The sequence below is a fragment of the Streptomyces sp. NPDC058637 genome (assembly GCF_042717325.1).
Taxonomy (GTDB): domain Bacteria; phylum Actinomycetota; class Actinomycetes; order Streptomycetales; family Streptomycetaceae; genus Streptomyces.
The window spans coordinates 112,265-324,501 of record NZ_JBHXRD010000003.1; the positions used below are offsets into that span (position 1 = coordinate 112,265).

Below are 212,237 nucleotides of genomic sequence, written 5' to 3' on the forward strand. Positions count from 1 at the left end.
CGACTGGTCGGCGGCCTCGGGCTACGAGGCCGGGCTCGTCCTGGCGGCCGATCCCTCCTGCACCGCGGTCTTCGCGGCCAACGACCAGATGGCGCTCGGGGTCCTGCGCGCCCTGCACGAGAAGGGCAGGCGCGTGCCCGACGACGTCAGCGTCGTCGGTTTCGATGACATCGCCGACTCCGGCTCGTTCGTTCCGCCGCTCACGACCGTGCACCAGGACTTCGCCGAGGTGGGGCGGCTGTGCGTGGACGGCGTGCTGCGGCAGATCCGCAACGAGACGGCCGAACGCGGCACTACCCTGGTCCCGACCCGGCTGGTCGTCCGGGACAGCACTGCCCCGCCACCCGCGGCGGCCGGCCACTGACGCCCTGCCGGTTCGAAGGGAGTCCGGTTCCGTCCGCGCACAGCGGCGTACCGTTCCGTACCGGCGCCCGCGCCGGTCCGTACACGTAGGCGGGCAACAGCTCATGACGGTGCGTCAGGATCTGACGCCGAAGGAGACGACATGACGACGGCCGACGGCCCGGAGCCCGCAACCCTGGACGGAACGCTCGCGCGTCCGCTGTTCTTCGAACGGCTCGCCGGGCTGGAGTCCTGGCTGGAGAGCCATCAGGGCACGCGCTCCGACCTGTGGCTGAAGCTCGCGAAGAAGAGCACGGGCATCGAGTCCGTCGGGCCCGACGAGGTCGTCGACGCCGCGATCTGTTTCGGCTGGATCGACGGCCAGCGCCGGGCTCTGGACGCGGAGTTCTACCTGCAGCGGATCTCACCGCGCCGCAAGGGCAGCCTGTGGTCCCTCGTCAACGTACGCAGGGTCGAGGCCCTCACGGCGGCCGGCCGGATGCGGGAGTCCGGGCTGGCCGAAGTGCGGGCCGCGCGGGCGGACGGGCGGTGGGTGGCGGCGTACCCCTCGCAGAAGGAGGCCACCGTGCCCGACGACCTCACGGCCGCACTGGCCTCCGCCCCCCGGGCGGCACGGCGGTTCGAGCAGTTCGGCAGGTCGGCCCGCTATCAGATGGTCCTCCAGCTCCTCAAGGCGAGGACGCCCGAGGTCCGGGCCGCACGGCTCGCGCGCCTGATGGCGGAGCTGGAGTCCGGCGGCGAAGCCGGCTGAGCCGCACCGCGCCCGTCAGACGCCGATGCCGAGAAGTCCGGGACTGTCGGCGAGCGAGGCCAGGTGGCCGGCCGGGTCCGCGATCAGACGGCGGGCCTCGAGGTCGAGCATGCCACCGACGCCGCTGATCTCGGCGGCCGGTGTGCCGTCCTCCTTGAGGATCCGCTGCTCGATCCGGAAGGTCTTGCCCGCCCCGTAGACGAACGCGCAGCTCACCCGCACCCGTTCGCCGCCGCGCAGCTCGCGCAGGTACTTCACCGTGACCTCCAGCTGCACGGGGCCGACTCCGCCGGCGAGCAGCTTCTCCTGGGGCACTCCGGCGGCCCGCAGCAGCTCCCACCGGGCGTGTTCCGCGTACTGGAGGTAGACGGCCTGATTGAGGTGGCCCTGGGTGTCGAGCTCGTAGCCGCGCACCGTGACATCGACGAAGAAGGTCATGCCGAGGACAACGCGGGCCGGCGGGTCCGCCATTCCTGACCGATCACCGCGAGCAGTCTCCGCGCGACCTCTTTACGAACCTGTCATGCGCAGGTAATTTCCTCACCGCAAAAGATTGCAGAAACATTCTGGCAGCACTTGCCGCCAGGACGCACTGCTCGCCGAACCCGGGGCGCGTCCGGGTTCTCCGGCGGGATCCTCGCAGCCGCTCGCGGAGCGGATGTGCTGTTGGCAGCCGCGGTCCACCCGCTCGCGGCCCTCCCCTGGAGACACACGAATGAGACGCACCCTCACCAGGCTGCTCGGACGCCCCCTGGGGGCGGCCCTGGCGGCCACAGTGATGCTGGGGCTCCTGACCGCGGTCCCGGCCTCACCCGGAGCCGTGTCGGCCGAGCCCGTGGCCGCTTCGGAATCCACCGCGACCGTCTTCTACCACACGAAGACCAAGAACTGGTCCTCCTACCGGCTCCACTACGCCCCCGACGGCGGTTCCTGGACGACCGTGCCCGGAGTGCTCATGGAGGCCGCGTGCACGGACTGGGTGAAGCAGACGGTCAGCCTGGGCAGCGCGTCAGGTCTGGCCGCGACGTTCAACAACGGCTCGGGCGTCTGGGACAACAACGCCGGCAAGAACTACGCCCTGGGCACCGGGACCATCACCGTCAGGGACGGCGCGGTGGCCCACAGCGACCCGTGCGCCGGTACGGAACCGGAGCCGAGCCCCGGCCCGGGTGACTCCCACACCGCGTCGGTCTACTACTCGACGGCGACGGTCGGCTGGACGACCACCAACCTCCACTACCGGCCGACGGGCGGCGCCTGGACCACCGTGCCCGGAGTGGGCATGGAGGCCGCCTGTACGGGCTGGGTGAAGAAGTCGGTCGCCCTCGGCACCGCTACCACGTTGCAGGCCACCTTCAACAACGGCAGCGGGGTCTGGGACAACAACAACGGCAGCGACTACACGCTCCCCTCGGGGCTCAGCACGGTGAAGGACCGGAAGGTCACCGCCGGCGCGAAGGACCCGTGCGCGGCCGAGGAACCGGACACCGAGGCCCCGACCGCACCGACGAAGGTGACCGCCGACGCCGGCGGTGTCGCGGTCGTGCTGACCTGGGACCCGTCCACCGACGACCGCGGGGTGACGAAGTACCAGGTGACACGGACCGGCGGCACCAGGGGCACGGCGGTGACCGATGTCGGCTCCACCGTGTTCTCCGACACCGGGCTGGAGGAGAGGACGGCCTACAGCTACACGGTCAAGGCCGTGGACGCGGCCGGAAACGTCTCCGCCGCCTCGGCCGCCGCCACCGCCACCACCGGGGAGAAGCCGACGGCACCGGCCTCCGGGAAGCCGCTGGGCACCGACCCCCGCAAGGACCCGATCTACTTCGTGCTCACCGCCCGCTTCGAGGACGGTGACACCTACAACAACCGGGGCGGGAGCCAGCACACGAAGTCGGGCAACGCGGCCAACGACGACCCCATGTTCCGGGGTGACTTCAAGGGGCTGGTCGACAAGCTCGACTACATCAAGGGCCTCGGCATGTCGGCCGTCTGGATCACCCCGGTGGTGCTGAACCGGTCCGACTACGACTACCACGGCTACCACGGCTACGACTTCTACGAGGTCGACTCCCGGCTCGAGTCCGCCGGTGCCTCCTACCAGGACCTGATCAACGCCGCCCACGCCAAGGGCATGAAGATCTACCAGGACGTCGTCTACAACCACTCCTCCCGCTGGGGCGCCAGGGGCCTGTTCACCCCGAAGGTGTACGGCGTCCGTGACACGCAGTGGAGCTGGTACTACGACGAGAGGAACGACGGCTTCGAGTACGACGGCCTGACCGTCGAGCCCAAGTCCGGGAAGTCGTACTACACCGGCGACCTGTGGTCCACCGCCGAGCCGTCGGGCAACACCTGCGTCAACTGGGGCACCCCCACCCAGCACACCTCGCCCGAGGGGTACCGGATCTACAACTGCCAGTGGCCGAACCCCACCTCGGGCATGTTCCCGAAGGCGGTCTACCACGACTGCTGGATCGGGAACTGGGAGGGCGAGGACTCGCGCAGCTGCTGGCTGCACGACGATCTCGCCGACTTCAACACCGAGAGCGCGCCCGTGCAGAACTACCTGATCGGCGCCTACAACAAGTACATCGACATGGGTGTCGACGGCTTCCGGGTCGACACGGCCGTCCACGTCCCCCGCACGACCTGGAACCGCCGGTTCCTGCCCGCGATCCAGGAGCGCGTCACCCAGCAGTTCGGTGCCGAGGCCGCGAAGAACTTCTTCGTTTTCGGTGAGGTCGCCGCCTTCGTCAACGACAAGTGGAACCGCGGCTCGGTCAACCACTCCGCGCAGTTCTTCACCTGGAAGGAACGCAGGGAGTACAGCGCGGACGACGGGAAGGCCGCCCTGGAGATGTACGACTACGAGCAGCGGCAGGGCACCGGCTCGCAGCCGACCTCCGACAACGCCTTCCTGAACGGCAACACGTACCACGCTCCGGACCACAGCGAGTTCTCCGGGATGAACGTCATCGACATGCGCATGCACATGAACTTCGGTGACGCCGGCAACGCGTACCACAACGGCAAGGACTCCGACGACAGTTACAACGACGCCACCTACAACGTCGTCTACGTCGACAGCCACGACTACGGGCCCGACAAGAGCAGCGAGCGGTACGCGGGCGGCACCGACGCCTGGGCCGAGAACATGTCCCTGATGTGGACCTTCCGGGGCATCCCCACGCTCTACTACGGCTCCGAGATCGAGTTCCGGGCCGGCAAGAAGATCGACTGCGGGCCCAGCTGCCCGCTGGAGTCGACGGGGCGGGCGTACTTCGGCGGGCACCTCGCCGGTGATGTGAAGGCGTCCGACTTCAGCAAGGTGTCCTCGGCGAGCGGCGCGGTCGCGGACACCCTCTCGAAGCCGCTGGTCAAGCATGTGCAGCGGCTGAACGAGATCCGCCGTGCGGTGCCCGCCCTCCAGATGGGCCAGTACTCCACGGAGGGCATCTCCGGCTCGATGGCGTACAAGCGCCGTTACACGGACGCGGCGAGCGGCACGGACAGCTTCGCGCTCGTGACGGTCTCCGGCGGCGCCACGTACACCGGCATCCCCAACGGCACGTACAAGGACGCCGTGACCGGCGACACCAAGGTGGTGACGGGCGGCACCCTCGCCGTAACGGCACCGGGCAAGGGCAATCTGCGGGTGTACGTCCTCGACCTCGGCGGCAGGAACGCTGCGCCGGGGAAGATCGGGACGGCGGGTACCTACCTGAAGTGACGCCGGGCGTGACGGGTGCGCGGGTGCGCGCCCGTCACGCGTTTTCCCGGTTCAGGGCCCCAGGTGCGGGAAGCGCATCTCGGTACGGCTCCGCGCGGTCCCGCCGGGGCGCAGTACGGTGCTGGGCTGGTCCGGCCGGTTGGGTGAGTCGGGCAGGTGCTGGGTCTCCAGGCAGACCGCGCCGTGGCGTTCCTGCCGCCGGCCGTCCGCGTCGGTGAACGCGCCGTCGAGCTGGTTGGCGGTGTAGACCTGGATGCCGGGCTCCGTCGTCCACACCTCCAGGACGCGGGCCCCGTCGGGGGCGGTGAGCCGGGCGGCGCGGCGCAGCCCGCCGGCCGGTCCGGCGTCGGGCTCGCGGAGCACCCAGCAGTGGTCGAAGCCACCCGCCACGCGCAGCTGTTCGTCGTCCAGCGCCAGCCGCTCCCCCAGTACGCGCGCCGCCGTGAGATCGAAGGCGGTGCCCCGCACCCCGGCCGGCGGTCCCAGGGGGATGCCGTCGCCGTCCACCGGGAGATAGGTGTCGGCGTCGACCTCCAGCCGGTGGCCGAGGATGTCGCCCCGGCCGGCCAGGTCGAAGTAGGCGTGGTTGGTGAGGTTGACGACCGTGGCGCGGTCGGTGACCGAGGCGTAGTCGACGGCCAGGGTGCCCGTGGTGTCGAGGGTGTACGTGACGGTGACGTCCAGGGCTCCGGGGAAGCCCATGTCGCCGTCGGGGCTGTGCAGGGTCAGCCGTACGGACGCGGTGGTGTCCGTGCTGTCGCCGGTGGCGTCCCACACCTTGGTGTGGAAGCCGTCGGGGCCGCCGTGCAGGGCGTGGCCGCGGTCGTTGGCGGGGATGTGGTGCGTGGCCCCGTCCAGGGAGAAGCGGCCGTGCGCGATGCGGTTGGCGTAGCGGCCGACGACGGCACCGAAGTACGGGTGCTTCCCGGTGTAGTCGTCGATCGTGGCGAGCGAGCGGACGACCGAGGCCGCGGTGCCCGCGGTGTCGGGCACGGTCAGGCGGTGCAGGGAGGCGCCGTAGGTGAGTACCTCGGCCCGGACTCCCGTACCGGAGTCGAGGGTCCACAGGCCGGTCCCGGTCCCGTGGGCGGAGCCGAACGGTGTGCGGTGCACGGTGGGGCGCGGCATCAGAGGTCCTTGGGGGGAACGGGCGCGGTGGACTCCCGGACGATGAGGCGGTAGCCGGGGCGCGGTCTGCGTGGTTCGGCGACGGGCTTCCCCGACAGTCGTTCGACGAGGCTGTCGACGGCGAGCCGGGCGATGGCTTCCTTGTCGGGGGCGATGGTCGTGAGTGTGGTGGTTCCGTAGCTGCTCTCCTCGATGTCGTCGAAGCCGACGACGGCGATGTCGGCCGGGATCCGCAGTCCGCGTGCGGTGATGGTCCGCATCGCGCCGATGGCGATGAGGTCGTTGTAGGCGAACACGGCGTCGGGGCGTTCCCCGCGGTCCAGGAGGGCGGCCATGCCCGTGGCTCCGTCCGCGCGGCCGTAACCGTCGGTGACCACGATGAGGGACTCGTCCGCCGCCAGTCCGGCGGCGGCGAGCTCCTCGCGCCATCCCCGCAGGCGCAGGTGCGCGGGCTGGCGCTCCCGGCCGGTGCGGGATCCGAGGAAGGCGATCCTGCGGTGGCCCAGGCCGACGAGGTGGCGTACGGCGGCACGGGACGCCGCCACGTTGTCGATGGCGATGTGGTCGTACGGTGCTTCGTACTCGCGTTCGCCCAGCAGGACCAGTGGTGCCGTCTCGGTGCGCGCCATGAGGTCCTCGGTCTCCAGATGGATGGGACTGAGGATGAGCCCGTCGATGACGTGGGACCGGAATCCCTGGCTGACCAGGAGCTCCTTCTCCCTGAGGCCCGCGGTGTGGTCGACCAGGACGGTGTAGTCATGCCGGGCTGCGGCGTCGACGACCGCTCCGGCGAGCTCGGCGAAGTACGGGTTGCCGAATTCGGGTACGGCGAGGGCGATGATGCCGGTGCGGCCCTTGCGCAGGTGGCGGGCGGTGAGGTTCGGCCGGTAACCGAGCTCGTCGATCGCCTGCTGAACCTTGGCGCGCATGGCGGGTGTGACGTGCTGATAGTTGTTCACCACGTTCGACACGGTCTTGATGGACACGCCCGCCCGTTGCGCAACGTCCTTGAGGCTGACGCCCACGGCACTCCTTGGATCGACTCGGCTCGATGGTTCGGTTCGGCACAGCTGGTCCGTCGTCAGGTGCTTCTGCGACTGCGCGCCAGATAGCGCTGGGCCACCACGACAACGATAAGGAAACCTCCGCTGACCACCGATTGGTACGAGGAGTTGAGCGAGCCGATCTGATTGATCAGGTTCTGGATGACGGCGAGCAGCAGGACGCCCCAGAGGGTGCCGCTGATCGAGCCCGCGCCGCCGATGAGCAGGGTGCCGCCGATGACTACGGCGGAGATCGCGTCGAGTTCCATGCCCACGCCGACGATGGTGACGCCGGAGGAGAGCCTGGCCGCGTTGAGCGCGCCGGCGAGGCCGGCCAGCAGGCCGCTGAGGGTGTAGACGAGGATCTTCGTACGGGCGACGGGCAGGCCCATCAGGGTGGCCGCGTCGCTGCTGCCGCCCACGGCGAAGAGCGTCTGCCCGAACGAGGTGCGCTGGAGGACGACTCCGCCGGCCCCGAAGAGCACCAGTGCGATGAGGATCGGGTAGCCGAAGCCCCAGACGCTGCCCTGGCCCAGCTCGCCGAAGGCGGAGCCCTTGGGCACCAGGTAGGTGGTGGCGCCCTCGTCGGTGAGGGCGAGCAGCAGGCCGCGGGCGCCGAGCAGGGTGGCGAGGGTGACGATGAAGGGGGCCATGTTGCCCCGTGCGATCAGGAGTCCGTTGAGCAGTCCGATCGCACCGCACACCACGAGGGGGACGAGCAGTGCGGCGAGGAAACCGTACTGCGAGGCCCACGCGGCGAGCACTCCGCCGAGGGCGAAGACCGATCCGACGGACAGGTCGATGCCGCCGGTGATGATGACCATCGTCATGCCGAGCGCGACCACGGCGAGGAACGACGCCTGGATGGTGATGCCGCGGGCGTTGTCCAGGGACGCGAACGTCGGGTAGATGAACGAGGCGGCGATCACGACGGTCAGCAGGACCGCCAGCACGCCCTGGCGCTGGAGGAGTTCGGCGACGCGCGCCCTGGTGTTCGGCTCGGAGGCGGTGGGGCGGGGCCCGTCGCCGGGTGCCGCGGTCTTCCGCGTGGCAGGAGCCGGAACTACGGGCGCTGCCGCGGGTGCGGGTGTGGTTTCGTTCATCGGGACCGACGCTCCCGGGCGACGTAGACGGCGGCGATGATGATGGCCGCCTGGGCGATCTGTGCTGTGGAGTCGGGCAGGTCGTGCTTGACGAGCGTGGCGCGCAGCAGCTGCATCAGCAGCGCTCCGGCCACGGTGCCGAGGACCCGGATGGATCCGCCGTTGAGCGGTGTACCGCCGACGACGACGGCCGTGATGGCGGAGAGTTCCATGAGGGTGCCGAGCGAGGACGGGTCGCTCGCGGTGAGCCTTGCCGTGGCGAGGATGCCGGCGAGGGCGGCGAGGACACCGCACAGGACGTACACGCCGATGAGGACGCGCTTGACGGGGAGTCCCGCGAGGGCCGCGGCGGAGCGGTTGCCGCCGACGGCGACGATCTGCCGGCCGAAGGTGGTGCGCTGCACCAGGAAGGCGACGGCGACGGCGAGCACTCCGGCGATCAGGACGACGAACGGGATGCCGAGGAAGGACCCCGTTCCCAGCGACAGCAGGTCGGGGTTGACGATCTGCTTGAGCTGGCCGTCGGCCATGACCAGGGCCAGTCCCCGGCCGCCGACGAACAGGGCGAGTGTGGCCACGATGGGCTGCAGCCCGATGAGGGAGACCAGGGTTCCGTTGACCGCTCCGACGACGGCGCCCGCCAGGAGCGCGACGACGAGCGCGGGCACGAGCCCGTACCCGAGGTAGAGCGGCAGGAACGCGGCGGCCAGTGCCATGGTCGAGCCGACGGACAGATCGACGCCCTCGGTACCGATGACCAGGGCCATGCCCAGGGCGACGATGACGATGGGGGCGACCTGGACGAGCTGGGTGCGGAAGTTGTCGGCCGTCATGAAGTGGTCGGTGAACAGGGCGTTGAAGAGCAGCACCACCGCCACGGCGACGTACACGCCGTACTCCTGGTACCAGGCCGGGTCACGCAGCCGGGCCAGCGGGCCTGTGGACCTGGCGGGTTTTCCGGGATCGGCGGGCTGTGCGGGCCCCACGGGCGGGGAGACGGCGGCCTGGGTCATCGGGGGTCCTCCTGTGCGGCCGGGGCCTTGTCCTCCGGCGCCGGTCGGTCAGACGTCGGTGCGCCGGCCGCCGGTCGGTGGGTCGTCGGTGCGCCGGGCGCCGGTGTGTCAGTGTCAGCCGCCGGTGCGTGGTCGGCGAGAACTTCGAGCAGCCGGTCCTCGGCCACGTCGTCGCCCGCCAGCTCGCCCGCGACGGCTCCGCCGCGCAGGACGACGATCCGGTCGGCGCCCTCGATGAGCTCCTCGATGTCGGAGGAGATGAGCAGGACGGCCAGGCCCTCGCGGGCCAGGTCGTCGATGAGGCTCTGGACCTCGGCCTTGGCGCCGACGTCGATGCCCCGGGTGGGTTCGTCCAGGAGCAGGACCTTGGGTTCGAGGCAGAGCCAGCGGGCGAGCAGGACCTTCTGCTGGTTGCCGCCGGAGAGTTCGCCGACCTTCTGCTCGGGGCTCGACGCCTTGATCCGCAGGCGCTTCATGAAGATGTCGACGATCCGGTCCTGCTTGGCGCGGGAGACCACACCGGCCCGGGACAGGCGCGGCATGGCGGCCAGCACGATGTTCTCGCGGACGGACAGGCCGGGGATGATTCCCTCGGCCTTGCGGTCCTCGGGCAGCAGGCTGATCCCGGCGCGGATGGCGGCGGCCGGGGTGAGACGGTTCAGGGCGGTTCCGTCGACGGTGAGCGTGCCCGCGTCCAGGGGCAGGGCGCCGGACAGGGCCTTCGCCGTCTCGCTGCGGCCGGAGCCGAGGAGTCCGCCGAGGCCGAGCACTTCGCCCGCGTACAGGGACAGGGATATGTCGTGGAGGTGGTGGTGGCTGGAGAGGCCGGTCGCGGTGAGCACCGGGGTACGGGCCGCCTCGTGCCCTTCCGCGGCGAAGCTGGTGACGCCGGAGCGGCGGACCTCGGCCAGGTCGCGGCCGAGCATCATCGACACGAGCTGCATCCGGTCGAGGTCGGCGAGGTCTCCGGTGTGGATGTGCCGGCCGTCGCGGAGCACGGTGACGCGGTCGCAGATCCGGTAGAGCTCGTCCATGCGGTGGCTGACGTAGAGGACGGCGATGCCCTGGCCGCGCAGGTTCCCGATGACGCGGAAGAGGGTCTCCACCTCGCGTGGTTCGAGCGAGGAGGTCGGTTCGTCCATGATGACGACCTGGGCGTTGACCGACACGGCCCGGGCCAGGGCGACCATCTGCTGGGTGCCGATCCCGAGGGTGTGCAGGGGGCGGCGGGGGTCGACGCGTACGCCGAATCCGTCGAGCAGTTCCGTCGTCTCCTGGTGCATGCGGGAGAAGTCGATGAGGCCGAGGCGGTTCCTGGGTTCGCGGCCGAGGAAGATGTTCCGCGCCACGCTCATCAGCGGGACGAGGTTGACCTCCTGGTAGATCGTGGAGATCCCGGCCTGCTGTGCCTCGAACGGCCGGGCGAACCGCACCGGTTCGCCCGTCATCCGCAGGTCTCCACCGTCGGGCCGGTACACCCCGGTGAGGACCTTGATGAGGGTGGACTTGCCGGCGCCGTTCTCGCCGACCAGCGCGTGTGTCTCCCCCGCGCGCAGGGAGAAGGAGACGTCGTCCAGGGCGACGACGCCGGGGAACCGTTTGCTCACCGAGCGGGCTTCGAGCACGGCGGGGGCCGTGGATCCGGCCGCCTCCGGTGCCTGAGGTACTGCTTCGGGTGGTGCCATGGGTGGTCGTGGCCTTCCGCTGTTCCGAGGGGCGGGCCCGGGGCCGCCGTGGACTCCTGCGAGTGCCACGGCGGCCGGGGCCGTTGGGGACCTGGGCGGGTCAGTACGCCCCGCCGAGCGATGCCTCGGCGTTGCTCTCGTCGTACTCGCGGTCGGTGATGATCACGTTCTCGGGGATCTCCTCGCCGCCGTAGAACTTCTGGGCGGTGGCGAAGGCGAGCGGGCCGAAGCGCGGGTTGGACTCGATGACGGCGTTGTACTCACCGTTGACGAGCGCCTGCACGGCGTTGCGCGTGCCGTCGACGGAGACGATCTTGACGTCCTTGCCGGGCTTCTTGCCGGCCGCCTTGAGCGCGGTGAGGGCGCCGAGGCCCATCTCGTCGTTCTCCGCGTAGACGGCGGTGATCTCGGGCTTGGACTGGATGAGCTGTTCCATGACCTGCTGGCCCTTGTCGCGGGCGAACTCGCCGGTCTGCTGGGCCACGATCTCGATGCCGGGCGCCTTGGCCTCGATCTGGTCGACGAAGCCCTTGGTGCGGTCGGTCGTCACGTTGTTGCCGGAGGCGCCGAGGAGGATGGCGACCTTGCCCTTGCCACCGGTGGCCTTGATCATCGCGTCGGCGGCCCGCTTGCCCTGCTCGACGAAGTCGGAGCCGAGGAAGGCCACGTAGTCCTTGCACGCCGTGGAGTTGACCTTGCGGTCGATGGTGAGGACCGGGACCTTCTTCGCCGCCGCGGCCTTGAGCGCCGGCTCGAGACCGTCGGAGTTCAGTGGGGCGATGATGAGGAACTGGGCACCCTGGGACAGCATGTCCTGGATGTCGCTGATCTGCTTGGAGAGCTGCGACTGCGCGTTGGTGGTGAGGAGCTTCTTTACGCCGATCTTCTTGGCCTCGTCCTTGATGGACTGGGTCTCGGCGATGCGGAACGGGTTGGCCTCCTTCTCCGACTGGGAGAAGCCGACCACCGCGTTCTTCAGGTCCAGCTTCGGCGCGCCGTAGGTCTCCAGCGAGCAGCCGGCGCCGGAGCTCGCTTCGGGGGTCTTGGCCGCCTGGGCGCCCTGGCTGCTGTCACCGCCGGCGTTGCTCGTGGTCTCCGACTTCGAGCAGCCGGAAACGGCCAGCGTGGCGGTGGCGGCCAGCAGGCAGGCCGCGGCGAGGGTACGGGATCGACGCTGGGTCATCATGCGCGGGACGCTCCTTGGCGGGATGACGGCACGCCGTTCGGCGTGCGGTCGGGCATGGCTGGACGATGCATCCACCGCTCGGCGGCAGATGGCACTGCATTCCTCACGACCCCTCTACGAGCTGCGCAAACTGTGGTCGTGAGTGCCTGTGCGGCCTCTCGGCGGCTCGGTTTACAACGTTATATAGGCGAGGTGACGCAGGCGGCAAGAGAGTTGTCGATGCGTTTCCAAAATGTGTCGCCCGGGGTGCGCCCTCACTCCCGCCGATCGCCGGGCCGGTTCCGGGCCAGGTAGGGCACCAGGTGCTGCGCCACCCCTGGACACCGGCTTGACCGCGTGCTGTCATACCGCCGACATCTATTTTCCAACGTTGCACATGAGCTGTGATCCCGTCAGTGGCGGACGCCACGGCCACCTTCGCCATGCGCCGGCCGGTCCGGGCCGGTCCCCCACCCCTGTCCGGCAGAGCAGAAGCGGAGCCCCCGCACGATGCCCCTGAACCGCAGACAACTCATGACCGGTGCGCTGGCCACCGTCGCCGCGACCACCGCCGGCGGACGCTGGGCCACCACGGCGACCGCCGCCGAGGGCGTGGCCACCGCCGTACGTGGAGGCCACTACTCCCCCAACGCCGCACCGCTGCACCCGACCGCCTTCCTCAAGCTGCCGCCGGGGCGCGTCACCGCCGAGGGCTGGCTCGCCGGCCAGCTCCGGCTTCAGCTGGACGGTCTCTGCGGCCGCTACGAGGAGTTCTCGCACTTCCTCGACTTCGAGAACTCCGGCTGGGTCCGCCCCGACCTGGGAGGCTGGGAGGAAGTCCCCTACTGGCTGCGCGGATACACGGACCTGGCGATCGTCACGGGGGATGCGAAGGCACTGGCCACCGCACGCCGGTGGATCGACGCGGTCCTCACGACCCAGCAGTCCGACGGCTTCTTCGGCCCGAAGGCCCAGCGCACCTCGCTGAACGAAGGCCCCGACTTCTGGCCGTTCCTGCCTCTGATCCAGGCCCTGCGCTCCTGGCAGGAGTACGACGGGGACAACCGCATCATCCCGTTCCTCAGCAGGTTCTTCCGCTACATGAACGCGCAGGGCCCCGGTGCCTTCGACACCAGCTGGATCGCCCTGCGCTGGGGCGACGGTCTCGACAGCGTCTACTGGCTGTTCAACCGCACCGGTGACACCTTCCTGCTCGACCTCGCCGACAAGATCCACCGCTACGGCGCCGATTGGGGCGACAACCTGGTCTGCGTGTCCCCGCCTGGTGTGACGAGCCGGACATCAGGGTCAACGGACGGCGCGTCACCGCACCGGCCGGTCCGGCCTTCACCAGGATCGAGCGGACCTGGTCCGACGGCGACCGGATCACCCTGCGCCTGCCGCAGCAAACCACCGTGCGCACCTGGGCGGACACCCACGGCTCGGTCGGCGTGGACCGCGGCCCCCTCACCTACTCCCTGCGCATCGGGGAGTCGTACGAACGCATCGGGGGCTCCGAGCAGTTCCCGGAGTACGCGGTCCACGCCACCACACCGTGGAACTACGGCCTCGTCCTGGACGGCGCGCGGCCGCCCGCCGCACTGCGCCGCCGCTCCCCCGGCGACAACCCCTTCACGCTGGAGGGCACCCCGCTCTCCATGACCGCCCGCGCCCGCCGCATCCCCGGGTGGAGCGCCGACGACGAGCACGTGGTGGGGCCGCTCCAGCCGAGCCCGGCACGCAGCACCGAGCCGGTCGAGGAGGTCACGCTCGTCCCGATGGGCGCGGAACGGCTGCGGATCACGTCCTTCCCGACAGCGAGCCCGGGCGGGGCCCCGTGGCTCGCGGACCGGTGGTACCGACTGGCCAACCGCAACTCCGGCAAGGTGCTGGGGGTGGATCTCATGCCGACCGCGAACAGCGCCCATGTCGTGCAGTTCGCCGCCACCGGGACCGCCGACCACCTCTGGCGGCTCGTGGCCAACGGCGACGGCTGGTACCGCATCCGCAACCGGCACTCGGGCAAGGTGCTCGGCGTGGACCTCATGTCCACGGCGAACAGCGCCCACGTCGTCCAGTTCGACGACAACGACACGGCGGACCACCTGTGGCAGCTCGTGCCGGACGGGGACGGCTGGTACCGCGTCCGTAACCGCAACTCGGACAAGGTGCTCGGCGTGGACGGCATGTCCACCGCCGACAGCGCCCACGTCGTCCAGTTCGACGACAACGGGACCCCGGACCATCTCTGGCAGCTGCTCTGAGCAGCGGTCCGCCGACGTGCCACCCCCCGTGCCGGCCGGCGCGGGGGCCCCTCCTCATGAAGGAGTACCTGGAATGCGATCCGCACCCGCACCGCGCCGCGGTACCTGGTGGAGACGGTTGACCGTCTCCACCGGCCTGCTGGCCCTGCTCGCCACCGCACTCGTCGGAGCCGGTACCGCACCGGCCGCCGCCGCACCCACGGCCTGGGCACCGAAACCGGCGCCGATGACGACGCCCTGGACCGACCAGGTGTCCGTCGACCACCCGCTCCCCGAGTATCCGCGCCCGCAGCTGACCCGCCCCGACTGGGCGAATCTCAACGGCATCTGGGACTTCGCCGTGACCGGGCGCGACGCCGGGCAGCCCGCGGCGTTCTCCGAGCAGATCAGGGTCCCGTTCGTCGCGGAGTCCTCGCTCTCCGGTATCAAGCGCAAGATCACCGAGAACGACAAGCTCTGGTACAAGCGCACCTTCACCGTTCCGTCGAACTGGAACGGCCGCCGCACCGTGCTCAACTTCGGCGCCGCCGACTGGCAGAGCACCGTCTGGGTCAACGGCACCCAGGTCGGCGCCCACAGAGGCGGCTTCGACTCGTTCTCGTACGACATCACCCCCCAGCTCAACGGCGGCACGAACACCGTCGTGGTCTCCGTGTACGACCCGACGCAGACCGGTGGCCAGGCGGTCGGCAAGCAGCGGATCAACGACGTGAACCCGCACCCGGGCGGCGGGATCTTCTACACCGCGGCCTCCGGGATCTGGCAGACGGTCTGGCTGGAGCCCGTCGCCGCGTCCCACGTCACACGCCTGGACATGACCCCGAACCTCGGGAACAGCACCCTGCGGGTGAAGGTGCAGGCGGCGGCAGCCGCCGGCCGGAGCGCGAGGGTCACCGTCTCCAGCGGTGGCACGGTCGTGGGTACGGCGACGGGTGCCCCCGGCGCGGAGATCTCCGTACCGGTGCCGAGCCCCCGCCTGTGGAGCCCCGACGACCCGTACCTCTACGACGTACGCGCCGAACTGCTCGACGGGGCGGCCGTGGTGGACACCGTGGGCAGCTACGCAGGCATGCGGTCCGTCGGCATCGCGAAGGTCGACAACATCCTGCGCCCGGTCCTCAACGGGAAGTTCGTCTTCCAGACCGGCACGCTCGACCAGGGCTACTGGCCCGACGGTATCTACACGGCGCCGACCGACGCCGCGCTCAGGTCCGATCTCCAGGCGCACAAGGACCTCGGCTTCAACATGGTCCGCAAGCACATCAAGGTCGAACCGCAGCGCTGGTTCTACTGGGCGGACAAGCTGGGCCTCCTCGTCTGGCAGGACATGCCCGCGATGGACACCGGGAAGACCCCCGACGGCGCGGCACGGGCCCAGTGGGAGAGCGAGTACCACGCGGTCATCGACCAGCACCGCAGTTCCCCCTCCGTCGTCATGTGGGTGAACCAGAACGAGGGCTGGGGCCAGTACGACCAGGCCAGGATCGCCGACGAGGTGAAGGCGTACGACCCGTCACGGCTGGTCAACAACATGAGCGGGGTCAACTGCTGCGGTTCGGTGGACGGTGGCAACGGCGACGTGGTCGACAACCACATCTACGTCGGCCCCGGGAACACCGCGCCCACCGCGACGCGCGCCGCGGTGCTCGGCGAGTTCGGCGGACTGGGCTACAGGGTGCCGGGCCATGAGTGGTATCCGGGCGGCGGTTTCAGCTACGAGGACCAGGCGAGCCTCTCCGCCCTGAACAACCGCTTCGTGGGCCTCCTCGACTCGATCCGCGTGGGTCAGCTGCCCGCCGGGCTCTCCGCCTCGGTCTACACGGAGATCACGGACGTCGAGAACGAGGCGAACGGGCTGCTCACCTACGACCGCCAGGTGGTCAAGGTGGACACCGCGCGGGTGAAGGCCGCCAACCAGGCCCTGATCCAGGCGTCGAGGACTCCCCCGCCGCCGGTCACCCTGCCCACCGGGAACAGGTCGCTCCGGGTCACCACTCCGGGACACACGAACAAGTACCTGCGCCATTCCCAGGAGCTCGCCCACACGGCCGTCGTCGACAGCGGCAGCACCGCGCTGCTGAAGAACGACGCCACGTGGAAGGTCGTCACCGGCCTGGCGAACGGCAACTGCTATTCGTTCGAGTCCCGCAACTACCCCGGTGAGTACCTGCGCCACCGGGACTTCCGGGTCCGGCGCGACGCGAGCGACGGCTCGGCACTCTTCAAGGCTGACGCCACCTGGTGCGCGGTGGCGGGTCAGGGCGGCGTACGGCTGTCCAGCGCCAATCTGCCCGGCAGCTATCTGCGTCACATCGGCTCCGAGGTGTGGCTGGCCACTCCTGGAGGCGGTCACGCCTGGGACAACCCGGCGACCTTCACCGAGGACACGACCTGGGCGGTGGACGCGCCCTGGGCACCGTGACCTGACCCCTCCTCGGTGAACGGGGCCGGCCCGGCAGCGTGTGCCGCCGGGCCGGCCTTCGCCGTTCCTACGGCTGTTCGCCGTCGTGGAGCGCGGTCACCTCCTGGGCGGTGAGCGCCTTGTCGTACACCTTCACCTGGTCGACGGAACCGTTCCAGAAGTCGGTGTTGCCGCCCGACCACTTGGCGCGGCCCACGGACAGCGCGCCGGTGCTGACGTCCGCGGCACCGGCCGCCGCGGTCGCGGCGAGCTGGCCGTCGACGTACAGCTTGATCTCGTCACCGCTGCGTACGCCGACCACGTGGTAGAACCGGCCGAGTTCGGGCCGGACCTCGAACCGGGCCCGGTTGCCGCCGGGGGTGGAGAAGGCGAACGCGCCCTGCCCGTACTGGAGGTAGAAGGGGTTCTCCTGGCGCCGGCCGTCCTGGCTGACGACGGTGGCGTAGTTGCCCGGGAGCGCGTCGAGCGAGGCCCAGGCCGACACGGTGTAGTCGCCGGTGGTGTCGACGACCGGCCCGTCGGTCTCGGCGTACTGGCCCTGGCCGTCGAACCTCAGCGCGGAGCCCTGCACGCCGGGCGTCCAGGACGTCCCCTCGGAGAGGGTGAGGTCCTTGTGGTTCGGGCCGCTGTCGGCGGCCCGGGTGCCCTGGTTCTCGTCGAGGGACCAGGCGCCGCCGCCCTTGATCTCGTCGCGCTCGCCCGCGGCGGCCCCGGCCGCGATGACCTCCTGGTTGATCGCGCGGACCTTGGCCGGGTCGACCTTGATCTCGCGGCGGTCGTACGTCCAGAGGCCGTTAAGCTCGTTCTCCAGGTCGGTCACCTGGGTGTAGACGGAGCCGGAGAGTTCGGCGCCGGCCGCCGCCAGGTAGTGCGTACGGGTGTTCTCGACGTACTTCGCGGTCAGGGCGTCCTTGTCCGCGACACCGCTGTAGATCGCGGTGGGCGCGCCGGGCCACATGCGGCCGGGGATCCGCAGGGTGAAGCCGCCGTGCTCACCGTCGATGGCGGCGCGGGTGTCGTCCGGGAAGGCCGGATCGGTGTTGTTGTAGTCGTGGTGGTCGATGATGTCTCCCTTGCCGGAGTCACCCTTGGAGTTGCAGCAGTTGACTCCGCTGTGGGCGCTGACGACGCGCGAGGGGTCCGCGGCCTGGACCTTCTCGGTGATCTTGCCGGTCTCGACGCGGTCCCACTCGCCCCAGCCCTCGTTGAAGACGATCCAGGCGCCGATGGAGGGGTAGTTGTGCAGCTGCTCCATCATCTCGGCGCCCTGGTCGAGGAAGGCCTGCCGGCCCGTCTCGTTGGTGATGTTGCCGGAGACGAAGTCCTGCCACACCAGGAGTCCCAGCTTGTCGGCGTGGTAGTACCAGCGCGCGGGCTCGACCTTGATGTGCTTGCGGACGGAGTTGAAGCCGAGGTCCTTCTGCGTCTTCAGGTCGAAGACCAGGGCGGCGTCGCTGGGCGCAGTGTTCAGGCCGTCGGGGTAGAAGCCCTGGTCGAGCTGGGCCAGGGAGAAGAACGGCTTCCCGTTGAGGACGAGCTTCTGGTAGCCGCCGACCTCGGCGACCGCGAAGGAGCGCATGCCGAAGTAGCTGTCGACGGTGTCCTTGGAGCGGCCGTCCCTGAGGGTGACCTCCAGGTCGTACAGGTACGGGTCGTCCGGCGTCCACAGGTGCTGCCTGGCGACGGGGAGGCTCAGGTCGCTGTTGGCCGCACCGGTGACGGTGCCGACGACCTTGCCCTTCCTGTCGCGGGCGACGGCGGTGACCCGGGCGGACTCCGAGGCGTCCTCGGAGTTGACCTTCAGCGCGAGCCGGCCCCTGTCGATGTCGGGCGTGGTCGTCAGGGAGTCGACCGCGGCGGGCGCGACGGGCTCCATCCAGACGGTCTGCCAGATACCGGAGGTGGCGGTGTAGAAGATGCCGCTGGGGTTCGCGGACTGCTTGCCCGTGGGCTGGTCGGCCCCCGTGGTGTCGGTGACCGCGACCACGATCTCCTGCGGGCCGCTGCCCTTGAGGGCGTCGGTGATGTCGGCGCTGAAGGCGGTGTAGCCGCCGGTGTGCTCGGCGACCTGTTCGCCGTTGACCCAGACGCGCGCCTGGTAGTCGACGGCGCCGAAGTTGAGCTTCAGGCGGTCGTCGCTGTTCCGCTTGCCGATGGACCACTTCTTGGGCACCGTGACGAGCTTGCGGTAGAACATGTGGTCTTCGTGGCGTTCGAGTCCGGAGAGCTGGGACTCGACGGGGTAGGGCACGGTGATGCGCTCGTCGAGCGACTCGCCGAAGACCGGCTTCTCACCGGCGGTGGCTCCGGCGAACTCCCAGGGCCCGTTGAGGTTCTTCCAGTCGTCGCGCACCTGCTGCGGGCGGGGGTATTCGGGGAGCGGGTTCTTCCGGTCGACCTTCTCGCCCCACGGGGTGAGCAGCCGGTGGGTGGAGAGGTTCTTCGCCCTGCGGCTGATCTCCGGGACGGTCTCGTCGCCGGCCTTCAGGCCGCCCTCGCCGTCGTACGCGAATCTGACCTGCTGGTTCTTCTGGACGGCCGCGCCCAGCGTGATGACGAGCGCCTTGCGGCTGTCCGAGGCCCTGACCACCGACGTGACGGGCATCGGCGTGGTGTCCGCCTCGATCTCCAGGTGGTCCTTCACGTCCTGGATGCCACTGACCTCGTGGTCGAAGGTCGCCCGCAGCTTCAGACCGTTCTCGGAGACACTCAGCCCGACCGGGTAGACCTCGAAGTCGGCGGGCGGGGTGAAGGCGGACTCGGGCACGATCTGCTTGGCGAGCTTCGCGCTCGACCAGCGCAGGAACATGTTCGCCCCGCCGATGTCCTGGAACATCTCCAGCCGGAAGGTGTGCGGTTCACCGGCCTTCAGGGGGACCGGGGCGCTGGTCTGCTCCTTGTCCCAGTCAGGCACCCAGTGGTCGATGACGGGCTTGTCGTCGATGAAGAGCCGGAAGCCGTTGTCGCCGATGGCGGAGAAGGTGTAGTCACCGGTCTCCGGGGCCTCGATCTGCCCCGTCCAGCGGGCGGTGGTGTGCTCGGTCTTTCCGGTGGCCGACTCGAACGCGCCGGTCAGGCCCGGGAAGTTGATCTCCGGGTCGAGCGCCACGGATCCGAGCTCCGCGAAGTCACGGGCGCCCGGGGCCGACATGGCGAAGTACTCGCCCTTGAGGCCGTGCGGCTCGGTGGAGGGGTTCTCCTTCACGAACGCCGAGGCGGTGGTCGCCCCTTCGGCGGGAGCGGCGGAGGGGGCCGCCGCGGCGGCCGGGACCAGGGTGGCCCCGACGGGAAGCAGCAGCGCCGCGGTACAGGCGAGCGTTCTGAAAAGCGTTCGGGGGCTGACTGGTTGTCGTATCAAGGCGTCGTCCTCGTCGAAGAAGCCGAAGTGCTCCGAACCGCGAAGCACTGCACATAGTCGAACATTGAGCCACAGCCTCAAACACCTGACAACGGTCGTGCACGCAGAATTTTCAACGATAGAAAATTCGCTCTCCGTCCACCGCCCCCAGCGGGCGGGCCGAGCCCGGTGAGCGGCGGTGCGCCGCCCCCGGGCCCGGGCCCGTCGCTCCGTTACCGCGGCAGACCCGCGGGTCCGGTGGCCCACGTGGTGTTCGGGCGGTCGGTCAGCCGGTAGGTCAGCGAGCCGCCCCTGGTGACCAGTCGCGCGTCCGTCCAGGACCTGTCGCCCGGCCGTCCGTCGACCGCGACCGCGTCGATGTACGGATGTGTCGCGTCGGCCTCCGGGGCCGTGATCCTGATGTCCTTGCCCTGCGGCCGGTCGAGCACGGCGGCCGGGAAGAGGGGCGTCCCGAGCAGCATCGTGGCGCTTCCCGGCGTCTGCGGGTAGATGCCCAGGGCCGAGAAGACGTACCAGGCCGACATGGTGCCGAGGTCGTCGTTTCCGGGCAGGCCGCGCGGGCCGGTCCCGTACACCGTGTTCACGATCTCGCGCACGGTCTCCTGGGTCTTCCAGGGCTGTCCCAGCGCGTTGTAGAGCCAGGGCGCGTGGATGCCGGGTTCGTTGGTCGGGTCGTAGCGCAGCGCGTCGCCGCCCCTCACCGACCAGGAGCCGTCCGCCTTGTGGAAGAAGTCGTCCAGCCGCTTCGCCGCGATGTCGCGCCCGCCCATCGCCGCCGCCAGCCCCTGCACGTCCTGCGGGACCATCCAGGTGTACGTGGCACTGGTGCCCTGCGCGAAGCCCCGGTCGCTGCCGGGGCTGAACGGCGTCACCCAGGAGCCGTCGAGGTTGCGTGCCTGGATGTAGCCGCTCGTCCCCGCTCCGTCACCGGCCTCGGGGTTGTACACGTTGCGCCACCAGCGGCCGCGCTCCTCGAAGGCGTCGGCCTCCTCGTCCCGGCCGAGCAGCCGCGCCCAGCGGCCCAGTGCGTCGTCGGCGACCGCGTCCTCCAGCGTCTCGGCGGCGCCGCCCCAGCAGTGGCAGACGTCCTGGGGCGCGTAGTGGGACTCCAGGTACTGCGCGAGGTTGGGCCGCTGGCCGGCGCACTGGCCGGGGCAGCCGGCGTCCGAGAGGCCGTCGGGATGGGGCACCGTGGCCTGGCGGGCGAGGGACTCGAAGGCGCCCTCGTAGTCGAAGTCGCGTACGCCCATCGCGTAGAACGTGGCGAGGGTGGCGGCCGTCGGGTCACCCGTCATCACATGGGTGGCGCCGTTGACGTGGACCCAGCGGTCCCACACACCGCCGTTCTGCCGGGCGAAGTTGTACAGCGACTGGGCGAAGTCGCCCGCGATCCTCGGTTTGAGCAGGGCCAGGAGCTGGATCTGCGCGCGGTACTGGTCCCAGCCGGAGAAGTTGCTGTACTGCGCCCCCTGCCCGCGCGTCACCCGGTGCGGTTTCCCGTCCATGCCGGGATAGCGGCCGTCGGTGTCGCTGATCAGGTTGGGCTGCATCAGCGAGTGGTACAGCGCGGTGTAGAACGCGGTGCGCTGAGCGTCGGTGCCTCCCCCGGTGCGTACGGAGCCCAGCTCGCGGTCCCAGGCCCGGGACCCGGCCCGTGCCACGTCGTCCACGTCGGCCTTCGGGGCTATCTCCTTACGGAGGTTGGCCTCGGCCCCGGCCTGGCTGACGTAGGAGATGCCGATCCGCATGCGGACGTCGTCGTCGGCGGAGGTGTCGAAGCCGACCCAGCCACCGGATCCGCGTCCGGCCCGGTCGGCCCCGGTGGCGTACCCCTCGCCACCGCTCGCGCTGGTCGTGCCCGGCGCGAGGGTGCCGTCCTTCCAGGTGCCGGTCGAGGAGAAGGCGCGGTCGAAGGAGGCGCTGAAGTAGAGCCGGTAGTAGCTCTTGCGGTTGTTGGTGCCGCCGTTGGCGCGCCTTCCGCAGAACGCCCCGGTGAGCACCGATCCGGTCACCTTGCGGTGCGCGGTGTCGATGTCGACCTCGGCGTCCTCGCTGCCGTTGAGGGAGTTGGACACCCTGAAGAGCAGGTTGGCGGGCCTGCCGGCCGGGAAGCTGAAGTCGGCCACGCCCGCGCGCTTGCTCACCGCCAGGTCGGCGGTGGCGCCCGAGTCCAGGCCCAGGGTGTAACGGCCGGGCACGGCACGCTCGTTGTCGTGCGAGAAGTTCGCCGCGTAGACGGCGTCCTTGGTGTCGGCCGACGGCGAGGAGGTGACGTCGCCGACGAACGGCATGATCGGTACGTCGCCCGCGGCACCCGGGTTGCAGCCGGCGCCGTTGACATGGGTGAGGCTCAGCCCGCGCAGCCGGGTGGCCCCGTACTCGTAGCCGTTCGCCGCACCTGTGCCGGTCTGGTCGCCCGTGGTGCTGGTCGGCGACCAGGCGATCATCCCGTACGGCAGGACGGCTCCGGGGAAGGTGTTGCCGCCGTTCGCCGTGCCGATCAGCGGGTCCACATGGGCGGTCGGCCGGGTGACGAGCGCTTCGGCCTGGGCGGCCGGCGGCGTGACGGCACCGGCGAGCGCGCCGGTGAGGACGATCGCGGCGGCTCGCGCGGCGAGACGCCTGGCCGCGTGCGGTCTGGGGGGCATGTCGTACCTTCCGCAAGGGGGACACATGAGTGGGACATCGTTGTCGGACACCGTTTCCCGGCGACCGTCGACGTTGATCGCTGCGCGGCCGAGCGTAGGTGCCCGGCTCGCGCGGGGAAATGCCCTCGGCGAATCCCACCGGTGAACGGGTGGTGAAGGAACCGGCGGGTGCCTCCTGGCACGATGGCGGTGCCGGACCTGGTCCCGACCTCACGGAGGAACGACGTGATTCGATGGACGTACGCCTTCATCGACCGCCCGACAGCCCGCGTCGGCCTCGCCACCGAATTCTGGGAGGCCGTCACCGGCACCCGTGCGTCCGCCATGTGGGGCGACCGGGGCGAGTTCACCACGCTGCTGCCGGAGGGGGCGACGGGGGCCGACGCCTGCCTGGTGGTGCAGGCAGTCGGCGGGGCGGGCGGTGCGCATCCGGATCTCGCGGTGGAGGACGTGGGGGAGTTCACCGCGCGGGCCACCCTGCTGGGCGCCGTGGTGGAGAACCTCGGACCGGAGCTGACCGTGCTGCGCTCCCCCGGCGGCCAGCCGTTCTGCGTCGTGCCCTGGCACGGCCAGAAGGTCCGTCCGCCGGTCGTCGGCGGCCCCGGGCGCCCGGAGAGCCGGCTGGACCAGCTCTGTCTCGATGTGGCGCCCGCCGCGTTCGACGCTGAGGTCGCCTTCTGGACGGCGCTGACGGGCTGGGACGGGACGCCCGCCGATCACCGGGAGTTCCACGCGCTGCGCCCGCGCGAGGACCTGCCGGTGCATCTGCTGCTCCAGCGTCTGGACGAGGCCCGTCCCGCCTCGGCGCACCTGGACATCGCGTGTCCCGACCTCGCCGCGGGACGGGCCTGGCACGAGCGGTGCGGCGCCGTGCCCGTCCGCGAGGGCCCCACGTGGACGGTGATGCGGGACCCCGCGGGCGGCGTCTACTGCCTCACGCGGCGTGACCCGGTGACGGGCCGCTGACCGGACGCGGACCGTCCCGCCACGGGAACGGCCGGCATCCGGACAGGGGGCGCGCTACGGCGTCGTGATGTCCGGCCGGGGCGCGGTCGCCATCCCGCCGCCGATTGCGAAGCTGGGGTGCGGTGGCTGGTTGTAGGCGGTGTTCTGCCAGGCCAGCGCGGTGCGGTACATGGTGTCGTGGAGCAGCGTGGTGATCTTCGTGCCGGTCTCGTACGGCGTGGAGTAGATCCGCAGCGCGGTGTTGTTCGTGGTCGGCCAGACGACCTCCTCGCGCCAGTCGCCGAAGAGGTCTCCGGAGATCGACGGCGTGGCCTTGGTGCCGTTGTTGGAGTGCACCGAGGCGCCGGTCAGTTGGCGGGTGTCGGCCGAGGTGCCGTACTTGTCGATGTGGGTGCCGTCGAGGAGTTCACGGGACGTGTCGCCGTCCCACCAGGACAGGAAGTTCGAGCTGGACGGCTTCCGGCTGGTGACCACGGCGCCCTGCGGGTTGCGCACCCCGGAGACGGCGGAGGACCAGGACTCGGCGCCGGGGCTGCCCGACCAGATGTCGCCGGAGACTCCGCGGCCGTTGTCTCCGCTCGCGGGGGTGGACCACAGGATCTGGCCGGTCTTGGCGTCCGCCATCCATGAGGACGGCTTCGAGCTGTCCTCGTCGACCTTGAACTCCTCCAGTCCCGCCCGGGAGGGGTCGAGGTCGCCGACGTGCATGGCGTCCCCGTGGCCGTTCTTCGTCGTCCACAGCCCGCTGCCGTTGTCGTCCACGGCCATGGCACCGTAGATGATCTCGTCCTTGCCGTCACCGTCGGCGTCGGCGACGGACAGCTGGTGGTTGCCCTGACCGTCGTACCCCTTGCCGGAGTTGGTCGAGCTGTTGGTGTCGAAGGTCCAGCGCCGGGTGAAGGCGCCGCCCCGCCAGTCCCAGGCGGCGATGACGCTGCGGGTGTAGTAGCCGCGCGCCATGATCAGGGACGGTCTGGCGCCGTCCAGATAGGCGGTGCCGGCGAGGAAGCGGTCGACCCGGTTGCCGTACGAGTCGCCCCACGAGGAGACGGTGCCGCGTGCCGGCACGTAGTCGACGGTGCCCATCGCCGCGCCGGTCCTGCCGTTGAACATCGTGAGGTACTCGGGTCCGGACAGGATGTATCCGGAGGAGTTGCGGTGGTCGGCGGAGGAGCTGCCGATCACCTTTCCGGCACCGTCGACGCTGCCGTCGGCGGTCTTCGTCGCCACCTCCGCCTGGCCGTCACCGTCGTAGTCGTACACCTGGAACTGGGTGTAGTGCGCGCCGGAGCGGATGTTGCGCCCCAGGTCGATCCGCCAGAGCCGGGTGCCGTCGAGCCGGATCCCGTCGATGATCGTGTTGCCCGTGTAGCCGGACTGGGAGTTGTCCTTGGCGTTGGTGGGCTGCCACTTCAGTACGAAGTCGAGGGCGCCGTCGCCGTCCAGGTCACCGACCGAGGCGTCGTTGGCCTCGTAGGTGTAGGCGACCCCGTCGGGTGTCGTGCCACCCGCGGGCGGGCTGATCGGTACGTCCTTGTAGCCGGCCCGGAACTGGATCGCGTGCACGGAGTCGCTCTGTTCCACGCCGCCGACGACCGCGCGCACCGTGTAGTCGGCGGTAGCGGGTGCGCCCGTGTGGAAGTAGTTCGTCGAGGCGGTGACGGGCGTGGCGTTGACCTTGGTGCCGGCCCGGTAGACGTTGAAGGACACGTCGTCGGGGTCGGTGCCCAGCCAGCGCCAGCTGACGAGGTTGCCGCTGTCGGTGTGCACGCTGACGACGCCGCGGTCGAGCGCCTCGGCCTGCCGGACGGTGGCGGCCTGCGAGGGCGGGCCGAGGGCCACGATCCCGCCGGCGGCGAGCAGTCCGGCCGCCAGTGAGCCGATCAGGGCGCGGTTGCGGGTGGTGCGGCGCCGGCGGCGCGAGCGGGGTGCGGGGTGGGGAAGCGGAGGCTCCACGAGAGACACCTTCTGGCCGGGGACGGCTTACGGGACGTCAGTCGCCGCCGGAGGCCGAAAGGTTGCCCCTCATTCCGCTTCCGTTCCGGCCCGCCCGATCCCGGCCCGCCGCGCGTTGGCCGGCCGCACCCGTACTCCGGCCGCCTGCGCGGCGGTGTGCAGCGAGCGCAGCGCGAGCAGCAGGAAGCCGACGTCGTCGAGGTAGACGGGATCGGGCAGCAGGTCGACGGGCGACACCGTGTAGATGATGGCGGCCCAGACCAGCGCCTTGTCGCGCAGCGGGATTCCCGCGTCGAGAAGCAGTCTCCTGGCCCGGAACACCCGTACCAGGAGGACGGCGGCGGTGCCCGCCACGAGAAGGGCGGCGACCGCGCCGATGACGAGCCAGACCGAGGTGTCCATGCCTCATCGTCCACCCGTACGGCGGCCGGAGCGCACAGGCGTCACCCGTGACTCCTGGCCTGCCTGCGGGTGCGGCGCTTCAGCGCACGGCGTTCACCCTCCCCCAGGCCTCCCCACACGCCCGATTCCTGCCCGTTCTCCAGGGCCCATTCCAGGCACTGTTCCCGTACGGGGCAGGTGGCGCACACCGCCTTGGCGTCCTCGGTCTGCACGAGCGCGGGCCCGGTGCTGCCGATGGGGAAGAACAGATCGGGGTCCTCGTCGCGGCAGGCCGCGTGCATACGCCAGCTGTCCATGGCTTTCCACTCCTCTGCTGCGTGCCGGTCGTCTGTCTCCCTGCGGGTGACCGGCTTCCGGGTGGTCGAAACCCCCGGGACGCGCCCTATTCGTTTCCGGGCAGCGGGGAGCCGGGGTGCGGGGCGGTCGCACAGGCGCTGTCCAGTCGGATGCGGTAGTGCGTCACCGTGGCCGGTTCGTCGATGATCTCCACCCGGGCGCCCGGCGTCTCCAGGACGGCGCAGTCGCCGATCTCCGGGGCCGGGACGCGCATCAGGTGGAGGGGCGGGACGCCCGTCATGGGGTGCGGCGGGAAGTCGAGGGGGACCACCTGCACGGTGATGTGCGGCCGGTGCGCGGCCTCGGTCAGCAGCGCCCGCTGATCGGCCATCACCTCGGGGCCGCCGACGCGCGTGTGGAGCGCGGCCTCCGGGAACAGCGCCCAGAGGGCCGCGCCGCGCTCCGCGAACCGCCGCTGCCGCTCCCCCAGCAGCTCGACGCGCCCGTCCCGCTGCCCGGGGCTTTCGCCGGGGTACAGGCTGCGGCACAGGGCCGCCGCGTAGTCCGGGGTGCGCAGCAGCTCGGGGACGAGTGCGGGGTGCCAGGTCCGGACGAGCCCGGCCGAGGACTCGATGCCGATGACCTCCTGCTGCCACGGCTCCATGGTGTGCCGCCACCGGTGCCACCATCCGGGGAGGTTCGCGGCGCCGAGGCCCGTCATGATCGGCTCGGCCTCGGCCTCGGGAACCCCGTAACGGTCCAGGAGGACGCTGACCTGCCGGGCGTCCAGTCCGGTCTCGGCGCGTTCGATGCGCCGTACGGTCGCCGGGTGGGCGTCCAGTGCCGCGGCTGCCGCCTGCAGACTGACGCCCGCGCGCTCGCGCAGCATGCGCAGACGGGCGGCGAGGACACGGTGCTCGACCGTGGGTCCGGATCGGGGCCGCATGCGCGCGCCTTCCTCGTGGGCTCCGATTCAGAGCCTTTCGGGCATTCTGCCGCTTGCAAAGTATGCACTTTGCACCGAGAGTACATACATGTCGGAAATAGTCAGTTGCGCACGACTCGTCTCGGAGGATGCGGGCGGACGGAGCGCACAGAGCTGGTGGATGCCCCGTCTCGCCCAGTGCGTGCCCGAAGCCAGGCACCGGGTGCGGACAGTCATGCGTGACTGGGGGGAGCCCGACGACCGCGTCGACACGGCTGCCCTGGTCGTGACCGAGCTGGTCACGAACGCGGTGCAGCACACGGCGGGCCGGAGGATCCGGTGTCGTGTCCTGCGTTCCCCGGGCAGGGTCCGCATCTGTGTGTGGAACCGCGGCAGGCGCCGCGTCCCCGCGCCGTCCCGCCCGATGGACCCCGGCTCGGCCCCCTACGCCCGGGCACCCCTGCCGCGCCGACCGGAGTCGGCGCACCTGGGGGAGGTGCCGCACGGCCCGCACCGCCCGGGTGGCACGGAGGGTCCTGGCCCGGTGGCGACGGACGACCTGGACGGCCTGGAGGGTTTCGATCTGGCCTCACTCGCCGAGGGCGGCCGGGGTCTGATGCTCGTGGACACGCTGGCGACGCGGTGGGGTACCCGCACCAGCCCGTCGGGCCGCCTGGTCTGGGCCGACATCTGACGGCTCCCCGTCCCCGGCCACTCCCCCGCCCCCAGGAACGGCCCCAACGCCTTCCCGGCGGCTCAGGCGGCCGCCGCCCGGCATTCCGGGTGGCCCCAGCCGTTCGGATTCTTCGCGATCATGTCCTTGGCCGCGTAGGGCTTGCCGCAGTGGCACCGGCCCGCGAACCTCGCGCGGATGGTCCCGCCGGGACGTGAGGTCCTGGCAGCGCCCGTGCCCGCGCCGCCACCCGCCGCGCCGCCCGCCCCGCTCTTCGTCGAGCGGGCGGGAGCAGGCACCGGCAGTGCGGTGGCACCGTGTGCCGTCCCCGCCGCCTCCTGCGAGACGGCGACCTCGCTCGCGGCCTGGTCGGCGAGCGCGTTCAGCGGATCGCCGTCCACCTGGTGCGCGGGTACGTGGCGGAAGCTGACGCTGCGGCCGCCCATCAGCTGGTCGATGCCGACCACCAGCTCCCGGTTGGCGACCGGCTTCCCCGCCGACGTCTTCCAGCCGTTGCGCTTCCAGCCCGGCAGCCACTTGGTCACCGCGTTCATCGCGTACTGCGAGTCCATGCGGACCTCGACGGGCACGGCCGGATCGGTGGACCTCAGCAGCTCCAGCAACGCGGTGAGCTCGGCGATGTTGTTGGTGGCGGTGCCCAGCGGGCCCGCCTCCCACCGCTGGGGCCGCCCCTGCGCGTCGGCGACGACCCAGGCCCAGGCCGCGGGCCCCGGATTTCCCTTCGATGCCCCGTCACACGCGGCGATGATGCGCTCGTCCATGCCCTTGATCATGCCAGCACCCAGGCCCTGGCCGGCACCGAGGCCCGGGGCGGCACGGGGCCTCGGTGCCCTCAGGCCTCGATGGTGCGCTCCCGGGACCCGGGACCGCCTTCCGGAGGCGCCCCGGCCGGTGTGCGGCTCACCCGGGCCGCTCCGCGAGCCGTCCGGGTCGCGGGCGCCGTCGGGTCCAGGCGAGCAGGACGACCGAACACACGGCCGCGGCGGCGCACCAGGTGGAGACGAACTCCGTGCTCCACAGCGCCGCACAGACCGCAGCCCCCACCGTGACCAGGACGCCCAGCAGCACGAGCACGCGGTCGCCCGCGAGCAGCAGGGATCCCACGACGGCGAGCAGATAACCGGCGACGAGCGGTTCCGGCCACGGGAGGCCGACGGCGTAGCCGACGGTGTGTCCGCGGATGTCGGCCGTGACGGGACGCGTGGCGAGGCTGTACGAAAGGGCCGCCGAGGTCGCGATGCCGGCCGCGACGGGCACCGCCAGGCGGCGGCGGGCGCCGGGCGGGGCCGCGCACAGCACGGCGAGCGGGATCCAGAGGGCCGGCAGAGGAAGGGCGATCACCGCCCAGGCGACGGTGGCGGGTCCGCCGCCGCCCCCGGAGCGCCAGATCACTGATTCGATGATCTGGTGCGCCCCGAGCAGCAGCGGCAGTACCGCGAGCGGCAGGTCACGGGCCCGGAGGGGGCGGGCGACACAGGCCACCCCGACCGCGGCGATACCCGTGCCCGCGACGAGATCGGCGGTCGCGCTCCAGCACATGGCGTCACGCTACGGTCCGAAGCGCTGCCGTACCGGCCGACACGGCGGCCGCGGTGGGCCCACGGACGGGTACGGGGCCCCGGCCCCGCCGTTACCGGCCGGCCGGGGCCCCGCGACGAGGTCGGCTCAGAGAACGCCGGACTCGGAGACGGCGATCTTGGCCTTGGTGGTGCCGGCCGAGGTGCCGTACGACTCGATCTTGCGGACGAGCTCCATGCTGGGCTCGTCGGCGACCTCACCGAACACCACGTGCTTGCCGTCCAGCCACGGGGTGAGGACGGTGGTGATGAAGAACTGCGAGCCGTTGGTGTTCGGGCCCGCGTTGGCCATCGACAGCAGGCCCGGCTTGGTGTGCTTCAGGGTGAAGTTCTCGTCGGCGAACTTCTCGCCGTAGATGCTCTTGCCGCCGGTGCCGTTGCCGCGGGTGAAGTCGCCACCCTGCAGCATGAAGTCCGGAATGACGCGGTGGAACGGCGAACCAGCGTAGCCGAAGCCCTTCTCGCCGGTGGCCAGCGCGCGGAAGTTCTCCACGGTCTTGGGTACTACGTCGTCAAAAAGGTTGAACACGATCCGCCCGGCGGGCTGGTCGTTGATGGTGATGTCGAAATACGCCTTGATGGTCATGGGACCATCCTGACATCACCGGCGGCCCGTCGTTGCACGGACCCCGTTCCACGCCGTCCGCCCGGACCGTTCCGGGCGGACGGCGGTACGGCGCACCACGGTGTGGGCCGTGGTGCGCCGCGTCGTCACGGAAGAACGCCGTCAGCCGCTAGCGGCGCGTCAGCGGTTGCCGCCGCGTTGCCCTCCGTCACGTCCGCCGTCACGGCCGTTGTCACGCCATCCGTCGCGCCCTCCGTCACGTCCGCCGTCACGCCATCCGTCACGTCCGCCGTCGCGGTGCCGGCCCCAGGACTCGGAGTCGACCTTGTACCCGCGGCTGTCGCGGAGCGTCGCGGTGTCCCTGCTGTCCCAGACGTAGTGGCGGCGGTCCTGGTAGACGTCGTGACGGGTGTCGCGGCCGACACCCGTGTGGACGCGGACGGAGGAACGGCCCGGCAGCCGGAGGTCGAACTCGTAGGTGCGGCGGCTCTCGTCGGTGAGCGTCCAGCCGCGCAGGTCGACGGCCCGGCGGCCGGTGTTGGTGACGGTCACCCATTCCGCGTTCAGGCTGCGGTTGGAGCCGTTGTCGCGGCCCGGGCTGTCGTACTGGATCTCGCCCAGGACGACCGCCGAGCGCTGGGCCGGCCGGTTCTGGCCGTGGTCCCGGCCATCGGCCGTGGCCGGGAGAGCCGCTGCGGCGAGCAGCGCTCCTGAGGCGAGAACGGTGGCGGTGATCCGTCGTGCGGAACGGGACATGGAAACCCCTCATCGTGCGGGGCCCGGAACGGAGGTTCCGGGCGTTGTCCGGCCCCGGCGTCCTGCCGGGAACGCAAACTTTGTCCCGCTTTAGGGGTGGCTGGAAAGGTGCCCTGGTTCACGTGACGGAATGCGGACATTCCTGTCACACACGACTGCAACCGGCACGGATCCGCGCGGTCGTAGACCTGTCAACCGTTGATCGCTGCACGGACCCGTTCCCGCTACCGCCGGCCAGGTCACCACGCTCCGTTCACGCCTCACCCCGCTACCCGCGCACCCCCTGCCGGACCGCTCGCATCCGCGTAACAAAAGCGACAGCGCTTTCCTGGACAGGCGTGCCATTACCCCGGGAAATCAGGCCGCGCGTTCGAGCTTGTAGTGCCCATCGAGCCGGGGCGAGGCGGGCGCGCTGCCCCCCGCTGGTGACCAGCGCGTTCACCGGGGTCAGCGGATCCAGCGCCATGGACCTCGCCAGCAGCACACCGACGGCCAGGGGGAGCAGGGTGACGGCCAGCGCCGTGCCGGCGGTGGTGAGGTTTCGGATGCGGGGGTGCCGCTGCGCGTCGGGGAGCATGGCTCCCATTCCACCGGCGGCGGCCCGCCCCGGGATCGGGTGACGTACTCAGTTCCGCCGTACCCCCGTACTCACCTGTCCGCCGCTCCCCTCACCCGGCTCCCGGGTCCGGGTCAGGCCTCCGACGTACCGGAAGGCCCCCAGTGGGAGAACCGGGGCAGCCACTTCACCCGGTAGTCGGGGTGTCCCGCGTGCTCGCCGGCCATCTGCCGGACGACGAATCCCAGCCCCACGGCACGCCCCGAGGCGAAGTCCTGTTCGGGCCGGTCCGTGTCGCGGGACGAGATCTCCTCGTACTCGTCCAGGAGGACCCTGTTGGTCTCGATGCGGCGCAGTGTGTGCGCCGGGTCCTGGCGGGCGATGTGCCTGTCGTAGCCGCGGGACCGTACGACGAAGGCGATGCCGCCCGTGCGGTCGTGCACTTCGCCGGGGGCCTCGGGCGGGCACCGCCAGCCGTCACCGCCCGCTCCCTGGGCGATCCGCTCCTCCTCGGCGAGGCGCGCCCGCACGAAGGCCAACAGGTCCGAGTTGTCTGCCATCTGGTTCCGAATCCTTCTCCGTCACAGGCCGGCAGCGGTCATGCGCCCACCGCCACGGGCCCGGTCTACCCGACCAGCGAAGAATGCCTCACCGATGGGCGCCCGGCGCAGTCCGCCCCCCGCGCGGTCCGCATGACGGACACCCCGTGGCCCCGTGGGGCGCCGGAATCGCCCGAGCCAAAGCCACATCTTCGCGTGTTCACCGTTTTGTGCGCATTCGCGCCACATTCCACCCGCACGAAGGACTCCCTCGGATCGCGGGAGCGGGTTGGCCATGCCTCTCGTCACTGTCGGCCAGGATCACACGGCGTCGATCGAGACCTCCTCCGAGGATCACGGGAGCGGCGCCGATGGGGCCGGGGTGCGGGGCCCGTCCCGGCGGGCGGCGAGCAGGAGCGCGATGTCGTCGGGACGGTCCTCGTCCTGGCCCGCCCGCCCGATGACGCGGTCCGCCGTCTCGGCGAGGGGTGCGTGACCGACCTCGGCGAGGGTGCTGCGCAGGCGCTCGATGCCCTCGTCGATGTCCGTTCCCGCCTTCTCCACCAGCCCGTCGGTGAACAGGGCCAGGACCGCGCCCGGTTCCAGCCGCAGGTCGGTGAGGGGGTACGAGGCCTGCGGGTCGACGCCCAGGACGACGCCGCCGGGCAGGTCGAGGACTTCGGTCCTGCCGTCGGGGTGCCGCAGGACCGGCTGCGGGTGGCCGGCCCGGACGGCCTGGGCGAACCCCGTCGCGGGGTCCAGCACCACGTAGCAGCAGCTGGCGAACTGGCCCGGATCGAGGTCGATGAGGAGCCGGTTGGTGGCGCTCATGATCTCCTGCGGGTCGTGTCCGCTCAGCCCGAAGGCGCGTACGGCGCTGCGGAGCTGGCCCATCGTCGCGGCCGCGGCGACGCCGTGGCCCTGGACGTCGCCGATGACGAGGGCCAGCCCGCTGCCGGTCTCGATGACGTCGTACCAGTCGCCGCCGACCTCCATGCCCTGGGTGCCCGAGAGGTAGCGCCCGATGGTCTCGACGTACTCGACGACGGGCAGCCGGTGCGGCAGCAGGGCGTCCTGCAGTCCGCGGGCCAGGGCGGCCTCGGTGTCGTAGCGCTGGGCCCGCTGGAGCGCCTGGGCGATGAGTCCGGCCAGGGCGGTGAGCACGGTGCGCTCCTCGGGGCTGAAGCCCCGGGGCTGGTCGAAGCCGAGGATGCACGAACCGACGGGACGCCCGGAGGCGATCAGCGGCAGGAAGGCACGCGCGCCGACATCGGTGTCCATGGGGATGCCGGGGTAGGCGTCGGCGAGCTTCTCCATGGATTCGAAGAACAGCGGTCTGCCGGTCGCGAGCGTCTCCACGCCGGGGATCCGGGCGTCGAGGCCGACGCCGTCGAACCGGTCCAGGAAGCCCTTGGGGAAGCCGGTCTCCCAGGACAGGTAGAGGTGCCGTTCGCTCTGCAGGTAGATGGCCAGCTGTCTGCCGCCGAACGCGGGCAGCAGTTCCTCGGTGACCACTGCCGACACCTGGCGGGCGGTGACGGCCTCGGTCAGTGCGATGGCGAGCGCGACCGGCCGGTACAGGACGGCCGCGCGGTCGGCCGGGGAGCCGAGACCGGCCCCCTGGGCGTCGACGGACTCCGGGGTGTAGTCGGGGCGCCCCGCGTCGCTGACCGTCATGGTGACCCCGTCGCGGGCGGGGAACATCGCCACGTTCAGCCACTCCGTGGCGGACCGTCTGGCCAGGAAGTACACGGGGTCGTCGGAGAACAGCGCGGCCCGGTGGTGGTCCTCGTAGGCGGGGTCGGCGAGCCAGGGCAGCGCCTCCCACAGGATCCGGCCGATCAGCTCGGCCCGGCTGCGGCCGAGTACCTCCTCGGCGAGGCCGTTGGCGTAGGTGATCCGTCCGAGCCGGTCGTGGGAGAGCACACCGCGCGGGATCCGGTCCGCGGCCTGGGCGACGATCGGCTCGGCGCCCGGGTCGAGCAGGACCCCGGTCAGGCGCCCGGGTCGTCCGGCGGGTCCGCGGGCCGAGAGCTCGACCAGGAGCGATCTGCCGTCGGGCCCGCGCAGCCGCATCCGGCGCAGCTGCGGCTCCGCGGAGCGTGCGGCCCCGTTGCCCAGGGTCCACAGCCCGTACACGTCCTCGGGGAGCAGTCGGGACGTCAGCGCCTCCATGGTGTCCGGCGGGGGGTCGGTGGGTTCGATGCCGAGGATCGCGCACGCGTCGTCGTCCGCGCCGAGGGTCCCCCCGACAGGGTCCCAGTCGAAGTGTCCGACCCGCATCGGCTGCGCGGTGTCCGCGGGCAGCCTGACGGGCATCGGCTCGCCCTCCCACGCGACGGGCGGCCCGTTCTCCTCCAGTACGGCGATGTCGGCGCCGAGCTGCCGCGCGACGTCCTCCACCCTGCGGCGGTCGGCCCCGCCGACGGGCTCCCCGCGGGTGGCGTAGCGCAGCACGACGAGTACGCCCACGGGGGTGCGCCCGCTCAGGACGGGAACGTAGAGCGAGCCGAAGGGGAACGGCAGTCCCGCCATGAGCTGCGGGAACCTGCGCATGGCCTCCTCGGCGTCGCCCAGGTAGACGGGGCTGCCCGAGCGGTGGGCCTCTGCCACCGGGAAGGGCCGGTTCACGTGCATGCGCCACCACGGGCGCATGAGCGGGGCGGGCAGCCCCGCGAGGACGGCCATCAGCAGGAGCCCGGGGGTGCGGGAGCGCAGGTAGACGCCGCCGGCGTATCCGCCGGCGGCGTCGATGGCGCTCACCACCGCCTGGGCGAGCACCAGGGACAGACCGTCCGGTGGTCGGCTGCCGTGCGGTCTCCAGGTCACACAGTCAGGATGCGCACCTCGGCGCCCGTACGCACCTCCGCACCGGTGCGCACGGATGCGGCCCGTGGGGTGGCCCCCGTCGACCGGGGGCGTCAGGTGCGGGCGGGGGCCGAGGGCTCGGTGCCGGCCCGGGAGCACACCGATGCGGCGACCTCGGAGGCGTGGGCCAGCACGTCGTGTGCCCCCTGGACGCCGGGCGTGCCGGTGAAGGAGCCGCCCGCGCCCAGCCGGTTCAGCAGTCCCGCGAGGAAGGCGTCGCCGGCTCCGATGGTGTTGACCACCTCGACCGGGGTGGCCGCCACCGACACCGGCGGTGCGGTGGAGGTGTACGCGGTGCTGCCCCGGGCGCCCCTGGTCATCACCACGAGCCGGCCGCCGGCCGCGAGGCCGGCGCAGGTCTCCTCCGGGTCCGCGCCCGGCCACAGGCGCGCCAGGTCCTCGTCGCTGGCCTTGACGACGTGGGCGAGGCGGCAGAGCTCGCGCAGCGCCGCCAGGCTCCGTTCCGGGTCGAGGGTGCGGTCCTCCCGGACGTTGGGGTCCACGACGAGCAGGGAGTGCTCGGCCGCCGCGTGGGCGGTCGCCCGTACGGCCTCGGCCCCGGGGTCCACGACCGCCGCGAGGCCGCCCACGTACACGGCGCCGAAGCGGCCGGCCTGCGCCGAGACGTCCGGCAGCCGGAAGGTGGCGGTGTCCTGGAGGTGGAAGTGGTAGCCGGTCCCCTCGGTTCCGGGGTCCGCTACGGCGAGGGCGGTCGGCAGGGCGGACCGGGCGCAGAGGCCGAGATCCACTCCCGCCGTCCGCAGGCGCTCCTCGATGGTGCGGGCGAAGCCGTCGCCGCCCAGGCCGCCGGCGAACGCGGTCGGTGTGCCGAGCCGGGCGAGCCCGACCGCGACGTTGGCGGGTGCTCCGCCGAACTGCGCGGCCCGGACGTTCCCGTCCCCCTCCACCGGTACGAGGTCGATGAGCGCCTCGCCGACGACGAGGACGTGGCCGGGCCCGCCCGTCACGGCTGCACCACGATCTTGCGGCCGATGCCGGCCTTGAAGCGGTCGATGGCCTGCGGGTACTGCTCCAGGGGCAGCCGGTCGCTGATGAAGACGGCGGGGTCGAGCACTCCGGTGGCGAAGAGCGCGGCGGCGCGTTCGTAGCTGTGCAGCACCGCCATCGAACCGGTGATGGTGATCTCCTGGTTGTAGATGCGGTAGGGCTCGATGACCGCCGTCGTCGCGTAGTCGGCCACGCCGAACTGGAGGAAGGTGCCGCCCTTGGCGACGCGCCCCAGTCCGTCCTGGATGGCCCCGGCGTTGCCGGTCGCGTCGATGACGACGTCCCAGCCGCCGGGCCGGTCCAGCTCGTCGGCCCCGGCGGCGGACCGGGAGCAGCCGAGGAGGCCCGCCGTGGCGAGGCGGTCGGGGTTGACGTCCAGGACGTCGACGGCCGCGGCGCCGGTGCGCTTGGCGAGTTCCAGCATCATCAGGCCCATGGTGCCGGAGCCGTAGATCAGCACCTCGGCGCCCAGGGTGCTGTTCAGGACGTCGTATCCGCGGACCGCGCAGGACAGCGGCTCGATGAGGGCCGCGTCCTTCACGTCGATGTGCTCGGGCAGCCTGACGCAGTTGGCGACGGGGGCCACCGCGTACTGAGCGGCCCCGCCGGGCTCGGTGACGCCGATGGCGGCCCACCGCTCGCAGAGGTTGCCGCGTCCGAGGCGGCAGTAGCGGCACTCGTGGCAGTGCAGCGAGGGGTCGACGGCGACCAGGTCGCCGACGGCGAGCTCCGTGACGTCGCGCCCGGTGCCGACGATCTCGCCGGCGAACTCGTGGCCCGGGACGATGGGCAGGGTGGGTGCGAACTCCCCTTGGAGGATGTGCAGATCGGTCCCGCACAGTCCGCAGGAGGCGACGGCCACGACGACGTCGCGGGGGCCCGGTGTGGGGTCGGGGACAGTGGTGACGGATACCTTGCCGGGGGCTTCGACGATCGCTGCCCGCATTATTTCACTGCTCCGAGGGAGAGGCCCTGGACGAGTTTGTCCTGGGCGGCGTAGCCGGCGGCGAGCACCGGCAGGGACACGACGACGGACGCGGCGCACAGCTGGGCCAGGAAGAGGCCCTGGCTGGTGACGAATCCGGTGAGGAAGACGGGTGCGGTCTGGGCGACGACGCCGGTGAGCACCCGCGCGAAGAGCAGTTCGTTCCAGCTGAAGATGAAGCAGATCAGCGCGGTGGCGGCGATTCCGGGGGCGGCCATCGGCGCGACCACGCGGACCAGGACGGTCGGCAGCCGGGCACCGTCGACCTGGGCGGCCTCGATGACCGAGACCGGCACGTCCGCGAGGAAGGACTGCATCATCCAGACGGCGATCGGCAGGTTCATCGAGGTGTAGAGCAGGACGAGGAGCCAGATGTTGTCGAGCATCCCGGTGTTCTTGGCGAACAGGTAGACGGGCAGGAGGCCGGCGACGACGGGCAGCATCTTGGTGGAGAGGAAGAAGAACATGACGTCGGTCCACTTGCGGACGCGGCGGATGGAGAGCGCGTAGGCCGCCGGGAGTGCCAGCAGGAGTACCAGGACGGTGGAGAAGAACGAGGCGCCCAGGGAGTTGAGCAGGGGCGGCCACGGGGTCACGCCGGTGTCGGCGCCGAAGAAGGCGCGGTAGCCGTCGAGGGTCAGCGGTGCGGTGAGGGAGGGCGGGTTGGTCGCGGCGTCCGACTCCGCGTGCAGGGAGGTCAGGAGCATCCAGAGCGCGGGCAGGCAGAAGGCGAGTCCTGCCGCCCAGGCCAGCAGGCCCAGTGCGGTGGAGCGGCGCTTGGCCCGCCGCAGGGCACGTGGGACGGACGTGGTGGCGGGAACGGTGGCAGCGGTCATGCGCGGTTCGCCTCCTCGCTGAAGAGGGACGAGACGGTCCGGAGCGCGAAGGTGGCGATGATGATCGTGCCGATCACGACGACGACTCCCGCGGCGGACGCCAGTCCGTATTCATGGGCTCGGTAGAAGGTCTGGTAGATCGTGTACGGGAGGTTGGCGGTGCCGAGGCCTCCGGCGGTGATGGTGAACACCGCGTCGAAGTTCTGCACGATGTGGACGGCGCCGAGCAGGACACCGAGTTCGAGGTATCTGCGCAGGTGCGGCAGGGTCAGGTAGCGGAAGGTCTGCCAGGCGCTCGCGCCGTCGAGCCGGGCGGCCTCCACGACCTCGGCGGGCCGGCTCTGCAGTCCCGCGAGCAGGATCAGCATCATGAACGGCGTCCACTGCCAGACCAGTGCGGCGACGACCGCGAGCAGCGGCATGTCCGCGATCCAGTCGGGCTGGCGCGGTGAGGTGTCGCCGAAGAGCTCACCCGCCCAGCTGAGCGCGCCGTTGAGGAGCCCGTACTCCGGGTTGTAGAGGGCGTGTTTCCACAGCAGCGCGGCGGAGACGGGGACGATCAGGAACGGGGTGATGAGCAGGGTGCGGACCAGGCCGCGGCCGAAGAACGTGCGGTCGAGCAGCAGGGCGAGCGCGAGTCCGACAACCACGGTGGTGATGACGACGCTCGCGGTGAGCAGGATCGTGGTGAGGACCGAGTCGCGCAGTGCCGCGTCGGTGAAGACGGAGGCGTAGTTCTCGAGGCCGTTGAAGCTGCGCTTGTCGGGGTTGAGGGAGTTCCAGTCGAAGAGGGAGATCACCAGGGTCGCCACGAAAGGCAGCTGGGTGACGACGATCAGGAAGACCAGTGCGGGCAGGAGCGGTGCCCGGGTGGCCCAGGCCCGTGGGCCCTTCCTGCGGGCCGCCGTGGCCGGTGGCTTCGGTGGGGTGACGGGTGAGGTGCTGACTGCTGTGGTCATCGGTACTCCTTGGCGACCTGCTCGGCCAGCTTCTGGGAGGCGGCCAGGGCCTGGTCCACGGACTGGCGGCCTGCGATGGCGGCGCTGATCTCCTGCGCGACCTTGGTGCCGAGATCGGTGAACTCGGGGATGCCGACGAACTGGATGCCGGCCGTGGGGCGCGGCTGGGTGCCCGGGTTCAGCGGGTCCGCGCCCGCGATGGCCTGCTCGGTGACGTCGGCGAACGCCCCGGCGGCCTCGAGGTAGGCGGGGTTGTCGTAGGTGGAGGCCCGTTTGCCGGCGGGCACGTCGGCCCAGCCGCTGGTCTCGCCGACGAGCGACTCGTACTCCTTGCCGGAGGCCCAGGAGATGAACTTCCACGCGTCGTCGGCCTTCTTGGAGGCCTTCTGGATGCCCCAGGCCCAGGTGTAGAGCCAGCCCGAGCTCTTGGTCCTCTCGACCGGTGCGGGCACGTATCCGATCTTCCCCTTCACCGGGGACTTCGCCGCCTCCAGCGATCCGGCGCCGGCCGTGGCGTCGTACCACATCGCGCTCTTGCCCTGCGTCATGTTGTTCAGGCACTCGGCGTACCCGGACTGGGAGGCGCCGCGCTCCCCGTGCTTCCGTACGAGGTCCACGTAGAAGCGGGTGGCTTCCTTGAATTCCGGGGAGGTGAGCCGCGGTTCCCAGTCCTCGGTGAACCAGGTGCCGCCCATGGTGTTGACGACCGTGGTGAGCGGTGCGATGACCTCGCCCCAACCGGGGAGTCCGCGCAGGCAGATGCCCTTCATACCGCGCTCGGCGCCGTCCGCCCGCGCCGCGAGTGCGGCCACCTGCTTCCAGGTGGGGCGCGCGGGCATCTCCAGCCCCTTCGCCTCGAAGACGTCCTTGCGGTACATGAGGAAGGAGGACTCGCCGTAGAAGGGTTCGGCGTAGAGCCTGCCGTCGGCGGTGAGCGAGTCCCGCAGGGGTTTGAGGATGTCGTCCTGGTCGAAGGCCGTGTCCTTCGCGGCGTACGTGTCGAGGGGGTGCAGCCAGTCGTTCTCCGCGAAGAACGGCACCTCGAAGTTGCTGATGGTGCCGACGTCGTACTGCCCGGCCTGGTTGGAGAAGTCCTGGCTGATCTTGTCGCGGACGTCGTTCTCCGGCAGCACGGTGAAGTTGACCTTGATGCCGGTCTCCTCGGTGAAGTGTTCCGCGGTCAGTTTCTGCAGCTCGACCATCTGCGGGTTGTTCACCATGAGTACGTTCAGTGCGTCACCTCCTCCGAAGGAGGTTCCGCCGGCTCCGGCGCATCCTGCGGTGAGGAGCGTCAGCGCCGCTGCGCCCGCGACCGCCCGCGCGCGGATCCCACAGCGTCGTTGCTGGTGGGGCATGTGTTCTCCTGATGGGTCGTAGCGGCTCGTGTGTCGCCGGCCGGGTGGCTCCGGTTCCGGGCATGGTGGTGCTGCCCCGCGGCCTCCTGGGAGGCAGGGTTCGGACCTTCGGGGCCGTCTCAGACGCGGATGACGTGCGGGCCGAGGAGGGAGTAGCGCTGGGCCTCCGCCGAGGGGAGCCCGGTGTCGGTGACGACGGCCTCGAAGTCGCCGACACCGGCGAAGCGGCAGAAGCTCACCGCCCCGAATTTCGTGTGTACGCCGGCGAAGACCCGGCGGCGGGAGCTGCGCATGGCCTGCGCCTTGACCTCGCCGACGGTCGGGTCCGGCGTGGTCAGTCCGTACTCACGGGAGATGCCGTTCGCGCCGACGTACGCCAGGTCGATGACGAAGTCGGCGAGCATGCGGGTGGCCCAGTGGTCGACCGTGGCCATGGTGCTGCTGCGAACGCGTCCCCCGAGCAGGAGCACGGTGGTCTTCTCGGCGTCCGCGAGGACCGTCGCGACGGCCAGGGAGGCCGTGACCACGGTCAGCGGACGGTCCCGGGGCAGGGCCTCGGCGATGAGCTGGGGGGTGAATCCCTCGTCGACGAAGACCGTTTCGGCGTCACCGAGCAGCTCGGCGGCGGCCGCCGCGATCCGTGACTTCTGCGGTACGTGGTGGGTGGTGCGCATCGCCAGGGTGGTCTCGAAGCCCGCGCTCTCCACCGGGTACGCGCCACCGTGCGTACGCCGGACCAGACCGTGTTCCTCAAGGGTGTGCAGATCGCGCCTGATCGTCTCCTTGGCCACCTGGAAACGTTCGGCCAGCCGGTTCACATCGACCGAACCGTCACGTCGGGCCGTTTCGAGAATTCCCCGTCGGCGTTCCTCGGTGCCCACGACACCATCCCTGTACTAGGTGCGAATCTGCCATGGCCCGGCGTCCGTTCGGGCCCTCGCATAGGTTGTACAAGCAGGGACACGTATCGGACCAGGCTGCCAGCGGCTCCTCCTGTGCCCGTTCGTGCCCGTTTCACCACCGCGTACGGCACTGGTGGTACGGCACCGCGTCGACCGCGGGGCAGGGGCTCCCTGCCCGCTTCGCTCGACGCCACGCCCGTATCGCGCCCGTTCGCGGTCACGGCGCACCGTCGGCAGGTGCCCCGGTTAGCACAGCCGCGCCCCATCCGGTGCCGAAACAACGCGACAACGTCTCATTCCGCACCACAAGACCTGTTTTCGGCCAACGATTCGTGACTCATGGGTCTGCGGACAACCACGGGGCCGTTCCTCGCCTCTCACGGACAAAGCTCCTCCGCCGCCCGACCGGGCATACGGAAATCGAGGAACGATGACCACCACAACCCCCCGCAGCCGGCTGTGGCGTCCGGCGGTGGCCGCCGGTGCGGCGATCGCCGTGATCGCCGGAGTCGCCGCCGCCTCCCCCGAGGGCAAGAAGGCGGTGCCGCCGCCGCAGCTCGGCCTGATCGCAGCCTCGGGTTCGGTGACGCTCGACTCGTGGAAGGACGACCCCGGCGTCTACCTGGATCTGGGGACGTACCTCACCGCGGGCAACTCCCCGTTCGAACTGCGGGTGACCCGGAAGTCCTACAAGGACCCGGTCGTCGCCACCCAGGTGATCCGCCAGGGGAAGAAGACCGAGACCAGGAAGCTCCCCGCGGGCCTCGTCGAGGACTTCTCGGGCCTGCCCGGCTTCCTCCAGGTCACGGTGAAGGACGCGGCGGGCAGGACCGTGCTGAACCGCACGGAGTCCTTCTGCCCGAACAACGCGTCGGGCCGGATCCGCCCCGACGCGCCGTCCACCTCGAAGTACCCGGAGAGCTGCCCCGTGAACCCGTTCACGCTCGGCTCCGTATGGGGTGTCGAGAACGGCTGGGCGGCGAACACCTACGCGGGCTACTACTCCGAGCCGGTCGCCCTCGGCGTCGGCAAGTACACCGCCAAGGTGTCCGTGACCAAGCGCTACCGCGACCTGTTCAAGATCGCTGACAAGCCGCAGACGGTCAAGGTGACCGTGCGCGAGCGCGGGGACGAGGAGACGGGGGCGGGCGTCGCGTCCCGGTCGGCCGGAGCACACGGCTCCCACACGGCCGGACACGCGTCAGGACACGCGTCAGGACACGCGTCGGGTCACGCGGCCGGAAACGAGGCCGCGCAGGCGTCCGGACACGCCGGTCACATCGCACCGCGCTCCCCCGCCCCGGCCTCCGCGACCAACGGCGCGGGCCCCGCGTACAACGTGGGCCACGGCCCGCACGCACCCGCGCCGGCCGCCCTCCCCTGGGCGCTCAAGCGGCAGAGCCTCCGGGCCGCTCAGGCCGGGGACGGCCCGGGACGCACGGACGGGTCGCGGCAGGCCCCCGCGGCGCAGCCCCTGGCGAAGCGTCCGACCGGCAAGGCCAAGGTGCCGAACGTGCCCAAGCCGGACCTGCGTTCACTGCCCGCCTACGGCATCACCGTCAGCGAAGGCGACGGGAGCGCCCCGGACAGGGACTTCCTGGCCTTCAGCGCCAACGTGTGGAACGCCGGACCGGCGCAGCTGGTGGTGGACGGATTCCGCGCCCCCGGCAAGGAGTTGATGGACGCCTACCAGTACTTCTACGACGCCTCGGGCAAGCAGGTCGGCTACACCCCGACCGGCACCATGGAATGGGACCCCCGCCCGGGTCACGAGCACTGGCACTTCACCGACTTCGCGAGCTACCGGCTCCTGAAGGCCGACCGGAAGGAGACCGTGCGCAGTGGCAAGGAGGCCTTCTGCCTGGCCAACACCGACGCGGTCGACTACACGGTGAAGAACGCCAACTGGCACCCGTACAACACCGACCTGTCCACGGCGTGCGGTCAGGAGAACTCGATCTCGGTGCGCGAGGTCCTGGACGTCGGCTCCGGTGACACGTACACCCAGGACCTGCCCGGCCAGTCCTTCGACATCACCGGCCTGGCGAACGGCACCTACTACATCCAGGTGCTCGCCAATCCGGAGAAGCGCCTCAAGGAGACCGACCTCACCAACAACAGCGCGCTGCGCAAGGTCGTCCTGGGCGGCAAGCCAGGCGCGCGTACCGTGACCGTGCCCGCGCACGGCCTGGTCGACGCCAACTGACGACAGCCTCGGCCGCGGGTCCCGGGAGGCCTTCCCGGGCCCGCGGCCCATCACGTGGCTACCTCGACTCCCCGTACCGCGGCGGAGTCGCTGTGGCAGAATCCGCAGGCGGAGCGGTCCACCACATCAGCAACGGAGCTCGTGATGACGCCGGCGACACCTCGGCCCCCGATCGACACCAGCAGGCCCCACTCGGCGCGCGTCTACGACTCGCTCCTCGGCGGCAAGGACAACTACCCGGTGGACCAGGCGGTCGCGGAGCACCTGCCGGCGGAGGCGAAGACCGGGGCGCGCCAGAACCGCGCGTTCATGAACCGGGCGACGGCCTGGCTGGCCGGTGAGGGCGTCGACCAGTTCCTCGACATCGGTACGGGGATTCCCACCGCCCCGAATCTGCACCAGATCGCCCAGGAGATCGCTCCGGCGTCGCGGGTCGTCTACTGCGACAACGACCCGATCGTGCTCCGGCACGCGGAAGCCCTGCTGATCAGCCGCCCGGAAGGCGCGACGGACTACGTCCACGCCGATGTGCGCGAGCCCGGCACGATCGTGGAGGCCGCCCGCAAGGTCCTGGACTTCGACCGCCCCGTCGCGCTCTCGCTCCTGGGTCTCCTGCACTTCCTGCCCGACGACGAGGACCCGTACGGCATCGTGCGCACCCTGGTCGCGACGTTGCGTCCAGGGAGTTACGTGGTGCTGTCCCAGGGTGCGTCGGACGTCAATCCCGAGCGCGGCGAGGAGGGTGCGGCCGAGTACGGCAAGGGCGGCATCCGGCTCGCCCTGCGCACCCGGGCCGAGTTCGCCCGCTTCTTCGACGGCCTGGACATCGTCGAGCCGGGCCTGGTGACGGCCCCCGAGTGGTTCCACGGCTCCGACGTGCCCCGGCCGGAGGAGAGCGGCCTGTACGTCGCGGTCGCCCGCGTCCCGTGACCCCGGGGCCGACATCAACGGAAGGGACGTCTCCATGAGCGACGCCTCCACGAGCGAGGGACACCGGCACCCGGCGGCGAGGGCGTTCGACGCCATCGGTGCCGATTACGAGCGGGCCTTCGTGGCTTCGGCCGCCCATCACGCCTCCCTGGAGTGGCTGTTGGGTGAGCTCGCACCGCACAGCCGGATCCTGGACGTGGGCAGCGGGACGGGACGGCCCACGGCCCAGGTCCTGGCCGGAGCGGGGCACGAGGTGCTGGGGGTCGACGTCTCGCCCGTGATGGTGGACCTGGCGTCCCGTCAGGTTCCCGGGGCGTCCTTCCGCTGCGCCGATATCCGTGAACTCCCCCTGAGGGAGGCCGGTTTCGACGCGGTCTGCGTCTACTTCTCGCTCCTGCAGATGTCCCGTGACGGACAGGCAGCCCTCGTACGGAAGCTCGCGCGGGCCCTGAGGCCCGGTGGCCGGATGGTCCTGGCGACGGTGCCACTGGACGTGGAGGACGTGACCGCGGTCTTCATGGGCCAGGAGGTACGGGTGACCAGTTTCGCCCCGGAGGCCTTCGTGGCACTCGCGGCCGGCGCCGGGCTGACGGTCCTGCGGGAGGAGCATACGGTCTTCACCCCGTCGCACCCCGGGGCTGCGCCGGAGCCCCATGTGTTCCTGCACTGCCGGCGGGACCCGGAGCCGGCGGCATCCGGCTGACGAGCGGACCGGGGTGACGGCCCGTCGGCGCGGGAGACCGGCTTCGGCTGCGCCGCGGTGCGGGTCTGCCGCACGGCCGGACCCCCGCCCGCCGGTCCCGACGCGACGGCCGGGCGCCCGCCGGACCGGTGGCGGGACGGGTCCGGCCACGCGCCTGCGGGCCGTGGGGCGGCCTACGCCGCTTCCGCGGTCCGGGCTGGTTCGGCCCTCGTCGTCCTGGCGGCCGTCGGTGACTTGGCGGCCTTCGCCTCCTTCGACGGTTTCACCGACTTCGACGACTTCGAGGGTTTCGCCGACTTCGGCGGTTTGGCGGACTTCGACGGCTTCACGGGTGGTGACGGCTTCGCGGATTTCGACGGTTCCCCGGCGCCGCTCTCCTCCAGCACCCGGTCGCAGAACTCGTCCACGCCGTCCTCCCCTCCCGCCGCCTCCGCGAGGCGTCCGAACGCCTGGCCCGAGCCGGCGCCGCCCCCCGCACTCCGGGCACGGCAGAGCCCCACCAGGCCCGGATCGGCCGGGCCGTACGCCGAGGCGGACGGTGCCGCCGGCCGCGGGCGCCATTCCCGCGTCGTGCCGGGTACGGGTACGGCCGCCGGGGGTAGGGCCGGACCCCGGGAGGTGTCCACCGTCGGTGCGGGACCGGGATCGCGGTCGAACGGCACGGGGACCACGCCCACGGCCATCGCCACACCGCCGAGCGCCGCCGACGCGACGACCGCGCCGAGTGCCGCCTTCCATGACGTCCCGGCGCCCCGCCGCCCGGCGGCCGGGCGCCAGTCGTCCCGCCTGCGGCCGCGCCCGGCACGGGTGGGGCCCCCCGCGTCGCGCGCCCGGCGGAACGCCGCGAGGGCCTGGGCCTCCCGCGCCGCCGTGCCTCGGCCCCGTACGGCGTCGGCAAGCGCCTCGATGTCCGGGGTCACCGGGGCCTCCTCCGGCTCCCGCTCTTCGCGTCTCATGTCTTGTCCCCCAGCGTGCGCGGCACGGCGGGCGTCACCGCGTCCGCCCGGCCCTCCGAGGCCATCTGCTCGGCCAGTCTCCTCAGCCCCCGGTACGCGGCCGTCCGCACCGCGCCCGGCCGTTTGCCCAGCACCCGCGCCGCCGCGGGCCCGTCCAGCCCGACGACCACGCGCAGGAGGACCGCCTCGGCCTGGTCGGGCGGCAGCCGCGCGATGCGTTCGAGCGCCCGGCGGGTCCCCAGCGACTCCAGGACCGCTCCCGCGGTGTCCGTCTGTCCGGGCAGGTCCAGGACGTCGCGCTCGCTCAGTGATATCAGGGGCCGCCGCTTCTGCCTGCGCAGGTGGTCCAGCGCCCGGTGGCGGGCGATCGTCGCCGTCCAGCCGCGGAACCCGGCGCCGTCACCGCGGAACCGCCCGAGGTCACGGGCGATCTCCAGCCACGCCTCCGAGGCGACGTCCTCCGCGTCGTCCCCGACCAGCCCGCGTACGTACCCCAGCAGTCCGGGGTGCACGATCCGGTAGGCCGTACCGAAAGCCTCCTCGTCCCCCTGCTGGGCACGCTCGACGGCCTCGCCGAGCCGCACGTCGTGCACCTGCGTTCGACGATGCTCCCCGCCCCTGTGCACACGTTCCTCTTCGATCGCCCCGGCACCTCTTACCCTCTGCGTCAGGACTCACGGAAACGTCACAGCTGTCGCGGGTCGCCGGCCGTCGGGTCGTCCGGGGGTGTCGACCCCAGAAGCGGCTGCTCGGTCCAGATGACCTTGCCGCCGTCGTCGGTGTACCGGGTGCCCCAGCGTTCCGCCAGCTGGGCGACGAGGAAGAGCCCACGGCCTCCCTCGTCCGTGGTGGCCGCCTGCCGTAGGTGGGGCGAGGTGCTGCTGCGGTCGGACACCTCGCAGATCAGGGTGCGGTCGCGCACCAGCCGGACGCGGATCGGGCCGGTGGCGTAGCGGATGGAGTTCGTGACCAGTTCGCTGAGGATCAGCTCGGTCGTGAACGCCTCCTCGGTCAGATTCCACGCGGTCAGGGTGCGGGACACCTCGGCCCGTACGCCGGACACCGCGGCGGGGTCGGATTCGACCTCCCAGTCGGCCACGTTCCCGGCGGCGAGCCGGCGCGTGCGGCCCACCAGCAGCGCGATGTCGTCGCGTGCCCGCACCGGCACGAGGACCCGCAGGACCGTCTCGCAGATCTCCTCGGGGGTCCGGTCCGGATGTCCTTCGAGGGTGGAGCGCAGCAGCTCCAGGCCCTCGTCGATGTCCCGGTGCCGGTCCTCGACGAGCCCGTCCGTGTAGAGCACCAGCCGGCTGTCCTCGGGGAGCTGCACGTCCAGGGTCTCGAAGGGAAGGCCGCCCAGGCCCAGCGGCGGTCCGCCGGGGACGTCGGCGAACGCCGCGGTGCCGTCGGGGCTGATGACGACCGGCTGGAGGTGGCCGGCCCGTGCCATGGTGCAGCGGCCGGTCGCCGGGTCGTAGATGGCGTACAGGCAGGTGGCTCCGGTGACACCGCCCTCCCCGCCGTCGGCCGTCTCGTCCCGGTCGATGCGGGCGACCAGTTCGTCCAGGTGCCACAGGAGTTCGTCGGGGGGCAGGTCCAGGGTCGAGAAGTTGTGGACGGCCGTGCGCAGGCGCCCCATGGTGGCGGCGGCGTGGAGTCCGTGGCCCACCACGTCCCCGACCACGAGGGCGACCCTGGCGCCGGGCAGCGGGATGATGTCGAACCAGTCGCCGCCGACCCCTCCCAGCCCGCCCTGTCCGGCCTGCGCGGGCAGGTACCGGTAGGCGGCGTCGATGGCGTTCTGGTCGGGGAGGCCGCGCGGCAGCAGGCTGCGCTGCAGGGTGACGGCGACGGTGTGCTCGCGCGAGTAGCGGCGGGCGTTGTCGATGCTCACGGCGGCGCGGGCGACGAGCTCCTCGGCGACGGACAGGTCCTCCTCCTCGAAGGGTTCGGGCTTCCCCGCCCGCCAGAAGGTGGCCACGCCCAGGATGACGCCCCGGGCGCGCAGTGGTACGGCGATCATCGAGTGGAAGCCGCAGGCCACGATCTGTTCGGCCCGCGCCGGGTTCTGCTGCTGCCATCCGGACAGCCGGGGCAGATCGGTGTCCAGGACCGCTTCCCCCCTGGCCAGGCGGCTTCCGATGGCGGTGCCCGGCAGGAAGCGGATCACCGACCCCAGCGGGTAGAGCCCCGTGTCGTGGCGTACGCCGCTGAACGCCGTGCGCCGCATGTCGCTGACCGCGCGGGCGGCGGTCGGCTCCTCCCCGTGCAGCACGCTCTCGGCCACGTCCACGGTGGCGAAGTCGGCGAATCTGGCCGTGCCGAAGTCCGCCAGCTCCTCGCACGTCCGTACGACGTCGAGAGCTGTGCCGATCTCCGTGCCCGCGTCGTAGAGCAGCTTCAGCCGGCCGCGTGCCACGTCCGCCTTGCCGGTCAGTGCCTGCAGCTCCGTGGTGTCGCGCAGCGTCGTCACACTGCCGGGCGGCCCGCCGTCCTGGTCCGTGGCACGCTGGCTGACGGCCAGAACCCGGTGCCCCACGGAGAGGACCTCGTCGGTCGCCACGCGTCCCGAGGACAGCAGCTCGCTGGTGACGGGGTCGAGCCCCAGCTCGGTGACGGAGCGGCCCTCGACGTCCGCGGGGAGTCCGAGGAGCCTTCGTGCCTCGTCGTTGGCCAGCAGCAGCCGCCCGTCGCCGCCGATGATGAGCACGCCCTCGCGCACCGCGTGCAGGACGGCGTCGTGGTGCTCGTACATCCGGGTCATCTCGGTCGGGCCGAGGCCGTGGGTCTGGCGCCGCAGCCGTCTGCTGACGAGCGCCGTACCGCCCGCGGTGAGGATCAGGATTCCCGCGGCGGCGCCGAACAGGAGGGGGAACTGCTCCTCCGAGACGCCGCTCACCCGGGCGATGGTGATGCCGGCGGACACCATGCCGATGACCTTGCCGTCCGGGCCGAAGACCGGCACGACGGCCTGTACCAGGGGCCCGATGGTTCCGGTGATCTTCTCGGTGACGACCTGGCCCTTCAGCGCGGGCTCCACGTCGCCGACGAACTTCTTCCCGATCCGGTCGGGCAGCGGATGGGTGTAGCGGACGGAGTCCAGGTTCAGCACGACGATGAAGTCGACCTTGGAGGCCTTCCGGGCCGCCTCCGCCTTGGGCTGGAGCACGGCACTGGGGTCGGGGCTCGTCAGGGCCGCGTCCATGCCGGGGGAGTTCGCGAAGGTTTCGGCCACGGCGACCGAGCGATTGCGTGCTTCCCGTTCGCTGGCGGCCCTGGACTGCAGCAGGAGCGCTGCCACGGCAGCCGTGACGAGCAACACCACGATCGCCACCTGCAGGAGAAAGACCTGACCTGCGACGGTTCTCATCCGGAGAAACGAGCGCGGGCGGCCGTAGCGTCCGGCCATGCCCCCCTTTTTACACCCTTGCCCTACCCCGGGCGAGCGGTACGGGCGGCCCGGTCATCAGCCTCTTTCCGGCTTCTTCGCCGGGCCGCCGTCCTCGCGGGCGAGCCGGTGCGGCCGGCGGACGCGCGGGCCGATGTCCAGGACGAGGGAGGTGACCAGCACGGACCGGACGACGAAGGTGTCCGGGAGCAGGCCCGGGGCGACGGCGAAGCCGGTCTCCGCGAAGGCCACGACCGGCAGGGTGCTCAGCACGGCGAGGGCGCCCGCCGGGGCCGGGCCCCCGAGGTGATCACCTCGCGGTGGCGGCGAGCCCCGTCACCATGCCCGCACGGGTGCCGTGCGGGACCTCGGCTGTCAAGGCGTCGGGATGCCTCCGGGGCGGGCCGGGAGGCCGAACCGGACGGGGACGCCGGGCGAGTAGAGCACGCTCACCGGCTCGCCCTCCGGCGCGGCCAGGCCCGCCGCCGTCACCAGGTTCTCGTCGCATTCGAGGAGCCTGGCGCGGTACAGGGGCCAGCGGGGATGGGTGTTCGCGAGGTAGGTCCGGCGTCCGAAGAAGGTGTTGTGCATGCCCCAGCGCGCGGTCAGGAAGTGTTCGAGGGCGTCGGGGCTCTCGACACGGTCGCCTATGCGCAGCACTATCCGGCTGTGCGCGCCCCGTGGTCCGGGCCAGCGCCGCCTGCTGGTGTACGTCAGGGTGTCGGCGTCCCGCCCGACGTCCATCCGGGACCATACGTACGGCAGTCGGAACATGGTCCGCGCCATGACCACGGGGATCAGCCGGGAGGCGTCCAGCGAGCGGAAGACCACTCCGCGGCGTCCTTGGGAGTCCACCGAGTACAGCCGCACGTTCGTTTCCGGGAACGTGCCGAGGTAGGGGACGCCGGGCAGGCGGAACCAGCCGACCCGGTGCATCCGGAAGGCCACGAGCCCGACGTAGGTGACGCCGTTCAGCGTGTCGGGGACCGTTCCGGCGGGCAGCAGCGGTGCCACGTCCGCGGGGTCGGCCGCCCAGTGCAGGAAGGCCAGGTCCAGCCAGGACTGGGTCATCAGGGAGCTCAGCGCGGGGTGCGGCGAGTCGGGGGTGATGGCCTGCGGGGTCACGGGGAGGGGCGGCACCCTGCCAGGATCGCAGAGCGGCCCGGCCGACGGGCACGGGGGCCGGGTTCCGCTACTGCAGGGCGCGCACCGCGGCCGCGAACACCGTCGGCAGGCGGTGGGCGGCGGGGACGATCAGCCGGGCGGCCTGCGGGTGCCGGGCCGCGGCCAGCAGCCCCTGGGTGAGCAGCCGGTGGCGGCGGGTCAGCCGTGCCCAGCGTGCGGGATAGGCCTCGGGGCGGTCCGCGGTGAGGCAGTCGACCGCCGCCGCCGCGGTCGCCGCGGCCAGGGCGATGCCCTCCCCGGTGAGGGCGTCGACATAGCCGGCCGCGTCTCCGACCAGCAGGACCCGTCCGGCCCGTTGGCTGCGCGCGGACTGCCGCAGGGGCCCGGCGCCGCGTACGGGGCCCGCCTCCGTGTCGCGGAGGGCGTCGGCCAGGGCGGGGAACGCCGCCAGGTGGTCGGCGTGGGAGCGGCGGTCGCCGCTGAGTACGGCGACACCCACGAGCCGGTCGCCGACGGGTGTCACGTACGCCTCGCAGCGGCGTGACCAGTGCACCTCGACGAGATCGGTCCATGGGGCGACCCGGTAGTGCCGGCGTAGTCCGTAGCGGCGGGGGGCGGAGACGGGGCGGTCGAGGCCGAGGGTGCGGCGCAGTGGTGAGTGCAGGCCGTCGGCGGCGATCAGCCAGCGTGCCGTCAGCCCCGCCGCGCCGATGCTGTCGTGTCCCTGCCGCACCTCCCCCACCCGGCCCGCCACGATCCGTACGCCGAGGTCCAGGGCCCGCCGGTACAGGGCGTCGTGGAGTGCGGTGCGGCGGACGCCGAGGCCGGGCGGGCCGCGGAAGGACGCCTCCGCGCTGCGGGCGCCCTCGACGTAGCGGATGCCGCGCAGTTCGCTGCCGGGGACCGTGACGCCCAGCGCTCGCAGCGCGGCCACACCGCTGGGCATGATGCCCTCACCGCAGGCCTTGTCCACGGGAGCGGCGCGGGGTTCGACCACGACGACCTCGCGGCCGGCCGCGGCGGCGCGGATGGCCGCCGCGAGTCCGGCGGGCCCGCCGCCGGCCACCAGGATGTCGATCATGTGCGGGCTGCCGTTTCCACGAGGCGGGCCAGGGCGCCGTCCTCGCAGCGGATGCGTACCGCCATGAGCGCCGCGTTCAGCAGGGTGAAGACGACGGCGGTCGCCCACGCGCCGTGGACGAGGGGCAGGGCGAGACCTTCGGCGGCGACCGCGGCGTAGTTGGGGTGGCGCAGCCACCGGTAGGGCCCGTCGGTCACCGGGGGCAGCCCGGGGACGACGATGACCCGGGTGTTCCAGCGGTGCCCGAGGGTGCGTACGCACCACCAGCGCAGTCCCTGCGCGGCGGCCACCACCGCGACCATGGCCCAGCCGTACCAGGGTACGAACGGGCGTTGCGCCGACCAGGTCTCGGCGAGGCATCCGGCGAGCAGGCCGGTGTGCAGGGCCACCATCGCCGGATAGTGACCGCGCCCGGACTCGATGCCGCCGCGTTCCAGGCTCCAGCGGGTGTTGCGCAGAGCCACGGAGAGCTCGGCGAGGCGCTCGGCGGCGACGGCGAGCACCAGGGCGGTGTACCAGATCACGTGTTCCTCCGGACTACCAGCGCAGCAGCACCAGTTCGCAGCAGAAGCCGGGCCCCATGGCCATCAGCAGGCCGGGGGTTCCCGGCTCGGGCCGGCGCTGTTCCAGGGTGTCCCGCAGGACGTGCAGGACCGAGGACGACGACAGGTTGCCCACCTCGGCCAGTGACCGCCAGGTGAGGTCGAGCGCCCCCTCGGGCAGGGAGAGGACGTCGGTGACGGCCTCCAGGACCTTGGGGCCGCCGGGGTGGCACACCCAGTGGGCGATGTCCTTCGGTTTGAGCCCGTGCTCGTCCAGGAATCCGCGGACGTCGTCGGCGAGATAGCGGCGTACGACGTCGGGGACGGCCGGGTCGAGCACCACCTTGAAGCCGGAGCTCCGGATGTCCCAGCCCATGACGTGTCCGGTGTCCGGGTACAGCCGGCTGCGGGTGTCCACCACTTCGGGGCCGTCCCCCCGCGCGTGGCGGCCTCCGACGAGGACCACGGCAGCCGCGCCGTCGCCGAACAGGGCCGTGGCGACCATGTTGGCGGGGGTCGCGTCGTCGCGCTGGAAGGTCAGCGAGCAGAGCTCGACGGAGAGGAGTACGGCCACCTGTCCGGGCCGGCCGAGCAGGTAGTCGTGGAGCCGGGCCACTCCGGCGGCTCCGGCGACGCAGCCCAGGCCGAAGACGGGGAGCCGTTTCACGTCGGGGCGCAGGCCGAGGCGGCCGACGAGCCGGGCGTCGACGGAGGGGGCGGCCACGCCCGTGACGGAGGTGAACAGCAGCAGGTCGACGTCGGTGGGCCGAAGCCCGGCCTTCCGCAGCGCCTCGCGTACGGCCCGGGCGCCCAGGTCGACGGCCGCGTCGATGAACACGTCGTTGGCCGCCCCGAAACCGTCCAGTTCGCCGTAGCGTTCCAGCGGCAGCACCATGTGCCGGGTGCGGACCCGGGCGTTCCGGTGGATCCGGTCCAGCACGCGGCGGTCCGCCCCGGCGGGCAGGCAGGTGCGCGCCACCATGTCGGTGACCGCCTGCTGGGTGTGGCGGTGCGGCGGCAGGACCCCGTGCACGGCGGCGATCCGGGTCATCCGCGTTCCCGCTTCGGAGACGTCATGGCCCACATCCTGCCCATGACTCGCGACAAATCCCTGCAAATGAGACGTGCGCTGCCGTGTTGACGCGATCCGCGGTGTCTACGATCGCCCGGTGGACACCATGGAACGGCCGGTATCCGACGGGCCCGCTCGCCCCGTGGCGGGGCTGGCGCTGTCCTGTCATCCCGGGCCGGTGGCGGCGGTCACCGTCCTGGTCACCGTCCTGGCCGCCGGGTCCGGGGCGGGGCTCGCCCGGTGCGCGGTGATCGCCGCCGCCGTGCTGGCGGGCCAGCTCTCGGTGGGCTGGTGCAACGACGCCCTGGACGCCCGGCGCGACGCCGAGGCCGGGCGGACGGACAAGCCGGTGGCCCGGGGCCTGGTGGACCGGGGCACGGTCCGGTGCGCGGCGGTCGTGTCGCTGGCGCTGTGCGTGCCCCTGTCGCTCGCGTGCGGCCCCGCCGCAGGTGCGGCGCACCTGGCCGGGGTCCTGGCGGCCTGGCTCTACAACCTGGGGCTGAAGGCGACGGCGCTGTCCTGGCTCCCGTACGCGATCGGCTTCGCGAGCCTGCCCTGTCTGGTCGCCCTGAGCCTGCCCGGCCGCCCCTGGCCCGCGTGGTGGGCGGTGACGGCGGGGGCGCTGCTCGGTGTCGCGGCCCATCTGGCCGATGTGCTGCCGGACATCGACGCGGATCTGGCGGCCGGAATCCGGGGCCTGCCCCAGCGGTGGGGCGCCGCCCGCACCCGCCTCCTGCTGCCGGTCCCGCTGGTGGCGGCGTCGGCGGTGCTGGTCCTGGGGCCCTCGGGGCCGGCGGGCGGGTGGGGGGCGGTCGCCCTCGCCCTGGCGGTGTCCGTGGCCGCTGCCGGGCTCGCGCGGGGCGGGTTCAGGCGGAAGGCGGCGCTCGCGGGGACGGTGGCCGCGGCGGCGGTGGATGTGGCGTTGCTGCTGGCACGGGGCACGGCGGCCGGCTGAACCGGCCGGTGCGGCCCGTACGGTCACCGGGGCTTCCGTACGGGCGCGCCCGGGGGCCCTTACCGGCCGGCGAGACCGGTGTGGGCGATGCCGCGCACGATCTGCCGCTGGAACAGTGCGAAGACGACCAGGAGCGGCAGTCCGGCGATGACGAGCGACGCCATGATCTGCGCGTACCGCACACCGAAGGACGACTGGACGTTGACGAGTCCGACGGGCAGGGTCATGCCGCCCGGGTCGGTGGTCACCAGGAACGGCCACAGGAAGTTGTTCCAGGTGGAGATGAAGGTGAAGATCGCCACGGCGGCGAGCACGGGCCGGGACAGCGGGATCACGATCGTCCAGAACACCCGCCAGCGCCCTGCGCCGTCCACGAAGGCGGCCTCCTCCAGTTCCCTCGGCACGCCCTCGAAGAACTTCACCAGGATGAACACCATGGCGGGCACGGCGACCTGGGGCAGGATCACACCCCAGTAGGTGTCGACGAGTCCGAGCTGCACCATCTCGTGGAACAGCGGCGCGATGAGCACCTGCGGGGGCACCATGATGCCGGCGAGCACCAGCCCGTAGAGCAGCCGGCGGCCCCGGAAGTCGGTGCGGGTGAATCCGTACGCGGCCATCGCGCAGGTCACGACGGTCAGCAAGGTCGTCATGAGGGAGATGTACGCCGAGTTCATGAGCCAGCGCATCAGCTCGCCGGACTCCCAGACCTTGGCGTACGCGTCGAAGGTGACGCGTGAGCCGATCCACGCGAGCGGGGTCTTCGTCGTCTCGCCCTCCGGTTTCAGCGAGGTGGCGACAGCCCAGGCGAGCGGGACGAGCCAGGCCGTGGTGAGGACCAGGGCGACGACGAGCAGGACGATCCTGCCGGGGGTCCAGCGCGGGCGGCGGCCGCCGGTGGCGGACCGCGGTGTGCGGCGGGCGGTGACGGTGGCGGAACCGCTCACTTCGCGGCCTCCTCAGCTCGGCGCCGGGACAGCAGCGGCTGCACCAGGGAGACGGTCAGGATCAGGGCGAAGAAGATGTAGGAGACGGCGGACGCGTAGCCGATGCGGTAGCCCGTGAAGCCCTGCTGGTAGACGTACTGCAGGATGGGCCGGGTGGAGTCGTCCGGGCCGCCGCCGGTCATGATGTAGACCTGGTCGAAGATCTTCAGCGAGGCGAGGACCTGGAGCACCACGACGAGTCCGGTGGTGCGGCGGAGCATCGGCAGGGTGATGTGCCACAGCCTGTGCTCGGCCCCGGCTCCGTCGAGTTCGGCGGCCTCGTACAGGTGTGCGGGAATGGCCTGGAGTGCGGCGAGGTACAGCAGGAAGTTGAAGCCGACGGTCCACCAGACGGTGGTCGCGACGACGGAGAGCATGGCGTACCGCTCGTCGCTCAGCCAGCCGATGCCCGGTTCCAGGCCGACGGCGGCGAGCATCTGGTCGGCGAGGCCGAAGCCGGAGGGGAAGATCATCTGCGCGAAGAGCAGACAGACGACACCGGACGGCAGCAGGAACGGCGCGAACCAGCTGAGCCGCCACAGCCACTGCACGACGCTCAGCTGATGGGCCAGCAGTGCGAGCCCCAGCCCGACGAGGACGAGCGGGACGGTGGACAGGACGGTGAACCAGACGGTGTTCCACAGCGAGGACCACACCTCGGGGTCGCCCATCGCCTCGGCGTAGTTGTCGAGGCCGACGAACTCGCCGCCGGTGCCGGTGATGTTCTCACTGGTCAGGCTCATGCCAACGCCGGAGATCAGTGGCCAGATCAGGAACGCGGCGTACACCAGCAGGAAGGGGGCGATGAACACCAGGCCGTGTTCGGTCCAGCTCCTGCGCACGGAGCGGGCCTGGCGGGCGGACACGGCCCCGGCCTTCCGGGCGACGGGGGGCGGTGCCGCGGTGGTGGAGGTCATGACACGGCTCCGGGAAGGGGGTTGCGGGTGTCGAGGAGGGTACGGAGACGGGCCCTGGCCTCGGTGAGCGCACCGCGGGGTGTGCGCGATCCGGTGAGGACGCCGGAGAAGACGGCGCCGAGCTCGATCCACAGACGGGAGGCGGAGCCGGCGAACCACGCGGGCTCGTCCAGCGCCACGTCGTCGATCACGTCGCGGTACTCGGACTGCGGCTTCAGCCGGAGGTACGCCGGATCCTCGAGCACCGGGAGGTAGGCGGGGACATGGCCGCCCTCGGCCCAGGCCACGGAGTTGCGGAGCATCCAGGCGACGAGGGTGTGCGCGGCCTCGTTCGGCGCGCCGCCGCGGTCGGCCTGGTGCGGCAGGACGAAGGTGTGGCAGTCGGCCTGTGTGGCGGCGCTGCCGAAGAGCGCGGGCACGCGGGTCATGGAGAACGGGAGCCCGGCGGTCCGGAAGGTGGTGATCTCCCATTCGCCGTTGAGGTGGAAGGCGGTCTGCCCGCCGTTGAAGATGCCCACGGAGGCGCCGTAGTCGGCACGGCGCACCATCAGGCCCTCCTCGGCGAGGGTGGCCAGGTACTCCAGGACGCGCAGGGCCTTGACGTCGTCGAGCGCGAGGCGCTTGCCGTCGGCGGACAGGACCGTGCCGCCGGTCTGGGCGTAGAAGGTGGAGAAGAGCCGCCAGGGTGTGATGCAGTCGGGGCCGAGCGTCTCGGTCACCAGTCCCGGCCGGCCGGTCACCTTCTTCGCGGCGCGCAGGGCGTCGGCGAACTCCTCAGGGCTCTTGATCGGCTTGAGTTTTCCGCCCTCCGTCAGCCCGGCCTTCTCGCACACCTCGCTCTGGTAGTAGAGGACGAAGGGGTGGGTGTCGAGCGGGACGGCGTACTGCTTGCCACCCACCCGGCCGCGGCGCCAGATCTCCGGCGGGAAGTCCTGCTCCCGCACGCCGTGTTCGGCCAGCAGGTCCAGGTCGAACGGGTCGATGAGCCTGCCGGGGGCGAATCCGGCGAGCCGGGCGAGGTGCAGGACGGCGAGCTCGGGCGCCCTGCCGCCGGCTCCGGCCATGCCGAGCTTGGTGTAGTACGGGGCTCCCCACTGCAGCGTCGCGGCCTCCAGCGCGATCTCCGGGTGGCCGGCCCGGAAGTCGTCCAGCATCGCCTGCATGTTGACGCCGTCGCCGCCGCCGAAGAGGTGCCAGTAGCGCAGGCGGGTCCGGCCGGGCCCGACGGCCGTGGCGGGCGCGGCGCAGCCGGACAGGGCTCCGGCCGCGGCCAGGGCGCCGGCGCCTGCCGTGAGGGCACGGCGCCGGCTGAGGTGGGGTGGATGCATGGCTGCTCCGGCTCCTTCGTCCTGTGGACAGCGGGAAGGAGGGCAGGAACCCCTGCCGTACGTTCGATATTTCGACGCCTGCCCGTCACTTCGGACGGGACCGTAGGCGCGGCACATCGCGGCGTCAATGACTCGCGCTGAAATTGCGAACGATGTTCGGGATGACGAACATCCGGTGCCTGAGCCCGGTGTTCGCAGGCGTCCACGTCCATGCCGAGGGTGTTCCGGAAGGCGGCGATCGTCCGGCCGATCGCGCCACGAGGCAGGTCCGCGTCCGCTCCATGCGCTCCACCACCTGGACCCGGTGCCGCTCCAGGAGGTCCAGCCGCTTCGCGCCGGCCGGCTCATTCCTGGCGGGCGCGATGTACTCACGGATGGCCGCGATCGGCAGCCCGGTCAAGCCGAGGTGCATGACCGCATCCGCCCGGTTACGCGAGATCACGCGCATCGCGGCGGCGCCGGACGCGGGGGCGGGGCGCCGGACGCGGGGGCGGGGCGCCGGACGCGGGGTGAGCCCTTCGCGCCCGTAGGGGCGCAGCGCGCCGACGCCCATGCCGCGGGCCGCCGCCTCGCCGATGAGCAGCCCTTCGGGCGGCACCTCGACCGTTACTCCGGCCGGGAGGGAATCGGATCGCCCAACCCTCCATCCCGCGACCTGGAACCCGCTCCGGGTCGAGCCCCGCCCGCCGTCCGGCCCGGAGCGCGCACGGGATACCGCGGGAAAGGAGGAGATGTCGCGGAGGAACACGCGCACTTCTTACTCGGGGGTAGGCTCACGCCGCATCCTTGTTATACCTTGCGTCTAACAAGGATGCGGCGGGCGACCGGCCCTCGTGTTCCACCGGAGGTGTCGGCCGTGGTGGCCGCACGGACGCGGGCCCCGTACGCCATCACCCACGACTCCGCGCCCGCCCACGCCACCCCCGCCGGGCAGGCACCGCACAGACTCCCCACGGCCGCCGTCACGGCAGGCCGTACCAACGGGAGGTGACAGCCCGTCACCTCAGCCGCATCTGTCACGCGCGAACCGAGGAGCCGCACCATGGCAAGCAGCACCGTTCGACCCGAGGCACAGGAACCGCACGAGCACGAGGTCGCCCGTCGACTGCTCGATTCGGCGGCGAAGCTGGCGTACGACCCGGCTACGGAAGTCGACTGGGAGACTCCACTCGACAAGGACTTCCACGGCGCGAGCCCGGAGTGGTGCACGCTGTACGGCACGGCGTACTGGGCCGAGCTCACCGACGCCCAGCGCAAGGAACTGACCCGGCAGGAAGCCGCGTCGGTGGCCAGCACGGGCATCTGGTTCGAGATGATCCTGCAGCAGATGGTGCTGCGTGACATCTACGCGAAGGACCCGACCGGCGCGGACGTCCAGTGGGCGCTGACCGAGATAGCCGAGGAGTGCCGGCACTCGATCATGTTCGCCCGCGGTGCCCAGAAGCTGGGCGCCCCCGCCTACCGGCCGCGCCGGCTCGCCGTGGAGCTGGGCCGGGCCTTCAAGACCGTGGCCTTCGGCGAGGCGGCGTACGCGGCGATCCTGGTCGCGGAGGAAGTCCTGGACGTCATGCAGCGCGACTGGATGCGGGACGAGCGGGTCGTGCCCTTCGTCCGCACCATCAACAACATCCATGTCGTCGAGGAGTCCCGGCACATGAAGTTCGCCCGCGCCGAGACGCGCAGGCACCTCGCGGGCGCCGGGCGGATCCGCCGCCAGATCCACGCGTTCGCCATCGCGGTCGCGTCCTACGTCATCGTCACCAGCATGGTCAACAAGGACGTCTACGCCAACGCGGGACTCGACAGGGAGCGCGCCATCGGCGAGGCGAAGGCCAACGAGCACCACAAGTCGATGATGCGTTCCAGTTGTTCGGGCCTGATGGAGTTCCTGGCCTCCGCGCGTCTGCTCACCAGGCCGGCTCTGGTGTTCTACAAGCGTGCCCACCTGATCTGAGCGGCGGACGACATGACCTACGCCATCACCCAGACGTGCTGCGGTGACGCCACCTGCATCGCCGCGTGCCCCGTCAACTGCATCCATCCGACGCCGGAGGAGGAGGACTTCGGCCGTACGGAGATGCTGTACATCGACCCGAAGGCATGCATCGACTGCGGTGCCTGCGCGGATGCCTGCCCGGTGGACGCGATCTTCCCGGTGGAGAGCCTGACCGGCGCGCAGCGGGAGTACGGCGCGGTCAACGCGGCGTACTTCGAGGACCGGGAGTCCGAACCCGCGGTCACGGGGCCGAACTTCCACGCGTGGAGCGCGCCCGCCTTCGAGCGCAGCCTCCCGTCCGACTTCGCCCCACTGCGGGTCGCGGTGGTGGGCACGGGCCCGGCAGGCATGTACGCGGCCGAGGACCTGCTGCTGCACACGGATGCCGAGGTGACACTCGTCGACCGGCTGCCCGTCGCGGGCGGCCTCATTCGCTACGGGGTGGCACCGGACCACCCGTCGACCAAGAGGGCCGGCGACGCCTTCGCCCGCTTCCACACGCATCCACGGGTCCGCATGCTCCTCGGTCTCGACGTGGGCAGGGACATCACGCGGGAGGAGCTCGCCGCGCACCACGACGCGGTGGTCTACGCGGTCGGTGCCGGCGCCGACCGCCGGCTCGGGATCCCGGGCGAGGAACTGCCCGGCAGCATCTCGGCGACGACGTTCGTCTCCTGGTACAACGCCCACCCGGAGGTCGCGGCGGACGCCGTCGGCCTGTCGACGCGACGGGTCGTCGTGGTCGGCAACGGCAATGTCGCCGTCGACGCCGCCCGGATCCTCGTGTCGGACCCGGACACGCTGGCGGGCAGCGACATCGCCGGTCACGCCCTCGACGCCCTGCGCTCCGGCGGGGTGCGCGAGGTGGTGCTGCTCGGACGGCGGGGCCCCGGGGAGGCGGCGTACACCCGGCCCGAGCTCCTCGCCCTCAAGCACCTGCCCGGCGTGGAGCTGGTCGTCGACGACCACGACCCGCGGACCGGCGCGGCGATCGACGCCGCCGGACCACGCGACAAGGCCGCGGTCCTGCGAGGCGTCGCCCGCGAGCGGATCGACTGGGCAGCCGCGCCCACGGCGGGCCGGCGCATCGTGCTCCGCTTCCACTCCGCGCCCGTGGAGGCGCTCGGCGACGGCGCGGTCCGTGCCGTTCGCGTCACGGGCGGGGCCGATGGCACCGAGATCCCGGCCGGAACGCTGCTGCGGGCGGTCGGCTACCGCGGTGTGCCGGTGGCCGGACTGCCGTTCGACGAGGCGAGCGGCACCGTTCCGCACGAGGGCGGACGTGTGCCGGGCCTGCCGGGTACGTATGTCGTGGGATGGATCAAGCGGGGCCCCTCGGGCGGTATCGGCGCCAACCGGACCTGCGCCGCCGAGACGGTCGGGACCCTGCTGGCGGACGCCGTCGCCGGGACGCTGCCCACGCCGGAACACGGACCGAAGGAGTTCCGCCGACTGGTGCGGCGCCGCAACCGCCGGATCGTCGACGCCCGCGGTCTGGCGGAGATCGAGCGTACCGAACTGGCCCTCGGCGCCCGGGAGGGCCGGGCCCGCGTCAAGCTCTCGACGGTCCCGGAGCTGGTGGCGGCGGCACGGGGTGGCCGCTGGAAGCCCTCACGCTGAGGCGCCGTGCCTGTGCGGCCGCGGGGCGGGACCGGACGGGCCCGCCCCGCGCGCGACCGTGCCACGCCGGGTGTTTCCGCGCGGGGCTTCAGGCCACCCGCCCCTTCGCTGCGCGGGGCTGTACGCCGCCCAGCCCGTCGCCGCGCAGGGCTTCACACCGCACTCGCCTGTTCGCGCGGGACTTCACGCCGCCCAGCCCGTGTCCGTCGTACTCACGCCGGTTCCTTCGCCGTCTCCCTGCCGTCGACGAAGGTCGTGACCACCTCGATGTCGCCGATGCGTGAGGGGGCGACGCGCCGCGGGTCGTCGCCCAGCACGACGAGGTCGGCGCGCTTGCCGGGTGCGAGGCTTCCCGCGGTGTCGTCCCAGTGGCAGGCGAAGGCTCCGCCGACGGTGTAGGCGCGCAGCGCCTCGTCGACCGTGATGCCCTCGTCGGGGCCGATCCGCAGACCTGACTCGGAGGACCGCTCGACCATGAACTGGACGGCCCGCAGCGGCGATCCGTCCGTGACGGGCCGGTCGGAGCTGCCCACCAGGGTGACGCCGTGGTCGAGGAAACCCCTGCCCCGGTACAGCCACGGCGCCCGGTCCGGTCCCATGATGCGGGCGTAGTCGTCCCCGAAGAAGCGCAGGAAGTTCGGCTGGATCACGGCGATCGCGCCCAGGCGCGCGAGGCGCGGCAGCTGGTCGGGCCGGATCAGCCCGGCGTGTTCGACTCGGTGCCTGGCGTCCGGGCGCGGCCGTAGGCGCTGGGCCCGTTCCAGGGCGTCCAGCGCGAGGTCGGCGGCGCGGTCCCCGATGGCGTGGACGGCGAGCTGCCAGCCGGCCAGATGGCCGTCCACGATGGTGTCCATGAGGGCCTGCGGGTCACCCTGCAACTCCCCGGCGTGGTCCAGGCCCTCGTACGGGGTGCTCAGCGCGGCCGTCCGGGCCATCATGCCGCCGTCGGTCCAGATCTTGAGCGCGCCGACCGAGAGCCGGTCGTCACCGAAGCCGGTGCGCAGGCCCAGGTCCAGGCCCCGGGGTATCCCGTCGTCGGCGTGTCCGGCGACCGGACGCAGGGTGTCGGCGGAGACCATGAGCTGCACCCGCAGGGGCAGTCGCCCCTGCTCGCGGGTGAGCTGATACGCCGCCAGCTCAAGCGGGCTGTGGCCGAACATGGTGCCGCCGATGCCCGCTTCGGCGCAGGCCGTCACCCCTTCCGCCAGGCAGGTCCGGGCGGCGGCCGCCACGGCGTCCGCGAGCTCGGCCTGGGAGTAGGGCAGCCGGAGCTTGCGGGCGGCGCCCATGGCGCCCTCCGCGAGGTAGCCCTCGGTGTGCGGGACGTCGGCGGGCAGCAGGTCCAGCACGGCGCTGTTGACCACGCAGGCGTGTCCCGAGTCGTGCGTCATGAACACCTTGCGGCCGTCGCTGACCCGGTCCAGTTCGGCGGCGGTCAGATGGCGCCCCAGCCCTCGCTGGTCGTATCCGCAGACGGACACCCAGGAGCCGGGCGGCTGCCGGGCGGCGGCCTCGGCCACGACGGCGAGCACGTCGTCGACGCGCTCGCACGGGGCCACGCTCGGGGTCCTGGCACGCAACCCGGTCCAGGCCAGGTGCACATGGCTGTCGATGAAGCCCGGCAGCACCGTCGCACCCTGGAGGTCGATCACCTCACGGGCCGGGAGCGAGGTCACCGCCGCGTCCAGGCCCACGATCCGGCCGCGCCAGACGCCCAGGTCGTGGGCGACGGGGTGGTCGGGGTGCATGGTGATGAAGTGGCCGTTCGTCAGCCTCGTACAGAGCATGGGGAGTTCCGTTTCCCTAGGGGGTCGTCGAAACGGTGCGGTCCTCCGGCGGGGTCGGAGCCCGTTGCCGGCAGGGCATGCCTGCCGATCGACGCCCGGTGGAACTCAGGGAACGCTAACTTCGTCTCGCAGGCCTGTCGACCTGGCAAAACGGACAAGGGGGAGTCCGCGGCCATGAACACCACGCACATCAGCGGGCGTTGCATACTTAGGTAAGGCTTGCTTTACTTACTACTGTTCATCATCGTTTCGAGGAGTAACCCGAACCCGAATCCTCACCGCCACCGTCTCCGAAGCCCGCTACGGCGGCACCCCCGGCCGCATCTTCTACCGCGAGAACAACGGCATCGTCATCGGACACGACGCCCGCACCGGCAACAACCACGGCCTCGCCCTCACACGAGTCCGCACCCACACCGGCCAATAACTCCCCGCCACCGAATACTTCACCACCATGGGCGGACACCTCACCCCACAGCCCTGACTTGTCCGAACCCGTCGTACGTCTCCGGCCATCGCCACCGTTAGGAAGAACCATGGAACCGCCGGCCTCCCCGGGGGCGACCGACTGGCCGCGGATATTCCGGGCACTCGCCGACGGCGGTCCGGACGTCGAGATGTCAGCGAGGGGGCTCCGCCCCGCCGTGCCGAGCGCGGAGGTCGCCGGCCCGCCGCCCACGGGCACGACACCCCCGGGCGTGCTGAACCTCAACGCGTACCTCATGTACACGACGGGGAGGGCCGCGCGCCGAGGACTCACCGAGGCGCTGGCGCCCCACGGGCTGCGCCTGTGGCACCTGACCGTGCTGACCATGCTGGCCGATATCGGCCCCCGGTCCAAGGGGGATCTGGCGTTCCGGCTGGACATGAACCCGAGCGACCTGGCGAGGACGGTCCGGGACCTGGACGAGGCCGGCCATGTGGCGTGCACCCGTGACCCCGCGGACCGTCGCCGCATCGAGGTCGCGCTGACACCGGCGGGCAGTTCCGTCCTGTCGCGCCTCAACGATGAAGTCGCCTCGATCGACGAAGACCTTCTGGCTCCCCTGGACGAGGCGGAACGCGCACAGTTCGCCGCCTTGCTGCGGCGCGTCCACGGGCGCCTCGGCCCGGCCGGGGACGGCACCCCCGGCCGCTGACCGGACTCCGACGAGAAGCGGTGGGCGGTGGGCCTCGCCGGGAGTGAAGCCCCGTCCTTCCGAGGCCGGACGCCACGGGCGCTCCGCGCCGCGTACTGGGCGGGTGACATTCGCCGTCTTCGTGCCCCTGCCCGGGCTGGTCCTCCTGCTGACCGCGCCGGCCTTCGTCGATCAGCTGCGGTTGAGTGGCGGACGGGCGGGCGTCCTCCCGTGGCGCAACGCCGCCCGCCAGGGCCGGATTTCGGCCACGGGGTTCGAGCAGTTGCACGCGAGCTTCTCCCCGGGAAGCAGAACGAGCTCAAGGAACGGCAGTCGGCCCCGCTGATGCGGGACGACGAGGAGGACGGGCGCCGCCGAACCGGACCACCGTGGACCTCGACGGCGGCACCACGGTCGTCCGGATCACGCGGCGCTGAACACCCCGCCGCTCCCGGGCGGGCTGCCCCCGGTACGTGCTCAGCCGCGGGGGATTATGCGGGTCTCCGCGGCCGGCATCCCCTTGTCCCACCAGTGGTCGTAGCGGCCGTAGACGCCCGGGTCGCGGGGTGCGAGGAACGTCACGAGGGCTCGCGCCTCCGCCGCCAGCCCTTCCCAGACATGATCCGGGAGAGGGTGGAAGGCCGTGGCCTCGATTCCGCCGTCGCGGGGGCGCCAGACGCCGGCGACGTAGCCGTCGACCAGCAGGGTGGGCAGGACGTCGCCGTTGACGCGGATCACGAGCTTGCGGTAGGCGGGCGGGATGACGCGGCCGCGGTCGGAGTAGGCCAGCAGGACGCTGTCCCACATCGCCATCAGCCGGGGCGGTGCGGGAGTGTCCCCGGCAGGGCGGGGAGCGCCGGGGATGTCGTACAGCGCGGTGCCGTCGGGGCCTTCCAGCTGGTCGAGTTCACCGGCGAGCGCGCGCACCGCCGCGCGTATCCGGGGTCGCTGGACCAGGGCGAACTGGGCCATGTCCGCCACCGACGCCGGACCGAATCCCTCCAGATAGCGGCGGACCAGTGTGCGCAGTCCCTCGGCGGCGACCTCCGGATCCGCCGGCCTCGGCCGTAGGCCCGCAGCGATGTACGACGGCCGGTTGCCGTACGACCACGGCCCGCCCGTGCCGGCGTGCCACAGCGGCACGTACTGGCGCAGCATCCGCTGCGCCCCGGAGTCCATCGGGGCGCCCAGCCGCTCCTCGATCCGGGCGCCGAACTCGGCTGCGGTGCGCGGGCGGTCGGCGTACGCGAGCAGGTCCTCGACCAGCGCCCCGGTGTCGTCCGGGGTCGTCCCGGACGACCTGTACCGCGCGTCGCCGAGCCTGGAGCCGCGCAGCACCGGTTCCATCGCCTCGCGGAAGCGGGGGTAGTCCTCGGCGTGGACCGCGTGCAGGGTGAGCCGCATGAGCGTCGCCTTGACCGTGCGGTGCCCGGCCACCGCCGCGTCGAGGCGGGCCGGGTCGAAACCGCGCAGTCTGTTCCACAGGGCGATGTAGGGCGAGGCGGGCTGCTGTGCCTGCAGGGCGACCACGCGTCGTACCGCGTCCTCGACGTCGAGTTCCTCGCGGTGGAGCAGCAACTGCCGGGCGAGCGTGGCGCGGTTGAGCGCCTGTGCGGTGATGTCCATCCGCGCATTCTTCCCTGTCGGAGCAGCCTCGTGGCGGGCGTCACGGCCCGTCACCGAAACGCCCGGTGTGACGCCCGCCCTGTTTGTGAGCACCGCGTTTCGGTCACGACGGAGACGAACTGCCGCGCCGGCGAGCCGGCCTCGACCTCCGTGCCGTGGGCGAAGGTGGCGGGGAGAGCGGAACCGAACGCGTCCGGCAGCCCGTCCCCCGACGACTTCACCGCGGACGGCCCCTCCGGCGGGCACTTCGGTGTCGCGCACCTCGACGGTGTGCACCCGAGCCTGGTCACCAGGGTCGGCGCCGAGCGCGGTTGCCGTCCGGAGGCCTCCACCAGCGGCCACTTCGCGTTCCGCACCGTCACCAGTCACTTCCGGATCAGTGACTTCTCGGTCTGGCGCCCGCCGGGCCGCGGCTGACGGCGGTCGGCGGGCGGCCGCGCCCCGGCGCCGCCGCCCGCCGCTGTCACATGTTCCGGTGGAGCAGGTGGTCGAGCAGTCCCTCGATCTCCCGCACCGTGTGCGGGGCGAGCGCGACGCCGGTCAGGCAGGCGTGGGCGGCGTCGAGGTGGCGGTGGGCCTCGGCGAGGGTGGCCGCCCGGCCGCCGGCCGCTTCGGCGAGCGTGGCGGCACGGAGTGCCGCGGACTCGTCGAGCGGGAGCGGGGAGGCGAGCAGCGCCGCCAGTTCGCGGGCGGGCCGCCCCTCCGAGGCGAGGGCGGCGATGACGGGGTAGGTCTTCCTCCGCTGCCGCAGGTCTGCGTGGACGGGCTTCCCTGTCCGTGCGGGGTCGCCCCAGATGCCGAGCAGGTCGTCGACGGCCTGGAAGGCGACGCCGAGGTGACGGCCCGCCCGGTCCAGTGCGGTGACCGTGTCCGCCGACGCCCCGCCGAGCAGGGCTCCGAGTCCGACGGCACAGCCGAGGAGCGCGCCCGTCTTGTCCTCGGCCATGGCCCGGTAGGCGTCGGGCCGGACCGCGCCGGGTCCCGTCCAGGGCCGGTCCGCGAAGAGCAGGTCCTCGGCCTGGCCCCGGACCAGCCGGGTCAGCGTCGCGGACAGCTGCCGTACGGCGGCTCCGCCGAGTGCCCCGGGCGTCTCGGAGAGGGTCTGCAGGGAGATCGCGAGCAGCGCGTCGCCGGCGAGGACGGCGGGCCCGGTGCCGTACGCCTTCCACACCGTCTCCCGGTGCCTCCGTGTCTCGTCGCCGTCCATGATGTCGTCGTGCAGGAGCGAGAAGACGTGGACGAGTTCGACGGCGACCGCCGCGGGAACCGCTGTCTCCCCCGACGCCCCGACGGCTTCGGCGCCCAGGACGGCGAGGGCCTGACGTACGCCCTTGCCCTGGGAGGCGCCGGGGTCGGGGGCGCCGCCCGTGCCGCACCAGCCGAGCGCGAAGGCCGCCATCCCGCCGGGCCACGGATGGAGCCGCCCGACGGCGTCCACGAGCGCGGGGCGCACCAGGGCGCGGCAGCGGGCGAGGGTGAGGGGCGTGGCGGTGGTGGGCGCGGAGCCGGTTCCCGCCGGGGTTGCCTGCGTGGGGGAGGTCGTGAAGCTCATCGCGGTGTGCCTTCGAGTACGGGTCGTGGCGCTTCGGGCACCTCCCCCACCCCCAGCTCGGCCGCCGCGCGGTCGATCATGTCCCGGGCGTGCCGCAGGCCGAGCCGTTCCAGGGCGCGCCGCAGTCCGGCGAGTTCGGCGACCGTCTCGGCCCGGTCGCGTCCCAGCCGGGCGAGCGTCTTGGTGAGCCCGAGGCGGGCGAGCGCGGTTCCGCGCGACTCGTCCATCTCGACGAACTCGGCCAGGGCCTGTGCGTAGTTCTCACGGGCCTCCGCGTACCGTCCGGCACGGTAGAGCACGTTGCCGCGCATCTTGTGGTTGTAGGCGAGGGCGCTGGACAACTCCATCTCGCGGCAGATGTGTTCGGCCTCGGAGAGCAGGTCGAGGGCACGGTCCACTCCCCCGTCCCGTACGGACACCACGTCGGCGATGCCGCGCAGGGCCCAGGCCCGGCCCCGCCGGTCGTCGGCCCGGCCCGCCGTCTCGGCGGCCTCCTCGAAGAGGGCGAGGGCCGTGTCGTACGAGCCCGTGTTCCGGTGCATCTGGGCTATGCCCTCCAGCGCCCACACCGTGTGCCGTGCCTCGCCGCGGCGGCGGGCCTCGGCGAGGAGCTGTTCGTGCAGTTCGCCGACGGCCTTGTAGTCCCCCTGGATGCGCCCGGTCTCGGCGAGACCGGCGAGCGAGTAGCCCCGTACGACCACGTCGCCGCCGCGTTCCCCCAGCTCGGCCGCCAGTCGCAGGAGCCGGTAGGCGAGCGGCAGCGCGCCGCGCTGGCGTGCGAGCGTGCCGCCGCTCCACAGGGCCCAGGCCCTGGCCCCCACGTTCTGCGCGGACCGCGCGGCGCGGTAGCTGGCCCGCCACGCCCGCTCGGCCTCCTCGTTGCGCCCGAGCCGTCGGCAGGCCTCCGCGACGGCGAGCCCGCAGCGGGCCGCCTCCGAGCGGTCGCCGGCCTCCTCCGCCGCACGCAGCTCCTCCCTCCCTCGGGCCAGCACGTCGGTGAGCGACGCGTTGACCGAGAGGGAGCCGAGGGCCCCCTGGTATTCGGGGGCGAACGCCTTGTCCCGCCGCGTGTCCCCCTGGACCGTTTCCTGCTGTGCCATCTGTGCCATGAGCCCCGCCGTCGTGCCGTCTTCGGTCGTCCTGGTCGAACACGACGGTATGAGGAGGCGGGGCCTGCGCGAATCCCTCTCCGTATGTGTCCGTGGGTCATCCCCAAGGGCTACGACAGGGGTACGGAATTCGTCAGTCGGACGTACGGGGGACGACGCCTCCTCGGAGGCCGACGCCGAAGTCGGCCGCGATGCCGGAGAGTCCGGAGGCGTATCCCTGGCCGACGGCACGGAATTCCCACTCCTCGCCGTGCCGGTACAGCTCGCCGAAGACCAAGGCGGTCTCGGTCGCCGCGTCCTCGCTCAGGTCGTAGCGGGCCGGCTCGGCGCCGCCCGTCTGGTCAACGACGCGGATGAAGGCGTTGCGGACCTGCCCGAAGCTCTGTCCGCGGTTGTCGGCGTCGTGGACGGAGACCGGGAGGACGATCCTCGCCACGTCGGCGGGGACGACGAAGTGCCGGTCGGAGATCATCTTGCCGCCGCCGTCCACCAGCAGCGCGCCGGCGTCGAGGCCGTGGTCGGTTCCGGTGGTGCTGCGCGCGTCCCAGCCGGGCCGACGAGCACCGCGGTCAGCCCGGGAGCCTCCTTGCGGCCCCGCACCGTCCTCACCGGAAGTCAGTACGATGAACCGCTCGCCCCCGCACGCGGGGCGGCACCACGACAGGGAGGGGACGCACATGACGGATCAGGGCGAGGGCGGTCCGGACGAGCACCCCCGTCGGCGCGGCCAGGGCGAACTGGAAGCGGAGGTGCTGACCACGCTCTGCCGGGCCCAGGGGCCCGCCACGGCGGCCTGGGTGCAGGAACGGCTGGGCGGCGGGGTCGCGTACACCACGGTGATGACGATCCTCACGCGCCTGCGGGCCAAGGGTGCTGTGGACCGGCAGCGCGAGGGCCGGTCCTTCCGGTGGACGCCGCGCTCGGACGAGGCCGGCCTCGCGGCGCTGCGCATGCGGCGCGTCCTGGACGGCGAGAGCAACCGGGAGGCCGTCCTGACCAGCTTCCTGACGACCCTGACACCCGGCGACGAACAGCTGCTGCGCGACCTCCTGGCCGAGGCGGACGACGAGCCGGAACTGTAGGGGTCATGGGCGTCTTCGTCTTCCTGCCGCTGGTGCTGCCCCTGACCGCCTGGCCCGTGGCCCGGCTGGCGGCCCACCACCTGCACCCGCGCACCGCGACCCGGTTGCTGTCGGCGGTCGCGGCGGTGCTGGCGATATGCAGCACCCTGTGCCTGGCGCTGCTCGTGGTGGTCGGCACGGCCCAGCTGCCGGGGAACCCGCTGCCCGACGCGTGGTCGGACCCGGAGGTCCGCGAGGCCGTCCCGTACGACGAGGTCGCGGGCAAGGCGGCCATTCCCGCCCTGGTCGCCGTACTCACGACGTGCGTGGCCGCGGCGTGGCGGCACCACCGGGTGCGGCGCGGCGCCGAGCGTGCCCTGACGGGGCTCCCCGACACACCTGTGGCGGTCCTGCCGGACGAGGTGCCGTACGCCTACGCGCTGCCCGGCTCCCGGGGGCGCGTCGTGGTGTCGACGTCTTTGCTGAGGTGTCTGGACTCCTCGGAGCGCCGGGCGCTGTTCGCCCATGAGCGGGCGCATCTGGCCTGCTTCCACCACCGGTTCCTGCTCACCGTGCAGCTGGCCGCGCGGGCCAATCCGTTCCTCAGGCCGCTGCGCACCGCGGTGGCGTACACCGCGGAGCGGTGGGCGGACGAGGACGCCGCCGCGGCGGTCGGCAGCCGGCGGGTGGTGGCCCGCGCGATCGGCAGGGCCGCGCTCGTCTCCCGTGGTGCGCCCGGGGTGACGCTCGCCGGGCTGGCGGCCCCGGGGCCGGTCCCCCGGCGGGTCGCGGCGCTGCTCGGGCCCGCTCCGGCCGCCCGCGCCTGGCCGCCGGTCTTCACCGCGGTCGGCCTGGCCTCCTGGGCGGCTGCGGTCGGCACCACGGTCTCCGCCCTGTCCTCGGCCAACGCGGCGGTCACCCTGTTCTTCGTCCTGAAGACCGCCACGCCCTTGTGACACCCGGGCCACGGCACCCGTGGAGTGCGCCGCCGGCCGGCCCGCGAGGTCTGCCGGGGCCGGGAACCAACGACATCCTTCTTGCGTTTTCTACACACCTGTAGAAGCTTCACCGACCCAAGAAGGAGCAGCAAACCCGCAATGGGTGAACCTGCCGGTACCGGCCGACCCCTGTCCTGCCCGCAGTCCTTGAACCAGGTGGCGGGGGTGACACGGTGACGGAAGTGCTCCTGCTGCTCCTCGCCCTCGTCCTCACCCTGGCGTGCGCGGTGTTCGTCGCGGCCGAGTTCTCTCTGACCACGATCGACCGCGGTGAGCTGGAGCGCGCCGCCGCGGCGGGCGAGCGCGGTGCCGCGAGCGCGCTGGGCGCCGCCAAGCGGCTGACCTTCCAGCTCTCCGGCGCCCAGCTGGGCATCACCGTCACCTCGCTGGTCATCGGCATGCTCGCCGAGCCCTCGCTGGCCGCGCTGCTGCGCGGACCGCTCGGGGCCTCGGGCCTTCCGGACGGGGCGGTGTCCACCGTCGCGACCGTGCTCGGCGTGACCCTCGCCACGGTGGTGCTGATGGTCGCCGGTGAGCTCGTGCCGAAGAACTGGGCGATCTCCAGCCCGCTCGCCGTGGCCAAGGTGGTGGCGGGCCCGCAGCGCGGTTTCACCGCCGCGTTCGCCCCGCTGATCCGGCACCTGAACAACACCGCGAACAGGATCGTCCGGCGCTTCGGGCTGGAACCGCAGGAGGAGCTGGCCTCGGCCCGCAGCCCCCAGGAGCTGGTCGCGCTCGCACGCCACTCCGCACGCGAGGGCGCCATCGAGCAGGACGCGGCCGAGCTGTTCGTCCGTACGCTGCACCTCGGCGAGCTGACCGCGGAGAACGTCATGACACCACGCGTGGACGTGCTGGCCCTGGAGGCCCACGCCACCGCCACCGATGCCGCGAACCTCACCCTGGCCACCGGCCTGTCCCGCTTCCCGGTCTACCGCGGCAGCCTGGACGAGGTCATCGGCACGGTTCACATCCGCGACGTCCTCGCGCTCGACGAGGACAGGCGGGCCCGCACACCCGTGACCGATCTGGCCACGGAGCCGCTGCTGGTGCCCGACTCCCTGCCCGTGGACCGTCTCCTCCAGCAGCTGAGGAAGCACCGGACCATGGCCGTGGTGATCGACGAGTACGGCGGCACCGCCGGGGTCGCCACCGTCGAGGACATCGTGGAGGAGGTCGTCGGCGAGGTCCGCGACGAACACGACCCGCACGAACGGCCCGACCTGGTGCTGCTGGACCTGTCGCCCGACGGACGCGCGGTGTGGGAGGCGGACGGCAGCGTCCGGCTGGACCAGCTGGAGGAGATCGGGCTGACGGCCCCCGACGGCCCGTACGAGACGCTGGCCGGGCTCGTCGCCGCCCGCCTCGAACGCATCCCGCTGCTGACGGACCGGATCGAGTTCGACGGCTGGCAGTTCGCCATCCTCCATGTCGAGCACCACCGTGCCGACCGGGTCCGCGTCACCGCGCCCCTCGCCCGGAACGCGGAGGAAGTCCGATGACGACGGTCCAGCTGCTGATCGGCGCGCTGACACTCCTGACCAACGCCTTCTTCGTCGGGGCCGAGTTCGCCCTCATCTCCGTACGGCGCAGCCAGATCGAGCCGGCCGCACTGAAGGGGAACCTGCGGGCCAGGTCCACCCTGTGGGGCCTGCAGCACCTCTCCGCCGCGATGGCCACCGCCCAGCTCGGCATCACCATCTCCTCGCTGGTGCTGGGTGCGGTCGCCGAGCCCGCGATCGCGCACCTCCTGGAGCCCCCGTTCCACTCGATGGGTGTGCCGGAGGCGCTGATCCACCCGATCGCGTTCGTGATCGCGCTGACGGCGGCGACGTATCTGCACATGCTCGTCGGCGAGATGGTCCCCAAGAACATCGCGCTCGCCGCCCCGGCGCCGACCGCGCTGCTGCTGGGCCCGCCGCTGGTGGCGCTCACGCGTGGGATGCGGCCGGTCATCTTCGGCATCAACGCGTTCGCCAACGCCATCCTCCGCCTGCTGAAGGTGGAGCCGAAGGACGAGGTCGCCTCCGTCTTCACGGACGACGAACTCGCCCGCCTGGTCAAGGACTCCAGCGAGGCCGGCCTCCTGGACCCGGCCGACGGCGAGCGCCTCCGCGACGCGCTGGAGCTGGGTACCCGCCCGGCGGGCGAGGTGATGGTGCCGCTCGCCAGGACGGTCACCGTCGGCGACGACATCACCCCGAGGCGGCTGGAGCGCGCCGCCGCGGCCAGCGGCTTCTCGCGCCTGCCGGTGATCGGTCCGGGCGGCGAGGTGCTGGGCTATCTGCACATCAAGGACGCCCTCGGGGTGGCCGAGCGCGACGAGGCCTATCCGCCCGGCGCGCTGCACCCGATGATCCGGGTCGAGATCGACACGCCCCTGGACGACACCATGACCGCCATGCGGGCCGGCGGCACCCATCTGGCCGCCGTGACCGGCGACCGGGGCACGGTGATCGGATTCGTCACCATGGAAGACGTCCTGGGCGAGCTGGTCGGCCCCGCGTCGGCGGCCTGACAGCAGGCCTCCGGGGCGGGCGCGAAGTCCGTTGCCGTCGAACCGTGTTCAGGAAGCTCGCTGGTCGTCAACCGGCCGGCGGGCAGCGTGCCGGTCGTCGATCCGCGCGCGGGGACCGTGCCCACCGCCTCGTACCCCAACCACGTCGAGGTGGCCGACGGCGCCGCGTACGTCGTCGACAAGTCCGCTCCGGACCGGCCGGCGAGGACGGGCTCACGCGGATACGTCTGGGGGTCCGAGGCACGGCTCCGGCCTTCGTCGGTGGTCAGGTGTACCGGCGGCGGTAACTCCGCCTCCGGGCCTACCGGATCGCTGCGGCGGCCACCGGTAGGAGGAGGCTCGTGGCGAGCACCAGCGGTCCGGGGGCCAGGAGGCGGAGGCCGGGAACCGCGCCGGCCGGGGGTCCGGGCGTCCCCGGTGCGGCGGCTCCCGCCGCGGACGGCTGCGGGACGGTGCCCAGGTCGCCCCCGGCGACGGCGGCGGCCGTGGTCAGCCGCACGCCGAGGGCCGCCATGGCCGTGGTCACGGGCTGGAAGTACGTCGTTCCGCCGGCCGTGCAGTCGCCGCTGCCGCCGGACGTCACACCGAGGGCCAGCCCCCGCGCGAACAACGGGCCGCCGCTGTCCCCGGGTTCGGCGCACACCGTCGTCTCGATCAGGCCGGTGACCGTGCCCTCCGGGTAGTTCACCGTCGCGTCCAGCGCGGTCACCCGGCCGGTGCGCGTCCCGGTGGTGCTGCCGCTGCGGAACACCTGGAGGCCGACGACCGGGTCGGCCGCCGCTCCGATCCGTACCTCCCGGCCGCCGCCGATCCCCACGACGCCCCGCGCACCGGACGGGTCGCCGCTCCCGTACGCGACGAGGGAGAAGTCGTCCCCGGGGAAGCTGCCGGCCGTCGTGGTGCCGACGGGCCGGGTGCCCGTCGCGTCCTCGAACCATGTGGTTCCGGGTGGACCGCAGTGACCGGCCGTCAGCACGAAGTCCTGTCGGCCGTCGGTCACGTTGAAGCCGGCGGAACAGCGGCCCGCGCGGGCGAAGATGGGGTCCGCGCCGCTGAGCCTGGTGGAGAGGGAGCCGGGGGTCCGCCGCATGTGCACGAAGCCGCCGGTCTCCTCGGCGAGGCCGGACAGCCGTGCCCAGTCGGCCGCGGACACGGTGCTGTCGGCGCGCACGACGACCCGGTTGGACGCGTAGTCCACGGCCCAGGCCGTTCCGGGCACCCGAGGTGTTCCGCCCAGCGCCTCTGTGGCGGAGCGGAGGCGGCGCAGGCTGTGGCGGACGACCTGGGCGCGGGCACCCGCCCTTTCGGCCTCCGCCGCGGCCCCCTCGTCGGTCACGGCCACGACCGTGCGGCCGTCGGGGCCGATCCAGCTGCCCGCCGTACGCGAGGGGCCTAGCCGGGAGACCAGACGCGCACCGAGGCCGGGGGCCGGCGCACCGCCACCCCCGCCGGCCACCGGGGCCGAGGAGCCGTTCGCGCGCACGTTCACCGTGGCGGCCCCCGCCGCGTTCGCCGTGGCGGCCCCGGGGACGTCGGCCGGGGCGGCCCCGGGGACGTGCGCCGCGGCGCGGTCCGTCGCGCCCGTCGCCGTCGGCCAGGCGCAGAGCAGCCCGCCGACGGCCGCCAGCCGCGCGATCCGCCGCAGGCCGTGCCGTCCGCGCATCGTCCGCCGCCCCCTCGCACCCGCCCTGACACGGCGTCACCGACGCCGGGGACCGTGGAGACCGGTGCCCGCCCCTCGATACGTGCCGCGCGGTCTTCCTGTTCAGCCGCCCATGGCCCTCTTCGGGGTCAGGAGGCGGAGACCCGGCTGAAGCGGCCCACGACGTGCAGGTCGGATTCGATCAGACCTGCGGCGGCGCGCAGTTCCGGGAGGACCTCGGCGAGACACTCGGCGACCGTGCGGCGGCTGACGTGCATGGCCACGTTGAGGGCGGCGACCGTGGTGCCCGAACGGTCGCGGACGGGCACGGCGAGGGAGCGCAGGCCCTCCTCCAGCTCCCCGTCGACCAGGGCGTGGTCCTTGCCCGCCACTTCCTCCAGCTCGGCCGCGAGTGCGGCGGGATCGGTGAGGGTGTGGGGGGTGAGGGCCGGCAGCCCGGTCCGGCCGAGCCGTGCGGCCCGCTCCTCCCCGGGCAGACCGGCGAGGAGGACCCGGCCCATCGAGGTGGCGTGGGCGGGGAAGCGCGTGCCGGTGGTGATGTTGACGCTCATGACGCGTTCGGTGGCGACGCGCGCGGTGTAGCGGATGTCGTCGCCGTCGAGGACCGCCAGGGAGGCGGAGTCGTGGAGGCGCCCGACCAGCCGGGCCATGTGCGGCAGGGCGATCTCGGGGAGGGTCGTGCGGGACAGCGGCGGATGACCGAGGCCGAGCACCCGCGGGGTCAGCCGGAAGAGGCGGTCCCGCGAGGTCACGTAGCCGAGGTGTTCCAGGGTGATCAGAGCCCGGCGGGCGGTGGCGCGGGCGAGTCCGGTGGTCTCGGCGACCGCGGCGAGGGTGAGCTCCTCCCGGCCCTCCCCGAAAGCCGTGACGACGCTCAGTCCGCGGGCCAGGGACTCGACGAACTCCGCGCCGAGTTCCTGCTTGGAGGCGCCGGTCCAGTGGGCGAGGCCGCCGGCGGCGCGGGCCGGCGCGGCGGGGTCCGCCCCGCGCAGTTCCCGCTCCATCACGGCCGCCGTGGCCCGCGCCCGGGCCAGGACCGTCCGCCGGAGCGAGTCCGCGCTGTGGCGGCTGGTGTGGCTGACCACGCTGAGCGCGCAGACCGTGTCTCCGTGGGGGTCGCGCACCGGTACGGCGACGGCGATCAGGCCCGGCTCGATGTTCTGGTCGTCCAGCGCCCAGCCGTCCTTCGCGGCCCGGGCCGCCCGTTCCCCGAAGGACGGGGTGTCGCCGTCGGCGGGGCGTGGCGGTACGGCGTACGGGCTGCGGCCCGGCGCGGGGGCGGCGGCCCGGCGCGCCCGCCATGCCGCCCAGTCCTGCGCGGACCAGCCCGCCGCGGCGAACAGCGGCCCCGGCGCGGTGGATTCGGCGGGCAGCAGGTCGCCGATCCTGAACGACAGCGACATGGCGCGGCGCCGGGTGGTCTGGTGCACGAAGCGGATGCCGTCCCCGTCGGGCACGGCCAGCGAGACCGACTCGTCGAGCTCCTCGGCGAGCCGCTCGGCCGGCGGGCCGAGCCGGGCGGGCAGGCGGAGGGCGGCCAGATAGGCGTTGCCCAGCTCCATGAGCCGCGGCGCGAGCCGCACCCCGTTCCCGTCGAGCTCCACGTAACCCATGCGGGCGAGCGTCGCCGCGATCCGGTCGACCGTGGACCGGGCGAGCCCGGTTGCCCGGACGAGATCGCCGAGGCTCGCCCCGCCGCCGGCGTCGCTGATCTCGCGCAGCACGGCGATCCCGCGCAGCAGCGGACCCACGGCCTCGGTGGGAAGTGTGTCCGGCATCGGTGTCCTCCAGGGCGTTGACACGCGTGCCAGGCGCACGCACACTCAGGGCGAGTCAGAAATGAACTGTAGTTCACCTGGCGAACTCAAGCGAGGACGGGAGTCGGTAACTTCCATGGACAAGGTCCAACGCTCCGCCGCGGAAGCGGTGGCGGGCATCTCGGACGGCGCGTCGCTCGCCGTCGGCGGCTTCGGTCTCAGCGGCGTCCCGAACGTACTGATCGACGCGGTGCACGACCGCGGCGTCGGCGGGCTCGGCGTGGTCTCCAACAACTGCGGTGTCGACGGCCGCGGACTCGGCGTCCTGCTCGCCGCCGGGCGCATCGCACGGGTCACCGGCTCGTACATCGGTGAGAACAGGGAGTTCGCCCGCCAGTACCTCGGCGGGGAGCTGGAGGTGGAGCTCGTCCCCCAGGGCACGCTCGCCGAGCGGCTGCGCGCGGGAGGCTGCGGCATACCCGCGTTCTTCACCCCGGCCGGCGTCGGCACCCAGGTCGCCGAGGGCGGGCTGCCCTGGCGCTACGCCCCGGACGGTTCGGTCGCGCTCCCCTCCCCCGCCAAGGAGGTCAGGGCGTTCGACGGCCGCGACCACGTCCTGGAGCACGGCATCACCACCGACTTCGCCCTGGTGCGGGCGGCCAGGGGCGACCGGCACGGGAACCTCGTCTTCAACAAGGCGACGCGCAACTTCAACCCGCTCGCGGCCATGGCGGGCAAGGTGACGATCGCCGAGGTGGAGGAGCTCGTCGAGCCCGGCGAGCTGGACCCGGACGCGATCCACCTGCCGGGCGTCTTCGTCCGGTTCGTGGTGCCGCTGACACCCGGGCAGGCCGCTGACAAGGCCGTGGAGCACCGCACGACATCCGCGGCCCCGGCGCACGCGACCGCGCGAGAGGCGGTGCGGCAGCGATGAGCTGGACCCGCGACGACATGGCCGCCCGCGCGGCGGCCGAGCTGACCGACGGTTCGTACGTGAACCTCGGGATCGGGCTGCCCACCCTCGTACCCGGTCACCTCCCCGCCGGGCGGGAGGTCGTCCTCCACTCGGAGAACGGCATCCTCGGCGTCGGACCGTACCCGTACGAGGACGATGTCGACCCCGACCTGATCAACGCCGGCAAGGAGACCGTCACGGTCCGGCCGGGCGCCGCGTTCTTCGACTCCGCGCTGTCCTTCGGGATGATCCGCGGGGGCCACGTCGACACCGCAGTCCTGGGTGCCATGCAGGTGTCGGCGAACGGCGACCTCGCCAACTGGTCCGTACCCGGCCGGATGATCAAGGGCATGGGCGGTGCGATGGACCTCGTCCACGGGGCCCGCCGTGTCCTCGTCCTGACCGAGCACACCGCGAAGGACGGTTCCCCCAAGCTGGTCCAGGAGTGCACGCTCCCGCTCACGGGCGCGGCGTGCGTGCACCGCGTCATCACGGACCTCGGGGTGTTCGACGTGACGGCCGACGGTTTCGCACTCCTGGAGACCGCTCCCGGCGTCACACCCGCCGAGGTGCGCGCACGGACGGCCGCGCCCGTGAAGGACCTGACGTGACCGGCGTACGCGGGGCGTACCCGGTCATCCCCCGCACCGGCGTACGCCGGGCGCCCGTCTCCGTCCCGGAAGGTGACACGACCCGATGATCCCGGACCAGCAGCAGATCAGCGCGGAGATCGCCGCCGCGCACCGGAAGGCCTCGGCCGGCGACGTGGCACCGCATCACCCGGCGCGCGATTTCGCCCCCTACCGCAGCAGCGTCCTGCGGCACCCGCGACAGCCGCTGGTCGCGGTGGGCGGCGACCCTGAGGCGACCGAGCTGACGGGGCCCGTCTTCGGGGCCACGGACGTCACGGAGCTCGACGCGGACCTGACCCGCCGTCACGCGGGCGAGCCGCTCGGCGAGCGCATCACCGTCGGCGGCAGGGTGCTGGACAGCGCCGGCCGGCCGGTGCGCGGGCAGCTCGTGGAGATCTGGCAGGCCAACGCCTCGGGCCGGTACGCACACCGGCGCGACCAGCACCCGGCGCCGCTGGACCCGAATTTCACCGGTGTCGGCCGTTGTCTCACCGATGAGCAGGGTGGCTACACGTTCACGACGGTCAAGCCCGGGGCGTACCCGTGGCGGAACCACACGAACGCCTGGCGCCCCGCGCACATCCACTTCTCGCTGTTCGGCACGTCGTTCACCCAGCGCCTGGTCACGCAGATGTACTTCCCCGGCGACCCGCTCTTCCCGTACGACCCGATCCTGCAGTCCGTCACCGACCCGGCGGCGCGCGCCCGGCTCGTGGCCGCGTACGACCACGAGCTGTCCACCCACGAGTGGTCGCTCGGCTACCGCTGGGACATAGTGCTCGACGGCCCGGCCGCGACGCTTCCGGACCCCGAGGAGAACCAGTGAGTCTTCCGCCGACGCCCTCGCAGACGGTGGGCCCCTTCTACGGGTACGCGCTCCCCTTCCCCGGGGGCGCGGAGATCGCCCCCACCGGGCATCCCGGCACGATCACGGTGCACGGGTACGTGACCGACGGGAACGGCGACCCCGTGCCGGACGCGCTGCTGGAGGTCTGGCAGGGCGGGGGCCGACCCGGTTCGATGCGCCGGGATCCGGTCACCGGGGGGTTCCTCGGCCGCAACGGCGTGGACTTCACCGGTTTCGGGCGGGTGCCGACCGACGCGGACGGACACTGGGCGGTTCGGACGCTGCCGCCCTCGGGCACGCCGTACCTTTCGGTGTGTCTGTTCGCACGCGGGCTGATGCACCACCTGTTCACGCGGGCGTATCTCGCGGAGGCCGTGGCCGATCCGCTGCTCGACGGACTGCCGCCTGAGCGGCGGAGCACCCTGGTCGCGGTGCCGGACGGCGAGCGTTCGTACAGGTTCGACATCCGCGTGCAGGGCGGGAAGGAGACGGTGTTCCTTGACTTCCACGGATGACGTCGGGCTGTTCGCCCCGGTGTGGGCGGGCAGCGGGGTGGAGGCGGCCACGAGCGACCACGCCTTCCTGCGGGCGATGCTGGAGGCCGAGGCCGCCCTGGCGCGGGCGCAGGATCCGGCGGCGGGCGCCACCGTCACGGCGGTGGCGCGCTCCGGCGGGTTCGACGCACGGTCCCTGGCCCTGCGGGCCGGGGCGGGCGGCAACCCGGTCATCCCGCTGGTGGCGGATCTCCGGGCCGCAGTGGCCGAACGGGTGCCGGATCACGCGGAGTTCGTGCACCGGGGCGCCACGAGTCAGGACATCCTGGACTCCGCGCTCATGCTCGTCGCGGGGCGCGCCCTGGACCTGCTGGCCGCGGACCTGGAGCGGACGGCCGGGTCGCTGTACACCCTCGCGGCCGGGCACCGCGAGGTGCCGATGGCGGGCCGTACGCTCACCCAGCACGCCGTGCCCACGTCGTTCGGCCTGAAGGCGGCGGGGTGGCGTGCGCTGGTGCTGGACGCGCTGGACCGGGTCGCACGGGTACGGGACTCCCTTCCGGCGCAGCTCGGCGGCGCGGCGGGGACGCTGGCGGCGTTCGGCGACGACGCCCTGTCCCTCGCCGCGGCCTACGCGCGGGAAACCGGCCTGGCCGAACCCGGACTGCCCTGGCACACGCTGCGCACGCCGGTCGCGGACCTGGGTGCGGCGCTGGCGTTCTGCGCCGGCGCACTGGGCAAGATCGCCGCCGATGTGCTGGTGCTGTCCCGTACCGAGGTGGGCGAGGTGGCCGAGGGCTCGGGCGGCGGTTCGTCCGCGATGCCGCACAAGAGCAATCCGGTCCGGGCCACGCTCGTCGCGTCCGCCGCCCGTCAGGTTCCGGCGCTCGCGTCGGTGCTCCTGGGTTCGCTGGCGGCCGAGGACGAACGCCCTGCGGGGGCGTGGCACGCGGAGTGGCTGCCGCTGCGTGAGGCGCTGCGGCTGACGGGCGGTGCGGCGTCCATGGCGGCCGGGCTCTGCGCGGAACTGACCGTGCGGCCGGACCGCATGCGGGCGAATCTCGGCCTGACGCACGGGCTGATGCTCACGGAGCGCGTACTGGCCGAACTGGCCCCGGTGCTGGGCCGTGACGAGGCCCGCCGGGTGGTGACAGAGGCGGCGCGCCGTGCGTCGCACCAGGGCACGGACGTCTTCCTGGACCCGGAACTGACGTCGCTGCTGTCCGCGGAGTCCCTCCGCGATCTCGCCCGGCCCGCCGGATACCTGGGATCCGCCCCGGCTCTGGTCGACCGGGCCCTTTCCCGCGGGTCCGGGCCGGGTTCCGGCACCCCTTCGCCCCGCCCGCTTCCCAGGACCCAGGAATCCTCATGACGCCCTTGCCGCACCATCGTGTCGACGGCCCCGCCGACGCCCCCGTCCTCGTGCTAGGCCCCTCTCTGGGGACGTCACTGTCCGTCTGGGACCCCCAGGTCCCGGCGCTCGCACAACGGTGGCGCGTCGTCCGCTGGGACCTCCCGGGCCACGGCGGCTCCCCCGCCACGCTGCTCCCCGCCGGGTCCACCGTCGCCGACCTGGGGCAGCTCGTCCTCGGGCTCGCCGACACGCTGGGCGTCGCTTCGTTCGCGTACGCCGGTGTCTCCCTCGGCGGTGCCGTCGGCACCTGGCTGGCCGCGCACCGCCCCGAGCGGGTCGAGTCCCTCGTGCTGGTCTGCTCGTCCGCTCGCTTCGGGGAACCGGGACCGTGGCTGGAGCGGGCCGGGCGGGTCCGGGTGGAGGGCACCGGACCGCTCGCCGCGACCGCGCCGGAGCGGTGGTTCACCCCGGCGTTCACGGAGTCGGGCGCACCCGCCGCCGGCCGGCTGGCCACCGACCGTCTCGTCGCCGACCATCTCGCCGTCGATCCGGAGGCGTACGCGGTGTGCTGCGAGGTGCTGGCCGGCCTCGACCTCCGCGCCGACCTGGACCGTGTCACCGCGCCCACCCTCGTCATCGGCGGCCGGGACGACCGCGCCACCCCGCCGGCGCACGCCCGCGCGCTCGCGGACGGCATCCGCGACGCCCACCTCGTCGAGCTCCCCCGCGCCGCGCACCTGGCGGTCGTCGAACGGCCGGAGGCCGTGCTGAACGCGCTGCGGACCCATCTGGGAGAGCCGCGCCCGGCCGGCATGGCCGTCCGCCGCGCCGTCCTCGGCGACGCGCACGTCGACCGGGCGATCGCCCGGACCACACCCTTCACGGCGCGATTCCAGGACTTCATCACCCGGTACGCCTGGGGCGAGATCTGGGCCGGTGACGTCCTGGACCGGCGCACCCGCAGCTGTATCACCCTCACGGCACTCGTCGCGGGCGGACACGACGACGAGCTGGCCATGCATGTCCGGGCGGCCGTACGGAACGGGCTCACCCCCCAGGAGATCGGCGAGGTCCTCCTGCAGTCCGCCGTGTACTGCGGGGTGCCGGCGGCCAACTCGGCCTTCGCGGTGGCGGATCGCGTCCTCGCGGAACTCGCGGAACTCACGGAATCCGGGGAACTCCGGGGTCTCGAAGAACCCGGAGTAATCGACGAACCGAAGGGGAACTGATGCGCACCACCGTCGGCATCATCGGTGGCGGGCCCGCCGGGCTGCTGCTCGCCCGGCTGCTGCACAACGCGGGCGTGGAGAGCGTCGTGCTGGAGCGGCGCGACCGCGCGTACGTCGAGCAGCGCCAGCGTGCCGGGATCCTCGAACAGGCGACCGTGGACGCGCTCCGCGAGGCCGGCGCCGGGGAGCGGCTGGACCGGGAGGGCATGCCCCACGACGGCATCGAGCTCCGCTTCGGCCGCCGCGCGCACCGCATCGACTTCCCGGCCCTGACCGGTGGGCGCAGCGTGATGGTGTACGCGCAGACCGAGGTCGTCAAGGACCTGATAGCCCTTCAGCTGGCCAGGGGCGGCCCCCTGCTGTTCGGGGCGGAGGTGACCGGCATCGACGGCGCCGACACGGCCACCCCTGCCGTCCGCTACCGGCACGAAGGCCGGGAGGAGACGCTGACCTGTGACTACGTCGTCGGCTGCGACGGCTTCCACGGGGTGGCGCGCGACGCCGTGCCGGAGTCGGTCCGGACGACGTACGAGCGGACGTACCCCTACTCCTGGCTCGGCATCCTCGCCGACGCGCCGCCCGTGTACGACGAGTTGGTCTATGCGCACTCCGAGCGCGGATTCGCCCTCGCCAGCATGCGTTCCCCGTCGGTGAGCCGCCTGTACCTCCAGGTCCCCAACGGCACCGACCCCGGCGACTGGTCCGACGCACGTGTCTGGGACGAGCTGGACGCCCGTTTCGCGACCGACGACGCGCCGGGGTGGAGGCTGGCGCGCGGCCGGATCACCTCGAAGGCCGTGCTGCCGATGCGCAGCCATGTCACCGAGCCCATGCGCCACGGCCGGGTCTTCCTCGCGGGCGACGCGGCGCACATCGTCCCGCCGACCGGGGCGAAGGGGCTGAACCTCGCCGCCGCCGATGTGATCGTGCTGGCCCGGGCGCTCGTCGCGTGGCAGGAGACCGGCTCGACCGGCCTGCTGGACTCCTACTCGGACACGTGTCTGCGCCGGGTGTGGCGGGCGGAGCTCTTCTCGTACTTCATGACGACGACGCTGCACACGGACCCGGCGCAGTCGGCGTTCGAGACCCGCCTCCAGCTGGCGCAGCTGGAGCGGGTGGCCACGTCGCCGCACGCGGCGGCGGAACTGGCGGAGAACTACACGGGCCTGCCGCTCCCCCGCTGATCGGGTCCCGGGTGCCCGCCGGATCCCGGCGGGCACCCGGTCCGCGTGGTTACGGCGCCATCTCGTACGACCCGGACAGGGCCTCGACGCGCTCCCAGACGCGTGCCGAGCGGGCCGCGTCGACGACGGGCCGCCGGACCGCGCCGATTGCCCAGCTCTGCTGCGCTCCGGTGGCCGACTCCTTGCCGTGCAGCTCCACCGCGTGGGCGGAGAAGTCGCCTACGAGCACGGCGAACAGCTCGTCGAGCACGTCCTGGTCCAGGTCGGTGAGGCGGGCCTGCTCCAGGACCAGCTGTCCGTGCACCACGAGTGCGAAGAGCTGGCCCACGGAGAGCAGGAAGTCGAGGTCGCTGCTCTGCTCCTCGTCGGGTGCGACGGTGGCGACGAAGTCGCACAGGGCGTCAGCCTGCTCCCGGAAGCGTGCGACGTTGGGCACGTCGGCGTAGGCGTCGTAGGCGGGGCGCCAGTCGTGGAAGCGTACGGAGCCCAGGCCGCGGGCCGGTCCCTGGCGGAAGAGGAACGCGTCGTCGGCGGCGTCGAGGCGGGTCGGGACGGGTGCGTACTCGGCCGGGTTCAGCAGGTGGTTGCGCATGAACTTGAGGATCAGCGCGAGATTGACGTGGACCGTGCCCTCCAGCTTCGGCAGCCCGCGGATCTCGACGGCGGCCTGGGCGAAGTAGGTGTCCTTCTCGAAGCCCTTGGCGGCGATGACGTCCCACATCAGGTCGATGACCTTCTCGCCCTCCGTGGTCACCTTCATCTTAGTCATCGGGTTGAAGAGCAGGTAGCGGCGGTCGTCCGGTCCGGCCGAGCGGAAGTAGTCGACGGCGCGGTCGCTGAACAGCTTCATGCCGACGAGCCGGACGTAGGCGTCGGCCAGCTCGCGGCGCACGTGCGGGAACGCGGTGACGGGGCGGCCGTACAGGACGCGGTTGTGCGCGTGGGTGACGGCCTCGTACATCGCGTGTTCGCAGATGCCGATCGAGGCGGTGCAGAGGTTGAACTTGCCGACGTTGACGGTGTTGAGCGCGGCGTCGAAGGCGGCGCGGCCGGTGTGCAGGACGTCGTCGGGGCCGACGGGGTAGTTGTCGAGGCGGAACTCGCTGACGTACTTGGACGAGTCGACGACGTTCTTCACCAGGTGGTACGCGGGGTGGCGGCTGTCGGCGGCGAAGAAGACGTAGCCGTCCGGGCCCTCGACGTCGGTGCGGCGGCCGAAGACGGAGACGAGACCGGCGGCGTTGCCGTTGCCGATGTAGTACTTGGAGCCGGTGGCCAGGAAGCCGCCGTCGCCGGCCGGCTCCAGGAGGAGGTCGGTGGAGTAGATGTCGGCGCCGTGGGCCTTCTCGGACAGGCCGAAGGCGAACACCTCGCCCTGGGAGAGGAGTTCCGCCGCGCGGGTGCGGGCGGCCTTGTTCCCGCTCTGCCAGACCGGGCCGAGACCGAGGACGGTCACCTGCCACGCGTACCAGTAGTCGAGGCCGTAGAACCCGAAGATCTCGTTGAGTGCGGCGATCCTGGCGGTGTCCCAGCGACGGCCCTCCCGGTCCGCGGCGGACGACGGGGTGAGGAAGGTGGCGAACAGCCCTTCCTCGGCGGCGAAGGCGAGGAAGTCGCCCAGCCAGGCGCGGGACCGGTAGTCCTCGATCAGCCGGCGCTTGCCGCGGGCCTCGAACCAGTCGACGGTCGCGCGCAGCAGCCTGCGGGTCTCGGGGTCGAAGTGGGCCGGGTCGTAGGTGTGCGGGTTGAACAGCAGCGGGTCGGTCATCGGGGTCCGTCTTCCGGGGGTCGGGGGTTTGCGGGGCACGGGGCGGTTCAGGTGCGTGGGTGGTCACCGGAGACGCGGTGGAGGGTGGCGAGCACGTCGTCGAGCCAGGCGATCGTCATCCGCTCGTACGCGATGCCGCCGCGCAGCACGACGTGCTGCAGCTCCTGGCCTGCGTCGAGGGGCGCGGGGGCGTCCGGTCCGGTGAAGTCACGGAGCTCGCCGGCGAGGTAGTGCGCCAGCCGGTCGCTGTGGACCCGGTGGTGCCGTTCGACCTCGCGGACCAGCGCGGCCGGGTCGTCGAAGGCGGCGCCGCGGATCTTCACGGCGAGGTCGTGGCGGATGCTCTCGGGTTCGATCGGCTCGTGGAGCCACCGGGAGAGGGCGTCGCGGCCGGGGCCGGCGACGGAGTACTCCTTCTTGTCCGGCCGGCGCTCCTGGGGCACGTCGCGGACGTCGAGCAGGCCGTCGCCCTCCATGCGTTTGAGGACGCGGTAGATCTGCTGGTGGGTGGCGGTCCAGAAGTAGCCGATGGACCGCTCGAACCGCCGGGCCAGTTCGTAGCCGGAACCCGGCTGCTCCAGCAGGGAGACGAGGATCGCGTGTTCGAGCGCCATACCCCGATCGTTCTATGCAACTGGTTGCATAGGCAAGCCGCGCCGCCCTGATGAGACACGGCTCACGGTGCCGGCGGCCGGGGCGCGGCACGTCGGCGGACGGCTACCGCCCTGGCGGCGGGCGCCGATCCGCGTGGACGGGCCCGACCGGCGAGTTCTCCCGCCGCCCCCGGTTCGGGGTCGTACCGGAGAGGTGGGGCGGGCGACGGCGCGTGGCCTTCCCGTCGGGGTTCACCAGTCGTGGACGGTGCCGTCCCGCAGACGGTTCACGGGCAGGTACGCCGCCTCGTACGGGTGGGCTGCCGCCGCCTCCTCGTCGAGTTCCACGCCGATTCCGGGTGCTTCGCCCGGGTGCAGGTGTCCGTCGGTGAACGTGTAGGCGTGCCGGAACATCTCCTCGGTGAGCGGGGTGTGGCCCGAGTACTCCTGGATGCCGAAGTTGTGGACGGCGAGGTCGAGGTGGACGGCTGCCGCCATCCCGACCGGGGAGATGTCCTCGGGGCCGTGCACGGCCGTCCTGATCTGGTACAGGGCGGCGAAGTCGAAGAGCTTCCGCAGTGGTGTGACGCCGCCGAAGTGCGTGACCGCGGACCGCACGTAGTCGATCAGCTGCTCGGTGATCAGCGTCTGGTAGTCGTACACGGTGTTGAAGACCTCGCCCACGGCCAGCGGTGTGGTGGTGTGGCGGCGGACCGTGCGCAGGGCCTCCTGGTTCTCCGCGGGCGTGCAGTCCTCCAGCCAGAACGGCCGGTAGGGCTCCAGGTCCTTGCCGAGCCGGGCGGCCTGGACCGGCGTCAGCCGGTGGTGCACGTCGTGGAGCAGCGGCAGTTCGGCGCCGAACTCCGCGCGGACGGCGTCGAAGACCGCGGGGACGTGGCGGAGGTAGGCCTCGGAGTCCCAGTCCTCGACCAGGGGCCGGGCCTTCTGGTGGAGCACCGGCGCGCCCTCACGGTCCGTGCTGTGCACCCCGTACACGGCCTTCAGGCCGGGGATGCCCGACTGGACACGCACCGCCGGGTACCCCTCGGCGAGGCGCGCCCTGACGGAGTCGAGCAGTTCGGGGATGTCACGGCCGTTGGCGTGCCCGTAGGCACGGACGCGCTCCCGGCTCGCGCCTCCCAGGAGCTGGTACAGCGGAAGTCCGGCGGCCTTGGCCTTGATGTCCCACAGCGCGACGTCGACGGCGGCGAGGGCGGCCATCGTCACCGGTCCGCGCCGCCAGTAGGCACCGCGGTACAGGAACTGCCAGGTGTCCTCGATGCGGTGCGGGTCCCCGCCGATGAGCAGGGGGGCGACGTGGTCGGTGAGGTAGCTGACGACGGCCAGTTCCCTGCCGTTGAGTGTGGCGTCGCCCAGGCCGGTGAGTCCGTCGTCGGTCGTCAGCCTCAGCGTGACGAAGTTCCGGCCGGGGCAGGTGACGACCACCGTCGCGTCGACGATCTTCATGCGAATACTCTCCCCGTGGGGTGGGTGCGGTGGGCCGGGGCGGCCCCCGGGCTGCCGCCGTCAACCCTGCACCACACGGTGCGCAGCCGGTCCGCCGGGGCGGGCGAACACCCGGACCGCCGGGGCCGGCTGCCGTAGCGCCCGCGTGTTCCGACGGGTACGGATACGGCTCACCGGGCGCCCGGTCGTCCTGGCGGCGGTTCTCGCCGCCGTCCTCGCCACGGTCCCGGCGGTCCTCCGGGGACCCGGCTTCCCGCCCCGTGGTGGTCCAGCCCCCGCCGGCCGGTCCGCCACGCCGGGCGCGGTGGCGCGGTGCCCTGGACTAACGCGCCACGGGCGCCTCCCCGGACACCGCGATCCCTGCCCGGCGGAAGTCGTCCACGGCGGCTGCGGTCGTGTCGGGGGCGACCCCGACCGAGTAGTCCAGGCGTACACGGGCCCGGAATCCAGCCGCGACGGCGTCCAGCGCGGTGGCACGCACACAGTGGTCCGTGGCGATGCCCACGACGTCGACGTCCTCCACCCCACGGGCACGCAGCCAGTCGGCCAGGGAGGTGCCTTCCGCGTCCGCGCCCTCGAACCCGCTCTTGGAAGCGCTGTGCGCACCCTTGAAGAAGACCGCGTCGACCTTGCCTCCGGTGACGGCGGGGGCGAAGTGCGGGTGGAACTCACCGCCTTCGTTCCCTGCCACGCAGTGGACGGGGAAACTGTCCTGGAAGTCGGGGTTCGCGGAGAAGTGGCTCCCGGGGTCGATGTGGTGGTCCCGGGTCGCGACGACGTACCGGTAGTCGTCCCCCGCGCTCCGCTCCACCAGATCGGCGATCGCCGTCGCGATCCTCGCACCGCCCGCGACGGGAATGCTGCCTCCCTCGCAGAAGTCGTTCTGCACATCCACGACGATCAGTCCTCGGCTCATCACGAACACCTTTCACTGGGTACGAACGGGAAGTACTGCGACGGACATCCGATCCGGCCCTCCGCGTTCTACCGGCTGCCCCGGCCCGCGCCGGTGGCCCCACCACCGTCGCTCACCTGGACGGCCCAGGACATTCACCGCAGGAACGATTCGCACCGCGCCGGAAACAGCCGTGCGCCAGGGGGCAGTTCGCGCGGTCGCAGGCCGATGACGCGCAGGCAGTTCTCCTGTCCGTCCTGCCCCGACGGGTAGGCGAGGGTCACCGCGCCGAGGGCGGTGACGGAACCGCCCGTGTGCAGTTCCGCCGCCTGGGTGCCGGCGGGGAGGCGTCCCGCGAGACGTCCGAAGGCAGCCGTACCGTCACCGTCGGCGACTGATTCCTCGACGTCGAAGCGCCAGTGCGCCGCCGCGTCGGCCAGCAACAGCTTGCCCGCACGTCCCGGACTCGCGAGGAAGGCGGCCCGGGACCGCACATGACCGGCTACGGCGCAACAGATCCGAACCGTCTCGCCGTGGGGTGTGGCCACCCGTGCGTGGGCGGGGTGCGGGACGAAGGACAGGGCTTCGTCCAGCAGCCCCAACGCGGCGTCCCGGGCGGCGACATGCCCGTGCCGCGCGATGTCGAGGAGGAGCGGAGCCGCCACGGCCGCCGCCGGGTACACCTCTCCGCTGTGTTCGTGCACGATGCCGCCACAGCCCAGGAGCGAACCGGCCCGGGCCGCCTGGACCTGGTTCGTCGCGGCGGCCAGGGTGCGCAGCCCCACGGCGATCCGGCCCGGCTCGTACCGGTCGGGCGGGCCCGGCACGGCGTGCCAGTCCACCGCGTCCGTCTCGTCCGTCACCCCGTACCGCGTCTCCGCCCGGGGCGGCCGGTCATCCGGCCCGGTCACCGTAGGCGGCCCTGCTGGCTTCGATGTCCGCGATGTGCTCGATCGCCCAGCCCGCGAGCGCGAGCGCCGGTGGGATGAGGCTGCGCCCGGTGGGCGTCGGGGCGTACTCGACCCGGGGCGGGACCTCCGCGTACGCCGTCCGGGACACGAGGCCGTCGCGCTCCAGGTTCCGCAGGGTCGGTGTCAGCATCCGCTGCGAGATCCCGGGTGTCCGCCGGTGCAGGTCGGTGAAGCGCAGGCGCCCCTGCTCCAGGGTCGTCACGATCAGCAGGGTCCGTTTGCCGTAGATCCGGTCGAGCACGGCACGGATCGTGCGCCCTCCGTCCCCCGGATCATGCAGGTGTGCCGGTACCGCGACATGACAACTCCTTGTGCCTGGCGCACATCCGTGTGCCTTTTGTAAGCCGTTCAACAGTGACTCATGATGAGGCAACTTACGCCTGGTAACCATCATGCAAGGGGCCACCGTGGACATCGCCCACTGGATCGTCGCCGCACTGCTGGCGGTCCTCTACCTCTACGCCGGTGGCAAGAAGGTCCTGCAGGACCAGGCGCGGCTGCGGCCCATGATGGGGTGGGTCGACCGCGTACCCATGCCGATCGTCAGGCTCGTCGGGACGCTGGAGGTCCTCGGCGCGGCGGGCGTCGTCCTGCCGCCGCTGACCTCGGTCGCCGCTGGCTCGCCGTCGCCGCGGCGATCGGCCTCGCCCTGATCCAGGTCGGGGGCGTCGTGGTGCACGTGTCCCGCGGTGAGGCCCGGCAGATCGGACCCAACACCGCCCTGCTGGTGGCCGCCGTCGCGACCGCCTGGCTGGGGACCACCTGGCTCTGACCGGCGGAGCCCCCGGCCCGTCGGGACGGCGCCCCCGCCCACGAGGGCCGGGCCGCCGCCCCCGCCCCACCGCTCCGCCGTCGCGCGACGGCACGGTGGCACGGGGGTTCGCGTCAGTTGAGCGGTGCGGGAGGCGGTGTGCCGTAGAAGGTGATCGGCGGCCAGCCCTTCGCCTCGGCTATCTCGGACAGCGCGTTCGCGATCTCCAAGGGGGTGATCTCCTGCGCCGTGGGTACACCGTTGGGCCGGTCCACCCGCACGCTGAAGGTCATCTCCATCATCAGGTCGGAATCCGAGATGCTCGCCTGCGCCCCGAACTCGGTGCCCTGCGGGAACTCGACCGCGTCGGCCTGCGCGCCGTCCACGCCGGTGGCGGCGGTGGCCGCCCCGGCCGAGGCGAACACCGCGCCCGCCGCGGCCGTTCCCGAGTATCCCAGCAGCGACCTTCTGGACATGTTCGCCATGGTCCCCTCCTCCTGTCGTTCCCCCGCGCCCCTCGGCGGGAGCCATGATCGATCCTAGGGACGGCCCCGGGGAGGACGAGGTGCTTCCGTTCATTTCCCGTACCTGGGCACGAGTCGCCCCGGCACCCCGGCAGTTGACCTCCGTACGACCGCCGGGGAGGCAGGCGGACCGACGCCAGGACCCACATTATTTAGGTTAGGCTAAGCTAAAGAAATCTTGGCGGTTCGGACCCCCACGGCGCGTACGTCGCCAGGGGAGGGAATTCACTCATGGGCCTGTCCACCATCGACTCGTATCCGATGCCGGAACGCACCGCTCTCCCCCGGTCACGCGTGTCCTGGAGGATCGATCCCGCGCGTCGCGCTGCTCGTCCCGGACATGCGGAACCACTTCGTCGACGCGTTCCCGGCGGGCCGGTCGCCCGTGGTGGGGTGGAGCTCGTCGACACCATCGCGGCCCTCAGCGAACTCGCGGCGACGCCGCGCATGCCGGTCGTGTTCGGTGCGGAGCCGGCCGGACAGGCTCCGGGACAGCGTGGGCTCGTCGGCGACGTGTGGGGTCCGGGCATCGGGAACGAGCCGGACGCGACCGCGGTCGTCGCGCCGCTCACGCCCCGCCCCGCCCCGGCGAGCACCTGCCGGCGAACGTGCGTCACAACGCCCCTGCGCAGCAATCTGGGCAGACTGCCGCGCCATGAACGACGTCCAGCCGTTCGTCGCCGCCGACGCGGTGGCCGACGTCTCCGCCGAGGAACACGCCCGAAGAACGCGTGACCGCGTCACCAGCGGCACACGTCACGCACACCGACACCACGAGAGACGGAGACCATGACCGTACGGGCCGCGGAGGCCGGATCCAGTGACGTGACCGGCGGGGAGACCCCCCGCAGGCTGTCGCATCCGGATGTGGGAATCGGCACGACGACCGCGCACGACAGCGGGTACGGCAGCGGGTGCGACCTGTGAACGGGGTGGGGGCGGACATGAGGGCGGTCACCGGCGACCACGTGGACGCGGAGCCACCGCCACGGCCCGAGGAACCGCGACGCGGCACGGTCGTCGTCAAGTTCGGCGGTAACGCCATGGTGGACGCGGACCTGCAGCGGTCGTTCGCCCAGGACGTCGTGGAGCTGTGGCGCGCGGGCCTGCGCCCGGTCGTCGTCCACGGGGGCGGGCCGCAGATCAGCGCGATGCTCGACCGGCTCGGCCTGGAGACCCGTTTCGAGGCGGGGCTGCGGGTGACCACTGCGGAGACCATGGACGTGGTGCGTATGGTCCTGTCCGGCGGTGTCCAGCGGGAGCTGGTCGGCCACATCAACGCCCATGGGCCCTTCGCCGTGGGTGTGACGGGCGAGGACGCGCACACCATGACGGCAGTGCGGCGGCAGGCCTGGGTGGACGGACGGCCGGTGGACATCGGCCTCGTCGGCGACATCGTGGACGTGAACCCGGGCATGGTGCGCACCCTCCTGGAGCAGGGGCACATCCCGGTGGTCTCCCCCGTGGCGCGCGGCGAGGAGGGGGAGGTCTACAACGTCAACGCCGACCTGGCGGCGTCGGCCCTGGCCGTGGCCCTCGGAGCGGAACGGCTGGTGGTGCTCACCGACGTGGAGGGGCTGTACGCGAACTGGCCGCACAGCACCGAGGTGATCGAGCGCCTGACGGCCGCCGCGCTGGACGAGCTGCTGCCGGGCCTGACGAGCGGCATGCTGCCGAAGATGGAAGGCTGCCTGCGCGCCGTCCGGGGTGGCGTGCGCAGCGCGCACGTCCTCGACGGCCGGGTGCCGCACGCGGTGCTGCGAGGGGTCCTCGATGAGTCCGGACCGGGCACCACCGTGGTGCCCGACACCAGCCCGGCCCACGACCTGAACCCGGTCTGACCCCGGTCCGGTCCCGGTGGCCCCGCAGCTGCCCCGGACCCCTGTCCGGGGCGGGCCGCGGCACGGGATGCGCCCGATCCTCACGGATACGCGGACGACCACCGGAAAGCGCGCACATGGGGGTGGACGGTCACAGGGTCCTCGCGAGGATGCGCGCGTCGCGCCGCGGGTCCAGTGACTCCGCCCAGGACCGCGGCGCCTGACGTACCGTCGCGGGCGCGAACCCGTAGCGCAGGAAGAGGCCGCCACCGCCGGTCGTCGCCGTGAACAGGGAGCCGAGCGCCTGGGCGCGCGCCACGGACAGAGCGGCGCGCAGGAGCACCGCCCCCACGCCGCGCCCCTGCATGTGCCCGGCCACGCAGAAGTTGTAGAGAACACCTGCGGGTCCACGGTCCTCCCCCGGGTCGGCGGGGTGCACGCACAGGCCGGCACATGCTTCGAGACTGCCTCCTGGGCCCTCCGCCACGAGGAAGTCGGCCGCGCGGGTGGCGTAGAGCGACGCGGGCCGCTCCCGCAGCGCACCCGAGCGCATGAAGGGCCGGGACAGGTCGGCGAGTTCCGCGGCTTCCTCCACGCGGGCGAAGCGCACGGAGGGTGCAGGCGCGAGGAGCGCATGCGGCAGGGGGGCGGGACGCGGCGTAGCCGTGATCAAGGCTTTCCTTCCTCGGTTCCACGAACGAAGAGCGGCTCCAACGAAACAGGCGAGCTAAGGTTAGCCTTACCTAAGTCACGCGTCCAGCGGGGATCGGGTGCCGCAGGACACTTCGCGGCGTCACGCGGCCCGCAAATCCGCGGTGAACAGCGACGTCTGACACCCCGCCGGTACACACCGAGGGCCGGTGCCGGAGCGCCGCGCGGGCGTTCCGGCACCGGCCTCGGCCGACGGCGGTTACGAAGAGGGGGTCAGGCGTCCGTGGACGCCGCGAGCGAGCGGGGGCGCAGATCCGTCCAGCGGGCCTCGACGAATTCCAGGCATGCCTCCCTGCTGTTCTCGTCGAAGACGGTCGTCCACCCTCCGGGTACCTCGGCGAAGGCCGGCCAGAGCGAGTGCTGGCCCTCGTCGTTCACCAGGACCAGGAATCGGCCGTCGGGGTCGTCGAACGGGTTGGTGCTCATGTGTCAGTGCCTCCTCGGGTACGGCACGGCCGCTGACAGCCGTGCCGGGAGAGTTCTTCAGGACGTCGGCGAGGACGGGCCGGGTGCGCGGGTGAACGGCACCCGGCGGAACGGGCGTTCCCGGTCCCGCCGTCCAACGGTTCCCGGCCCGCCGGTGCCGCGGGACCTGCCGACGAGCGGCGAGGGGCCGGCCGTCGGCAGGTCCCCCAGGGCGCCGTGCGCGGTGACTGGCGCCCGGTCAGCGGTCCGCGCCGGGCATTCCCCCGACGCCGCCACCGGACCGGGGCCGGACGGTCCTGCCGATGCCGACGAGGTCGTGGACGTGGTGCTCGGCAAGGGACATGGAAGGCCCGTTCAGGAGATGGATCGGGGATGGAAGCGAAGGTCGCGATTAGGTTAGGCTCGCCTAATCGAGGCGAGCTTAGCCTTTCCCCTTCCCTTCTCACAAGGAGACGTTCATGCGCCTGGTGATCGAACGGGTCCGCTCCGAGGACAGCCCCGACGTGCCCGTCAGGGGGCTCTGCCGGACCACGGCCGACGACCTCACCAGCCGGCCGTGACCGGTCCCGCAGCCGGCGCCGCGGCCGGCCCCGAGAACCCCTTCGCCGGGTTCGGACTGTCCGGCACCCCGGGAACCGACGCCTTCTGGGCGGCGGCAGGGGCACCCGCGTCCGTACCCGACGGCGACGGCGGCTGGGTGACCCTGTTCCTCCGGCGCGGGTCCCCGGCGAGCATCGCCTTCGAGAGCTGGTCGGAGCCCGTCCCTCTGCGCCGGTGGGGCGGCACGGACTGCTGGTACGCGGAGGTGCCCATGCCCGCGCGGCTGCGGGTGACCTACCAGTTCCTCGCGGACGACGCGGCGTACGCCGACCCGTTCAACCCGGTCGGCGCCGGCGCCGACCGTTCCATCGCCGCGACCCCGGACGCGCCGGACCAGCCGCACTGGCCCGTCGTGGGCGCCGACGACGTCCTGCCCCTCCCCCGCACCCGGCTCCGGTGGACCAGCGCGCGACTCGGCGGGCGGCGCACCGTGCGGGTCCATCCGGCGGGCGGTGGCGGGCCGGTGGTCCTGCTGCTCGACGGGGACGACTGGCTGTACCTGCACCCGGCCATGACCGCGTTCGACTCGGCCGTGGCCGCCGGCGACATGCCTCCCGTCACCCTCGTCTTCGTGCCCACGAAGGACAGGGAGGCCGAATTCGGGTGCGGACCCGGGCTGTGGGAGGCGGTCCGGGACGAACTGCTGCCGCTGGTGGCGGAGTCCGGCGTACCCGCCGACCTGGACCGGCTGGTGGTCGCCGGGCAGAGCCTCGGCGGGCTGAGCGCGATGTACGCGGCGCTGGAGTTCCCGGACCTGGTGTCCCGGGTCGCCTGCCAGTCGGCGTCGTTCTGGTGGACCCCAGACGCCCTGGAGCGGGCCGACCCGCTGGGTGGTCCGCCGGGCGGCACCGTCGCGGCGCGCCTGCGGGAGCGCCCCGACCTGTCGGGCCTGCGGGTCGCGTTCGACGTGGGGGAACACGAGACGCGCATGCTGCCCCACTGCGAACCCGCCGAGGCGCTCGCCGCACAGGCCGGTGCGACCGTGCGGGTCTCACGGTCGGCGTCGCACCACGACCGGGCGGGCTGGCGGCACGCCCTGCTCAGGGATGTCGCCTGGACGCTCGTCTAGGTTCCCTTCGCCCGTACAGGACACCCACCGCTCACCGGGCCACGGCGAGGCAGTACGCCTCGTCGGTGGCGAGGAGGTTGCGGTGGGTGTCCTCGGCGGTGATGACGCCGTCGTCCAGGACGAGCACCCGGTCGGCGGCGTCCAGGACGGCCGGGCTGCTGGTGATCACGACGGTGGTGCGGCCCCGGCGCATCTTCGCGATGTTGCGGGCGATGAGCTGTTCGGTGACCGCGTCGACGGCCGTGGTCGGGTCGTGCAGGACCAGGACGTCGCTGTCGGCGGCGAGGGCGCGGGCCAGGGACAGCCGTTGACGCTGTCCCCCCGAGAGGTTCGCCCCGCGGTCGCGTACGCCGTGGTCGAGCCCTTCGCGGTGGAGTGCCACGACGTCGGTCAGCATGGACGCCTCGACGGCTTCGGGGACCATCCGGCTGGTGCCCGACGGGTCTATGTTCGTACGGAGGGTGCCCGCGAAGATCTCCGCGTCGTACGGGTTCACCAGCATGTGCTCGCGTACCGCCTCGATCGCCAGGTCCGCGAGGTCCTGCCCGCCGACCCGGACCGCGCCCTCGTACGCGTGGGGCGGGGTGTTCACGGCCAGGATCGACGCGAAGTCGGCCGCCGCGCGCGGCTGGTAGGCGGCGATGGCGACGAACTCACCGGCGGACACCCGGAACTTCAGCTCGCGCAGCGAGCCGTACCGTACCCCGTCGATCTCCAGGTCCCCGGCCGCGGCCGGGAGTTTTGTGCCCGGGGTCGTCACCGGCGGCGCGGAGAGCACCAGTGCCATCCGCTCGGCCGACGCGCGGGCCATCATCACGTACTTCGGCATCTCGGAGAACAGCTTGAGCGGTTCCATGATGAACTGCGCAAGCCCGACGGCCATGACGAGCTCGCCGATGGTGATCTGCCGCTCGAAGGCCAGCCAGCCGGCCGTCAGGGTCACGGCGGCGGCGAGGACCGCGTTGAGGGCCAGTGCGGTGCCCGCGTACCCGCCGTTCACCTTGGCGACGGTGATCGCCTGGCGCTTCGCGTCCGTGCTGACCCCGCGGTAGGACGCGAACGCCGCGTGGTTGCCGCCGAAGCCGTGCAGCGGGCGCAGTCCGGTGATCAGGTCGGCGACCTTCGCACCGGCCCGTGCCACCCTGGCCTGCTGTTCCTGGGTGCTGGCGCCGATCCGCTTGGACATCACGCTCAGGACCGACAGGATCGCGACCGTTCCCACGATCACCAGCAGGCCGAGCCGCAGGTCGGCCAGGCCCAGGGCGATCGCCGCGACCAGCACCGCGACCAGCGAGCTGATCAGGAGCGGCACCACCTCGATGATGTCGGCGGTCTGGTCGGCGTCCTCGGTGGCGATGGTCAGCACCTCGCCGGACTTCAGGTCGACGTCCCTGGCCACCGGCTGGAGTCCGCAGGCCGCGACCCGCACCCGCCAGCGGTGCGCCTCGGTCGTGTTGGCCGCCTGCAGGACGCGCATCCCGAACCGCCACGACAGCGAGACCGTCGTGATGATCACGGCCAGCGCGCCGATCGACAGGCCGAGCGAGCCGAGGCTCCGCTCCTGGAGGGAGTGTTCGACGATCAGGCCGAGCGCGATGGGGAAGGCGGTCTCACCGGCCTGGTACAGGCCCATGAGGATGGTGCCCCGGGTCATGGCGCCGACGTTGCGGCGCAGAGCGGTCCGGAGGATGTCGGACCCCTGGCGGGGCCGCTGCGGGTCAGGAGTGGTCATCAAGGTGGCTGGCAATCGCTTCCGGGGTTCGCAGGGTGAGCAGGTCGCGGATCGTGATCACAGGACCGTACTCCCGGCGGAGCAGCCCGATCAGCCGCACCGCCAGCATGGAGTGTCCCCCGAGGGAGACGAAGTCACTCACCGCGCTCACCTCGTCGTCGTCCAGGTCCAGTGCCTCGGCGAAGAACTCGCAGACCACGGTCTCCGTCTCCGTCTCCGGGCCGCGTTCGACCGACGTGGTCAGCACGCCTAGCGGCCTGGCCTCCGGGAGCGCCTTGGTGTCGGCCTTGCCGTTCACCGTCAGCGGGATGCTGTCGACCTGGGCGTAGTGCGTGGGCCGAAGGAAGTCCGGCAGTCCGGCGCCCACCTCGGCGGCGACGGTCGCGAGGTCGGAGCCGTCGAGCACGAGGTAGGCGGCCAGCCGGTACGCCCCGTCGACCTCCGGGGCGGGCTGGGCCACCGCGGCGGTGAACCGCACCGCCGGATGCGCCGCGAACGCCGCCTCGACCTCGCCCAGCTCGACCCGGTGGCCCCGGATCTTGACCTGCTGGTCGGTGCGGCCGAGGTACATCAGGTTCCCGTCGGGCCGGCGGACCACCAGGTCGCCGGTGCGGTACATGCGCTCGCCGGGTGTGCCGAAGGGGCACGCGACGAACCGGTGCGCGGTCTGGGCGGGCTGGTTCAGGTAACCGCGCGCGATGCCGACGCCCGACACGTACAGCTCACCGGGGACCCCGTCCGGCACGGGCCGCAGCCACGGGTCCAGCACGTACACCTCGGTGTTGTCGATCGCGACGCCGACCACCGGGTCCTGGCATTCGAAGGTGCCGACGCCGAGGGTGTTGATGGTGTACTCGGTGGGCCCGTAGAGGTTGTAGCCCACCGTCCCCTCGGTCTCGGCGAGTCGCTGCCAGAGCCGCGGGGTGACGGCCTCGCCGCCCAGCAGCACCAGTGCGGGCCGGCGTGCGGGGTTGTCGAGCAGTCCTTCGGCGACCAGTTGCTGGGCGTAGGTCGGGGTCACGTTGATGACGTCGATGCCGTGCTCACGGCAGTACTCGACCAGCCTGGGCGCGTCGCGGCGCAGCTCCTCGTCGCAGATGTGCACCTCGTGGCCGTCGGCGAGCCACAGCAGTTCCTCCCACGACATGTCGAACGCGAACGACACGGTGTGCGCGATCCGGAAGACCCGGTCCTGATGCTCCGCGAGCACCGGTTCGAAGATGCGGCGCTGATGGTTGATCAGCATGTTGGTGAGACCGGCGTACTCGGTCACCACGCCCTTGGGCTTTCCGGTCGATCCGGAGGTGAAGATCGTGTACGCGGGGTGCCGCAACCGGTCGGGGTCGTCCGGTGCGAACGTCACGAACGGCTCCGCCTCCGGCAGCGGGCGGTCGAGCTCGATCAGGTCGCCGGTCAGCCGGGGCGCCACGGCGCTCACGGTGAGGATGACGTCCGGGCGGGCGCCCTCGACGATCGCCGCGATCCGCTCGTCCGGGTGGTCGAGCTCCAGCGGCACGTAGGCGGCGCCGACGCGCAGCACGGCGAACAGTGCCACGATCCAGTCGGGGGAACGCGGGATCGCGAGGCCGACGGTCGTCTCCGGGCCGATGCCGCGCGCGGCGAGTACGCCCGCCACAGCGCGGCTGCGGTCACGGAGTTCGGCGAAGGTCGTGGTCGAGCCGTGCGCGACGAGGGCGACCCGCTCGGGGTCACGGTCGGCCGCCCGGTCGAACCGGTCGACGACGGTGTCCGTGCCGACCTCGGTGCGCTCGGCGGGCGCGGGCTCCGGGCCGACGCCCCGCAGTGCGCCGACCGGGCCGGTGGAGCGGGCCAGGTCGTCGAGCACGCGCAGGTAGTCGTCCAGGAGGCTGCGGGCGTTCTCCGTGTCGTCGTCGCGGTGCTCCAGCTTCACGGTGAGCCGGTCGCCGGGGGTCACGACCCAGGTGAACGGGTAGTGCGTCGAGTCGTCGGCCTTCACCGAGGTGATGCCGTGCCGGACGTTCATCTCGGCGAACGCGTCCATGTCCAGGAAGTTCTGGAGCACGAACAGGTTGTCGAAGAGGCTGTCGTGCCCGCCGGCCCGCTGGATCTCACCGAGCCCCAGGTGCTCGTGCTCCATCGCCTCGACCCTGGCCGCCTGGACCGCCGACAGGTATGCGCGGACCGTGTCGTCCGGACGGGCCCGCGTCCACATGGGCACGGTGTTGAGGAGCACGCCGACGATGTCGGAGAGGCCCTCGCCCTCACGGCCGGAGACGGTCACGCCGAACACGGCGTCGCTGCGGCCCGTGCGGGCGCCCAGCATGAGACCGAACGCGCCGGTCAGCACCGAGTTCAGTGTGACGCCGTGCGCCCTGGCCGCCTCCCGCAGCAGTTCCGACCGCTCGGCGGACAACTGGTGCACGAGCGCGTGCGGCAGGTCGTCCGTGAGCGGCGGGTTGGGTCCGGCGAGGAGTGTGGGGCCGGTGAGGCCGGACAGGTGCTCCGCCCAGAAGCGTTCCGACACGGCGGGGGCCCTGGCGTCGAGCGTCCGGGCGTAGTCCTCGAAGCCCGGCGTGGCCGGGGTCGCGTCCAGCGGTTCGCCGGCGAGGACGGCCCGGTAGGCGTCGAACAGGTCGCGCAGCAGGATCTCCCGGGACCAGCCGTCCCACAGCAGCAGGTGGTAGCTGAGCAGCAGGCCGTCACGGTCGTCGGGCAGACGCACCACGGTCAGCCGGATCAGCGGTGGCTCGTCCGGTTCGAAGCCGGTGTCGCGGTCCCGGGCACGCAGGGCCTCGGCTTCCTCGTCCGTCTCCAGGAGGACGGTGCGGACGTCGACCCGCCGGCCGGCCTTGAGGACCTGGACCGGGTTCCCGTCGTCGTCGGTGGTGAAGCCGGCGCCCACGACGGGGTGCCGCGCGATCACGTACGCCATCGCCTCGGCCAGTGCGCCGGTGTCCAGGCGCCGGTCGAAGGTGAAGTAGCTCTGGGCGACGTAGTGTCCGGCCGTGCCCGCCATCTGGGCCTGGAAGAACAGGCCCCGCTGGAGCGGAGTGACCGGTGCCGTGCGTTCGGCCGTCGTGGAGGCGTCCGCGAGGCGTTCCAGGGCGTCGCGCCAGTGCCCGGTGATCTCGTCGGGTATGCCGTCGGCGAGGGTGAACGCGGTGTGCAGGCTTCCTGTGGCGTCGTCGGTCCAGGCGTTGACCTCGACGGCGTACGGGCTGCCCTGGTCCCCACCGGTGAGGTGCGGTGCCTGGGACTCGCCGCCCCTGCCGAGGTAGTTGAACAGCACCTGCGGGCGGGCGTTCAGCAGCGGGGCCGTCTGCGGGTCGAGGTATCTGAGCCGGCCGTAGCCGACGTGCCCCTGCTCGTCCGGCTGGCGTGCGGCGACTTCGCGGGCCGCCTCGACGGGGTCGGTGTGCGCGGTGAGGCGTACGGGTGCGATGGAGGTGAACCAGCCGACCGTGCGGCTGTAGTCGTGGTGCTCCAGCGCCGGGACCCGGCCGTGCCGTTCCAGCTCGATCGCGAGATCGGTGGGTGCCGGCTGGATGTGCGTGAGCGCGGTCCGCAGTGCGCCGCAGAGCAGTTCGGTGAGGCCGACACCCAGTACGGCGGGTGCGGTACGGGTCACCCGGTCGCTCACGTCGGGTGCGAGCACGACGGTGGTCCCGCGCAGCCCCGTGACGGCGGGCAGCAGCGCGGGGGCCTGGAGCGTGGTGATCCAGTGCCCGAGGTCGTCGGTCGCACGGGCGGTCACGGAGCTCAGTGCCTCGGCGTACTCGGCGTAGGACGTGGTCGGCGGTGCGAGGGTCGCACCGCGCAGGGCGACGGCGAGGTCGTCCAGCAGGATCAGCCAGGACACCGCGTCGACGGCGAGGTGGTGCACGGTGACCACCAGGGTCCGGCTCGCCGCCAGCCACGAGAACGCGATGACGTCCCCGGCCTCGGGATCGAGGAGCCCGGCGGCCTCGTTCGCCGCGGTCGTCGCGTCGGCCGTGTCCGCCCGGACGACGGTGACCTCGCGGGCCGGTTCGGTGCGCAGCGCCCACACACCGTGGGTGACGCGTAGCCGCAGCCGGAGGGCGGGGTGGGCGGCCACGACGGCGTTCGCCGCGCGTTCGACATCGGCGAACGCGGTGCCTTCGGCCGCCACCAGTGCCCTGGCCTGGGCGAACCGGGTGAGCGAGCCGCCCAGTTCACGCTGTCGCAGGATGATGGGCGTCGGCGTCAGGGGGCCGTCCTCACGGCGGGCGGGCGGAGGTGCGGCGGCCTGCGGAGTGCGCGTGGGGAGGTTTTCGGCGAGCGCGCGCGGTGTCTTGAGCAGGAACACGTCCCGGGGCGCGACGGCCAGACCGAGCGCCCTGGCCCGGTTGACGAGGGTGATGGCGACGATGCTGTCGCCGCCGGCCATGAAGAAGTCGGTGTCGGCGTCGACGGAGGCGCCCGGCAGGATCTCGGCGAAGATGCCGACGAGCGCGCCGAGCACGGAGTCACTCGCGGCGGCCACCGGGGTGTCGTCCTGTACGGCGCGTTCGGTCAGGGCCTTGCGGTCCAGCTTGCCGTTGACCGTCAGCGGCAGCGCGTCGACCGTCAGGACCCGGCCCGGCACCATGTGCGCGGGCAGCTTCGCGGACAGCAGAGCGGTGAGGTCGCCGGGCACCCGGCCCACGACATGGGCGACCAGGTGGTCACCGCCGGTCGCCGTGGTGACGGCCACGTCGATGACGCCGTCGAGTTCCCTGATCGCGGACTCGACCTCGCCGAGCTCGATGCGGAATCCCTTGAGCTGCACCTGGTCGTCGGCGCGGCCGGTGAACTCCAGCTCACCGTCGAGCGTCCGGCGGGCGAGGTCGCCCGTGTGGTACATGCGGGAGCCGTCGTCGGCGAACGGGTTCGCCACGAACCGGCCGGCGGTGAGCCCGGGCCTGCCCAGGTAGCCGAGGGACACCTGGTCGCCCGCGACGTAGATGGCGCCGACCCGGCCGGGCGGCACCGGCCGGAGCCGGTCGTCGAGCAGATAGGTGACCAGGCCCGGGATCGGGCCGCCGATCGGGCTGGCCTCGTGGCCCAGGTCCTCGTCGGTGAGCACCCGGTGGGTGACGTGGACGGTGGTCTCGGTGATGCCGTACATGTTGACCAGTTCGGGCGAGGCGGTGCCGTGCCGTTCGGCCCAGCCGCGCAGCCGTACGGGATCCAGCGCCTCGCCCCCGAAGATGATCCGGCGCAGTGCGGTGGCCGGTCCGTCGGCGTGCCGGTCGGCCTCGATGAACTGGTAGAACGCCGACGGGGTCTGGTTGAGCACGGTCACTCCGCGTTCCCGGACCAGCCGGTGGAAGTCGACCGGGGAGCGGGTCAGCGCGTACTCCGGGACCAGCAGCTCACCCCCGTGCGCCAGTGCGCCCCACAGTTCCCAGACCGCGAAGTCGAAGGAGTAGGAGTGGAACTGGACCCACACGTCCTGCGGGCCGAAGTCCATGTCGGGCCGGGTGTTGGCGAGCAGCGTCACCACGCTGGAGTGCGGGACGACGACGCCCTTGGGCCTGCCGGTCGATCCGGACGTGTAGATGACGTACGCGGGGTCGTGCCAGCCGGCCGCCCGCGGTGCGGGGGTCTCCGGTGGCGCTTGCGGCGGTTCGTCACCCAGCACGAGCACGCGGGCGTGCGGGTCGGGCAGCCGGCCCAGGAGTTCCGTGAAGCGGTCCCGCTGCTCTCGGTCGACGAGCACGACCTGCACGGCGGCGTCGGCGAGGATGTACTCCAGCCGTTCGTCCGGGTACGCCAGGTCCAGGGGTACGTAGGCGCCGCCTGCGGAGACGATCGCGACGAGGGCGACGACCTGTTCCAGGGACCGCGGGACGGCGACGGCGACACGGCGGCCCGGGCCGACCCCGGCGGCTCGCAGGGCCGAGGCCAGCTCGTCCTTCGCCGCCTTCAGTTCGCCGTAGGTCATGGACGCGCCGGCCCCGTCGAGACCGCACCGGGTGACGGCGGTGGCTGCCGGGTCGCGGTGGGCGGCGGCGTCGAACAGTGCGCCCAGGGTCGTCGGGGTGATCCGCGCGGGACGCCGGGCGTCGTCGGGTGCCAGGTCGCCGACGGGGGCGTCGGGCCGGGTGAGGAGGCCGGTGAGGGTGCGGGTGAACGTGCTCAGGACGGCCTGGGCGGTCGTCTCCCGCAGCAGCGCGCCGTCGTAGATCAGGTTGAACCGGGGCCGGCCGTCGAGTGCGCGTTCCACCACCAGGGTCAACGGGTAGTGCGGGGCGCCCTCGTTGACGATGTCGGTGATGACCAGCTCGTCGCCGGGTGTCCGCAGCGCGTCCACGTCGGTCGCGACGTCGAACACCACCAGGGTGTCGAATCGGGCACCGGCGCCGGCCTGCCTGCCGATCCTCGCCAGCGAGACGTGCTGGTGCGGCAGTACGGCGCTCTGGTGTTCCCGTACCGAGGCGAGCAGCTCGGCCGCCGTGGTGGCACCGGTCCACCGGGCGCGCACGGGGATCGTGTTGATGAACAGGCCGACCATGTCCTCGATGCCGGGCACGTCCGCGTCCCGCCCGGACACCGTGGAGCCGAACACCACGTCCCTGCCCCGCAGGATGCCGCCCAGCGTCACCGCCCAGGCGCTGTGCACGGCCACGCTGAGGGGTACGCCGGCCGAGCGGGCGGCGGCGTCGATGTCGTCCGCCGGTTCCACCGCGGTGTCGGCGAACCGGTCGGAGGGGCTGTGGCCCTCGGCGACGAGCGACGGGCCGGGCAGGTCGGCGAGCTGGTCGCGCCAGACGCGGTCGCTCTCGTCCTCGTCACGTCCGGCGAGCCAGTGCACGTAGTCGGGGAAGCCGCCGATCCGGTAGGTGGTCCCCGGCCGGTGGTACTCGGCCAGCAGGGTGCGCAGCATCGGCGGCACCGACCAGCCGTCGGCGATGATGTGGTGCACCGTCTGCACCAGCACGTTCCGGCCGGAGCCCGCGCGGACGAGTGTGTACCGCATCAGCGGGCCGGTGGCCAGGTCGAACCCGGCGCGCCGGTCCCGCTCGGCGTGGTCGCGGATCTCGGCGTCGGTGATGCCGGGACGGTCCAGCGTGGTGAACGGCGCTTCGGCGTTGCTCTCCAGCACGGAGACCACACGGCCGTCGGCGAGCGCCACGAAGCGGGCGGCCAGGTTCGGGTACAGCTCCAGCAGCCGGGTGGCCGCCGCCGCGAGCCGGTCGGCGTCCACCTCGCCGTCCAGCGTCAGCAACTGCTGCTCGACGTAGCTTCCCGCCGAGTCGTCGTCGAAGACCGAGTGGAAGTACAGGCCCTCCTGCAACGGGGTCAGCGGCAGGATGTCCCGCAGGTCGGGGCCGTCCAGGGCGTCGACGTCGGCCTGTGTGAGCGGCAGCGGGCCGAAGTCGCTGGGAGAGTGGCCACCCTGGTCGAGGGCCGCCAGCCCGGCGAGGGCCTCGCTCAGGTAGGTGCCGACGGTCGTGATGTCCTCGTCGGTGAACATCCCGTCGGGCCAGGACACGGTGGTGACCAGCTCGTACTCGCCGCTCGCCGCGGGTTCGGCGATGGCGTTGAACTCCAGGCAGCGCGGCAGGCGCATCCTCGGGTCGCGCTTCTCGCCCAGCTGCCCTGTGGCACCGGCGGGCTGCCAGTCGCCGGACGCGCCCGAGTCGAAGCGGCCCAGGTAGTTGAACAGCACCTGGGGTGCGGGCGCGTCGAAGGCGGTGTCGGACAGGTAGCGCAGGGCGCCGTAGGAGACACCGTTGCCGGGCACCCGGGCGAGGTCTTCCTTGACCGCCTTGAGGGCCGCGGCCAGGTACTCCGGCGCGGTGGGATCGGCTGCCGCGCCGGGGTCCACGGTCACCGGGAACAGGGTGGTGAACCAGCCGACGGTCCGTGACAGCTCAGGCTCGAAGCCCGCCGCGTCCGCCACGAACCGGCCTTCACGGCCGTGGCCCTCCAGCTCGATGTGCGCGAACGTCTGGTCCTGGCCCAGGTCGCGGCGCCACCGGGCGAGGCCGACGGCGAGCGCGGTCAGCAGGACGTCGTTGACGCCCGCGTGGAACTTCGCGGGGATCTCACCGAGCAGCGCGGCCGTGACGTCGGCGCCGACGGGGAAGGCCCGGGTCCGCTCCCGGGCGACGGTGTCGGCCTCGGACAGCGGGCGCCTGCCCACCGGTTGGTCCGCTCCCGGCAGGGGGCGCAGGAAGTAGGCACGGTCGGCGTCGAACTCGGCCTGCCCGAGCAGTTCCGTCCAGCGCCGGAACGACGTTCCGACCAGGGGCAGTTCGATCCGGGCGCCGGAGGCGTACTGCCGCCATGCCGTGGCCAGGTCCTCCATCAGGACCCGCCAGGACACGCCGTCGATCACCACATGGTGGACGACGACGACCAGCTGGCGTGCCTCCCGGCGCCAGACGGCGCGCAGCATCACACCGTTGTCCGGGTCGAGCGCCTCGGTGGCGAGCGCGACGCACGCGTCGAGCGCCAGGTCGCTCTCCTGCCATCCGGCGAGGGTCCGGTCCGCGGCCGGGATGTCGAAGCTCCAGCGGTCACCGCGCACCAGCCGGGCCCGCAGCATGTCGTGCCGTGCGACGACCGCGCTGAGGATCGTGCCCAGGGCGTCGGCGGTCAGGTCCGCCGGGGTGTTCAGCACCATCGACTGCACGAAGCCGTCGATGGCGTCCGTGGTCTCGCCGAGCCACTGCACGATGGGCGATCCCACGACGGATCCGGTCGCCACGTCGGTGTGTTCGACGGTGGAGACGTCCTCGCGGCTCGCCACGGCGGCCAGGGCGCCGACGACGCTGTTGGTGAAGATCTGCCGTGCCGTGACGTAGACGCCCGTGTCGCGCAGCGCGCTCAGCAGCGAGATCGCCAGAATGCTGTCTCCGCCGAGCCGGAAGAAGTCCTGGTCCACGCCGACCTCGTCCAGCCGCAGCACCGACGCGACGGCCGCGCACACCAGGCGCTCGTTCTCGGTGGCGGGTGCGACGACCGAGCCCCCGAGCACGGGCTCCGGCAGCGCCGCCCGGTCGAGCTTGCCGTTCGCGGTAAGCGGGAACTCCTTCATCACGACCGTGTGGGTGGGCACCATGTACTCCACCATGTGCTCGACGGCCCACGTCCTGACCTCGTCGGCGGTCAGGTCCTCGCTCCCGGTGGCGGGGATGACGTAGCCCACCAGGTAGGTGCCGCCCGCGGTGTTCTTCCTGGCGACGACGCAGGTGTGCCGTACCCGGGGGTGTTCCGCGAGCCCGGCCTCGACGTCCTCGATCTCCAGCCGCATGCCGCGGATCTTGATCTGGTTGTCCGCCCGGCCGAGGAAGTCCAGCGAGCCGTCCGGGACGAACCGCGCGAGGTCACCGGTCCGGTACAGCCGGGAGCCGTCCGCCGCGAAGGGGTTCGCCACGAAGCGGGAGGCCGTCAGGCCTGCCGCGTTGACGTAGCCGCGTCCCAGGAGGAAGCCGCCGACGTACAGTTCGCCGCCGACGCCGACCGGGACGGGGCGCAGCTCGTCGTCGAGCACGTACAGCTGGGTGTTGGGGTTGGCCTTGCCGATGGACGTCGACAGGCGTTCGGCCTCGCCCCGGTAGATGACGTGCGAGACGCCGATCGTCGTCTCGGCGGGGCCGTAGCCGTGGTACATGGGGATGTCGAGGCGGGTGCGGAACCGCTCGTAGAGCTCCGGGGTCAGCACCTCGCCGCCGCACCACACGTGGCGCAGGCTGTCCAGCCGCCCGGAGTCGCCGGCGATCTCCAGCAGGACGTCCAGCATGGACGACACCAGGTACGTGAAGGTGACGCGCTGTTCGGCGATCACGCTCAGCAGGTGGTGCGGGTCCCGTTCACCGCCGGGCCTCAGGACGACCAGCCGGCCGCCGCACACCAGGGGCAGGAATATCTCGTTGATGGAGATATCGAAGGACAGCGGGGCCTTGAAGAGGGAGGCGTCGTCGTGGCCGAAGCCCAGAATCTCGTAGACCTGCCACAGCAGGCGCTCACTGATCGCCTCGTGACGGATCATCGCGCCCTTGGGGCGTCCGGTGGATCCGGAGGTGAAGATCACGTAGGCCAGGGCGGCGCCGGGGACGGTGATCTCGGGTCCCTCGGCGGGGTGGGAGCCGAACTTCCAGTCGCCGAGGTCGACGGCGACGGCTTCCGGTTCACCCGGGCCGTGTTCGCCCGAGCTGTTGAGCTGCAGGACGACCCGCGCGTCCTGGACGACGACGGACCGGCGCGCGGCGGGCCACTGCGGATCGAGCGGCACGAACGCGCAGCCCGCCTGGAGTACGCCGAGCAGGCCGATCACCATGTCGGCGGAACGGCCGAGCGAGATGCCGACGACCTGTTCGGCGGTGAGTCCGCGCTCGATCAGGTGGTGGGCCAACTGCGCTGAGAGTTCAGCGACTTGACGGTACGTGAGGGAGCGGTGCTCGTCGACGACGGCGACGGCGTCGGGCCTGGCCCGTGCCTGCTCGCGGAACATCTCCACCAGGGTCGGGCGGACCCGGTCGGCGTCGGTGTCGTTCCACCCGGCGAGGGTCTCCAGCCGTGCGGCCGCGCTGGACGGGCCGATGCTGCCGATGGGCCGGTCGGGGAAGTCCGCGAGGTCGTCCAGGGCGAGCTGTGCGTCGGCCGGCCGGACGCCCTCGGGGAGGGAGATGCTGCGGCCGTCCGCACCGATTTCCCAACCGACGGGTCCGGCACCGCCGTTGTCCACCCATCCGAGGACGTCGGCGAACAGGGTGCCGGGAGTGAGGTCGATCCCGTCGGGGCCGTGGCCGGTCGCCCAGTACGACAGGCCGATGGCGCACGCCTCGGCGATGGTCCTGTCGGAATAGCCGCCTGTCCGGCGGCGTAGGCCGGCCAGGCCGGTGGGAGAAAGCCGCACGAGACGAGCACTCGGTTCCATCATCGAAGACTCCGCTTCCCTTCCAAGGTATAACGCTTAGCCTAGCCTAACTAAGGGTCACCTAACTACCCTCTCGCCACGCCCGCCACAGTCGCGCATACCTGCCGCCGAGAGCCACCAACTCCTCGTGCGTGCCTTCCTCGACGACCCGCCCCTCGTCCAGTACGGCGATCCGGTCCGCCGCCATCGCCTGTGTCAGCCGGTGGGCGACGAACAACGTGGTGCGGCCCGCGCACGCGGCCAGCACCGCCCGCTCCAGCTCCGCGGCGCCCTCGCTCCCGGCCTCCGCGGTCGACTCGTCGAGTACCACCACCGGTGCCCGTCCCAACACCAGCCGGGCCAGGGCGATCTGGGCGACCTTGGTGACGTCCAGCCGTTCTCCGCCCTCGCCGACCCTGGTGTCCAGCCCCTCGGGCAGCCCGTCGGCCCAGGCGTCGGCGCCCACCGTGCGCAGCGCGCTCATCAGCTCGGCGTCGGTCGCGTCCGGCGCGGCCAGCCGCAGGTCGTCGGCGAGCGGACCGGAGAAGACGTGCGTCTCCTGCGTCAGGATGCTCACCAGGGCGCGCGCGCCCGCCTCGTCCAGCTCGGCGAGGTCGCTCGGCCCGATGCGCACCGATCCCGCCTGCGGGGTCCCGATGCCCGCGATCAGCGCGGCCAGGGTCGACTTGCCCGCGCCTGTCGCCCCCACCAGGGCGAGCGAACCACCCGCCGGGATCGTCAGGTCGACGTCCCTGAGTACCGGGTCCTCGGTATCGGGATAGGTGAAGGTCAGTCCTTCCACCTTCACCGGGTACGGGACGGCCTCCGCGGGCGCGACGGTGGTGTCGCCCACCAGCCGGTCCTCGGCGTCCTCCCCCAGCACCCCGACCAGCCGGGTCAGGCTCGCGCCCGACTTCTGCGCCTCGTCGAAGGTGAACATGATCGCGCCCAGCGGGGTGAACAGCCGGTGGAACATCAGCGGGGCGGCGGACACCTCGCCCAGCGTGGCGGCGTCCGCCTCCAACAGGGCGTAACCCACCAGGAGGATGAGCACCAGCCCGATGAACTCGGCGCGGTTCTCCCTGCCCACGAACCGGCCGAAGAAGCGGAACACCTCGATGCCGAGGTTCCGCACCCGCCACGACTCGTCGGTGACCTTCTCGCGGACGGCACCCTCCAGGCGGTAAGCCCGGACGGTGTCGATCCCGTTCAGACCGCTGATCAGGGCCTGCGCGCGGTCGGCCTGGGCCACCCGCTGCTTCCGGTAGAGCGGGGCGGACCGGGGCAGGTACCAGCGCAGCGCCAGCGCGTACGCCGGCAGCGCGGCGGCGCCCGCCAGCCCGAGCCGCCAGTCCAGGCCGAACATGCCGATGGTGGCGATGGCGACGAGCACGCCCGCCGAGAACACGGTGGGAACGGCCGTCCGGATGCCCCTGGACAGCACTGCGACGTCGTCACCGACCCGGGACAGCACGTCGCCCCGGCCGACCTGCTCGATCCGGGCGCTCGGCATCCCGAGCACCGCCCGGACGGCGCCTTCACGCAGCCGTGCGAGCAGGTCCGCGCCCAGCCGGCCGATCAGGTACGTCGACATCGCGGTGGCCGCCGCGCCGAACACCGCGGCGGCCACCATCAGCGCCCCGATCGTGACCAGGACCGAACGTGACTCACCCTCGACCACCCCGTCGACCACCTGGCCGAGCAGGAGTACCGGGAGTACCTGGAGCGCCGCCCCCGCCACCGTGGTGAACACGGTGGCGAAGGACAGCCAGGGCAACTCGCGGCAGTGCGCCGCGACCCATCGGGCACCCTCGCGTCCGGTCGCCGTGCGCAGGGACGCCGGTGTGACGCGTGTGTCGGCGGCACTCATGCGCGGACCGATGCGGACCAGGGGCGGAACAGGGTGATCACCACTTCTACTCGACCGACTTGACGAGCTCGTCGATCCCGTACGGCATGGACAGCAGGGTGCCCTGGGACAGGGCCGCACCGACCGCCGGGCCCTCGCTGTCCAGCAGGTACGAGACCTTGCCGGCCTTGACCGCGGACAGGTTGTTGAACAGCTCGAACTTCTTCAGCGCGTCCGTGTCCGCCTTGTCGTTGATGACGACGATGCGGTCGACGTCGATCAGGTCGACGCGCTCGGGGGACAGAGCGGTGGAGAACTCGCCGCCGGCGACCTTGTCGATCTCCGTCGCACCCTTGTAGCCGATGCCCGTCAGCAGGCGTCCGCGCACGTCGGTGGTGGTGAAGGCCGAGATGGAGTCCTTGTACCAGGACACCGCGACAGCGGTCTCCTTGCCGAACTGCGGGTTGGCCTCGCGGGCCACGTCGAGCTTGCCCTGGATCTCCTTGACCAGCGCGGTGCCCTCCGCCTCCTTGCCGAGCGCCTTGGCTATGTGGACCGCGTTGTCCTGCCACGGTGCGCTGAACAGGTCCTTCTCACCCTTGGTGCGGCCCACCGTGGGAGCGATCTTGGAGAGCTTGTCGTAGGCGGCCTGGTCGACCTCGGAGTAGACCGCGAGGATCAGGTCCGGCCGCAGGGAGGCGATCTTCTCGAAGTTGGGGCCCGCGTCGCCGTTCTTCATGACGACCTCGGGGCGGGCGTCGCCCCACTTGTCCTTCACCCAGGGCCACTGGGTGTTGATGTCGGGCGACTGACCCGCCGGATTCGGGTACTGGTCGACCATGCCCACCGGCTTGATGCCGAACGCCAGGACGGTCTGGTCGTCCGTGTAGCCGACGGTGACGACTCGCTCGGGGGTCTTCTCGATCTTCGTGGATCCGAACGCGTGCTCCACGGTGACCGGGAACGCGCCGGCGGCGGCCGGAGCCTTCTCGCTCGCCTTGTCACTCGGCTTGTCCGTGGTGTCGGAACCACATCCGGCGAGGAGGCCGACGCCGAGCGCCGCGGCGGACGCCACTGCCGCCAACCGCCGCCAGGACTTCGTGACCGTCGTCGTTCTATGGAGGAACATCCGGAATCCCTTGCTTTCGCACTGTCCACGCGCCCCCGTCTAAGGGCAGCCAAACCTTATCCTGCAGCAGTGAGGTTAGCCTAGCCTAACTGTTGCTATTTCCCTTACCCGCAGCTCAGTTGCTCCGGACGTGCGTACGGCCGATCGGAACGATCAGCGGACGGTCGCCCACCGGGTCGTCGATCACCTTGGCGCGCAGCCCGAACGCCTCGTGCAGCAGCTCGGCGGTGATCACGTCACGCGGGTGCCCCTGCGCGAGGATCGAACCCGCCTTCATCACCACGAGGTTGTCGCTGTAGCGCGTCGCCAGATTGAGGTCGTGCAGCACCATGACCACCGTGCAACCCGACTCGTGCAGGTCGTCAACCAGGTCGAGCACGTCGATCGCGTGCGCCAGGTCCAGATAGGTGGTCGGCTCGTCCAGCAGCAGCAGGTCGGTGCCCTGGGCCAGGGTCATCGATATCCATACGCGTTGGCGCTGTCCGCCGGACAGCGAGTCGACCGGGCGGTCGGCCAGTTCGGACACCCCGGTCATGGCCAGCGCGCGCTCCACGACGTCGGCGTCGTCCGAGGACCACTGCCGCAGCCAGCTCTGGTGCGGGTGTCGCCCCCTGGCGACCAGGTCGGAGACGGTCAGACCCTCCGGCGCGACCGGCGCCTGGGGCAGCAGGCCGAGCTTCTTCGCCACGTCCCGGGTTTTGAGCCTGCCGATGTCCTCGCCGTCCAGCACGACCGACCCGGCGGCGGGCTTGAGCAGCCGTGTCAGGGTGCGCAACAGGGTCGACTTGCCGCAGCCGTTGGGGCCGATGATGGTGGTGATCACCCCGGGCGGGATCGCCACGTCGAGTCCGTCGATGACGGTCCGGCTGCCGTACCCGACCGTGACGCCCTCGGCTGCCAGCCGTGCGACGTCAGCTGTCCCGGACTCGGTCTCGGTGATGGTTCGAGCGGACACGTGCCCCCCTCTGTTCGGATTGCGGAGACCTTCGCATGATCTATCTGAGGTTCGCGCGCACCAGCAGGTACACGAGGAAGGGGCCGCCGATCGCGGCGGTGACCACACCGACGGGGAGGGTCACCGGCAGCGCCGTACGCGCGACCAGGTCCGAACCGAGCAGCAGCAGCGCCCCGACCAGGCCGGAGACCACCATCGGCGGCGTCGGGCACCTCGCCAGACGCATCGCCACCTGCGGCGCCACCAGTGCGACGAACGGGACCGGGCCGGCCGCGCTCACCGCCACCGCGGCCAGCAGGACCGCGCACAGCAGCAGGATCGCGCGCACCGTCGTGTAGCGGACGCCCAGGCCGGCGGCGACCTCGTCGCCGAGGTGCAGCGGCCTGAACTGGAAGGCGGCGCCCGCCAGGACGGCCATCAGGACGAGCGTGCACCAGATCGCGATCCCGACCTCGTCCCACGAACGGTTGTCCAGCGAGCCGACCAGCCAGGTCTGGGCCCGGGCCACGTCCCTGATGTCGGCCGTGACCAGCAGCCAGGTGGTGATCGCCTGCATCACGGCGCTGACCGAGATGCCGATGAGGATGAGCCGGAAGCCGTCGATGCCGCGCCGCCACGCCATGAAGTACACCAGCAGCCCCGTGCCGAGGCCGCCCGCGAGGGCCGCGGCGGACATGCCCACGGCGCTGACGACCGCCGCGGCGGCGCCACCCGACACCGTCACCAGGAACACCGCGACCGCGCCGGCGCCCGTGGTGATCCCCAGGACGTCGGGACTGGCCAGCGGGTTGCGCGCGACGGACTGGGTGACCGCCCCGGACACTCCCAGTGCGATGCCCACGACGAGCCCGGCCATGGCGCGCGGCATCCGCAGATCCATGATGATGAACTCGTCGAACTGTTCGCCCCGGCCGAGGACCGTGGCGACGACCCGGGACAGTCCGATGGGGAAGTCACCGATGCTGACGGACAGGCAGAACAGCAGGAAGGTCCCCGCCGTCAGCAGCACCGTGAGGGACACGAGCCAGGGCCGCCACACGAAGGACACCTGGCCGAGGCGCACACCGGGCGCCACCGATCGCTTCACATCCGTCTTGTTCATGCGTTCCTGAACTTCCCTCGCCACACCAGGACCGCGAAGAACGGGGCGCCGAGGAGTGACACGACGACCCCCGCGTCCAACTCGCCCGGCCGCACCACCAGTCGGCCCACGATGTCACAGACCAGCAGGACGACGGCCCCGAGCAGACCCGCGTAGGGCACCAGCCAGCGGTAGTCCGGCCCGGTCAGGTACCGCGCCACGTGGGCCACCATGAGTCCGAGGAACGCGATGGGGCCGCAGGCGGCCGTCGCGGCGCCCGCCAGCAGTGTGACGGCGACGATGCCGACGGTCCGGCTCATCGCGATGTTCACACCGAGGCCCCGGGCCACGTCGTCACCCAGGTTGAGCAGGTTGAGGGTGGGCAGCGTGATCAGCGCCAGCAGCAGCCCGACCGCGATGAACACGGTCACCGGCCAGATGATGCCGAATCCGACACCGTCCACGGAGCCCGCGTTCCAGAACCGCAGCGCGTTGAGCGACTCGCGGTCCGTCAGCGAGACGGCCGTGGTCATCGCCGCGAGGAACACGGTGACCCCCTGCCCGGCCAGTGCGAGCGTCAGCGGGTTGCCGGCTCCGCGGCCGATGCTCGCCAGTCCGAAGACCACGACACCGGCGGCCGCCGCCCCCAGGAAGGCGAACCAGACGTACTGGAACGGATCGGTGAACCCGAACACCGCGATCACCGACACCACGGCGAACGAGGCACCGGAGTTCACCCCGAGCAGGCCCGTGTCCGCGATCGGGTTGCGGGTGTATCCCTGGATCAGTGCCCCACCGACGCCCAACGCGATACCGGCGACGATCGCGAGCACCGTCCTCGGCACCCGTACGGTCTGCACGATGAGCCTGATCTCGGTGAGCCGCTGATCGGATTCCGGCGCGGCGGACAGTCCGTGCCACACCTCGGTGGGACTCAGCGCGCGCGCACCGACGGCCAACGACACCGCCCCTGCCGCCACCAGGACCACCACCAGTGCGATCAGACCCACAACCCGCCTCCGGCGGGCTTCTGTTGCCCCCTTCTGCGCGGGGCGCTCAACTGCAGTCGTGCTCATGTCGACGTACGTTATCCCTTTGATCCACGGGGGACGCACGGCCGGCCGGGCACCTCGCACCCGCATCGGCCCCGGTCCCCCCGGCGGGGCGTTCGCGGCGCCGGTCCGGAGCTCCGCCCGGCATACGCGACGGTGGCGGGCCGGAGAGGGACTCGCGGCGGACTAGCGGGCCGCGCTGCCGGTCTCCTCGACGCGCCGGGCCTCGTCGGAGGCGGACTTGACGCCCCGGTCGAGCAGCGAGTCCAGGATCTCACCGACCCGGATCGCGGTGTTGGACAGCAGGGACGACGTGATGCCGTGCGTGTGCTCCGTGCCGCCCTGCAGGTAGATGCCGCAGTGCAGGTCGGAGTCGGTCACTATGCGGTAGTCGCGCTCGACGCGCACCCGGCCCGCGTCGTCGCGGAGGCAGCGGTCCGCGACCTCGCCGAGGAGGCCGAGGGGGTCGACGGGGCTGTAGCCGGTGGCGAACACCACGATGTCGGAGTCCAGATCGGTCTCCTCGCCCGTGACGAGGGACTTCACGGTGGACCGGACCTTCTCCGGCGTCTCCTCCACCCCGGCGAGCCGGGACACGTTGAGGAAGCGCAGCCGCTCGGTGCCGAGGACCTTCTCCTGGTACGCCTGGCGGTACAGGTCGTCGATGAGGTCGATGTCCACGACGGCGTAGTTGGTGTTGCCGTGGTAGTCCATCAGCTTGCGCTTGATCTCGTCCGGTGCCGTGAAGTACTGGTCGACCGCCTCGGGGTCGAAGATCCGGTTGGCGAAGCTGCTGTCGTCCGCGGGGCTGTAGCCGTAGCGCGAGAAGACCGCGCAGATCTCGGCCTCGGGGAAGACGCGGTGCAGGTAGGCGACGTTCTCGGCGGCGCTCTGCCCGGCGCCCACGACGACGAACCTGGTGGGCGAGGTGCCCTCCAGCCCGGCGACCTTCGCCAGCAGGTCGGAGTTGTGCCAGACGCGGTCGCCGCGCTCGACGCCCTCCGGCATGAGAGGGCGCAGTCCGGTGCCGATGACGAGGTTGCGGGCACGGTGGACCTCGAGACCCTCACCCGACCGGACCGTCACGTCCATGTACTCCACGACACCGTCACGCACGGACGGTGTGACCCCGACGACCTCGTTGCCGTAGGAGACCATGTCGTCGACCTGGGCCGCGGCCCACTCGAAGTAGTCGTGGAACTCGACCCGCAGCGGGAAGAGGTTCTTGTGGTTGATGAAGTCGACCAGCCGCCCCTTGCTCTTCAGGTAGCAGAGGAAGCTGAACTCACTGGTCGGGTTCCGGAGCGTCACCAGGTCCTTGAGGAAGGACACCTGCATGGTGGCGTCGTCGATCAGCATGCCGCGGTGCCAGCCGAACTGCGGCTGCTGCTCGAAGAAGTGAGCGGTGACGGCCTCCTGCGTGCCGACACGTGCGTTGTGCTCGCTGATCGCGATCGCCATGGCCACATTGGACGGCCCGAAGCCGATGCCAATGAGGTCGTGTACCAGTGGTGCGTCGCCAGGAAGAACCTGTGACATGTCACTCCCATCGTGCGGGGAAGCCGCCTGTCAGGCGTGGGGGAAGGTGCGATAGACGGGCACGCCGACAGAGCGGCCCACTGCAATTTAGGTGAGCCTAAGCTAATCTTCCGAAGCTGTCGATAGGACGGGCCGGACGAGCGGGCTACCGACGGGGGTCAACTGGGTCACTTCGACCGGCCGTTGCATCCTTAGGTAAGCCTTGCTTTACTGTCTCGGGTCATTTCCTACGCTGAGGAGAACCCATGCGGGTCGTCATGTTCGGCTACCAGACCTGGGGCCATCGCACCCTGCAAGCCCTCCTGGACTCCGAGCACGACGTGGTCCTGGTGGTGACCCACCCCAGGAGCGAACACGCCTACGAGAAGATCTGGTCGGACTCCGTGGCCGACCTCGCCACCGAACACGGTATCCCCGTCCTCATCCGCAACCGCCCCGACGACGACGAACTCCTCCAGCACCTCAAGGACGCCGACCCCGACATCATCGTCGCCAACAACTGGCGCACCTGGATCCCCCCACACATCTTCAACCTCCCCCGCCACGGCACCCTCAACATCCACGACTCACTCCTGCCGAAATACGCCGGATTCTCCCCCCTCATCTGGGCCCTCATCAACAACGAACCCGAAGTCGGCGTCACCGCCCACCTCATGGACGACGAACTCGACGCCGGCGACATCGTCCTCCAGCAAGCCATCCCCGTCTCCCCCACCGACACCGCCACCGACCTCTTCCACCGAACAGTCGACCTCATCACCCCCGTCACCACCGGCGCACTCGCCCTCATCGCCGCCGGACACACCCAATTCACCCGACAGGACCGCACCCAGGCCACGTTCTTCCACAAACGCTCCGCGGAAGACATCCGCATCAACTGGGACTGGCCCGCCCACGACCTCGAACGCCTCATCCGCGCCCAGTCCCACCCCTACCCCGCCGCCTACACCTTCCACAAAGGCAACCGCCTCGAAATCCTCGCCGCCACCGTCTCCCAGAACCGCTACGGCGGCACCCCCGGCCGCATCTTCTACCGCGAGAACGACGGCATCGTCATCGTCACCGGACACGACGCCCGCACCGGCAACAACCACGGCCTCGCCCTCACACGAGTCCGCACCCACACCGGCCAAGAACTCCCCGCCACCGAGTACTTCACCACCATGGGCGGATACCTCACCCGCCGACCCTGACGCGGCGGCCGGACGGACGGGTGGCGCCGCGGAGCGCACCGCGATGTCGGTCACCTCGCGGTCCGGGTGAAAGGCGTGCGGTAGGTTGCCCGCCATGACCGGACCGGGAACCGTCACCTGGCCACCTGCCCCGATACGGACCGACCGGCTCGTGCTCCGCGCGTCCGAGGCCCGGGACCGTGCGGCGTTCGTCGAGCTGTTCGCCTCCCCGGAGGTGGGCACCCACCTCGGTGGCCCTCGGCCGCGTGACGAGCTCGAACGCACGGTGCCCGGGGCCCCCGGGCGGCGCCCGGCCTCTTCGTGATCGATCTCCGCGGAGCGATGATCGGCACGGTCTCGCTCGACCGGCGTGACGCCGGGCGCCCGGGGCACCTGCCTCCCGATTGCGGGGAGGCCGTCGAGCTCGGGTACATGTTCCTGCCGGAGGCACGGGCCGCGGGTACGCGGCCGAGGCGTGCGGAGCGGCACTCAACTGGTTCGCCGAGGCGTTCCCCGGCGAACCGGTGGTGCTCTGCACCCAGCTCGCCGACGCCCGTTCGACGCGCCTCGCGGCGAAGCTAGGATTCGCCGAGGCCGAGCGGTTCGAAAAGTTCGGCACCACGCAGTGGTTCGGGGTGCGGCCCCCGGCCACGCCGTCCGGTTGAGCATCACCGGCGGTCCCGCGACCAGTACCACCCACCCTCCACTGCGACGACGCTGCGGCGGCGGAGGGCAGCGTCTCCCGAGGGCGCATTACCCCGCGGGTAATCGACCGATCTCCCGTCCCCCGGCAGGATCGGGCACATCCACGGGAATCCCCGCCGGATCCGTCCCCCGCCACCGGGAGAGCGCCATGTCCCCCACCCTCACCACCACCGCCCCGGATTCCGTCGCCGAGGCCACCCGGGCCGTCGTACGGGAATTCCTCGCCGCCCGCCTGGCCGGGGACACCCGGCGGCTCGTCGCGCTGTTCGCGGAGGAGGTCGACTGGCTGCTCGCCGAGAACCCCGCCGTCCCCTGGATCCGCCCGCGGTACACCGCGGCCGACTGCGCGGCCCAGTTCACGGAGCTGATGGAGCACTGCGTGCCCGAGGACGCGCGCGCCAGTGTGGACACCTTCCTCGTGGACGGCACCGACGCCGTCCTGCTGGGGCGTCTGGCGGGGACCGTACGCGCGACGGGGAAGTCCTTCGAGGGCCCGTTCGCGCTGCACCTCACCGCCGAGGACGGCCGGATCACCCGGCACCACCTCTACGAGAACAGCCTGTCGATCGCCGCTGCCTGCACCCCGTGACGACGCACGCGAGGACGCGCGTGCCCGGTGTCACCGCCCCGTCACGGCGGGCGGGGGGTGACACCGTCCGGATCAGAACCGGGCGAGCGCGGCCCGGAGCTCCGGTCCGTCCGGCGGGTCGGCGCCGGCCCGGGCGACGGTCACGGCGGCGGAGGCCGCGGCGTGGCGCAGGACATCGGTGACGATGGCCCGGTCCAGGACGCGCAGGCGCTCGCGGCCGTCCGGGCCGAGCAGTCCGTGCGAGGCGAGGGCGTGCAGGGTGCCCGACATGAACGCGTCGCCCGCCCCGACCGTGTCCACGACGTCCGTGCGCGGTGCGCCGATCGCCACCGGCCCGCCGGGGAGGAGGGCCAGGGCACCGTCGCCCCCGCGGGTGACGAGGACGACGGCCGGGCCGGTGGCGAGCCATCTCCCGGCGACGTCCTCGGGAGCCTCCCCCGGATACAGCCACTCCAGGTCCTCGTCGCTGGCCTTGACGACATCGCTGAGCGCGACGAGGCGCTCGACCCCGCGTACGGCGGTGGCGTGCTCGCCCATCAGTTCCGGGCGCACGTTGGGGTCGTAGCTGACGGTCGCCGTTTCCCGCAGCGCTTCGACGCCCGCCAGGACGGACGCGGCGCCCGGCTCCATCACCGCCGCGACGGAGCCGGTGTGGACGTGGTGCGGCGGTCGTGGAGGGGTGACGGGGGCCAGGGTCCAGGTGATCTCGAAGGTGTACGTGGCCTGGCCGCCGTCGTCCAGGGTGACGGCGGCGGACGGGGTGGGGGCGGTGGCGCCGTCGGTGCGGACCTCCACCCCGGCGGCCGTCAGACGGTCCCTGATCAGCCGCCCGTTGTCGTCCGGGCCGAGCTGGGTGAGCAGGGTGGTGTTCCGCCCGAGCCTGGCCAGACCGTAGGCGACGTTGGCCGGGCTGCCGCCCGGGTGGACCTGATCGGCCGCGTCCGGCAGCCGGACGATGTCGGCGACGCATTCGCCGATGATCAGCAGGTCGAGTCTGTCGGTCATGGGGGTGGGGTCTCCTGGGGTGCGGTGACGAAGGTGTCCTGGTGGGCGGTGCGGCCTCCGAACACGTCCAGCCCGGTCCTGCCGCGTGGAAACGGGTGTCCGACGCCGGGTCCGCAGCGGCCCGCACCGCTCGGCGCACGTCAGTATGATGCTGCACGGGGCCCGAACAGCTGACCAGCCGTCACGAGTCCCGGCGCCCCTCCGGCTCGTGCGGCGGGTGCGGCACGCCGCTTCGGCCGCGGCGGGGCAGTCGTCCGATCCGGTCGACTGCGGCGTCGCACCGTACGCCACCGGGGGCACCGCTCCCGTCCGGGCGCGGGCCACCGATCCCGCCGACCGCACCCCCGGAAGGGGGAGCGCGCATGCTCCGTCCCGCCCCCGCGGGCGTCAGTAGGGCAAGCCCTCCGACGCCGCTCGCAGGGCGGCGAGGATGCGGGTGACGATCTCGCTGTCCGCTGCCCCGGGGTCGTCCGCGAACCGCCGGGCGAAGTCCTCCGTGGCCGCGCGCAGGGCTCCGTTGATGGTCGCCGCGTGCACCTTCACCCTCAGGTCGTCGGCGTCGCCGCCGGACCGCCGGGCGAGAAGCGCCGCGAGGACGGGCAGGGCGTCGTCGTGGGCCTGGGGCCAGACGGCGCGTAGCGCCGGGTCGGTGGAGGTCTTGCGGATCAGGTCGAGGATGGCGGGGTCCGCGGGAGGCGGTCCGCCGCCCCGGCAGGATTCCGTGGAGAAGTCCAGCAGGCCCGTCTCCGGTGGCCGGTGGCGCAGTTGGTCCATGGCGAAGTCGAGCCCCGCCGCGAGCAGCGGCAGGACGCAGCTCTCCTTGGTCGGGAAGTGGCGCCACGACGTGCGGGCGGAGACGCCCACGGCCTGGGCGCTCTGCTCACCCGTCGTGGCGGTGACGCCCTGCGCGGCGAAGAGACGGACGGCTTCGCGGGCGATGTCGAAGCGGAGAGCCTCTTTGCGCCGCCGGGCGAGTGACGGCCCGTCGTCCGCTCGCGTCGTGCGTCCCCGTTCCGCGGATGGCGCTTCGCGCACCCTCGCCCCACCGCCCTCTGTCTCCGGTGCTCGCAGCATGGCGAGCGAGCCGGAAATGACACATGCAGATGTCTTGTCACTGAGTGACACCCAGACTTACTCTTCCGTAAGTACCGGCGAGTAACCCCATGGCTTCCGCCGCTATTTGGCATGCACCTGACGACACGATCGGTCCGGTGCCGCCAGCTTCCGAGCACGCCCATCCAGTTCGGATGGCCACCCCGACCGGACGGCGTCCCCGCCCTCGTCAAGGAGCCGCTCGTGCCCGCTCCGTACAGCTTCGCGGACAGGGCCGGCGCGGTGTCCGCCGAAGGGGCACCGGACACCGTCATCACGCACGAATCGACTCGACCAGCTGATCGACGAACGAGGAGCACACCATGAGCCGCAGGAGTATCCGTCCCGCCTCCGCCGTCGCGGAACGGTCCGCCGCACCTCCGGCCGCGCGGGCCGGCCGCCGCGAGGCACCGACCGGGCTGCGTCTGCTGGCCGGTGTCGTCGCCGGCGCCGTCTGCGTGGGCCTGTCCGCCGTACCGGCCTCCGCGGCCGGTACGGAGCCGGTCGTCTCCCGTGGGGTCACCATTCCCACGTTCTACAACCCGCCGTCCGAACTACCTCCCACCAACGGCGCGTTGATCCGGACCGAGCCCCTGCCGCTCGGTCTGAGCATCCCCGGTCTGAACGGCCGTCCGATGCCGGGCACCGCGACCCGCCTGATGTACAGGTCCACCGACTCGGCCGGACAGCCCGTCGCCGTCACCGGTGCCTACATCGAGCCCTCCACCGCGTGGAAGAGCACGGGGCCGCGCCCGCTGGTGGCGCTGGCTTCCGGCACCATGGGCCAGGGCGACCAGTGCGCGCCCTCGTTCGCGCTGCAGCACCCGCTCACCCTCAACGGCGACACGGTGTCGGTGGGCTACGAGGCCCTGGCGATCTACCGCATCCTGGCCACCGGAGCGGCGGTCGTCGTCACCGACTACGTCGGCCTCGGAGCCACCGACCGGCTGCACACCTACGTCAACCGACTCGACCAGGGACACGCCCTGCTGGACGCGGCCCGCGCCGCCCGCGCCGTGCCCGGCGCATCGGTCACCGCCGCTTCCCGTACAGGGCTCTACGGCTACAGCCAGGGCGGCGGCGCCAGCGCCTCCGCCGCCGAACTCCAGCCCTCCTACGCACCCGACGTCCCCCTCTCCGGAACCTACTCCGGCGCACCGCCGGCGGACCTGACCTCCGTCATGAAGGGAATAGACGGCAGCGCGCTCGCCGGTGCGCTGGCCTGGTCGATCAGTGGCTTCGCCCAGGCCGACCCCGACCTGCGGGCGGTCGTGGAGGCGAACATCAGCGCCTCGGGAAAGGCCGCGCTGAAGGACGCGTCGACCATGTGCGTCGGTGACGCGCTGTTCGGCTACGGCTTCGCCAAGAGCGACAAGTGGACCACCAGCGGTAGGTCCATCGGCGAGATCATCGCCGCCGAGCCCCGCGCGAAGGCCGCCCTGGACAAGCAGCGCATCGGCACGCTCAAGCCCGCCGGCCCGGTGCGCCTGGCCACCGGCGTCCAGGACGACATCGTCCCCCACGCGCAGGCCCGTCAGTTGGCCGTCGACTGGTGCGACAGGGGCGCGAACGTGACCTACGACGCGATCAAGCTGCCGAACCTCGGCGACAAGATCCTCACCAACCATCTCGTGCCCCTCGTCACCGACCAGGGCGACGCCATCTCCTGGCTGACGGACCGCCTCGCCGGCAAGCCGGCCACCTCCAACTGCTGGACGATGCCCTTCCAGCTCTGACCGGCCACCCGCTCCGACGCGTTCCACCACGGTCACCGGGGTGCCGCCCCGGTGGACGTGGTCCTCGGCCGTGGGTCCCGCGCGCCGTGTCGGGGTCAGCTCCGCAGGCACCAGTCGACGAACCGCGTGATGCTGCCGTCCACCTGGGCGTCCTCGTCAGCCACCGCGGCCGTGCAGAAGAAGCGGACCTCCTGGAATTCCAGTTCCATCGCCTGTACGAAGCTGGACAGGCCGAGCCCCTCACGGAGCCAGGTACGGGCGTCGTCGCTGTCGTCGAGGCGACCGGGCACCAGGCCGTACTCGGCGAGCAGATCCGTCTTGCTGATGGCGACCGCCAGGCGCGAGCGCTTCAGCGGGGCGCCCATCGCGGCCACCGCGTGGACCGACCGGCCGAAGACCTCCTCCGGGTCGACGGTGGAGGCGAGGGTGCGGTCCGGCACGGCGCCCGGCGAAGGTTCCAGAGTGGTCCAGAAGTCCTTGACGGCCATCGGGTCGAGGACGAACACGAAGGTGTGCGCTGCCTGGGCGTAGCGCAGCGCGTCGGTCTCGTCGCGGTCGACGAATCGCTCGCCGGCCGTGTCGAAGAGGTGGACCAGCCGCTCGGAACGGCCGCTTCCGAGGACGAAGGAGTGCGCCCTGGGCAGTGCCTTCTGGGTGGCGCGGGTGTGGCCCCGCATCCGCAGGACCTCCCGGAGCACCTGGTAGTTGGCCTCGGAGTCCGCGTCGGCGAGGGTGATCGACGGCCCGCCGCGCGCCGCCGCGTTCTCCATCGACAGCAGCATGGCCGCCATCAGCTGCGTCTTGCCCGCCGCCTGCCCGCCGATCAGCGGGAGCACCACCTCCGGCATGTGCCCGGCGTCCGCGTTCATCGGTTTCCCGCAGGGCGGATACACGCAGTACGCCTGGAGCCGTGCGTCCCTGCTCATCAGCATGAGCAGCGTCGGCATGCGCTCCCCGCACTCGCAGCGGCGCCGGAAGATTCCGTACGTCCCCGGCCGGATGTCCGCGTGCCGTCGTCGGCAGACCGGGCGGGGGCAGTCGTACGCCGGGTAGGGGACGCGTTCGAAGCAGTGCGGGCACAGCATCCCGGTGCGCAGCCGTTTCATCCACAGGACGGTCCGGTCGAGGGCCCGCAGGGTGCCCGCGACGAACCGGGCTCCGCCCATCAGCAGCACCACGACGAGCGCGTGCAGGAGCAGGAGCAGACCGATCAGGGGTACGGCCAGTGCGGCGCCCATGCCGAGGCCCGCGTACAGCGTCAGGCCGTACGGCACGGTGATGGCCCGGCTCCGTACCGGGGCGGCGAACTGCCGTGAGGTCACCGTGCGGAAGGAGTCACCGACCGCTCGCACGTACGACCGCCGCTCCAGCGTGAGGAGTTGGCGCAGGTCCCGGAACGCCGGGCCGAAGAAGTAGTTGCGGTAGGCCTTCACCTCCTCGTCCTGCGGAAGGTAGGGCGGCAGCGTCCGGAATTCGGGCGTGCGCCGGTGCAGGACGCCGATCAGGAGCCGCCCGTGTCCGGCGAGCAGTTGCATCACCAGTGCGAGACCCCGCAGGGCCGCGATGAACGGGGCGATGCCCAGGTACACCCAGAGCGCGCCGAGGTAGAGGATGGGTATGAGGACGTAGGCGATGATCTCGGCCACGGGGTGTCACTCCCCCTTCTTCTGCGGGTTCTTCGGCTGCTGGGGGGTCTTGGGCTTCCGGGGGGTCTTGGGTGTCCCGTCGTCATGGGCGGACGGGGAACGGGTCCCGAGGAACGGGAGCTTTCGGGCCAGCTTCCGCGCACCGCTCGTCCGGGCCTCGACCTGGGCGTCGTACTCCTCGGCGAGCGCGGCGTCATGGGGGCGTAGCCTGCTCGCCAGCCGCTTCACGTCGGCGAGTCGCCAGTGGTGGGCGGAGTGGCGCCGGACCGCGATGACGGCCTCCCGGTGGGCCTGCGAGAGTCCGAGTGTGGACATCGCGGCGACGGCTGCCACGTGATCGATCAGCGCGTCGTCGAACCTCTCACCTCCCGTCACCACGTTGCGCACCGCCGCCAGGTAGTGGTCCAGGGTGGAGTGGCCCGCCTTCACCACCAGGTCGGGGAGCCGGCCGATGTCGGCGGGCAGGCCCAGCACCGCGGGCACCAGGCGGTACCGTTTGAGTGCCCGCGGCGCGGCGTGCAGGCCGGCGCCGGGGACCACGAACGCCTTGACCAGTGCCGTGGCCTCGCGGGCTTCGCGGAGCGCGGTGTCCAGGTCGATCGTGGTCAGGACGCGTTCCTGGGTGAGCGACGGCAGCCAGGCGAAGCGGCCTCGGTGGGACAGCACGCGGCACAGGTGCAGACAGGCCGAGAGCTGGGCATCGTCTCTGATCGGCTGGTTCAGCGCGCGGTCGAACCACTGGCCGACCGCCCCGTTCACGGGGGCGTCGGCGGACAGCCCCTCGGCGATCAGGGTGGCCTCCTTGTGGGTCCAGGTCCGCGAGGGGTGCCGCCACAGGGCACGCAGCAGGTCCTCGTCGGGCGAGGAGTGCTCGCGGACCTTGAGGATCTTGAACATGATGGCGACGGTGCTCAGGGGATCCCGTTCGGCCCTGGCCCGCAGGTGGTGCTCCAGGAGTGTGGGGCGGCCGTCCAGGTCCCGCTCGTCGAGGAGTTCTGCGGGGAACTGCGAGAAGAGCTGTTCCTGTCCGCCGGGTCGCTCCAGCGCCTCCTCCACCGCGACGGCCAGGGCTTCCCTCATCTCGGGCAGTACGCGGACGAGTTCGGCCACCTCCTGACGGAATCCGGGTGCGGTTGACGCGCCGAGCAGGGTGCGGGTCAGGGTCAGCGTCTCGCGCGCGAAGGTCTCCGGTGCCGTCGGGAGCCCCGTCCCGAGCGCCCAGAGCAGGAGCCGCGCCCGATGGCGGTTCGTCCGGACCTCGGTCTCCAGCAGCCGTTCCCACAGGGCGGCGGCCCGTTCGCGCACGGCACGGTCGGAGATCGGTACGGGTTCGACGGCGTCCTCGGCACCGGTCATGTAGGAGCGCATGCGCGCCCCGTGCAGTTTTCCCTCGATCTCCTGGTGGACCTCGAAGTCGCCACCGGCCTTCGCGGCGGCGCTGAGCGCTGCCAGCGGGCCGTCGTCCAGGTCCCGGTGCTTGCGGTGGATGTCCGCGGCGACGGCCGCCCGGCGCGGTCCCAGGTGGTCGGCGTCGGCCAGCCAGTCGATCACCTGGCGTACGTCGGCCGTGGTGAGCGCGATGTCTCCCGAGGCCGCCGCCGCGGCGACGGGGGCGTACCAGTCGTCCGGAGTCTCCTCGCCGCCTCGGACGTAGTCCGCCGTCCACGACCAGACGGGCCGGACGGAGCCGACCCCGATCCGGGTGAGGAGGAGCACCAGGCCCGGGACGGTGACTTCGGGGAAGACGCCCCGGGAGAAGTCGAAGACGGAGTAGGCGGCCTCGTCGTCCGGCCCGAAGTCGAGCTGCGCCTCGGGCACCGTGCCGATCAGGTGCAGTCTGCTGCGGGCCGGACGGAAGACGTAGGTGGCGAAGGAGAGGCGCCGGGCGAGCGGAGGCGGCAGCAGGTAGGACACGGCGGCGAACCAGCGCGCGATCCGCTCCGTCGAGTGGTCGATCACCACCACCGAGCCGTGTTCGATGAGCGCGGCGAACACGGCGGTCAGCAGCTTGGGCAGCTGGTCCGCGTGGGCGTGGCCGCGCAGGAAGTCGCGCACCGTCCGCGCGTCGAGCGGTCCGCGCGGAGGTCGCGCGAGCGCGGGGATCTCCGTGCTCGGGGACACCGTGCGGGCCCACACCGGGGAGTTCCACAGCTCGATCCCGAGCATCCCGCCCGCGTCCGCCCGGAAGTCCTCGCTGTGCAGGGCGTGGGCGAAGTAGTTGCCGAAGCGGCGGGCCGAGTCCCGGCCCACGTACCGCACGCACAGCGTGGTGGCGCTGCGTCCCTCCCGGTCGTCGGGCTGGTGGCAGAGGTTGACCGGGCAGCGCTCCAGCAGTTCCGGGGTGTCCGACTCCGCCATCGAGCGCGGCGGCTCGTATCCGGCCAGCGCCTCGGCGGCCTGCCGGGTCTCGGCGCTGACACCCGCGCTGACGGCGTTGAACTGGAATCCGGAGAACCCGCTGAGCCCGTGCTCGCACGAGGTGTAGTACATCTGCTGGAAGTGCGTCATCCGCGGCCGGCCTTCGGCACCGAGCCGAACTCGCTGAGCAGCCACAGCAGCGGGTCGGCGACCCGGTAGGGCTGGATGCCGGTGGGGGCGACCCGGGCGTCGGACGTGGGGTTGCGGCCGAGGGAGGAGACGCCGAAGTACCGGTAGCGGGAGTAGTGGTTGTCCAGCAGGTGGTCGATCGGCACGCCGTCCCAGTCCTTGAGGAGCCGGCGCACCTCCTCGTGGACGCTGAGGCTGTCACTCACGTCGAAGCGGCCGCGCGCGGGCGCGTAGTCACGCAGCGGGCTGCTGGGCTCCAGCAGGTGCCAGAAGGCGTCCATCTTCGAGAAGACGACGGCGATCGGCGTGTCGATCTTCTGCGCGGACCGGCCGCTGCGGGGTGCGAGCAGCAGGTTGGTGACCCGCGAGAGGACGTTGATGGGGGAATCCAGTCCCTCGGCTCCTGGCAGCGGGGTGCCCGGCAGTGCCCCGTCCCGGGCGCCGGGCATCTGCAGCGGGTCGAGCAGCAGCACGATGCCGTCCGCTCCGGTCAGGTAGCGCGTGTTGAGCTCCACGCTCTCGCGGGAGCTGAAGTCCTCACCGGCGGTGTCGAAGAACGACAGGACGGAGTGCTGCGGGCGGTCCCCGAGCAGGGTGCGTCGGCGCAGACCGAAGCGGAAGACCAGTGGGTCGACCCGGTTGAGGCTGGTGGAGGCGGTCTGGGTGCCGGGGAACATCTGGTTGTCGCGGTAGAGACGGTCCTCGTAGTCGGAGCTGTAGCGCCGCATCGTGGCGTCGTCCAGACCCGTCAGGGCGGCCCCGAACGCCTCGCCCACCCGGTTGCGCATCTCGTGCAGCAGCACCGTCATGTAGACGGTCTTTCCGGTCGCCTTCGCGCCGACCATGGCGATCAGGCGGTTGTCCACCATGCCGAACTGGACGGGCAGCCCGGAGTGGCACACCGGGCAGATCCGGTACGTGGTCGAGCCGTCGCAGTCCGGGCAGACAGCCGTGGGTTTGCGGCCGTCCGCGGCGAAGTCCGGGCCGAGGTCGTGGCTGCGTCGGGGGCCCATCCGCTGGTCGAGCACCTCGTCGCGGCGATTCTGGCACTGCTTGCCGGTCCTGCTCAGGCGGCTGTTGCAGCGGAACCGGATCTCGCGCGGCGCGAAGTTCTCGTAGCAGTAGGGGCAGGTGAGGCGTCTGGTCATCAGGTCACTCGCAGTCTGTGCAGCGCCGTCGGGCGGATGTCGATGCCGGAGTCGGTGCCCGCGTTCGCGTCCGCGGGGAAGCAGACCAGCCACGACGGGCCCCGGGTGGCGGGCAGCGGGAATTCCACGGTCAGGGGGGTGCCGGCGGAGAGGCGCTGCGCGGGCACCTCGTGCAGCACCCTGCCCTCGGCCGTGCTGGTGGGGCGGAACCGGCCGAGACTGTGCACCAGGTGGAGACCGGGCAGGTCACAGGCGGTAAGGGAAGTGAAGGTGACGGATGCCGTCCGGCCCCTGAGGCGCCTGCGTACGGTCGGCTCGTACTCGACCACGGGCGGCTCGGTGGGAACGAGGAGGGACGACGCCCCCTCGCAGTCCCGGCCGAGGTCCGCGACCAGGGCCTCCACGGTGACGGTGACCGCTCCTCGGCCGACGGCCAGGTCGAACCCGCCGTCGTGTTCGTACACCCGGCGGCGGCACACGACGTCCCCGTCGCCGGGCCCCTGCCCCGCGGAGCCGCCTTCCCGCCGCCAGCGGACCCGCGCGGTGAGCGCGCCGTCGGGCCAGGCCCACAGGACCAGGAGGTGGTCCCCGCGCCGGATCGCCTGGAGCTCTTCGACGGGTACGGCGAAGCGTGCCTGCGGATCCGCCGAGGGCTGTGACGTGCCTGGGACGGCGGTGTCGTCCGGGGCGGGGGCGCCGGCTTGTTCCGGCGGCTCGGGGGCGGGTTCTCCGGAGGTGGGTTCGGGGGCGGGTTCTTCGGAGGTGGGTTCGTAGGCCCGTCCGGATGCCCGGCCGGGGGCGGGTTCGGGGGCCGGTTCGGCCTCGGGGGCCGAGGGGGGTGGCGGCTCCGGTGTCCGTCGGGGGCCGGGGACCGTGGTGGGCCCGCCGCCGGTGCGCGACGCCTGCGTGTGCGGGGCGGATCCGCCCGGGCCCGCTGCCGCGTCCTGGTGCCGGGCGTCGCTCGCGGTCGGAGCGCCCTCCGGCCGCGTTTCGGGGTCGGGGTCCTCCGGCGCGGGCTCTGTACGGGGGTCCGGGTCCGTGACGGAGTCGGGGGGAAGGGGGTCCGCCAGGACGTCACGGGGGTGTCCGCCCGCCGCGCCGCCGTATCCGGCATCCACTCCGCCGTATCCGGCGTCGGCGCGGGCCTGTCGCGGAGCCGGGCCGCTGATGACGCGCAGGACTCCGAAGTCACGCAGCTCCAGCAGGCCGCGGATGACGGCGAGTTCGGGGAGCCGGCAGCGCACCGTCAGGCCCTGTGCGGCCGGCAGTCCCTCGATCTCGGCCCGGCGGCCCGGCATGGCGCACAGACCACCGGCCAGCAGCACCGCTCCCACCGCCGGTTCGGCGGTGGACAGTTGCTCCGTCACGGCGGCGAGCGCACGCTCCCGAAGTGGCGCCACCGCACGCTCGAAGGTGGCCCGGTCCAGGGTGAGGGCGTGCCGGTCTCCCTCGGCATCGCTCACGGACTCGGTGACGGAGTCCGATGCGCCGAGCGACAGCCGGAGGAGTCCGGCAGCCCGGCGCGGGTCCACCCCGTCCGGCACCCGGCCCGCGAGTTCGGCGGCGATCGCGGCGTCCCAGTCGTCGCCGCCGATCGGCAGGCTGTGTGTCCGCACCACGCGCACGGTGAGGTCGGGGGCGATGGCCAGGACGCTCAGGTCCAGCGTCGTCGCCCCTTGGTCACAGACCAGGACCGTGTGGTCCACGCCCTCGGCGACCGCCCCGTAGTGCAGGGCGACGGCCACCGGGGCCGGTACGGCACGCTCGACGTCGAGACCTGCGCTCTCCGCCGCGCGCCGCAGCTCGTCCTCCCGCCCACCGGACGCGGGCACGCCCAGGACGACCGTCCGGTCCGGCTCGGCCGCCGCGGCCGCCGAGCCGTCCGGTGTCGGCCCGAACAGCTGGGGCAGCGCCCGGCCGGGGTCGAGGACACCGTCCGTTCCCTCCAGCTCGGTCGCGGTCACGTCCGGCCGGCCGTCGGGGCCGATCCGTCCGATGCGCCCGAAACGGTGTCCGAGGTCGATGGCGATCATGGTCACCCGCTCCCTTCCGCGACGGACGGGCCCGTGCCGTCGGCCGTGACCCGCACCGTGCCCTCAGGCCCCACGCCGACCAGGAGCCGGGTGCCCGGGGCCGGCCGGTGCTCCAGCAGATGGCGGACGACAGCCGTCCGCACCTGCTCCAGTTCGTTGCGGATCTGCCGCCCGCCGTACGCCTGGTGCTCGGGGTCCGACATCCGCTCGCTGATCCACGGGTGCAGGGTGTCCGCGTCGGGAACCAGCTCCACCCGGTGGCGTTCGCGGACCGACTCGCCGAGCTGCGCCAGCAGCCGGTCGGCGATCCTGACGACGTGCTCGCGTCGCAGCATGTCGAAGACCACCACACCGGGCTTGAGCCGTCCGTAGATCTCGGGCCTGCCGATCTGCCGGAACTTCTCCTCCACCGCCCGGGTGAAGTGCGCCTCCAGCTCGGCGTACGAGAGCTCGTCGCGTTCCTCCAGCAGGCTCTGGAGTGCGTCCGCCCCCGTGTTGGAGGTGAAGATGATCAGGCACTGGGAGAAGTACGCGGTCTGGCCCCGCCCGTCGGTGAGCCGTCCGTCCTCCAGGACCTGGAGGAACTTGTCCAGCACCTTGGGGTTCGCCTTCTCGATCTCGTCGAAGAGCAGCACGCTGAAGGGCCGTTCCTGCACCCTGCGGGTCAGCTCCCCGCCCTGTTCGTAGCCGATGAAGCCCGGGGGCGCGCCGGCCAGACGCTCGGCCGCGTGCTCCTGCTGGTACTCGCTCATGTCGAAGCGGGCGTAGGCGCCCTGGTCGCCGAACATCATCTCGGCGACCGCTTTGGCGAGTTCGGTCTTTCCGACGCCCGTGGGGCCCACGAAGAAGAAGGCTCCCCGGGGGCGCGCGGTCCCTGAGTTGCCGAAGTCGACGCCGACGAAGGCGGACTGGAGGGCCGACGCGACGGCGTCCACGGCCCTGGACTGGCCGACGACCCGGTTCCCGAGGACGTCGGAGGCGCGTGCGACGGTCTCACGGTCCAGCTGGGTCCACGGGTCGACGCTCACGTTGAGCCGGTGCATCTCCAGCAGCTTGTCCGGCTTCTGCAAGGGGGTGTTGCGCAGCCACGAAGTCCTGGCCAGGGATTCGATGTCCCAGCCCGCCATGCCGTCGGTCGCTCCCACGAGGCCTTCGAGGTCTGCGCGTGAGGCGTGCTGTGCCCCGTTGAAGTGCCGCTGCAGCCAGGCCAGCCACAGCCGTCGCTCGCTCGGGTCGGGCGGGCCGATGTGCAGGGTGGCGATCCTCGGGTCCTCCAGGTGGAACCAGCCCGGCAGCCGCCCGACGTCGCCCACCGCGCACAGCACGGTGTTGCGGGCGTGCGGACCGCCGCCCGTCGCGGAGCGCGGGGTCACGGCGTCCGTCATCGCGGCGCGCAGCCGCAGGTAGCCCAGGTGTGACTCGGGCCGGCCGGGCGGGAGGTGGTGGTCGACGTCCTCGAAGACGAACGCGGTGGCCGCGTCGGGCGAGGAGACGAGACGCTGCACGACGGCGACGACGTCCTCGAACGAGCGGGGCCGTCCCGACGGACGCGGGGTGAGCAGGCGCTCCCGGCCTCGTTGCCGCTCGTCGCCGCGCCGGGTACGGGCCGCGCCGGCCCCGCCGTCGTGCGGCTGGTCCGCGGGTTCCTGTTTCTCCCCGGGCCGGTCCGCCGCCGTGTCTGCCTGGGATCCGTCCGGCACACCCCGTCGCTCCCAGGGCCGTCCCTCCGCGTCGTCCGCCGTCGTCGTGCCGGCCGTCCCGCCGCGGTTTCCCCCGCTCGGCCGCGCGTCCCGCAGGCGGTCGAAGAGCTCGGCGTGGCCCGGGATCGGGAAGGTGAGCCCGTCCACCGGGTCCCACCAGCCGACGACGTCCGCCCCGCGCAGTTCCAGCATTCCGGCGACCACCGCCCGGAAGGAGGCGGGCCGGTCCTCGAACCACCAGCGGTCCCTGATCTGTCCGTTCAGGATCACCTGGCGTCCGCGGCGCAGTTCCCAGCCGAGGGACACGGCCCACAGCGGCATCATGGCGTCCGCGGCGGCAGGTTGTCCCTCCCCCGCCGGCCGGCTCCGGCCGTCCGCACGCCCGGGGCGCTCCGCGCCACCGACGCCGTTCGCCTGCTTGGACCAGTCGACCGTGCTCATCGGGTCCACTTCCACTCCGCGCCCGGCAGCGGCTCGGCGCGCCGCGACGGCGGTTTGCCCTGCCAGGTGAGCTCGTCGGGCACGAAGCCGTCCCGCTCGACGATCGCCTCGTGCACCCGTTCCAGGAGTTCTTCCGTGGTGTCGCAGACCGCGGCGCCCGGCTCGGGACGCAGCGTCACGTCCGGCTCGCCGTCGACGTGATAGACGAGGACGGGCGTTCCTCCGTCGTCCGTGCCGATCGTGGTCTCGTACGTCGCTCCGCCCGGGCGTTCGAAGCTGAGCACCAGGCGCTCGCCCTCCTCCTCGCCGCTGACGAACGCGAAGCCCTCGCCGATCATGGCGTCCTGCAGCGCCTGCGCGAGATCCATCCGTCGGGTGAGGGCCAACTGCAGCTCGTCCAGTCTGACTTCGGCGCCGGGCAGCAGCTCCTCCAGTGCGGCGACCGCGGCGAGCGCGTCGTCGGCCGCGTGCGCCGCGAGCGGATGGGTGACGGCGCTCAGTGCCGTCTCCAGCCGCTCGGCGAGTCCGGGGTCGGCGAGCTCGCGGGCCTCGTCCGCCGCCGCCCGCGCGGAGGTCCGCACGACGCCCAGCCGGTCCGCCGCCTCGGCGAGCGCCGCCGCGAGCCGTTCGTGCTCCGCCTCCTGGGCCGTGGCCAGGGCGGCCTCCTGCTCGGCGGCCTGTTCCTCCGCCTGCCGCCGTGCCTCGTCCGCCTGTTGTGCCTGTCGCCGCTCGTCGGCCGCCCGTTGCGCGGCGGTCGCCGCGAGCCGGGTGAGGGCGTGTTCCACGGTGCCGAGCAGGGCCTGGAAGCGGGTCTCCGCGCCGGGGGCCGCCGCGGCACGCAGTTCGCCGAGCAGGTCGACGCAGCGCTTGTGCCCGTCCGGGTCGTGCTGTCCGGCGTCCGGACCGATCCCGGCGAGCCTCGCCTCCAGTGCGGCCAGGACGGTGCCGTGGTCGGCGCCGCGCCCGGGGGCTTCGCCGCCGCTCAGCAGGACGACCCGGCCGCGCAGCTCCTCGATCGCGCCGTCGATCTGTTCCGCGCGGTCGATCCTGCCCTGGAGCAGATTCAGCTGCTGCTCGATCCGGGCCGTCTCCGGGCCGGATCCGCCGGCCCGGGCCAGCAGCTCCCGCACTTCGGCGAGGCGGCGCGTCTCGGCACCGGCCTGCTCCTGGCGTATCCGGGAGGCGTGGGCCTGCTGTTCGGCCGTCCGCCGGTTCACCAGCTCGGCCTTCCTGCGCTCGGCCTCCGCCAGGGCCTTCTCCCTGCGTGCCGCCGTCTCCCCGGCCCGCCGGGCGGCGCGCTCGGCCCGTTCCTTGGCGCGCTGGGCGTCCCGCCGTTGGCGTGCCGCCGCCTGGGCCCTTCGCCGTTCCGCCTCGCGCCGTGCGTAGGCGGGGGAGACCCTGACCGTGGCGTACTTCGGTGATCCGCTCATGATTCCCTCCGTGCTTCGATGTGCAGCACGAAGCCCCGCGCCGCGAGTTGTCGCTCGAGCCCCTCCCGGAAGCCGGGAGCGGGCGGCACCCCCGCCCAGGAGAGTGATCCGTCGGCCTCCACGGAGAGTTCGACGCCGGCGCTGATGTCCGGCTCGGTCGCTGTGGAGGCGTAACGGTCGGTGAGGGCGACGATGCGCTGGTTGGACGAACCCCGCCAACGCAGCCCGCCGTGCAGTGACGCCACGTACGGGCCGTCGACGAGCAGATCGAGGCGTCGCAGCAGCGCGAGGCGCTCCGGACCGCCCCTGCGCAGTGCCTCGTGCCGGAACCCGGAGTACGCCATCGCGCTGAAGTCGGGGCGGCGGGTACGGACGGTGTCGAGCAGTTCGGCCAGGCCCGCCGCCTGGCTGAAGGGCTCTCCGCCCGACAGGGTGACACCCTCCACGTCGGGCAGCCCGCAGAGCCAGTCGGCGAGTTCGTCCACGGTGTGGGTGGTGCCGCCCTCGAACGGCAGCGTCTCCGCGGCCACGCAGCCCCGGCAGCGCAGCGGGCAGCCCTGCACCCAGATCACCGCTCGGCGCCCCGGGCCCAGGACGGTGCAACGGTCCAGTCTCCTGGCCACCGAGAGCAGGGTCACCTCTGCCATGCGGCTTTCTCCTCCACGGAGTTCTCACTCACATCCCTCACGCCCTTCACGTCCTTCGTCCCGTCGCGCCCGTGGGGTGCGGGCCGGGCCGGATAGCTGTCGGCGGCACGTTCGGCCAGGTCGCACCAGGGGCACCACGGCCGTTCCACCGTGTGCGTGTGCAGGGGGTTCGTCCCGCAGGTCCTCAGCCGACCGGGAGCCGACTCCGCCGCCAGGGCCCCGGCCCAGACCGCCGCGGTGGGCCTCGCCCCACCGAAGGCGGCCCGGAGGAGGTCCCCGATCCGTCGGGGCAGCAGGTCGGCGGGCGGCGCCGACCTGGACAGGACCACCGAGGTCCGGTCGAGCAGGCGGCACCGCCCGTGCAGGATGTTGTCGTCGTGACTGAGGTAGTCGGCGCCGTCCGCGGGATGTCCGGCGAAGGGGTGGAGTCCGCACATCAGCAGCTGGTGGACCAGCACGGCGAGCACGAAGTCGTCCGAGGCCGCGTCCGGAGCGGTGCCGGCGGGTGCGCCGATCCGTTCGGGGGCCGTGTAGCCCGGGGAGCCCATCCGTCCGGGGAACGTCTCGCCGCCGTCCGTGAACTGCCAGGAGTCCACGTCCGCGATGCCGACCCCGCCGTCCGCGTCGACCCAGAGGTTGTCCGGCTTGAGGTCACCCACCACGTAGCCCTCGGTGTGCAGGTCGGCGAGGAGGCGGGCCAGTGAGAGCGCCGCGGCGAGTCCGGTGGCCCAGGTCGCCCGGGGCAGGAGCACACGGCGGGCGTCCGGCGTCAGCAGGTGCACGAACGGCTGGTGGGCGTGGCGCATGTCGGTCATCACGTAGCCGTCGATCCCGTCGGCGCCCCGGCTCCCCGCCCGTACCCCGATCATCGGCCAGGCGACCCTCGCCGGGGTCGCGGAGAGCAGCCGGACGGTGCGCGGCTCGCGGCGCTGGCGGACCAGGCGGGCGATGCGGCGGCGGTAGGCCTGTGGGTCGGGCGGCTCGGGGACGAGTTTGGCGACCAGCGGGCGCGCCTCGTCGACGGCGTACACGACGCCTTCGGAGCCGCTGCCGATCCGCTCGGTGAGGGACCATGCGCGTCCGTTCTCCGACATCACCATGAGGGCCACCGTCAGCTGCCCTCCGTCAGGGCGCAGAGCACGGTCAGGTCGTCGCCGGTCCGTGCCGCCTGCGGGCCGGAGAGCAGGGCACGCAGGGGGGCGGCGTCGCCGCCGTTCGCGCGGAGCGTCGCGGCGAGCCCGCAGAAGAAGCGTTCGGACGGTAACGGGCCCACCTGGGGCGGTAGTTCGCGGACGGAGGGGTGATCGAGGGTCAGCGCCGCGCAGCCGTCGGTGGCGAGGACGACCCCGCTGAGTTCCGGCTCCCACACCACGAACGTCCGCACCCGCAGGGCGGCACCGGGCGAGGAGAGGAAGACCGGTCCCGGCGTTCCGGGCGCGGGCGGGGGCAGGACCAGGTGGCATCGCTCGCCCTCCCGCGGCGCGGTTCCGGCGGGCCCGCGGGTCAGCACCGTGCCGAAGCAGTCGCCGACCGAGACGAAGGCGGCCCACGGTGGCCGTACGACCGCGGCGGCCATCGTCGCGGCCAGCGCACCGGCCTCCACCGGATCCGACGGGGCGGTCGCCCTCAGCACGCTCTCGACGGCCCGCAGATACTCCGCGACCACCCGGGCGCCGCCCGCGACGGTCCATCGGGTCCACACCTCCGGCAGGTCGTCCGGGGCGGGTATGTCCTCGGCCAGGACCCGGCAGGCCGTGTCCACGGCGATGTGCGCGCCGAGGGCGCTGCGTTCACGGCCTCCGGCGCCGTCCGCGACGGCGAGCACCGCCGTGGCATCCAGCTCGACCGCTTTGAAGGCGTCCTGGCAGCCCACTCCCGCGGCCAGGTGTCCGGTCCCCTGGACGACGGCCCCGGCGACGATCACTGGTGTCTCTCCTCGAGCAGGCGCAGGCGCCGCTGCCGCTCCACGAGACCGGCCACCTGTCCGTGGATCTCGTCGGCGGCCTGTACCGCCCCGATCCGGTCCGAGCTCTGGAACAGCAGATCGAGGATCTGTCCGAAGTCGAGCCCTTCGAGCATCAGCGCGCCCTTGGGCGCGAGGACGCGCAGCAGTTCGAGGTCGGCGCCCCGCACGCCGATCGCCTGCAGGACGCACTCGCCCCGTTCCTCACCCCCGCGCACCTTCGCCGCCGTGCCGGCCAGGGCTGCGGGGTCCATCCGCTCCCCGTTCCCGTCGCTCGGGGCCCCGTCCGTCAGGACCCACAGGAACGGCCGGCGCACCTGGACCTGTGCGGCCTGCAGGGCCTGGTGCCGCGCCCTGGCCAGGTCGAGCGCCGTCTCGACGGCCTCCGTCATCCGGGTGAGTCCGGATGCCTCGAGCCGGGGCGGGCGCATGGTGTCCACGGGTACGAAGAGCCGGTCCGGCGCGGCTTCCTCGACCGGCACCAACAGCTCCCTGGCCGGGTCGAAGACCCTCACGTGGGAGTCGAAGGTGATCAGGCAGACCTCCACCCGCGCGCGCAGTCTCGGCTCCGCCCGCACTCCGTCGAACCAGCGGACCAGGGCTTCGTTGAGCTCGTCGATCCGAGGGCTCCCGACCGGCCGGCCCATGGAGGCCGACGTGTCCAGGAGCAGGACCACGGGCTGCCGTTCGTCGTAGCCCTCCGCGAGGCCGAAGCCGTACTCACTCATCCTCTGCCGCCTCGAACGCCCCGTGCTCCTGCCGTGCCGCGTCGAACGCGACAAGTCCCTGCCGTGCCGCGTCGTAGCGCACGGTGACCTCCGTTCCCGGTGGCATCCCCGGGGGGTCCGGAGGCATGCGCAGCAGCACACCTTCGACCAGTACGTACGCATCGGGAGCCGGCCAGGTGACGATCCGGCCCGCTGCCCCATGTCCCCATTCATCCATCCCGCCACTCATGCGCCCAAGGTAGGTGACACCGCGTCAACTTCGCGGGCCACAGAGGAATTTGATCGCCAGAAGATGTCCAGGACGCCTCGGTCCGCGCCCCCCGTGCCCCCGTGAGCTCCCGCGCGCAGACCGAGGCGCCCTTCCATTCCAGCGGATCAGCCGGTCGGCCGCCGGTCGCGGGCCGGTCGAATTCCGGCCGCTATGCGCTCGACGAGTTCGGCCGCCTCGGCGGTACGCACCACGAAGTGGACGTCCCAGTGCGCCCCGCCGGCCAGCTCCGCCTCCACGGCGGCCCATACGGCGGCCAGGCTGACCTGGTAGGACAGCCCTCCGCGCCCCGAGCCGAGGAGCGGGAAGCAGACCGAGCGCAGCGGCGGATCATGGCGGTCGCTCTCCTCCGCGAGCACGGCCAGTGCCCGGGACACCGATCGGGTCACATCGGCCGGCAGCACGTTGTAGTCGTTCGTTCCGGCCCGGGGGACGGCGATCGCCGCGTGGTAGATCCGGCGCACCCCCTGTCCGGCCAGGGCTCCGGAACCGGTGGCCGCCACGGTGCCGGGCAGTACCGCGCGCCCCGAAGTGCCGTGCCGTACCGCCCACTCGCGCAGCTCCTGGGGAAGCAGGTCCTCCAGCACCTCCCCCGTCACACCGCGCACGGAGGCCGCGCGACGCAGTGACGCGGCGATCGACGCCTTGTAGGGCTCGGGCAGCGCCAGATGGACGTTGGAGGGGGACACGATCACGTCCACGTCACGCAGCATGTCCACGGGGTGCAGATGGACGCTGAACCTGACGGGCCGGTCACCGGCCCAGGCCTCCACGGTCCGATGGGTTCCGGCGCCCCATCCGTCCGCTGCGGCACCCGTCGGCGTCTCGGTCTCCTCCGCCAGCAGTCGCACGATGTGTTCGGCGATCTGGCCGAGGACCATCACCTCGTGGTCCTTGCGGAAGCGCTCGACACTCACCCCGTACACCGAGGCCGCCCTGGCCCGGCGGGAGGACGCGGGCCAGTCCCTGGTGCCCTGCGCCAGGCCCAGGGTGTACTCGGCGGCGATGCGCAGCGTCCCCGCGTCCAGGCGCGTCACGGCGAGGCGCAGCAGCGCCTCCACGGCCGCGCCGGGCGTCCGGGCGGTGACCGCGGTCACCGCCTCGGCGGCCGACTCCAGCGCGGGCAGCGCGTGCCCCCGCAGCCGGACCAGTCCTGTGCGCCGAACTTCCTTCAGCTCAGGCAGGACTGACCCGTAGTCAAGGATGGAGGATGCCATGCGCCCACCATGGCACCACTCTTCACGGACGGACAAGCCGAGGGCGGGACCGCCCGGCCGGGCGTCACCACCCCACGGGCTTCGAGATCTGCGCCCACAGCGGTTCGAGAAGCTTGTCGGCCCGCGCGACTCCCTCCTTGGAGCCGAGATCCGCGATGCCCCTTTCCGGCAGCACCTCCAGCGGCGTGCCCTCCTGGTCCTCGCAGCGGTCCTGGAAGAGGACCATGGCGTTCCGGGGGCGGTCGCGCCGGGACTGCCAGATCAGGCCCATGGCGTCGGGGGCCTGGGCGCGGATCTCACTGGCCCAGCGCCGTGACTTCGCGTAGTTGCGCTCGTCCTCCAGGAGGGTCGAGTTCTGCCGGACGGCTGCCAGGTCCTTCTCCTCGATCAGCGAGACCAGGGTCAGCTCACGCGTGGTGCGCAGCACGCTCAACGACCGTCCGGACACCGTGGCGAAGGGGATCTCCCTCATTCCGGACGACAATGCGTAGGGCTGGGAGCGCAGCACGCTCTCCGCGAGTGCCGTGACGGCGGTGTCGGCCACGTACAGGGAGTGGTACGGGTCCAGCCGGGTGCCTTCGAAGCGGCCCCCGTCGAAGTGGATGTCCGCGAGTGTCGGGTTGAACTGATGTGCCGCGTAGCTCGACTTGTGCACGCGCCACAGCTCGGTGCCGATCGGGATCACCTCACGGTGGGGGCGCAGTTCCCAGGTGATCATCGGGAAGAACTCGTTCATCACTCCCCCTCCACGAGTGTGGTGGCGGCGCCGACCAGTTCGTGATCGGGCCGCCGTCCCAGCAACGAAGCGGGTGTTCCGCCCAGCCAGGTGTTGCCGCTGAGCCACCAGGTCGCCGCGCCCCGGGGGTCGATGTCCGCCAGGAGCAGCCGGTTGACCTCCAGGACGACCTCGTGCGGGGTGCCTCCGACGGCGGGGAACTGGAACTCCGGATAGCGGTCGCCGTCGCGGTGGTCCGGCAGCCTGATCAGTTCGGGTGGTGGCGTGCCACCGCAGCGGGTCCTCGCCTCGGCCGCCGAGAGGGCGGGCGTCCGGAGCAGCGGGTCCTGTGCGCCGCCGGGACCGAACGGATCGGGTGCCGGCGCGGCGGCCAGCAGGTGCGCCAGCTCCCGCGCGTCCGCCACGGTCGCCGGCCCGGGGGGTGCGGCGACGAGCCGCCCTGACTCCAGCGCGAGGCGCACCGGATGGTCGAGCGGCAGCGGCAGAACGGCGAGCCGTACGCCCTGGAGTGCTCTGCGGACCGCTCGGTCCTCGTCCGGCGGTGCTTCGGCGAGCGCGGTCAGCCGGGTGATCAGCAGCGCGTGCTGTGCGTCGTCGAGTGCCTTGCGGATGGTGGTCCTGTGCTCACCGATCAGGGCGAGCAGTCGCGCCGCGGATTGCCCGCGGTCCTCCTCGTTCATGCTGTCCCTCCTCCTGTCCTCTTTGTAGCCGGGCCGGGATGCCCCTGGTGGGTGAAGGCGGCCCAGAGCGCGATCCGGTCCAGTCCGGGTCGTCGCATCTCCCTGAGGAGCTCGCCCCGGAGCGAGCCCGGGTTCTCCCGGGCCGGGTCCAGCATCCACAGCTGCGCGGCCCGCAGGGCGTCCCCGGGGCTCAGCCCGTCGACCACCAGGTAGTGGTGGAACACCGCCATCAGCAGGGCCGATCCGCTGTCCTGGGCCAGCCACCGTGATCCGACGACGTCCCGTGCCCCGCCGGCGACGAACGCCGTGGTGAGCGTCAGCGCCTCGTCGTGGTCGCGCTTGCTCAGGTCCGTCTGGCAGGCGCTCAGCACGATCAACGGCCCGTCGGCCGAGTCGTACCGCTCCTCATGGTCGAGCAGGCGGGTCACGGTCAGCTTGCCCGTCCCGCCCCCCTCGGCGGGGGCTAGGTCCAGGGCCGAGACCGTGGGGCGGGTGCCCGCCGATCCGTGCGAGACCACGTGCAGCAGCGAGGCGCCCTCGGCGAGGTACCCCAGGACGGCGTCAGGGGTGCCCGGCATCAGTTCCCCGGGGGACGGGTCGTAGAGCTCGCCGCACAGCCGGGCCTGCGGGTAGAAGGCGTCCCGCAGGGCGGTGACCTCGGTCTCGGCGTACGTCAGGTCCATCAGCGGGTCGGCCACCAGCACCGGGGCGGACACCGGGTCCCTGGGTGCGCGTCGCACCGTACGCAGGAACTGGCTGCCGGACGCCGCGTAGCTGATCACCGTGGTCCGGCAGAGGTGGTCGTGTGGTGCCTCCGGCGGGAAGCGCGCGGCGTGCCAGGGGACGATGCCGAGCCGTCCGCAGGGCACCAGAACGATCCTGAGTGGCCGCTCGTCCCGGTCCCGGTCGGCGGGGAGCCTGTCCTCGATGCCGCCGAGGACGGGGGCCAGCGCCCGGAAGGCCCAGTCGCACATGTCCTCAAGGGCCTCTTCCCAGGCCTTCGCGACCGATTCGTCATCGGGCTGCTCCTGCTGGAGCGCCGCCGCGTCGAGGTACCGCTCCAGCGGTCCGCTCTCGCTGCCGGACAGCAACGGCAGGGCGCCCCCGGCGGCCCCGAGCTCCGGGGCCACCACGAGGACCAGTCCCGGGTCCTCGTCCTCGCCGGGAACCAGGTAGAGGAGTGCGTCCGCGCCCGCTTCCGCGACCCCGTCCGTCAGTTCGCCCAGGGTGGGGGTGCCGAGCAGGCCGCCCTCCCCGCGGTAGCCGAGGGCGTCGAGGGCCTGCCGGCGCAGGGTGCTCGGCAGCATGCCGGGTGTCTCCCCCGGGTCGGCCTCCCCGGCGTCCGGGGGCACGTCGGTGAACAGGGGTGCCGGGGGCACGTCGGTGGATCCGGGGGTCTGCGGCGACTCGGCGGGCCGGGGCGACTCCGGTGTCCGGCGCGACTCGGCCGCCCGCCAGGCCTCGGCGAGGTCACCGCGCCCGGCCGTGTCGAGGAGCTCGGGCACGGCCGAGGAGGTGGACGCCGCCTGCAGCACCAGGGCCCGGCCCAGTTCGAGTGCGGCCACGGCTTCGTGCAGCTTCCCCTGCGAGGCCGCCCACCGGGCGGCCCGTACCCCCCGGCTCGCCCCGGCACGGGCTGCCAGCAGCCCGTGCTCGGCGCCGGTCTGGAGGAGGACGTCGGCCGCGAGGGCCACCAGGGCCTCCTTGACGGCCTCCAGCGAGGCGGTGTCGGCCGCGTCCTTGTTGAGGATCCTGCGCAGGTGGTACGCCTCGGCGAGCTGCCACAACGCGTCGGCCGCGATCCGCGGCGCCCTTCCCTGCCGTACCTCGTCCCTGAGCCGTTCCAGTTCGCCGATGAGGACGTCGAGGACGGCGGGGTCACGGTCCAGGCCGACGCGCAGGCTCAAGGAGAGCGTCGACTGGTAGAGCTCGTCGGGCGAGGCTCCCGGCGGCGGCGGGACATGGTCGGGGACCGTGACCGGCTCACCGGTGAGGCCGGCGCGCAGCAGGTCGAAGTCCGGCGTCTTCGGCAGGGGCGACATGTCGCCGAACGGCAGGCCGCTGGCCTCGGCCCCTGCCACCCCCTTCTCGATGTACGGGAGGGACCGCAGGAGCATCTCCTTGTTCCGGGTCACCGCACCGAGCCTCCCGTAGGCCGCGCCCAGGGCCCAGTCGGCCAGGAACCGGAACGGCTGCCCTTCGGGGACACTCCTGTCGAGGGTTTCGGCCTCGGCCACCAGGCCCTGAAGTGCTTCGGTGTCCTCCGACTCCCCGGCTTCCAGGACCTTGCTGTAAAGCTCCAGTACGCGGCCGAGGATGGTCGGGTCGCCCAGTTCCGGGGGCAGCGATCCGGCGATCTTCCCCATGTGGCCGACGATCGTGTCCATTCGGGCGCGGCCCGCCGACCGGTCCTGGAAGGTGCCGCCCACGCCGGGGCTGACGGTGAGCAGAAGCGCCCGCAGGGATTCCAGGGCGGAGACGGAGTTCTCCCCCACCAGCGGCAGGTCCTGCACCGAACGCAGCCTGCCGAGCAGCTCGTTGAGCGCCTCGGGGTCGCCGCTCCTCAGGACGTCGTCGAGCCCCGTGGTGGTCGCGTGGACGGCGTCCATGGCCGTGACCATGTGGCGGAGGTCGTCGGGCGTGAGCTTCGGCTTCCGGGCATTCGCCGGAGCCGGTGCCGGTGCCGAATCCGATGCCCGATCCGACGCGGGTGCCGGCGTCTGATGCTGCTCCTGGGCGGGTGCGGGGTCCTGGGCGGGTGCGGGGTCCTGGGCCTCGACGGCTCCGGGCGCGTCCGCGCGCTCGACCGTGGGAGCCCCCGGCGCTGTGGGGATCCGGTCCGTCATCCGCCTCAGCTGGTCCGTGAACACCGAGCCGGCCGGCATCATCCCCGTCAGCAGGTCGGAGAGTCCGGGCCCGGTGGGGGCCGAAAGCAGGTCCTGGAACTGACGCAGCTGCCGCAGGAAGTCGTGAGGCAGCGGGAGTTCCACCACGTCCGCCATGAGCGCCCTGATCTCGAGCACCACGGTCGTCATCCCCGCGGGACCCGTCCGCGTGGCCCATTCGAGGAACGCGGACAGGTCCGGCGCACCGCCGGCCACGCCCTGTTGCGGCTGGATCGGCGAGACGTGCGTCAGCAGGAACAGCGCCGCCCACCGCCGGTCCTCCTCGGTCACCGTCGCACCCGACGGCGTCGTACGGTCCCTGGCGTCCCGCAGCAGCTGCTCGGCCCGGCGCCGGTCCGCCGGTGCGCCTTTCCCTTCGGCGTGCCGCATGGTGAGGGCGCCGGCCAGCCATACGTCCACCGAGCCGCGCAAGTCGGCTTCGTGGTGCAGTAGTTGGGCCAGCTGTTCGAGTTCGGCGACCGAGGCGTCGTGGGCACCCGAGGGCACCGCACCGCCTCCCAGCCCGGCGACCAGCCGCTTCACCCGCTCCGCGGCGTCCCGGGCCCAGGCCCGCAGACCCTGAATGCCACCGCTCTCCTCCTGGCTCACCGGCGCCCTGCCTCTCCCGAAATCCCGACCGCCTCCGAAGTCGTTCCCACTATGCCGATCCGCCGCGCGCGGGGCGGCGACTTCCGCGCTTCTTCCGCTCAACGCCCGGACTGTGCCCGGGAGTCGCCCAGATCCGCCCGCATCTCGTGGCGCATCTCACGCAGCCGGTCCCACAGGGCGTTTCGACGACCTCCTGGACGGCGGCGGGCGAGTCCCCCGGTCGCCGCGCGCCGTCGTCCAGCCGTCGGACCATGCCGTAGACGGCCCCGAGGTCATGGCTGACATCGCCCGCGTGGCCGGGCACCCGTTCCGGCAGCCGCATCCGGGCCTCCGCGTACACCTCCCGGTGCTGGTCGCGTGCCTCGGTGAGCCTCGGGCGGACGACCGACAGGTCGGTGTCACGGCCCAGCGCGTGCAACCGGTCGATGAGCGCGGCGAGCAGTGCCGGGCGGCGGTGTCGAGGGCCACGCAGCAGGCCCGCAGCTCCGGCGCCTCGCTGCGCCTCACCCATAGCTCCTCGGCACGCTCCTGTTCCCGTTGGCGGCTGCGTTCGGCGGCGCGCTGGTCAGCAGCGCGGACAGCGGCGTCCTGACCACTGCGACGACCGCGACCACCGAAGCGGTCACCGGACCGGCATCCACGTCGCCCCCGTCCGTCGTTCCGTCACCCCACGGACGACGCGGGCGGATCCGGCCGGTGGAGCCCCGGCCCGGTGCCCGTCCGGGGTTCGCCCTGTAGCCGACCAGCCGACCAGATGGATGGGCGGACAGGACAGGCGGGCGGACACCCCGGCCGGTCCCGCTGGGCGAGTTCTGGTTGCGCGAGGGGCAGTTGCCGGAAACCGCGCATGTCGGGCGGGGTCGCGCGGCCATCATGGCCTCGGAGCGACGACCGGGCATTCGACCGCGGCGGACGGGGCGTGGACACATGGTGGGCGACGAGCGGAGCGACGGCGTCGGAGGACTGCGGCTCTGGGCCGCCGGCGCGACCGAACGGGCGGGCGCGTTGATCCAGCGAGTGGGAAACGGCGGCGTGACCGCCGAGGAGTTCGAAGGTCCGATCGCCGAACTCAGCCAGTTGCGGCACCTGCTGGACCACGACCGGGCGCTGCTCGGCAGGGTCACCCTGGGACTCGGAGCCCTGCTCGCCGTGCGGCACGCCTCCGGGCACGGCTCGCCGGCGGACCGGGACGAGGCCCGCGGTCTGCTGGACGAGGTCCGGGATCCGACGACCGCCGCCGGGGAGGTGATGTCCGAGCAGGGCAGGCAGTGGGCGGCGATGTTCCTGCTGACGGTGACGGGACCGTCGGCGCCGGGCGGGGCGCCGCCGGACTTCTGGTCCGCCTTCGACCGGGCCAGGGGGACCGGGCCCGACGAGGGACCCGCGGAGGCTGCGGAGCTCGCGGCGCTGGCCGCCGAGGCCCGGAAGCTGCCGGTACCGCCGGAGGTCCAGGCCCAGTTGGGGCAGGTGCAGGACCTGCTCTCGTACGCCTCCCGGGGCGATTTCTCCGAGCCCGGGAAGCTGCTGACCATGCTGCCCGCCGACTTCCCGTTCGCCGAGCAGCTGCGCACGGTGGTGGGCCTGCTGACGTCCCTGCCGGACACCGCGGAGCCACAGCCCGCCGCCCCGGAGGCGGAGCGGGACCCGGAGGCCGACAACACGGTCAACGGCGCGTGGCTCGCGGCGATGCTCGGCACCTCGGAAGCCCTGCGCACCGGGGATCCCGAGGCCCTCAGCAGGCTCCTCCAGCGGCTGGGCGGCGATCTCGACCAGTTGCCGGACGGCCACGGCCGGGCCCCCGAGGTCCAGAACATGATCCGGCTGGTGTTGCAGACGGGTGAGCCGCTCGGTGGCAGCCGCGTGGACGGGACCGTCGCCCGCGAGCACACGAAGTCGGTCACCGAGCACTACGAGCGGCTGGCTGCCGACGATCCCGCCACGGCCGAATTCATCGTCGGGCTGCGGGCCGGCAATCTGCTGATCCGGATGCGCGCGGCCGAGGAGGCGGAGAACGGGGAGGAGTTCCTGGCCGTGGTGGCCGAACTCGACGCCCTCGAGAAGTCCACCCCCGCCGACCACCCGTTCCGCTCGCTGGTGCTGCTCGCGCAGGGCACCGCGCTCACCTCGCTCGGCGGGCGCACCGGCGACAGCGAGCTGCAGATGCGAGGCCTGGCCCAACAGGAAGAGGCACTGACGGACGTGTCGGCGGGGGACATCGGGATCCCCGAGGCGCTCATCACGGCGACGCGGGAGGGGTTCCTGACCGCCCGGGCCGTGACGGGAAAATCTCCGGACCTGCTGCCCGAGCGTGCTCCGCTGCCTCCCGACGCCTCCACGGACACCCGCTACCTGTCCGCCCTCTCCGCGACCCTCCGGCACTCCGTCACCCATGACCCCGCCGACCTGGACGCGGCCATCGACGAGCTGGAGCAGGTCCGCGACCGCGTCCGGCGGGGCCGGTCGCCGCGGGTCGCCGCCGACGCCCTGTGGCAGCTCGCGGAGAACCACCGCCTCCGGCTGCGCCTCACCGGGGACACGGCGGACCGGGACGCCGCCACGGAGGCCGCGCTGGAGTCCTTGCAGGCGCTCGCCGGGGACGTAGTCCTGCAGTCCGGCCCCGATCACGGCCTGCTGGCCGCCCGGTCGGGGGCCGACCGCGGGATGCGGGCCGCCGTCTGGGCCGCCTCCGAGGGGCGGGTCGAGGACAGTGTGGCCGCGCTGGAGCTGGGCCGGGCCCTGGTGCTGCAGGCCGCGTCCACCTCGCAGGCGGTTCCCGATCTGCTGGAGGCGCGCGGCCACCACGAGCTCGCGCGGGCGTGGCGCGCCAAGGGCGGCGAGGCCGGCGAGGAGCCCGATGCCCTCCCCCGCGCACTGCCCAGTTCGCTGCGTCGCCGCGCCCTGGAGGCGCTGGGTCACCGGGAGCCCGGCGGCGTGCTGTTCCACACCCCCACGGTCGACGAGCTCAAGGCCGGGGTGGCCGAGGCCGACGCGGACGCACTGGTCTACCTGCTCGCGGGCGAGGGAGCCACGCCCGGCATGGCGGTCGTGGTGGGCCCGGACACCGGCACCGGCGTCCGGGCCCTGCCGCTCCTGTCCGGCGAGGAGAGCGGCCCCCTGGAGCGTTACGTAGATGCCGCGGCCGGGTACGGGAACCGGCCCGGGGAGCCCGCCGCCGCGCAGGCCTGGGAAGACGCCCTCGCCGAGCTGTGCGTCTGGGCGACGGGGGCGGTGATCGCACCGGTGATGACGGGCGTCGCCGAACGGCTCGCCGCCAACGGGAGCCGGCGGAGGGACCGTACCGGCCCGCCGAGGATCGTGCTGGTGCCCTGTGGCCGCCTCGGCCTCGTCCCCTGGCACGCGGCCCGTCTGCCGGCCGGGGCACCGCACGACTACGTCTGCCAGGCGATGGTGATCAGTTACGCGGCGTCCGGCCGCCAGTTCCTGAACACGGTCCGGCTCGCCCCGCGCGCGCCTGCCGCCTCCCCCGTCCTGTTGGCCGACCCCACCATCACCCTGACGCACGCGGAGCTGGAGGTGGCGGCGCTCCAGCAGTCCCTGTACCCCGGGGCGCGCCTGTTCGGGGAGTTCTACGAACCTCCTGCCGAACTTGCGGGAGCCGGCACTCCGGACGACCTCCTCGACGCGCTCGACACTGCTCCGTCGCTGGTCCACCTGGCGTGCCACGGCTCGGCCGGGACCAGCCCGACGGCGTCCGTGCTGCGACTGGCGGCGCCCGTCGGCTCGTCGGGGCCGCCGCCGGACTCGGAAGGGCAGCAGGGGGAGACGGACCCCGGCACGCTGACCGTCTCCCGACTGCTCAGCCGCTCGGCGGGTGGACAGGGCGCCGCCGACGGGCCGTTGGTCGTGCTCAGCGCCTGTGAGACGGACCTGAGCAAGCGCGACCACGACGAGGCGCTGACGCTGACGACGGCGTTCGTGGCGAGCGGAGCGCGGGACGTGGTCGGATCACGGTGGGCCACCGAGGACTCGGCATCGGCGCTGATGATGGCCGTGTTCCACCACTATCTGGCCGTCGACGGGCTCAGTCCGGCCGACGCGCTCCGGGCCGCGCAGATATGGATGCTCGACCCTCACCGCAGGAATCCGGGGTCACTCGCCGGCAAGCTCCTGGACGAGCTGGACAAGGGGCCGAAGCTGGAACGGCTGACTGCCTGGGCCGCCTTCATCCACCAAGGTCATCCGGGTCCGTCCGAGCCGTCTTCCGCGGGGGCTGCCGTGAACCGGGCACCTGTGGAGCGGTCCCGGCCCGCGGTGAGCCGGCCTACGCACACGGACCCGGAGAGCGCGCCCCGATGACAGGAGCAGCATGCCCGGAGCGGCACTCCCCCCGGCGCATCCTCCCCCGCCCCGGAACCCCGGTGCCCCGACCGGGGGACGCCCGCCCACACGTGTGCGGGTCCCGGCAGCCGGCCGGACCGCATGCGCGGCCTGCTGGACGCCGTGGTGAGCCTGGGACGCCGGGCTGGAGCCGCCGGGGGTGCTGGCGGCATCGTGGAGTCGGCGGTGACGCCGATGTGGGCGTGGCCGGGGAGTTCCCTGATGACGACGTAGATGTTCAGTGGTCCCGACGTCGGAGACGTCAATGGGGTCCGTGCTCCGGGACTGAGCCGGTTCTCACCGAGCCGTCCAAGGAGTCGAGGTAGGCGGAGAGCTGACCGGCGGCGTACAACTGGGCCGTGCCGCGGGACGTGAGATCGCGCCGCCACCTGTCCAGGGACTTGGCCAGCGCATCGATGCTGCCGGCGTTGCGGAGTTCTCCGAGGACGGTGGCGATGGTGCCCAGGGGCCGGCCTCCCCGGCGCAGCAGGTGCGCCAGTTCGGCGTCGCGCACGTCCCGCGCGAGGTACTGGCGGTGCCCGCGTGGGTCACGTTGCGGGGTGAGGACTCCAGCGCGTTCCCAGGCGCGCAGGGTGGCCGGGTCGAGCGTGAGGTGGCGGGCGAGTTCACCGATGCTGTGGGGTGGTCGAGTGCCGGCCGCCGCATTCGGGTTCGCGGTCTCGAAGTGTGAGAGCGCCGTTTCGACGGTTCTCAGCGTGGTGCGGTCGCGAGCCAGGAGTGAGTGCCCGTCGTCGACGTACTCCAGTGCTTCGTCGAGCCGGCCGCCGGTGACGGCTTGCATGATGCGTCGGCCTGTCGAGTGGCCGAAGGCGGGGACGAGCGCCAGGTAGGCCGCGAGGCCGGCGGCATGGGCGGTGGTGTAGTCCCGGTACCCCGTCCGGCTGCGGTGGGCCGGCGGGATGATGCCGGCGTTCTCGTAGTTGCGGACCGCCTGCGTGGAGAGGCCGTGGCGGCGGGCCAGGTCCACTGGCCGCATGTGACCTCCGATTGAGGGTTCCGACGCAAGTGAGCGGAGTATTCGTCGCGAAGTCTCCACCGGGCGTTCAAGGATACGATTCATAGGCATGGCAAGGAACACGCACACCGTGTCCGGGGACTTCGATCTGACGATGGACGAGCTGCGCGTCGTGGCGCGTTACGTGGTCCGGCACGCAGAGGATGTCCTGTCGGTCTTCGAGCAGGCTGTTCCCGATGATCCGCGCCCCCGTGCGGCGATCGATGCGGCCTGGGTGTTCATCGGCGGTGCCAACAGGTCGAGATTGCAACGCGTCACCTCCTTCGACGCTCATCGGGCCGCCCGGTCGGCGCCCTCCGAAGCCGCGCGACTGGCCGCGCGATCCGCCGGTGACGCCGCGTCGGCCGCATACCTCCACCCCATCGCCCAGGTCGGTCAGGTCGGTCACGTCCTGCGGGCTTGCGCGAGTGCTGCGCGCATCGGGGAGATGGAGGCGGGCGGTGATCCCGCGATCGGGGGTGCCCTGCTGGAACGGTCGCGGCAGCGTGCGTCACCGGTGCTCATCGATGTGCTCTGCCGCTACCCGCCGGCGACGGGCGGCAGCAGTCGTGTCGCCCGGCTGATGCGCGCTTTGGATCATTCCCTGCGCCAGGCGGCCGACCGGCTGCCGGGGTACACCTCGGCGAGCCTCGCCGATGTGCGTGGGAAGGAGTGCGCGTCGTGATCCTCCCCGTGGTCCGCGACCCTCGCTTCGTGACGATCCGCCGTGGTGGGACTCTCACCGATGCGGATCACCGTCTCCTCGCTCTATGGGCTGCCGCCTGTGCGGAGCACGTCCTTGGCCTCTTCGAGTCGGCCCGGCCTCGGGACTCGCGACCACGTCAGGCGATCGAGCATGCCCGGGCCTGGGTTCGTGGTGAGGTCAGGATGATGCAGGCTCGCGCGGCGGGCGGCCATGCGATGGGGGCAGCCGGAGACCTGCGTGGGGCAGCACGGCATGCCGCGTACGCAGCCGGGCAGGCCGGGGCCGTCGCCCACGTCGCCGCGCATGAGCTCGGTGCGGCCGCCTATGCGATCAAGGCCGCTCGCGCAGCGGCACCGGAAGGCGAGAGCGAGGGTGCGGGACGACTCGAGTGCGAGTGGCAGCGCAATCAGCTCCCGGGGGCGATCCGCGAGCTGGTACTTGATGACCAGCGGCTGCGCAACGACATCTGCTGGTCGGTGTTCGACTGCTGAGACCGAACGTGCACGGCCCCTCGTGGTCGGCCCGGCGGGTGCCCATCCGCCGGGTGGTCGTCTGCACGGCGGTGCCGCATGGAGAGACGACAGACCTCGCCCTCTCGCGGTCGTCGGCCGGCGGGCGCTGTGCTGACCTGCTGGGGTGGGGACGGTCGCGCCGGCACGGAGGGGAGGCGTGTCGTGGCCGACGCAGTGGGTGCGACTCGCGTCTGCGGGTACGGGGAGCAGGCCCCGCCCCGGGCTGCCGGCAGGCGACCAACGTGCGGCTCGTCCGTGGTCCGCCCGCGGCCCTGCGGTCCGGCTCCGGCAGGTCTGCGGGCACCGTGCCCTGGCCGGGCGGCAGCGCGGTCGGGTTCCGGCCGGTCTCCCGGGCGGCTCGCCCGGACACCAGGGGCAGGCCCGCACCCGCGCGCACGAGGCCGGCCGCGCCTTCGGCGAGCCGTCCGAGCCGCGTCATCAGCTCGGCCTCCACACGTTCGTCGCATGCCGCGGGCGGGCCACGTCGCCGCCGTCGGGCCGGTCCGCGGCATGGATACGCGTATCGAACCCGGATGGGGCCCGCCCCGGACAGGGCCGTTCGGCCGTGCCGCCGCAGGGTGTACGGCCATGTGCGGCGGCGCAGGCGTGCCCCGTCAGGTGCTCTCCCCGGCCGGGCGGCCGGTTCCGGTGCCGTTCAGGCCGTCGCGTGCCAAGGCGTACTGCCGGGGGTGGTCACCGGCTCCGGGCAGGGCGAGGGCGGAGCGGAACTCCTGTCGTGCCTCGGCGTGACGGCCCGCCGCCGCGTAGGTGCTGCCGAGCCGGGTGCGTACCTCCATCTCCAGCCAGGTGCTCGTGTGCCGGGTGAGCGTGGCCAGGGCCGCGTGGTGGGCGTCGACGGCCAGGTCCAGCCGGCCCTGGAGGTGTTGCGCCGTGGCGAGCCTGGACAGGGTCGCGGCACGCAGGGGCGGGTCCCCGGCCTCGTCGGCCAGTCCGACCGCGCGCCGCAGCAGGTCGGTCGCCTCCGCGTGGCGGCCCAGGGCCAGGAGGGCGTCGGCGGTGAAGCACAGGGCGTTGCTGATCGTCCTGGGCCGTTCGCTCTTCTCGGCGATGGTGAGGGCGGTGAGGTAGTGGTCGAGGGCCTGCTCGTGCTCCCCCTGCCGGGAACGGATCGCGCCCAGGTTGAGGGTGGCTATCCCGGTCAGCCAGCCGTCCTCGAGCCGCTCCGCCAGTTCCACCGCCTCGCGCAGGTGCGCCACCGCGCCCTCGATGTCACCGAGCATCCACTCCGCGGTGCCCATCCCGGTGATCGCCCGCGCCCGCTCCCGCGGATCGCCCGGGGCGCAGTCGTGGCGCAGCGCTTCGGTGAACCAGGTGTGCGCCTGCCGGAACCGCCCCTGGTAGATGTCGACCATGCCCATGCAGTTGCGCAGCGCGGAGCGCATCCGGCGGTCGGTGGCCAGGTCCGCGCAGGGCAGCGCGAGGTCCAGGGCGGCGCGGCACTCGTGGTGGTGCCCCTGCCGGGTCAGGTGGTCGGCCAGGGCTTCGGCGAGCCGACAGGCGTCGTCGAACCTGCCGGCGGTGGCCGCGTAGGCCACCACGTCGACGAGTTCGCCGCCGGCCGCGTTCAGCCAGGCCGAGGCTTCCCGCCAGCCGGGGAAGGGAGAACCGGTCGTCCCGGCGTCGGCCGGGAAGGCCACGGGCCCCCAGTCGGCGGCCAGACGGCCCGCGGCCGTGTAGAGGCTCAGCACGGCGGTACGGTCCGCGGCGGCCTCCTCGGGTACGTCGGCCGCGAGGCGTCGCGCGTGCGCCCGTACGAGGTCGTGCATCCTGTAGCGGCCGGGATTCGGCTGCTGCAGGAGACTCGCGTCGACCAGGCCTTCCAGGAGGTCCTCGGCGTCCTCACGGGACTCGCCCAGCATGGCCGCGAGGGTGAGGCCGTCGAAGCGGGCGGTCGGTGCCAGCCCCGACGCCCGGAAGCCACGCCGCAGTTCGGGGGCGAGCTGGTCGTACGACATCCGGAAGGCGGCCTCCACGCTGCGGTCCTCGGCCCGCAGCTCGCCGAGGCTGCGCGCGTCGTCGGACATCCGGCCGGCCAGGAAGGACAGGGTCCAGGACGGCCGGTTCTGGAGTCGGGCGCTCGCGATGCGCAGTGCGAGGGGCAGGCCGCCGCAGCGCCGGGCGAGGTCGAGGGCCGCGTCGGGCTCGTCGTCCGCCCGGGACTCCCCGACGAGCTCACGGAGCAGGCCGACCGCGTCTGCTGTGTCCAGTGGTTCCACGGTGAGCCGCAGGCCGGCGTCGAGGCCGGGCAGCCGCTGCCTGCCTGCCACCAGGACCCGGCTCCCGGGTCCGGCGGGCAGGAGCGGACGGACCTGCTCGGCGCTGCGGGCGTCGTCGACGACGAGCAGCAGCCGTAGCCCGCTCGTGGCCGCGCGCCAGGCCGTGACCAGGTCCGCCAGGTCGTCCGCGTCGTACGTAGGGTCTGTGTCATCGAGGACCGCGCCGTCGCGTACCGCGCGCAGCAGCCGGCGCAGGGCCCGCTGCGGGGCGACGCTCTCGTGGGCGGCGCCGTGCGTGTGCAGGTCCACGAACAGGCAGCCGTCGGGGTAGGCGTCGCCGAGTGCCCAGGCGGCGCGCACCACCAGGGCGGTCTTGCCGACGCCCGCCGTGCCGTCGACGGCCACCACGGACACCGCGCTCGGGGAGACGGGGGCGGTCAGGAGGGCGAGTTCCCTCTCCCGTCCGACCAGGCAGGCGGTGTCGCCGGGGAGGTCGTTCCGACGGCGGTGGGGACGAGGGGCGTGACCGGGCCCGCCGGGAGTGGCGTGTTCGGCCGGGGAGTCCTCGGGCCGGTCGCGCTCGGGGCCGAAGGCCGCCGGGCCCGGCAGCAGTTGGTGGTCCTGGCGCAGGACCGCCTGGTGCACGCGGTGCAGTTCCTCACCGGGTTCCATGCCCAGCTCGTCGAGGAGCCCGCGCCTCGTCTCCTGGTAGACGGCGAGTGCCTCGGCCTGCCGGCCGCTGCCGTACAGCGCGCGCATCCGCAGGGCCGCGAGCGGTTCGTCGTGCGGCCGGGCCGGGGGCGGCGCCATGAGGGCGTCCAGCGCCTCCGGGTGGCGCCCGAGCAGCACCAGGCACTCCACCCGGTCCTGGTGCACCGTGCGCCGCTGCCGGGCGAGGCGTTGCCGTTCGGTGTCGGCGAGCGGCCCGGGCAGACCGGCCAGCGGCTCTGCCCGGAGGAGTTCCAGGGCTCGGCCGCCGTGATCGACGACCGCGTCGAGGTCACCGGCGGCCTTCGCGCGCCGGACGTGGGCGATGTGCTCGGCGAGGTCGGCGAGGTCGGTCCGCGTCCCGTCGGGCACGAAGCGGTAGCCGCCACGCCCGCCCTCGATCACCGAGGGGGCCGGCCCGTCGCCCGCCCCGTCCAGTACCTGGCGCAGCGAGTAGACGTAGCTCGGCAGGACCCGGTGGCCCGTCCCCGGAGGCTCCGTACCCCATACGTCGTCGAGGAGTTGCCGGTACGTCACGAGGGCCGGGGCGCGCAGGATCAGGGCGGCCAGGACCGCCTGCCGGCGTAGCGGTCCGAGTGCGAGCGGCACTTCACCACGGCGCGCCCTGACCGGTCCGAGCAGGTCGATCCGCAGGTGCCCGCCCGTATCGGCCGGCCCCGCACCCGGATCCGCTGAATCCACACCCATGTCGAAGTCCCCCGTTTTCGTGCGCGAGAAGCGCCCGCGCCGTTTCACAGTCCCGGCTTCAGCAAGTTTTCATCGGCATTGCAGCGCGTGGCGGCAGGGTTTGCCAAGTCGTGTCGGTGCCGACGACCCGCACGGAGAGCGAACCGGCCCTGCGCGGGGCCGAATCGAGACATTAATCATGCGCATGACATAGCCATCATGGGAGAGGGAAGTCCGTGACGTTCCGAGGGCGGCCGCGCCGCCTGCCCGTACCGATGAGCGCCGCGCTCGCGAGAGGCCGCGGCGAGGAGCCATCCGTACCCCCTGCGGGGCCCGGGCCGGCGCGAGGAGGGTGGAACTGATGCCGAACCCACCGCAGCCGTGGGAGGTTCCGCCCCCTGAGCACCGGCCGCTGCCGGGCAACCCGTACGCGACGGCAGGCCACGGCCCGCCCGTCCCTCCGGCCCCCCGCGGGCGCTTCGGCAAGGTGTCGGTGATCGCCGCCGTCGTCGTCCTGCCGGCCCTGGTGGCAGGCGCGGGGGTGTATGCCGTGACCGGCGGCGGGTGGGGCGGAACCACCGCACCCGCGGCGAGGAAGACACCCGACGCCTCCGCGACGCCGACGGCTCCCCGGGCACCCGCGGCCCCCACGAGCGAAGCGAAACGGATCCCGACGTCGAAGGAGATCAACGCCGGGCGGGAGCAGGGAGATGCCACGGCGTGGGTCGTCGACGACCGGACCGATCTGCCCCGTCGCTCGATCAAGGTCCACGACCTGTGGATCGCGGGCGACGTCGCCGTCCAGGCCGTGCACAGGAAGGTCACCGCCCACCGTCTCTCGGACGGCGCCGAGGTGTGGAGCGTGCCCCTGCCCGCACCAGTCTGTGAGACACCGGTCAATCCGACCCCGGACGGCAAGGTCGTCGTGGTGTACAAGAGCACCCAGGCCCGGAGCGGGAACCGGTGTGACCAGCTCCAGATGATCGACCTGCGGACCGGGAAGGCCGGCTGGCACAGGGAACTCACCGAAACCGGCTCCTCGGACGACACGATCATCGTGAACACCGCCATCAGCGGCGACGTCGTCGCGGTGACCCAGAGCATGAGGGCCGCCGCGTACCGGGTCGGTGACGGCACCAGGCTCTACGACATCCCCAGGGAGAAGACCGGCAACTGCTATCCGGACGACGTGGCGGGCGGCTCCCGGCTGCTGGTGAGCTCCGACTGCGCGATCGACGTCGACCGCGGCAAGAACTACAGCCAGCTCCGGGAGATCGACCCGCGTACCGGCAAGGTGCGCTGGCGTTTCCGGACCGAGCAGGGCTGGAAGGTCGGCAGGGTGCTCTCCGTCGATCCCGTCGTCCTCACCGTGCTCCACGCCGAGGAGCGCACCGACAACTGGCGGATCGTCGCCCTGGGTCCGGGCGGAAAGGTCCGCACCACCATCGACCCCCGGCCGAAGGGCTTCACGTACTGCGCCGACACGGGGGAGCCGGGCGAGAACATCCAGAACTGCCCCGGCACCGCCGTCGGCAAGGACGCCGTCCACCTGGGGGGCACCAACCAGGTCGGTGCCTACGACCTGGACACCGGGAAGCTCGCCTGGGGTGTGAAGTCCGAGGGCAGCACCCTGTTCCCCCTGCACGCGGAGAGCGGCTCGACCGGACTCGTCTACGAGGCGCCCACGCCCAGTCGGCCTGGCAGGATCATCAGATTCGGCCCGGGTGGCGTGGACACGGACGAGCAGGTGCTGCGGCACCCCGAATCGGCCCGGGCCACGGAGTACCCGATGCTCGCCGGGCACCTGGGCTACGCGAACGGCCGGATCGTCATCACACCGGCGACAGTGAGCGGCGACGACGCACAGCGCGGAGCCGCCATGCTGTCCTTCGCCCCCGCCTCCCCGTCCCCCTGAGGACGCAGGAGGACGTAGGAGGAGGACGCAGGAGGACAGGGGGGCGGCACGGGGAGCTAGGACGTGGCAGGCGCCGTCCCCGGGCCGGGCAGGAAGCCGGTGCCGTGGAAGTAGGTCAGGTAGCGGTCCAGGACCTCGTCGGTCAGGGGCGGCTGCCGCACACCCAGGGCCGCCAAGGCTCCGGCCGTCCGGCCGGAGTCGAAGCGGCGCCGGTCCGTCGCCCCGGGCCCGGTCCGCGCGCCCTCGTCGCCGAGGAACAACTGCGCCGCGTTGTCGGGTCGCGCCGCGACGCGCGCCTGCCAGTCCGCCGCGGGTACGGTGCGCAGCTCGTGGCCGAGGCGTGCCGCCGCCTCGAAGACCCGCTCCAGGCCCGGCGCTTCGGGGTTGGTGAGGTGGTACGTCTCCGTCCCCGTCCGGCCGGACAGGGAGAGCGCCACCACCGCGGCACCGACGTGGTCCACCGGCACCCAGTCGGTCGTCCCGTACGGCAGGTCCGGCACGGCTCCCGCCTGGAGGCAGCCCTTGACGAGCTGCCACAGCAGGTCGCGTTCCTGGCAGGCACCGGTGGTGGTGTCACCGCTGATGCGGCCGGGCCGGTAAACGGTCACCGGCAGGCCGCGTTCGCGGGCCAGAGCGACGACTCCCTCGGCGACCCACTTGCTCTGCGCGTACCCGTCGGGCAGGCCGGGTGCGGGGCCGGTCGGGGACGACTCCGTGATGGTGACGGGGCCGGGTCCGGTCGCCGGGGCGTAGACGCCCGTGGTCGAGACGTAGTGCATCCCGGGTGAGGCGGAGTCGGCGAGCAGACGCAGCAGTTCCTCGGTGCCGGCCACGTTGGGGGCGCGCAGATCACCGTACGCGGCGGCGAAGTTGACTCGTGCGCCGTTGTGCAGGACGGGGCCGAGCCGGCGGACCAGGGCGGCGCGGTCCTCGGGCGACAGGCCCAGGCCGGGGGCGGCGAGGTCGCCGGGGAGGGGGCGGACCAGGTCCGCGTACCGGGGGCGCCACAGGCCGTAGCGCTCCAGGTTGGACCGCAGGCGGTACGCCGCGCTCCGCTCGTCCCCGGCCCGTACGAGGCAGTCGACCGGCCCGTCGGTGGCCTCGATCAGGTCGCGCAGGAGGAAGGCGCCGAGGAAGCCGGACGCTCCGGTCAGCAGGGGCCTGGCCGAAGGGCGGGAGGCCCCGCGGGCGGGGGCGGGCACCGAGGCCGGACCCGTTGTGCCCTCGGCCGGGCGGAGCCGGGTGCCGGACGCGCCGTCCCGGCCCGTGCCGGTGATGTCCGCCGCCAGCCGGATCTCGGCCGCGAGGTCCGGCACGGCGGCACCGCGGTCCTGGCCCTCCTCCCCCGCGGCGCGTCCCAGGAGGCGGTCGACGCCCTCGACGGTGGGCGCCGCGAACAGGGCCCGCAGGGAGGGGCGATGACCGCACCGTTCCCCGATCCGCCGTGCCAGGGACACGGCGAGCAGCGAGTGGCCGCCGAGCGCGAAGAAGTCGTCCGTGACGCCGACCTCGGGCACGCCGAGCGTCTCCGCGAACACCTCGCACAGGGCGCGCTCACGCGCGGTGCCCGGCGCACGGCCTCCGGCCGGTACGGCATGCACGGGTGCGGGCAGGGCCCGCCGGTCGGTCTTGCCGTTGGGGGTGACGGGCAGGGCGTCGAGACGTACGTGCGCGGCGGGGACCATGTGCGCGGGCAGGGTCGCGGCGAGGTGCGCGCGCACCCCGTCCCCGTCGGGGCCCGTCTCACCGTCCGCGGCCACGGTGTACACGACGAGGCGCCGGTCGCCGGGCCGGTCCTCACGGACGGCGGCGCAGGCCGCGGCGACACCGGGCAGGGCGCCGAGCGCTGCCTCGATCTCACCGAGTTCGATGCGGAAGCCGCGGAGTTTGACCTGGTCGTCGACCCGGGAGACGTAGACGAGTTGGCCGTCCGCCGTCCAGCGCACCAGGTCGCCGGTGCGGTACATGCGGCCGCCCGTCCGGTCGGACGGATCGGCCACGAAGCGCGACGCGGTCAGTGCGGCACGGCCGTGGTAGCCGCGGGCCACACCCTCGCCTGACACGTACAGTTCGCCGACGACGCCGGGCGGCACGGGTTCCAGCCGGTCGTCCAGGACATGGACCCGGGTGCCGTCGACGGGGGCACCGATGGGCACGGTGCGGTCGGGGGCGAGCGGCCCGTCCGCGTGCTGGAAGCCGCTCATGGTGGCGCAGACGGTGGTCTCGGTCGGGCCGTACGCGTTGACGAGGAACCGGTCCCGCGCCCAGGTGTGCACCAGGGCAGGCGGGCACGCCTCACCGGCGAGGACCATCGTCGTGCCGGCGGGGAGCGAGCCGGGCGGCATCACCGCGAGCGCGGGGGGCGGCAGGGTGAGGTGGGTGATGCCCCGGTCGCGGACCAGGGCCGCGAGGGTGGGGCCGGGCAGCAGGGCGTCGCGTTCGTCGATCTCCAGGCAGGCCCCGGAGAGCAGTCCCATGCACAGCTCCCAGAACGCGGCGTCGAAGCTGACGGATGCCATGAGCAGCACCCTGCTGTCGGGGGTGACGCGCAGCCGTTCGCCCTGGGTGCGGGCCATGGCGCCGGCACCCCGGTGGGTGACGACGACGCCTTTGGGGCGCCCGGTGGAGCCGGAGGTGTAGATGACGTACGCCGGGTGCGCCGGGAGCGGGGACGGGACGGGCGTGCGGGCGTTGTCCTCCAGGTCGCCGGTGTACAGGTGCGGCACCGGGGAACCCGGGAGCCGGCGGTGGACGTCGGGAGTGGTGAGGAGCAGCCGGGGCGCGGCGTCGTCGAGCATGTAGGACAGGCGCGGGGCGGGGTAGTCGGGGTCGAGCGGCACGTAGGCGGCCCCGGCCTTGAGGACGCCCAGCAGGGCGACGACGAGGTCGTTGGTGCGGGGCAGGGCGACGGCGACCCGGTCCTCCGGGCCGATACCGCGTGCCGCGAGGTGACGGGCGAGGACGTCGGCGCGGGTGTTCAGCTCGCCGTAGGTGAGGGTGGTGGTGGCGTCGCGGACCGCCGGGGCGCCGGGCGTGCGCCGGGCCCACCGCTCGAAGAGCGTGGGGACCGTCGCCCCGGGCAGGCCGTCGGCCGGCCCGGTGCCCCAGGCGGTGAGGCGGGTGCGCTCGGCGGCGGTGAGTACGTCGTAGGCGCGCAGCGGGCGGTCGGGGTCGGCGGTGACGGCGTCGAGCAGCAGGACGAGCCGGTCGGCGAGGTCTCGGACCGTCGCGGCGTCGAAGAGTTCCGTGGCGTAGTCGACGGCGGCCTGCATGCCGCTGGGCGCACCGCTGTCGTCGTACGTCTCGGTGAAGGTGAACGACAGGTCGAATTTGCTGACCCCGGGGTCGACCGGCAGGCCGCCGACGGTGAGGCCGGGCAGGTCGAGGCCGGCGGCGGGGGTGTGGTTCTGGAGGACGAGCATGGTCTGGAAGAGCGGATGGTGGTTCTGCGAGCGTGCGGGGTTGAGCAGTTCCACCAGGCGCTCGAAGGGGACGTCCTGGTGCGCGTAGGCGGAGAGGTCGAATTCCCTCACCCGGTCCAGGAGTTCGAGGAAGGTCGGGTCACCCTTCAGGTCGGTGCGCAGCACCAGGGTGTTCACGAAGAAGCCGACGAGGTCCGAGGCTGCTTCGTCGGTCCGTCCGGCGACGGCCGTGCCCAGCGGGATGTCGTCGCCGGCGCCGTGCCGGGACAGCAGGGTCGACAGGGCGGCCTGGAGCACCATGAAGACGCTGCATCCGCGGGTGCGGGCGAGGTCCGCGATCCGGCCGGCGGTGGCGCCGTCGACGGCGAAGTCGTGGGTGGCACCGGTGTGCCGGGGGGCGGCGGGGCGCGACCGGTCCCACGGCAGTTCCACCATCTCCGGCATTCCGGCCAACGCGTTCTTCCAGTGGGCGAGTTGGCGCGAGAGGAGGCTTTCCGGGTCGTGCTCGTCGCCGAGCAGACGGCGCTGCCAGAGGGTGTGGTCGGCGTAGTCGACGGGAAGCGGGGCCCGGACGGGGGCCCCGTCGTGGAGGCGGGCGCGGTAGGAGAGGCCCAGGTCATGGGCGAGTGGCGCCAGGGACGAGCCGTCGGCGGCGATGTGGTGGATCACGAGCACCAGGACGTGGGCGTCCTCGGCCAGGCGCAGCAGGGTCGCCCGGAGCGGGAGGCGGTGCTCGATGTCGATCGGTTCGGTGGCGGCGGCCCTGAGCCGGTCGGCGAGCTTGTCCTCGTCGACGGGTTCCAGGACGAACGGGAGGTGGACGTCGTCCGGGGCGGTGATGACCTGGTGCGGTCCGTGGACACCCTCGGGGAACACGGTGCGCAGGGCCGCGTGCCGGGTCACGACGTCCCGCAGTGCGCCGCGCAGGGCTTCCGTGTCGAGCGGCCCGTCGACGCGCACGGCGAACGGGATGTTGTATGTCGCGGAGGGGCCTTCGAGCCGGTGGAGGAACCACAGCCGCTGCTGGGCGTACGACAGTGGGAGCGTGGCGGGGCGTTCCTGCGGGAGGAGGGCGGGGCGGGCGGGGCGGCCCGCGTGCTCCAGGGCTGTGGCGAGCGCGGCGACGGTGGGGTTCTCGAAGAGGGTGCGGATCTCGGTCTCGGTGTCCAGGGTGGTGCGGACGCGGCTCACCAGGCGGGTGGCGAGCAGCGAGTGGCCGCCCAGGGCGAAGAAGCTGTCGTCGATGCCGACACGGGCCACGCCGAGTACGTCGGCGAACAGTCCGGCGAGGATCTCCTCCAGGGCGCCGCGCGGCGGCCGGCCGGCGGCGCCGGACGGGGTGACGGGTGCGGGCAGGGCCGCCCGGTCGAGCTTGCCGTTGGGGGTGAGCGGCAGCGCGTCGAGGGGCTGGATGACGGCCGGAACCATGTAGGCGGGCAGGTGGCGGCCGACGTGCGCGGCGAGGGGGCCGGGGTCGGGGACGTGTCCGGGTGCGGGGACGACGTAGGCGGTGAGGGTGCGGTCGCCGGGCAGGTCCTCACGGACCATCACGCAGGCGGCGTGCACGGACGGGTCGGCGCGGAGCACCGTCTCGATCTCGGCCGGTTCGATGCGGTGGCCGCGCAGTTTGATCTGCTGGTCGGCCCGGGCCACGTACCGCAGGGTGCCGTCGGTGCCCTGGCGCACCAGGTCGCCGGTGCGGTACATGCGCGTCCCGGTGCGGGTGAACGGGTCGGCGACGAACCGGGTGGCCGTGAGGCCGGGGCGTCCCAGGTAGCCGCGCGCGACACCGGCTCCCGCGACGTACAGCTCGCCCTCGGCGCCGGACGGCACGGGCCGCATGGCCGCGTCCAGGACGTAGGCGCGCATGCCGTCGATCGGCCGGCCGATCGGGGCGGCGGCCCGGGGGTCGTCGTCGGCCCGGACGCGGTGGACGGTGGCGAACGTGGTGGTCTCGGTGGGCCCGTAGACGTGCAGGACCGTGGTGCCGGGGTGGGCGGCGGCCAGCCTCTGGAGGACGCCGGGCGCGGCGGCCTCGCCGCCCGTGGCGACCAGGCGCAGGCGGCCGAGGGCGCCGGGGTCGGTGTCCACGATGACGTTGAACAGGGCCGCCGTCAGGAACGCCGCCGTCAGGCCGTACCGGTCGGCGAGGTCCCGGAGCGTGGCGGGCGGGAGCGTGCCTCCGGGGGCCACGACGACACGTCCGCCGTTGAGGAGGGGCGCCCAGATCTCGAAGGTGGACGCGTCGAAGACGTACGCCGAGTGCAGCAGGACGGCGTCGGCGGCGCCGTCGCCCCATCTCCGGTCGGCGGCGAGGGCGGTGATGTCGGCGTGGGTGACGCCGACACCCTTGGGCAGCCCGGTGGAGCCGGAGGTGAACATCACGTACGCGAGCCGGGCGCCGCCCCTGACCGTGGGCAGGACTCCGGGGGCGGCCGGTCCGCCGTCCAGGACCCGGCCCGCGGCGTCGACCGTCACGAGGGTGACGTCGGGACCGAGCCGGCGCACCCAGGGGAGGGTGCGGGTGGTCCCGTCGACGATCAGGGTGCGCAGGGCGGCCACCTCGGCGACGCGGGCCAGGCGTTCGGTGGGCCAGCTCGGGTCGAGGGGCACGTAGGCGGCGCCCGCGCGCAGTGCTGCGAGGGAGGCGGTGACCTGGGCTGTCGAGCGGCCCAGCAGGATGCCCACGCCGTCCTCGTCGCCGGTCCCGAGCCCTGTCAGAGTGCCGGCCAACGCTGCTGCGAGAGACTGGAGCTGACGATAGGTCAGCGTCTCCCCCGCACCGGTCACGGCCACCGCGTCCGGCCGGTGGGCGGCGTGACGGGCCACCGCGTCCGGGACGCTCGTGTCCGTGGCCCCGGCCGGGAGTTCGGCACCGTTCCCTCGGGCGACGAGCGCCTCGCGTTCGCCGTCCAGGAGGAGGGGGAGGGCGCCGACGCGGCCGTCGAGCCCGTGCGCCATCGCCGTGAGCAGCCGCCGCGTACGGTCGACCGTACGGGCCACCTCCTCGCGGTCGAGGGAGCCGGCCCGGAAGCCGAAGGTGATCCTCAGGGCGTCGCCCGGGGCGATGGTGAGGGTGAGCGGGTAGTGGGCCGCGTCCGTACCGCTGAACCCGGTGACGGCGAGGCCGGGCAGTCCTCGCTGTGCGGTGCGCAGGGCCTCGTCGTCCATCGGGTAGTTCTCGAACACGGCCAGTGTGTCGAAGAGTTGGTCCAGGCCGGTGACTCCGTGGATCTCGGTCAGGCCCACGTACTGGCTGCCGAGGAGCCGGCCCTGTTCCTCCTGGAGCCGGGTCAGGAGCGCGACCAGGGTTTCGCCGGGCGCCGGGCGGAGCCGTACGGGCACGGTGTTGATGAACAGGCCGACCATGGACTCGACACCGGGGATCTCCGGCGGGCGGCCGGACACGGTGGTGCCGAACACCACGTCGGTGCGGCCGGTGAGGTGGGCGAGCAGCAGGCCCCAGGCGCCCTGGACCACTGTGTTGAGGGTGAGCCGGTGGGCGCGGGCCGTCTCGCGCAGCCGGTGCGTCGTGGCCGGGTCCAGGTCGAGGACCAGGGTCTCGGGCAGGTCACCGGCCCCCTGGGTGTCTGTCCCGCCGGGCCCGGCGAGCAGGGTCGGGGCCTCGATTCCGGCCAGGGCCGTGCGCCAGGCGTCCAGGGCGGCCGGGCGGTCCTGCCGGGCCAGCCAGACGAGGTAGGAGCGGTAGGGGGCGACACGCGGCAGTGCGCTGTCGTCGCCCCCGCTCGCGTACAGCTCGAACAGTTCCCGTACGAGGAGGGGCATCGACCATCCGTCGAGCAGGATGTGATGGCTCGTCATAACGAGCCGGTGGCGCAGCGGCGCGGTGCGCACCAGGGTGAACCGCATCAGCGGCGGGGTGGTGAGGTCGAAGCGGCGGGTGCGGTCGGCCGCGAGGAAATCGGCGAGGCGTTCCTCGATCGTGCCCGTGCCGTCGGCCCCTGTCAGGTCCAGCTCCTCCAGCGGTACGGGCACGTCGGCTGCGACGGCCTGCACGGGCTCGTCCAGGCCCTCGTGGAGGAAGCCGACCCGGAGGTTCGCGTGCCGCCGCAGCAATCCGCCGACGGCCGCGTGCAGCGCGGGGACCCCGACGGGGCCTTCGAGATCGAAGACGAACTGCGCGGTGTAGACGTCCACGGCGTGGGAGTCGTACAGCGCGTGGAAGAGCATGCCTGCCTGTAACGGCGTCAGCGGCAGTACGTCCTCGAGTCGGAACCCGGTCACTTGCGTCCACCCCACTTGATCTGCAGTCGGTCGATCTGGGCCTGGTCGAGCGAGACCAGGGGAAGGTCGGACGGCGTCCAGCCACCCGCGTCGGGTCGTTCGGCGTGTTCGGCGATCGCGCGCAGGGCACGGGCGAACGCGTCGGTCAGGGCGCCCACGTCCTCCTCCTTCAGGAGGTCGCTGGGCCAGGTCCAGCGGGTCACCAGGCGCGGGCCGTCCGGCAGGTCCTCGGTGTGCGCGTTGATGTCGAGGACGTGATGGACGGGCATGTCCGGGTCCTGGCTGCGCGGCCCGCCGCCGTCGAGCTGTACGTCCCAGTCGGCGACCGCGCCCCCGTCCGCGTGCGGGGCGGCGTACCGCCCGAGGTAGTTGAAGCCGATCTGTGGGTCGGTCGCGGTGGCCAGCCGGGGGCCCGTCGCCGGGTTGAGGTGGCGCAGCATCCCGTAGCCGACACCGTGGTCGGGCACGGCCCGCAGCTGTTCCTTGACGCTTTTGACGGCGCGTTCGACCAGAGCCGGGTCGAAGTGTGCGGGGTCGCGGGCGTCGACGGGACCGGGGTCGAGGCGGACCGGGTAGAGGCTGGTGAACCAGCCGACCGTGCGGGACAGGTCGATGTGCTCGGCGATCTGCTCGCGGCCGTGGCCCTCCAGGTCGAGGAGGACTCCGGTGTCGTCCGGCCGGGGCCCGCCCGCCCTGGCGGCCCGTTCCGCACGCCAGGAGCGGACGGCGAGGGCGAGGCCGGTGAGCAGTACGTCGTCCACCCCGGCGTGGAAGGCGCCGGGGACGGTGCTGAGCAGCGGCTTCGTCCAGGTGGCGGGCAGATGGGTGACCAGGGTGCGCGTCCGGTCGGCGGTGTCCAGGTCGGGGTCCGGCGGGCGGTAGCCCAGCTGCGGGTCGGGGGTACTCGACACGGCTTCCCACAGGGGGAGTTCCGACTCCCGTGCGGCGGTCCGCGCCTGCGACGCGAGGAGTCGCGCCCAGCTCCTGTACGGGGTGGTGACGGCGGGCAGTACCGAGGCCGCGGCGGGACGCCCGCCGTCGGCGACGGCGTGCCACGCGGTGGCGAGGTCGGCGGCGAGGATGCGCCAGGACACGGCGTCCACGGCCAGGTGGTGCACGACGAGCAGCAGACGTCCGCGGGTGTGGGGTCCGGCGTCGCACCAGACCGCCTCGACCACGTGTCCGTCGGCCGGCCGCAGCCGGCCGCGGACCTGTTCGCCGGCGTCGGTGACGGCGGTGCGGACGGCGTCCGCGTCGAGGCCCGTGACATCGACCCGGGTGAGACGGCTGCGGGCGCGCACTGTTCCGGGCGGCAGGGCTTCGAGGACGGGTTCGCCCCCGGCGGGCCGGGTGACCCGCATGCGGAGCATGTCGTGGTGGTCGACGACGATCTGGAGGGCGGCGGCGAGGGTGTCCTCGTCGGCGCCGGCGGGTGTGTACAGCACCCCGGACTGGTTGTAGCCGTCGGTGCCGGACCGGGCGAGGAGCCAGGCGGCGATGGGCGTCGGCGGCATCTCGCCGGTGCCCTGTTCGGCCGGTGCGGCGGTGGTCCGGTCGAGTGCGGTGGCGACGGCCGCGATGGCCTCCGGCGTGCGGTGGACGAAGACGTCGCGCGGCGTGACGCCGAGGCCTGCCTCGCGTACACGGCTCACGAGCTGGATGGAGAGGATGCTGTCGCCGCCGAGCGCGAAGAAGTCGTCGTCGGTGCGGACGGCGGGGGTGCGCAGGACCGAGGCGAACACGTCGCACAGGACGTGTTCCTGCGGTGTGCGCGGCTGCCCGCCGGACCGGGTGGCGGCGGGCCGTACGGGGACGGGCAGGGCACGCCGGTCGGTCTTGCCGTTGGGCAGCAGCGGCAGCGCGTCGAGGGCGACGAACACGGCGGGCACCATGTACGGCGGCAGGGCCGACGCCAGCCGGGCGCGCAGTTCGCTGTCGGTGGGTGACGTGGCACCGCCGCGCGGGTCGGCGACGGTGTAGGCGACCAGGCGCCGCTCCCCCGGCCGATCCTCGCGGACGACGGCGCAGGCGGCGGCGATGCCGTCGAGAGCGGTGAGGGCCGCCTCGATCTCGCCGAGTTCGATGCGGAAGCCGTGCAGCTTGACCTGGTCGTCGGCGCGGGAGACGTAGGTGAGCAGTCCGTCGGCGTCCCGGCGGACGAGGTCGCCCGTGCGGTACATGCGGCTCCCGTCGGGGCCGTACGGATCGGCGACGAACCGTGCGGCCGTCAGGCCGGGGCGGCCGAGGTAGCCGCGCGCGAGGCCGTCGCCCGCGAGGCAGAGCTCACCGGTGACGCCCGTCGGCACGTGCCGGAGGCCGCCGTCCAGGACGTAGGCGCGGGTGTTGTCGACGGGACGGCCGAGCGGGACGCTCCCCTCACCCGCGGGTGTGTCCGGCCGCAGGTGGTGGGCGGTGGCGTCGATGGTCGCCTCGGTGGGCCCGTACAGGTTGTGCACCTCGGTCCGCCAGGCCCGTGCGACGCGTGCTGCCAGGGACCGGGGCAGGGGTTCACCGCCGCAGAGGACGGCCCGCAGGGTCGTGGGCGTCTCGCCGGGGCCGGTCTCGGTGAGGACGACGGAGAGGTGCGAGGGCACGAACTGGGCGATGGTCGCACCCGTGTCACGGATCCGGGCCAGCAGTCCGGCCGGGTCGTGGTTGACGGCCGGCGGCACGGGGCAGGTGGAACCGCCGTGCAGCAGCGGCAGCCAGGTCTCCCAGACCGAGGCGTCGAAGCTCGGCGAGGTGCGCGCGAGGACCCGGTCGTCGCCGGTGAGGCCGAGGTGGCCGGCCATCCACGCCATGTGGTTGGTCAGGGAAAGGTGCGTGACCACGACACCCTTGGGACGGCCGGTGGAGCCCGAGGTGTAGATGACGTACGCCGCGTCGCGCGGGCCCGGCGCGGCGGCGGGCGGTGCGGAGCGTCCGGTGGACCAGCCGGACCGGTCGTCGAGCGCGAGGCAGGGCACGGTGTGGCCGTACCGCGCGGCGCGGTCCGTGCCGTGGGTGAGGAGCAGCGCCGGGCGGGCGTCGTCGAGCATGTAGGTGATGCGCGCCTCGGGGTACTCCAGGTCGACCGGCAGGTAGGCGGCCCCGGCCTTGGCCACCGCCAGCATCGCGACGACCTGGTCGACGGTGCCGTCCAGTGCGAGGGCCACGAGATCGCCACGGCCGATGCCCCGGTCGTACAGGTGGTGCGCCAGGTCGTCGGAGAGCAGGTCGAGTTCACCGAAGGTGAGGTGGTGCCCGCCGTCCCGTACGGCGATCTCCGCGGGCGTCCGGGCGCACTGCGCGCGGAACGCCTCGGGGGCCGTGCGCGCCGTCACGGGCCGTTCCGGGCCGTGCGCGGCGCGTTCCAGGTGCTGCCGCTCGGCCGTTTCCAGGACGTCGACGGTGTGGACGCGGCGGCCAGGGTCGGCGGCGAGCGAGGCGAGCAGGCGGGTCAGCCGGGCGGCCAGCGCGTGCGCGGTGGGACGGGCGAACAGTTCGGTGGAGAACTCCAGGACGCCGTCGAGGCCGGCGGGCCGGCCCGGGCCGTCGTGTGTCTCGGTGAAGGTGAAGGTCAGGTCGAACTTGCTGATGCCGGTGTGCACGGGCTGCTGCGTCACCGTGAGACCGCGCAGGTCGACCGTGGTGTCCCCGTGGTTCTGGAGGACGAGCATGGTCTGGAACAACGGGTGGTGGTTCTGCGCCCTGACCGGTCTCAGCGCGTCGACGAGCCGCTCGAACGGCACGTCCTGGTGTGCGTAGGCGGCCAGGTCGAACTCCCTGACACGGTCGATCACCTCACCGAAGGTGGGGTCGCCGCTCAGGTCGGTGCGCAGGACGAGGGTGTTGACGAAGAAGCCCACCAGGTCGTCGAGGGCCTCGTCGGTGCGTCCGGCGACGGCGGTACCGAGCGGGATGTCCTCACCGGCGCCGTGCCGGGAGAGGAGGACCGACAGTGCGGCCTGGAGCACCATGAAGAGGCTGCATCCGTGGGCGCGGGCGAGATCCACGAGGGCCCGGTGGGTGTCAGCGCCGACGGGGAAGGCGAACGCGTCGCCGCTGTACGCCGTCACGGCGGGGCGCGGCCGGTCGCAGGGCAGGTCGAGCAGGTCGGGGGCGCCGGCGAGAGCGGTGCGCCAGAAGTCGAGCTGACGGGCGGCCTGGCTGGACGGGTCGTCCTCGGCTCCGAGGAGTTCGCGCTGCCACAGGGTGTAGTCCGCGTACTGGACGCGGAGTTCCGTCCAGGCGGGTTCCTCGCCGTCGGCACGTGCCCGGTACGCCCCGCCGAGGTCACGGGCCAGCGGGGCGAGGGACCAGCCGTCGCCCGCGATGTGGTGGACGACCAGAACCAGGACGTGGGCCTCCGCGCCGAGCCGCACCAGCCGGGCCCGTACGGGCAGTTCGGTGCTCACGTCGAAGGCATGCGCCACCTCGGCGGCCAGGATCTCGTCGAGTCGGGCGGGGTCGGTGTCACGGGGTGTCAGGTCGAGGTCGGCGCCGTCGGCGCCGAGGACGAGCTGGCGTGCCACGCCGTCCGTCTGGGGGAAGACGGTGCGCAGGCTCTCGTGGCGCTCGACGACGTCTGCCAGGGCGCTCTCCAGGGCCTCGGCGTCGAGCGGGCCGTCCAGGCGGAGGACGAGGGGCACGTTGTACGTGGCGCTGGGTCCTTCGAGCCGGTTGAGGAACCACAGGCGCTGCTGGGCGAAGGACAGCGGCAGCGGATCGGGGCGGCTCCCGGCGCGTTCCAGGGGTCTTCTCGCCCGGTCGGCACCGTCCAGTACGGCGGCGAGCGCGGCCGGGGTGGGGTGTTCGAAGAGGGCCTTGACCTGGATCTCCACTGCGAGCTTGGTGCGGATGCGTGCGGCCAGGCGGGTGGCGAGCAGGGAGTGGCCGCCCAGGTGGAAGAAGTCGTCGTCCACGCCCGCTCCGTCGAGGCCGAGCACGTCGGCGAAGAGCCCGCACAGGATCTCCTCTCGGGCGGTGCGGGCCGCGCGCCCGCGGACCGGGGCGTGGTGCTCGGGCGCGGGCAGGGCGCGCCGGTCGACCTTGCCGTTGAGGGTCAGCGGCAGTGCGTCGAGCAGCACGAAGGAGGAGGGCACCATGTAGGCGGGCAGGGACCGGCCGACGGTTCGGGCGAGGTCGCGGGGGTCGGGCCGTGTGCCGGCGGCGGGCACCACGTACGCGACGAGCCGCCGGTCGCCCGGGGTGTCCTCGCGGACGACGGCGAAGGAGTCGGCGACTCCCTCGCCGCAGGCCAGCACGCCCTCGATCTCGCCGAGTTCGATGCGGTAGCCGCGCAGCTTCACCTGGCCGTCGGCTCGGCTGACGTAGGCGATCTGCCCGTCCGGGGTCCATCGGACCAGGTCTCCGGTGCGGTACATCCGCCCGCCCGCAGGGTCGAACGGGTCGGCCACGAAGCGCGCGGCGGTCAGGCCCGGAAGCCGGGTGTACCCGCGTGCCACGCCGCGTCCGGCGAGGTACAGCTCACCCACGACGCCCGGCGGGACCGGGCCCAGGGAGCCGTCCAGGACGTACAGGCGCATGCCGTCCAGGGCGCGTCCGACGGGCGGCGGGCCCGGCGGCAGGTCGGCCGGCACGTCGTAGCGGGTGGCGAAGGTGGTGGTCTCGGTGGGCCCGTAGACATGGAGGACGCGTGCGCCGCGCGCGGTGCCGGCGACCCGCTGCATCGCGTCCGGGGAGGCCAGCTCCCCTCCGGCGCAGATGAGCCGGAGTCCGTCGAACGCGCCTGGGTCCGTCTCGGCGATCACGTTGAACAGGGCGGTCGTCAGGAAGACCGCGGTCACTCCCTCCTCGTGGACGGCATCGCCGAGGGCCCGGGCGTCGAGGGCGCCGTCGGGTGCGACGACGACCCGGCCGCCGCGCAGGAGCGGGGCCCAGATCTCGAAGGTGGAGGCGTCGAAGACGTACGCCGAGTGCATCAGCACCGCGTCGGCGCGGCCGTCGTCCCAGGCGGAGTCGGCGGTGAGCGCGACCACGTCGGCGTGTGTGACCCCGACGCCCTTGGGCAGGCCGGTCGAGCCGGAGGTGAACATGACGTAGGCGAGGGCCTGGGAGCCGGGCACGGCGGCCGGACGGCCCGGCCGCTCGGGTGCGCCGCGCAGGATCCGGCCGAGCCGGTCCACGACCAGGACGGGCATCCGGCGGGCGGCCGCGGTCACCCAGGGGGCCAGGAGGGCGTCCTCGTCGACGACGAGCACGCGCACCTCCGCCACTCCGGCGACCTGGTCGAGCCGTTGCTCGGGCCAGCGGGCGTCCAGCGGTACGTACGCACCGGCCGCGCGGACCGTGCCGAGGGACACGGACACGACGGCGGGCGATCTCGTGAGCAGGACCCCGACACCGGACTCGGGGCCGATGCCGTGGCCCGCCAGGGCGGCGGCGAGGTCCGCGGAGATCCGGTCGAGTCCCGCGTAGCTGAGGGTGGTGCCGTCGCCGGTGACGGCCGGGGCGTCAGGGGTGCGGTGCGCCTGGGCGGCGAACAGCGCGGGCAGCGTGGCGTCCGCGGGCAGACCGCGGCCGGTGCCCCAGTGGGTGACGCGGGCGTGCTCGTCCGATGTCAGCAGGTCGTAGCCCGCCAGGGGCAGGCCGGGGTCGGCCGCCACCTGTTCCAGGAGGCGGACCAGGCGGGCGGCGAGCGTCTCGACGGTGGTCCGGTCGAAGAGGGCGGTGGCGTACTCGATCCCGGCGGTGAGACCGCCCTCGGCCGGCTGCTCCCCGGCCCGGTCCTGAGTCCGCTCCTCCGCCCGCTCCTCCGCGAAGGCGAAGGTGAGGTCGAATTTGCTCAGGCCGTTGTGGACGAGACGGTCCTCGACGGTGAGACCCGGGAGTTCGGGGCGGACGGACTCCTGGTTCTGCAGGACCAGCATGGTCTGGAACAGCGGGTGGTGGTTGCGCGCCCGGACGGGGTTGACACTCTCGACGAGACGCTCGAAGGGCACGTCCTGGTGCATGAAGGCGGCCAGGTCGAACTCCCGCACACGTACGAGCAGTTCACGGAACGTCGGATTGCCGGACAGGTCCGTGCGCAGGACGAGCGTGTTGACGAAGAACCCGACCAGGTCCTCCAGTGCCTCGTCCGTGCGCCCGGCGACGGGTGAGCCGAGCGGAATGTCCTCCCCCGCGCCGTGCCGGTGCAGCAGGGTGGCCACCGCCGCCTGGAGCACCATGAACAGGCTGCTGCCGGACTCCCGCGCCAGGCGCAGGAGCCGGGTGTGCAGCGGGGCCGGTACGTCGAAGGTGTGGACCGCTCCTTTCGGATCGGTCTCGGCGGGGCGCGGCCGGTCCAGCGGCAGGTCGATCAGTCCCGGCAGGCCCGCGAGGGCGGTGTGCCAGTGGTCGAGCTGCTGCCGCATCAGGCTCTGCGGCATGGCGTCGTCGCCCAGGGCGGCGTGCTGCCAGAGGGTGTAGTCGGCGTACTGGAGCGGGGTACCGGCGGCCGGTTCGGGCTCCCGTCCCGCGAGCCGGGCCCGGTAGGCGTCGCCGAGGTGGCGGGTGAGCGGGGCGAGCGACCAGCCGTCGCCCGCGATGTGGTGCAGGACGAGCACCAGGACGTGACGGCCGGGTGCGGAGCGCAGGAGCAGGGCGCGCAGCGGCAGGTCGACGACGACGTCGAACGGCTCGCGCACGGCGGCCAGCACGGCCGCCTCCAGACCGCCGGGAGCGATGCTCACGACGGGCAGCGGGGGCGTGGCGGTGTCGGCGGCGAGAACCGACTGACGGGGCACGCCGTCCCGTTCGGGGAACAGGGTGCGCAGTGCCTCGTGCCGTTCCACGACGTCGCGCAGGGCGGAGCGCAGGGCGTCCGTGTCCAGGGCGCCTTCGAGTTCGAGTACGAGCGGGATGTTGTAGGCGGAGCTGGGGCCTTCGAGGCGGTTGAGGAACCACAGGCGCTGCTGCGCGAAGGACAGCGGCAGCGGATCGGGCCGCTGCGCCACGGCCACCACCGGCGGACGGGCCCGGCCAGGAGCGTCGAGGGCGCGGGCCAGACCGGCGACGGTCGGCTGCTCGAAGAGTGTGCGTACGGCGATCTCGACGCCCAGGACCGCGCGGACGCGGCTGACGACGCGCATGGCGAGGAGCGAGTGCCCGCCGAGGTCGAAGAAGCTGTCGTGCGGGCCCACCGGGGACCGGCCCAGGACGTCGGCGAAGATGCCGGCGAGCAGGTCCTCCTGAAGGGTGCGTGGCCCCTGTCCGGCAGAGGAGTCGGTGTCCGGCTCGGGCGCCGGAAGGGCGCGCAGGTCCACCTTGCCGTTGGGCAGGAGCGGGAGGTCGTCCAGGACGACGACGGCGCCGGGCACCATGTAGTGCGGGAGGGTCTCGGCGAGTGCGTCGCGCAGGGCGACCGGGCGCGGGGCCGGGTCGCCGGTGACGGCGTAGGCGACGAGGCGGCGCAGGCCGGGTATGTCCTCCCGGATGACGGCGCGGGCGGCCGTGACACCGGGGCATGCGAGGAGTGCGGCCTCGACCTCGCCCAGCTCGATGCGGAAGCCGCGGAGCTTGACCTGGTCGTCGGCGCGGGCCACGTAGTCGAGCAGACCCTGCCCGTTCCACCGTACGAGGTCGCCCGTCCGGTACATGCGGGCGCCGGTGGCGTCGAACGGGTCGGCGACGAACCGTGCGGCGGTCAGGCCCGGGCGGTCCAGGTAGCCGCGGGCGAGGTTGGGGCCCGAGAGGTACAGCTCCCCGGTGACACCGGACGGTACGGGGCGCAGCCGGCTGTCGAGGACGTAGCCACGCATGGTGTCGACGGGGCGGCCGATGGTGACGGCCTCGGACGGGGTGCCGGAGCCGTCCTGTACGCCGTTCCCCGGGCGGGCGGCGCGGTGTGCGGTCGCGTCGATGGCCGTCTCGGTCGGCCCGTAGAGGTTGTGCACCTCGGCCTGCCACAGGTCGACGACGTCGTCGGCGAGGGCGCGCGGCAGTGGTTCGCCGCCGCACAGGACCGCGCGCAGGGCGGGGAGCGGTGCGGCGTGTGCCGCCTCGGTGAGGACGAGGGCGAGGTGCGAGGGCACGAACTGGGCGACGGTGACGCCGAATCGGCTCATCCAGGAGACCAGGGCGCGCGGTTCGCGGTTGACGCCGTGGGGCAGCACACAGACCTCGGCACCGTTCATCAGCGGGAGCCACAGCTCCCACACGGAGGCGTCGAAGCTGGTGGAGGTGCGGGCCAGCACCCGGTCGTCCGGGGTGACGGCCAGGTGCCCCGCCATCCAGGCCATGTGATGGGCCAGGGCGGTGTGCGGCACGACCACGCCCTTCGGACGGCCGGTGGAGCCCGACGTGTAGATGACGTACGCGGGGTCCGCCGGGTGCGGGGCGTGCCGGAGGGGCACGACGGGGCCGGTGGGACGGGCGGCCGGGTCGTCGAGGGCGAGCCACGGTACGGCGCAGTCGGGCAGACCGGGATGGACGGCCGTGGTGGTGAGCAGCAGGGCGGGCCGGGCGTCGTCGAGCATGTGCCGGATGCGGGCGGGCGGGTACTCCGGATCGACGGGCACGTAGGCGGCTCCGGCCCGCAGCACGGCCAGCATGGCGACGGCGGTGTCCACGGACGGGGGCGCGGCGATGGCCACCCTGCCCTCCCGGCCCGCGCCGCGCTCGCGCAGGAGATGGGCGAGGGCGTCGGCGCGTGCGTCGAGCTCCGCGTAGGTGAGGCTGGTGCGCGCGTCGCGCACGGCGACGGCGTGAGGGGTGCGCGCGGCCTGTTCCCGGACCGCCTCGGGGACGGTGCGGGTGGGCAGCGGCCGTTCCGCGCCGCGTCCCTGGGCGAGGAGGCGGTCCCGCTCGCCGGGCGCGAGCGGGTCGAGGTCGCCGACCGGCCGGTCGGGGTCGGTCACGGCCTGGGTGAGGACGCGGGCGAGGCGGGCGCACAGGGCACGGGCGGTGGCGGCGTCGAAGAGGTCGGTGGCGTATTCCAGATAGCCACCGATACCGGCGGGGGTGGCGGGCTCGGCGGATCCTGCGGCTCCGGTGGGACCTGCGGCCCCGGTGGGCCCCGGGGCTCCGGTCGGCTCGGTCAGCTCGGTCGGCTCGGTCAGCTCGGTCAGCTCGGTCAGCTCGGTCAGCTCGGTCAGCTCGGTCAGCGAGAACGTCAGGTCGAACTTGCTGATCCCCGTGTGCCGGGACCGGTCGTGGACGGTGACGCCCGGCAGGTCGAGCTCGGCCCGCTCCTGGTTCTGGAGTACCAGCATGGTCTGGAAGAGCGGATGGTGGTCACCGGACCGCTCGGGGTTGAGGGCCTCCACGATCCGCTCGAAGGGGACGTCACCGTGACTGAGGGCCGCGATGTCGAACTCCTTGACCCGGTCCAGCAGTTCACGGAAGGACGGATCGCCGGACAGGTCCGTCCGCAGGACGACGGTGTTGACGAAGAACCCGACCAGATCGTCCAGGACCTCGTCGCTCCGCCCGGCCACCGCGGTGCCCAGCGGGATGTCCGTACCGGCGCCGTGGGCGTGCAAGGTCACGGCGAGGGCCGCCTGGAGCACCATGAAGGGCGTGCAGCCCGCGGCACGGGCCAGCCGGATGAGCCCGGCGTGCGCGGGAGCGGGCAGCTCGAAGGGGACGGCGCCACCCCGATGACTGGGCACGGCCGGGCGGGGCCGGTCGAGGGGCATGTCCAGCAGGTCGGGGGCGCCGCGCAGCGCCTCCTCCCAGTGGGCGAGCTGGCGTGCGGCCAGACTGTCCGGGTCGCCGTCGTCGCCGAGCAGCCGCCGCTGCCAGAGGGCGTAGTCGGCGTACTGCACGGGCAGCGGGGCCCGTTCGGACGTTCCCGTGTCCTCGGTCCTGGCCCGGTAGGCTGCGCCGAGGTCACGGCAGAGCGGGGCGAGGGACCAGCCGTCCGCGACGACGTGATGGAGGACGAGCACCAGGACGTGGCGGTCGGGGCCCAGGCGGAGCAGGTGGGCGCGGACGGCGGTGTCGCCGGTGAGGTCGAAGGGCGCGGCCGTCAGGCGGCGCACGGTCTCCGCGGCCCAGCCGTCGACGGCCTCCTCGGCCGGGGGCAGTTCGAGAGCCAAGGGGACGAGTGAGGCCGCGTCGCCCGCGTCGCGGATGTCCTGGCGGGCGATGCCGTCGTGCTCGACGAAGACGGTGCGCAGGCTCTCGTGCCGGGCGACCACGTCCGCCAGGCCGCCGCGCAGGGCGTCCGTGTCCAGGGGACCGTCGAGTTCGAGGACGAGCGGGACGTTGTAGGTGTCACCGGGGCCCTCCGCCCGGTTGAGGAACCAGAGGCGCTGCTGCGCGAAGGACAGCGGGACCGCCTCGGGCCGTCGCTGCGGGACGAGGGCGGGCCGTGCCGCCCCTGCGGTGTCGAGGGCGGCGGCCAGGGCGGCGACGGTGGGGTGGTCGAAGAGGGTACGCAGGCCGACTTCGACCCGCAGGGCCGCCCGTACCCGGCCGGTGAGGCGGGTGGCCAGCAGCGAGTGGCCGCCCAGGGAGAAGAAGTTGTCGTCGATGCCGACCGCCGGCACGCCCAGGACGTCGGCGAACAGGCCGGCCAGTACCTCCTCGTACGGGGTGCGCGGGGCGCGACCCGTGGCGGCGACGGCGCGGGGCACGGGCAGGGCGTTGCGGTCCACCTTGCCGTTGGGGTTCAGGGGCAGGGCGTCGAGGGCGACGAACACGGAGGGAACCATGTACGCGGGCAGGGCCCGCCCGACACGGCGGGCCAGAGCGGATTCGTCGGGCCGGGTGCCGGGGGCGGGTACGACGTAGGAGACGAGCCGGCGGTCACCGGGGACGTCCTCGCGGACCAGGACGCAGGCGGCTCGCAGGGCCGGATCGGTGAGCAGGACGTTCTCGATCTCGGCGGGTTCGATGCGGAACCCGCGGAGTTTGATCTGGCCGTCCGCGCGCCCGACGTACTCGATGTCTCCGCGCGCGGTCCAGCGCACGAGGTCACCGGTGCGGTACATACGGCCGCCGTGGGAGTCGTGCGGGTCGGCGACGAACTGGGTCGCGGTCAGGGCTGCGCGGCCCTGGTATCCGCGAGCGACGCCGTGGCCGCTCACGTACAGCTCGCCCACGACGCCTGGCGGCACCATGCCGAGGTGCCCGTCGAGCACGTGGAGGCGCATCCCGTCGAGGGGCCGGCCGATGGGCGGCACGCCCGGCGCGGCTGCGTCGACCGGGTGGCGGGCGGCGAAGGTCGTGGTCTCCGTGGGGCCGTACACGTGCAGGAGGCGCGTGCCGGGCGCTGCGGCGGCCACCCGCTGCATGAGGTCCGGGGACGCCGCCTCGCCACCCGCGGCGACCAGGCGCAGCCCGGCGAACACCTCGGCGCCCGCCTCGGCCATCACGTTGAACAGGGCTGTCGTCAGGAACAGTCCGGTCGCCCCGTGCCGGTCCACCATGTCCCGGAGGACCTGTGCCTCCAGGACTCCGCCGGGTGCGACCAGCACACGGCCGCCGTTCAGGAGGGGTACCCAGATCTCGAACGTGGCGGCGTCGAACACGTAGGCCGAGTGCAGCACCACCGCGTCGGACACCCCGTCCGTCCAGGTGCTGTCGGCTGCCAGCGCGCGGACGTCGGCGTGGGTGACTCCGACGCCCTTGGGCAGACCGGTGGAGCCGGAGGTGAACATCACGTAGGCGAGCCGGTCGCCGCGGATCGCGCCCGGCAGCGGGCCCGGCCGTGGCGGCGCGCCGTCCACGACACGGCCCTTAGCGTCGACGACGAGCACCGGCAGGGTGTCGGCCGTCTTCCGCACCCAGGACAGGCCGGCGGTTGCCTGGTCGACCACCAGGGCACGGACGCGGGCGACTTCCGCGACGCGGCCGAGCCGTTCGTCCGGCCAGGTGGCGTCCATCGGTACGTACGCCGCTCCCGCGCCGACCGCGCCGAGCGTGGCGGACACCATGGCCGCCGAGCGGCCCACGAGGACGCCGACACCGTCCTCGGCACCGATGCCGCGGCCGGCCAGGGCTCCGGAGAGGTCTTCCGCCGTACGGGCCAGCTCCCGGTACGAGAGGGTGACCGCACCGTCCACCACCGCCTGGGCGTCCGGTGTCCGGCGCGCCTGCGCGGCGAACGCCTCCGGCAGACCGGCGGCGACGGCCTCCGGTGGCAGATCGGCGCCGCGTCCGTGCGCGAACAGGGCCTCGGCGGTCGCGTCGTCGAGGAACGGGAGGTCACGCAGGGGCAGTTCGGCGTCCGCGTCGGCCAGGGCGGACAGGAAGGAGACGACGGCCTGCTGATGGAGCCGGAGGTCCTCCGGACGGTACAGCTCCGGGTCGGCGTCGAAGCCGATCAACGGCCCCTTGCCCTCGGCCCGTTCGGAGACGAAGAGCGAAACGTCGTCGACGGGACCGATGGACAGCACACGGGAGGCGCCGGGGCTGCCCGCGAAGTCGAGGTCGAAGTCGTAGCCCATGATGTTGACGACGACACCGGTCAGGCGCGCCGCGCCGTCGGCCATGTTCAGTTCGCGGGCGAGCTGTTCGCGGGAGAAGCGGCGGTGCCGCAGGGCGCCCCGCATCTCGGCGGCCACGGCGCGGACCAGGGTGCCGACCGTCATGTCGGCGGTGACGGTCAGGCGTAACGGCAGGATGTTGGCCGTCATGCCGACGATGTGCCGCAGCCCTCCGTGACGGCCGTTGGAGGCGAGGCCCACGACGACGTCCTGGGAGCCGGTGACCCGACCGACGTAGGCGGCGAGCGCGCTCACGAAGACGGCGGTCCAGCTCGTGCGGTGGGCGGCGGCGAGTCCGCGCAGGCTGTCGAACACGGCGGCGGGCAGGCTCTCGCCGGTGTGCAGCCGCACGTCCGTCGCCTCGGTTACGGCCGTCGACGGGGCGTCGGTGCGCCGGCGGATGAGCGCCCTGCCGCCGTAGGCCTCCGTGCCGTCCCCGCCCGTGCCTCCCGTCCGGCCGGCGGCCAGGTCCGCGAACTTGCCGGTCCAGTAGGCACGGTCGGCCTCGTAGCGGTCCGAGCCGAGGTAGGCCGTCTCGTCGGCCACGAGTTCGCGCAGGGGTGCGGTCGGCGGCTCGACGGCGTCCAGGTCCTCGCCGCGCACGGCGCGCCCGTAGAGGTCGGCCACGGTGCGTGCGAAGACGGCGGCGCCGAGTCCGTCGACGGCTATGTGGTGGAAGCGGACGTACCAGTAGTGCAGCCGGTGGCCGAGACGCAGCAGTGCGAAGTGGTGGTGCGGGGCGTCGAGCCTGTCGACGGTGGCCATGTCGTCGGCCAGGTAGCGTTCGGCCGTGGCGACGGGATCGTCGGCGCCGGACAGGTCGAACACGCGGAGCCGACTGGACTCGCCCGGCGGGCGAGGGACGACACGCTGACGGACGGTATCGCCGCTGGAGACGAACTCGACGTTCAGGCTGTCGCACAGGGCGGCGGCCCGGTCGAGCGCCGCGGCGAACAGTCTCTCGTCGAGGTCTCCGTGGATCTCGAAGCATTCGCCGATGTTGTATTTCGGACTGTCCGGATCGACCAGCTGCCCGTACCGGACACCTTGCTGAGCCATGGTCATCCCGAAGAACTCTTCGGGAGCCGCACCGGAAGCGTCGGAGCCTTTTTCGTGCATGCCGATTCACACCTTTGGGGAGAGTTTTCGGGGACGGTGAAGAAGGCATGGCGAAGCCGACCACACCGGTGCATCATCGATCGCCTACAAGGGCAGGGGAAAGCGACGAAGAACATCGCCGTACCCGTGGCATCAGGCGCTACCGGAGCCCTGCGGACACACTCGCCCGACAGGGATCCCCGTTGTCTTCGCGCGCCGAAGGCGAGTTACGAGGCAGTCCATCGATGGTTTATGCATGCCGCATGAAGGCGGCATGAGCACGTACGACCGAAAGGCGACCGACAGTTGTCCACGTCTGATCGATTCCGCCCGAACGGGAGCGAACTCGATCAGACGGGAGTACCGGAACGCCATCCGGCCTGCGGTCGCACCTTCGACGACCCGTCGCCGGGCTATCCGGCCTCGGCCTCCATCGCCCGCACCAGGCCGGCGGGCCTCATATCGGTCCAGGCCGCCTCGACCGCGTCCAGGCATTGCTGACGCGACCCCTCCGGGCCGTCCACGCGCCAGCCGCCCGGGATATCAATGTGCGCGGGCCACAGCGAATACTGATTCTCGCCGTTCACCAGCACCACGAACCGTCCCGACTCATCATCGAAAGGATTGGTCACGACCGTCCCCCATGTGTTCTCACTCTTCCCACGGCATGTTCATCATGTGTTTCCAGGCGTGCCGCACCCGTCATCCCCGCAGCCACACCGCCGGGCCCCCTCGCGGTGCAATATCGGCCACACGGATCGGAGATACGTTACGCCTCCGGATACCGGCGCTACGCCGTCACTTGAGCCGGGTTCCCCCGACTTCCCCGTTCACACCAATCACACTAGAGGACCTTCAGCGGCCGAAGATGCAATTTCAGCCCATTCCCTGAGAACACTCAATCGAACAAGAAAGGAACAGATGCGCCCGGGACATATGCCCAGCGACCTTCCGCAAAAGTATCCAGCCACGCCATGTCCCTATTGTGCACATATCGTTGAATACGACCCGTGCAATTCCGGATAGCCGCCGGAGCACGCCCGCTGACTCAATGTCACACCGAGGTTTCAACGCGCTCCCATGCGCCGGTTACGCGCCCCGCCCTACCCGTAACCTGCGCCGGACAAGAACGGTGACCGCCGCCTCCGTGGGGCCGCACCTCCGCCTCCGCGGGGCCGCACGAAGGCGCGCCGAGGCCGGCCCGGTCTTCGCGGTCCTGGTCGGCCTCGCCGCCCTCGCCCACACCAGCGGAGCAGGTGAAGGTCCGCCCCCGTGCGCAGATGCCCCGTTCGCTACACGAGGTGTCCCAAATCATCGATTGCGACACCGGTGAGCGCTCTCCTACACTGCATCGCGTAGAAGTAAGGCATACCTAAGCGTCAGCAGGTCGTGTACACACTCCACGGTGGATTCCCGGGTGCCCGGGCGTGGACCGTCACCTCCGACACCCGCGAACCTGGAGTTCGACGTGCGTAGACACCCCCAGTGGCCGCCGACCGCCGCCCCGTCGCCGCGGTCCGTAATCGGCTTGCCATCGGCATGCGCACCGGCAGAGAGTCACAGGCCATGAACTCGAAGCTCTCCGCGGTGCTGCCCGACCTCTCACCCTGGCGCTCCTCCCGTGACTTCCGGCTCCTGTGGGGACAGGGGCTGATCACGACTTTCGGCAGTTTCATGGCCCTTGTCGCCCTGCCGCTCCAGATCAAGGACCTGACCGGTTCGCCCCTCGCGGTGGGCGCGATGGGCGCTGTCGAGCTGGTGCCGCTGGTGGTCTTCGGGCTGTACGGCGGGGCGCTCGCGGACGCGGTGGACCGGCGCAAGGTCATCCTGCTCACCGAGGCCGGGCTCGGACTGCTGGCGGGCGTCCTGCTGGTGAACGCGATGCTGCCGGAACCCATGCTGTGGCCGCTCTACGTGGTGGCCGCCGGTGTGGCCGCGCTGGCGGGGCTCCAACGGCCGGCGTTGGACTCGCTGCTGGCCAGGATCGTCCCGCACGACCAGCTCGCGGCGGCGGCGGCGCTGAACGCCTTCCGCTGGCAGGCCGGCGCGATCGCCGGACCCGCGCTGGCGGGAATGGTCGTGGCGTACGCCGGCAATGTCCCCGCGTACGCGACGACGGTGGTCTGCTTCGCCGTGTCGGTGGCGATGTGCCTCCGGCTCGCGCCCGTGCCCCCCGCCGAGAACGCCGACAAGCCGTCGCTGCGCGGCATAGCGGAGGGCGCGCGCTACGCCTGGTCGCGCCCGGTCCTGCTGGGCACCTACGCGGTGGACATGGCGGCGATGTTCTTCGCCTTCCCGAACACGATCTTCCCCTTCCTCGCCGACGAGCTGGACGCCGACTGGTCGTTGGGGCTGATGTACGCGGCCGGCTCGGTCGGCTCGGTGCTGGTGAGCGTGACCAGCGGCTGGGTGTCCCGGATGCAGCGGCACGGACTGCTGGTGGTGTTCGGCGCCGCGGGCTGGGGCCTGGCCATCGCGGCGGCCGGCTGGATCCCGAACGTCTGGCTGGTGCTGGTGTGCCTGGGTCTCGCCGGCGCGGGGGACATGCTGAGCGGTCTGGGCCGCTCGACGATCTGGAACCAGACCATCCCCGACGAGCTGCGCGGCCGGCTGGCCGGCATCGAGGTCCTCTCCTACAGCGTGGGCCCGCAACTCGGCCAGGTGCGCGCCGGCGCGATGGCGGGCTGGACCGGAGCCCGCCCGGCGGTCTGGACCGGCGGCCTCGCGTGCGTGGCCGCGGTGGGCCTGTTCGCCACGGTGCTGCCCAAGCTCCTGACGTACGACGCCAGGACCGACGAGGACGCACAGCGCCGCCGCACGGCCCACGCCGCCGCGACAGGCCTGCGGAAGACGACGGACACGGGGCCCGCCGGCACACCGGCCGACCGGCTTCCCAGCGCGTAACCGGAGCAGGAGCAGGAGGGGTCGGACGTGGGCGTGGGCTGTCCTACGTGTGGTGCCGTCGGCGCACCATCTGGGTGATCCAGGTGGGCGCGAACGGAGAGGTGCAGCCCGGGGAGGTCGGACAGTCCTTGAGCACCTCACGGCGTGCACCGAAACCGATCGCACGGGCGCGGTACTCGGCGTGCTCGATCCCGGTCCGGGCCAGGCAGTGGCTCATCGCCCACTGCAGGCGGTCCGGGGCGTCCTTCATCTCCGCCTCGATGACGTCGAGCAGTCCCACGAGGTCGCGGCCCTCGGACTTCTTCGCCGCGACCGATGCTCGGGCCTGCCATCGCCCTACGGATCCGTCCGAGGGGAGCCGAGGTCGCGCGTACACCTCGCCCGGCGCGAAATCCGTCCTCGCGGGACGGGGTTCACGAAGCGTCGGCCGCGGTGCCGGCGGAGGACGGGGCCGCCCTTCTTCTGCGGTACACCACCACCCCGCACACCGCGAAGAGGATGACGGCCACGGCGGACACCCCGAAGGTCGTCCGCTCGGCGAAGAGCCTGCCCAGCACCGCGAGCACGCCGAGCCCCGCAGTCGCGTACATCAGCGCCCAGGCCGCTCCGCCCACGAACAGGGCGGGGAGGTAGCGCGGCAACGGCATGCGCATGCTGCCGGCGAGAAAGTTGGCGGCGGTCTGGAAACCGACGGTCAGGAAGGAGACGGCCACCACCGGCGCGCCCCACCGCTGGATCGCCCGCTCGGCGCGTTGGAACTTCGCCGACGAGATCCTCCCGGCGAGCCTGCTGCGCCGGGCCCCGGCACCGGCGAGCCGACCGACGGCGAACGTCCCTCCGGCGCGCAGCAGGACGATGACGTACAGGGCTCCGGCTGTGAGCGCGATCTCATCCACGACGCCTCGTCCCGGGCACCGGGCCGAAACCCGCGTCCCCCGATACCCGCATGGGCGGTCCCGCCCCGCCGGGCGCACGACGCGCACGAGCCCGGTCACCGTTTCTCACCTGTGCCTGCCCCTGCCTGCTCTGTCCGCTGGGTGCCCACCTGCGGCACCGGAAACCCGCGCGCCCGGGCCCCCAGCCAGGCAAGGTCAGCCTAACCGAACGTGCATGCAGCGGACACAGGGCATCTGGCCGGCCGGGGAGCGGCAGGTGCGCTCGGTGAATCCGGTCGGCTCATCAGCAGGGAGACACCCGCCGGTTCGGCAGGGGTCTCGCTCCCGAGCGCGGCTGGGCCGCCCGGTCACATGCACCTGTGACCGGGCGGCCCAGGTCGCACACCCGCTCCGCCTCGGTAGTCAGCGCCTTCGGTGGGCCGGTGCCGCCCGTCAGGGCTGCCGGGGCCGGTCGATCGACGGCTTGCCCGTGCCTTCCGCATCCCGGTCCTGTGCGGTCGTGGCGGATCAGCCGGCGAGCAGCTTCGGGCTGCTGAAAAAACCTGAAGGGGTACACGAGATGAGCGGTGTGGGGGCAGCCCGGGGAAGCGACCGGCCGGCTGGCGGGTGAGCGGGCGTGCCGAGGGGAGCGCGATGGTCCGGGCGCTCTTGCCTCACTTTCGCGGAAGCCGCCACCGGCCACTGCCCCCGTCATCACCCTGCGGCCTCCTCAGTCACACCGGCCGACTACAGCGCCAGGCCACAGGACCGCTGTCGCTGGGGCGACAATGACGCCGTGGAACCAAACAGTCGGATCATCGTCGCTCTGGATTTCGACAACCGCCGGGCCGCCGAGGAGATCGTCGACCGGATCGGTGAAGAGTGCCGTGTCTACAAAGTCGGGCTGGAGCTGCTCACCGCGGCAGGGCCTGACCTGATCGAGCGGCTCGTGGCCATGGGCAAGGACGTGTTCCTCGACCTGAAGCTCTTCGAGATCCCGAACTCCGTGGCCGGCGCGGTCCGTGCCGCCGGCGCCCTGGGCGTCTCCATGGTGACGGTGCACAGTACGGGTGGCACCGGCATCATGGCTGCCGCCGTGGCTACGGCCCGCGACTTCCCGCGCCTTCGTGTGCTGGCCCTGACCGTCGTCACCAGCATGACCGGCTCCGACCTCGCCGACATCGGCGTCGAGGTCTCGCCCCAGGCGCAGGTGCTGCGGCTGGCCCGGCTGGCGGAAGGCGCCGGATGCCACGGGGTGATCGCATCGCCGCAGGAAGCCGCGCGGCTGCGTGGCGTACCGGGACCCGACAGCCTGATCGTCACACCGGGAGTCACGCTTCCCGGTGAGTCCCCGGCCGGGCACGCCCGCTCCGGAACTCCGCGTGCCGCCATCACCGCCGGTGCCTCACATGTCGTCGTGGGCCGGACGGTCACCCGTGCCGCGGACCCGGTGGCCGCGCTGCGGCTCGTCCGCGCAGACCTTGACCGATGAGCGGGGCCGGCGGACGGGCCAGGCCTACCGAGCTGATGGATTCGGAGTCCTTGGTCGACCGGTTGAGCGCTCGCGTCTACGTCGGCCTGCGCGAAGGACGGCTCGCCGCGCGGGACGTGATCGAGCTGTCGTGTGAACTGGTGGATCAGGGCCGCGAGTTCGACGCCGTACGAGAGGTGCTGGAGCGGCACCCCGCTCACGTGACCGCACAGGAGACGGCCGACCTGGCCGGGCGGATACTGGCGGAGACGTGTTTCGATCCCGGCTTCGACCTGGCGCCCGAGCGACTGGACGTGCTGCGCCTCGCGTTGCGGATCGTGGCCAGGGACCTCCCCGCGGCGGGCATCGTCGGCGAACCACGGCTGGTGGTCAGGGCGGACGTCTTCCCCGTGGCGGCCGGGGTGGTACTGGCTGACGGGCGGCGGCTCGACGGCGACGGCAGTCTGCACCCGTGCACGGGTGACGACTTGGTCGGTGCCGTCGCGGCGGTGGCGCGCGCCGTCCACGAGGACCTGCTGCGGCGGACCTGGCACGTGTGGCCGAAGTGCGCCGATCACGGCTTGGGCATGCACGTCGTCGAGGCCGGGGACACGGTGGTGTGGTGGTGTGCGGACACGGGCGGACACGCACCGGCCCGCGTCGGCGAACTGCCCCTCGGCGCCCCGCCCCGAGGCGGCGGGGGCTGACCATTCCGCCTGGCCCGGCCCTCGACCACTCACGTGGACAGGTCGACGCCCGGACACCTCCGGCCTCCCGGCCCGACCTGCCGGCGCCGGGGCCGCTCCGCCCGAAAGACGCTCAGACCTTGGCGCGGCGGATGTCGATGTTGCCGTGCCGGGTGCGAGCGCGGATCCTGACGGTGTCCTCGGACTTCTCCGGGCCCTCGGACGCGGTGAGCGTGTTACGCACCTGGCCCGATCCGGAGCTGACGTCGAGCCAGGCGGCCGTGCCCTCACGCACGCCGAGCTCGATCGCGCCGTAGTTGGTCTCCAGTTGGACGGTGCCGCGGGCCACTTCGTACACACGCAGGGCGCCGTGGGCGGTGGTGGCGGTGACCGAGTCCTCGGCGCGCCGGATCTCGACGTCACCGTTGGCCCCGCTCACCCGCAGTTCGCCGGTCGCGGCGCCGATGGTCGTGGTGCCGTGCGAGTTCTTCAGGACCGCGGGTCCGTCGACGAGGCCGACGCGCAGACTGCCGGAGCTGGTGGTGATCTCGGCCGTGCCCTCGACCCGGTCCACGGTGATCGAGCCGTGCGAGGCGGTCAGCTTCAGCGGGCCGGTCGTGTCGAAGCGTACGTCGCCGGACGAGGTCTTCACACGGACCTCGCCGAGCCGCCCCTCGCCGAGCACCTGGGCCCAGGCGCCGGTCACGTCGACGCGCGAGCCCGTGGGCAGTTCGACGGTCACGTCGACCGTGCCGGTACGGCCGAGGCCGAGCAGACCGGCCTTGGGTGTCCTGACGGTCAGTGCGCCACTCGTGTACGTGACGTCGGTCTGGTCGGCCGCCCGTACGTCCTGGTCCTTCTTCGGGTCGCGGGGCCGCACCTCGACGACGGTGTCGGGGCGGTCGCCAGCCGTGAACTGGATGGAACCGGCCTCCACGTGCGCCGTGGCCGCGATCGGTTCGGGGGTGTCGAAAGAAGGCATGGCTGTCCCGTCCTCTTGGGTCTTCGGATCGTCCCCGCTGGTGGGACGTGGTGTGGGCGAAGTGGTGCGGGCGGGTGGTACGCGGTCAGCGCACCCAGCCCGTGAAGCTCTGTCCGACGGTCTGCGCCTTCTCCGTCGTACGCGGTCGGGTACCGCCGTCGACCACGCCCGCCACCGCGCGCACCAGCCACGCGTTGACCGACAGGCCCTCGCGGGCCGCGGCCTCCTCGGCGCGGACCTTGAGGTGGGCCGGCAGGCGAAGGTTGACGCGGGCGGTGCCGCCCTCGTCGCCGTCGGCAGGGGCCGGTGCCCTGAGCGGCTCGGCGGGCGCGACCGGCGCCGCCGGGACGCCACCGTCCGTGGGCGGCGGTGTCACCACGAAGTCGGGGTCGAGCCCGCGCAGCCGTACGTCGACCGAGCCGGGGGCGAGTTCGCGGGTGATCTCGTCCGCGGCGGCGGAAAGCACGTTGAGCATGGCCAGCCGGGTCGCCGACTCCAGCGGAGCGGTCAGCCTCGCTGCCAGCTCGCGGGCTTCGTCACCGCCGGCTTCGGCGGCCACCGCGAGTTCGCGGCGGAGGGTGTCGATATACGGCGTGAGGTCCATGACGCCATGGTGGCATCATATTGGCTCACAATGCAAGCCGCCAGGTGAGAACTTCGGGCCGCCACACAGAGATACCTTCGCGACCTGCACGAACACGGTGACGCCTACAGATGAGAGGTGGCACCAAGCACCGCCAGGCGCACAGACATCCCCGAAATGACGCCAGGGTGGCGCCAAGCCGGGCCGAGCCACCCGACACCGTGACCGCACCGCCGCCGTGCAGCCGTGCGCCGCCCCGCGCCGCCTCACACGCACCCCCGGCATGACGTCGACCCGCTCCGGGTGACCGGCGAGCGCCCGAGGCGCGTCAGCCACGCGCGGCACCCTCCGCGCGGGCGACCTTGCGGGCCCACAGGACCAGGGGAATCTGCAAGGGCAGCCGGCCGAGGACCACGGCCCGCGGAACTGCCGGGCCTCGACGCCGGTCGACGGCCATCTGAACGTTCGCGGGAAACACGCCGATGAGGAAACCGGCGGTCGCGCGGGCCGCCACACGCCGGGTCCGGGGATGGACGATTCCGGCGGCAAGCGCGCACTCGACCACTCCACTCGCGTACGTCCACACACGCGGCGCACCGGGCAGGACCCTGGGCACCATCGGGTCGAACGCCCTGGGAATTGTGAGGTGCAGCAGTCCGGCGCCGGCCATCAGCCCGGCGAGGAGGAGAGGGGAGCCCGCGGTCCGGGACATGGATCACCTTCGATCTGTCGGCCCCAATAATTACCCGAGAGTAAGTTACGGAGAGGCCGACCGGCCGGGTTCTTCCGTTCGAGCAGGCCGTCAGCCCGGCTCGGTACGACCGGGCTCACGCGTGACCGACCCAAGCGAGCGAACAGCACGACCGGAGCCGTCAGGATCTGGACCTGGACCAGCACCCGGGCCGAGACAGGCACCCCCACCCCGCGGGCACCCCCGCCGTCCGTCCGACCCCGACTTGATAGGCAAGTGAAGAGTTGCCTATCCTGTGGCCGTGGCCGACGACCTCTTCAAAGCCTTGGCCGACCCCACCCGCCGCACCATCCTCGACGAGCTCAGCGAGAGGTCCGGACAGACACTGTTCGAGATCTGCGCGCGACTGAGCGTGAAGCACCAGCTCGGCATCTCGCGCCAGGGGGTCTCCCAGCACCTGGCCGTGCTGGAGGCCGCCGGGCTCGTCGAGACCAGGCGGGAGGGCCGTTACAAGTTCCACGACCTGAACACGGCCCCACTGCGGCGGATCGCCGAGCGATGGCCCGCGCGCGGCGCTTCCGGACCGAAGGAGAACACCCCATGAGGATTCACCTGACCAGCGTCTTCGTCGACGACCAGGCCAAGGCCCTGCACTTCTACACCGAGATCCTCGGCTTCGTGAAGAAGTACGACGTGCCGGTGGGCGAGAAGGACCGATGGCTCACCGTCGTCTCGCCCGACGAGCCCGGCGGCACCGAACTCCTCCTGGAGCCCGCCGGCCACCCGGCCGTCAAGACCTACCGGGACACCCTCGTCGGCGACGGCATCCCGCTCGCCCAGTTCGCCGTCGACGACGTGGCCGCGGAGTACGAACGCCTGCGCGACCTCGGCGTCCGCTTCACCCAGGAACCCCTGGAGATGGGCCCCGTCACCACCGCCGTGTTCGACGACACCTGCGGCAACCTGATCCAGATCGCGACACAGCCTCGGTAGGCGTGCGGACCTGCCGCCGTACGGTTCCCGGCAGCCACGGCGGCAGGTCCGCCGATACCGAGCGGTCGTCCGCCCGTCGTGTGCGGCCGGCGGCGAGCACCGCGTCCGGGGCGGCTCAAGGACGGCGATCAGGGGTGTCTTCGAGGGCTCGGCGATGCGGTCCAGCCACCGCCGGAAGTAGATCACCCTGATATGCACACTTATGCGAAACGTCCTAGCCTGCTCGTATTGCTCGGGTAGTCGACAGCCGGTCCTGCCGGCGGAGGGCGGGCTTCCATGGCTGGGCGGCGCGCGGGGTCCGGATTGCTGGGCGAGTTGTCGGCCGAGTTCGCGGGCACGATGATCCTCATCCTCTTCGGGTGCGGTGTGGTGGCCCAGGTGGCCGCGGGCGGAGCGCTGACGGATCCGCCCGGCGGGCTCGGCGACCACGACAGCATCGCCTGGGCGTGGGGGCTGGGTGTCACCCTGGGCGTCTACGTGGCGGCACGGCTGAGTGGCGCGCATCTCAATCCCGCGGTGACCGTCGCGCTCGCCGCGTTCAAGGGGTTCGCGTGGAGCAAGGTGGCTCCGTACGCACTCGCCCAGACGGCCGGGGCGTTCGTGGCCGCCCTCCTCATCCGCTGGAACTACAGCGAGGCGCTGGCCAGGGCCGACCCGGGGCACACCGTCAAGACCCAGACGGTGTTCTCGACGCTCCCCGCCAACGGCAACCCCGCCCTGCCGGTCCACGAATGGGGCGCCTTCCGCGACCAGGTCATCGGCACCGCAATCCTGCTCTTGTTGATCATGGCCATCACCGACATGCTGAACACGCCGCCCGGCGCCAATCTGGCCCCCTTCGTCATCGGCCTGGTCGTCGTGGCGATCGGGATGGCCTGGGGAACCAACGCCGGCTACGCAATCAACCCGGCCCGGGACTTCGGCCCCCGGCTGGCGAGCTTCATCACCGGGTACGGCGGAGCGTGGCGGGACCAGTACGGGAACCTCTACTTCTGGGTACCCATCGCGGCCCCGCTGATCGGCGGTCTGCTCGGCGCGGGTCTGTACAAGGCCATGATCGGCCGGTTCCTGCCTTCCGCGGCGTCCGAACCGCCGGGACGCGTCCCCGCCCCCAACGACTGACCACACCGGCCGGAGAGGTGACACATCATGGCGGACTTCATCGGCGCGGTGGACCAAGGGACCACCAGCACCCGATTCATGATCTTCGACCACGGCGGCAACGAGGTCGCCAAGCACCAGCTGGAGCACGCGCAGATCCTCCCGCGTTCCGGCTGGGTGGAGCACGACCCGGTGGAGATCTGGGAGCGCACCAACTCGGTGATGCAGAACGCCCTCCGGTACGGCGGTCTGTCGGCGACCGACCTGGCGGCGATCGGCATCACCAACCAGCGCGAGACCACGGTCGTCTGGGACCCGCGCAACGGCCGGCCCTACTACAACGCCATCGTGTGGCAGGACACCCGGACCGACGCCATCGCGGCGAACCTCGAACGCACGGGCAAGGGCGACGTCATCCGCCGCAAGGCCGGGCTGCCGCCGGCGACCTACTTCTCCGCCGGCAAGATCCAGTGGATCCTGGAGAACGTCGACGGCGTACGGGAAGCGGCGGAGGACGGCCACGCCCTCTTCGGCAACACGGACTCCTGGGTCCTGTGGAACCTCACCGGTGGTCCCGACGGCGGCATCCACGCCACCGACGTGACCAACGCGAGCCGCACCATGCTGATGAGCCTGGAGACCCTCGACTGGGACGAGGAACTCCTGGGCTTCTTCCGCATCCCCCGGGCCATGCTCCCCAAGATCAACCCCTCGTCGCACCCGGAGGCCTACGGATCGACCCGGACCTCACGGCCACTACGGGCCGCCATCCCCATCGGTGGCGTCCTCGGCGACCAGCAGGCGGCCACGGTCGGGCAGGTCTGCTTCTCGCCCGGCGAGGCCAAGAACACCTACGGCACGGGCAACTTCCTGGTGCTCAACACCGGTACGGAACCGGTCCGTTCCCAGCACGGTCTGCTCACCACCGTGGCGTACCAGTTCGGCGACAGCCCGGTGGTCTACGCGCTGGAGGGCTCCATCGCCGTGACCGGCTCCGCGGTGCAGTGGCTGCGCGACCAGATGAAGGTCATCAAGTCCGCGGCCGAGAGCGAGGAGCTCGCCCGTACGGTCGAGGACAACGGCGGGATGTACTTCGTGCCCGCCTTCTCCGGTCTGTTCGCGCCGTACTGGCGTTCCGACGCCCGGGGGGCGATCGTCGGCCTGGCCAGGTACAACGACGACGCCCACCTGGCACGGGCGACCCTGGAAGCGATCTGTTACCAGAGCCGCGACGTGGTCGAGGCGATGGAGCAGGACTCCGGTGTCCACCTCGACGTGCTCAAGGTCGACGGCGGTGTCACCGCCAACGACCTCTGCATGCAGATCCAGGCGGACGTCCTCGGCGTCCCGGTCAGCCGTCCCGTCGTCGCGGAGACGACCGCGCTCGGCGCCGCCTACGCGGCGGGACTCGCCACGGGCTTCTGGCAGAACACCGACGAACTGCGCGCCCACTGGGACGAGTCCAAGCGGTGGTCCCCCCAGTGGTCCGAGGAAAGGCGCGCGGAGGGCTACGCGGGTTGGAAGAAGGCGGTGGAGCGCACACTCGACTGGGTGAACGTCCCCTAGCCGCACGGACGTTGCCGTCTTCCGCGAAAGCTCGGCCGCGCCCTCCGAGCGGTCGGCGCCGTCCACTTCGCGCGGATCGGCGCCCGGCCACTCCTGGGCGTCCCGCTCTCCCCTGCCATGCACGCGGTGGAGGCGATCCGGTCGCCCCTGGTCGAGTCGGCCGGCTCCGGGGCAAGGGCGGACGTGGCCGTACAGCTGCCTCCGGGAACGGAAGTGGCCGGACAGCCGCTCCCTGGGGCCTCCCGGGCGACGCGACCTGGACACGCGTCCGGACCGGGCGGGCCGGAGCTGCCGGTGGCTCCCCCACCGGAGGGTGTGGTGTCACCCCTCCGTGCAGCTGAAGTCCTCCGGTGACGTCCGCAGCCTGCCCAGAAGTCCGCGCAGGGTGGCGAGGTCACGCTCGCCCAGATCCGCGAACAGCTCCCGCTCCACGGTGTCGAGTGCCACGTCCGACTTCCGGAGCCGCGACGTCCCCTCGGGCGTGATCTCCACGATGTGCCGGCGCCTGTCCGCCGGATCGCGCCTGCGCTGCACGAGAGCGTCCCCCTCGAGGTCGTTCAGCAGGGAGACGAGGACGCTCGGGTCGACGTCCAGCTTCTCGATGAGCGCCTTCTGTGTCACCGGGCCGCCCGCGAGCTGCAGGAGCGTCATCGTGTGCCGAGGCGTGAGACCGGTGGTGGCGAGGGCTTTGCGGATCACGGTCTCGGTGATGCCGCCGTGATAGGCGAGCAGGAAGCCGAGTCGCGTGTCCGGGGACGCGGATGACCCCGCCGGTTGCTGGGTGACCCTGCCCTGATCTGCCATGCCCATACCATAGCAAAGTATCCATTGTGGAATGGATCAGATCGTTGATACCCTTCAACGATATCAAGGCATCCATCATCGAAGACCGGGGTACATCATGTTCGTCGCGTACACAGCAGTCGGCATCCTCCTCGCCCTGATCCTCAGCGCCTCGGCCGTATTGACGTTCACACGCAATGAGACGGTCACGACCTCGATGACCAAGGTGGGCGTGCCCGATTCCTGGTTCCCGGGACTGGCCGCACTCAAGGCCGCGGGTGCCGTGGGGCTCGTCGTCGGCCTGGCGGTGCCCTGGATCGGGTCGGCCGCCGCGGTCGGCGTGATCCTCTACTTCGTCGGAGCCGTCGTCACCCACGTACGCGCGAAGGACTACGACATAGCGGCACCGGCGATCCTGACCCTGCTGGCAGCCGCCGCGCTCGTGCTGCGGGTGCTGTCGGCCTGATCTCCCGGCCGACCGCGCACAGGGGAACCGGCGGGAACGGAGCACCGGCACCGAGGGCCGGACTTCGGCCTCCGATGCCGGTGCTCCGTTCCGTCCTGTTCCGGCCATGATCCGCACACGGACGCTTCATGACCCTCCGGTCCGCGACCGCACTCGATCAGGCCAGGCCTGCGGCGGCGGCGCCGGGCGGGGTCAGCTGCGCTCGGCCGCGGTGACGCGGACGGAGAAGACCTCCTGCCCGTTCTGCCGACCGGTGACCAGGGTGCTGATGATGCCCAGTTCCCTCCTGCGCACGGGGACGGACTCGATGAAGCACGGGGCGTCCAGCTCGACGTACCGCGTGAAGTGCGCGTCGAAGCTGGTCGGCAGCGTCTCGGCGGCGCCCGACTCGGCATGGGCGGCCTGCGCGGCCGCCTCAAGCAGGAGGAAGCCCGGGACGTGGTCGTGATCGTGGTCGAAGAAGACGCGGTTCGTCACGTCGACCCTCAGCTGCCACCGATGGGGTTCGGCGAGCGGAGTCAGGGCCGCGAAGTCGAGCGGGGTCTGCTCGCCGCGTACGACGGGGTCGAGAGCCGGGCCGAGAGGCAGGGCGTGGAGGGTCGCGGTCCTGGCGTCGGCGTGTGTTCCTCTCAGCCGGTCGTAGATGGCCGGAGGATGCGCGATGTAGCGGACCCTCGCTATCCCGAGGGGCTCGTCGTCGCGCGTGACCATGATCTGCGCGGTGAGTCTCGCGGAGCCACGGCGGCGTCGCTCCACCTCCGTGTGAGTGATCGTGAGGCGGACGGTGCCCGGGCCCTGGCGTGCGTCCAGTGCCGCGGTGACGACGGAGGTGTCGAAGGTCTCCCACCCCAGGCGGTGGTCCAGCGGCACCCCGTGGACCGTGTGGGACAGCATCGTCAGCGCCTGACGGATCGTTTCGGCGAGGAGTAACGGGTGATAGACGTCGCGGTGCGAGGTGTATAAGGCGTGGTGCGAGGGCCATGCGGCGAGAACGGTATGGGACACACCGTCGCCGTGACTGCCCCAGCCGGTGAGGAACACCTGGTCGGTAAGTGCCTTGCGTGCCAAATGTGTTGACACCGGCTGGATACTGACGGTGGGCATGATTGAGCCAGTCGTGACTGTCATTCGGGTTCCCCCCGGAAGCCGTACGGTCGTTGGGCGGTCAGCTACAACGCACTCGTTCGAGTCATCGCATGAAGTAACATAGAGATTACTATTTTCATTGTCGAGGGGTAGTGGAGACCTGGTGGCACCACGCGAGTTGAAGCAGGAGCGCAGCGCGCGTACCCGCGCCGCCATCCTCAGGGCCGGCGCCGAGGTGTTCGCCGAGGCGGGTTTCGCGGGTGCGAGCGTCAGCGGTATCGCGCGCCGCGCCGACCTCACCCTGGGCGCGCTCTACTTCCACTTCCAGTCGAAGGAGGAGCTGGCCCGGGAGATCGTGCGCGCCCAGCCGACCCAGGTCCCGGTGGCTCCCGACGCACGCGGCCTCCAGGCGGCGGTCGACACCTCGGTCCTGTGGGCCACCCGGCTCCTGGAGGATCCCGTACTGCTCGCGGGAGCCCGGCTGGTGATGGATCAGGAGTACTTCGTCGATCCGCACGAGCTCAATTCGTACCAGCAGTGGGTGGACGTGTTGCTTCCGTTCCTGCGCGAGGCCGCCGAGAACGGCGACCTGAGGGACGAGGTGGCCCCGGAGGCGCTGGCGCGGCTCGTGGTCAACGCGGCGACCGGTCTCCAGATGAACGAACAGCTTTCCACCGGGCGACGTCATCTCCCGGACAGGGTCAGGGAGATGTGGCAGTTCCTGCTGCCGCTGATCGCGACCGGGAAGAGCACCGTGCACGTCGCCGAACCTCTGCGGCCGTCCGGCACATGACCGTGCGGTGAACGCGCGCAGCCGCTGATTCCGGCTTGTTCGCGGGAGTCCGCCAAGAGCCCCCGTACGGTTGAATCTGCCCATGGATAACGTTTCTGGGATGTTACCGGGCAGGACAGTCATGATCACGGGTGCCTCGGGGGGCATCGGGGCGGCCGCCGCCCGGCTCTTCGCCGACGAGGGCGCCTCCGTCGTCCTGATGGCGCGCCGCAAGGACCGGCTGGAGACCCTGGCCGAGGAGATCAACGCCGCAGGGGGCCGCGCGACATCGGTCCCCGGGGACGTACGAAGACCTGACGACGTGGCTCGGGCGGTCGCGCGGGCCGTGGAGGAGTTCGGCGGCCTCGACGCCGCGTTCAACAACGCCGGCTGGGGTTCGGTGGGCGCCGTTCTTCACGAACTGGACGACAACGCCTACGACATGGCGATGGACGTGAACGTACGGGGGGTCTGGAACTGCATGCGTGAGCAGATTCCCGTCATGCTCGGCCAGAAGGACGGCGGTGCCGTCGTCAACATGTCGAGCGTCGCCGGACACTCCGCGACCGGGGCGAGCGCACCCTACATAGCGGCCAAGCACGCGGTCCTCGGGCTCACCCGGGCGGCAGCCGCCGAGTACGGCGACAGGGGGGTACGGGTGAACGCGCTCATGGCGGGCAGCACCCGTACCGATCTGCTGGAGCCCTACATCGCGAACGCCCCCGAAGTCGAGGCGGGGATGACCCGGAGGGCGATACAGAAGCGGCTCGCCGACCCGTACGAGGTCGCGCAGGTCGCCGCGTGGCTCTGCAGCGACCGCGCCTCGTTCGTCACCGGCGGCGCCGTTCCGGTCGACGGGGGCTGGAGCGCCGTGTGACCGCCGACCGAGGCTTCGAGGCCGGGGAGCGGGGTTCCGCGATGCCGCTCACGACCTCCGTCCCGGTGCGGACAGGGCGCCCGCGCGTACCGGTTGCGGCAGTCCGGGCGACGGGGCGAGGGGCCCGTCGTGGAGCCAGGACGCCTTCGGTCCGGCGGGGGCCGTCGGTACCGGCTCGGCCTCGGCCAGCCTGCTGTAGGCGCAGGCCGCGGACACCAGCGTCACGTTGCGATGCCAGCCCGGGAACGACCTGCCCTCGAAATCCTGGAGGCCGAAGCTTCCTTCCATGCGGCGCAGCGCGCCCGGAGTCCAGGCATGTGCTCCGGCCAGCTCCATCAGCTCTTCCACGGGCCGGTGCACCAGGGTGGTCATCCAGAGCGCGGGCGCTCCCCGGCCGTCGGCCCGGTATTCGGCGAACAGTCGGCAGAAGCGCTGGGCACGGGGCCCGCGCGGCAGACTGGCCACGGCGGTCACGATGCGTTTCGCTCCTGCCGCGCCGCCGTGCGGGGAGGCCATGACGGTGCGCAGGACCTCGCCGTGGGCATCGAGGAAGCGGCGGGCGCTCACCAGGGGGGCGGCATCGATCCCGCGCGCGCCCTGGTTCACCGGCGGAAGCACCACCGGCAGCGTGTCGGGGACGGTCACGACGAGGTCATGGCCGCGCTGCCGCAGTCCGTGCAGCAACCGGTCAGGCTGCTCGTACGCCCGCAGGTCCGCCACCAGGGGCAGCGGGGTGGGGAGGGCGGAGGCCAGGGTGTCCGCCAGGTCGAGGACGTGCACCCACTCGGGGACCGGCTGGACCGACTCCGGGATGCGCGCGCGGCGGCGCAGGCGTTCGTCGGACCACTCGCGGGGCAGGTGCAGGCGCCAGTCGACGGGGATCTGCACACGCCCGGCCGCCAGGAACAGCCCTGTGGCTACCTGGCAGTTGACGGAGCGTCCCGCCACGGGGTCGAAGCGGCGGTGCACGCCGCATGACTGATTTCCGCGCTTGGGCACGACAGCGGTGCCGACCGTCCAGGCCGTCGGCCTCAGCCGCCGCTCGGTCCAGCGGGTCAACTCGGCGCGGGCGGGCTGCCATTCCCACGGGCTGGAGTTGACGAACCGGTGCATCGACTGGGAGGCGGTGGGCGAGTCGGTCACCGCGGCCGCGAGGCTGCGTACGGATTTCCTGCCCGACACGGCGAGCAGGCCGAGTAAGTAGGCGGCGGCCCAGCGGCGTTGATCGGCTCTGGGCAGGTGCGTGAAGACCTGATCGGCGAACTGGGTGACCTGTCGTCCGGCTGCGAGGACGGATGTGTGATCTGACTCGTATACGGGGCCGGTCATGGTGTTCCCTTCTTTGACGGCTCAACGCGACCAAAGAATAATAGAGTTCGCTATTCTTTTATCGCATTGATCCAGCCAACCCCGACGGCACGACCACCCGGCGCCGCCTCTACCCCACACCATGTACCGAACCAGCCAACCCGAATCACCTCCCTTGATGTGGCTGACCTGCGGCTGCACACTGTCCGCCACGACAACCGGACACCGGGATCGGCCCATAGTCGCGGTCCGTGCGACGGACTCCACCGGTGCGGCCCTCCCACGGGCGGCTTCGCAGCCGTGCACCACGGGACAGCACCGGCCGGACTCGGCCCGCCTCGCGGAACACGGTGGCGCGCCACCCGCGGCGCGTCGCCGCGCATCGGGTGGCGACGGAAGGCGGCGACCTCTTTCCCATGGCCGACAAGCACAGGCGGAGACACGCATGGTGAAGCAGGAACGTGCCGTACGCACCCGGCAGGCGCTGTTGGACGCCGCCGCGGAGGAGTTCGACCGGCACGGTTACGAGGGAACCTCGCTCAACCGCGTCTGCCGTGCCGCCGGAATCACCATCGGCGCCCTGACCTTCCACTTCTCGACCAAGGCGGAGCTGGCGGACGCCGTTCAGTCGCAGGGGCAGATCATCACCCGGGCGGCGCTGGACAGCATGCCGGCCCGCCCTGCTCCCGCCCTTCACCGCGCCATCGACCTCATGCTCGAACTCGCCCGGTTGCTGGAGGCGGAGTCGACCGTGCGCTCCGCGGCCCGGCTGAGCCGGGAGCGCCCGGAGCAGAACCTGTCATGGACGGCCTCCTGGATGATCTTTGCGCAAGATCTGTTCGAAGACGCTTACCTGCAGGGCCAGTTGAACGCGGGAGTGCGTCCCGCGTCACTGGTGTCGCTGTCGACGTACCTCACGATCGGGGTCGAGTGCAGAGCGCGCGCCGAACACGAGGACCCGCCGGCCAGGGACCGCGAACCGAGCACGGCCGAGGAGCTCAAGCAGGTCTGGGACATGATCCAGTACGGCATCTGTCGCCCTCCGGCCGCCGGACCCTGATCGATCAAAGATGCGAGCCGTTCGTATCGCAGTGCGAAACCGGTGGACGATTTAGGCAAGTCGGCATTGCCGCCCCGGACCGCACCCCGGATTGTGGACACCGCAAACGACACACCTTCGAGGAGTGAGCGTGGTGGCGACGGATCCTACGAGCAGGACTTCACCGGACACGGTCCGCCGTCGCAGCCCCCGCGGCCCCCGCCGCGGATCCACTCCCACCGGCGGTGCGGGGGAGGCCGGGAAGCAGCCGCGCGGCTCTTCCGGGCCGAGCTGACAGCCGCCTTCCCGTAACGGGACCAGGGTCTCCCCACCGCTGGTCCACCGCTTGCCCGTGCCCGTACCGCAGGGCAGGCCGCCCGACGCAGCCCTCGCGCCACGCTCCGTCACGGCCTCGCCCGGGACAGCCCCACCGGTTCCACCAGCTCGGATTTCCGGCTGCCCGCCTTCGGGGCAGCCCGCGCAGTCACGCCTTGAAAAGTCTTCTGTGGAGGGTTCCATGGCGACAGCCGAACGTATGGACGTGGTGGTGGTCGGAGGCGGTATCGCCGGTTCCGCCCTCGCGGCGGCACTGGCGGGAGACGGGTACCAGGTGCTGCTGCTGGAGCGGCAGACCGTCTACCGGGACAAGGTCCGCGGCGAGGTGATCAACTGCTGGGGTGTCGTGGAGCTCCTCCAACTCGGCCTGGAGGAATGCCTCCTGAAGGCCGGTGGCACCTACGTCGACCGCTTCGTCGGCTACGACGAGATCGTCGACCCGGAGGTCGCACAGGCCAACGCCATCCCGTTGGACCAGATGATTCCCGGTATCCGCGGAGTGCTCGACGTGGGCCACCCCGAGGCCTGCGAGGCCCTTGCGACCGCCGCGGCCGAAGCGGGAGCCACGGTCGTGCGCGGAATCGGGGACGTCACCGTGACGGGCGGCGCGAATCCCGTCGTCCGCTACGAGTACAACGACGTCGAGTACGACGTACCGTGCCGGATGATCGTGGGCGCGGACGGCCGTACCTCGACCGTGCGGCGCCAGCTCGGTGTCTCCCTGACCCAGACACCGCCGAACTCGCTCGGCGGCGGCATGCTCGTCGAGGACCTTCACGACTGGCCCGTCAACGTCACCTCGATCGGCACCGAGGGGGACCTCCTCTACTTCGTCTTCCCCCGTGAAGGTGCGCGGGCGCGGCTGTACCTGCTGCACGACGTCGCGCAGAGGGGCCGCTTCTCCGGTCCGAACCGCCAGGCCGACTTCCTGGAGGCCTTCCGGTTCCGCTGCATACCCGGCAGCGGGATGTTCGCTGCGGCGACCCCTTCCGAGTCCTGCGCCTTCTACCCGATGAACGACGCCTGGACCGACTCTCCCGTGGTGCCCGGTGGCGTCCTGATCGGTGACGCGGCCGGGTGGAGCGATCCGGTCGTGGGACAGGGGCTGTCCATCGCGCTGCGGGACGCCCGCCAGGTACGGGACGCCCTGCGCTCCGACACCGTCTGGTCGCCCGGGACACTGGCCCCGTACCGGGAGGAACGCGAGGAGCGCATGCGCCGTCTGCGTATCTCCGGAGCGGTCAGGACCACGATGTACATGACGTTCGGCCCCGAAGGCGCGGCCCGCCGCAAGACGTACGCCAAGGCCTGGCCCACCGACCCGGTTCTGGCCGGCTCCCGCCTCGCCACCTTCCAGGGGGCCTTCGGCGTCCCCGACGAATCGTTCGCACCCGCGACCATTCAGCGGCTCTTCGCGCTGAAGTAGTCCGCCCCGCAATCCGCCCCGGAACACCCACGGGCACCCGCACGCACCGCTGTGCCGCCGTACCGACAAGGAAGGCAATCACTCATGCACGTCAAGACCGATGCCGACGACCTGCGCATCCGCAAGAACGGCTGCGACATCCGCGAGCTCTATCCCTGGAACGACGTCGTCACGCCGCCCTGGAACAGCACCCTGTGCTCGATCCGCCCCACCGAGTCCAGCACGCCGCACGGCCACGCCACCGACGAGACGTTCATCTTCATCAGCGGCGAGGGGAACCTGCGGGTCGGCGCCGAGGAACGGACGATCACGCCCGGAGACGTCGTCTACATCCCGCACGGCACCGACCACGTGGTCACGAACACCAGCGGCTCCGAGCCGCTGTCGTTCGTCAGCATCTACTGGCTCCAGCCCGCGGACGAGAAGCAGGACGCGCGATGACCGACCCCTCCGACGGCGCCCCGTCCCCGCAGCGGCGCGTCAACGTCACCTTCTCTCCCCCGACACCCAACGGGGACCTGCACCTGGGCCATCTGGCAGGGCCCGTGCTGAACAGCGACGTCTGCGCCCGGTCCCAGAAGGTTTTGGGGCACGACGTGGCCTTCGCGACGAGCACCGACGACAACCAGACCTATGTCGTCACCACGGCCGAGCGGCTCGGCGTGATCCCCGAGGCCCTCATCCAGCACGCGCTGGACAGCGTCACCCGGTCCCTCGATCTCGCCGGCGTGGATGTCGACCTCTTCGAACGGCCGGACGCCGAGTACACCGCCTTCGTACGCGGCTTCTTCACCTCCCTGTGGGAGCACGGCGCCTTCGACCTGCGTGAGATCGAGCTGCCGTACGACGCGGAGACCGGCGAGTACAAGGCCGAGGCGTTCGTCACCGGCCGCTGCCCCACCTGCCTGGCCCACGCCCGCGCCGGAGTGTGCGAGGCCTGCGGCCTCTACAACCTGCCCGGAGCCCTGCTCCCCGTCGCGGACACGGCCTCCGCGCTGCCCACCAAGGCCGTCTCCGTCTGGGTCCTGGACCTCGAACGCTACCGGTCGATGATCACCAACTGGTACCGCACGACGGACGTCAAGCTCCGCCCCGACCTGGCGAAGGTCGTCTCCGACACCCTCGCGAGCCGCCTTCCCTACATCCCGCTCACCTACCCCAGCGCCTGGGGCATCACGGTGGACTGGGACGGGCCCGACGTACAGCCGCAGGCCATCAACGCCTGGCCGGAGATCTACGTCGGGCACGTGTACTGGCTGCAGCAGGCCCGCATGGACCCGTTCGCCCCGTGCGACGAACTCGTGCAGTTCATCGGCATCGACAACGGCTTCTACAACGCCTTCGTGTACGTGACCCTCGCGATGCTCGCCGCACGCCACGGCATGTCGGTCTCGCTGCCCAGGACGCGGACCGTCACGAACCAGTACTACATGCTGGAGGGCCGCAAGTTCTCCACCAGCAAGGGCGACGTGCGGTGGGCGAAGGACTACCTCGAGACCGTCGGGCGGGACCGTGCCCGCTTCGTGCTCGGCCTCACGAGCCCGGAGCTCCAGCAGGCCGAATTCAGCGAACCCATCGCCGCCGCGACGATCGAGGCCCGCTACGACGCCCCGCTACGCGCTATCGTCGACGCGCTCCGGCCCTTGACCGGCCGGCGTATCGACGCGGCCCCCTCACCCTGGTGGGCCGCCGCGGCCGAGGCGTCGCGCGGCCGGTTCGAGGACGCCTACCGGCTGGAGACCTTCAGCGTGCGACGGGCGGCGGAGGCCGTGGCCCTGCACCTGGAGGTACTGGCACTGCGCTGCGACGGGATCCGGCCCGACGACGAGGGCGACGTGTCAGGAGCGCTGCAGTTCCTCTGGACGCTGCGCACCCTGGGCTGGCCGGTCACCCCCGACCTGAGCGAACACATCTCCACGGCCTTCTCGGCCGAGTCCACCATCGGCAAGCCGCCCCTCCTCTCCGACCTCGCCACACCGCCGGTGGGCGCGTTCCGTGGCCTGACCGTGCCGCCCGCCCCCACCACCGCCGACACCCCGGCCGCGGAGCCGGCCACCGCCTGAGCGGCCCTCTCCCGATCGGCCACACCGCACACCTCTCGCACCGACCCTTCTTCCACCGACAGGAGTTCCACCATGCTGCGCACCTTCATGAACTCGAAGATCCACCGCGCCACCGTCACCGACAGCAATCTCAACTACGTCGGCTCCATCACCATCTCCCCCGAACTGCTCGACGCGGCCGGCATCGGGATCCACGAGCTCGTCCACGTCGTCAACATCAACAACGGCGCCCGCTTCGAGACCTACACGATCCTCGGCCGGCCTTCCGCCAACGAGGTCGTCGTCAACGGGGCAGCCGCCCGCCTCGTCGAGACCGGCGACAAGGTCATCATCATCAGCTACGCCCAGCTCACCCCGGACGAGGTCGCCGACCACAAGTCCCGGGTCGTCCACGTGGACGGCACCAACCTCATCACCGAGACGGCGCTCCTGAGCACCTGACCGGCGCATTTCACCGATGCCGTACGACGTTCCTGCATACACGACAAGTCGAGGATGCGTGAACCGTGACAAGCCAAACGATCCATCCGGTACTGGGAGTGGGGTTCGGGCCCGCCAACCTCTCGCTGGCGGTCGCGCTCGAGGAGCGCGACCGCGCCGGGACCGCCCACTTCATCGAACGGTCCACCGACTTCCAGTGGCAGCGCGAGCAGCTGCTGTCCGGGGCGGACATCCAGAACAATCCCTTCCGCGATCTGGCGATGCCACGTAATCCGGCCAGCCCGCACACCTTCATCAAATACCTGGCGTCCCAGGGCTCACTGACGGATTATCTGCACCTGAACGCGAAGTTCCCCTTGCGCCGCGAGTACGCCGACTACCTCACCTGGGTCGCCGGCGCCTTCCGCAAGCAGGTGGACTACGGACGCTCGGCCGTCGGTCTCTCCCTCGTCCAGGGGGACGACGGCGGGGAGGTGTTCCGCGTGGAGACGGACGACGGCGGCGAGTACCTCGGCCGTACGGTGTCCGTCGGGACCGGCCGGTCACCCCGCGTCCCGCCCGCCTTCCAGCGCAGTCTCGGGCCGCGCGTCTTCCACTCCACGCGATACCTCTCGTCCCTCGGGCAACTGGGCGACAGACCCCTTCGTGTCGTGGTGGTCGGTGCGAGCCAGAGCGCGATCGAGATCATCCTCGATCTGCTGGCGCGCCCTCAGGTACGGCAGGTCGTCTCCGTCCACCGCACCATCGGGTTCCGCCTCAAGGACACCAGCCCGTACAGCCGACGGGTGTTCCTGCCCGAGTTCGTCGACTACTTCCATCCTCTGTCCAACGCGAAGAAGCGCCGGCTGCGCGACGAGCTGCGTTCCGTCAACTACGCCGCCTGCGACCAGGACGTCATCGACCGTCTGGCCGGAGTGCAGCGGGAGTACGAACTGACCGGTTCCGAACGGCTGTTGATGAAGCCCTTCTCCGAGGTGGTCGTCAGCCGCCCCGAGGGGCAGGGGCAGCGTCTGGTGCTGCGGGACGTCAACCACCTCACCGAGGAGACCCTCGACGCCGATGTGGTCGTCCTGGCCACCGGCTTCCGGGACTTCGGCAGTGAGCAGGGCGACGAGCCGTACCACCCGCTCCTGGAAGGCATCGCCCACCGGTTGCCGCTCGACGAGGACGGCGTCCCCGTGGTCGCACGGGACTACTCGATCGAGCTCAAGTCCCCGGCGGACAGCCCGCAACCGCTCCGGGTCTATCTGAACGGGCTCTGCGAGGCGAGCCACGGCATGGGTGACGCCGGTGCCCTGGCCATGCTGTCCGTCCGGGCGACGGACATCGCCGACTCGCTCCAGCGTGACCTGGTGCGCGACCACGAGGAACTAGTGGCCTCCGGGACCTCCCCGTGAGCCACCCCACCGTCACCGCGGACGTCGCCGTCGTCGGCGGGGGCATCATCGGTCTGGCCACGGCCGAGCGGCTGACCGCCGCCGGCCTCAGCGTGGCCGTGGTCGACGAGGCCGGTATCGCCGGAGGCGCCACAGGTGTCTCCGGCGGTCTCGTCCGCGCCTTCGCCCCGTCCGACGGCGACGAGGACTTCGCGTCCGCCGGACTGGCCGTCTACCGGAAGCGGGGATGGCGCGGCAGCTGGCCCGCCGTACGGGGCCGGGGCAGCCTCACCTTCCTCGCACCCGGCGAGCGTGCGGCGGCGCTCCCCCGGGTCGCATCGCTCCTGGAAGCGGGGCACAGGGCGGAGATCCTCGCCGCCGACGAGATCGGCGCACGCTTCCCCGGGCTGCGCACGGCCCCGGACGAGTACGCCGTATACGAGCCCGACGCCGGCTGGTTGCCGGTGCACGACGTGGCCGCCGCCATGGTCCAGGACGCCGGACCGCGCCTGCGCCTACTGCGGGCACGTGCCACGCACCTGCTCACCTCGGGTTCCCGCGTGGTCGGAGTGGGGACGGACACCGGCCCGGTCGGGGCACGGGCCGTCCTGCTCGCCGCCGGCACCGGCAGCACTCCCCTGGCTGCGGGCGTGGGCGTCCATCTGCCGCTGCACACCCGGGCGGTGGGCTACTGCCTCTTCCGGCTTCTGGACGGGGCCGCGCCCCTCGCGCTGCCGGCCGTCGTCGACCGGGCCACCGGTGCGTGGCTGCGCCCGTGGGACGACGCGTCCGTCGTGCTGGCGGGTGCCTTCTCGCCGCTGACGGGTGTGCCCGCCACGGTGCGCGGCGACGTTCCGCACCAGGAGGTGGAGCGGGTCCGCGACATCCTGATTCCGCGTCTCCCCCAACTGACCGGAGCCCCGGCCGTGGGCGGCGTGGCGGCCTACGACGCGATGTCTCCGCGGGGGCCCGCTTCGGTGGGCGTGCCGCCCGAGGTGGACGGCCTGGTCACCGCGACGGGCTGGAACGGCGGCGGCTTCAAACTGGCGCCCGCGGTCGGCGAGCGCGCCGCCGGACTGCTGCGGGAGGCGATGGCCTGATGCCCGGCACCGTACGTCTCAACCCCACCGACGAAATGCTCCACGCCGCGGCCGACAGGCTCGGCTCCATCCGGATCGTGCAGGTCCTGTGGTCCTTCGACCGTCCGGTGCCCCGTCACACGCTCGAAGCGGAGTGGCAGCGCCTGGACCAGGGCCGTCTCAGTCGCCGGGCGGCCCCCTCACGGGTCCCGGGAGCGCGGCGCACCTGGGTGCGCGCCCACAACACGGAGGGGCTGGACACCACCGCGCGACCGGTGACGGCCGACACGCTGATGGAGTGGGCCGACCGGGAGGTGAGGGTGCCGCTGCCGCCCGGATCGAACGCGCTGTGGCGGCTGGCCGCCGCACCGTACGGCAGCGGCAGCGTCGTCTCGTTGACCGTGCCGCACTTCCGCTGCGACGGACTGGGCATCTTCGACGCCATCGCCTCGGGCGGTCGGCCCGACCGGACCGTGCCTGAAGCAGCCGTCGCCTCCGGCGGCCCGCCGGACCGTTCGGTGCCGGACGCTTCAGGCCCGCTGGGTGACGCGGTCGACGTCCTGCGGCAGGCCGCACGTGCCGGCGTCGATACCGTTCGGTGGCTGCCGCGTCTCCTGGGCAGCCCCGCCGAACGGGCCGGACTCGCCGCGGCACTGCGCCGGCCTCCGGCGGGTCCGCCGGTCGCGGGTGAACCGCGCTTCTTCACGTCGCTGATCGTCGAGACGGACGCGATCGCGTGGGAGGAGAAGGCCCGCGCGCGGGGTGGGACGGCGAACAGCCTGTTCATCGAGATCGCCGCCAATCTGGTGCGGGCCGCCGTCCGCACGGGCAGCCCCACCCCGATCGAGGTGGGGCTGCCGATGACCCTGCGGGAATCGGAGGACGACGGGCGGGCCAATGCCCTGGTCGTCCTGCCGTTGACGGTCCGGGGCGGCCCCCCGCGGCACTCCGGCCTCCGACGTACCCGGGACGCGACCAGGGAATTGCTGAGCCGCACCGGAGGGCGCGGCAGCACGCTGGTGCCGGAGGCCCTGTGGCATCTGCTCCCCGCCGGGCGGGCTCACCGTCTGTTGCGGCCGGGGGCGCAGCAGACCGATGTCGTCGCCTCCAACTTCGGCCGGACGCCCGACGCGGTGGCCCGTTTCACCGGGCGGCCGGCGGACGGCGTCGCCGTACGGACCATGAACGTGCCCGGTGTGGTGGCCGACCGGGCCCGCATCCGCGCGTCGCTGTGTCTGGTCCGTACCGGCGACAGGATGGCGGTGACCGTCACCGGCATGCCGGACCACTTCGGTGACGGCTCCTCCCTGGCCCGCCTGGTGGGCGAGGAACTGTCCGCCTGGGGGCTGCGTGCGGACCGGTGGTGGGGCGCCGGACCGACCCCGCACGCGCGGGACGCCTAAGGGCTGTCCCGTAACCCCTGGCGGGCGCACGACGACAGCTACGGCACCTCGCCGCGCTGTCGCTACGCCCGCTTACATCCAGTATGCGGACGCCCTTCCGCCTTGCGACGCACCGCATCCGACGCCGCGCGCTGATCCCCCGGGGACTACGGAACAGCCCTTGGGGGGTCGCGCACGGGCCTGCCGGGCGCTGCACGGGGCTGCGGCTCCGCCGGTCCCCCCATACCTACCACCCTGCGGTCCGCCCAGTCCGACCGAAGAGAGAAGGTACCGGTCCATGTCGGCAGCACCCAAGACCACTTCCCTGCCTGACCGGTGGTTCCGGGCGACCCCGGACTCCGCCGTGCTGTCCCGCCCCCGCCTGTTGGCCCGTTCCCTCATCCACCTCGCCGATCTCGACGAGCGGATCGGCTTCTACGAGGAGCTGACCGGGACGACCGCGGATCTTCGTATGCCCATCCCGGATTTCGGCGGCCTGGAACTCGCGGCGGTGGGGAACATGCTGTTGATCGCGAGCGTCAGGCCGTTCACCGACATCCAGCGGCGGACCGCGCACTCCGTCATCGTGCCCGCGCTGACACCGCAGTTGGAGCGCCTTCGTGATGCCGGGGCCACGGTCCTCGAGCCGCCCGAGACGATCCTCCCCGGCAGCCGTGCCCGGGTGCGTTACACCGACGGAACCGTCGCCGAGCTGGTCGAGCACCGGCCGCAGCCGGGCGAGCGTCCGCGTCCCTCCCCCCGCCCGGCGGTCCCCGGTGCGGAGCCGCTCCTGCTCGTCCGCAGGGCGGTGAGTGCCTCGGCGTTCCCGGCGGCCGTCGCCCTGTACGAGACGGCTCTGGGCACCCGCTGTGACACCCGTATCCGGCTGGACGGCGCGTTTCCCGTCGAGCTGGCGACCGTCGGCGGTCTTCTGATCGTCGGCACGGACGGCCCGGAGTTCACCCGGAGCGCGGACGTCGGTCTGGCCCTGGTGACGACCGTGCCGCTGGAGCGCGCGTACGGCCTACCGGTGCCGCTGGACGGTTCCGCCTCCGCCGGGCGCCACCTCGTGGTGCTCCGGGAGGGCACGCTCGCCGAGGTGTGGGACGCCTCCGTCGGCCTGCGTCCCGCGGCGACACCTGGACCCTGAATCACCGGCCGGCCCGTCAGCCGACCGGTCCATCGAATCCGGAGCGAGTCATGACCTATGTGATTGCCCAGCCGTGCGTCGACATCAAGGACAAGGCGTGCATCGAGGAATGCCCTGTCGACTGCATTTACGAGGGTCCCCGCAAGATGTACATCCACCCCGACGAATGCGTCGACTGCGGGGCGTGCGAGCCGGTCTGCCCTGTGGAGGCCGTCTTCTACGAGGACGATCTTCCCGCGGAAATGCATTCCTACCGTGTCGCCGACCGCGAGGTCTTCGACGTACTGGGATCTCCTGGCGGTGCACGCGAACACGACACCCTGCCCAGGGATCACGCGGTGGTCGAGGCCGAGCCTCTTCAAGCTCCCGCTTGAGAAGTCACCGGAAGGGGATTCCGGAAAGAACAACCGTGCCATGCGTTTACCTTCTCAGACGGCCGCCGCGTAGGCAGAGGCGTTTGCATGACAGAACGCCGCGAAGGCGGCGGCCCGGCGGGTGAGCCTGCTGCCCGTCGGGCGGGCCAGCACGACGGGCAGCGGGCGCACGGTGTCCTTGATGCGCCGGACCACCAGCGCGCGCCCTTCGTAGCTGACGTCGGGCCTGGGATGCTGGATCAGCAGGGAGTAGCCGACGCCCCGGGCGACGAGACTGCGGACCATCTCGAAGCTCTCCGTACGGTGCCGCACGAGCGGGGTGACGCCGGCCGAGGCGAGTACGTCGGTGAAGTAGCTCAGGCTGGGCGGGACGTCGAGCGCGATCATGTCGAGGCCGGCGAGGTCCGCGAGCTGGATCTCCTCCTGTTCCGCCAGGGGGTGTCCGGACGGAAGCAGCACGTGGGGCCGCGTTTCGTAGAGCGTGTCGAAGTCGACCCCGGGCTGGATGTCCACGCCGTACAGCACGGCCAGTTCGCACCGTCCTTCGCGCAGGAGGCCCTGCAGGTCCGTGAGGGAGCCCTCCACGAAGTCGAGCGTCACCCGCGCGTGGGCGGCCTGGAACTCCTCCAGGAGCCCGGGGACCAGGAACGGCGCGATCGTGGTGAAGCAGCCGATCACCAGCCGCCCGGCCGGCGCCTGACCGATGTCCCGCATGCCGGACTGGAGTTCGTCGGTGCGGGCGAGCAGCGCGCGTGCTTCCGGGAGGAGATGCCTCCCGGCTTCGGTGAGTGCCAGCCCTTTGGCCTTGGAGCGAAGCAGCAGCTGTACGCCGATCCGGGTTTCCAGCTGTGCGATGGCGACGGACACGGCGCCCTGGGACACGTACAGATGGCGGGCCGCTCCGGTCATGGTCCCGGCTTCCGCGCAGGCCACGAAGTAGTGCAGCTGACGCAGACTGATTCTGTCGGTCATGAGTAAATTCTATAACGGGGTTCACCATTATGACGTTTTCAAGTCCGGTAAAAAACAAGACAATTGGATGACCGAGTCCAGGAGGTTGTGCAATGACATCGACCAACACGGCGGCGTCGTGCCCGGTACATCACAGTTTCGACCCGCTGGGCGAACCGTATATCGCCGACCCCTATCCGATTCATTCCGCTGTACGTGAAGAGGCTCCGGCCTTCTACGCCGCGGCGATCGACATGTGGGTGATCACTCGGTACGACGACATCGAGGCGGTCCTCAAGGATCCGGGGACGTTCTCCGCGGCTGTGGGGCAGCGCCCGGTATTTCCGATGTCGGAGGAGGCGCAGGGCATCCTCAAGGAGGGTTTCCACGCCTATCCGGTGATGTCCGACTGCGACCCGCCCCGCCACACGCGCATCCGGAAGCACAACATGACGGGCTTCTCCCCCCGTCGCATCGCCACCCTGGAACCGAAGGTCTGGGCGAAGGCGACCGAGCTGGTGGATGCCGTCGAGCCCGGTCAGGTGGACCTGGTCGCGGCGCTGACCTACCCGTTGCCCGCATACATGATCTTCACCTTCATCGGGTTCCCCGACGAGGACATGGACATGCTGAAGGGCTGGTGCGGCAATCGCATCGCGTTCAGCTGGGGCCGTCCGAGCGCCGACGAGCAGCGTGAGATCGCGACGAACATGACGCACTACTGGAAGTACTGCGAGGACTTCGTCGCCCGGAGGGCGGCGGAGCCGGTGGACGACTTCACCAGCGATCTGGTCCGGATCCACCTGGCCGACCCCGACGCGCTGTCGCTGGCCGACATCACCAACGTCGCGTACGGCCTGAGCTTCGCCGGCCATGAGACCACGACGAGCTTCACCGGCAACGCGATACGCCAGCTGCTGTCCAACCCGGAGCAGTGGGCCGCGATATGCGCGGACCGCTCGCTCATCCCCAAGGCGATCGAGGAGCTGCTGCGCTACGACAGCAGCATTCCCGCGTGGCGGCGGATCACCACTCGCGCGGTCGACGTCGGCGGCGTGCGGGTCCCCGCCGAGGCCAAGGTCCTGATCCTCCTCGGAGCGGCCAACCGGGACCCGAAGCACTTCGAGGAACCGGAGAGCTTCGACATCACCCGGGGCGACGCCCGACGCCATCTCGCCTTCGGGAAGGGCATCCACTACTGCATCGGTGCCCCGTTGGCGCGGATGGAGGCGCGGATCGCGCTCGACCTGCTCGCTCAGCGTGCCCCGGACGTACGGATGGTGGCGGACCAGGACTTCGACTTCCCGGCCAACGTCTCGTTCCGCGGGCCCCGGAGTCTGCTCGTCGACTGGCCCGGCTGAGACACGGCCGGTCGACGCGGCCGGTCGCGGGCCCTGTCCCGCAGCCGGCCGCGTCGAGGTGCCACCTGTTCAGGTTCGGGTTCCGCGTTCGGTGACCAGCAGGGTCTGCAGGACCCGGCCGCAGTCGCCGATGGCGTCGTCGAGCTGCCCGAGGGCCAGGCCCGAACCGGCGGGACTCGCCGCGGTGTCCGAACGCAGGCACAGCCACTCGCCCACCGGGTCGCGGTGCAGGGCGAGAGTGATGTCCGTGTTGATGACGAGTCCCGCGTGGTGGTCGAGTTCGAACGCGACGGCCCAGCTGCTGTCGGCCAAGGTGAGCGCCCGGGTCAACGGCGTGTCCTGTGCGCCCTCGACGAGCCGGATGCGCTGGCGCGCCCAGGCGGTCCCGGGACCGAGCGAGTCGAAACCCTTGCCGGGCTCGAAGCGCCACTCCATGGCCGAGACATAACCGTCGAGGTGGGCGTCGGCCATGGTGTGCGGTGCCTGTGGGCCCGGCCGTTGCGGCGCGGCCGGCGCGGGGCACAGTGACGGCGTCTCGGGCGGGCTGGCGACCAGCCGCCAGGCGCGTGCCACCAGCACCGGGGCTCCCCCCGACGTCATCTCGCCCTCCAGGATCTCCGTGCGGCCGCCGGAGCGGACGGTCCGCACCTTGATCTCCAGATCCGCGACGGGCACGGGGCGCAGCAGTTCCACGGTGACGCGGGCGATGCGCATCCCGGGCCGGGGGGCGTGCTGTTCCATGGCTCGGCCCATGAGTGCGGAGGGCGGACCGCCGTGCTGGGTCTTGGCGCTCCAGGGTCCCGCCGTGGCCGGTGTGCTCGCGAAGCGGCCATCGCCCAGGTCGTGGTAGAAGGCGTCCGCCGTCGTGGCGGGCAGGGGCGACGGTCCGGTGTTCATGCGGGGTCCCTTTCGGTGCTCGGTGCCCATTCGGGCGAGGGCGTAGCGGCAGTATGCGGTGTGTCGTGCGCGATGCGTACGCGGTTGTCAGCGATGCGTACGCGGTTGTCAGCGACGCGTCCCGTTCGCGGGGGCGGGCCGTCCCGTGGCGTTCCGGGACCCCTCGAAGACGGAACCGGTGCGCAGGAGGGTGGACTCGTCGAACGGGCGGGCCATCAGCTGCATGCCGATGGGCATGCCGTCCGAGTCCCGCGCGACGGGCAGGGAGAGCGTGGGGAACCCCGTGACGTTGCCGGGCGCGGAGAGCCGTACGTACGCGGAGGTGACCGACTCGGTGTAGCCGTCCGGCCAGTTGACGGTGTCCTGGTCCCGTGGCACCGCGGTCAGCGGCACGGTGGGGGCGGCGATCACGTCGGCCCCGTCGAACAGGCCGAGCCAGGCCTGACGCATCAGCGTGCGGGAGCGCTGGGCGCGGAGATGGTCCTGGGCCAGGATGTGCGCTCCCGCCTCCAGCAGGAGACGTACGTCCGGCCCGTAGAGGTGGGGCACCTCCCGCAGTCCGCGCTCGTGGACGGCTGACGCCTCCGGAGCCATCAGCCCCCAGTGGGTGGCCTCCATGTGTTCCGTGAGGGGCGGGACCACGGGTACGGTCGTGGCGCCCAGCGCCCGGAGGTCTTCGATGGCCTGCCGGACCGCCGCTTCCACCTGCGGATCGACGTGGTCGAAGAAGAAGGCGGCCGGGACGCCGACGCGCAGGCCCAGCAGGTCACCGCGCGTCCCGGGGGACCGGCGCGGTGTCCCGGGGCCCTGGTCCGTGAGGGCCCGCAGCACGAGGCCGGCGTCCTCGGCCGTACGGGTCAGCGTGCCGACGGTGTCCAGGGACCATGACAAGGGGGCGACACCGGCGCAGGGGACGAGCCCGAAGGTGGGCTTGAGGCCGACGACGCCGTTCAGCGCCGCCGGAACCCGTACGGAGCCCCCCGTGTCCGTGCCGAGGGCGAAGAGGGCGGAACCGGCGGCCACCGCGACCGCCGATCCCCCGCTGGAACCACCGGCCGTGCGCTCCGCGCGCCAGGGGTTGAACGTCTGCGGGGTGAGCAGGCCGTAGGCGAACTCATGTGTCTGGGTCTTGCCCACCAGGACGGCACCGGCCCGCGCGAGCCGGGCGGCCACCGTGCTGTCCTGGCCCGGTACGCGGCCTGCCCACGCCCGCGACCCGGCCGTGGTGGGTATCCCGGCGGTGTCGATCACGTCTTTGAGTCCGTAGGGGATGCCGTGCAGCGGGCCACGGTAGTCACCCTCGCGGATCTCGCGCTCCGCCTGTGCGGCGGCTTCCCTCGCACGGTCCGCGTCCACGGTGGCATAGGCGTTGAGCCGTCCTTCGCTCGCCTCGCAGCGGGCCAGGACGGACTCGACGAGCTCGACGGGCGACAACTCGCGCCCGCCGACGGCTGCGGCGGCCTCTTCGACCGTCAACTCACAGGGCAGCACGGGACGTTCCGTCCTCGGCGCCTGCGGCGCTGTACGCCGAGGACGGGGCCACGCCTTCGAGGTCGAGCCCCTGCAGCCCGGCCAGGATGCCGTCGAGCCAACCGGCCAGTTCCGACACCCGGTCGGTCCAGCCGGCCTCGGGCGCGGGTTCCTGTGGTGCCGCGGGCGGACCGTACGAGGAAGCCATCGAGGGTTCCTTACGCGAGGCGGTGCGGGCAGGGGAGAACCCGGCGGCCCTTCGGGGGATGAGAGGGCCGCCGGGGGTACGGGTGTCCGCGGCCTTCGGGACCGGTCACGGACAGGAGCGCGGTACGAGCGGTACTCGGCGGTACCAGAGGTGCTGGACTGCTCGGCGGTGCTAGACGTCGATCGTGACGTCGTACGACTCCAGCCAGGCGTTGAGCCAGAGCGGTACTTCCAGGTCGATGCGGGTGATCTGCGTGCTGGCCGTGCTGATGCTTCCGTCGAGGCGGCCGCGGGTCCGTTGCAGATCGAGGAGCGGCAGGATCGGCGCGTTGCCCTGGCCGATGACCTCGGCGAGCCTGTCCCGGAGCTTCTTCTCGTAGCCCGAGTCCTGGGTGCTGGGGTAGGGCGCCTTCACGCGCTGGGCGATGGACTCGGGAAGCACGTCGCGGGTCGCGGCGCGCAGCAGGCTCTTCTCACGGCCGTCGAAGGTCTTCATGGCCCAGGGGGCGTTGAAGACGTACTCGACGAGACGGTGGTCGCAGAACGGGACGCGCACCTCCAGTCCGACGGCCATGCTCATCCTGTCCTTGCGGTCCAGGAGGGTGTTGAGGAAGCGGGTGAGGTTGAGGTAGCTGATCTCCCTCATGCGCTTCTCCAGGCCGGTCTCACCTGCCAGGACCGGGACTTCGGCGATGGCGTCGCCGTAGCTGGAGCGCCGGTATGCGGGAATGTCGAGGGTTCCCAGCAGGCCGCCGTCGAACAGCGGTGTGCCGTCGTAGAACGGTCCCGGAGTCGTGGTCAGCCAGGGGAACGTTTCGGCGGTGAGGACCTCGGGGTCGTGGAACCAGCTGTAGCCGCCGAAGAGTTCGTCGGCGGACTCCCCGGACAGTGCGACCGTGGAGCGTTCCCGTACCGCCTGGAAGAGGAGGTAGAGGGAGGGCCACAGGTCTCCGTACCACATGGGGGGCAGGTCGGTGGCGGCGAGGACGGCCGCCCGGACCCCCGGGTCGCTCAGGTCGTCGCTGTTGAGGAGGATCTCCTTGTGCTCGGCGGCCACGTGCTGGACGAGGTCCCGTACGAAGGGCGCGTCGGGCGTACTGCGCAGGGGGTCGGGGACGAAGTTCTCCTCCGCTCCGACGAAGTCGACGGAGAAGGAGCGGACCGGACCCGCCCCCTCGGCGGCCAGCGCCTTGGCGGCCAGGGCGGTGATCGCGGAGGAGTCCAGTCCGCCGGAGAGCAGGCTGCACAGGGGCACGTCGGAGATGAGCTGCCGGCTCACGGTGTCCTCGAGCAGGCCGCGGACCGTGTCGATGGTCTGCTTCAGCGTGTCCGTGTGCTCCTTGGCCTCCAGCGCCCAGTAGCAGCGCTTGACCAGCCCCTCCCGGCGGACCCGGACGGTGTGGCCGGGCCGGACCTCGTGCATGCCGGTGAAGATGGCGTGCTCGGGGGTCTTGACCATGTCGAGGAGTTCACGCAGGCCGTCGGTGTTGATCCGGCGCGGGATGCCCGGGTGCGCGAGGATCGTCTTGGGTTCGGAGCCGAACAGGACCCCGTCGGCCGTCGGGTAGTAGTACAGCGGCTTGACGCCCATCCGGTCCCGCACGAGGAGGAGTTCCTGGCTGCGGACGTCCCAGACGGCGAACGCGAACATGCCGTTGAGCTTGTCGACGAGCCCCTCCCCCCATTCCAGATAGCCGCGCAGCACCACTTCGGTGTCGCTGCGGGTACGGAAGTGGTGCCCCCGGGAGGCGAGGTCGGACCGGAGTTCACGGTAGTTGTATATCTCGCCGCTGAAGGTGAGGACGGCGAGCGTGCGTCCGTTCTCCTCGGCCGTCATGGGCTGACGGCCGCCTTCCAGGTCGATGACGGAAAGCCTGCGGTGGCCGATCGCGGCGTGCCGGTCGATCCACACCCCTTCGTCGTCCGGGCCGCGGCACGCCATCGTCCGTGTCATGGCGTCGACGACGGCGCGCTCCTGTCCTAAGTCGCGCGTGAAATCTACCCAGCCCGCGATGCCGCACATAAGCGACGTACTCCTTCGGTCGAAGAACGGAAGAACGGCGGACGCCTGCCTGGTGCGGACGCCCGTGTCCCTGGGACAAGGGATGTGTGTGCAGGCCACCGGTCCGGCCCGTCGCAGCGGGGTGGCTGCGGCGGACCGGACGTCGGGCAGGAGCCCCGGGTGAGGAGCGGTGGCCCTACGGCTGGTGAGCCGGCTCGGGCCAGGTGACCTTTCGGGCGTGGTGGACGCCGATGGCCACCACGGTGAGGACCGCGGCCGTACCGGCGAGTGCCATGACCATGGACGGGGAGGATCGGTCGACCACCACGCCTCCGGCCAGGGCGCCCATCGAGATGGTGGCTTGGAACGATGCCGTGAAGAGCACCGAGGATGCCTCGGGGGAATCGGGACAGGCCTTGGCGAACCAGGTCTGGGAGCAGACCGGAACGGCCCCGTACGCGACGCCCCACAGGATCAGCAGGCTCACCGCCCCGAGCCGGCTGCCGCCGAGCACCGGGAGCAGCAGGGTCGCCCCGCCGATCATCGCGGCGGCTGCCGCGAAGGTGGCCCTCGGGTAACGCGCCACGAGTGATCCGCCCAGGAAGTTCCCGGCGATGCCGGCTGCCCCGTAGATGAGGAGGAACACGGTGATGAGCCCGGCGCCCACCTGTGTCACCTGTTCCAGGAACGGGGTGACGTAGGTGTAGGCCCCGAAGTGGGCGAGCACGACCAGGAAGGTGATCACCAGCGCGAACCGGGTGTTGACGCTCTTCAGCATGCCGGTGAGCACGCGCAGGCGTGTGGGCTCCTCCGCGGGCAGGGACGGGACCACCAGGATCAGCAGGACGAATACGGCGAGGGTCAGGACTCCCATCACCAGGAAGGCTGTACGCCACCCCGCGACGTCCCCGATGAACGTGCCCATCGGCACGCCGAGCACGGATCCGAGCGGTACCGCGGAGAAGATCACCGCGGTGGCGCGGCCGACCGACTCCGGGGGCACCAGCCGGCCGGCCAGTCCCGCCCCGATCGACCAGAACCCTCCGATGGTGATGCCGACCATCACCCGGGAGACCAGGACCAGCCAGTAGCTGGACGCGGCGGCCGCCAGGAAGTTCGCCAGCGCCAGCAGGAGGATGAACGCCCCCAGCATGAGACGCCGGTCGATGCGCCCCGTGGCCACGGTGACCAGAGGTGCCGAGATGGCCGCCAGGAAGCCCGGCATGGTCATCATCAGGCCGGCCATTCCATCGGAGATGGTGAAACTCGACCCGATGGAGGTAAGCAATCCGATCGGCAGGATTTCGGTGGTGACGATCGAGAAAATTCCCAGCATCACCGAGATCACGGCCAGCCACGAGACGAGTGGCGACCTGGCCGGCAGTTCAGCGGGGTCGATGGAAGTAGTCGTTGCTGTGGACACGAATCCCGTCCTGTTGTGGGGCCTCACAAATGATTGTGAGCACTATTGCAGCAGGGACAGGAGACACCTTCTGGCAGTTTTCCGACGTCAACAAGAGCGCCCGGGCACCCCGCCGACCCGCCGGCCGAATTGCGTCAGGACCGGAGAGCCCGGCGTTCCGGCTGTTCAGGCGGTTCAGGGCGGGCTCGGGGCCGGTGACGGCACGCCCCTCATTCGGGCGGCAAGTCCGCGCTACTTCGTCAAGTCGGCGAACGCGGAGAAGGCGAACCCGCGCGCAAAGAGAGGGCACGGGATCGGCGCGTTCGAATTTTTACTTTCTTCCATCAAAAGTGCATGAACAAGAAAGGAAACGGTCAACTCGGACTGCTGCCGGCTCCGGAAATCAGCGCCTCGGGTTCGCCGGGGTACTCGGGCGCACAACGCGAGCGGCCCTCGTCGCCGACACGCACAGACCCGGCGGCGACCAGGGCCAGGGGCGGCGAAATGCGCAAAGGGTCCACCAGGGGCGCCGACCACGCAGGCGAGGCAGAAAACCTTGGCCAACATGTACAGCAACTGGAG

155 protein-coding genes and 8 pseudogenes (1 of these 163 cut by a window edge) are annotated in these 212,237 nt (G+C 72.1%); 64 read left to right on the forward strand and 99 right to left on the reverse strand.

The features are described 5' to 3' along the window. Together ACFWVP_RS04210 and ACFWVP_RS04215 are read left to right on the forward strand one after the other, a co-directional pair. A protein-coding gene (locus ACFWVP_RS04210) for a LacI family DNA-binding transcriptional regulator (protein WP_384493667.1) crosses the window boundary here: on the forward strand, positions 1–364 show its final stretch. 632 nt of this gene lie to the left of the window's left edge; 364 of the gene's 996 nt are visible here — the last part of the coding sequence; its start codon lies off the left edge, out of view; the stop codon is at positions 362–364. Between the two features lie 141 nt (positions 365–505). Continuing rightward, complete coding sequence (locus ACFWVP_RS04215) at positions 506–1,114, forward strand: YdeI family protein (protein ID WP_384493409.1); 609 nt, start codon at positions 506–508, stop codon at positions 1,112–1,114. 15 nt (positions 1,115–1,129) lie between these two features. On the opposite strand, the gene ACFWVP_RS04220 is transcribed toward ACFWVP_RS04215, so the two are convergent. Next, complete coding sequence (locus ACFWVP_RS04220) at positions 1,130–1,552, reverse strand: acyl-CoA thioesterase (protein WP_384493669.1); 423 nt, start codon at positions 1,550–1,552, stop codon at positions 1,130–1,132. Positions 1,553–1,829: 277 nt separating this feature from the next. Between ACFWVP_RS04220 and ACFWVP_RS04225 the strand changes: the two genes are divergently transcribed. After that, positions 1,830–4,850: a carbohydrate binding domain-containing protein gene (locus tag ACFWVP_RS04225; RefSeq protein ID WP_384493410.1), complete on the forward strand. Its 3,021-nt coding sequence runs from the start codon at positions 1,830–1,832 to the stop codon at positions 4,848–4,850. 51 nt (positions 4,851–4,901) lie between these two features. Here the strand turns inward: ACFWVP_RS04225 and ACFWVP_RS04230 are convergent, their stop codons facing one another. The 6 genes from ACFWVP_RS04230 to ACFWVP_RS04255 all read right to left on the reverse strand — a co-directional run bounded on the left by ACFWVP_RS04230 (position 4,902) and on the right by ACFWVP_RS04255 (position 12,008). Continuing rightward, positions 4,902–5,978, reverse strand: coding sequence for an aldose epimerase family protein (locus ACFWVP_RS04230; protein WP_384493412.1), 1,077 nt, complete (start codon positions 5,976–5,978; stop codon positions 4,902–4,904). Next, positions 5,978–7,003 carry a LacI family DNA-binding transcriptional regulator gene (locus tag ACFWVP_RS04235; protein ID WP_384493414.1) on the reverse strand — a complete coding sequence of 342 codons (1,026 nt, stop codon included), beginning with the start codon at positions 7,001–7,003 and terminating at the stop codon, positions 5,978–5,980. Before ACFWVP_RS04235 ends, ACFWVP_RS04230 begins: the two co-directional genes overlap by 1 nt. Before the next feature lie 56 nt (positions 7,004–7,059). After that, positions 7,060–8,124 carry an ABC transporter permease gene (locus ACFWVP_RS04240; protein WP_384493416.1) on the reverse strand — a complete coding sequence of 355 codons (1,065 nt, stop codon included), beginning with the start codon at positions 8,122–8,124 and terminating at the stop codon, positions 7,060–7,062. Continuing rightward, positions 8,121–9,137 (reverse strand): ABC transporter permease, encoded by a 1,017-nt coding sequence (locus tag ACFWVP_RS04245; protein ID WP_384493417.1) that lies wholly within the window; start codon positions 9,135–9,137, stop codon positions 8,121–8,123. Before ACFWVP_RS04245 ends, ACFWVP_RS04240 begins: the two co-directional genes overlap by 4 nt. Then, positions 9,134–10,822, reverse strand: a complete 1,689-nt coding sequence (locus ACFWVP_RS04250; protein ID WP_384493419.1) for a sugar ABC transporter ATP-binding protein — start codon at positions 10,820–10,822, stop codon at positions 9,134–9,136. Before ACFWVP_RS04250 ends, ACFWVP_RS04245 begins: the two co-directional genes overlap by 4 nt. A gap of 100 nt (positions 10,823–10,922) precedes the next feature. Then, on the reverse strand, positions 10,923–12,008 hold the full coding sequence (locus ACFWVP_RS04255) for an ABC transporter substrate-binding protein (RefSeq protein ID WP_384493421.1): 1,086 nt from the start codon (positions 12,006–12,008) through the stop codon (positions 10,923–10,925). A gap of 489 nt (positions 12,009–12,497) precedes the next feature. Between ACFWVP_RS04255 and ACFWVP_RS04260 the strand changes: the two are divergent. Then, positions 12,498–14,251 (forward strand): annotated as a pseudogene (locus ACFWVP_RS04260) (RICIN domain-containing protein). Between the two features lie 73 nt (positions 14,252–14,324). After that, positions 14,325–16,673 (forward strand): AbfB domain-containing protein, encoded by a 2,349-nt coding sequence (locus ACFWVP_RS04265; RefSeq protein WP_384493422.1) that lies wholly within the window; start codon positions 14,325–14,327, stop codon positions 16,671–16,673. A 67-nt stretch (positions 16,674–16,740) separates the two neighbouring features. On the opposite strand, the gene ACFWVP_RS04270 is transcribed toward ACFWVP_RS04265, so the two are convergent. Together ACFWVP_RS04270 and ACFWVP_RS04275 are read right to left on the reverse strand one after the other, a co-directional pair. Further along, the gene (locus ACFWVP_RS04270) at positions 16,741–20,079 is read right to left on the reverse strand and encodes a LamG-like jellyroll fold domain-containing protein (RefSeq protein ID WP_384493424.1); all 3,339 of its coding nucleotides are present in this window, start codon (positions 20,077–20,079) and stop codon (positions 16,741–16,743) included. A gap of 164 nt (positions 20,080–20,243) precedes the next feature. After that, positions 20,244–22,679: a GH92 family glycosyl hydrolase gene (locus ACFWVP_RS04275; protein ID WP_384493426.1), complete on the reverse strand. Its 2,436-nt coding sequence runs from the start codon at positions 22,677–22,679 to the stop codon at positions 20,244–20,246. A gap of 225 nt (positions 22,680–22,904) precedes the next feature. On the opposite strand from ACFWVP_RS04275, the gene ACFWVP_RS04280 reads away from it, so the two are divergent. Beyond that, complete coding sequence (locus ACFWVP_RS04280) at positions 22,905–23,645, forward strand: VOC family protein (protein ID WP_384493428.1); 741 nt, start codon at positions 22,905–22,907, stop codon at positions 23,643–23,645. Positions 23,646–23,699: 54 nt separating this feature from the next. On the opposite strand, the gene ACFWVP_RS04285 is transcribed toward ACFWVP_RS04280, so the two are convergent. From ACFWVP_RS04285 to ACFWVP_RS04300, 4 genes are all read right to left on the reverse strand, one after another. Beyond that, entirely contained in the window at positions 23,700–25,601 is a 1,902-nt protein-coding gene (locus ACFWVP_RS04285; protein WP_384493430.1) for a rhamnogalacturonan lyase, read from the reverse strand. Positions 25,602–25,670: 69 nt separating this feature from the next. Next, complete coding sequence (locus ACFWVP_RS04290) at positions 25,671–26,003, reverse strand: YkvA family protein (protein ID WP_384493431.1); 333 nt, start codon at positions 26,001–26,003, stop codon at positions 25,671–25,673. 41 nt (positions 26,004–26,044) lie between these two features. Further along, a complete protein-coding gene (locus tag ACFWVP_RS04295; RefSeq protein ID WP_384493433.1) occupies positions 26,045–26,299 on the reverse strand; it encodes a WhiB family transcriptional regulator in 255 nt (84 codons plus the stop codon). A gap of 86 nt (positions 26,300–26,385) precedes the next feature. Continuing rightward, entirely contained in the window at positions 26,386–27,225 is an 840-nt protein-coding gene (locus tag ACFWVP_RS04300) for a helix-turn-helix domain-containing protein (RefSeq protein WP_384493435.1), read from the reverse strand. A gap of 214 nt (positions 27,226–27,439) precedes the next feature. On the opposite strand from ACFWVP_RS04300, the gene ACFWVP_RS04305 reads away from it, so the two are divergent. Then, the gene (locus ACFWVP_RS04305) at positions 27,440–27,898 is read left to right on the forward strand and encodes an ATP-binding protein (protein ID WP_384493437.1); all 459 of its coding nucleotides are present in this window, start codon (positions 27,440–27,442) and stop codon (positions 27,896–27,898) included. Between the two features lie 62 nt (positions 27,899–27,960). Here ACFWVP_RS04305 and ACFWVP_RS04310 read toward each other — a convergent pair whose 3' ends face one another. The 13 genes from ACFWVP_RS04310 to ACFWVP_RS04370 all read right to left on the reverse strand — a co-directional run bounded on the left by ACFWVP_RS04310 (position 27,961) and on the right by ACFWVP_RS04370 (position 40,783). Next, positions 27,961–28,659 carry an RNase H family protein gene (locus ACFWVP_RS04310; RefSeq protein ID WP_384493439.1) on the reverse strand — a complete coding sequence of 233 codons (699 nt, stop codon included), beginning with the start codon at positions 28,657–28,659 and terminating at the stop codon, positions 27,961–27,963. Between the two features lie 139 nt (positions 28,660–28,798). Beyond that, positions 28,799–29,437, reverse strand: coding sequence for a DUF6629 family protein (locus tag ACFWVP_RS04315; RefSeq protein WP_384493440.1), 639 nt, complete (start codon positions 29,435–29,437; stop codon positions 28,799–28,801). 126 nt (positions 29,438–29,563) lie between these two features. Continuing rightward, positions 29,564–30,061 (reverse strand): peptidylprolyl isomerase, encoded by a 498-nt coding sequence (locus ACFWVP_RS04320; RefSeq protein ID WP_384493442.1) that lies wholly within the window; start codon positions 30,059–30,061, stop codon positions 29,564–29,566. Positions 30,062–30,220: 159 nt separating this feature from the next. Then, positions 30,221–30,796, reverse strand: a complete 576-nt coding sequence (locus ACFWVP_RS04325) for a lamin tail domain-containing protein (protein WP_384493444.1) — start codon at positions 30,794–30,796, stop codon at positions 30,221–30,223. A gap of 268 nt (positions 30,797–31,064) precedes the next feature. After that, positions 31,065–31,373, reverse strand: coding sequence for a hypothetical protein (locus ACFWVP_RS04330; protein ID WP_384493445.1), 309 nt, complete (start codon positions 31,371–31,373; stop codon positions 31,065–31,067). Between the two features lie 113 nt (positions 31,374–31,486). Beyond that, positions 31,487–31,912, reverse strand: a complete 426-nt coding sequence (locus ACFWVP_RS04335) for a DUF6221 family protein (protein ID WP_384493446.1) — start codon at positions 31,910–31,912, stop codon at positions 31,487–31,489. A 333-nt stretch (positions 31,913–32,245) separates the two neighbouring features. Next, positions 32,246–34,720, reverse strand: coding sequence for a SpoIIE family protein phosphatase (locus ACFWVP_RS04340; protein ID WP_384493448.1), 2,475 nt, complete (start codon positions 34,718–34,720; stop codon positions 32,246–32,248). A gap of 92 nt (positions 34,721–34,812) precedes the next feature. Beyond that, complete coding sequence (locus ACFWVP_RS04345; RefSeq protein ID WP_384493450.1) at positions 34,813–35,727, reverse strand: PfkB family carbohydrate kinase; 915 nt, start codon at positions 35,725–35,727, stop codon at positions 34,813–34,815. Continuing rightward, complete coding sequence (locus ACFWVP_RS04350; protein WP_384493452.1) at positions 35,724–36,713, reverse strand: zinc-dependent alcohol dehydrogenase family protein; 990 nt, start codon at positions 36,711–36,713, stop codon at positions 35,724–35,726. The genes ACFWVP_RS04345 and ACFWVP_RS04350 overlap by 4 nt, the downstream gene beginning before the upstream one ends. After that, on the reverse strand, positions 36,713–37,588 hold the full coding sequence (locus ACFWVP_RS04355; protein ID WP_384493454.1) for a carbohydrate ABC transporter permease: 876 nt from the start codon (positions 37,586–37,588) through the stop codon (positions 36,713–36,715). Before ACFWVP_RS04355 ends, ACFWVP_RS04350 begins: the two co-directional genes overlap by 1 nt. Then, the gene (locus ACFWVP_RS04360) at positions 37,585–38,547 is read right to left on the reverse strand and encodes a carbohydrate ABC transporter permease (RefSeq protein ID WP_384493456.1); all 963 of its coding nucleotides are present in this window, start codon (positions 38,545–38,547) and stop codon (positions 37,585–37,587) included. The genes ACFWVP_RS04355 and ACFWVP_RS04360 overlap by 4 nt, the downstream gene beginning before the upstream one ends. Continuing rightward, on the reverse strand, positions 38,544–39,902 hold the full coding sequence (locus tag ACFWVP_RS04365) for an ABC transporter substrate-binding protein (protein WP_384493458.1): 1,359 nt from the start codon (positions 39,900–39,902) through the stop codon (positions 38,544–38,546). The genes ACFWVP_RS04360 and ACFWVP_RS04365 overlap by 4 nt, the downstream gene beginning before the upstream one ends. Positions 39,903–40,021: 119 nt before the next feature. Continuing rightward, on the reverse strand, positions 40,022–40,783 hold the full coding sequence (locus ACFWVP_RS04370; protein WP_384493460.1) for a DeoR/GlpR family DNA-binding transcription regulator: 762 nt from the start codon (positions 40,781–40,783) through the stop codon (positions 40,022–40,024). 451 nt (positions 40,784–41,234) lie between these two features. Between ACFWVP_RS04370 and ACFWVP_RS04375 the strand changes: the two genes are divergently transcribed. The 3 genes from ACFWVP_RS04375 (at position 41,235) to ACFWVP_RS04385 (ending at position 44,643) form a co-directional block, all read left to right on the forward strand. After that, on the forward strand, positions 41,235–43,010 hold the full coding sequence (locus ACFWVP_RS04375) for a lysyl oxidase family protein (RefSeq protein ID WP_384493461.1): 1,776 nt from the start codon (positions 41,235–41,237) through the stop codon (positions 43,008–43,010). 144 nt (positions 43,011–43,154) lie between these two features. Next, complete coding sequence (locus ACFWVP_RS04380; protein WP_384493463.1) at positions 43,155–43,940, forward strand: SAM-dependent methyltransferase; 786 nt, start codon at positions 43,155–43,157, stop codon at positions 43,938–43,940. Between the two features lie 34 nt (positions 43,941–43,974). Then, positions 43,975–44,643: a class I SAM-dependent methyltransferase gene (locus tag ACFWVP_RS04385; RefSeq protein ID WP_384493464.1), complete on the forward strand. Its 669-nt coding sequence runs from the start codon at positions 43,975–43,977 to the stop codon at positions 44,641–44,643. 173 nt (positions 44,644–44,816) lie between these two features. Here ACFWVP_RS04385 and ACFWVP_RS04390 read toward each other — a convergent pair whose 3' ends face one another. The 8 genes and pseudogenes from ACFWVP_RS04390 to ACFWVP_RS04425 all read right to left on the reverse strand — a co-directional run bounded on the left by ACFWVP_RS04390 (position 44,817) and on the right by ACFWVP_RS04425 (position 52,786). Continuing rightward, on the reverse strand, positions 44,817–45,599 hold the full coding sequence (locus ACFWVP_RS04390) for a hypothetical protein (RefSeq protein WP_384493465.1): 783 nt from the start codon (positions 45,597–45,599) through the stop codon (positions 44,817–44,819). Then, positions 45,596–46,225 carry an RNA polymerase sigma factor gene (locus ACFWVP_RS04395; protein ID WP_384493467.1) on the reverse strand — a complete coding sequence of 210 codons (630 nt, stop codon included), beginning with the start codon at positions 46,223–46,225 and terminating at the stop codon, positions 45,596–45,598. Before ACFWVP_RS04395 ends, ACFWVP_RS04390 begins: the two co-directional genes overlap by 4 nt. A gap of 59 nt (positions 46,226–46,284) precedes the next feature. Continuing rightward, complete coding sequence (locus ACFWVP_RS04400; protein WP_384493469.1) at positions 46,285–49,008, reverse strand: SpoIIE family protein phosphatase; 2,724 nt, start codon at positions 49,006–49,008, stop codon at positions 46,285–46,287. 57 nt (positions 49,009–49,065) lie between these two features. Further along, positions 49,066–49,345, reverse strand: a pseudogene (locus ACFWVP_RS04405) (MMPL family transporter); the annotation flags it as partial. A gap of 17 nt (positions 49,346–49,362) precedes the next feature. Continuing rightward, positions 49,363–50,127 carry a YqjF family protein gene (locus ACFWVP_RS04410; RefSeq protein WP_384493471.1) on the reverse strand — a complete coding sequence of 255 codons (765 nt, stop codon included), beginning with the start codon at positions 50,125–50,127 and terminating at the stop codon, positions 49,363–49,365. A gap of 52 nt (positions 50,128–50,179) precedes the next feature. Continuing rightward, positions 50,180–51,193, reverse strand: coding sequence for an NAD(P)/FAD-dependent oxidoreductase (locus ACFWVP_RS04415; RefSeq protein WP_384493472.1), 1,014 nt, complete (start codon positions 51,191–51,193; stop codon positions 50,180–50,182). Next, on the reverse strand, positions 51,190–51,717 hold the full coding sequence (locus ACFWVP_RS04420) for an isoprenylcysteine carboxyl methyltransferase family protein (RefSeq protein WP_384493474.1): 528 nt from the start codon (positions 51,715–51,717) through the stop codon (positions 51,190–51,192). The genes ACFWVP_RS04415 and ACFWVP_RS04420 overlap by 4 nt, the downstream gene beginning before the upstream one ends. A 13-nt stretch (positions 51,718–51,730) precedes the next feature. After that, on the reverse strand, positions 51,731–52,786 hold the full coding sequence (locus ACFWVP_RS04425) for a type III polyketide synthase (RefSeq protein ID WP_384493476.1): 1,056 nt from the start codon (positions 52,784–52,786) through the stop codon (positions 51,731–51,733). A gap of 127 nt (positions 52,787–52,913) precedes the next feature. Here ACFWVP_RS04425 and ACFWVP_RS04430 point away from each other — a divergent pair, with 127 nt between their 5' ends. Then, positions 52,914–53,762 (forward strand): UbiA family prenyltransferase, encoded by an 849-nt coding sequence (locus tag ACFWVP_RS04430; protein ID WP_384493670.1) that lies wholly within the window; start codon positions 52,914–52,916, stop codon positions 53,760–53,762. A 59-nt stretch (positions 53,763–53,821) separates the two neighbouring features. Here ACFWVP_RS04430 and ACFWVP_RS04435 read toward each other — a convergent pair whose 3' ends face one another. The 4 genes from ACFWVP_RS04435 to ACFWVP_RS04450 all read right to left on the reverse strand — a co-directional run bounded on the left by ACFWVP_RS04435 (position 53,822) and on the right by ACFWVP_RS04450 (position 57,591). Continuing rightward, positions 53,822–54,709, reverse strand: coding sequence for a carbohydrate ABC transporter permease (locus tag ACFWVP_RS04435; RefSeq protein ID WP_384493478.1), 888 nt, complete (start codon positions 54,707–54,709; stop codon positions 53,822–53,824). Next, a complete protein-coding gene (locus ACFWVP_RS04440) occupies positions 54,706–55,665 on the reverse strand; it encodes a carbohydrate ABC transporter permease (RefSeq protein ID WP_384493480.1) in 960 nt (319 codons plus the stop codon). The genes ACFWVP_RS04435 and ACFWVP_RS04440 overlap by 4 nt, the downstream gene beginning before the upstream one ends. Beyond that, on the reverse strand, positions 55,662–56,993 hold the full coding sequence (locus ACFWVP_RS04445; RefSeq protein ID WP_384493481.1) for an extracellular solute-binding protein: 1,332 nt from the start codon (positions 56,991–56,993) through the stop codon (positions 55,662–55,664). Before ACFWVP_RS04445 ends, ACFWVP_RS04440 begins: the two co-directional genes overlap by 4 nt. Positions 56,994–57,117: 124 nt before the next feature. After that, positions 57,118–57,591, reverse strand: a complete 474-nt coding sequence (locus ACFWVP_RS04450) for a hypothetical protein (RefSeq protein ID WP_384493482.1) — start codon at positions 57,589–57,591, stop codon at positions 57,118–57,120. A gap of 261 nt (positions 57,592–57,852) precedes the next feature. On the opposite strand from ACFWVP_RS04450, the gene ACFWVP_RS04455 reads away from it, so the two are divergent. The 3 genes from ACFWVP_RS04455 to ACFWVP_RS04465 are packed head-to-tail and all read left to right on the forward strand — an operon-like array spanning position 57,853 to position 60,609. Continuing rightward, the gene (locus ACFWVP_RS04455) at positions 57,853–57,984 is read left to right on the forward strand and encodes a hypothetical protein (protein ID WP_384493484.1); all 132 of its coding nucleotides are present in this window, start codon (positions 57,853–57,855) and stop codon (positions 57,982–57,984) included. A gap of 51 nt (positions 57,985–58,035) precedes the next feature. Next, entirely contained in the window at positions 58,036–58,947 is a 912-nt protein-coding gene (locus ACFWVP_RS04460) for a diiron oxygenase (RefSeq protein WP_384493486.1), read from the forward strand. A gap of 12 nt (positions 58,948–58,959) precedes the next feature. Next, positions 58,960–60,609: an FAD-dependent oxidoreductase gene (locus tag ACFWVP_RS04465; protein ID WP_384493488.1), complete on the forward strand. Its 1,650-nt coding sequence runs from the start codon at positions 58,960–58,962 to the stop codon at positions 60,607–60,609. Between the two features lie 212 nt (positions 60,610–60,821). Here ACFWVP_RS04465 and ACFWVP_RS04470 read toward each other — a convergent pair whose 3' ends face one another. Beyond that, positions 60,822–62,396: an amidohydrolase gene (locus tag ACFWVP_RS04470; protein ID WP_384493490.1), complete on the reverse strand. Its 1,575-nt coding sequence runs from the start codon at positions 62,394–62,396 to the stop codon at positions 60,822–60,824. Between the two features lie 274 nt (positions 62,397–62,670). Between ACFWVP_RS04470 and ACFWVP_RS04475 the strand changes: the two are divergent. The 3 genes and pseudogenes from ACFWVP_RS04475 to ACFWVP_RS04485 all read left to right on the forward strand — a co-directional run. Beyond that, positions 62,671–62,823: pseudogene (locus tag ACFWVP_RS04475) on the forward strand (methionyl-tRNA formyltransferase); the annotation flags it as partial. 109 nt (positions 62,824–62,932) lie between these two features. Then, positions 62,933–63,535 (forward strand): MarR family winged helix-turn-helix transcriptional regulator, encoded by a 603-nt coding sequence (locus tag ACFWVP_RS04480; RefSeq protein WP_384493492.1) that lies wholly within the window; start codon positions 62,933–62,935, stop codon positions 63,533–63,535. Between the two features lie 103 nt (positions 63,536–63,638). Next, positions 63,639–63,951: pseudogene (locus tag ACFWVP_RS04485) on the forward strand (DUF6191 domain-containing protein). A 40-nt stretch (positions 63,952–63,991) separates the two neighbouring features. Here ACFWVP_RS04485 and ACFWVP_RS04490 read toward each other — a convergent pair. Further along, a complete protein-coding gene (locus ACFWVP_RS04490) occupies positions 63,992–65,140 on the reverse strand; it encodes a winged helix DNA-binding domain-containing protein (protein ID WP_384493494.1) in 1,149 nt (382 codons plus the stop codon). Between the two features lie 165 nt (positions 65,141–65,305). Between ACFWVP_RS04490 and ACFWVP_RS04495 the strand changes: the two genes are divergently transcribed. Next, complete coding sequence (locus ACFWVP_RS04495; protein ID WP_384493495.1) at positions 65,306–65,557, forward strand: hypothetical protein; 252 nt, start codon at positions 65,306–65,308, stop codon at positions 65,555–65,557. 46 nt (positions 65,558–65,603) lie between these two features. Here ACFWVP_RS04495 and ACFWVP_RS04500 read toward each other — a convergent pair whose 3' ends face one another. The 3 genes and pseudogenes from ACFWVP_RS04500 to ACFWVP_RS04510 all read right to left on the reverse strand — a co-directional run bounded on the left by ACFWVP_RS04500 (position 65,604) and on the right by ACFWVP_RS04510 (position 68,410). Then, positions 65,604–66,692, reverse strand: coding sequence for a polyprenyl synthetase family protein (locus ACFWVP_RS04500; RefSeq protein ID WP_384493497.1), 1,089 nt, complete (start codon positions 66,690–66,692; stop codon positions 65,604–65,606). Further along, positions 66,689–67,801, reverse strand: a complete 1,113-nt coding sequence (locus tag ACFWVP_RS04505) for a tetratricopeptide repeat protein (RefSeq protein ID WP_384493498.1) — start codon at positions 67,799–67,801, stop codon at positions 66,689–66,691. The genes ACFWVP_RS04500 and ACFWVP_RS04505 overlap by 4 nt, the downstream gene beginning before the upstream one ends. 133 nt (positions 67,802–67,934) lie before the next feature. Further along, positions 67,935–68,410: pseudogene (locus ACFWVP_RS04510) on the reverse strand (TerD family protein). Between the two features lie 68 nt (positions 68,411–68,478). Between ACFWVP_RS04510 and ACFWVP_RS04515 the strand changes: the two are divergent. The 4 genes from ACFWVP_RS04515 (at position 68,479) to ACFWVP_RS04530 (ending at position 72,378) form a co-directional block, all read left to right on the forward strand. After that, positions 68,479–68,883 (forward strand): BlaI/MecI/CopY family transcriptional regulator, encoded by a 405-nt coding sequence (locus ACFWVP_RS04515; protein WP_384493499.1) that lies wholly within the window; start codon positions 68,479–68,481, stop codon positions 68,881–68,883. A gap of 5 nt (positions 68,884–68,888) precedes the next feature. Next, the gene (locus ACFWVP_RS04520; protein WP_384493501.1) at positions 68,889–69,818 is read left to right on the forward strand and encodes a M56 family metallopeptidase; all 930 of its coding nucleotides are present in this window, start codon (positions 68,889–68,891) and stop codon (positions 69,816–69,818) included. A gap of 215 nt (positions 69,819–70,033) precedes the next feature. Beyond that, positions 70,034–71,362, forward strand: a complete 1,329-nt coding sequence (locus ACFWVP_RS04525; RefSeq protein ID WP_384493503.1) for a hemolysin family protein — start codon at positions 70,034–70,036, stop codon at positions 71,360–71,362. Next, positions 71,359–72,378, forward strand: a complete 1,020-nt coding sequence (locus tag ACFWVP_RS04530) for a hemolysin family protein (protein ID WP_384493504.1) — start codon at positions 71,359–71,361, stop codon at positions 72,376–72,378. The genes ACFWVP_RS04525 and ACFWVP_RS04530 overlap by 4 nt, the downstream gene beginning before the upstream one ends. 301 nt (positions 72,379–72,679) lie before the next feature. Here ACFWVP_RS04530 and ACFWVP_RS04535 read toward each other — a convergent pair whose 3' ends face one another. Further along, positions 72,680–74,041 carry a S1 family peptidase gene (locus tag ACFWVP_RS04535; protein ID WP_384493506.1) on the reverse strand — a complete coding sequence of 454 codons (1,362 nt, stop codon included), beginning with the start codon at positions 74,039–74,041 and terminating at the stop codon, positions 72,680–72,682. Positions 74,042–74,169: 128 nt separating this feature from the next. Continuing rightward, positions 74,170–75,819 carry an IclR family transcriptional regulator C-terminal domain-containing protein gene (locus ACFWVP_RS04540; protein WP_384493507.1) on the reverse strand — a complete coding sequence of 550 codons (1,650 nt, stop codon included), beginning with the start codon at positions 75,817–75,819 and terminating at the stop codon, positions 74,170–74,172. 115 nt (positions 75,820–75,934) lie between these two features. Between ACFWVP_RS04540 and ACFWVP_RS04545 the strand changes: the two genes are divergently transcribed. From ACFWVP_RS04545 to ACFWVP_RS04575, 7 genes are all read left to right on the forward strand, one after another. Further along, positions 75,935–76,732: a CoA transferase subunit A gene (locus ACFWVP_RS04545; protein ID WP_384493509.1), complete on the forward strand. Its 798-nt coding sequence runs from the start codon at positions 75,935–75,937 to the stop codon at positions 76,730–76,732. Continuing rightward, positions 76,729–77,364: a CoA transferase subunit B gene (locus ACFWVP_RS04550; RefSeq protein WP_384493510.1), complete on the forward strand. Its 636-nt coding sequence runs from the start codon at positions 76,729–76,731 to the stop codon at positions 77,362–77,364. The genes ACFWVP_RS04545 and ACFWVP_RS04550 overlap by 4 nt, the downstream gene beginning before the upstream one ends. 85 nt (positions 77,365–77,449) lie before the next feature. Next, complete coding sequence (gene pcaH, locus ACFWVP_RS04555; protein ID WP_384493511.1) at positions 77,450–78,211, forward strand: protocatechuate 3,4-dioxygenase subunit beta; 762 nt, start codon at positions 77,450–77,452, stop codon at positions 78,209–78,211. Further along, positions 78,208–78,747, forward strand: coding sequence for a protocatechuate 3,4-dioxygenase subunit alpha (pcaG, locus tag ACFWVP_RS04560; protein WP_384493513.1), 540 nt, complete (start codon positions 78,208–78,210; stop codon positions 78,745–78,747). The genes pcaH and pcaG overlap by 4 nt, the downstream gene beginning before the upstream one ends. Then, positions 78,731–80,098, forward strand: a complete 1,368-nt coding sequence (gene pcaB / locus ACFWVP_RS04565) for a 3-carboxy-cis,cis-muconate cycloisomerase (RefSeq protein ID WP_384493515.1) — start codon at positions 78,731–78,733, stop codon at positions 80,096–80,098. The genes pcaG and pcaB overlap by 17 nt, the downstream gene beginning before the upstream one ends. Further along, positions 80,095–81,309: a 4-carboxymuconolactone decarboxylase gene (pcaC, locus tag ACFWVP_RS04570; RefSeq protein ID WP_384493517.1), complete on the forward strand. Its 1,215-nt coding sequence runs from the start codon at positions 80,095–80,097 to the stop codon at positions 81,307–81,309. Before pcaB ends, pcaC begins: the two co-directional genes overlap by 4 nt. After that, complete coding sequence (locus ACFWVP_RS04575) at positions 81,309–82,493, forward strand: 4-hydroxybenzoate 3-monooxygenase (RefSeq protein WP_384493518.1); 1,185 nt, start codon at positions 81,309–81,311, stop codon at positions 82,491–82,493. Before pcaC ends, ACFWVP_RS04575 begins: the two co-directional genes overlap by 1 nt. Positions 82,494–82,542: 49 nt before the next feature. On the opposite strand, the gene ACFWVP_RS04580 is transcribed toward ACFWVP_RS04575, so the two are convergent. From ACFWVP_RS04580 to ACFWVP_RS04605, 6 genes are all read right to left on the reverse strand, one after another. Then, positions 82,543–84,261, reverse strand: coding sequence for an acyl-CoA dehydrogenase family protein (locus ACFWVP_RS04580; protein WP_384493519.1), 1,719 nt, complete (start codon positions 84,259–84,261; stop codon positions 82,543–82,545). Between the two features lie 47 nt (positions 84,262–84,308). After that, positions 84,309–84,875, reverse strand: coding sequence for a PadR family transcriptional regulator (locus ACFWVP_RS04585; protein WP_384493520.1), 567 nt, complete (start codon positions 84,873–84,875; stop codon positions 84,309–84,311). A gap of 231 nt (positions 84,876–85,106) precedes the next feature. Beyond that, positions 85,107–86,321 carry a D-mannonate dehydratase ManD gene (gene manD / locus ACFWVP_RS04590; protein ID WP_384493522.1) on the reverse strand — a complete coding sequence of 405 codons (1,215 nt, stop codon included), beginning with the start codon at positions 86,319–86,321 and terminating at the stop codon, positions 85,107–85,109. 322 nt (positions 86,322–86,643) lie between these two features. Next, on the reverse strand, positions 86,644–87,237 hold the full coding sequence (locus tag ACFWVP_RS04595; protein WP_384493524.1) for an isochorismatase family protein: 594 nt from the start codon (positions 87,235–87,237) through the stop codon (positions 86,644–86,646). A 134-nt stretch (positions 87,238–87,371) separates the two neighbouring features. Beyond that, a complete protein-coding gene (locus ACFWVP_RS04600) occupies positions 87,372–88,127 on the reverse strand; it encodes a hypothetical protein (RefSeq protein WP_384493525.1) in 756 nt (251 codons plus the stop codon). Beyond that, positions 88,111–88,428, reverse strand: a complete 318-nt coding sequence (locus tag ACFWVP_RS04605; protein ID WP_384493527.1) for a winged helix-turn-helix transcriptional regulator — start codon at positions 88,426–88,428, stop codon at positions 88,111–88,113. The genes ACFWVP_RS04600 and ACFWVP_RS04605 overlap by 17 nt, the downstream gene beginning before the upstream one ends. Before the next feature lie 166 nt (positions 88,429–88,594). On the opposite strand from ACFWVP_RS04605, the pseudogene ACFWVP_RS04610 reads away from it, so the two are divergent. Continuing rightward, positions 88,595–88,959 (forward strand): annotated as a pseudogene (locus ACFWVP_RS04610) (DoxX family protein). 113 nt (positions 88,960–89,072) lie between these two features. Here the strand turns inward: ACFWVP_RS04610 and ACFWVP_RS04615 are convergent. Continuing rightward, on the reverse strand, positions 89,073–89,423 hold the full coding sequence (locus tag ACFWVP_RS04615) for a hypothetical protein (protein WP_384493529.1): 351 nt from the start codon (positions 89,421–89,423) through the stop codon (positions 89,073–89,075). 828 nt (positions 89,424–90,251) lie between these two features. On the opposite strand from ACFWVP_RS04615, the gene ACFWVP_RS04620 reads away from it, so the two are divergent. Both ACFWVP_RS04620 and argB read left to right on the forward strand, forming a co-directional pair. After that, positions 90,252–90,389 (forward strand): hypothetical protein, encoded by a 138-nt coding sequence (locus tag ACFWVP_RS04620; RefSeq protein WP_384493531.1) that lies wholly within the window; start codon positions 90,252–90,254, stop codon positions 90,387–90,389. Positions 90,390–90,406: 17 nt separating this feature from the next. Further along, the gene (gene argB, locus ACFWVP_RS04625) at positions 90,407–91,303 is read left to right on the forward strand and encodes an acetylglutamate kinase (protein WP_384493532.1); all 897 of its coding nucleotides are present in this window, start codon (positions 90,407–90,409) and stop codon (positions 91,301–91,303) included. A gap of 130 nt (positions 91,304–91,433) precedes the next feature. Here the strand turns inward: argB and ACFWVP_RS04630 are convergent, their stop codons facing one another. Beyond that, positions 91,434–91,955: a GNAT family N-acetyltransferase gene (locus ACFWVP_RS04630; RefSeq protein WP_384493534.1), complete on the reverse strand. Its 522-nt coding sequence runs from the start codon at positions 91,953–91,955 to the stop codon at positions 91,434–91,436. Between the two features lie 251 nt (positions 91,956–92,206). Next, the gene (locus tag ACFWVP_RS04635) at positions 92,207–92,419 is read right to left on the reverse strand and encodes an MbtH family protein (protein ID WP_384493536.1); all 213 of its coding nucleotides are present in this window, start codon (positions 92,417–92,419) and stop codon (positions 92,207–92,209) included. Between the two features lie 556 nt (positions 92,420–92,975). Between ACFWVP_RS04635 and ACFWVP_RS04640 the strand changes: the two genes are divergently transcribed. Continuing rightward, on the forward strand, positions 92,976–94,088 hold the full coding sequence (locus ACFWVP_RS04640) for an alpha/beta hydrolase-fold protein (RefSeq protein ID WP_384493537.1): 1,113 nt from the start codon (positions 92,976–92,978) through the stop codon (positions 94,086–94,088). Positions 94,089–94,119: 31 nt separating this feature from the next. Here ACFWVP_RS04640 and ACFWVP_RS04645 read toward each other — a convergent pair whose 3' ends face one another. The 8 genes from ACFWVP_RS04645 to ACFWVP_RS04680 all read right to left on the reverse strand — a co-directional run bounded on the left by ACFWVP_RS04645 (position 94,120) and on the right by ACFWVP_RS04680 (position 114,277). Next, a complete protein-coding gene (locus ACFWVP_RS04645; protein ID WP_384493538.1) occupies positions 94,120–95,820 on the reverse strand; it encodes an ABC transporter ATP-binding protein in 1,701 nt (566 codons plus the stop codon). Further along, positions 95,807–106,696, reverse strand: a complete 10,890-nt coding sequence (locus ACFWVP_RS04650; protein ID WP_384493540.1) for an amino acid adenylation domain-containing protein — start codon at positions 106,694–106,696, stop codon at positions 95,807–95,809. Before ACFWVP_RS04650 ends, ACFWVP_RS04645 begins: the two co-directional genes overlap by 14 nt. Before the next feature lie 58 nt (positions 106,697–106,754). Next, positions 106,755–108,542 carry an ABC transporter ATP-binding protein gene (locus tag ACFWVP_RS04655; protein WP_384493542.1) on the reverse strand — a complete coding sequence of 596 codons (1,788 nt, stop codon included), beginning with the start codon at positions 108,540–108,542 and terminating at the stop codon, positions 106,755–106,757. Between the two features lie 46 nt (positions 108,543–108,588). Further along, positions 108,589–109,650: an iron-siderophore ABC transporter substrate-binding protein gene (locus tag ACFWVP_RS04660; protein WP_384493543.1), complete on the reverse strand. Its 1,062-nt coding sequence runs from the start codon at positions 109,648–109,650 to the stop codon at positions 108,589–108,591. A 115-nt stretch (positions 109,651–109,765) separates the two neighbouring features. Continuing rightward, positions 109,766–110,605, reverse strand: a complete 840-nt coding sequence (locus tag ACFWVP_RS04665) for an ABC transporter ATP-binding protein (protein WP_384493545.1) — start codon at positions 110,603–110,605, stop codon at positions 109,766–109,768. Positions 110,606–110,645: 40 nt separating this feature from the next. Then, on the reverse strand, positions 110,646–111,707 hold the full coding sequence (locus ACFWVP_RS04670) for a FecCD family ABC transporter permease (protein WP_384493547.1): 1,062 nt from the start codon (positions 111,705–111,707) through the stop codon (positions 110,646–110,648). Continuing rightward, positions 111,704–112,762 (reverse strand): FecCD family ABC transporter permease, encoded by a 1,059-nt coding sequence (locus ACFWVP_RS04675; RefSeq protein WP_384493548.1) that lies wholly within the window; start codon positions 112,760–112,762, stop codon positions 111,704–111,706. The genes ACFWVP_RS04670 and ACFWVP_RS04675 overlap by 4 nt, the downstream gene beginning before the upstream one ends. Positions 112,763–112,924: 162 nt before the next feature. Next, entirely contained in the window at positions 112,925–114,277 is a 1,353-nt protein-coding gene (locus ACFWVP_RS04680) for a lysine N(6)-hydroxylase/L-ornithine N(5)-oxygenase family protein (RefSeq protein WP_384493550.1), read from the reverse strand. 245 nt (positions 114,278–114,522) lie between these two features. Here ACFWVP_RS04680 and ACFWVP_RS04685 point away from each other — a divergent pair, with 245 nt between their 5' ends. The 3 genes and pseudogenes from ACFWVP_RS04685 (at position 114,523) to ACFWVP_RS04695 (ending at position 116,743) form a co-directional block, all read left to right on the forward strand. Further along, positions 114,523–115,470 (forward strand): methionyl-tRNA formyltransferase, encoded by a 948-nt coding sequence (locus tag ACFWVP_RS04685; protein ID WP_384493551.1) that lies wholly within the window; start codon positions 114,523–114,525, stop codon positions 115,468–115,470. 94 nt (positions 115,471–115,564) lie between these two features. Further along, positions 115,565–116,114 (forward strand): annotated as a pseudogene (locus ACFWVP_RS04690) (GNAT family N-acetyltransferase). Between the two features lie 188 nt (positions 116,115–116,302). Continuing rightward, complete coding sequence (locus ACFWVP_RS04695) at positions 116,303–116,743, forward strand: nuclear transport factor 2 family protein (protein WP_384493552.1); 441 nt, start codon at positions 116,303–116,305, stop codon at positions 116,741–116,743. Between the two features lie 72 nt (positions 116,744–116,815). Here the strand turns inward: ACFWVP_RS04695 and ACFWVP_RS04700 are convergent, their stop codons facing one another. Then, a complete protein-coding gene (locus ACFWVP_RS04700; protein ID WP_384493554.1) occupies positions 116,816–117,748 on the reverse strand; it encodes a carbohydrate kinase in 933 nt (310 codons plus the stop codon). Between the two features lie 387 nt (positions 117,749–118,135). After that, on the reverse strand, positions 118,136–118,783 hold the full coding sequence (locus ACFWVP_RS04705; protein ID WP_384493556.1) for a TetR/AcrR family transcriptional regulator: 648 nt from the start codon (positions 118,781–118,783) through the stop codon (positions 118,136–118,138). 380 nt (positions 118,784–119,163) lie between these two features. Between ACFWVP_RS04705 and ACFWVP_RS04710 the strand changes: the two genes are divergently transcribed. Further along, entirely contained in the window at positions 119,164–120,576 is a 1,413-nt protein-coding gene (locus ACFWVP_RS04710) for a lipase family protein (protein WP_384493558.1), read from the forward strand. Positions 120,577–120,671: 95 nt separating this feature from the next. Here ACFWVP_RS04710 and ACFWVP_RS04715 read toward each other — a convergent pair whose 3' ends face one another. From ACFWVP_RS04715 to ACFWVP_RS04790, 16 genes are all read right to left on the reverse strand, one after another. Continuing rightward, on the reverse strand, positions 120,672–122,222 hold the full coding sequence (locus tag ACFWVP_RS04715; protein WP_384493559.1) for a hypothetical protein: 1,551 nt from the start codon (positions 122,220–122,222) through the stop codon (positions 120,672–120,674). A gap of 6 nt (positions 122,223–122,228) precedes the next feature. Next, positions 122,229–124,730 (reverse strand): GTPase-associated protein 1-related protein, encoded by a 2,502-nt coding sequence (locus tag ACFWVP_RS04720; RefSeq protein ID WP_384493560.1) that lies wholly within the window; start codon positions 124,728–124,730, stop codon positions 122,229–122,231. After that, positions 124,727–125,917 (reverse strand): hypothetical protein, encoded by a 1,191-nt coding sequence (locus tag ACFWVP_RS04725; protein ID WP_384493561.1) that lies wholly within the window; start codon positions 125,915–125,917, stop codon positions 124,727–124,729. Before ACFWVP_RS04725 ends, ACFWVP_RS04720 begins: the two co-directional genes overlap by 4 nt. Beyond that, on the reverse strand, positions 125,917–127,950 hold the full coding sequence (locus tag ACFWVP_RS04730) for an Hsp70 family protein (RefSeq protein ID WP_384493563.1): 2,034 nt from the start codon (positions 127,948–127,950) through the stop codon (positions 125,917–125,919). Before ACFWVP_RS04730 ends, ACFWVP_RS04725 begins: the two co-directional genes overlap by 1 nt. 2 nt (positions 127,951–127,952) lie before the next feature. Next, positions 127,953–130,091: an AAA family ATPase gene (locus tag ACFWVP_RS04735; RefSeq protein WP_384493565.1), complete on the reverse strand. Its 2,139-nt coding sequence runs from the start codon at positions 130,089–130,091 to the stop codon at positions 127,953–127,955. Continuing rightward, entirely contained in the window at positions 130,088–131,521 is a 1,434-nt protein-coding gene (locus ACFWVP_RS04740; protein WP_384493566.1) for a hypothetical protein, read from the reverse strand. Before ACFWVP_RS04740 ends, ACFWVP_RS04735 begins: the two co-directional genes overlap by 4 nt. After that, positions 131,518–132,168: a 4Fe-4S single cluster domain-containing protein gene (locus tag ACFWVP_RS04745; protein WP_384493568.1), complete on the reverse strand. Its 651-nt coding sequence runs from the start codon at positions 132,166–132,168 to the stop codon at positions 131,518–131,520. Before ACFWVP_RS04745 ends, ACFWVP_RS04740 begins: the two co-directional genes overlap by 4 nt. Next, the gene (locus ACFWVP_RS04750) at positions 132,156–133,268 is read right to left on the reverse strand and encodes a hypothetical protein (RefSeq protein WP_384493569.1); all 1,113 of its coding nucleotides are present in this window, start codon (positions 133,266–133,268) and stop codon (positions 132,156–132,158) included. The genes ACFWVP_RS04745 and ACFWVP_RS04750 overlap by 13 nt, the downstream gene beginning before the upstream one ends. A gap of 11 nt (positions 133,269–133,279) precedes the next feature. Next, positions 133,280–134,092: a protein phosphatase 2C domain-containing protein gene (locus ACFWVP_RS04755; RefSeq protein ID WP_384493570.1), complete on the reverse strand. Its 813-nt coding sequence runs from the start codon at positions 134,090–134,092 to the stop codon at positions 133,280–133,282. Further along, complete coding sequence (locus ACFWVP_RS04760; RefSeq protein WP_384493572.1) at positions 134,089–134,859, reverse strand: hypothetical protein; 771 nt, start codon at positions 134,857–134,859, stop codon at positions 134,089–134,091. The genes ACFWVP_RS04755 and ACFWVP_RS04760 overlap by 4 nt, the downstream gene beginning before the upstream one ends. Next, complete coding sequence (locus ACFWVP_RS04765; protein ID WP_384493574.1) at positions 134,852–135,088, reverse strand: hypothetical protein; 237 nt, start codon at positions 135,086–135,088, stop codon at positions 134,852–134,854. Before ACFWVP_RS04765 ends, ACFWVP_RS04760 begins: the two co-directional genes overlap by 8 nt. Positions 135,089–135,234: 146 nt before the next feature. After that, positions 135,235–136,344 carry a hypothetical protein gene (locus ACFWVP_RS04770; RefSeq protein ID WP_384493575.1) on the reverse strand — a complete coding sequence of 370 codons (1,110 nt, stop codon included), beginning with the start codon at positions 136,342–136,344 and terminating at the stop codon, positions 135,235–135,237. 64 nt (positions 136,345–136,408) lie between these two features. Continuing rightward, positions 136,409–137,080, reverse strand: a complete 672-nt coding sequence (locus ACFWVP_RS04775) for an RES family NAD+ phosphorylase (RefSeq protein ID WP_384493576.1) — start codon at positions 137,078–137,080, stop codon at positions 136,409–136,411. After that, positions 137,080–137,760, reverse strand: a complete 681-nt coding sequence (locus ACFWVP_RS04780) for a hypothetical protein (protein WP_384493578.1) — start codon at positions 137,758–137,760, stop codon at positions 137,080–137,082. Before ACFWVP_RS04780 ends, ACFWVP_RS04775 begins: the two co-directional genes overlap by 1 nt. Further along, a complete protein-coding gene (locus tag ACFWVP_RS04785; RefSeq protein WP_384493580.1) occupies positions 137,757–141,254 on the reverse strand; it encodes a CHAT domain-containing protein in 3,498 nt (1,165 codons plus the stop codon). Before ACFWVP_RS04785 ends, ACFWVP_RS04780 begins: the two co-directional genes overlap by 4 nt. 49 nt (positions 141,255–141,303) lie before the next feature. Continuing rightward, positions 141,304–141,765: a hypothetical protein gene (locus tag ACFWVP_RS04790; RefSeq protein ID WP_384493582.1), complete on the reverse strand. Its 462-nt coding sequence runs from the start codon at positions 141,763–141,765 to the stop codon at positions 141,304–141,306. A 416-nt stretch (positions 141,766–142,181) separates the two neighbouring features. Between ACFWVP_RS04790 and ACFWVP_RS04795 the strand changes: the two genes are divergently transcribed. Next, complete coding sequence (locus ACFWVP_RS04795; protein ID WP_384493583.1) at positions 142,182–145,571, forward strand: CHAT domain-containing protein; 3,390 nt, start codon at positions 142,182–142,184, stop codon at positions 145,569–145,571. A gap of 283 nt (positions 145,572–145,854) precedes the next feature. On the opposite strand, the gene ACFWVP_RS04800 is transcribed toward ACFWVP_RS04795, so the two are convergent. Then, a complete protein-coding gene (locus ACFWVP_RS04800; RefSeq protein WP_384493585.1) occupies positions 145,855–146,589 on the reverse strand; it encodes a MerR family DNA-binding transcriptional regulator in 735 nt (244 codons plus the stop codon). A gap of 88 nt (positions 146,590–146,677) precedes the next feature. On the opposite strand from ACFWVP_RS04800, the gene ACFWVP_RS04805 reads away from it, so the two are divergent. Next, entirely contained in the window at positions 146,678–147,292 is a 615-nt protein-coding gene (locus ACFWVP_RS04805) for a putative immunity protein (RefSeq protein ID WP_384493586.1), read from the forward strand. Continuing rightward, a complete protein-coding gene (locus tag ACFWVP_RS04810; protein WP_384493588.1) occupies positions 147,289–147,804 on the forward strand; it encodes a putative immunity protein in 516 nt (171 codons plus the stop codon). Before ACFWVP_RS04805 ends, ACFWVP_RS04810 begins: the two co-directional genes overlap by 4 nt. 635 nt (positions 147,805–148,439) lie before the next feature. On the opposite strand, the gene ACFWVP_RS04815 is transcribed toward ACFWVP_RS04810, so the two are convergent. Further along, entirely contained in the window at positions 148,440–151,478 is a 3,039-nt protein-coding gene (locus ACFWVP_RS04815; protein ID WP_384493590.1) for a tetratricopeptide repeat protein, read from the reverse strand. Positions 151,479–151,818: 340 nt separating this feature from the next. Here ACFWVP_RS04815 and ACFWVP_RS04820 point away from each other — a divergent pair, with 340 nt between their 5' ends. After that, positions 151,819–153,372 (forward strand): PQQ-binding-like beta-propeller repeat protein, encoded by a 1,554-nt coding sequence (locus tag ACFWVP_RS04820; protein ID WP_384493592.1) that lies wholly within the window; start codon positions 151,819–151,821, stop codon positions 153,370–153,372. A 56-nt stretch (positions 153,373–153,428) separates the two neighbouring features. Here ACFWVP_RS04820 and ACFWVP_RS04825 read toward each other — a convergent pair whose 3' ends face one another. From ACFWVP_RS04825 to ACFWVP_RS04835, 3 genes are all read right to left on the reverse strand, one after another. Next, on the reverse strand, positions 153,429–161,039 hold the full coding sequence (locus ACFWVP_RS04825) for an amino acid adenylation domain-containing protein (protein ID WP_384493594.1): 7,611 nt from the start codon (positions 161,037–161,039) through the stop codon (positions 153,429–153,431). Continuing rightward, positions 161,036–175,576: an amino acid adenylation domain-containing protein gene (locus ACFWVP_RS04830; protein WP_384493595.1), complete on the reverse strand. Its 14,541-nt coding sequence runs from the start codon at positions 175,574–175,576 to the stop codon at positions 161,036–161,038. The genes ACFWVP_RS04825 and ACFWVP_RS04830 overlap by 4 nt, the downstream gene beginning before the upstream one ends. Positions 175,577–175,968: 392 nt before the next feature. Next, entirely contained in the window at positions 175,969–176,187 is a 219-nt protein-coding gene (locus ACFWVP_RS04835) for an MbtH family protein (protein ID WP_384493597.1), read from the reverse strand. 934 nt (positions 176,188–177,121) lie between these two features. Here ACFWVP_RS04835 and ACFWVP_RS04840 point away from each other — a divergent pair. Continuing rightward, positions 177,122–178,459 carry an MFS transporter gene (locus tag ACFWVP_RS04840; protein ID WP_384493599.1) on the forward strand — a complete coding sequence of 446 codons (1,338 nt, stop codon included), beginning with the start codon at positions 177,122–177,124 and terminating at the stop codon, positions 178,457–178,459. A gap of 43 nt (positions 178,460–178,502) precedes the next feature. On the opposite strand, the pseudogene ACFWVP_RS04845 reads toward ACFWVP_RS04840, so the two are convergent. Next, positions 178,503–178,766, reverse strand: a pseudogene (locus ACFWVP_RS04845) (DNA alkylation repair protein); the annotation flags it as partial. A 106-nt stretch (positions 178,767–178,872) separates the two neighbouring features. Continuing rightward, complete coding sequence (locus tag ACFWVP_RS04850) at positions 178,873–179,355, reverse strand: DedA family protein (protein WP_384493600.1); 483 nt, start codon at positions 179,353–179,355, stop codon at positions 178,873–178,875. Between the two features lie 775 nt (positions 179,356–180,130). Between ACFWVP_RS04850 and pyrF the strand changes: the two genes are divergently transcribed. Then, positions 180,131–180,826: an orotidine-5'-phosphate decarboxylase gene (pyrF, locus tag ACFWVP_RS04855; RefSeq protein WP_384493601.1), complete on the forward strand. Its 696-nt coding sequence runs from the start codon at positions 180,131–180,133 to the stop codon at positions 180,824–180,826. Positions 180,827–180,888: 62 nt separating this feature from the next. Continuing rightward, on the forward strand, positions 180,889–181,512 hold the full coding sequence (locus ACFWVP_RS04860) for a hypothetical protein (protein WP_384493602.1): 624 nt from the start codon (positions 180,889–180,891) through the stop codon (positions 181,510–181,512). A gap of 112 nt (positions 181,513–181,624) precedes the next feature. Here ACFWVP_RS04860 and ACFWVP_RS04865 read toward each other — a convergent pair whose 3' ends face one another. The 3 genes from ACFWVP_RS04865 to ACFWVP_RS04875 all read right to left on the reverse strand — a co-directional run bounded on the left by ACFWVP_RS04865 (position 181,625) and on the right by ACFWVP_RS04875 (position 183,768). Further along, on the reverse strand, positions 181,625–182,473 hold the full coding sequence (locus ACFWVP_RS04865; RefSeq protein WP_384493604.1) for a DUF4097 domain-containing protein: 849 nt from the start codon (positions 182,471–182,473) through the stop codon (positions 181,625–181,627). Positions 182,474–182,558: 85 nt separating this feature from the next. Beyond that, positions 182,559–183,077: a hypothetical protein gene (locus ACFWVP_RS04870; protein ID WP_384493605.1), complete on the reverse strand. Its 519-nt coding sequence runs from the start codon at positions 183,075–183,077 to the stop codon at positions 182,559–182,561. 307 nt (positions 183,078–183,384) lie between these two features. Continuing rightward, the gene (locus tag ACFWVP_RS04875) at positions 183,385–183,768 is read right to left on the reverse strand and encodes a hypothetical protein (protein WP_384493607.1); all 384 of its coding nucleotides are present in this window, start codon (positions 183,766–183,768) and stop codon (positions 183,385–183,387) included. Positions 183,769–184,048: 280 nt separating this feature from the next. On the opposite strand from ACFWVP_RS04875, the gene ACFWVP_RS04880 reads away from it, so the two are divergent. From ACFWVP_RS04880 to glpK, 4 genes are all read left to right on the forward strand, one after another. Beyond that, positions 184,049–184,351, forward strand: coding sequence for an ArsR/SmtB family transcription factor (locus ACFWVP_RS04880; protein ID WP_384493609.1), 303 nt, complete (start codon positions 184,049–184,051; stop codon positions 184,349–184,351). Then, positions 184,348–184,740 carry a VOC family protein gene (locus tag ACFWVP_RS04885; protein WP_384493611.1) on the forward strand — a complete coding sequence of 131 codons (393 nt, stop codon included), beginning with the start codon at positions 184,348–184,350 and terminating at the stop codon, positions 184,738–184,740. Before ACFWVP_RS04880 ends, ACFWVP_RS04885 begins: the two co-directional genes overlap by 4 nt. Before the next feature lie 276 nt (positions 184,741–185,016). Next, a complete protein-coding gene (locus ACFWVP_RS04890; protein ID WP_384493612.1) occupies positions 185,017–185,862 on the forward strand; it encodes an MIP/aquaporin family protein in 846 nt (281 codons plus the stop codon). Positions 185,863–185,889: 27 nt separating this feature from the next. Beyond that, positions 185,890–187,407, forward strand: coding sequence for a glycerol kinase GlpK (gene glpK / locus ACFWVP_RS04895; protein ID WP_384493614.1), 1,518 nt, complete (start codon positions 185,890–185,892; stop codon positions 187,405–187,407). Positions 187,408–187,728: 321 nt separating this feature from the next. On the opposite strand, the gene ACFWVP_RS04900 is transcribed toward glpK, so the two are convergent. Then, on the reverse strand, positions 187,729–188,211 hold the full coding sequence (locus tag ACFWVP_RS04900) for a MarR family winged helix-turn-helix transcriptional regulator (RefSeq protein WP_384493616.1): 483 nt from the start codon (positions 188,209–188,211) through the stop codon (positions 187,729–187,731). 97 nt (positions 188,212–188,308) lie between these two features. Between ACFWVP_RS04900 and ACFWVP_RS04905 the strand changes: the two genes are divergently transcribed. Continuing rightward, positions 188,309–188,656, forward strand: coding sequence for a DoxX family protein (locus tag ACFWVP_RS04905; protein WP_384493617.1), 348 nt, complete (start codon positions 188,309–188,311; stop codon positions 188,654–188,656). A 192-nt stretch (positions 188,657–188,848) separates the two neighbouring features. On the opposite strand, the gene ACFWVP_RS04910 is transcribed toward ACFWVP_RS04905, so the two are convergent. Beyond that, positions 188,849–189,736 (reverse strand): ScbA/BarX family gamma-butyrolactone biosynthesis protein, encoded by an 888-nt coding sequence (locus ACFWVP_RS04910; protein WP_384493618.1) that lies wholly within the window; start codon positions 189,734–189,736, stop codon positions 188,849–188,851. Positions 189,737–189,905: 169 nt separating this feature from the next. Here ACFWVP_RS04910 and ACFWVP_RS04915 point away from each other — a divergent pair, with 169 nt between their 5' ends. Together ACFWVP_RS04915 and ACFWVP_RS04920 are read left to right on the forward strand one after the other, a co-directional pair. Further along, entirely contained in the window at positions 189,906–190,535 is a 630-nt protein-coding gene (locus ACFWVP_RS04915; RefSeq protein ID WP_384493619.1) for a ScbR family autoregulator-binding transcription factor, read from the forward strand. Between the two features lie 82 nt (positions 190,536–190,617). Further along, positions 190,618–191,391 (forward strand): SDR family NAD(P)-dependent oxidoreductase, encoded by a 774-nt coding sequence (locus tag ACFWVP_RS04920; protein WP_384493621.1) that lies wholly within the window; start codon positions 190,618–190,620, stop codon positions 191,389–191,391. A gap of 48 nt (positions 191,392–191,439) precedes the next feature. On the opposite strand, the gene ACFWVP_RS04925 is transcribed toward ACFWVP_RS04920, so the two are convergent. Continuing rightward, entirely contained in the window at positions 191,440–192,720 is a 1,281-nt protein-coding gene (locus ACFWVP_RS04925) for an IS701 family transposase (protein WP_384493623.1), read from the reverse strand. A 424-nt stretch (positions 192,721–193,144) separates the two neighbouring features. Here ACFWVP_RS04925 and ACFWVP_RS04930 point away from each other — a divergent pair, with 424 nt between their 5' ends. The 10 genes from ACFWVP_RS04930 to fdxA all read left to right on the forward strand — a co-directional run bounded on the left by ACFWVP_RS04930 (position 193,145) and on the right by fdxA (position 203,365). Next, positions 193,145–193,759, forward strand: a complete 615-nt coding sequence (locus tag ACFWVP_RS04930; protein WP_384493625.1) for a TetR family transcriptional regulator — start codon at positions 193,145–193,147, stop codon at positions 193,757–193,759. A gap of 496 nt (positions 193,760–194,255) precedes the next feature. Next, positions 194,256–195,500 (forward strand): NAD(P)/FAD-dependent oxidoreductase, encoded by a 1,245-nt coding sequence (locus ACFWVP_RS04935; RefSeq protein WP_384493627.1) that lies wholly within the window; start codon positions 194,256–194,258, stop codon positions 195,498–195,500. An 84-nt stretch (positions 195,501–195,584) separates the two neighbouring features. Further along, complete coding sequence (locus ACFWVP_RS04940; protein ID WP_384493628.1) at positions 195,585–195,941, forward strand: cupin domain-containing protein; 357 nt, start codon at positions 195,585–195,587, stop codon at positions 195,939–195,941. Continuing rightward, positions 195,938–197,563: a class I tRNA ligase family protein gene (locus ACFWVP_RS04945; protein WP_384493630.1), complete on the forward strand. Its 1,626-nt coding sequence runs from the start codon at positions 195,938–195,940 to the stop codon at positions 197,561–197,563. The genes ACFWVP_RS04940 and ACFWVP_RS04945 overlap by 4 nt, the downstream gene beginning before the upstream one ends. A gap of 72 nt (positions 197,564–197,635) precedes the next feature. Beyond that, positions 197,636–198,004, forward strand: coding sequence for an aspartate 1-decarboxylase (gene panD, locus ACFWVP_RS04950; protein ID WP_384493632.1), 369 nt, complete (start codon positions 197,636–197,638; stop codon positions 198,002–198,004). A gap of 65 nt (positions 198,005–198,069) precedes the next feature. After that, the gene (locus ACFWVP_RS04955; protein WP_384493634.1) at positions 198,070–199,401 is read left to right on the forward strand and encodes a SidA/IucD/PvdA family monooxygenase; all 1,332 of its coding nucleotides are present in this window, start codon (positions 198,070–198,072) and stop codon (positions 199,399–199,401) included. Continuing rightward, positions 199,398–200,480 carry an NAD(P)/FAD-dependent oxidoreductase gene (locus ACFWVP_RS04960; RefSeq protein WP_384493636.1) on the forward strand — a complete coding sequence of 361 codons (1,083 nt, stop codon included), beginning with the start codon at positions 199,398–199,400 and terminating at the stop codon, positions 200,478–200,480. The genes ACFWVP_RS04955 and ACFWVP_RS04960 overlap by 4 nt, the downstream gene beginning before the upstream one ends. After that, positions 200,480–201,862: a hypothetical protein gene (locus ACFWVP_RS04965; protein ID WP_384493638.1), complete on the forward strand. Its 1,383-nt coding sequence runs from the start codon at positions 200,480–200,482 to the stop codon at positions 201,860–201,862. The genes ACFWVP_RS04960 and ACFWVP_RS04965 overlap by 1 nt, the downstream gene beginning before the upstream one ends. Before the next feature lie 277 nt (positions 201,863–202,139). Further along, complete coding sequence (locus tag ACFWVP_RS04970) at positions 202,140–202,991, forward strand: VOC family protein (protein WP_384493640.1); 852 nt, start codon at positions 202,140–202,142, stop codon at positions 202,989–202,991. Positions 202,992–203,041: 50 nt separating this feature from the next. Further along, the gene (gene fdxA, locus ACFWVP_RS04975; protein WP_384493642.1) at positions 203,042–203,365 is read left to right on the forward strand and encodes a ferredoxin; all 324 of its coding nucleotides are present in this window, start codon (positions 203,042–203,044) and stop codon (positions 203,363–203,365) included. A gap of 54 nt (positions 203,366–203,419) precedes the next feature. On the opposite strand, the gene ACFWVP_RS04980 is transcribed toward fdxA, so the two are convergent. After that, complete coding sequence (locus tag ACFWVP_RS04980) at positions 203,420–204,337, reverse strand: LysR family transcriptional regulator (RefSeq protein WP_384493644.1); 918 nt, start codon at positions 204,335–204,337, stop codon at positions 203,420–203,422. Positions 204,338–204,429: 92 nt separating this feature from the next. Here ACFWVP_RS04980 and ACFWVP_RS04985 point away from each other — a divergent pair, with 92 nt between their 5' ends. After that, entirely contained in the window at positions 204,430–205,677 is a 1,248-nt protein-coding gene (locus ACFWVP_RS04985) for a cytochrome P450 (protein ID WP_384493646.1), read from the forward strand. A 69-nt stretch (positions 205,678–205,746) separates the two neighbouring features. On the opposite strand, the gene ACFWVP_RS04990 is transcribed toward ACFWVP_RS04985, so the two are convergent. From ACFWVP_RS04990 to ACFWVP_RS05010, 5 genes are all read right to left on the reverse strand, one after another. Further along, the gene (locus ACFWVP_RS04990; RefSeq protein WP_384493647.1) at positions 205,747–206,574 is read right to left on the reverse strand and encodes a thioesterase family protein; all 828 of its coding nucleotides are present in this window, start codon (positions 206,572–206,574) and stop codon (positions 205,747–205,749) included. 108 nt (positions 206,575–206,682) lie between these two features. Next, on the reverse strand, positions 206,683–208,065 hold the full coding sequence (locus tag ACFWVP_RS04995) for an amidase (protein WP_384493649.1): 1,383 nt from the start codon (positions 208,063–208,065) through the stop codon (positions 206,683–206,685). After that, a complete protein-coding gene (locus ACFWVP_RS05000; protein ID WP_384493651.1) occupies positions 208,052–208,252 on the reverse strand; it encodes a hypothetical protein in 201 nt (66 codons plus the stop codon). Before ACFWVP_RS05000 ends, ACFWVP_RS04995 begins: the two co-directional genes overlap by 14 nt. 171 nt (positions 208,253–208,423) lie before the next feature. Further along, entirely contained in the window at positions 208,424–210,274 is a 1,851-nt protein-coding gene (gene asnB / locus ACFWVP_RS05005) for an asparagine synthase (glutamine-hydrolyzing) (protein ID WP_384493653.1), read from the reverse strand. 175 nt (positions 210,275–210,449) lie between these two features. Then, complete coding sequence (locus tag ACFWVP_RS05010) at positions 210,450–211,589, reverse strand: MFS transporter (protein WP_384493672.1); 1,140 nt, start codon at positions 211,587–211,589, stop codon at positions 210,450–210,452. Here ACFWVP_RS05010 and ACFWVP_RS05015 point away from each other — a divergent pair. Then, positions 211,477–212,013, forward strand: coding sequence for a hypothetical protein (locus ACFWVP_RS05015; protein WP_384493674.1), 537 nt, complete (start codon positions 211,477–211,479; stop codon positions 212,011–212,013). The genes ACFWVP_RS05010 and ACFWVP_RS05015 overlap by 113 nt on opposite strands. Continuing rightward, positions 212,010–212,237: hypothetical protein (locus tag ACFWVP_RS05020; protein ID WP_384493655.1), on the forward strand; the 228-nt coding region annotated here is incomplete at its 3' end. The genes ACFWVP_RS05015 and ACFWVP_RS05020, both read left to right, overlap by 4 nt.

Coding starts and splice junctions, on each gene's coding strand:
- manD (WP_384493522.1), bottom strand. CDS start 86,321: ATGAAGATCGTCGACGCGACGGTGGTCGTCACCTGCCCCGGCCGGAAC.
- ACFWVP_RS04865 (WP_384493604.1), bottom strand. CDS start 182,473: ATGCCTTCTTTCGACACCCCCGAACCGATCGCGGCCACGGCGCACGTG.
- ACFWVP_RS04770 (WP_384493575.1), bottom strand. CDS start 136,344: ATGGCATCCTCCATCCTTGACTACGGGTCAGTCCTGCCTGAGCTGAAG.
- ACFWVP_RS04940 (WP_384493628.1), top strand. CDS start 195,585: ATGCACGTCAAGACCGATGCCGACGACCTGCGCATCCGCAAGAACGGC.
- ACFWVP_RS04700 (WP_384493554.1), bottom strand. CDS start 117,748: ATGACCGACAGACTCGACCTGCTGATCATCGGCGAATGCGTCGCCGAC.
- ACFWVP_RS04815 (WP_384493590.1), bottom strand. CDS start 151,478: ATGGGTGTGGATTCAGCGGATCCGGGTGCGGGGCCGGCCGATACGGGC.
- ACFWVP_RS04500 (WP_384493497.1), bottom strand. CDS start 66,692: ATGAGCTTCACGACCTCCCCCACGCAGGCAACCCCGGCGGGAACCGGC.
- ACFWVP_RS04675 (WP_384493548.1), bottom strand. CDS start 112,762: ATGAGCACGACTGCAGTTGAGCGCCCCGCGCAGAAGGGGGCAACAGAA.
- fdxA (WP_384493642.1), top strand. CDS start 203,042: ATGACCTATGTGATTGCCCAGCCGTGCGTCGACATCAAGGACAAGGCG.
- ACFWVP_RS04695 (WP_384493552.1), top strand. CDS start 116,303: ATGTCCCCCACCCTCACCACCACCGCCCCGGATTCCGTCGCCGAGGCC.
- ACFWVP_RS04275 (WP_384493426.1), bottom strand. CDS start 22,679: ATGCCCCCCAGACCGCACGCGGCCAGGCGTCTCGCCGCGCGAGCCGCC.
- ACFWVP_RS04635 (WP_384493536.1), bottom strand. CDS start 92,419: ATGAGCACCAACCCGTTCGACGACCCCGACGGCCGATTCCTGGTCCTG.
- ACFWVP_RS04355 (WP_384493454.1), bottom strand. CDS start 37,588: ATGACCGCTGCCACCGTTCCCGCCACCACGTCCGTCCCACGTGCCCTG.
- ACFWVP_RS04480 (WP_384493492.1), top strand. CDS start 62,933: ATGGAACCGCCGGCCTCCCCGGGGGCGACCGACTGGCCGCGGATATTC.
- ACFWVP_RS04945 (WP_384493630.1), top strand. CDS start 195,938: ATGACCGACCCCTCCGACGGCGCCCCGTCCCCGCAGCGGCGCGTCAAC.
- ACFWVP_RS04330 (WP_384493445.1), bottom strand. CDS start 31,373: ATGCTCCCCGACGCGCAGCGGCACCCCCGCATCCGAAACCTCACCACC.
- ACFWVP_RS04415 (WP_384493472.1), bottom strand. CDS start 51,193: ATGATCGACATCCTGGTGGCCGGCGGCGGGCCCGCCGGACTCGCGGCG.
- ACFWVP_RS04760 (WP_384493572.1), bottom strand. CDS start 134,859: ATGAGTGAGTACGGCTTCGGCCTCGCGGAGGGCTACGACGAACGGCAG.
- ACFWVP_RS04765 (WP_384493574.1), bottom strand. CDS start 135,088: ATGAGTGGCGGGATGGATGAATGGGGACATGGGGCAGCGGGCCGGATC.
- ACFWVP_RS04265 (WP_384493422.1), top strand. CDS start 14,325: ATGCGATCCGCACCCGCACCGCGCCGCGGTACCTGGTGGAGACGGTTG.
- ACFWVP_RS04920 (WP_384493621.1), top strand. CDS start 190,618: ATGGATAACGTTTCTGGGATGTTACCGGGCAGGACAGTCATGATCACG.
- ACFWVP_RS04925 (WP_384493623.1), bottom strand. CDS start 192,720: ATGACCGGCCCCGTATACGAGTCAGATCACACATCCGTCCTCGCAGCC.
- ACFWVP_RS04900 (WP_384493616.1), bottom strand. CDS start 188,211: ATGGCAGATCAGGGCAGGGTCACCCAGCAACCGGCGGGGTCATCCGCG.
- ACFWVP_RS04470 (WP_384493490.1), bottom strand. CDS start 62,396: ATGCTCTGTACGAGGCTGACGAACGGCCACTTCATCACCATGCACCCC.
- ACFWVP_RS04740 (WP_384493566.1), bottom strand. CDS start 131,521: ATGAGCGGATCACCGAAGTACGCCACGGTCAGGGTCTCCCCCGCCTAC.
- ACFWVP_RS04890 (WP_384493612.1), top strand. CDS start 185,017: ATGGCTGGGCGGCGCGCGGGGTCCGGATTGCTGGGCGAGTTGTCGGCC.
- ACFWVP_RS04440 (WP_384493480.1), bottom strand. CDS start 55,665: ATGACCTCCACCACCGCGGCACCGCCCCCCGTCGCCCGGAAGGCCGGG.
- ACFWVP_RS04425 (WP_384493476.1), bottom strand. CDS start 52,786: ATGACCCGGATCGCCGCCGTGCACGGGGTCCTGCCGCCGCACCGCCAC.
- ACFWVP_RS04490 (WP_384493494.1), bottom strand. CDS start 65,140: ATGGACATCACCGCACAGGCGCTCAACCGCGCCACGCTCGCCCGGCAG.
- ACFWVP_RS04375 (WP_384493461.1), top strand. CDS start 41,235: ATGACCACCACAACCCCCCGCAGCCGGCTGTGGCGTCCGGCGGTGGCC.
- ACFWVP_RS04290 (WP_384493431.1), bottom strand. CDS start 26,003: ATGGACACCTCGGTCTGGCTCGTCATCGGCGCGGTCGCCGCCCTTCTC.
- ACFWVP_RS04800 (WP_384493585.1), bottom strand. CDS start 146,589: ATGCGGCCAGTGGACCTGGCCCGCCGCCACGGCCTCTCCACGCAGGCG.
- ACFWVP_RS04530 (WP_384493504.1), top strand. CDS start 71,359: ATGACGACGGTCCAGCTGCTGATCGGCGCGCTGACACTCCTGACCAAC.
- ACFWVP_RS04295 (WP_384493433.1), bottom strand. CDS start 26,299: ATGGACAGCTGGCGTATGCACGCGGCCTGCCGCGACGAGGACCCCGAT.
- ACFWVP_RS04905 (WP_384493617.1), top strand. CDS start 188,309: ATGTTCGTCGCGTACACAGCAGTCGGCATCCTCCTCGCCCTGATCCTC.
- ACFWVP_RS04400 (WP_384493469.1), bottom strand. CDS start 49,008: ATGGCCGGACGCTACGGCCGCCCGCGCTCGTTTCTCCGGATGAGAACC.
- ACFWVP_RS04930 (WP_384493625.1), top strand. CDS start 193,145: ATGGTGAAGCAGGAACGTGCCGTACGCACCCGGCAGGCGCTGTTGGAC.
- ACFWVP_RS04710 (WP_384493558.1), top strand. CDS start 119,164: ATGAGCCGCAGGAGTATCCGTCCCGCCTCCGCCGTCGCGGAACGGTCC.
- ACFWVP_RS04965 (WP_384493638.1), top strand. CDS start 200,480: ATGCCCGGCACCGTACGTCTCAACCCCACCGACGAAATGCTCCACGCC.
- ACFWVP_RS04660 (WP_384493543.1), bottom strand. CDS start 109,650: ATGTTCCTCCATAGAACGACGACGGTCACGAAGTCCTGGCGGCGGTTG.
- ACFWVP_RS04885 (WP_384493611.1), top strand. CDS start 184,348: ATGAGGATTCACCTGACCAGCGTCTTCGTCGACGACCAGGCCAAGGCC.
- ACFWVP_RS04245 (WP_384493417.1), bottom strand. CDS start 9,137: ATGACCCAGGCCGCCGTCTCCCCGCCCGTGGGGCCCGCACAGCCCGCC.
- ACFWVP_RS05000 (WP_384493651.1), bottom strand. CDS start 208,252: ATGGCTTCCTCGTACGGTCCGCCCGCGGCACCACAGGAACCCGCGCCC.
- ACFWVP_RS04320 (WP_384493442.1), bottom strand. CDS start 30,061: ATGACCATCAAGGCGTATTTCGACATCACCATCAACGACCAGCCCGCC.
- ACFWVP_RS04645 (WP_384493538.1), bottom strand. CDS start 95,820: ATGACCACTCCTGACCCGCAGCGGCCCCGCCAGGGGTCCGACATCCTC.
- ACFWVP_RS04535 (WP_384493506.1), bottom strand. CDS start 74,041: ATGCGCGGACGGCACGGCCTGCGGCGGATCGCGCGGCTGGCGGCCGTC.
- ACFWVP_RS04685 (WP_384493551.1), top strand. CDS start 114,523: ATGCGGGTCGTCATGTTCGGCTACCAGACCTGGGGCCATCGCACCCTG.
- ACFWVP_RS04305 (WP_384493437.1), top strand. CDS start 27,440: ATGCGTGACTGGGGGGAGCCCGACGACCGCGTCGACACGGCTGCCCTG.
- ACFWVP_RS04870 (WP_384493605.1), bottom strand. CDS start 183,077: ATGGACCTCACGCCGTATATCGACACCCTCCGCCGCGAACTCGCGGTG.
- ACFWVP_RS04575 (WP_384493518.1), top strand. CDS start 81,309: ATGCGCACCACCGTCGGCATCATCGGTGGCGGGCCCGCCGGGCTGCTG.
- ACFWVP_RS04980 (WP_384493644.1), bottom strand. CDS start 204,337: ATGACCGACAGAATCAGTCTGCGTCAGCTGCACTACTTCGTGGCCTGC.
- ACFWVP_RS04215 (WP_384493409.1), top strand. CDS start 506: ATGACGACGGCCGACGGCCCGGAGCCCGCAACCCTGGACGGAACGCTC.
- panD (WP_384493632.1), top strand. CDS start 197,636: ATGCTGCGCACCTTCATGAACTCGAAGATCCACCGCGCCACCGTCACC.
- ACFWVP_RS04750 (WP_384493569.1), bottom strand. CDS start 133,268: ATGGTGATGTCGGAGAACGGACGCGCATGGTCCCTCACCGAGCGGATC.
- ACFWVP_RS04830 (WP_384493595.1), bottom strand. CDS start 175,576: ATGCACGAAAAAGGCTCCGACGCTTCCGGTGCGGCTCCCGAAGAGTTC.
- ACFWVP_RS04985 (WP_384493646.1), top strand. CDS start 204,430: ATGACATCGACCAACACGGCGGCGTCGTGCCCGGTACATCACAGTTTC.
- ACFWVP_RS04220 (WP_384493669.1), bottom strand. CDS start 1,552: ATGACCTTCTTCGTCGATGTCACGGTGCGCGGCTACGAGCTCGACACC.
- ACFWVP_RS04790 (WP_384493582.1), bottom strand. CDS start 141,765: ATGGGTGAGGCGCAGCGAGGCGCCGGAGCTGCGGGCCTGCTGCGTGGC.
- ACFWVP_RS04515 (WP_384493499.1), top strand. CDS start 68,479: ATGACGGATCAGGGCGAGGGCGGTCCGGACGAGCACCCCCGTCGGCGC.
- ACFWVP_RS04795 (WP_384493583.1), top strand. CDS start 142,182: ATGGTGGGCGACGAGCGGAGCGACGGCGTCGGAGGACTGCGGCTCTGG.
- ACFWVP_RS04300 (WP_384493435.1), bottom strand. CDS start 27,225: ATGCGGCCCCGATCCGGACCCACGGTCGAGCACCGTGTCCTCGCCGCC.
- ACFWVP_RS04720 (WP_384493560.1), bottom strand. CDS start 124,730: ATGACGCACTTCCAGCAGATGTACTACACCTCGTGCGAGCACGGGCTC.
- ACFWVP_RS04655 (WP_384493542.1), bottom strand. CDS start 108,542: ATGAGTGCCGCCGACACACGCGTCACACCGGCGTCCCTGCGCACGGCG.
- ACFWVP_RS04350 (WP_384493452.1), bottom strand. CDS start 36,713: ATGCGGGCAGCGATCGTCGAAGCCCCCGGCAAGGTATCCGTCACCACT.
- pcaC (WP_384493517.1), top strand. CDS start 80,095: ATGACGCCCTTGCCGCACCATCGTGTCGACGGCCCCGCCGACGCCCCC.
- glpK (WP_384493614.1), top strand. CDS start 185,890: ATGGCGGACTTCATCGGCGCGGTGGACCAAGGGACCACCAGCACCCGA.
- ACFWVP_RS04315 (WP_384493440.1), bottom strand. CDS start 29,437: ATGTGCTGGAGCGCGACCGCCGATCTCGTCGCGGGCACGGGTATCGCC.
- ACFWVP_RS04255 (WP_384493421.1), bottom strand. CDS start 12,008: ATGATGACCCAGCGTCGATCCCGTACCCTCGCCGCGGCCTGCCTGCTG.
- asnB (WP_384493653.1), bottom strand. CDS start 210,274: ATGTGCGGCATCGCGGGCTGGGTAGATTTCACGCGCGACTTAGGACAG.
- ACFWVP_RS04730 (WP_384493563.1), bottom strand. CDS start 127,950: ATGATCGCCATCGACCTCGGACACCGTTTCGGGCGCATCGGACGGATC.
- argB (WP_384493532.1), top strand. CDS start 90,407: ATGAGGGCGGTCACCGGCGACCACGTGGACGCGGAGCCACCGCCACGG.
- ACFWVP_RS04360 (WP_384493456.1), bottom strand. CDS start 38,547: ATGACCACAGCAGTCAGCACCTCACCCGTCACCCCACCGAAGCCACCG.
- ACFWVP_RS04325 (WP_384493444.1), bottom strand. CDS start 30,796: ATGTCCCGTTCCGCACGACGGATCACCGCCACCGTTCTCGCCTCAGGA.
- ACFWVP_RS05010 (WP_384493672.1), bottom strand. CDS start 211,589: ATGCTGGGAATTTTCTCGATCGTCACCACCGAAATCCTGCCGATCGGA.
- ACFWVP_RS04390 (WP_384493465.1), bottom strand. CDS start 45,599: ATGAGACGCGAAGAGCGGGAGCCGGAGGAGGCCCCGGTGACCCCGGAC.
- ACFWVP_RS04580 (WP_384493519.1), bottom strand. CDS start 84,261: ATGACCGACCCGCTGCTGTTCAACCCGCACACCTACGACCCGGCCCAC.
- ACFWVP_RS04240 (WP_384493416.1), bottom strand. CDS start 8,124: ATGAACGAAACCACACCCGCACCCGCGGCAGCGCCCGTAGTTCCGGCT.
- ACFWVP_RS04780 (WP_384493578.1), bottom strand. CDS start 137,760: ATGAACGAGGAGGACCGCGGGCAATCCGCGGCGCGACTGCTCGCCCTG.
- ACFWVP_RS04670 (WP_384493547.1), bottom strand. CDS start 111,707: ATGAACAAGACGGATGTGAAGCGATCGGTGGCGCCCGGTGTGCGCCTC.
- ACFWVP_RS04650 (WP_384493540.1), bottom strand. CDS start 106,696: ATGATGGAACCGAGTGCTCGTCTCGTGCGGCTTTCTCCCACCGGCCTG.
- ACFWVP_RS04465 (WP_384493488.1), top strand. CDS start 58,960: ATGACCTACGCCATCACCCAGACGTGCTGCGGTGACGCCACCTGCATC.
- ACFWVP_RS04225 (WP_384493410.1), top strand. CDS start 1,830: ATGAGACGCACCCTCACCAGGCTGCTCGGACGCCCCCTGGGGGCGGCC.
- ACFWVP_RS04805 (WP_384493586.1), top strand. CDS start 146,678: ATGGCAAGGAACACGCACACCGTGTCCGGGGACTTCGATCTGACGATG.
- ACFWVP_RS04725 (WP_384493561.1), bottom strand. CDS start 125,917: ATGACCAGACGCCTCACCTGCCCCTACTGCTACGAGAACTTCGCGCCG.
- ACFWVP_RS05015 (WP_384493674.1), top strand. CDS start 211,477: ATGGTCATCATCAGGCCGGCCATTCCATCGGAGATGGTGAAACTCGAC.
- ACFWVP_RS04840 (WP_384493599.1), top strand. CDS start 177,122: ATGAACTCGAAGCTCTCCGCGGTGCTGCCCGACCTCTCACCCTGGCGC.
- ACFWVP_RS04680 (WP_384493550.1), bottom strand. CDS start 114,277: ATGTCACAGGTTCTTCCTGGCGACGCACCACTGGTACACGACCTCATT.
- ACFWVP_RS04875 (WP_384493607.1), bottom strand. CDS start 183,768: ATGTCCCGGACCGCGGGCTCCCCTCTCCTCCTCGCCGGGCTGATGGCC.
- ACFWVP_RS04505 (WP_384493498.1), bottom strand. CDS start 67,801: ATGGCACAGATGGCACAGCAGGAAACGGTCCAGGGGGACACGCGGCGG.
- ACFWVP_RS04365 (WP_384493458.1), bottom strand. CDS start 39,902: ATGCCCCACCAGCAACGACGCTGTGGGATCCGCGCGCGGGCGGTCGCG.
- ACFWVP_RS04970 (WP_384493640.1), top strand. CDS start 202,140: ATGTCGGCAGCACCCAAGACCACTTCCCTGCCTGACCGGTGGTTCCGG.
- ACFWVP_RS04445 (WP_384493481.1), bottom strand. CDS start 56,993: ATGCATCCACCCCACCTCAGCCGGCGCCGTGCCCTCACGGCAGGCGCC.
- ACFWVP_RS04620 (WP_384493531.1), top strand. CDS start 90,252: ATGACCGTACGGGCCGCGGAGGCCGGATCCAGTGACGTGACCGGCGGG.
- ACFWVP_RS04935 (WP_384493627.1), top strand. CDS start 194,256: ATGGCGACAGCCGAACGTATGGACGTGGTGGTGGTCGGAGGCGGTATC.
- ACFWVP_RS04585 (WP_384493520.1), bottom strand. CDS start 84,875: ATGGCGCTCGAACACGCGATCCTCGTCTCCCTGCTGGAGCAGCCGGGT.
- ACFWVP_RS04460 (WP_384493486.1), top strand. CDS start 58,036: ATGGCAAGCAGCACCGTTCGACCCGAGGCACAGGAACCGCACGAGCAC.
- ACFWVP_RS04380 (WP_384493463.1), top strand. CDS start 43,155: ATGACGCCGGCGACACCTCGGCCCCCGATCGACACCAGCAGGCCCCAC.
- ACFWVP_RS04430 (WP_384493670.1), top strand. CDS start 52,914: ATGGAACGGCCGGTATCCGACGGGCCCGCTCGCCCCGTGGCGGGGCTG.
- ACFWVP_RS04775 (WP_384493576.1), bottom strand. CDS start 137,080: ATGAACGAGTTCTTCCCGATGATCACCTGGGAACTGCGCCCCCACCGT.
- ACFWVP_RS04520 (WP_384493501.1), top strand. CDS start 68,889: ATGGGCGTCTTCGTCTTCCTGCCGCTGGTGCTGCCCCTGACCGCCTGG.
- ACFWVP_RS04745 (WP_384493568.1), bottom strand. CDS start 132,168: ATGGCAGAGGTGACCCTGCTCTCGGTGGCCAGGAGACTGGACCGTTGC.
- ACFWVP_RS04990 (WP_384493647.1), bottom strand. CDS start 206,574: ATGAACACCGGACCGTCGCCCCTGCCCGCCACGACGGCGGACGCCTTC.
- ACFWVP_RS04310 (WP_384493439.1), bottom strand. CDS start 28,659: ATGGACGAGCGCATCATCGCCGCGTGTGACGGGGCATCGAAGGGAAAT.
- ACFWVP_RS04595 (WP_384493524.1), bottom strand. CDS start 87,237: ATGAGCCGAGGACTGATCGTCGTGGATGTGCAGAACGACTTCTGCGAG.
- pcaH (WP_384493511.1), top strand. CDS start 77,450: ATGATCCCGGACCAGCAGCAGATCAGCGCGGAGATCGCCGCCGCGCAC.
- ACFWVP_RS04545 (WP_384493509.1), top strand. CDS start 75,935: ATGGACAAGGTCCAACGCTCCGCCGCGGAAGCGGTGGCGGGCATCTCG.
- ACFWVP_RS04230 (WP_384493412.1), bottom strand. CDS start 5,978: ATGCCGCGCCCCACCGTGCACCGCACACCGTTCGGCTCCGCCCACGGG.
- ACFWVP_RS04735 (WP_384493565.1), bottom strand. CDS start 130,091: ATGAGCACGGTCGACTGGTCCAAGCAGGCGAACGGCGTCGGTGGCGCG.
- ACFWVP_RS04385 (WP_384493464.1), top strand. CDS start 43,975: ATGAGCGACGCCTCCACGAGCGAGGGACACCGGCACCCGGCGGCGAGG.
- ACFWVP_RS04335 (WP_384493446.1), bottom strand. CDS start 31,912: ATGGCAGACAACTCGGACCTGTTGGCCTTCGTGCGGGCGCGCCTCGCC.
- ACFWVP_RS04550 (WP_384493510.1), top strand. CDS start 76,729: ATGAGCTGGACCCGCGACGACATGGCCGCCCGCGCGGCGGCCGAGCTG.
- ACFWVP_RS04820 (WP_384493592.1), top strand. CDS start 151,819: ATGCCGAACCCACCGCAGCCGTGGGAGGTTCCGCCCCCTGAGCACCGG.
- ACFWVP_RS04540 (WP_384493507.1), bottom strand. CDS start 75,819: ATGCCGGACACACTTCCCACCGAGGCCGTGGGTCCGCTGCTGCGCGGG.
- ACFWVP_RS04615 (WP_384493529.1), bottom strand. CDS start 89,423: ATGGCGAACATGTCCAGAAGGTCGCTGCTGGGATACTCGGGAACGGCC.
- ACFWVP_RS04250 (WP_384493419.1), bottom strand. CDS start 10,822: ATGGCACCACCCGAAGCAGTACCTCAGGCACCGGAGGCGGCCGGATCC.